The 162,656-nt window shown below is 59.2% G+C and carries 158 protein-coding genes, 1 tRNA gene and 1 rRNA gene; 64 read left to right on the top strand and 96 right to left on the bottom strand.

The window, feature by feature from the left end; all coding sequences use genetic code 11:
- Positions 1-144: 144 nt before the first annotated feature.
- The 28 genes from rplQ to rpsJ all read right to left on the bottom strand — a co-directional run bounded on the left by rplQ (position 145) and on the right by rpsJ (position 13,768).
- Positions 145-528, bottom strand: coding sequence for a 50S ribosomal protein L17 (gene rplQ, locus AB5Y82_RS05590; RefSeq protein WP_005307999.1), 384 nt, complete (start codon positions 526-528; stop codon positions 145-147).
- Positions 529-571: 43 nt separating this feature from the next.
- The gene (gene rpoA, locus AB5Y82_RS05595; protein WP_005307997.1) at positions 572-1,561 is read right to left on the bottom strand and encodes a DNA-directed RNA polymerase subunit alpha; all 990 of its coding nucleotides are present in this window, start codon (positions 1,559-1,561) and stop codon (positions 572-574) included.
- A 25-nt stretch (positions 1,562-1,586) separates the two neighbouring features.
- On the bottom strand, positions 1,587-2,207 hold the full coding sequence (gene rpsD, locus AB5Y82_RS05600; RefSeq protein WP_005340600.1) for a 30S ribosomal protein S4: 621 nt from the start codon (positions 2,205-2,207) through the stop codon (positions 1,587-1,589).
- A 39-nt stretch (positions 2,208-2,246) separates the two neighbouring features.
- Positions 2,247-2,636, bottom strand: coding sequence for a 30S ribosomal protein S11 (gene rpsK / locus AB5Y82_RS05605; RefSeq protein ID WP_005307993.1), 390 nt, complete (start codon positions 2,634-2,636; stop codon positions 2,247-2,249).
- A 14-nt stretch (positions 2,637-2,650) separates the two neighbouring features.
- The gene (gene rpsM, locus AB5Y82_RS05610; protein WP_005307991.1) at positions 2,651-3,007 is read right to left on the bottom strand and encodes a 30S ribosomal protein S13; all 357 of its coding nucleotides are present in this window, start codon (positions 3,005-3,007) and stop codon (positions 2,651-2,653) included.
- 139 nt (positions 3,008-3,146) lie between these two features.
- Positions 3,147-3,260, bottom strand: a complete 114-nt coding sequence (gene rpmJ, locus AB5Y82_RS05615) for a 50S ribosomal protein L36 (protein WP_005319705.1) — start codon at positions 3,258-3,260, stop codon at positions 3,147-3,149.
- A 27-nt stretch (positions 3,261-3,287) separates the two neighbouring features.
- On the bottom strand, positions 3,288-4,616 hold the full coding sequence (gene secY / locus AB5Y82_RS05620; RefSeq protein ID WP_005340602.1) for a preprotein translocase subunit SecY: 1,329 nt from the start codon (positions 4,614-4,616) through the stop codon (positions 3,288-3,290).
- 8 nt (positions 4,617-4,624) lie between these two features.
- The gene (rplO, locus tag AB5Y82_RS05625; RefSeq protein ID WP_005340604.1) at positions 4,625-5,062 is read right to left on the bottom strand and encodes a 50S ribosomal protein L15; all 438 of its coding nucleotides are present in this window, start codon (positions 5,060-5,062) and stop codon (positions 4,625-4,627) included.
- A gap of 2 nt (positions 5,063-5,064) precedes the next feature.
- Positions 5,065-5,244, bottom strand: a complete 180-nt coding sequence (gene rpmD / locus AB5Y82_RS05630) for a 50S ribosomal protein L30 (RefSeq protein WP_005307985.1) — start codon at positions 5,242-5,244, stop codon at positions 5,065-5,067.
- A 6-nt stretch (positions 5,245-5,250) separates the two neighbouring features.
- Positions 5,251-5,751 (bottom strand): 30S ribosomal protein S5, encoded by a 501-nt coding sequence (gene rpsE / locus AB5Y82_RS05635; RefSeq protein WP_005340605.1) that lies wholly within the window; start codon positions 5,749-5,751, stop codon positions 5,251-5,253.
- Positions 5,752-5,765: 14 nt separating this feature from the next.
- A complete protein-coding gene (gene rplR / locus AB5Y82_RS05640) occupies positions 5,766-6,119 on the bottom strand; it encodes a 50S ribosomal protein L18 (protein ID WP_005340606.1) in 354 nt (117 codons plus the stop codon).
- Positions 6,120-6,128: 9 nt separating this feature from the next.
- Positions 6,129-6,662, bottom strand: coding sequence for a 50S ribosomal protein L6 (rplF, locus tag AB5Y82_RS05645; RefSeq protein ID WP_005340607.1), 534 nt, complete (start codon positions 6,660-6,662; stop codon positions 6,129-6,131).
- A gap of 13 nt (positions 6,663-6,675) precedes the next feature.
- Positions 6,676-7,068 (bottom strand): 30S ribosomal protein S8, encoded by a 393-nt coding sequence (gene rpsH, locus AB5Y82_RS05650; protein WP_005307980.1) that lies wholly within the window; start codon positions 7,066-7,068, stop codon positions 6,676-6,678.
- A gap of 21 nt (positions 7,069-7,089) precedes the next feature.
- The gene (gene rpsN, locus AB5Y82_RS05655) at positions 7,090-7,395 is read right to left on the bottom strand and encodes a 30S ribosomal protein S14 (protein WP_005340609.1); all 306 of its coding nucleotides are present in this window, start codon (positions 7,393-7,395) and stop codon (positions 7,090-7,092) included.
- A 10-nt stretch (positions 7,396-7,405) separates the two neighbouring features.
- Positions 7,406-7,945 carry a 50S ribosomal protein L5 gene (gene rplE, locus AB5Y82_RS05660; RefSeq protein ID WP_005331162.1) on the bottom strand — a complete coding sequence of 180 codons (540 nt, stop codon included), beginning with the start codon at positions 7,943-7,945 and terminating at the stop codon, positions 7,406-7,408.
- 13 nt (positions 7,946-7,958) lie between these two features.
- Positions 7,959-8,276, bottom strand: a complete 318-nt coding sequence (rplX, locus tag AB5Y82_RS05665) for a 50S ribosomal protein L24 (protein WP_005307977.1) — start codon at positions 8,274-8,276, stop codon at positions 7,959-7,961.
- Positions 8,277-8,287: 11 nt separating this feature from the next.
- Positions 8,288-8,656, bottom strand: coding sequence for a 50S ribosomal protein L14 (rplN, locus tag AB5Y82_RS05670; RefSeq protein WP_005307975.1), 369 nt, complete (start codon positions 8,654-8,656; stop codon positions 8,288-8,290).
- Between the two features lie 147 nt (positions 8,657-8,803).
- Positions 8,804-9,052: a 30S ribosomal protein S17 gene (gene rpsQ / locus AB5Y82_RS05675; RefSeq protein WP_005307966.1), complete on the bottom strand. Its 249-nt coding sequence runs from the start codon at positions 9,050-9,052 to the stop codon at positions 8,804-8,806.
- Entirely contained in the window at positions 9,052-9,243 is a 192-nt protein-coding gene (rpmC, locus tag AB5Y82_RS05680; RefSeq protein ID WP_005307965.1) for a 50S ribosomal protein L29, read from the bottom strand. Before rpmC ends, rpsQ begins: the two co-directional genes overlap by 1 nt.
- Complete coding sequence (rplP, locus tag AB5Y82_RS05685; RefSeq protein WP_005340612.1) at positions 9,243-9,656, bottom strand: 50S ribosomal protein L16; 414 nt, start codon at positions 9,654-9,656, stop codon at positions 9,243-9,245. Before rplP ends, rpmC begins: the two co-directional genes overlap by 1 nt.
- Positions 9,657-9,669: 13 nt before the next feature.
- On the bottom strand, positions 9,670-10,383 hold the full coding sequence (gene rpsC / locus AB5Y82_RS05690) for a 30S ribosomal protein S3 (protein ID WP_005307962.1): 714 nt from the start codon (positions 10,381-10,383) through the stop codon (positions 9,670-9,672).
- Between the two features lie 3 nt (positions 10,384-10,386).
- Positions 10,387-10,731 (bottom strand): 50S ribosomal protein L22, encoded by a 345-nt coding sequence (rplV, locus tag AB5Y82_RS05695; protein WP_005319741.1) that lies wholly within the window; start codon positions 10,729-10,731, stop codon positions 10,387-10,389.
- A gap of 10 nt (positions 10,732-10,741) precedes the next feature.
- Positions 10,742-11,020 carry a 30S ribosomal protein S19 gene (gene rpsS / locus AB5Y82_RS05700; RefSeq protein WP_005307960.1) on the bottom strand — a complete coding sequence of 93 codons (279 nt, stop codon included), beginning with the start codon at positions 11,018-11,020 and terminating at the stop codon, positions 10,742-10,744.
- A gap of 22 nt (positions 11,021-11,042) precedes the next feature.
- Entirely contained in the window at positions 11,043-11,864 is an 822-nt protein-coding gene (rplB, locus tag AB5Y82_RS05705; protein WP_005340614.1) for a 50S ribosomal protein L2, read from the bottom strand.
- A 15-nt stretch (positions 11,865-11,879) separates the two neighbouring features.
- A complete protein-coding gene (gene rplW, locus AB5Y82_RS05710; protein ID WP_342690021.1) occupies positions 11,880-12,179 on the bottom strand; it encodes a 50S ribosomal protein L23 in 300 nt (99 codons plus the stop codon).
- Complete coding sequence (gene rplD, locus AB5Y82_RS05715; RefSeq protein WP_005340616.1) at positions 12,179-12,784, bottom strand: 50S ribosomal protein L4; 606 nt, start codon at positions 12,782-12,784, stop codon at positions 12,179-12,181. The genes rplW and rplD overlap by 1 nt, the downstream gene beginning before the upstream one ends.
- 17 nt (positions 12,785-12,801) lie before the next feature.
- Positions 12,802-13,434 (bottom strand): 50S ribosomal protein L3, encoded by a 633-nt coding sequence (rplC, locus tag AB5Y82_RS05720; protein WP_005340620.1) that lies wholly within the window; start codon positions 13,432-13,434, stop codon positions 12,802-12,804.
- Positions 13,435-13,456: 22 nt separating this feature from the next.
- Complete coding sequence (rpsJ, locus tag AB5Y82_RS05725) at positions 13,457-13,768, bottom strand: 30S ribosomal protein S10 (RefSeq protein ID WP_005307944.1); 312 nt, start codon at positions 13,766-13,768, stop codon at positions 13,457-13,459.
- Positions 13,769-14,124: 356 nt separating this feature from the next.
- Between rpsJ and AB5Y82_RS05730 the strand changes: the two genes are divergently transcribed.
- Positions 14,125-15,039 (top strand): DMT family transporter, encoded by a 915-nt coding sequence (locus AB5Y82_RS05730; RefSeq protein ID WP_005355344.1) that lies wholly within the window; start codon positions 14,125-14,127, stop codon positions 15,037-15,039.
- A 37-nt stretch (positions 15,040-15,076) separates the two neighbouring features.
- Here the strand turns inward: AB5Y82_RS05730 and envZ are convergent, their stop codons facing one another.
- Both envZ and ompR read right to left on the bottom strand, forming a co-directional pair.
- Positions 15,077-16,387: a two-component system sensor histidine kinase EnvZ gene (gene envZ / locus AB5Y82_RS05735; RefSeq protein WP_368173756.1), complete on the bottom strand. Its 1,311-nt coding sequence runs from the start codon at positions 16,385-16,387 to the stop codon at positions 15,077-15,079.
- A complete protein-coding gene (ompR, locus tag AB5Y82_RS05740; protein ID WP_005340625.1) occupies positions 16,384-17,106 on the bottom strand; it encodes a two-component system response regulator OmpR in 723 nt (240 codons plus the stop codon). The genes envZ and ompR overlap by 4 nt, the downstream gene beginning before the upstream one ends.
- Positions 17,107-17,355: 249 nt before the next feature.
- On the opposite strand from ompR, the gene greB reads away from it, so the two are divergent.
- Positions 17,356-17,829 (top strand): transcription elongation factor GreB, encoded by a 474-nt coding sequence (gene greB / locus AB5Y82_RS05745; RefSeq protein ID WP_111900475.1) that lies wholly within the window; start codon positions 17,356-17,358, stop codon positions 17,827-17,829.
- A gap of 191 nt (positions 17,830-18,020) precedes the next feature.
- Positions 18,021-20,330 carry a Tex family protein gene (locus tag AB5Y82_RS05750; protein ID WP_111900482.1) on the top strand — a complete coding sequence of 770 codons (2,310 nt, stop codon included), beginning with the start codon at positions 18,021-18,023 and terminating at the stop codon, positions 20,328-20,330.
- 70 nt (positions 20,331-20,400) lie between these two features.
- On the opposite strand, the gene AB5Y82_RS05755 is transcribed toward AB5Y82_RS05750, so the two are convergent.
- The 4 genes from AB5Y82_RS05755 to bioH all read right to left on the bottom strand — a co-directional run bounded on the left by AB5Y82_RS05755 (position 20,401) and on the right by bioH (position 22,603).
- Positions 20,401-20,679, bottom strand: a complete 279-nt coding sequence (locus tag AB5Y82_RS05755; RefSeq protein WP_005355353.1) for a hypothetical protein — start codon at positions 20,677-20,679, stop codon at positions 20,401-20,403.
- Positions 20,680-20,764: 85 nt separating this feature from the next.
- The gene (locus tag AB5Y82_RS05760; protein WP_111900474.1) at positions 20,765-21,532 is read right to left on the bottom strand and encodes a putative metalloprotease CJM1_0395 family protein; all 768 of its coding nucleotides are present in this window, start codon (positions 21,530-21,532) and stop codon (positions 20,765-20,767) included.
- Position 21,533: 1 nt separating this feature from the next.
- On the bottom strand, positions 21,534-21,767 hold the full coding sequence (locus AB5Y82_RS05765) for a flagellar basal body rod C-terminal domain-containing protein (protein WP_005340632.1): 234 nt from the start codon (positions 21,765-21,767) through the stop codon (positions 21,534-21,536).
- A gap of 71 nt (positions 21,768-21,838) precedes the next feature.
- Positions 21,839-22,603, bottom strand: coding sequence for a pimeloyl-ACP methyl ester esterase BioH (gene bioH / locus AB5Y82_RS05770; protein WP_111900473.1), 765 nt, complete (start codon positions 22,601-22,603; stop codon positions 21,839-21,841).
- Positions 22,604-22,641: 38 nt separating this feature from the next.
- Between bioH and AB5Y82_RS05775 the strand changes: the two genes are divergently transcribed.
- Complete coding sequence (locus AB5Y82_RS05775) at positions 22,642-23,370, top strand: ComF family protein (RefSeq protein WP_111900472.1); 729 nt, start codon at positions 22,642-22,644, stop codon at positions 23,368-23,370.
- Positions 23,371-23,450: 80 nt separating this feature from the next.
- Entirely contained in the window at positions 23,451-24,029 is a 579-nt protein-coding gene (nfuA, locus tag AB5Y82_RS05780) for a Fe-S biogenesis protein NfuA (RefSeq protein ID WP_005340636.1), read from the top strand.
- A 69-nt stretch (positions 24,030-24,098) separates the two neighbouring features.
- Here the strand turns inward: nfuA and gpsA are convergent, their stop codons facing one another.
- The 3 genes from gpsA to AB5Y82_RS05795 are packed head-to-tail and all read right to left on the bottom strand — an operon-like array spanning position 24,099 to position 26,058.
- On the bottom strand, positions 24,099-25,103 hold the full coding sequence (gpsA, locus tag AB5Y82_RS05785) for an NAD(P)H-dependent glycerol-3-phosphate dehydrogenase (RefSeq protein ID WP_058058785.1): 1,005 nt from the start codon (positions 25,101-25,103) through the stop codon (positions 24,099-24,101).
- A 2-nt stretch (positions 25,104-25,105) separates the two neighbouring features.
- Positions 25,106-25,576: a protein-export chaperone SecB gene (gene secB / locus AB5Y82_RS05790; RefSeq protein ID WP_005340639.1), complete on the bottom strand. Its 471-nt coding sequence runs from the start codon at positions 25,574-25,576 to the stop codon at positions 25,106-25,108.
- A 50-nt stretch (positions 25,577-25,626) separates the two neighbouring features.
- A complete protein-coding gene (locus AB5Y82_RS05795; RefSeq protein WP_005340640.1) occupies positions 25,627-26,058 on the bottom strand; it encodes a rhodanese-like domain-containing protein in 432 nt (143 codons plus the stop codon).
- 246 nt (positions 26,059-26,304) lie between these two features.
- On the opposite strand from AB5Y82_RS05795, the gene gpmM reads away from it, so the two are divergent.
- Positions 26,305-27,834, top strand: coding sequence for a 2,3-bisphosphoglycerate-independent phosphoglycerate mutase (gene gpmM, locus AB5Y82_RS05800; protein ID WP_005342668.1), 1,530 nt, complete (start codon positions 26,305-26,307; stop codon positions 27,832-27,834).
- A 9-nt stretch (positions 27,835-27,843) separates the two neighbouring features.
- The gene (envC, locus tag AB5Y82_RS05805) at positions 27,844-29,196 is read left to right on the top strand and encodes a murein hydrolase activator EnvC (protein WP_368173757.1); all 1,353 of its coding nucleotides are present in this window, start codon (positions 27,844-27,846) and stop codon (positions 29,194-29,196) included.
- Between the two features lie 132 nt (positions 29,197-29,328).
- Here envC and AB5Y82_RS05810 read toward each other — a convergent pair whose 3' ends face one another.
- Positions 29,329-29,979: a Qnr family pentapeptide repeat protein gene (locus tag AB5Y82_RS05810; protein WP_111900469.1), complete on the bottom strand. Its 651-nt coding sequence runs from the start codon at positions 29,977-29,979 to the stop codon at positions 29,329-29,331.
- 89 nt (positions 29,980-30,068) lie between these two features.
- Here AB5Y82_RS05810 and AB5Y82_RS05815 point away from each other — a divergent pair, with 89 nt between their 5' ends.
- Complete coding sequence (locus tag AB5Y82_RS05815) at positions 30,069-31,076, top strand: substrate-binding domain-containing protein (protein WP_043821541.1); 1,008 nt, start codon at positions 30,069-30,071, stop codon at positions 31,074-31,076.
- A 114-nt stretch (positions 31,077-31,190) separates the two neighbouring features.
- Complete coding sequence (locus tag AB5Y82_RS05820; RefSeq protein WP_139408827.1) at positions 31,191-31,580, top strand: nuclear transport factor 2 family protein; 390 nt, start codon at positions 31,191-31,193, stop codon at positions 31,578-31,580.
- Here AB5Y82_RS05820 and AB5Y82_RS05825 read toward each other — a convergent pair.
- From AB5Y82_RS05825 to AB5Y82_RS05840, 4 genes are all read right to left on the bottom strand, one after another.
- Positions 31,569-32,261, bottom strand: coding sequence for an AraC family transcriptional regulator (locus AB5Y82_RS05825; RefSeq protein WP_108613016.1), 693 nt, complete (start codon positions 32,259-32,261; stop codon positions 31,569-31,571). The genes AB5Y82_RS05820 and AB5Y82_RS05825 overlap by 12 nt on opposite strands.
- A 139-nt stretch (positions 32,262-32,400) precedes the next feature.
- Positions 32,401-33,042, bottom strand: coding sequence for a bifunctional 4-hydroxy-2-oxoglutarate aldolase/2-dehydro-3-deoxy-phosphogluconate aldolase (locus AB5Y82_RS05830; RefSeq protein ID WP_005342660.1), 642 nt, complete (start codon positions 33,040-33,042; stop codon positions 32,401-32,403).
- A gap of 9 nt (positions 33,043-33,051) precedes the next feature.
- Complete coding sequence (gene edd, locus AB5Y82_RS05835) at positions 33,052-34,848, bottom strand: phosphogluconate dehydratase (protein ID WP_021230776.1); 1,797 nt, start codon at positions 34,846-34,848, stop codon at positions 33,052-33,054.
- Entirely contained in the window at positions 34,845-35,354 is a 510-nt protein-coding gene (locus AB5Y82_RS05840; protein ID WP_005340649.1) for a gluconokinase, read from the bottom strand. The genes edd and AB5Y82_RS05840 overlap by 4 nt, the downstream gene beginning before the upstream one ends.
- Before the next feature lie 245 nt (positions 35,355-35,599).
- Between AB5Y82_RS05840 and gntU the strand changes: the two genes are divergently transcribed.
- The 4 genes from gntU to AB5Y82_RS05860 all read left to right on the top strand — a co-directional run bounded on the left by gntU (position 35,600) and on the right by AB5Y82_RS05860 (position 42,954).
- Entirely contained in the window at positions 35,600-36,940 is a 1,341-nt protein-coding gene (gene gntU / locus AB5Y82_RS05845; RefSeq protein WP_069527617.1) for a gluconate transporter, read from the top strand.
- 150 nt (positions 36,941-37,090) lie between these two features.
- A complete protein-coding gene (pssA, locus tag AB5Y82_RS05850) occupies positions 37,091-38,440 on the top strand; it encodes a CDP-diacylglycerol--serine O-phosphatidyltransferase (RefSeq protein ID WP_021230775.1) in 1,350 nt (449 codons plus the stop codon).
- Between the two features lie 190 nt (positions 38,441-38,630).
- Positions 38,631-40,700, top strand: a complete 2,070-nt coding sequence (gene recG / locus AB5Y82_RS05855; protein ID WP_201296133.1) for an ATP-dependent DNA helicase RecG — start codon at positions 38,631-38,633, stop codon at positions 40,698-40,700.
- Between the two features lie 142 nt (positions 40,701-40,842).
- Complete coding sequence (locus AB5Y82_RS05860) at positions 40,843-42,954, top strand: AsmA family protein (RefSeq protein ID WP_201902617.1); 2,112 nt, start codon at positions 40,843-40,845, stop codon at positions 42,952-42,954.
- A 54-nt stretch (positions 42,955-43,008) separates the two neighbouring features.
- On the opposite strand, the gene AB5Y82_RS05865 is transcribed toward AB5Y82_RS05860, so the two are convergent.
- The gene (locus tag AB5Y82_RS05865) at positions 43,009-43,917 is read right to left on the bottom strand and encodes a bifunctional GNAT family N-acetyltransferase/hotdog fold thioesterase (RefSeq protein WP_167573733.1); all 909 of its coding nucleotides are present in this window, start codon (positions 43,915-43,917) and stop codon (positions 43,009-43,011) included.
- A 51-nt stretch (positions 43,918-43,968) separates the two neighbouring features.
- On the opposite strand from AB5Y82_RS05865, the gene AB5Y82_RS05870 reads away from it, so the two are divergent.
- Positions 43,969-44,649 carry a spermidine synthase gene (locus AB5Y82_RS05870; RefSeq protein ID WP_201902640.1) on the top strand — a complete coding sequence of 227 codons (681 nt, stop codon included), beginning with the start codon at positions 43,969-43,971 and terminating at the stop codon, positions 44,647-44,649.
- Here the strand turns inward: AB5Y82_RS05870 and dtd are convergent.
- The 5 genes from dtd to AB5Y82_RS05895 all read right to left on the bottom strand — a co-directional run bounded on the left by dtd (position 44,638) and on the right by AB5Y82_RS05895 (position 50,522).
- On the bottom strand, positions 44,638-45,075 hold the full coding sequence (dtd, locus tag AB5Y82_RS05875) for a D-aminoacyl-tRNA deacylase (RefSeq protein ID WP_201902618.1): 438 nt from the start codon (positions 45,073-45,075) through the stop codon (positions 44,638-44,640). The two genes, AB5Y82_RS05870 and dtd, sit on opposite strands and share 12 nt — an antisense overlap.
- Before the next feature lie 86 nt (positions 45,076-45,161).
- Positions 45,162-46,034, bottom strand: coding sequence for a virulence factor BrkB family protein (locus tag AB5Y82_RS05880; RefSeq protein ID WP_041209731.1), 873 nt, complete (start codon positions 46,032-46,034; stop codon positions 45,162-45,164).
- 177 nt (positions 46,035-46,211) lie between these two features.
- Positions 46,212-47,453 carry a malic enzyme-like NAD(P)-binding protein gene (locus AB5Y82_RS05885; protein ID WP_201902619.1) on the bottom strand — a complete coding sequence of 414 codons (1,242 nt, stop codon included), beginning with the start codon at positions 47,451-47,453 and terminating at the stop codon, positions 46,212-46,214.
- A 240-nt stretch (positions 47,454-47,693) separates the two neighbouring features.
- Positions 47,694-48,920 (bottom strand): aromatic amino acid transporter, encoded by a 1,227-nt coding sequence (locus tag AB5Y82_RS05890; RefSeq protein WP_368173758.1) that lies wholly within the window; start codon positions 48,918-48,920, stop codon positions 47,694-47,696.
- A 168-nt stretch (positions 48,921-49,088) separates the two neighbouring features.
- On the bottom strand, positions 49,089-50,522 hold the full coding sequence (locus AB5Y82_RS05895) for a DUF2867 domain-containing protein (protein ID WP_368173759.1): 1,434 nt from the start codon (positions 50,520-50,522) through the stop codon (positions 49,089-49,091).
- A gap of 153 nt (positions 50,523-50,675) precedes the next feature.
- On the opposite strand from AB5Y82_RS05895, the gene AB5Y82_RS05900 reads away from it, so the two are divergent.
- Positions 50,676-51,782, top strand: a complete 1,107-nt coding sequence (locus tag AB5Y82_RS05900; RefSeq protein WP_201296134.1) for a hypothetical protein — start codon at positions 50,676-50,678, stop codon at positions 51,780-51,782.
- Positions 51,783-51,862: 80 nt separating this feature from the next.
- Here AB5Y82_RS05900 and priA read toward each other — a convergent pair whose 3' ends face one another.
- Positions 51,863-54,070, bottom strand: a complete 2,208-nt coding sequence (priA, locus tag AB5Y82_RS05905; RefSeq protein ID WP_368173760.1) for a primosomal protein N' — start codon at positions 54,068-54,070, stop codon at positions 51,863-51,865.
- A gap of 148 nt (positions 54,071-54,218) precedes the next feature.
- Between priA and rpmE the strand changes: the two genes are divergently transcribed.
- Positions 54,219-54,434, top strand: a complete 216-nt coding sequence (rpmE, locus tag AB5Y82_RS05910; protein WP_005340673.1) for a 50S ribosomal protein L31 — start codon at positions 54,219-54,221, stop codon at positions 54,432-54,434.
- Positions 54,435-54,534: 100 nt separating this feature from the next.
- Here rpmE and AB5Y82_RS05915 read toward each other — a convergent pair whose 3' ends face one another.
- Both AB5Y82_RS05915 and AB5Y82_RS05920 read right to left on the bottom strand, forming a co-directional pair.
- Positions 54,535-55,185: a chromophore lyase CpcT/CpeT gene (locus tag AB5Y82_RS05915; RefSeq protein ID WP_069527634.1), complete on the bottom strand. Its 651-nt coding sequence runs from the start codon at positions 55,183-55,185 to the stop codon at positions 54,535-54,537.
- Positions 55,186-55,307: 122 nt separating this feature from the next.
- A complete protein-coding gene (locus AB5Y82_RS05920) occupies positions 55,308-57,161 on the bottom strand; it encodes a methyl-accepting chemotaxis protein (RefSeq protein ID WP_201902621.1) in 1,854 nt (617 codons plus the stop codon).
- A 146-nt stretch (positions 57,162-57,307) separates the two neighbouring features.
- On the opposite strand from AB5Y82_RS05920, the gene rraA reads away from it, so the two are divergent.
- Positions 57,308-57,793 (top strand): ribonuclease E activity regulator RraA, encoded by a 486-nt coding sequence (rraA, locus tag AB5Y82_RS05925; protein ID WP_005340678.1) that lies wholly within the window; start codon positions 57,308-57,310, stop codon positions 57,791-57,793.
- 270 nt (positions 57,794-58,063) lie between these two features.
- On the opposite strand, the gene AB5Y82_RS05930 is transcribed toward rraA, so the two are convergent.
- The 3 genes from AB5Y82_RS05930 to AB5Y82_RS05940 form a co-directional block, all read right to left on the bottom strand.
- Positions 58,064-58,738 (bottom strand): 7-cyano-7-deazaguanine/7-aminomethyl-7-deazaguanine transporter, encoded by a 675-nt coding sequence (locus AB5Y82_RS05930; protein ID WP_005340680.1) that lies wholly within the window; start codon positions 58,736-58,738, stop codon positions 58,064-58,066.
- Between the two features lie 159 nt (positions 58,739-58,897).
- Positions 58,898-59,185: a DUF3630 family protein gene (locus AB5Y82_RS05935; RefSeq protein ID WP_159142710.1), complete on the bottom strand. Its 288-nt coding sequence runs from the start codon at positions 59,183-59,185 to the stop codon at positions 58,898-58,900.
- A gap of 10 nt (positions 59,186-59,195) precedes the next feature.
- Complete coding sequence (locus AB5Y82_RS05940; protein WP_159142711.1) at positions 59,196-60,623, bottom strand: YdiU family protein; 1,428 nt, start codon at positions 60,621-60,623, stop codon at positions 59,196-59,198.
- A gap of 105 nt (positions 60,624-60,728) precedes the next feature.
- Here AB5Y82_RS05940 and AB5Y82_RS05945 point away from each other — a divergent pair, with 105 nt between their 5' ends.
- Positions 60,729-61,031, top strand: a complete 303-nt coding sequence (locus AB5Y82_RS05945) for a cytochrome c (protein ID WP_005340687.1) — start codon at positions 60,729-60,731, stop codon at positions 61,029-61,031.
- A 67-nt stretch (positions 61,032-61,098) separates the two neighbouring features.
- Here the strand turns inward: AB5Y82_RS05945 and recQ are convergent, their stop codons facing one another.
- Complete coding sequence (recQ, locus tag AB5Y82_RS05950) at positions 61,099-62,934, bottom strand: ATP-dependent DNA helicase RecQ (RefSeq protein ID WP_042081697.1); 1,836 nt, start codon at positions 62,932-62,934, stop codon at positions 61,099-61,101.
- A 133-nt stretch (positions 62,935-63,067) separates the two neighbouring features.
- On the opposite strand from recQ, the gene AB5Y82_RS05955 reads away from it, so the two are divergent.
- Both AB5Y82_RS05955 and AB5Y82_RS05960 read left to right on the top strand, forming a co-directional pair.
- Positions 63,068-63,532 carry a thioesterase family protein gene (locus AB5Y82_RS05955; protein WP_162632525.1) on the top strand — a complete coding sequence of 155 codons (465 nt, stop codon included), beginning with the start codon at positions 63,068-63,070 and terminating at the stop codon, positions 63,530-63,532.
- A 124-nt stretch (positions 63,533-63,656) separates the two neighbouring features.
- Positions 63,657-64,184: a hypothetical protein gene (locus AB5Y82_RS05960; RefSeq protein ID WP_111900452.1), complete on the top strand. Its 528-nt coding sequence runs from the start codon at positions 63,657-63,659 to the stop codon at positions 64,182-64,184.
- Between the two features lie 260 nt (positions 64,185-64,444).
- On the opposite strand, the gene AB5Y82_RS05965 is transcribed toward AB5Y82_RS05960, so the two are convergent.
- The 9 genes from AB5Y82_RS05965 to AB5Y82_RS06005 all read right to left on the bottom strand — a co-directional run bounded on the left by AB5Y82_RS05965 (position 64,445) and on the right by AB5Y82_RS06005 (position 73,639).
- A tRNA-Pro gene (locus AB5Y82_RS05965) sits at positions 64,445-64,521 on the bottom strand.
- A gap of 155 nt (positions 64,522-64,676) precedes the next feature.
- Entirely contained in the window at positions 64,677-65,381 is a 705-nt protein-coding gene (locus AB5Y82_RS05970; RefSeq protein WP_111900451.1) for an MOSC domain-containing protein, read from the bottom strand.
- A 45-nt stretch (positions 65,382-65,426) separates the two neighbouring features.
- Positions 65,427-66,269 (bottom strand): ABC transporter permease subunit, encoded by an 843-nt coding sequence (locus AB5Y82_RS05975; protein ID WP_031227712.1) that lies wholly within the window; start codon positions 66,267-66,269, stop codon positions 65,427-65,429.
- A complete protein-coding gene (locus AB5Y82_RS05980) occupies positions 66,269-67,174 on the bottom strand; it encodes an ABC transporter permease subunit (protein WP_005340703.1) in 906 nt (301 codons plus the stop codon). Before AB5Y82_RS05980 ends, AB5Y82_RS05975 begins: the two co-directional genes overlap by 1 nt.
- The gene (gene potA / locus AB5Y82_RS05985; protein WP_005340704.1) at positions 67,171-68,325 is read right to left on the bottom strand and encodes a polyamine ABC transporter ATP-binding protein; all 1,155 of its coding nucleotides are present in this window, start codon (positions 68,323-68,325) and stop codon (positions 67,171-67,173) included. The genes AB5Y82_RS05980 and potA overlap by 4 nt, the downstream gene beginning before the upstream one ends.
- A 78-nt stretch (positions 68,326-68,403) precedes the next feature.
- The gene (locus AB5Y82_RS05990) at positions 68,404-69,489 is read right to left on the bottom strand and encodes a polyamine ABC transporter substrate-binding protein (RefSeq protein WP_108612035.1); all 1,086 of its coding nucleotides are present in this window, start codon (positions 69,487-69,489) and stop codon (positions 68,404-68,406) included.
- A gap of 119 nt (positions 69,490-69,608) precedes the next feature.
- The gene (locus AB5Y82_RS05995) at positions 69,609-70,706 is read right to left on the bottom strand and encodes an extracellular solute-binding protein (protein ID WP_111900478.1); all 1,098 of its coding nucleotides are present in this window, start codon (positions 70,704-70,706) and stop codon (positions 69,609-69,611) included.
- Positions 70,707-70,759: 53 nt separating this feature from the next.
- Positions 70,760-72,121, bottom strand: coding sequence for an aspartate aminotransferase family protein (locus AB5Y82_RS06000; protein WP_111900450.1), 1,362 nt, complete (start codon positions 72,119-72,121; stop codon positions 70,760-70,762).
- 186 nt (positions 72,122-72,307) lie between these two features.
- Positions 72,308-73,639, bottom strand: a complete 1,332-nt coding sequence (locus AB5Y82_RS06005; protein ID WP_111900449.1) for a glutamine synthetase family protein — start codon at positions 73,637-73,639, stop codon at positions 72,308-72,310.
- Positions 73,640-74,119: 480 nt separating this feature from the next.
- Between AB5Y82_RS06005 and AB5Y82_RS06010 the strand changes: the two genes are divergently transcribed.
- The 9 genes from AB5Y82_RS06010 to malZ all read left to right on the top strand — a co-directional run bounded on the left by AB5Y82_RS06010 (position 74,120) and on the right by malZ (position 82,395).
- Positions 74,120-74,506, top strand: coding sequence for a TraR/DksA C4-type zinc finger protein (locus tag AB5Y82_RS06010; protein ID WP_005356952.1), 387 nt, complete (start codon positions 74,120-74,122; stop codon positions 74,504-74,506).
- Positions 74,507-74,653: 147 nt separating this feature from the next.
- On the top strand, positions 74,654-75,511 hold the full coding sequence (locus tag AB5Y82_RS06015) for a hypothetical protein (RefSeq protein WP_111900448.1): 858 nt from the start codon (positions 74,654-74,656) through the stop codon (positions 75,509-75,511).
- Positions 75,512-75,573: 62 nt separating this feature from the next.
- Positions 75,574-76,020 (top strand): DUF962 domain-containing protein, encoded by a 447-nt coding sequence (locus AB5Y82_RS06020; RefSeq protein WP_111900447.1) that lies wholly within the window; start codon positions 75,574-75,576, stop codon positions 76,018-76,020.
- 26 nt (positions 76,021-76,046) lie between these two features.
- Positions 76,047-76,541 (top strand): CreA family protein, encoded by a 495-nt coding sequence (locus AB5Y82_RS06025; RefSeq protein ID WP_368173761.1) that lies wholly within the window; start codon positions 76,047-76,049, stop codon positions 76,539-76,541.
- A gap of 74 nt (positions 76,542-76,615) precedes the next feature.
- Positions 76,616-77,605, top strand: coding sequence for a 2-hydroxyacid dehydrogenase (locus tag AB5Y82_RS06030; RefSeq protein ID WP_005340720.1), 990 nt, complete (start codon positions 76,616-76,618; stop codon positions 77,603-77,605).
- Positions 77,606-77,697: 92 nt separating this feature from the next.
- Positions 77,698-79,059, top strand: coding sequence for a molecular chaperone (yegD, locus tag AB5Y82_RS06035; RefSeq protein ID WP_127007290.1), 1,362 nt, complete (start codon positions 77,698-77,700; stop codon positions 79,057-79,059).
- Positions 79,060-79,224: 165 nt separating this feature from the next.
- Complete coding sequence (locus AB5Y82_RS06040; RefSeq protein ID WP_159142717.1) at positions 79,225-79,641, top strand: META domain-containing protein; 417 nt, start codon at positions 79,225-79,227, stop codon at positions 79,639-79,641.
- Between the two features lie 88 nt (positions 79,642-79,729).
- A complete protein-coding gene (locus tag AB5Y82_RS06045) occupies positions 79,730-80,560 on the top strand; it encodes an HDOD domain-containing protein (RefSeq protein ID WP_075116200.1) in 831 nt (276 codons plus the stop codon).
- Between the two features lie 5 nt (positions 80,561-80,565).
- Complete coding sequence (malZ, locus tag AB5Y82_RS06050; protein ID WP_005355500.1) at positions 80,566-82,395, top strand: maltodextrin glucosidase; 1,830 nt, start codon at positions 80,566-80,568, stop codon at positions 82,393-82,395.
- 99 nt (positions 82,396-82,494) lie between these two features.
- On the opposite strand, the gene AB5Y82_RS06055 is transcribed toward malZ, so the two are convergent.
- Entirely contained in the window at positions 82,495-83,028 is a 534-nt protein-coding gene (locus AB5Y82_RS06055) for an ATP--cob(I)alamin adenosyltransferase (RefSeq protein ID WP_042081773.1), read from the bottom strand.
- A gap of 89 nt (positions 83,029-83,117) precedes the next feature.
- The gene (locus AB5Y82_RS06060; RefSeq protein WP_368173762.1) at positions 83,118-84,260 is read right to left on the bottom strand and encodes a DUF5610 domain-containing protein; all 1,143 of its coding nucleotides are present in this window, start codon (positions 84,258-84,260) and stop codon (positions 83,118-83,120) included.
- A 170-nt stretch (positions 84,261-84,430) separates the two neighbouring features.
- Here AB5Y82_RS06060 and trmA point away from each other — a divergent pair, with 170 nt between their 5' ends.
- Complete coding sequence (gene trmA, locus AB5Y82_RS06065) at positions 84,431-85,564, top strand: tRNA (uridine(54)-C5)-methyltransferase TrmA (protein ID WP_368173763.1); 1,134 nt, start codon at positions 84,431-84,433, stop codon at positions 85,562-85,564.
- 67 nt (positions 85,565-85,631) lie between these two features.
- Here trmA and AB5Y82_RS06070 read toward each other — a convergent pair whose 3' ends face one another.
- The 6 genes from AB5Y82_RS06070 to AB5Y82_RS06095 form a co-directional block, all read right to left on the bottom strand.
- Complete coding sequence (locus AB5Y82_RS06070; RefSeq protein WP_368173764.1) at positions 85,632-87,365, bottom strand: methyl-accepting chemotaxis protein; 1,734 nt, start codon at positions 87,363-87,365, stop codon at positions 85,632-85,634.
- Positions 87,366-87,416: 51 nt separating this feature from the next.
- Positions 87,417-88,427 (bottom strand): galactose/methyl galactoside ABC transporter permease MglC, encoded by a 1,011-nt coding sequence (gene mglC / locus AB5Y82_RS06075; RefSeq protein ID WP_005342585.1) that lies wholly within the window; start codon positions 88,425-88,427, stop codon positions 87,417-87,419.
- Between the two features lie 16 nt (positions 88,428-88,443).
- On the bottom strand, positions 88,444-89,964 hold the full coding sequence (mglA, locus tag AB5Y82_RS06080) for a galactose/methyl galactoside ABC transporter ATP-binding protein MglA (protein WP_159157851.1): 1,521 nt from the start codon (positions 89,962-89,964) through the stop codon (positions 88,444-88,446).
- A gap of 53 nt (positions 89,965-90,017) precedes the next feature.
- Positions 90,018-91,004, bottom strand: coding sequence for a galactose/glucose ABC transporter substrate-binding protein MglB (mglB, locus tag AB5Y82_RS06085; RefSeq protein WP_064339142.1), 987 nt, complete (start codon positions 91,002-91,004; stop codon positions 90,018-90,020).
- A gap of 276 nt (positions 91,005-91,280) precedes the next feature.
- On the bottom strand, positions 91,281-94,340 hold the full coding sequence (locus AB5Y82_RS06090) for a beta-galactosidase (protein WP_368173765.1): 3,060 nt from the start codon (positions 94,338-94,340) through the stop codon (positions 91,281-91,283).
- A 189-nt stretch (positions 94,341-94,529) separates the two neighbouring features.
- Complete coding sequence (locus AB5Y82_RS06095) at positions 94,530-95,537, bottom strand: substrate-binding domain-containing protein (RefSeq protein ID WP_159142721.1); 1,008 nt, start codon at positions 95,535-95,537, stop codon at positions 94,530-94,532.
- A 201-nt stretch (positions 95,538-95,738) separates the two neighbouring features.
- Here AB5Y82_RS06095 and galE point away from each other — a divergent pair, with 201 nt between their 5' ends.
- From galE to bacA, 5 genes are all read left to right on the top strand, one after another.
- Positions 95,739-96,752, top strand: coding sequence for a UDP-glucose 4-epimerase GalE (gene galE / locus AB5Y82_RS06100; RefSeq protein ID WP_111900440.1), 1,014 nt, complete (start codon positions 95,739-95,741; stop codon positions 96,750-96,752).
- 60 nt (positions 96,753-96,812) lie between these two features.
- Positions 96,813-97,871: a UDP-glucose--hexose-1-phosphate uridylyltransferase gene (locus tag AB5Y82_RS06105; protein WP_111900439.1), complete on the top strand. Its 1,059-nt coding sequence runs from the start codon at positions 96,813-96,815 to the stop codon at positions 97,869-97,871.
- A complete protein-coding gene (gene galK, locus AB5Y82_RS06110; RefSeq protein ID WP_111900438.1) occupies positions 97,868-99,016 on the top strand; it encodes a galactokinase in 1,149 nt (382 codons plus the stop codon). The genes AB5Y82_RS06105 and galK overlap by 4 nt, the downstream gene beginning before the upstream one ends.
- Positions 99,013-100,002 carry a galactose-1-epimerase gene (gene galM / locus AB5Y82_RS06115; RefSeq protein ID WP_111900437.1) on the top strand — a complete coding sequence of 330 codons (990 nt, stop codon included), beginning with the start codon at positions 99,013-99,015 and terminating at the stop codon, positions 100,000-100,002. Before galK ends, galM begins: the two co-directional genes overlap by 4 nt.
- A 115-nt stretch (positions 100,003-100,117) precedes the next feature.
- Positions 100,118-100,933 (top strand): undecaprenyl-diphosphate phosphatase, encoded by an 816-nt coding sequence (gene bacA / locus AB5Y82_RS06120; protein ID WP_021230740.1) that lies wholly within the window; start codon positions 100,118-100,120, stop codon positions 100,931-100,933.
- Between the two features lie 66 nt (positions 100,934-100,999).
- On the opposite strand, the gene AB5Y82_RS06125 is transcribed toward bacA, so the two are convergent.
- The 3 genes from AB5Y82_RS06125 to AB5Y82_RS06135 form a co-directional block, all read right to left on the bottom strand.
- Entirely contained in the window at positions 101,000-101,695 is a 696-nt protein-coding gene (locus AB5Y82_RS06125) for a ChrR family anti-sigma-E factor (protein ID WP_111900436.1), read from the bottom strand.
- Positions 101,688-102,257 (bottom strand): sigma-70 family RNA polymerase sigma factor, encoded by a 570-nt coding sequence (locus tag AB5Y82_RS06130; RefSeq protein ID WP_005355542.1) that lies wholly within the window; start codon positions 102,255-102,257, stop codon positions 101,688-101,690. The genes AB5Y82_RS06125 and AB5Y82_RS06130 overlap by 8 nt, the downstream gene beginning before the upstream one ends.
- Before the next feature lie 140 nt (positions 102,258-102,397).
- Positions 102,398-102,964 (bottom strand): LON peptidase substrate-binding domain-containing protein, encoded by a 567-nt coding sequence (locus AB5Y82_RS06135; protein ID WP_005355544.1) that lies wholly within the window; start codon positions 102,962-102,964, stop codon positions 102,398-102,400.
- Between the two features lie 310 nt (positions 102,965-103,274).
- Between AB5Y82_RS06135 and argS the strand changes: the two genes are divergently transcribed.
- From argS to mgtE, 14 genes are all read left to right on the top strand, one after another.
- Positions 103,275-105,020 (top strand): arginine--tRNA ligase, encoded by a 1,746-nt coding sequence (gene argS / locus AB5Y82_RS06140; protein ID WP_005355547.1) that lies wholly within the window; start codon positions 103,275-103,277, stop codon positions 105,018-105,020.
- A gap of 3 nt (positions 105,021-105,023) precedes the next feature.
- The gene (locus tag AB5Y82_RS06145; RefSeq protein WP_005340771.1) at positions 105,024-105,869 is read left to right on the top strand and encodes an SPOR domain-containing protein; all 846 of its coding nucleotides are present in this window, start codon (positions 105,024-105,026) and stop codon (positions 105,867-105,869) included.
- Between the two features lie 187 nt (positions 105,870-106,056).
- Positions 106,057-106,590: an ATP-dependent protease subunit HslV gene (gene hslV / locus AB5Y82_RS06150; RefSeq protein ID WP_005340772.1), complete on the top strand. Its 534-nt coding sequence runs from the start codon at positions 106,057-106,059 to the stop codon at positions 106,588-106,590.
- A gap of 79 nt (positions 106,591-106,669) precedes the next feature.
- A complete protein-coding gene (gene hslU, locus AB5Y82_RS06155) occupies positions 106,670-107,998 on the top strand; it encodes an HslU--HslV peptidase ATPase subunit (RefSeq protein ID WP_124928187.1) in 1,329 nt (442 codons plus the stop codon).
- Between the two features lie 259 nt (positions 107,999-108,257).
- A complete protein-coding gene (locus AB5Y82_RS06160) occupies positions 108,258-108,899 on the top strand; it encodes a TetR/AcrR family transcriptional regulator (RefSeq protein ID WP_159142728.1) in 642 nt (213 codons plus the stop codon).
- 85 nt (positions 108,900-108,984) lie between these two features.
- Positions 108,985-109,953 carry a secretion protein HlyD gene (gene hlyD, locus AB5Y82_RS06165; RefSeq protein ID WP_159142729.1) on the top strand — a complete coding sequence of 323 codons (969 nt, stop codon included), beginning with the start codon at positions 108,985-108,987 and terminating at the stop codon, positions 109,951-109,953.
- The gene (locus AB5Y82_RS06170) at positions 109,950-111,719 is read left to right on the top strand and encodes an ATP-binding cassette domain-containing protein (RefSeq protein WP_368173766.1); all 1,770 of its coding nucleotides are present in this window, start codon (positions 109,950-109,952) and stop codon (positions 111,717-111,719) included. The genes hlyD and AB5Y82_RS06170 overlap by 4 nt, the downstream gene beginning before the upstream one ends.
- Entirely contained in the window at positions 111,716-112,825 is a 1,110-nt protein-coding gene (locus AB5Y82_RS06175) for an ABC transporter permease (protein WP_236317401.1), read from the top strand. The genes AB5Y82_RS06170 and AB5Y82_RS06175 overlap by 4 nt, the downstream gene beginning before the upstream one ends.
- Before the next feature lie 3 nt (positions 112,826-112,828).
- Positions 112,829-113,917: an ABC transporter permease gene (locus AB5Y82_RS06180; protein ID WP_159142732.1), complete on the top strand. Its 1,089-nt coding sequence runs from the start codon at positions 112,829-112,831 to the stop codon at positions 113,915-113,917.
- A gap of 295 nt (positions 113,918-114,212) precedes the next feature.
- Complete coding sequence (gene nirB / locus AB5Y82_RS06185) at positions 114,213-116,759, top strand: nitrite reductase large subunit NirB (protein WP_368173767.1); 2,547 nt, start codon at positions 114,213-114,215, stop codon at positions 116,757-116,759.
- The gene (gene nirD, locus AB5Y82_RS06190) at positions 116,759-117,076 is read left to right on the top strand and encodes a nitrite reductase small subunit NirD (protein ID WP_159144512.1); all 318 of its coding nucleotides are present in this window, start codon (positions 116,759-116,761) and stop codon (positions 117,074-117,076) included. Before nirB ends, nirD begins: the two co-directional genes overlap by 1 nt.
- Before the next feature lie 57 nt (positions 117,077-117,133).
- A complete protein-coding gene (nirC, locus tag AB5Y82_RS06195; protein ID WP_159142734.1) occupies positions 117,134-117,946 on the top strand; it encodes a nitrite transporter NirC in 813 nt (270 codons plus the stop codon).
- A gap of 12 nt (positions 117,947-117,958) precedes the next feature.
- Positions 117,959-119,359 carry a siroheme synthase CysG gene (gene cysG, locus AB5Y82_RS06200; RefSeq protein WP_368173768.1) on the top strand — a complete coding sequence of 467 codons (1,401 nt, stop codon included), beginning with the start codon at positions 117,959-117,961 and terminating at the stop codon, positions 119,357-119,359.
- A gap of 147 nt (positions 119,360-119,506) precedes the next feature.
- The gene (gene mgtE / locus AB5Y82_RS06205; protein WP_111900427.1) at positions 119,507-120,931 is read left to right on the top strand and encodes a magnesium transporter; all 1,425 of its coding nucleotides are present in this window, start codon (positions 119,507-119,509) and stop codon (positions 120,929-120,931) included.
- An 81-nt stretch (positions 120,932-121,012) separates the two neighbouring features.
- Here the strand turns inward: mgtE and AB5Y82_RS06210 are convergent, their stop codons facing one another.
- On the bottom strand, positions 121,013-121,954 hold the full coding sequence (locus tag AB5Y82_RS06210) for a hypothetical protein (protein ID WP_368173769.1): 942 nt from the start codon (positions 121,952-121,954) through the stop codon (positions 121,013-121,015).
- 359 nt (positions 121,955-122,313) lie between these two features.
- On the opposite strand from AB5Y82_RS06210, the gene AB5Y82_RS06215 reads away from it, so the two are divergent.
- Positions 122,314-124,305, top strand: coding sequence for a bifunctional 2',3'-cyclic-nucleotide 2'-phosphodiesterase/3'-nucleotidase (locus tag AB5Y82_RS06215; RefSeq protein ID WP_368173770.1), 1,992 nt, complete (start codon positions 122,314-122,316; stop codon positions 124,303-124,305).
- A 266-nt stretch (positions 124,306-124,571) separates the two neighbouring features.
- On the opposite strand, the gene AB5Y82_RS06220 is transcribed toward AB5Y82_RS06215, so the two are convergent.
- The 4 genes from AB5Y82_RS06220 to AB5Y82_RS06235 all read right to left on the bottom strand — a co-directional run bounded on the left by AB5Y82_RS06220 (position 124,572) and on the right by AB5Y82_RS06235 (position 129,307).
- The gene (locus AB5Y82_RS06220) at positions 124,572-125,537 is read right to left on the bottom strand and encodes an ABC transporter permease (protein ID WP_021230728.1); all 966 of its coding nucleotides are present in this window, start codon (positions 125,535-125,537) and stop codon (positions 124,572-124,574) included.
- Between the two features lie 2 nt (positions 125,538-125,539).
- Positions 125,540-126,658 carry an ABC transporter permease gene (locus AB5Y82_RS06225; protein WP_042656568.1) on the bottom strand — a complete coding sequence of 373 codons (1,119 nt, stop codon included), beginning with the start codon at positions 126,656-126,658 and terminating at the stop codon, positions 125,540-125,542.
- On the bottom strand, positions 126,658-128,223 hold the full coding sequence (locus AB5Y82_RS06230; RefSeq protein WP_106844240.1) for an ABC transporter ATP-binding protein: 1,566 nt from the start codon (positions 128,221-128,223) through the stop codon (positions 126,658-126,660). The genes AB5Y82_RS06225 and AB5Y82_RS06230 overlap by 1 nt, the downstream gene beginning before the upstream one ends.
- Positions 128,224-128,308: 85 nt before the next feature.
- Complete coding sequence (locus AB5Y82_RS06235; RefSeq protein ID WP_005340803.1) at positions 128,309-129,307, bottom strand: BMP family protein; 999 nt, start codon at positions 129,305-129,307, stop codon at positions 128,309-128,311.
- Between the two features lie 643 nt (positions 129,308-129,950).
- Between AB5Y82_RS06235 and AB5Y82_RS06240 the strand changes: the two genes are divergently transcribed.
- From AB5Y82_RS06240 to AB5Y82_RS06260, 5 genes are all read left to right on the top strand, one after another.
- A complete protein-coding gene (locus AB5Y82_RS06240) occupies positions 129,951-131,945 on the top strand; it encodes a hypothetical protein (protein ID WP_106844241.1) in 1,995 nt (664 codons plus the stop codon).
- A 38-nt stretch (positions 131,946-131,983) separates the two neighbouring features.
- Positions 131,984-132,406 carry a hypothetical protein gene (locus tag AB5Y82_RS06245; protein WP_146142133.1) on the top strand — a complete coding sequence of 141 codons (423 nt, stop codon included), beginning with the start codon at positions 131,984-131,986 and terminating at the stop codon, positions 132,404-132,406.
- A 69-nt stretch (positions 132,407-132,475) separates the two neighbouring features.
- Entirely contained in the window at positions 132,476-134,647 is a 2,172-nt protein-coding gene (gene uvrD / locus AB5Y82_RS06250) for a DNA helicase II (protein ID WP_167573774.1), read from the top strand.
- Positions 134,648-134,897: 250 nt separating this feature from the next.
- Positions 134,898-136,115, top strand: coding sequence for an ATP/GTP-binding protein (locus AB5Y82_RS06255; protein WP_368173771.1), 1,218 nt, complete (start codon positions 134,898-134,900; stop codon positions 136,113-136,115).
- Between the two features lie 22 nt (positions 136,116-136,137).
- Positions 136,138-137,241, top strand: a complete 1,104-nt coding sequence (locus tag AB5Y82_RS06260) for an SIR2 family protein (RefSeq protein WP_368173772.1) — start codon at positions 136,138-136,140, stop codon at positions 137,239-137,241.
- A 124-nt stretch (positions 137,242-137,365) separates the two neighbouring features.
- Here AB5Y82_RS06260 and ydfZ read toward each other — a convergent pair whose 3' ends face one another.
- Complete coding sequence (ydfZ, locus tag AB5Y82_RS06265; protein WP_005342516.1) at positions 137,366-137,563, bottom strand: putative selenium delivery protein YdfZ; 198 nt, start codon at positions 137,561-137,563, stop codon at positions 137,366-137,368.
- A gap of 311 nt (positions 137,564-137,874) precedes the next feature.
- Between ydfZ and AB5Y82_RS06270 the strand changes: the two genes are divergently transcribed.
- Complete coding sequence (locus AB5Y82_RS06270) at positions 137,875-138,375, top strand: DUF1993 domain-containing protein (RefSeq protein WP_139442355.1); 501 nt, start codon at positions 137,875-137,877, stop codon at positions 138,373-138,375.
- 101 nt (positions 138,376-138,476) lie between these two features.
- Here AB5Y82_RS06270 and AB5Y82_RS06275 read toward each other — a convergent pair whose 3' ends face one another.
- The 7 genes from AB5Y82_RS06275 to AB5Y82_RS06305 all read right to left on the bottom strand — a co-directional run bounded on the left by AB5Y82_RS06275 (position 138,477) and on the right by AB5Y82_RS06305 (position 144,087).
- Entirely contained in the window at positions 138,477-138,989 is a 513-nt protein-coding gene (locus tag AB5Y82_RS06275; RefSeq protein ID WP_368173773.1) for a cupin domain-containing protein, read from the bottom strand.
- A gap of 125 nt (positions 138,990-139,114) precedes the next feature.
- Positions 139,115-139,477, bottom strand: coding sequence for a cystatin domain-containing protein (locus tag AB5Y82_RS06280; RefSeq protein WP_026034886.1), 363 nt, complete (start codon positions 139,475-139,477; stop codon positions 139,115-139,117).
- A gap of 100 nt (positions 139,478-139,577) precedes the next feature.
- Positions 139,578-140,234, bottom strand: a complete 657-nt coding sequence (locus tag AB5Y82_RS06285; protein ID WP_181269786.1) for a DUF3313 domain-containing protein — start codon at positions 140,232-140,234, stop codon at positions 139,578-139,580.
- A gap of 390 nt (positions 140,235-140,624) precedes the next feature.
- The gene (locus tag AB5Y82_RS06290; RefSeq protein ID WP_368173774.1) at positions 140,625-141,755 is read right to left on the bottom strand and encodes a PotD/PotF family extracellular solute-binding protein; all 1,131 of its coding nucleotides are present in this window, start codon (positions 141,753-141,755) and stop codon (positions 140,625-140,627) included.
- Between the two features lie 57 nt (positions 141,756-141,812).
- Positions 141,813-142,448: a LysE family translocator gene (locus AB5Y82_RS06295; protein ID WP_100652235.1), complete on the bottom strand. Its 636-nt coding sequence runs from the start codon at positions 142,446-142,448 to the stop codon at positions 141,813-141,815.
- Between the two features lie 40 nt (positions 142,449-142,488).
- Positions 142,489-143,310, bottom strand: a complete 822-nt coding sequence (locus AB5Y82_RS06300) for an AraC family transcriptional regulator (protein ID WP_245132720.1) — start codon at positions 143,308-143,310, stop codon at positions 142,489-142,491.
- A gap of 60 nt (positions 143,311-143,370) precedes the next feature.
- Complete coding sequence (locus AB5Y82_RS06305; protein ID WP_111901572.1) at positions 143,371-144,087, bottom strand: ABC transporter substrate-binding protein; 717 nt, start codon at positions 144,085-144,087, stop codon at positions 143,371-143,373.
- 299 nt (positions 144,088-144,386) lie between these two features.
- Between AB5Y82_RS06305 and AB5Y82_RS06310 the strand changes: the two genes are divergently transcribed.
- Positions 144,387-144,926 (top strand): hypothetical protein, encoded by a 540-nt coding sequence (locus AB5Y82_RS06310; RefSeq protein WP_368173775.1) that lies wholly within the window; start codon positions 144,387-144,389, stop codon positions 144,924-144,926.
- Between the two features lie 43 nt (positions 144,927-144,969).
- Here the strand turns inward: AB5Y82_RS06310 and AB5Y82_RS06315 are convergent, their stop codons facing one another.
- The 5 genes from AB5Y82_RS06315 to rfaD all read right to left on the bottom strand — a co-directional run bounded on the left by AB5Y82_RS06315 (position 144,970) and on the right by rfaD (position 151,445).
- The gene (locus AB5Y82_RS06315) at positions 144,970-146,169 is read right to left on the bottom strand and encodes a 3-deoxy-D-manno-octulosonic acid transferase (RefSeq protein WP_368173776.1); all 1,200 of its coding nucleotides are present in this window, start codon (positions 146,167-146,169) and stop codon (positions 144,970-144,972) included.
- A gap of 251 nt (positions 146,170-146,420) precedes the next feature.
- The gene (locus tag AB5Y82_RS06320; RefSeq protein ID WP_368173777.1) at positions 146,421-147,329 is read right to left on the bottom strand and encodes a glycosyltransferase family 2 protein; all 909 of its coding nucleotides are present in this window, start codon (positions 147,327-147,329) and stop codon (positions 146,421-146,423) included.
- 32 nt (positions 147,330-147,361) lie between these two features.
- Positions 147,362-148,606, bottom strand: coding sequence for an O-antigen ligase family protein (locus AB5Y82_RS06325; RefSeq protein WP_368173778.1), 1,245 nt, complete (start codon positions 148,604-148,606; stop codon positions 147,362-147,364).
- 3 nt (positions 148,607-148,609) lie between these two features.
- Positions 148,610-150,370 carry a polysaccharide deacetylase family protein gene (locus AB5Y82_RS06330; protein WP_201937696.1) on the bottom strand — a complete coding sequence of 587 codons (1,761 nt, stop codon included), beginning with the start codon at positions 150,368-150,370 and terminating at the stop codon, positions 148,610-148,612.
- A 118-nt stretch (positions 150,371-150,488) separates the two neighbouring features.
- Positions 150,489-151,445, bottom strand: a complete 957-nt coding sequence (gene rfaD / locus AB5Y82_RS06335) for an ADP-glyceromanno-heptose 6-epimerase (RefSeq protein WP_005340846.1) — start codon at positions 151,443-151,445, stop codon at positions 150,489-150,491.
- Between the two features lie 158 nt (positions 151,446-151,603).
- Between rfaD and AB5Y82_RS06340 the strand changes: the two genes are divergently transcribed.
- From AB5Y82_RS06340 to AB5Y82_RS06360, 5 genes are all read left to right on the top strand, one after another.
- A complete protein-coding gene (locus AB5Y82_RS06340) occupies positions 151,604-152,248 on the top strand; it encodes a TetR/AcrR family transcriptional regulator (RefSeq protein WP_042054294.1) in 645 nt (214 codons plus the stop codon).
- A 115-nt stretch (positions 152,249-152,363) separates the two neighbouring features.
- Complete coding sequence (locus tag AB5Y82_RS06345) at positions 152,364-153,554, top strand: glycine C-acetyltransferase (protein ID WP_368173779.1); 1,191 nt, start codon at positions 152,364-152,366, stop codon at positions 153,552-153,554.
- A 55-nt stretch (positions 153,555-153,609) separates the two neighbouring features.
- Complete coding sequence (gene tdh / locus AB5Y82_RS06350; protein WP_005340852.1) at positions 153,610-154,638, top strand: L-threonine 3-dehydrogenase; 1,029 nt, start codon at positions 153,610-153,612, stop codon at positions 154,636-154,638.
- Between the two features lie 197 nt (positions 154,639-154,835).
- Positions 154,836-155,291, top strand: coding sequence for a cytochrome c5 family protein (locus AB5Y82_RS06355; protein ID WP_368173780.1), 456 nt, complete (start codon positions 154,836-154,838; stop codon positions 155,289-155,291).
- Between the two features lie 84 nt (positions 155,292-155,375).
- A complete protein-coding gene (locus AB5Y82_RS06360; RefSeq protein ID WP_368173781.1) occupies positions 155,376-157,652 on the top strand; it encodes a putative bifunctional diguanylate cyclase/phosphodiesterase in 2,277 nt (758 codons plus the stop codon).
- A gap of 2 nt (positions 157,653-157,654) precedes the next feature.
- Here the strand turns inward: AB5Y82_RS06360 and rep are convergent, their stop codons facing one another.
- Complete coding sequence (gene rep / locus AB5Y82_RS06365) at positions 157,655-159,667, bottom strand: DNA helicase Rep (protein ID WP_005340859.1); 2,013 nt, start codon at positions 159,665-159,667, stop codon at positions 157,655-157,657.
- A gap of 181 nt (positions 159,668-159,848) precedes the next feature.
- Here rep and AB5Y82_RS06370 point away from each other — a divergent pair, with 181 nt between their 5' ends.
- Together AB5Y82_RS06370 and AB5Y82_RS06375 are read left to right on the top strand one after the other, a co-directional pair.
- On the top strand, positions 159,849-161,069 hold the full coding sequence (locus AB5Y82_RS06370; protein ID WP_368173782.1) for an aminotransferase class V-fold PLP-dependent enzyme: 1,221 nt from the start codon (positions 159,849-159,851) through the stop codon (positions 161,067-161,069).
- Between the two features lie 13 nt (positions 161,070-161,082).
- Complete coding sequence (locus AB5Y82_RS06375; protein WP_058056434.1) at positions 161,083-161,517, top strand: SufE family protein; 435 nt, start codon at positions 161,083-161,085, stop codon at positions 161,515-161,517.
- 21 nt (positions 161,518-161,538) lie between these two features.
- Here the strand turns inward: AB5Y82_RS06375 and tcdA are convergent, their stop codons facing one another.
- Both tcdA and rrf read right to left on the bottom strand, forming a co-directional pair.
- The gene (gene tcdA / locus AB5Y82_RS06380) at positions 161,539-162,375 is read right to left on the bottom strand and encodes a tRNA cyclic N6-threonylcarbamoyladenosine(37) synthase TcdA (protein ID WP_111901584.1); all 837 of its coding nucleotides are present in this window, start codon (positions 162,373-162,375) and stop codon (positions 161,539-161,541) included.
- 193 nt (positions 162,376-162,568) lie between these two features.
- Positions 162,569-162,656 (bottom strand): 5S ribosomal RNA (gene rrf, locus AB5Y82_RS06385); the annotation flags it as partial.

Below are 162,656 nucleotides of genomic sequence, written 5' to 3' on the forward strand. Positions count from 1 at the left end.
GCAGTTGAGGCAGTTGAGGCAGTTGAGGCAGTTGAGGCAGTTGAGGCAGTTGAGGCAGTTGAGGCAGTTGAGGCAGTTGAGGCAGTTGAGGCAGTATCAGAATGGATTAAAAGAAAAGCCGGGACAAGCCCGGCTTTTTCTTTATCACTCAGCAGCTGCTTCAGCAGCGGCCGGGCGGTCTACCAGCTCAATATAAGCCATAGGGGCGTTGTCGCCTGCACGGAAACCGCATTTCAGAATGCGAGTATAACCGCCGGCGCGCTCCAGGTAGCGCGGGCCCAGTTCATTGAACAGCTTAGCCACGATCGCGTTATCGCGAGTACGGGCAAATGCCAGGCGACGATTAGCAACGCTATCAGTCTTGGCAAGGGTGATCAGCGGTTCAACTACACGACGCAGCTCTTTTGCCTTAGGCAGAGTCGTCTTGATGATCTCATGACGAACCAGGGAGCTGGCCATGTTGCGGAACATTGCCTGACGATGGCTGCTGTTCCGGTTCAGTTGACGACCACTCAAACGATGGCGCATGACCTTATCCTTCTAACTAAATCTGTGAAACCCGTAATCTGGATTACTCGTCAGCGATGCTGGCGGGCGGCCAGTTCTCAAGGCGCATGCCAAGAGACAGACCACGGGAGGCCAACACGTCCTTGATCTCAGTCAGGGACTTCTTACCGAGGTTAGGAGTCTTAAGCAACTCAACTTCGGTACGCTGTACCAGATCACCAATATAGTGGATAGCTTCTGCCTTCAGACAGTTCGCAGAACGAACTGTCAGCTCCAAATCATCGACAGGACGTAGCAGAATCGGATCAAACTCGGGTTTCTCTTCTTTCTTCTCGGGCACGCTGACATCGCGCAGATCCACGAAGGCTTCCAGTTGCTCGGCCAAAATAGTGGCAGAACGACGGATGGCTTCTTCAGGATCCAGGGTACCATTGGTCTCCATGTCAATGACCAGCTTGTCCAAGTCGGTACGCTGTTCCACACGTGCTGCCTCAACATTGTAGGCAATACGAACGATGGGGCTGAACGCGGAGTCCAGCAGCAGGCGACCAATAGGACGCTCTTCGTCATCGTTGTGAACACGAGCAGAAGCAGGCACATAACCACGACCGCGCTGAACTTTCAGGCGCATGCTGATTTCAGCATTGGCACCAGTCAGGTGGCAGATTACGTGCTCCGGGTTTACGATCTCGACTTCATCACCGTGAGTGATATCACCAGCGGTAACGGGGCCTGTTCCAGACTTGGTCAGGGACAGAGTTACCTCGTCCTTGCCTTCCAGCTTCACAGCGATACCTTTCAGGTTGAGCAGGATTTCAAGAATGTCTTCCTGTACACCTTCTTTGCTGCTGTACTCATGCAGTACCCCGTCAATTTCGACTTCAGTAACTGCACAACCGGGCATAGATGACAGCAAAATACGACGCAGGGCGTTGCCCAGCGTGTGACCAAAGCCACGCTCGAGTGGCTCAAGAGTCACTTTCGCATGAGTCGGGCTAACTTGCTCGATGTCAACTAGCCGCGGTTTAAGAAAATCTGTTACAGAACCCAGCATTGTGTCCTCTCTTTAGAAGCTAGCTTTACTTGGAGTAAAGCTCGACGATCAGCTGTTCGTTAATGTCGGCAGACAGGTCGGAACGCTCTGGCAGACGCTTGAAAGCACCTTCCATTTTAGCGGCGTCAACCTCTACCCAAGTCGGCTTCTCACGCTGACCAGCAACTTCCAGGGAAGCTTTGATACGCGCTTGCTTCTTAGCCTTCTCACGAACGCAGATCACGTCCTCAGGGGAAACCTGGAAAGAAGGAATGTTCACAACGCGACCGTTTACCATGATGGCTTTGTGGCTCACCAGCTGACGAGATTCAGCACGGGTAGCGCCGAAGCCCATACGGTAAACAACGTTGTCCAAACGACCTTCCAGCAGCTGCAACAGGTTTTCACCGGTGTTACCCTTTTGACGGGCAGCGTCGCGGTAGTAGTTGCGGAACTGTTTTTCCAATACGCCGTAGATACGACGAACTTTTTGTTTCTCGCGCAGCTGAACACCGTAGTCGGACAGACGCGCTTTACGCGCACCGTGCTGACCAGGGGCGGTGTCAATCTTGCACTTAGAATCAATCGCACGAACACCTGACTTCAGGAAGAGGTCGGTGCCCTCACGACGGCTAAGCTTAAGCTTAGGACCGATATATCTTGCCATCTTCTTTCTCCAACAATCCTAGACCAAGTAGCTACAGCGTTATACGCGGCGCTTCTTGGGAGGACGACAACCGTTGTGCGGGATCGGAGTCACATCAGTAATGTTAGTGATGCGGAAACCAGCCGCGTTCAGGGCGCGGATGGAAGACTCACGACCGGGACCCGGACCTTTGACCATGACTTCCAGGTTCTTGACGCCATATTCTTTGGCCATCTCACCAGCGCGCTCTGCAGCTACCTGAGCAGCGAACGGGGTGGACTTACGAGAACCACGGAAACCGGAACCACCAGAAGTAGCCCAAGACAGAGCATTGCCCTGACGGTCAGTAATGGTCACGATTGTGTTGTTGAAAGATGCATGAACGTGCGCAATACCGTCGCTCACTTGCTTTTTAACGCGCTTGCGAGCACGAGTCGGAGTTTTAGCCATTTTCTACCTTCCCGTTACTTCTTGATAGCCTTGCGCGGACCCTTACGGGTACGAGCGTTGGTCTTGGTACGTTGACCACGAACAGGCAGGCTACGACGGTGACGCAAACCACGGTAGCAACCCAGATCCATCAATCGCTTGATGTTCATGGAAATCTGACGACGCAGGTCACCTTCAACGGTGAATTTACCTACTTGTTCACGCAGACTCTCGATCTGAGCTTCGTCCAGGTCTTTAATTTTCACATTCTCAGCGATACCGGCTGCGGCACAGATGGCCTTGGAGCGGGTACGACCGACGCCATAGATAGCAGTCAAAGCGATGACTGCATGCTTATGGTCAGGAATGTTAATGCCAGCGATACGGGCCACTATTCACTCCTACATATAGTAGATTACGACCACCACAAAGCCCGTGAGCGGATACGTGGCGGTCAACCAATACACAACAAAAGTTGGCTGGCTATATTAGCCAGCACAACTATTTGTTGCAAGTACTAACCGTAAAAAATTAGCCTTGGCGCTGTTTATGCTTTGGCTCGCTGCAAATCACACGCACCACACCGTGACGCTTGATGATTTTGCAGTTACGGCAGATTGCCTTAACGGAAGCACGAACTTTCATTGCTTAACTCCGTAACTACGCCGACCTTTAGCGGCCGTAGCCCTTCAGGTTGGCCTTCCTCAGGACGTCGCCATATTGATGAGACATCATATGGGTTTGTACCTGAGCCATGAAGTCCATGATAACTACCACGATAATCAGCAGCGAAGTGCCACCGAAGTAGAACTGTACGTTCCAGGCAGTCATCAAGAACTGGGGTACCAGACAGATAAAGGTTATATAGAGCGCACCTGCCAATGTCAGGCGAGTCATAACCTTATCGATGTAACGTGCTGTCTGCTCGCCCGGGCGAATCCCCGGGATAAAGGCTCCACTCTTCTTCAGATTATCTGCTGTCTCGCGGGGGTTGAACACCAGCGCGGTATAGAAGAAGCAGAAGAAGATAATGGCTGCTGCATACAGCATCTCGTAAAGCGGTTGACCCGGCTGCAGGACCATAGAGACCTGTTGCAGGATATCAGCTACTTTACCCTCACCCTGACCAAACCAGGAGGTAATGGTCCCCGGGAAGAGGATGATACTGGATGCGAAAATCGCAGGAATCACACCAGCCATATTCACTTTCAACGGCAGGTGTGTGCTTTGCGCGGCAAATACCTGGCGGCCTTGTTGACGCTTGGCATAGTTAACGACGATACGACGCTGACCACGCTCCACGAACACCACAAAGTAAGTCACTGCGAAAACAATCAAGCCCAGCAACAACAACAGCAGGATGTGCAATTCCCCTTGACGTGCCTGTTCGGCCGTAGCGCCAATGGCATGCGGCAGACCAGCAACGATACCAGTGAAAATAATCAACGAGATACCATTACCAATCCCACGCTCGGTAATCTGTTCACCCAACCACATCAAAAACATGGTACCGGTGACCAGACTCACAACCGCTGTGAAATAGAAGCCCAGACCCGGATTAGTCACGAGTCCATGCATCATATTCGGCAGACCGGTTGCAATACCAATGGCCTGGAAAGTTCCCAAAACCAGCGTGCCCCAACGGGTATATTGGCTAATCTTGCGACGGCCGGATTCACCTTCTTTCTTGAGTTCAGCAAGAGCGGGGTGAACCACTGTCAGCAGCTGGATAATGATCGATGCCGAAATGTACGGCATGATCCCCAACGCAAGAATAGAAGCACGCGAGAGTGCACCACCACTGAACATGTTGAACATCTCAATGATGGTGCCCTTCTGTTGCTGGAACAACTCGGCCAGTACGGCGGCGTCAATACCAGGAATCGGCACATAAGAGCCTGCACGGAAAACGATAATCGCCCCGAGAACGAAGAGCAGACGGCTCTTCAGTTCACTCAGACCACCCTGTGCTTTAACATCCAATCCTGGTTTCTTAGCCATTGTACTGATTATTCCTCGATTTTACCGCCAGCGGCCTCGATGGCTGCGCGTGCACCTTTGGTGACGGACAGACCACGAACGGTCACAGCACGGTCAATGTTGCCTGACAGAACAACTTTAGCGAACACGATGTTCTTAGTAACAACACCGGCTTGCTTCAGAGTGCTCAGGTCGACCACATCACCTTCTACCAGGGCGATTTCGTTCAGACGCACTTCGGCAGAAACCAAAGATTTGCGAGAGAAGAAACCGAACTTCGGCAGACGGATTTTCAAAGGCATCTGGCCGCCTTCGAAACCGTTGCGGACTTTACCGCCACCGGAACGAGAGGTTTGGCCTTTAACACCACGACCACCAGTCTTGCCCAGGCCGGAGCCGATACCACGACCACGACGTTGTTTTTCAGGCTTGGAACCAGCGGCCGGAGACAGAGTGTTCAGACGCATGCTTAGCCCTCCACCTTAACCATGTAATAAACCTGGTTGATCATGCCGCGTACGCAAGGAGTATCTTCCAGCTCAACGGTGTGACCAATGCGACGCAGACCCAGACCACGCAGAGTCGCCTTGTGCTTTGGCAGACGGCCGATAGAGCTGCGAGTTTGAGTTACTTTTACAGTGTTAGCCATGTCGCATTACCCCAGAATTTCTTCAACGCGCAGACCACGCTTGGCAGCGATCTGTTCCGGTGATTGACCGTGAACCAGAGCGTCTACAGTAGCGCGAACAACGTTGATTGGGTTGGTGGAACCGTAGGTCTTGGCCAGCACGTTGTGGATACCGGCAACTTCCAGAACAGCACGCATAGCGCCGCCTGCAATGATACCAGTACCTTGGGAGGCCGGCTTCATGAACACGGTGGAGCCAGAGTGAACACCACGCACCGGGTGGTGCAGAGTGCCGTTGTTCAGCTCAACCTTGTTCAGGTTACGCTTAGCCTGTTCCATTGCTTTTTGAATAGCAGCCGGAACTTCACGGGCTTTACCGTAACCGTAACCTACACGGCCGTTACCATCACCTACCACGGTCAACGCGGTGAAGGACATGATACGACCACCTTTAACAGTTTTCGAAACACGGTTTACTGCAATGAGCTTTTCTTGCAGTTCGCCGGCTTGAGATTCGACTTTAGCCATCTTCGACTCCTAGCTTAGAACTGAAGACCAGCGTCACGTGCGGCAGCTGCCAGGGCAGCGATGCGACCGTGATACTTGAAACCGGAACGATCGAAAGATACGTTCTGAACGCCTTTGGCAATAGCACGCTCAGCGATAGCCTTACCTACAGCGGTAGCAGCATCTGCGTTACCGGTGTATTTCAGAGCTTCACTGATGGCTTTCTCTACTGTGGAAGCAGAGGCCAGAACTTCGGAACCGTTGGCTGCAATAACCTGCGCATAGATATGACGCGGGGTACGGTGAACAACCAGACGGGTAGCTCCCAGTTCCTGCATCTTTTTCCGAGCACGAGTAGCACGACGGAGACGAGCTGCTTTCTTGTCCATAGTGTTACCTTACTTCTTCTTAGCTTCTTTAGTACGCACTTGCTCGTTGGCATAGCGTACACCCTTGCCCTTGTAGGGCTCCGGAGCGCGGTAAGCACGGATATCGGCGGCGACTTGGCCAACCAGCTGCTTGTCGACGCCACGCAGAACGATTTCTGTAGCAGTCGGGCACTCAGCGGTCACACCAGCCGGCAGCGCATGCTCTACCGGGTGAGAGAAGCCCAGAGCCAGCGCAACAGCATTGCCCTTGATGGAGGCTTTATAACCTACACCAACCAGCTGCAGCTTGCGCTCGAAGCCTTGGGTAACACCGATTACCATGTTGTTGACCAATGCACGGGCAGTACCGGCCTGAGCGTCAGCACCAGCGATGCTGCCGCGCGGGGCGAACTTCAGTACATTGTCTTCTTTGGTCACTTCTACACCGGCGTGAATAGAGCGAACCAGAGAACCTTTACCACCTTTGATGGTCAGTTCCTGGCCGTTCAGAGTCACCTCTACGCCAGCAGGAATAGTGACGGGTGCCTTAGCAACACGAGACATTTCCTACCTCCTATTAAGCGACGTAGCAGATGATCTCACCGCCCATGCTTGCTTTGCGAGCAGCACGGTCAGTCATCACACCTTTAGACGTGGACACGATAGCAACACCGAGACCGCCCATAACTTTCGGCAGATCAGTAGTGCGCTTGTAAATACGCAGGCCTGGACGGCTTACGCGTTGGATCAGTTCTACAACTGGCTTGCCCTGGAAATATTTCAGTTCAATTTCCAGTTCCGGCTTCACGTCACCAGCTACGGAGTAGCCAGCGATGTAACCTTCTTCTTTCAGCACTTTGGCGATAGCCACTTTCAGCTTGGAAGAAGGCATGGAAACCGCAACTTTGCTCGCCGCCTGACCGTTACGGATGCGGGTCAGCATATCCGCGATCGGATCTTGCATGCTCATAAGTCTAACTCCCGAGATTCGTTACCAAGAAGCCTTCTTCAGGCCCGGAATTTCGCCCTTCATGGCATGCTCACGCACCTTGATGCGAGACAGGCCAAACTTGCGCAGGAAACCGTGCGGACGACCAGTAATATTGCAACGGTTACGCTGGCGGGACGGACTGGAATCACGGGGCAGCTGTTGCAGTTGCAGTACAGCATCCCAACGCGCTTCTTCAGAAGCGTTCATGTCAACGATGATAGCTTTCAGCTCGGCACGCTTGGTCGCGTACTTGGCTACCAGCTTGGCACGCTTTGCTTCGCGCGCTTTCATGGATGTTTTAGCCATAACCCTAACCTTACTTGCGGAATGGGAAGTTAAAGGCAGCCAGCAGAGCACGGCCTTCTTCATCGGTATTCGCGGAAGTGGTGATGGTGATATCCAGACCACGGACGCGATCGACTTTGTCATAGTCGATTTCCGGGAAGATGATCTGCTCACGCACGCCCATGGAGTAGTTACCACGACCGTCGAACGCTTTAGCGTTCAGGCCACGGAAGTCACGGATACGCGGTACGGAGATGCAGATCAGCCGTTCCAGGAACTCCCACATACGCTCGCCACGCAGGGTTACTTTACAACCTATCGGGTAGCCTTCACGAATCTTGAAGCCCGCAACAGATTTGCGAGCTTTGGTGATCAGCGGCTTCTGACCGGAAATGGCAGCCATATCGGCAGCAGCATTTTCCAGCAACTTCTTGTCAGAGATCGCTTCACCAACACCCATGTTCAGGGTGATTTTCTCGATCCGAGGGACTTGCATGATAGTCTTGTAACCGAACTGCTTGGACAGTTCATTTACTACATCGGATTTGTAGTAATCATGCAGTTTCGCCATCGTTAAACTCCAATTACTTCACAAGTTCGCCGGTGGATTTGAAGAAACGGACTTTTTTGCCGTCTTCAATCCGGAAACCAACGCGGTCAGCTTTGCCAGTGGCAGAGTTGAACAGCGCTACGTTTGATACATCGATGGGGGCTTCTTTGGTGACGATACCGCCAGCCTGACCCAGTGCGGGTACCGGCTTCTGGTGTTTCTTCACCTGGTTGATGCCTTCCACGATTACCTTACCTTTTGCAATCAGGACTTGAGTGACTTTGCCACGCTTGCCCTTGTCTTTGCCGGTAAGAACAATCACTTCGTCTTCGCGACGGATTTTAGCTGCCATCGTTCGACTCCTTACAGTACTTCGGGTGCCAGGGACACAATCTTCATGAACTTCTCATTACGCAGTTCACGGGTCACCGGGCCAAAAATACGAGTACCGATTGGCTGTTGGTTGTTGTTAAGCAACACAGCCGCATTGTTGTCGAAACGGATGACAGAGCCGTCCGGACGACGAACGCCTTTACGGGTGCGTACGACCACCGCGTTATACACATCACCTTTCTTCACTTTACCGCGAGGAATGGCTTCCTTGATGGAAACCTTGATGATGTCGCCGATGCCGGCGTAACGGCGGTGCGAGCCACCCAGAACCTTAATACACATTACACTGCGAGCGCCGGAGTTGTCGGCAACACCCAGCATACTTTGCATCTGGATCATCTTAGTGCTCCGCTTTGTTTACTTCTTATCCCTAATGGGATCTGGCTGCCTTCAAAAGGCGCGAAACTATAACACAGGATTTTCAGAAAAGGTAGCCTAAAAAACAAACGGCCCCTGAAAGGGGCCGCTTGGACTACAAAGTACCGATTAGGCCTTTTCTACAACGGCAACCAGGGTCCAGGACTTGGTCTTGGACAGCGGGCGGCATTCGCGGATTTCCACGAGGTCGCCAGCTTTGCACTCGTTGTTTTCGTCATGCACGTGCAGCTTGGTAGTGCGCTTGATGATCTTACCGTAGATCGGGTGCTTTACCTTGCGCTCGATAGCAACAGTGATGGACTTGTCCATCTTGTCGCTGATTACACGACCTTGCAGAGTACGGATCTTGTCAGTCATTACGCACCTGCCTTCTCAGTCAGTACAGTCTTGATACGTGCGACGTCACGACGCACTTGTTTCAGAGTGTGAGTCTGAGCCAGCTGGCCGGTGGACGCTTGCATGCGCATGTTGAATTGCTCACGCAGCAGGCCCAGCAGCTCCTGGTTCAGTTCTTCGACGCTCTTTTGACGCAGATCTTGGGCTTTCATCACATCACCGTCTTAATTACGAAAGTGGTCTGAACAGACAGCTTAGCTGCGGCCAGGGCAAACGCTTCACGCGCCAGAGCCTCAGGTACACCGTCCATCTCGTACAGAACCTTGCCAGGCTGGATCGGGCAAACCCAGTATTCCACGTTACCCTTACCTTTACCCATACGAACTTCGAGGGGCTTTTCGGTGATGGGTTTGTCCGGGAACACACGGATCCAGATCTTACCTTGACGCTTAACGTGACGGGTCATGGCACGACGGGCTGCTTCGATTTGACGAGCAGTCAGTTGACCACGGGATGTCGCCTTCAGGCCAAAGGTACCGAAGGATACTTCGTTACCAGAGGTGGCCAGACCGCGGTTACGACCCTTGTGGGTCTTGCGGAATTTAGTACGCTTAGGTTGCAACATTTACCGAATCTCCTTACTTAGCAGCGCGGCGCTTGTTGTCACGCTTGGGCTTTGCAGGAGCTTGCTCTTGAGCAGCGGCAGCGTTAACAGCAGCCAGACCGCCCAGAACTTCGCCCTTGAAGATCCAAACTTTAACGCCGATCACACCGTAAGTGGTGTGGGCTTCAGAAGTTGCGTAGTCGATGTCGGCACGCAGGGTGTGCAACGGCACACGACCTTCACGGTACCATTCGGTACGCGCGATTTCAGCGCCGCCCAGACGACCGGAAACTTCCACTTTGATGCCCTTGGCACCCAGGCGCATTGCGTTCTGTACGGCGCGCTTCATAGCACGACGGAACATTACACGACGCTCCAGCTGGGAAGTGATGCTGTCGGCAACGAGTTTGCCATCCAGCTCCGGCTTGCGGACTTCGGAAATGTTGATCTGAGCAGGCACGCCAGCAATAGTGGCTACAGCTTTGCGCAGCTTCTCAACGTCTTCGCCTTTCTTACCGATTACAACACCCGGACGAGCGGTGTGAATGGTCACACGGATGCTCTTGGCCGGACGCTCAATGGTGATCTTGGACAAGGACGCGTTTTTCAGTTCCTTGGTCAGGAACTGGCGTACTTGAAAATCGCTGTACAGGTTGTCAGCGAAGTCTTTGGTGTTCGCGAACCAGGTAGAATTCCAAGGCTTGGTAATACCCAGGCGAATGCCATTAGGATGTACTTTCTGACCCATTGCTTATCTCCCAGCCTTAGCGTCGGATACCACTACAGTGATGTGAGCGGTACGCTTGAGGATACGATCCGCACGACCTTTGGCACGCGGACGGATGCGCTTCATGGAGGGACCTTCGTCGACCATGATAGTAGCAACACGCAGCGCGTCGATATCGGCGCCTTCGTTGTGCTCAGCGTTTGCAATGGCAGATTCCAGCACTTTCTTAACCAGCACTGCAGCCTTTTTCGGGCTGAAGGTCAGGATATTCAGAGCCTTGTCTACGGACAGACCACGTACTTGATCGGCTACCAGACGAGCTTTCTGGGCAGAAGTACGGGCATAACGGTGTTTAGCGATAGCTTCCATCATTTATCCCTTAGCGCTTCTTAGCCTTCTTATCAGCAGCATGGCCGCGATAAGTACGAGTCGGTGCGAATTCACCCAGTTTGTGACCGATCATTTCTTCGGTAACGAAAACCGGAACGTGCTGACGACCATTATGGACAGCGATGGTCAAACCGATCATGTTCGGGATGATCATTGAACGACGGGACCAGGTTTTAACCGGCTTTTTATCCCCGCTTTCCACCGCTTTCTCTACCTTCTTCAGCAAGTGCAGGTCAATAAATGGACCCTTCTTGAGAGAACGTGGCATGGTGATTCCTCTATGTTAACAATTACTTGTTACGACGACGTACGATGTACTTGTCGGTACGCTTGTTCTTACGGGTCTTGAAGCCTTTAGCCTTCTGGCCCCATGGGGACACAGGCTGCATGCCCTTGTTACGACCCTCACCACCACCGTGCGGGTGGTCAACCGGGTTCATCGCCATACCGCGAACGGTCGGACGAATACCACGCCAGCGGTTTGCACCGGCTTTACCCAGTTGACGCAACATGTGCTCGGAGTTACCGACTTCACCGATGGTAGCGCGGCACTCGGCCAGAACTTTACGTACTTCGCCGGAACGCAGACGCAGAGTTACATAGTTACCTTCACGAGCCAGGATCTGGATGAAAGTACCAGCGGAACGAGCCAGCTGGGCACCTTTACCAGGCTTCATCTCTACAGCGTGAACGGTAGAACCAACCGGGATGTTGCGCATCGGCAGGGCGTTACCTACCTTGATGGCTGCATCAGCACCAGAAGCGATCGCGTCACCAGCTTTCAGGCCTTTCGGAGCCAGGATGTAACGACGCTCACCGTCTGCATACAACACCAGTGCGATGTTAGCGGTACGGTTCGGATCGTATTCCAGGCGCTCTACTTTAGCCGGGATACCGTCTTTGTCGCGCTTGAAGTCGACGATACGGTAGTGCTGCTTGTGACCACCACCGATATGACGGGTAGTGATACGGCCGTTGTTGTTACGACCACCGGACTTGCTTTTGCTGTCCAGCAGAGCGGCGAAGGGCTTGCCCTTGTACAGCTCTTGATTGACGATCTTGACGACGTGGCGGCGGCCCGGAGAAGTAGGCTTGCACTTAACGATTGCCATTTTTGAGAACTCCTCTTACTCGGCTGCGCCCATGAAGTCGATGTCCTGACCAGCTTTCAGGGTCACATAAGCCTTTTTCCAATCGGAACGACGGCCTACGCGTGCACCTGCGCGCTTGGTCTTACCCTTCATGTTCAGGGTACGGACGGTCTCAACTTCGACCTCGAACAGTTTCGCAACTGCAGCTTTGACTTCCGCCTTGGTAGCATCAACAGCAACTTTGAACACGATAGTGTTCTGCTTTTCTGCAACCATGGTGCTCTTTTCAGAGATGTGCGGAGCCTTCAGAACTTTCAGCAGACGCTCTTCACGGATCATGCCAGCATCTCCTCGATTTGCTTAACTGCGTCAGCAGTCATCAGAACCTTGTCGAAAGCGATCAGGCTGACCGGGTCGATACCGGCAACGTCACGCACGTCAACTTTGTACAGGTTGCGAGCAGCCAGGAACAGGTTCTCATCGACTTCAGCAGTCACGATCAGAACGTCAGTCAGTTCCATTTCTTTCAGCTTGGCGATCAGTTCTTTGGTCTTCGGAGCTTCGATGCCGAACTTCTCAACAACGATCAGGCGCTCTTGACGTACCAGCTCGGACAGAATGCTACGGATAGCGCCGCGGTACATCTTCTTGTTTACTTTCTGGCTGTGATCTTGCGGCTTAGCAGCAAAAGTCACACCACCGGAACGCCAGATGGGCGAACGGATGGAGCCAGCACGGGCACGACCAGTACCCTTCTGACGCCACGGCTTTTTGCCGCCACCAGACACTTCAGAGCGAGTCAGCTGCGCACGAGTACCCTGACGGGCACCAGCGGCATATGCAACGACGACCTGGTGAACCAGAGCTTCGTTGAATTCGCGCCCGAAGGTAGTCTCGGAAACTTCAAGAGCGCTCTTGGCGTCTTTCATTACCAATTCCATTACTATCTCCTCAGACGTTACGCTTTGACGGCAGGTTTGACGATCACGTTGCCGTTGGTTGCACCCGGTACTGCACCTTTGATGAGCAGCAGGTTGCGTTCAGCGTCAACACGAACCAGTTCCAGGTTCTGAGTCGTTACACGCTCAGCACCCATGTGACCAGCCATCTTTTTGCCCTTGAATACACGACCCGGAGTCTGGTTCTGACCGATAGAACCCGGAACGCGGTGAGACAAGGAGTTACCGTGGGTCATATCCTGGGTGCGGAAGTTGTGGCGCTTAACAGTACCAGCAAAGCCCTTACCTTTGGATGTGCCGGTAACGTCTACCAGCTTAACGTCAGCGAGAAGATCTACTTTCAGCTCGCTACCAACAGTGAAAGTTTCACCGTTGTTCAGGCGGAATTCCCACAGACCGCGACCGGCTTCTACACCAGCTTTGGCGAAGTGGCCAGCTTCCGGCTTGGTCACACGGCTGGCTTTCTTGGCGCCAGTGGTAACCTGAATAGCGTTGTAGCCGTCGGTTTCTACAGATTTGACCTGAGTTACACGGTTAGCTTCAACTTCGATAACAGTCACCGGGATAGAAACGCCATCTTCAGTGAAGATGCGAGTCATACCCACTTTGCGACCTACAAGACCGATTGTCATTGTTATCAACCTCTTTCCGTAATTAACCCAGGCTGATCTGGACGTCTACACCAGCTGCCAGATCCAGACGCATCAGGGCGTCTACGGTCTTGTCAGTCGGCTCAACGATGTCTACCAGACGCTTGTGAGTGCGGATCTCGTACTGATCACGCGCATCTTTGTTGACGTGCGGGGAGATCAGGACGGTGAAGCGCTCTTTGCGAGTCGGCAGCGGAATAGGACCGCGAACCTGCGCGCCAGTGCGCTTAGCAGTTTCAACGATTTCCGCAGTGGATTGATCAATCAGGCGATGATCAAAAGCCTTCAGGCGGATACGGATTCTTTGGTTCTGCATTGACAGAGCTCCAATAGATAAAAGAACACAAATCAACACCGCCCGACCGAGATTGCTCCCGCCAGAGGTGTGATTTTTCACGTTTCCCCCCATATCGGGAGGACTGTATGGCTGGCTCCTGTAAACAGGAAACTCAGCAGCAGACATATCGTCTGGCTTACCTCATGGGTAAGCGGAGGGGATTATACGGATTTTTCAAATTTGCGCAAGGGAGAGCGAACAGATTATGCGCAGTTTTATGTGACAGATGGATCTCGCCTGCGGCAACGCACTCTGCAGCCAACACCCAAGTAACGACAATGTTACAAGCAGACTGGTAGACTGTGTGCTTGCCTCTGTCAGTGGAACGACATCCCATGCTCAAAGATCAAAAGAAAGCCTATCAGTATGGCCTTTGCGCCGTTGCCCTCTGGTCGACGGTCGCCACAGCCTTCAAGATCTCCCTCGCCTATTTCGAACCTGTGCAACTGTTGCTTGTGGCCGCCTTCACCTCGACTCTCACACTGACAGCCGTCGTCGCCAAACAGGGCAAACTACCGCTGCTGGGGAGCTACATCAAGGCCCGCCCTTTCTACTACCTGACTCTGGGCGTGCTGAACCCCTTTCTCTATTACCTGTTGCTGTTCAAGGCCTATGACCTGCTGCCCGCCCAGCAGGCACAGACCCTCAACTACACCTGGGCCATTACCCTCAGTCTGCTGGCCGTCCCTTTCCTCGGCCAGAAGCTGCGTCGGCGTGATGGCGTCGCCATCGTGCTGGGATATTTTGGCGCACTGGTGATCGCCACCAGAGGCGATGTATTCGGCCTCCAGTTCGACAGCCCCCTCGGCGTGACGCTGGCGCTGGTCTCGACCCTCATCTGGGCCAGCTACTGGATCCTCAACACCCGCAATCAGGGCGATCCCATTGTCAGCCTGTTGCTCGGCTTTATGATCAGCCTGCCTTTTATCGTCGTGGCAACCTGGTTGCTCTCCGATTTTGCCATGACCGCCTGGCAGGGATGGGCTGGTGCCATCTATGTGGGACTGTTCGAAATGGGCTTCGGTTTCGTGCTCTGGCTGATGGCGCTGCGCCATGCCACCAACACGGCCCCCATCAGCAATCTCATCTTCATCTCGCCGTTTGCCTCACTGGTACTGCTCAACCTGTTGATCGGCGAAGCCATCCATCCGGCCACCCCCATCGGGTTGGCGCTCATCGTTGCCGCCCTGCTGATCCAGCAGCTCAAGTACGGCAAACGCTATCGAGCATCAGTCGAAACCAAGAGCTGACCATGCAGAAGGGCGTATCCACGGATACGCCCTTCTCTCAATCCATCCACTCCTGTGGCTGATGTTTCGGCAGCCGCATCTCGACCAGCAGGCCGCCGAGATCCGAACTTCCCAACCGGATAGTGCCATGGTGCTGGGCGACTATCTTGGCCACGATGGCCAACCCCAAGCCACTGCCGCCGACGGTCCGCGCCACATTCCCCTGAGTAAACGGCTTGAGCACCCGGGAATAGTCCTGCTCCGGAATGCCGGGGCCATCATCGGAGAGACGCAGGCGAACCCAGTGCCCGTCGTCCTTGAGCTCGGCATGCAAGCGGCTCGCCCCATAACGCTGCGAGTTGCTTGAGAGGTTGTTCAACACCCGCCGGATACTGACCGGATTGCAGGCCACCCGCACCGCCTCTTGCGGCAGCGCCAGATCAACTTCCAGCCCCTGCTCCGAGTAGATCAGCAAGGTATCGTGCACCAGCTGGGTCAGATCGATCGGCTCCAGATCCTGGCCCTCATCCGGGCGGATGTAATCGATGAACTGATCGATGATGGCATTGGACTCATCGATGTCGGCGTTGATGCTCTCCTTGAGGCACTCGTCACCGGAGGACATCATCTCGGTCGCCAGCCGGATGCGGGTCAGCGGAGTGCGCAGATCGTGGGAAACCCCCGCCATCATCAGGTTACGCTCTTCGATCAGGCTCTTGATGGAGTGCGACATATGGTTGAAGGTGCGGGTCAGTCGCCTTACTTCCCGTGATCCCAGCTCCCCCAGCGCCTCGGGGAAATGGCCTCTGGCCACCGCAACTGCACCAGCCTCGAGATCCTCGAGCGGGCGCACCAGCTGCCGTGCAAAGCGCCAGGCCGCAAACAGGGTGATCACCAGCAGCACGCTCAGATAGATGATGAGGGGTTCGATATCGTCATCTTCAATCTCGGTCAGCGGGATCCGTACCCAGATTTTGCTGGCCTGCGGCGGCTGGATCCAGATGATGTAGTGATCCTGGATCTCGACCCGCACCTTGGCCGGGCCACCCAGCTCGCGACTGATGTTCTCCTCCAGATAGGGGTATGGCTTGGCCTCGTTGAAGCCATGTTGCACCGCCTCGCTCTGGGTATAGATATCGGTACCGGTCGTCACATAGACCAGCGCCTCGGCATCTTCGCTCAGCGCCAGTTGTTCCGTGTTGACCGGAAAGATCAGCTTGACCTGATTGGCCAGCAAGTGACTGATCTGCTTGACGGTTGGCGCCAGCAGATAGTTGTAGAAGGTGACGTAGGAGACCGCTTGATAGACCACCAGGACGGCAGCCAGAAACCAGAGCATGCGCGAGAACATGCTGCCGACCTTTTTCATGCACCGTCACCATCTGGCACGAACACATACCCCAGACCCCAGACAGTCTGCAGGTAGCGGGGCTGGGCCGGATCCTGCTCCAGCAGGCGGCGCAGGCGAGAGACCTGCACGTCGATGCTGCGCTCGGTGGCGGTGTATTCACGGCCACGGGCCAGATTCATCAGCTTGTCGCGGGAGAGCGGCTCGCGCGGATGGCTGACCAGCACTTTGAGCACCGCAAATTCACCGCTGGTGAGCGCCATCGGTTCGCCATCCCGACTCAGCTCGCGGGTCGCGAGATTGAGCTGGAAGGCACCGAAGTTGACCACCTTTTCTGCAGCAGAAGGAGCCCCCGGCAGCTCGACGGTATGGCGGCGCAGCACGGCACGGATCCGCGCCAGCAGTTCGCGGGGGTTGAACGGCTTGGGCAGATAGTCATCGGCCCCCATCTCGAGCCCGACGATGCGATCCACTTCATCCCCCTTGGCGGTGAGCATCAGAACAGGGATCTGGTTGCCCGCTTCCCGCAGACGGCGGCAGATGGAGAGCCCATCCTCCCCCGGCAGCATCAGGTCGAGCACCATCAGGCTGAAGTTTTCACGAGTCAGCAAGCGATCGGCCTGCTCGCCATTAGCTACGCCGCGCACTACGAATCCCTGCTCGGTGAGATAGCGTTCCAACAGGGAACGTAATTTCAGGTCATCGTCCACGACCAGGACCTTGTATTGCTGCTGACTCATTGCTTTGCCTCTTCATTCTTTAGCTGCCCCCAATACTAGGGGGGGATATAGCGGGAGCAAAGCACAAATATGTTACCGGTTATTACCCATCCCGAGAGCGTGACGGCCATCAAGTCACTGCGCTGGCCAGCGACTCCCTGAATGGCGCCAGCCGAGCCATCACGATTTCCCTCGACAGCAAGAGGACAAAAGCTAATATTCCCGAGCAGTTAGCGATGAATACCCCTCTTTGACCAGGTCCGCATCACCATGAAGACAAAGCTGATCACCCGCGAAGGCTACAACAAGCTGAAAGAAGATCTCGATTTCCTCTGGCGCCAGGAGCGCCCCGAGGTCACCAAGAAGGTGGCATGGGCCGCCAGTCTGGGGGATCGCAGCGAAAATGCCGACTACCAGTACAACAAGAAGCGGCTGCGGGAGATCGACCGGCGGGTGCGTTACCTGCGCAAGTGCCTCGAAGAGCTGGGGATCGTCGACTATGCCCCCGCGCAGGAGGGCAAGGTCTTCTTCGGCGCCTGGGTCGAGGTGGAAAACGAAGAGGGCGAGACCAAGCGCTTTCGCATCGTCGGCTATGACGAGATCTTCGAGCGCAAGGATTACATCTCCATCGACTCCCCCATGGCCCGCGCCCTGCTCAAGAAAGAGGTCGGTGATGAGGCCATCGTCCGTACGCCAGTTGGTGACGTCTGCTGGTATATCAACGAGATCAGCTACCCCAAATAGCCGGACTGCTTGCCACAGGCACATCCTGAGTCACAGGTGCAATGGCAAGATAAACGCCCTCCCCTGCGACTTTATCAGTCTGACGGGTGCAGACCCCGGCGCAGGGTGGCATCCCGCAACACGACCCCATATAGTGCTCACACTTGGCGCCTGATGGCGCGGACTCGACCACAGAGGCCCTCAACAACATCATGATGCAAACCATAGAGAGACAGATTGCCGGTGAGCTCAATGCTCGCCCCGAGCAGGTGCAGGCCGCAGTGCGCCTGCTGGATGAAGGCTCGACCGTACCCTTTATCGCCCGTTACCGTAAAGAGGTGACCGGCGGTCTGGACGACAGCCAGCTACGTACTCTGGAGAGCCGCCTCGGCTATCTGCGTGAACTGGAAGATCGCCGTCAGGTGATCATTCGCTCCATCGAAGAGCAGGGCAAACTGACCCCCGAGCTGATGCGCGAATTGAATGGCGCCGACAGCAAGACCCGGCTGGAAGATCTCTACCTCCCCTACAAGCCCAAACGCCGCACCAAGGGGCAGATGGCGATCGAAGCCGGGTTGGAGCCGCTGGCCAACCTACTGCTCAGCGACCCGATGCAGGATCCCGAGCAAGCGGCTGCCGCCTTCCTCAATCCCGAACAGGGCATTGCCGACAGCAAAGCGGCTCTCGATGGTGCCCGCTATATCCTGATGGAGCGCTTCGCCGAGCAGGCCGACCTGCTGGAGAAGCTGCGCGACTACCTGTGGCAGAATGCCACCCTGCGCGCCCGCGTGGTGGCAGGCAAGGAGCAGGAAGGGGCCAAGTTCAAGGACTATTTCGAACACGACGAACCCCTGCACAAGGCCCCCTCCCACCGGGTGCTGGCCATGCTGCGCGGCCGCAATGAAGGGATCCTCAATCTGGCTCTGGTAACCGGTAACGACGAGAGTGCCAGCCCCTGCGAAGGGATCATTGCCCACCACCTCAAGCTCAATCTGCAGAACCGCCCGGCCGACAAATGGCTGCAGGGGGTGGTGAGCTGGACCTGGAAGATCAAGTTGTCACTTCAGATGGAGACCGAACTGATCGGCCGCATCCGCGAATCGGCAGAGGAGGAGGCGATCAAGGTGTTCGCCATGAACCTCAAGGATCTGCTGATGGCGGCCCCGGCCGGCATGCGCTGCACCATGGGGCTGGATCCGGGCATCCGCACCGGCGTCAAGGTTGCCGTGGTGGATGCCACCGGCAAGCTGGTCGATCACGCCACCATCTATCCGTTCGAACCAAAACGCCAGATTGATCAAAGCCTCAAGACCCTGAGCGAGCTGTGCCAGAAACACAAGGTCGAGCTCATCAGCATCGGCAACGGCACCGCCTCGCGGGAGACCGACCGGCTGGTCAGTGACCTGTTCGAGCGCTACCCCGCCGCCAAGGCGCAGAAGATAGTAGTGAGCGAAGCAGGGGCCTCGGTCTACTCCGCCTCGGAGCTTGCCTCTCAGGAGTTCCCGGATCTCGACGTCTCGATCCGTGGCGCCGTCTCCATCGCCCGCCGCCTGCAAGACCCGCTGGCCGAACTGGTCAAAATCGACCCCAAGAGTATCGGGGTCGGCCAGTATCAGCACGACGTCGGCCAGAGCCAGCTGGCCCGCCGACTGGATGCAGTGGTCGAGGATTGCGTGAACGCGGTCGGGGTCGATGTGAACACCGCCTCGGTCGCCCTGCTCAACCGGGTTTCCGGCCTCTCCCAGACGTTGGCCCAGAACATCGTCGCCTACCGGGATGAGCACGGAGCCTTCAAGAGCCGTCAGCAGTTGCTGAAAGTGAGCCGCCTCGGCCCCAAAGCCTTCGAACAGTGCGCCGGCTTCCTGCGCATTCGCGGCGGCAGCAATCCCCTCGACAGCTCAGCGGTGCACCCGGAGTCCTATCCGGTGGTGGAGCGGATCATCGCCAAGCTGGAGCAGACAGTGGAGAGCCTGCTCGGCAACAGCAGCCTGCTGCGCAGCCTGAAACCGGCCGATTACACCGATGAGCAATTCGGCGTACCTACCGTCACCGACATCATCGGCGAGCTGGACAAGCCGGGCCGCGACCCGCGCCCCGAGTTCAAAACCGCGACCTTCAAGGAAGGTGTGGAGCAGATCAGCGACCTGGTGCCCGAGATGGTACTGGAAGGGGTGGTCACCAACGTCACCAACTTCGGCGCCTTCGTCGATATCGGTGTTCATCAGGACGGGCTGGTGCACATATCCTCCTTGACCGACCGTTTCGTCAAAGATCCCCGCGAGGTGGTCAAGGCGGGCGACATTGTGCGGGTCAAGGTGCTGGAAGTGGACGCCCCGCGCAAGCGGATCAGCCTGACCATGCGCCTCGACGAGAAAGCGGGGCAAGCTTCCCGCAAGCCGGCTGAAGCGCGCAACAGCAGTACTGGCAACGCCAAGCCAAGAAATGAGCCGCGCCAAAGCCCCCCTATGGGTGGTGCCATGGGTAACGCCTTCGCGGCAGCGCTCTCCAAAGCGAAAAAGTAACGACACCGTCCGGAACGTCTCTAAATGCAAAAAGCCCCGCAAGGGGCTTTTTTACACGCAAAGCTCAGGATCACTGCGTCAGGGCAGCAAGAATGCTCTCGGGCTCTCCATGCTGGGCCAGCACCTCCCGCAGCCGGTTGAATGCCTTGCAGGCCTCTTGCGGATACTTGCCGTAAGAGACGACGCCGGTGTGGCTCCAGCCTGCCGCCAGCATCACTTTCTTCTTGAAACTGGTTCCTTCAGTTCCCCCTCCTCCGAGCTGCATCAGAAACTGCTCCATCTGCAGGTGGGGGGGCGGTACACGGGAGAAGGTGGTGAAATCTTCCGCTTTGACTTCATCGAAATGCATGACAGCTCCTGTGGAATTGGAATGGGCCTGATCTTCAGGTTAGTTGCAAAACAGGCAAAGCAGCTGAAAGTTTGGCGAGGGTGATTCAGATATGCAGACTGAGGGACTGGGTCGAGGCCGGGCTGACAGCCTGTCGATAGTGGCCCGCGATGACGCTGTTGCGCTTGTCCATATAGGCACTCAGCACACCGCCCGATTTCGCGCTCTGCTCGGCCATCAGCTCTTTGCGTGCCTTGGCCTCACTCGCGGCGGCGCTGCGCGCGACGGCCAGATCCTGCGCGGAAGGCTCGGCAGGCGCCAGCGCTGCAGCGCGGATCTGCTGCATCTTGGCGATGGTAGCCGCAGGGTCACCGGGTACGACACTGGTATCGATCTGGACTTCGCCACCCGTTGCATAACGCTTGCCATCCGGCCCTTGCGTAAACTGATAGGTGGGCGAGCTGGCGTACTCTCCACCCGCAGACTGGTGCGCCTGCTCGTGAGTGCGCACCTCCTTGTCACGCTCGGCAAGATCCTGAACCTGCTGCTCTTGCCGCTGTTGCTGCTCCTGCTGTTTGGGATCTTGCTGCTTGCGCTGCCCATCCTCACCGGTGGCCTCGACAAAGCGATTATCTGGCAGTGTCGTCGGGGCTAATTGCCCGGTTTCACGGCTGTTCTGGGAGGTCTGATTGCTGGAGGCCTGAGCGGCTTTGGATTTCTCTTTCTGGGAGCCGACTTCGGATTCGGCAACGGAGGCTTGGCCCGCCCGGGCCTGCGGGATCAGTTCTGCCCGGCGATTATCCGTCCTCGCCGCTTCCACCTGGGGTTGCAGCTGTGTCGGGATAAGGGGAGGCAGACTGACATTGATGTTCATCTCACACCCGGATGTCGATCAGGGTTCCCATCATATCGCTGGCAGTCTGCACTACCTTGGCGGAAGCGCCAGCCTGTTGCTCGGCCACCTTGAGATTGACAAGCTCATCGGTCACTTGCACCTGATCCCCGCTGGGGGTGTTGAGGCGGGCGATCTGATTGGATGCCTTGTCGGCAATCTGCTCGGCTCGCTGAAATCCCTGTACCCCGCTGTTGAAAGCAGAATCAATACGCATGGTGTTACTCCTCTGGTCACAGCTTAATTATCCGCCAGACCAGAGGATTAATGAAGCTTGCAGGCTGTTTTTTAGCCAACAAAATCTCGAACGATTTCAATGAATTCGTCAGGGTGGGAGATAAAAGGAGCGTGTGAGGCCTTGTTGAGGGTCACACTGCGGCTGACAGGGTAGAGATCATCCAGCAGGGGAATGGCCGCCTTGGGTACCAATGAATCCAGTCGCCCATAGATCCGCAACCAGGGCAGATCCAGCTCCCGCAGCGGTTCTCGCAGGTCAATGTCGGCCAACAGCGTCAGCCCGGCCTCGAGTGCGGCAAACTCGGGCGCCGGGCGCTCAGCCAGCCAATGGCGCAACTGACGGATATCGTCCCGGGCATGTTCGCTGCCCATTGCCTGGATCGCCAGAAAGCGCTCTATGGTCTGGCGAAAATCCCCCGCCAGCATCTGGTTGAAACCGGTCAGTACCTTGGGGGCGATCCCCGGCCACTCATCGCGGGCCATGAAACAGGGAGAGCTGGCTACCGTGATCAGGGAGTGCAACCGCTCGGGATGAGTCAGCGCCAACTGGCTTGCCACCAGACCGCCGAGTGACCAGCCAAGCAGATGGCACTTCTGCGGCAAGATGGCGGCCACCTGCTCGGCAAGCCAGGGCAGGCTGTAATCCACCTCGTCTGCCAGCGGGCTGTTGCCAAAGCCGGGCAAATCCACCAGATGAACCCGATAGTGGGACGCCAACTGTTGGGCAACACCATGCCAGACCGCACCGTTCATCCCCCACCCGTGCAACAGCACCAGATCGGGCCCCTGGCCAAACTGCTCTACCGATATGCTCATCTAGACTCAAGATCCCTGTTCATGCTCTTGGGGTCAGCATGTTAAAGCGACTGCTCGCTAAAGCAAGCCCGCTGCTCGGCAGCCACGGCGACTGGCAAGGGAGTTGCCTGCTCTGCCATCAGCCTTGCGACAACGAGCCCCTGCTCTGCAGCTGGTGTCGGCAGGCGTTGCACCAATCAGAGCCAAGATGCCGCCTCTGCGCCGCACCGCTGGCTGACTATATAGAAGAGAGCATACCGGTCTGTGGTCGCTGCCAGCGCAGACCTCCCCCCTGGGAGCGGTTGCAGGTGATTGGCGACTACCAAACCCCCTACCCCATGCTGATCCCCCGACTCAAATATTCCGGCCAGATCCTGCTGGCGCCACTACTGGCACGCCTCTTGGCCGATCATCTGGATGACAACGAGCCGCCGGAGGCGATCATTCCGGTCCCCCTGCACTGGTGGCGGCAGTGGCGGCGTGGGTTCAACCAGGCGGAGGAGATCGCGCAAGCCCTTGGCGAGTTCACCGACATTCCCTGCGACAACACCCTGCTGCAGCGCATCAAGTCGACACCGCAGCAAACAACCCTGAGCGCCGGGCAGCGACGGCGCAATCTGCGCGGCGCATTTCATATCGCGCCGCACCACTATCGCCATGTCGCCCTGCTCGATGACGTGGTTACCACAGGCGCCACCGCTGGGCAGCTCAGCAGTTTGCTCCATGAGAGCGGCATCACAAAGGTAGAAGTGTGGGCAATCTGTCGTACCCTGCGGCACAGCAAGTAGCCATCGGCATGCTACCCAAGCATTAATAACCGCGTTATCATGAATACCCTAGTCGTACACTCAGGTTTATGAGGATAGTGATGATCAGCATTTCCGACGCCGCCCAGGCCCATTTCCGTAAACTGCTGGAAAAACAGCCTGATGGCACCAATATCCGGGTGTTTGTGGTCAATCCGGGAACCCAGAATGCCGAGTGTGGCGTATCGTATTGCCCACCCGATGCCGTGGACCCGGAAGATCAACACCTGCCCTTCAGCGGCTTCGACTGCATGGTCGATCCCCTGAGCGCCCCCTTCCTGGTGGATGCCACCATCGACTTCGTGACCGATCAGATGGGCTCCCAGCTCACCCTGAAAGCACCGAACGCCAAGATGCGTAAAGTGGCCGACGACGCGCCGCTAATCGAGCGCATCGAGTACGTGTTGATGTCCGAAGTGAACCCCATGCTGGCCGGTCACGGTGGCAAGGTCACCTTGGTCGAGCTGACTGAAGACAAACTGGCCATCCTGCAGTTTGGCGGTGGTTGCAACGGTTGCTCCATGGTCGATTACACCCTGAAAGAGGGGATCGAGAAGCAGCTGCTGGAGAAGTTCCCGGGTGAGCTCAACGGTGTGAAAGACGCCACCGAGCACCAGCGCGGCGACCACTCTTACTACTGATTTGCAGCCCTTGCAGCAAAGAAAAGGCCCCGCCATCTGGCGGGGCCTTTTGCATGGGCAATCGGCAGATTACTCGTCCTTCTTGTCTCGCGACAGCAGGGCGATGGCCGCCTCTTTCGGGTTCTTACCCTCGTAGAGCACCTTGAAGATCTGCTCGCAGATGGGCATCTCGACGCCGCAGCGGGCCGCCAGCAGATGCACCTCTTTGGTATTGCGATACCCCTCCACCACCTGACCGATCTCGGTCATGGCTGTGTTCACATCCTTGCCAGCCCCGAGGGCCAGCCCGAAGCGACGGTTGCGCGACTGGTTGTCGGTACAGGTGAGCACCAGATCCCCGAGCCCCGCCATCCCCATAAAGGTTTTGGCATCGGCACCCAGCGCCGCACCCAGACGCTGCATCTCCACCAGACCCCGGGTGATGAGCGCGGTTCTGGCATTGGCGCCAAACCCGAGCCCATCGGAGAGGCCGGCACCGATGGCGATGACGTTCTTCACCGCCCCACCCAGCTGTAGACCGACGAAATCCGGATTGGTATAGACCCGGAACGAGCGGCCACAGTGCAGCAGGTGGGAGAGATCGTCGGCGAACTCGTCGTGAGTCGAGGCGACCGAGATGGCGGTCGGCAGACCGGCAGCCAGCTCCTTGGCGAAGGTGGGGCCGGAGATCACCGCCAGCGGTATCTCGTCACCCAGCACTTCACGGGCCACATCCTGCAGCAGACGGCCACTGTCCGGCTCCAGACCCTTGGTGGCCCAGGCGATACGGGTATCGGGGCGCAGGAAGGGTTTGATCCGGGTCAGCACATCACCAAATACATGGCTCGGCACGACCAGCAGCAGCACGGGAGCCGCTTGTACCGCACGTTGCAGATCCGCAGTTAGCTGCAAATCAACAGGAAAAGGGACATCAGGCAAAAACGCCTTGTTGCAGCGGTCTTGTTCCAGCTCGGCGACATGGGCGGGGTCGTGACCCCACAGCAGGGTCGGATGACCATTGCGCGCCAGAGAAATGGCAAGGGCGGAGCCATAAGACCCCGCCCCCAAGACCGATATAGCGATCTGGTCAGCCATTATCAGGCTTCCGCAGTCGCCTGCTGGGCCTGTGCTTGCGCCATGTGCTGGGCAAACAGGGCATCGAAGTTGACCGGTGCCAGGTTCAGCTGCGGGAAGGAACCCTTGCTCACCATGTTGGCCACGGCTTCGCGGGCATACGGGAACAGGATGTTCGGGCAGAAGGCAGCCAGGCAGTGAGCCAGTTGCGGCTCCGGCAGGTTACCGATGGTGAAGATACCGGCTTGCTGTACTTCGCACAGGAAGGCGGTTTCGGTTTCCAGTTTGCAAGTTACGGTCAGGGTCAGGACAACCTCGTACACGTTCTCAGCCAGGATGTTGGTCTTGGTATCCATATCCAGCTTGACGTCCGGCTGCCACTCTTTCTGGAAGATGTGCGGGGTGTTCGGCGCTTCGAAAGAGACATCCTTGGTGTAAACACGCTGGATGTGGAATTCCGGTTGTACTTCCTGGTTGTTGATCTCGTCAGCCATTTCGTTTGATTCCTTGTTATATGGATAAGTGGGCTCAGGCCCTGCTTAAATCAGCGTTTCTTGGTTACCGGCAGATTTTCTGCACGCCATTGGGCCATGCCACCGCCGAGCACATAAACCTGCTTGAAGCCAGCTTTGCTCAGCTGACGGCCCGCGCCGCCCGCAGTCATTCCCGACTCGCACACCACTATGATGGGGGCATCTTTATGCTTTTCAACCGGGCCCAGATTATTGCTCTGGATCTGGGTCAGCGGCAGGTGCTGGGCACCGGCCAGATGGCCCTTGGCGTACTCTTCCTGACTGCGAATATCCACCACGGTGGCATTCTCGCGGTTGATCAGCAGGGTCGCGGTGTGGTTGTTGACGGTTTTTACCGGGGACAAACGGGCACGCACAGTGGTGTAAACCAGGGTGCCAGCCAGACCCAACCAGGCTGCGGTCAGCAGCGGGTTACGGGCCGCAAAATCCAAATACTCTTGCATCTTCTACTATCCAGGGACCAAGACAAGGGCCCGAGTATACATGGGGGTATAGATAAGATCAGCCATCTTGGCGGCAAAGCGCGAGCAGGCTCCCATCATCATTGGGCAGCGAGCATGGCAGGAAGGGCGTGGCTTGCGGGGCCGCGGGAGCGCCCCTTGGCTATCAGGTGACTATTTCGGCAGATGTAGTAATATTACGCTAGTTTCATTTCCCGCATTTTTTCCAATCCGAGAGGACATAGTCTTATGTCAACAGCTAAGAAACCTTTGGTTCTGGTCATCATGGACGGTTGGGGCTACAGCACCAAGCAAGAGCACAACGCCGTCGCTGCCGCCAAGACTCCCAACCTCGATCGTCTGGCCCGTGACTACACCAGCACCCTGATCTCCGGCTCCGGCCTGGACGTCGGTCTGCCGGATGGCCAGATGGGCAACTCTGAAGTGGGCCACGTCAACATCGGTGCCGGTCGCATCGTCTATCAGGAGCTGACCCGCATCTCCAAAGACATCCAGGACGGCGAATTCTTCCAGAACGTCGAGCTGGCCAAGGCTGTTGACGCTGCCGTGACCAACGGCAAAGCCGTGCACATCATGGGCCTGATGTCCCCGGGTGGCGTACACAGCCACGAAGAGCACATCATGGGCATGATCGAAATGGCAGCCAAGCGTGGCGCCGAGAAGATCTACCTGCACGCCTTCCTGGATGGCCGCGACGTTCCGCCGCGCTCCGCCCAGTCCTCCATCGAGCTGTTCGATGCCCTGTTCGCCAAGCTGGGCAAGGGTCGTTTCGCCTCCATGATCGGCCGTTACTTCGCCATGGACCGTGACAACCGCTGGGATCGCGTGCAGCAAGCCTATGACCTGATGACCCAGGGCAAGGGCGAGTTCACCGCCAATAGCGCCACCGAAGCGCTGGCTGCCGCTTATGCCCGCGACGAGAACGACGAGTTCGTCAAAGCCACCCGCATCGGCGAAGCTGCCCCGATGGAAGATGGCGATGCGCTGATTTTCATGAACTTCCGTGCCGACCGTGCCCGTGAAATCACCCGCGCCTTCGTTGACACCGACTTCACCGGCTTCGCCCGTGCAGTCGAGCCGAAGCTGAACTTCGTGATGCTGACCGAATACGCGGCCGACATCAAAACTGCCTGTGCCTACCCGCCGACCGCTCTGGTCAACACCCTGGGTGAGTGGCTGGCCAAGCAGGGCAAGACCCAGCTGCGCATCTCCGAAACCGAGAAGTATGCTCACGTCACCTTCTTCTTCAACGGTGGCGAGGAATCCTGCTTCACCGGCGAAGATCGCGAGATCGTGGCCAGCCCGAAAGTGGCGACCTATGACCTGCAGCCGGAGATGAGCTCCGAAGAGCTGACCGACAAGCTGGTTGCGGCCATCAAGAGCGGCAAGTACGACGTCATCATCTGTAACTACCCGAATGGCGACATGGTTGGTCACACCGGTGTGTTCGATGCCGCCGTCAAAGCGTGTGAAGCCGTTGACCACTGCATCGGTCGCGTCACCGACGCCCTGGCCGAAGTGGGTGGCGAGTGCCTGATCACTGCCGACCACGGCAACGCCGAGAAGATGCTGGACGAAGAGACTGGCCAGGCCCACACCGCCCACACCAATCTGCCGGTTCCGCTCATCTATTTCGGTCGCAAAGCGGAGGTGGTTGAAGGTGGCAAACTGTCCGATCTGGCCCCCACCATGCTGACCCTGATGGGTCTGCCGGTGCCGCCGGAAATGACTGGCAAGCCCCTGATGATTCTGAAATAATCCTTCCCCATGCGGGGATGCGAAGTTATTTCACAGAAAACCAGTCGCGTCGGCCTGTTGGCCGGCGCGCTGTTTTTTTGCCTGTCGTTTGGCGTCAGCAAACCGGCTTTGGCCGCCAATCAGCAGCTGGGCACCATGCAGTCCCAGATCAAAGAGCAACAGAAGACCATCAAGCTCAGCAAGCAGGAGCTTGCCAAGCTTAATACCCAGCTCAAGGCTGACGAGCAGGCCATCTCGGCCGCCGCCGCCAAACTCAACCAGACCAGGCAGCAGTTGAAGCAGAACCAGCAGAAGCTGGCGACCCTGCAAAAGGACAAGCTGGCGCTGGAAGTTCAAGCCAAACATCAGAAGCAGTTGCTGGCCAAGCAGGCGGAAAGCGCCTTTCAAGCGGGCAACCACGACTACCTCAAACTGCTGCTCAATCAGCAGGATCCGGCCAAGCTGAGCCGCTCACTCGACTACTACGACTACCTCAACAAGGCCCGCATCGAGGCTATCGACGCCCTGCGAGCCACCCGTGACAAGCTGGCGAAAAACCAGCAGGCCACCAAAGAGACCGAAAGCAAGCTGCAAGCCCTGCTTGCCGAACAGCAGGAGCATCACCAGGCCCTGCTGGCCAGCCAGCAGAGCCGGGCCAAGGTGCGCAACCAGTTGCAGCAGTCGGTACAGGATGACGAGCAGAAGCTCTCCAAGCTGGTCAAGGCGGAGAAGGCGCTGAAAGCCCGGCTGGAGGAGCTGCGCCGCCAGCGGGAAGAGCAGGAGCGCCGCGAACGGGCCGAACGGGAACGGCTGGCCAAGCTGAAAGCGGAACAGGAGCGTCAGCGCAAGCTGGCCGAGCAGCGCCGCGCCGAGCAACAACGACTTGCCGCCCAGCAGAACAAAACCGTCAAACCGGCAGAACCGGTCGAAGAGATGTCCAGTACCAAACCGGAGCGAGGCTCTGGGATTGGGACCGCAGGTTACTACAGCGGGCTCAAGACCAATGGCAGCCTGCGCTGGCCGGTACAGGGGCCGATCCTCATCGCCTACGGCTCGCCGCGCACCGCCCAGCTCAAGTGGAAAGGCACCCTGATCGGCGCCAGCGAAGGAACCCAGGTAAAGGCGGTCGCACCGGGACAAGTGGTTTACGCCGACTGGCTCGACGGCTTCGGTATGCTGCTGGTAATCGATCACGGTAAGGGCTACATGAGCCTCTACGGTCACAATCAGTCGCTGCTGCGTCAGGTTGGCCAGAATGTGGAACAGGGTGAACCAGTGGCACTGGTCGGTGACAGTGGTGGCCAGGACAGACCGGGCCTCTACTTCGAAATTCGCTATCAGGGCGAGGCGATCAACCCGACCAAATGGCTGGCCAAGGGTTGAGTCAACCCGGCCGACAAACGCATCACACGCTCACAACAACAGCCTGCCTCACGCAGGCTTTTGTCGTTTCAGGAGTACAGCAACCCGCTGTCACCCCCATTTGATGAAAAATTACCTAATTTTTCGCTCGGCTCAGGGGAAGACAACCAGACCGATCTGCTCAAGCAAGGTCTGCTGCTGATCCTCGTTAATTTGCACCCCTTGCAGATCGACCCGGCGCAGATCCAGCCCCGGCAGATCGCACTGGCGCAGATCGCAGCCCTGCAATTTGAAGCTGGTCCAGTCGATCTGGCCAAACTCGGAGCCGCTGAGATCGGAACCCGCCAGCGAGGCACCAAACAGGTTGGCTCCCTGCCAGCGGTTGCCGGTCAGCTCGCACTTCTCCAGCAGGCAACCCTCGAAGCTGGCATAGCTGAAGTTGTTGCCGGTCAGATGGGCCTCGCAGAAGTAGCTTTTGGCGGTGATCTGGTTGGCGAAGCTGGCATGGCCGAAGTTGATACCGACCGCCTGACAGTCGCGCATCTCCAACCCCAGACACTGGCTGCGGCTGCAATCGGCCATGGTGAGATCACAGCGCAGAAAGCTGGCCTCGCGCAGCTCGCAACCCTGCAACAGGCAGCCCCGTTCACTCTCCCGATCGTAGAAGCTGCAGTCGATGAAGCGGCTATCGCTCAGATCCAGCCAGGAGAAGTTGCAGCCGATAAAGCGGCACTCCGAGAACTGCTCCCCCTCCACATCCTGTTGCTCGAACCGGACATCCACGAACTGCTTGCCTCTGATCATCGGAAAACTCCTGCAAAAACGGCTTCATATGCTGACTTTATCCGCCAAAAACGGTAATGTTACATGTAACATCCACGCTGGACACCCCTATGAGCCCCACCCGCAAGCGCCGCCCCACCCTGCAAGATATCGCCGACCAGACCGGCGTGACCAAGATGACTGTCAGCCGCTATCTGCGCGACCCGCAGACCGTAGCGGAGGGGACCCGCGAGCGGATCGCAGCTGTAGTGGAAGAGCTGGGTTATATCCCCAACCGAGCGCCGGATATTCTCTCCAACGCGACCAGCAAGGCGATCGGCATCCTGATCCCCTCCCTCTCCAACCAGGTTTTCTCGGCGGTGATCCACGGCATCGAGTCGGTGACCCGACCGGCCGGTTACCAGACCCTGCTGGCCCACTACGGCTACAGCCCGGAGCGGGAGGAGGAGCAGGTCGCGTCCCTGCTCTCCTATCACGTGGATGGGCTGATCCTCTCCGACAGCCAGCACACCGAACGCACCCGCAAGATGATCGCCACCGCCGGCATTCCGGTGGTGGAGACCATGGATCTGCCGCAAACCCCCATCGATATGGTTGTCGGCATGGATCATAGAGCCGCGGCCCGGGCCATGGTAACAGAGATGCTGCGCCGGGGCCGACGCAAGGTAGTCTATCTGGGGGCGCGGCTCGACGTGCGTACCCAGCTGCGGATGGAGGGGTACTATCAGGCGATGACCGACTTCGGCCTCACCGGCCAGCATCTGCTGACCGAACAATCCTCCAGCTTCACTCTGGGGGGCGAGCTGCTGGATCAGGCGCTGGTGCGCTATCCCGACCTCGACGGCCTGTTCTGCACCAACGATGACCTGGCGGTGGGCGCCCTGCTGCAGTGTCAGGCCAAGTGGATCCCGGTGCCCCAGCAGATCGCCATCGCCGGTTGCAACGCTCTCGACATCGGCCACGCCATGACCCCCAAGCTGGCCAGTATCGCCACCCCGCGGGAAGCGATCGGTCGGGAGGCGGCCACCATGCTGCTGGCTCGTCTCAGCGGCCAATCCCAACCCGACACCCGCAAGGATATCGGCTTCTCCCTCTATGTCGGGGAGAGTCTGGGCTAACCCCCCAGCCATCATGGCGTGTTTACCCGCAATGATGGCGCATACTGCAACCTCTTATCACCATCCTCTGCTCTATGCTGGCCCGGCATTACAGCCACATTTCAGGAGCAGAAAATGAACAACACCGAACGATTGCGAGCCTGCCTGCAGCGCGTTGTCTGCGATCCTCGTTTTACCCTGGCCGAGCTCGACCAGTGGTTCACCCCGGACTACTGCCAGCAGGTGAATGGCGAGCAGCTCGACTACATTGCCTTTTGCCAGCACATTGCGGCGCTGAGAGCTCATTTGGCCGAAACCACTATCGAGTTCGTCGCCACAATCGCGCAAGGGGACAGGGTGCACTCGACCCATGTGGTGCGAGCTACCCGCCACGATGGCGCCCCGCTGGTCTGCAAGGTGAGCGGCCTCTTCACCTTTCGCGACGGCAAGGTCTGCCAGACCGACGAGGTGACCTGCCTGCTGAGCGGCAGCAAGCAGGATGCCGACATAGGTTCACGACGCTGAGCCACGCCGGGCGAAGCGCTGGAGCGCGCGGGAGAAGGCGGCGGGATCTTCGTAACCGAGCAGGTCGGCAATCTGCACCGATGTGACCCCCTGATACTGCAACTGGCGAGCCCGCCCCATCACCACCTGCTCGCGCCACTGGCGGAAGGTACAACCCAGCTGCTGGAGGAAAAGCCGGTTGATAGTGCGCAGCGAAGCGCCGCAATCCATGGCCAGCTCGGCAAGCATGGTGTTGATTGAGGGCGCCTGACAGAAACGCTCCAGCACCCGCAGCAGGCGCGGGTCGAGGTTGGCCGCCAGCGCAGGCTGGGCTGCTTGCGGAGTAGCTCGCACCAGCTCGTGGCCAATCACCGTCAGATAGGCCTCCTGCTCGGTCCCCTCCTCCAGATCGCTCAGGCGGGCAAAAAGCCCTGCCAGCAGCGGCGTTACCTGCCGCAGACCAAAAGGGGCTGATGTGGACGAATCGGTATAGATAAGCGACAGGCGAGAGTGGCGCAGCACGCGAAACTCGTGCTCCCAGCCCGTCGGAATAAAGCAGAGCTGGCCGGCAACCAGCAGCTCGCTGGCAGCACCGCCGGTGATAACGCCACCACCTTCGTGCATGTAGCAATACTGGGCCTGCGGATGACAATGCAGCGGAGTGAAGTGCCCTTGCGGGCAGGAGCGATGGAGAAAGGACATATCGGCCAGCCGGATAAGAAACCGACCACGACCATAAGGGAGCAGACAGCACCCTGTAAATGGCTTTTCCGCTGTCAGAATGGCCAAAAGAAGCAGGCCACCCGAGGGTGGCCTGTTTGGTTTTCTGCACAACTGATGCTTAGCGTTTTACCAGCTCAACCGCTTCGCGGGAGAGGCGAGTCACCTCTTCCCAGTTGCCGCTCTTGACCGCATCGGCCGGCAGCATCCAGGAGCCGCCGACGGTGGCGACGCACTTGAGCGCCAGATAGTCGGCCACGTTTTTCGGGCCGATACCGCCGGTCGGGCAGAACTTCACCTGGGGCAGCGGCGCGGCAATGGCGGAGAGTGCCTTGGTACCGCCGTTCGCTTCGGCCGGGAAGAACTTCAGATGGTCATAGCCTGCTTCCAGCGCCTGCATCACTTCAGACGGAGTAGCAACGCCCGGGATCAGCGGCGCGGTGCTCTTGGCCGCGTGGGCCAGCAGGGCCGGGGTCATCCCCGGGGAGATGACGAAGCGGGCACCGGCGGCAACGGCTGCGTCAAACTGCTCGCAGTTGAGCACGGTACCGGCACCGACCATGGCATCCGGCATCGCCTTGGCGATGAGGGCGATGGCATCGAGCGCCACCGGGGTGCGCAAGGTGATTTCGAAGACAGAGATGCCGCCGTCGAGCAGCGCCTTGGCCATCGGCAGGGCCTGATCCAGCTCGTTGATAACCATCACGGGTACCAGCGGGGAGGCGGCAAACACCTCGGCCGGGGTCACTTTCCAGTTCTGCATAGCTCTTCCTTAGTCAAAGATGGTAGCGCCACACTCGGCGCTCGATACCGCGCGACGCATCACGCTGAACAGTTCACGGCCCCACCCCTCTTGTTCCAGAGTGAGGTCAATCTCGGCCTGGGTACGGCCACTCAAATCGGTCAGACAGTCGAGGCTGCCGTTTACCGCGTCAACCCGCAGCAGGTCGCCGTCAGCAAGCAGGCCGATGGCCCCGCCGTGCAGCGCTTCCGGAGTGACATGGATGGCGGCCGGGATCTTGCCGGAGGCACCGGAGAGGCGGCCATCGGTGACCAGCGCCACCTTGTAACCAGCCTTCTGCAGGTTGCCGAGCACCGGCATCAGCTTGTGCAGCTCCGGCATGCCGTTGGCGGCCGGGCCATTGTGGCGCACCACGATCACGGCATCCTGATTGAGATCGCCCGCCTTGTAGGCCGCTTCCACCGCATGCTGGGAGGAGAAAACCCGCGCCGGGGCTTCAATCACCCGATACTCGGGAGCCACGGCGGAGACCTTGACCACGGCGCGGCCCAGATTGCCCGCCAGCAGTTTGGTGCCGCCGGTGGCCTGGAACACGCTGCCGGAAGGTGAAAGCACGCTCGCATCGCCGCTCTCACCCACCGGCTGCCATACCAGCTGGCCATCCACCAGTGCCGGGCGGCTGAGGTAATCCTGCATCTCGCCAAAGACCGGAGTGGCGTCCATGTGGATCAGCCCCTCTTGCGCCAGACGGCGCATCAGGCCGGGCACGCCGCCTGCCTGTTCGAAGGCGTTGACGTCGGCCGGGCCGTTCGGGTACATGCGAACCAGCAGCGGCACCACGTCGGAGAGATCGCTGATGTCATCCCAGGTCAGTACCAGACCGGCCGCGCGGGCCAGCGCCACCATGTGGATGCTGTGGTTGGTGCTGCCGCCAGAGGCGAGCAGGGCCACCAGACCGTTGACCAGCGAGCGCTCATCCAGCACCTCGCTCAGCGGGCGATAGGCCGGGGAACCCGGGATCATGGCGCTGATGCGGCGGGCCGCTTCGGCGGTCAGGGCGCGGCGCAGCTCGCTATGCGGGTGCACAAAGGCGGAGCCCGGCAGCATCAGGCCCATGGCCTCGAACACCAGCTGGTTGGTGTTGGCGGTGCCGTAGAAGGTGCAGGTGCCTGCCGCGTGGTAGGCGCCGCACTCCATCTCCAGCAGAGCATCGCGACCCACTTCACCGGCGGCGTACTTCTGACGCACCTTCACCTTCTCGTCGTTGCTGATGCCGCTCGCCATCGGGCCAGCAGGAACAAATGCAGTCGGCAGGTGAGCGTGGGAGAGGGCCCCCATGATCTGGCCCGGAGCTATCTTGTCGCAGATGCCGAGCAGCAGGGTGGCATCGAAGGTGTTGTGAGAGAGCGACAGCGCGGTCGCCTGGGCGATCAGGTCGCGGGAGAAGAGGGACATGTCCATTCCCGGCTGACCCTGAGTCACGCCATCGCACATGGCGGGCACGCCGCCGGCGACCTGGGCGCTGTGGCCCAGCTCGGCCAGCACCGCCTTGATCTGATCCGGATAGCCCTGATAGGGCTGATGGGCGCTCAGCATGTCGTTGTAGGCGGTGACGATGCCGACGTTGGCGCGGGTCATATCGAGAATGCGACCCTTCTCGTCACTGCTGCAGGCGGCCACGGCGTGGGCCAGGTTGCCGCAGGCCAGCGCGGCGCGGGTCTTGCCCTGCTCTGCTTGACGCTGGATGCGGGCCAAAAATGCCTGACGACGGGCGACACTGCGCTCGCGGATGCGGGCGGTGACGTCGGAAATTACCTGATGAATCATTGGGCTTGCTCCAATGCTGTGACGGCGCGGTCAACCACCTGTTCGAAGGTGCCGTCTATATCAATGTGGAATACACCGGCTTCGCCATCCGGGCGCTCCAGAGTATCGAACTGACTTTGTACCATGCTTTCGCGCATGAAGTGGCCCTTGCGGGCACGCATCCGCTCGAGGATCAGCGGCTGGCTGCCATCGAGGAAAATGAAGCTGACCGACTCGTTGCCTTCGCGGATCTGGTCGCGGTACTTCTTTTTGAGGGCGGAACAGACAATGATGCCGGTCTCGTTCTTCTGCTCGAGACTGTAGGCGGCGTCGCGGATCCGCTCCAGCCAGGGGGCTCGATCCTCATCGTTGAGGGGGTTGCCGCCAGCCATCTTCTGGATGTTGGCCTTGGGGTGCAGGTCATCACCATCGATGAACTTGGCGCCCAGCGCTTCGGCCACTTTCAGACCCACGCTGGATTTGCCGCTACCACACACACCCATCACGATAATGCACTTACCCGCCATAATTTGACCTCTGTCCCACTTTTCAAAAAACCAGCTGTTGATGGGTTCTAATCTAACACGTTACCGGTAACATGTTACCGGTAACGATTGAAAATGTGAAGTCTGCCACAGACTGAGCAAACCCATAGTCACCTGGGCATATGATGTTGAGCCCTTGCCATAAATCTAAATAAATCATAAAGATATGGTTTGCCGACGGATCGGCAAGGTGTCACGACTGAACTTGGAAAAAGGAACGCATAACAATGTCTGACCTCTCCCTGATCATGACAGCCGCCGGCTCGATTGTGCTGCTGCTCTTCCTGGTGATGAAGGCCCGGCTCCACGCAGTGGTAGCCCTGATCCTGGTCTCCATGGTGGCGGGTCTCGCCGCTGGCATGAACCCGGCCGATATTGCTGCCACCATCCAGAAAGGGATGGGTGGCACCCTCGGTTTCGTCGCCGTGGTGGTGGCGCTGGGCGCCATGTTCGGCAAGGTGATGGAAGTGACCGGTGCCCTCGACCGAGTAGCCCACACTCTACTCGGCAAGTTCGGCGTCAAGCGCGCCAACTGGGCCATGGCCCTGACCGGCTTTGTCTGCGCCCTGCCGCTCTTCTTTGACGTGGCCGTGGTGCTGCTGATCGGCGTCGCCTTCGCCATCGTCCGTCGTGGCGGTGGCAGCGTGGTTAAGATTGGTATCGCCCTGCTGGCCGGTATCGCGACTTGCCAGGCCTTCCTTATTCCGGCGCCGGGCCCGATCCTGGTGGCATCCCAGCTGGGTGCCGACTTCGGCTACATGATCCTGTTCGGCCTGATCGCCGCCGTACCGGCGCTGATCCTGGCGGGCCCGCTGTTCGGTGACTTCATCAGCAAGATCGTCGATGTACCGCTGCCTGCCGATGCCCAGAACAGTGTCCACGATGACAGCAAATCCCTGCCCTCCTTCGGGCTGGCCATGGGCCTCATCGGCCTGCCGCTGCTGCTGATCGGCCTCAAGACCATCGTCGGTCGCTTTGTCGAGGCGGGCTCCACCCTGCACAACTGGCTGGAGTTCATCGGTCACCCCTTCACCGCCATCATGGTCGCCTGTCTGGCCGCCTTCTATCTGCTGGGTATTCGCCGTGGCATGTCCCGCGACGAGGTGATGAGCGTCTGCAACAGCGCCATCCAGCCGGCTGGCGTCATTATTCTGGTTACCGGTGCCGGTGGCGTGTTCAAGCAGGTGCTGGTTGATTCCGGTGTGGGTGCTGCCCTTGGCAACATGCTGGCCGATTCCGGTCTGCCCATTGTCGCGCTGGCCTTCATTCTGGCCGCTGCGGTACGGGTGATTCAGGGCTCTGCCACCGTCGCCATGCTGACCGCCTGCGGTCTGGTGCTGCCGATGCTGGAGCCGCTCGGTCTGAACGGCGCCCAGCTGGCGGCCGTCACCATCGCCATCGGCGGCGGAGCCATCGTGCTCTCTCACGTCAATGACTCCGGTTTCTGGCTGGCTAACCGCTACCTCGGCCTCACCGAGAAGCAGACTCTGCAGACCTGGACCGTGATGGAGACCATCATCGGCACCACTGGCGGCGTGATGGCGATGATCATCTACAGCTTCCTCTGACAAGAGCTAAATGCTGACAAAAAGGCCTCACTCGTGAGGCCTTTTTCATCTTTCTGATGATTCTTTCTTTGGCTGAGAGGGCGAGATTGCTAGAATCGCCTATTCATCGCTCCGAGTGGAACGCTTAACCCCGTGATTTCAGGTTTATCTATGCATTCATCGGCCCATTATCGACAACTGCTGGCGCGCCTGCCCCAGATCGCCGTCGCAGCGGATCAGTTTGAAGTGCTCTATAGCGCCCAGGATTTCAAACGCCGCATTCTCGCGCTTATCGCCAGTGCCACCCGGCGCATCTATCTGGTCGCGCTCTATCTGCAGGATGACGAAGCAGGCCGGGAGATCCTCTCCGCCCTCTACGCCGCCAAGCAGCGCAATCCGGCCCTCGACATCAAGCTGTTCGTCGACTTCCACCGTGCCCAGCGCGGCCTGATCGGCAAGGGCAAGCAGGGCGGCAACCACCTGATGTATCAGGCCATGGCTGCCGAACACGAGCACCAGATCGAAATCTACGGCGTGCCGGTCAAAGGGCGCGAGCTGCTCGGCGTGCTCCACCTCAAGGGCTTCATCTTTGATGATGTGGTGCTCTACTCCGGTGCCAGCCTCAACGACATCTACCTGCACCAGCAGGATCGCTACCGCTTCGATCGCTATCACCAGATCACCAGCCCGGAGCTGGCCCGCAGCATGGTCAACTATGTGGATGACCTGTTCGTGAAGAGCGACGCGGTGCAGCGACTGGATCACAGCGATATCCCCAGCGCCAAGCAGCTGAAGGGGCCAATCCGCCGCTTCAAGCAGAGCCTGCGCCAGAGCCAGTACCGTTTCAGCACCATGCCGGTCAACACCCAGGAGGTGGCCGTCACCCCCATGGTGGGTCTGGGCAAGCGCAACAATCAGCTCAACCTGATGATCCGCAATCTGGTGCGCGCCACCGAGCGGGAGATCTTCATCTGCACCCCTTACTTCAACCCGCCCAAGGAGTTGAGCAAGGATATCGAGGATCTGCTGCAGCGCGGTTGCAAAGTCACCATCGTAGTGGGCGACAAGACCGCCAACGACTTCTTCATTCCGCCGGAAGAGAAGTTCTCCACCATCGGTGGCCTGCCCTATCTCTACGAGACCAACCTGCGCAAGTTTGCCGAGCGCAACCAGCGCCACATCGACGACGGTCGCCTCAACCTGATGCTCTGGTGTTGCGAGCGCAACTCCTACCATCTCAAGGGGATCTTCGTGGATGACGAGTGGGCCCTGCTCACCGGCAACAACCTCAACCCCCGCGCCTGGGCGCTGGATCTGGAGAACGGCCTGCTGGTGCACGATCGTCGCCACCTGCTGCGTCCCCAGTTCAACGCGGAGCGGGAGAACATCCTGACCAACACCAAGCGGATCAGTCACTTCGATCAGGTGGAGCAGATCCAGGACTACCCGGAACAGGTGCGCAAGCTGCTGGGACGGATCCACCGGGTCAAGGCCCATCTGCTGCTTAAACGCATCATCTGACCTTGGGCGCCATGCGCCTGCACCTTGCCTGTTGGCAGCCACACAAAGGCCTCCCGTTTTCGGCAGGCCTTTGTTATATCCGCCGTTTCCCCCGCCTTGGCGGCCCAGCCAGCAGCAACTCGGCTTGCATCGGCCCCTCAACAACCCCTATCATCTGGACATATTTACAGTGTTTTCGGGCATCTAATTGATGAAATTGGATAAAATTCCTCTCGATAGCCTCAAGGGTGTCGGCAGCAAGATGCTGGAGAAGCTCGAGCGGCTGGGGCTGGCCACGGTACAGGATCTGCTGTTCCACCTCCCCCTGCGCTACGAGGACCGCACCCAAGTGTGGCCCATCGGCGATCTGCCGCCCGGCCTGCACGGCGCCGTCGAGGGCGAAATCCAGGACACTCAGCTGGTGATGGGGCGCCGCCGCATGATGGTCTGTCGCATCAGCGATGGCACCGGCACCCTCACCCTGCGATTCTTCAACTTTACCGCCGCCCAGAAAAACAGTCTGGCGGCAGGCCGTCTGATCCGCTGCTTTGGCGAGGTGCGCCCCGGCAAATACGGGCTGGAGATGGCCCACCCCGAGTACAAGCTGCTCGGTGAGGAGCAGGCAGGCCAAACCGAAGAGGCGCTCACCCCCGTCTACCCGACGACCGAAGGGTTGCGCCAGCTCACCCTGCGCAACCTCACCGATCAGGCGCTGGCCCAGCTCGACCTCTACGGCGTCGAGGAGCTGCTGCCCGCCGGACTCTATCCCCATCAGATTGAACTGGCCGCAGCCCTGAAATTGCTGCACCGTCCGCCCCCCTCGGTGGCGCTGCCGCTGCTGGAAAGCGGCCAACATCCGGCCCAGCAGCGACTGGTACTGGAGGAGCTACTGGCTCACAACCTCTCGGTACTCAAGGTGCGCGCTCAGGCGCAAACCCAGCTGGCTCGCGCCCTCAAACCGGCGCCCGAGCTGGTTGAACAGCTGCTCGGCGCCCTGCCGTTCAAGCCCACCGGCGCCCAGAGCCGGGTAGTAGCGGAGATAAGTAAGGATCTGCAACAGAGCCACCCCATGATGCGGCTGGTGCAGGGTGACGTAGGCTCCGGCAAGACCCTTGTCGCAGCGCTGGCCGCCCTGCAGGCTATCGGCAATGGCTGTCAGGTAGGCTTGATGGCACCGACCGAACTGCTGGCGGAACAGCACGCCATCAACTTCGCCAAGTGGCTGGAGCCGCTCGGCATCGGAGTCGGCTGGCTGGCGGGCAAACAGAAAGGCAAGGCGCGGGAAGAGGCGCTGGCCGCCATCGCCGATGGCAGCGTCAAGATGGTGGTGGGTACCCACGCCATCTTCCAAGAGCAGGTGGTGTTCCAGCGCCTGGCACTGGTCATCATCGATGAACAACACAGATTCGGGGTGCATCAGCGCCTCGCCCTGCGCGAGAAAGGGGAGCGGGAAGGGGTACATCCCCATCAGCTCATCATGACCGCTACCCCCATCCCCCGCACCCTGGCGATGACCGCCTATGCCGACCTCGACACCTCGATCATCGACGAACTGCCGCCGGGCCGTACCCCCATCACCACGGTGGCGCTGCCCGACAGCCGTCGCGGCGATGTGATCGAGCGGGTCAAGCTCGCCTGTACCGAGGGCAAGCAGGCCTACTGGGTCTGCACCCTGATCGAGGAGTCGGAGGTGCTGGAGTGTCAGGCCGCCGAGGATACCGCTGCCGAGCTGCAAGACCTGCTGCCGGGGCTGCATATCGGGCTGGTGCACGGCCGAATGCGGCCGGTGGAGAAACAGCGGGTGATGGAGGAGTTCAAGGCAGGCATACTGCAACTGCTGGTCGCCACCACCGTCATCGAGGTGGGGGTGGATGTGCCCAACGCCAGCCTGATGATCATCGAGAACCCGGAGCGACTGGGACTGGCGCAGTTGCACCAGCTGCGCGGCCGGGTTGGCCGGGGTGCGGTGGCCTCGCACTGCGTGCTGCTCTATCATGCCCCCTTGTCCAAGACGGCCCAGAGCCGGCTCGGGGTGCTGCGGGAGACCAACGATGGCTTCCTCATAGCCCAGCGCGATCTGGAACTGCGCGGCCCGGGGGAACTGCTCGGCACCCGCCAGACCGGTCTGGCCGATCTCAAGATCGCTGATCTGGTGCGGGATCAGCCGCTTATTCCGCAGGTGCAAAAAATGGCGCGCTTCCTCATGGATAGGCACCCAAGCCATGTCGAACCCTTGATTCGCCGTTGGCTCGGCTTACGGGATCACTATTCCAATGCCTGACCGAGGTAGATGCAGAAGATGGGTACATGTCCTTATGGATAGGCATCCGAGTCATGTCGAACCCTTGATACGGCGCTAGCTCGGTCTGCGAGACCACTACTCAAACGCCTGACAACCACCCCAAAACAGGAGGAAAGCAACCATGAATTCCTGGCTACGCGGCCTGCTCTACACCTTCGCCTTCCTGCTGCTGTTTGTCTGGGTTGCCCTCGGCCTGTTCGACGCCGAGCGCGCCAAAGGCCCCATCGCCAGCTGGATCAGCCAGCAGACCGGCGTACCGGTCACCATAGGGCGACTGGTGTTCAACCCGCTCCACCCCTACACCCTGCTGGCAGAGCAGGTACGCTACGGCGATGCGGTCTCCCTCGACAAGATCTATCTGGAGATCGAGAGCATCGACTGGCTGAGCCGCGACGTGCGCATCGCCCATCTCGATCTCATTCGCCCCGCCATCAAGCTGCCGCTACCCAACCAGCTGCCGAACCTGCCGGTGCACTCCCTCACCATCAGCGACAGCACCATCGATCGCCTCAGTCTGGAGAGCCCCGAGCTGACCCTGCGCGGCCTCAATGCCACCCTGAGTGACTGGGAGCTGATCGACCCGAAACGGCAGCCACAGGCCAACCTGAGCCTCAATATCGGCCAGCTGGAGACCCCGCAGTTCACCTTCGCCCGCCTCAGCCTGCAAGGAAGGCTGGAAGGGGAAGTGCTGCGCACCGACAAGCTGGTGACCAACCTGTTCGACGGTCTGCTGGAGACCGGCATGGTGCTGGACTGGCCCGCCCGCACCCTGCAACTGCATGACCTCAAGGCGCGCGGCATGCGGGTGGAGCTGGGGGATCTGACACAACAAGGCTTCCCGCAGCGCTTCCCGTTGCAAAGCGTGTCGCTGGATCGCGGCCAGCTGGACGGCGTCAGCCTCAACGACATCAATCAGGAGCTCTCCTTCAACAACTTCAGCGGCCAGCTCACCGCCTTCAACTGGCAGGCGGGCAACCAGCCCACCGGCTATCTGAGCGGCACCCTGGGCGACATGGGCCGTGGCCTGTTCCAGCTGGAGGAGATCAAGGGCAAGCTCGCCTTCTCGCCCCAGCAGATCGACGGCGAACTGCAGGGCAAGGCCTATGAAGGGGAGTTCAATGTCGAGCTCTCCCTCGATAGCCAGCAGCAGAAGCTGACCCTGAAAGACGTGGCGCTGAGCGGCATGGATATCAGCCTGCCACAGGGTTGGTGGCAGGATTGGCAGAGCTGGCGCCCGCAGCAGGTCGATATCCGCAAGCTGGCGTTCGACAAGCTCAAGGTGCTCTCCTTCGACGATACCCTGCCCCTGTCGCTGACCGGCTGGCAGCTCTATCTGAGCGATCTCGCCCTGCGCGATAACCAACCCGGCCCGCTGCTCGGCCGCGCCCGTATCGAGAGCAAGTGGTTCGAGCTGGTGTGGGATGGCCTCAGCGCCCGCAACGGCGAGCTGGATGGGGAACTGACCCCCAGCTCCTGGCAACTGGGAAAACTCACCAGCTCGCTGCCGGATGAGGGCACCTTCAACCTGAGTGGCCAGTGGGGCCGCGAGCCGGGCCAGAGCAGTCGCCTCCAACTGCAGGCGACCAAGCTGGATCTGCAGCAGTGGGGCAAGATATTTCACTCCCCTGTCTCGTTCGCCGGCAAGGCGGACGTGAGTGCCGACCTGCAAGCCGAACACGGCAAAACGGCGGGCGAGTGGCGCCAGACCCTGCAAGGCAGCTTTGCCCTCGATGCCGACGAGCCGTTCTGGGACAAGGTGAAGATAGATCCGCTGCTGGATGAGTGGTTCAAGGGCGCGACCCCGCCCACCCTGACGCCGGATCAGCTGTGGCAGGCGATGCAGGAGGGTGACACCCCCTTCTACCGCATCAAGCTGCAAGGCAAGATCGACAAGGGGCAACTACAAGTCGAGCAGGCTGGCGCCTCCACCATCACCCATCTACTGGCGCTGCAAGGGGGGATCGATCTGGTCAACGAGCAGTGGCAGCTCGATCTGGGGATCCTCAACGGCAACCGCTGTGCCGAGCTGCTCGGCCAGTGGCGCGGGCCGCTGACGGAACCCACACTGGCATGGAGCTTCCCGCAGAAGCAGGACTCTTGCGGCTGGGAGGTAGGGGTGCGTTATCCGCCGCAAGGCAACAGCACCCCGCTCTGGCGACCGGCTCCCGCGCCGAAATCCCAAGCCCAAGTGCAGACCCAAGCCGGGCAGACAAGCGACAGCCAGCAAGGGTAAAAACAGACAAGGCCTCATGATGAGGCCTTGTTGTTTGATGGGGAAACGGCGCGGTTACTGGCCCGGACGGCGGGGCGGCTGCACCACGTAGTGACCGCAAAACTCCGCCGCCAGCTTGCCGCCGCTGAACAGCTGGATCTTGAGGCTGAAGGTGGCAGGCTCACCCCGTTTGAGCGGCTGCAGCACGGCGGGCATACCCTCGCGGGCCACTCGCGCCTCCGGCTCCTCATCAACAGGGCCATGATATTTGATGGTGCTCTCGGCCAGCACCGGCTCGCCCACCAGCCCCTCCTCTTTAAGCTGCAGCCAGATCAGCCCCCAGCCCGCCAGCACGCACTGGCTGTAGACACTGCCGGCGAACATGCTGCCATGCACGTTGAAATTGGCCGCCAGATTGGCCTTGAGATGGAAGGTCTGGCCGTCGTAGTGGCTGATGTGCATCCCCATCTTCTCGCTGATGGGCACCCCGCGTGACCAGCGGGTGGTGAGATCCTGACACCACTCCGGCCGATACTGGATGGTCTGCAACGGGCTCAGGGATTTGATCATCTGGCGATGGGGAATACGGCCGAAGGAGACGGGGCCGCCCCCCACTTCGAGAAAACCGCACTTGCGATAGAACTCCACCGCTTCCTGACGGGCGTTCATCACCAGCCGTTTCACCTTCTCGCTGCGGGCCAGCTCCTCGAGATCCTCCACCATTCGGGCGCCCAGCCCCTGGCCGCGATATTCGGGGCGCAGCGCCATAAAGCGGATCTGCGCCTCGTCACCGCCGATAAAGAGGCGCCCCACCGCGATGGGGGTGCCATCGGGTGCCAGCATCAGTCGGTGAATGGCGACCGTGTCGTATTCGTCCCGCTCGGAACCGACGGGCAGATTGAAGGGTTTACGCAGAAGTTCCCAGCGCAACTGGTAGTAGGCATCCAGCTCGGCGACTGTCTGAGGGGTGACTACCCGGTACATAGTTTCATCCTTGAGTTACACTGGTCGGAAACCATCTTGCCGTGCAAATTCATGGACTTCAATCTGCAAGCGTACCAAGCCGATCACTTGTTGCACCTCAGCGTCAAACCCCAGCGCCGCCTCACGGTACAAGAAAATGACCAGCACCGCTGGCTGGAGATAGACGGCGTGGTGCAATCCGCCATGTCGCTCGCCGACCCCGCGACCCTCTGTCTGCCCCATCAACGTGTCATCGCCTGCCTGCTGCCGGAGCAGGCCACCCGGATCCTAGAACTGGGTCTGGGTGGCGGCGATCTCACCCGCCATCTGAGTCAGCGCTGGCCCTCGGCTCGCCACGAGTGCGTCGACCTCGACGAAGAGGTGCTGACCGTTTATCAGCAGTTTTTCCAGCATCAGGAGAGCGATGAACGCGCCGCTCCGGCACTCCATCAGGCCGATGCCCTCGCCTTTCTCGAGCAGAGCGAGCAGCAGTACGACCTCATCCTGCTCGATCTCTTCAGTCAAGATGGCAACCCGCTGCTGCTGTTTCAGGAGCGGCTCTACCGGGCGCTGGCTCCCCGCCTCTGCGGCACTCTGGTCATCAACCTGTTGCCACGCACCGAACTGGAGCTAACCCACGCCCTGACGCTGATAGAACAGTGGATTGGCCCAGCCACCCCCTATCCGGTCGCAGGGCTCATCAACGTGATCGTCCACGTCATACCGCGGGATCAGGCATCCTCAGACCTGTAGCCAGAAGGTAACCGGGCCGTCGTTGACCAGCGCCACCTTCATGTCGGCGGCAAAACGCCCGGTTGCGGTCGGGATGCCGCTGGCAGCAGCCTTCGCCACGAAGTAGTCATAGAGGCGTTCGGCCTCGCTCGGGTGGGCACCGCAGGAGAAGCTGGGGCGCATCCCGATCTTGGTGTCGGCTGCCAGGGTAAACTGGGAGACCACCAGCAGGCTGCCACCGATCTGGCTGACATTCAGGTTCATCTTGCCGTTCTCGTCACTGAAGACCCGATAGCCGCTCACCTTGTGCAGCAGTTTGTCGGCCTTGACCTCATCATCCCCCTGCTCCACCCCGAGCAGCACCAGCAATCCCTGACCGATGGCGCCGGTCACCTCCCCCTCGACAGTCACGCTGGCCTCGCTGACCCGCTGAATCAATGCAATCACATCCCTCTCCTTTGAAAACAGAACGACCGCCCCCTCGCAGGGGCGGTCGTCGATGCTACCAATAAACCGGTGGGCAAGGCGATGGCTTAGCCAAGCTCCTCACTCGCCGGTTTCTCATATTCACCGAGGCAGGCCGTGGTTTCCGCACCAAGCAGTACCACCAGCCAACTGAGATAGACCCAGACAAACAGGATCGGGATGGTGGCCAGCGCACCGTAGATGGCCTGATAGGAGGGGAAGCTGGTGATGTAGATGGCAAAGCCGCGCTTGGCCAGCTCGAACAGGGTCGCCGCCACCAGCGCGCCGATAAAGGCGTGAGCCAGCCGCACCTTGCAGTTCGGTACCACGGTATAGACCAGCAGGAAGGTGAGCACCGAGAAGAGGAACGGCAAGCCGCGCAGCAGCAGATAGCCGATGCCGAACAGGCTCTCGGCGCCAAACAGCCGCAGCGAGAAGATGTAGGAGGAGATGGCGATACTGGCCCCGATAAGCACGGGCCCCAGGGTCAGGATCATCCAGTACATGGCAAAGGCCTGCGCCAGCGGGCGGCCTTGGGTCGAACGCCAGATGTAGTTGAGGTTCTTGTCGATGGCGGAGATCAGCATCAGCGCCACCACCACCAGTGCCCCGATCCCCACTGCCGTGGTGTTGGTGGCATTGGCGACGAAACCGTCGATGTACTCCTTGAGCACCTCTCCCGCCGTCGGTACAAAGTTGTGGTAGACGAACTGCTCCATCGCCTGCTTGAGACTCTGGAACACCGGGAAGGCGGACATCATGCCAAAGACCACGGCGATCATCGGCACCAGTGAAAGCAGGGTGACATAGGCCAGATAGCCGGCGGTCACCGTCAATCTGTCCTGCTGGAAACGGCCCCAGACAAACTGGGCAAAGTGGCGACCATCATGGCGCAAGAAGGAGAGGGCGTGGGCCAAACGGCCGCTGACAGGCTGCTGCATCTTGATTCTCGTTAGCGTCATAGTGGCAATATTGTGTCAGAGGAGAGCGCTGTTTGACCACCTTTGTACCCGATTTGCCTCCATATGCCCCAACCTGTTATCCGGCTGGCGTCTCTGGCTGTCGCCAGAAGCAGAGATAAAAACGGCCCCGCTATGGGGGCCGTTTGCAACGCCGGATTACAGCATGTAGTCCGCAGGCAGCTCGATGCGGGCGACGCCGGAGGCCACCGCCGCCAGCGCCACGGCGCGGGCTACGCGCGGCAGCAGACGGGCATCCATCGGCTTGGGAATGACGTAATCCTTGCCGAAGGCGAGCTCGCTGACCCCAGCGGCGGTCAGCACCTCGGCCGGCACCGGCTCCTTGGCCAGCGCACGGATCGCCTCGACCGCAGCAATCTTCATGGCATCGTTGATGCGGCTGGCACGGGCATCGAGGGCACCGCGGAAGATGAAGGGGAAGCAGAGCACGTTGTTGATCTGGTTCGGGTAGTCGGAGCGACCGGTGCCCATGATGAGGTCGCTGCGCACCCCGTGGGCCAGCGCCGGCTTGATCTCCGGATCCGGGTTGGAGCAGGCGAAGATCACCGGATTGGGCGCCATCAGGGCGACCGCTTCGGCGGGCAGCACATCGGGGCCGGAAACACCGACAAACACATCCGCCCCTTCGATGACATCCATCAGGGTGCGCAGCGGGGTCTCGTTGGCGAAGCGCTGCTTGTACTTGTTGAGATCGCTGCGGCCGGTGTGGATAACACCCTGACGATCCAGCATGAAGATGTTGTGCGCTCTGGCGCCACACTTGATCAGCAGGTCCATGCAGGCGGTAGCAGCAGCCCCCGCCCCCATGCAGACGATGCGGCTGTCACTGATGAGCTTGCCCTGCACTTCCAGCGCGTTGAGCAGGCCGGCGGCGGTGACGATGGCGGTACCGTGCTGGTCATCATGGAACACCGGAATATCGCAGCGCTCGATCAGCGCCTGCTCGATCTCGAAGCACTCCGGTGCCTTGATATCTTCCAGATTGATGCCACCGAAGGTATCGGCGATAGCCGCCACCGTGTCGATGAACTGCTGGCTGGTCTCGTGCTTCACCTCGATGTCGATAGCATCAATGCCGGCGAAGCGCTTGAACAGCAGGGCCTTGCCCTCCATCACCGGCTTGGAGGCCAGCGGCCCCAGATTGCCCAGCCCCAGAATGGCGGTGCCGTTGGAGATGACGGCCACCAGATTGCCCTTGCCGGTATAGCGGTAGGCATCGGCTGGGTTGGCAGCGATCTCGCGCACCGGCTCGGCAACCCCCGGGCTGTAGGCCAGCGCCAGGTCGCGGGCGGTTTCGGCGGGTTTGGTCAGGGCGATGGCAATTTTGCCCGGTACGGGCTGGGCGTGGTAATCGAGTGCTTCTTGACGCAGATCGGACATGGGGGACCCCGATGTGGTTGGTGCAAATGAGGTGCCGGCAGGGGGCACGCAGAAGGGCGGGGATCATAAAAGAAAGCGGTGGGCATGCCCAGCAGATCATGCTGCCATTAGCCAGATCAGACCAGTTTGTTTAGCATCATCCCCCCAGCCAAAGATACCACTTTAGTTATAGATCCTGCATTACAGGTGAAAAAATGGCGGCAAGTTGCCCTGCCGCCATCATTTGACCCTGCTTGCCGATTACTGACCCGAGTAGACCGGCAGCAAGTTCGCCATCGCGAGGAAGTGGAACAGTGCGGTCGCGAGTCCGAACAGGATCAGCAGCCAGGCCACCAGCTTGCCACCCGGGGTGACGAAATGCGGGGCAGCACTGCCACTGGCAGCCCGGGCGCGGAACTTCAGCACCAGCAGCGCCGGAATAAGACAGGTCCACACAGTGGCCACTGCGCCGGCATAACCTATGGCCAGCAGGAAGCCAAACGGGAAGAGCAGCGAGAGCAGCAGCGGTGGCAGGAAGGTAACAGCCCAGCTCTTGCAGCGACCGGCACGGCTGTTGTCGAACTTGAACAGATCCGCCAGATAGTCGAACACCCCAAGCCCCACCCCGATAAAGGAGGAGAGAATGGCCGCCATGGAGAAGCCGTTGATAGCGCTGGCCACCCGCTCCGACTCGATGACGCCGGAGAGCGCCTTCAGCAGCACGTTCACATCGCCCCCCTTGGCAATCACGGGGGCAAACTCCTGACGGGGCAGGTTGCCGAAGATCCCCAGCAGCCAGAGCACATAGAGCGCCAGCGCGATCAGGGTTCCCCCCAGAATGGCCCACTTTGCCTGCCGCTCGTTCTGGTAGTAGGCGCGCAGGGAGGCGACCGAGTGGTGATAGCCAAACGAGGTGAGCGCCACCGGCAGCATCGCCATGGCATAGGGGGCGTAGTGACTCTCGCCACCAGCCAGATCGAGCAGGGTCGGCAGCTTGATATGGCCGAGCAGACCGGTCACGCCGAGGGCGAAGCTGATGATCATGAAGGCGATCAGCACCACAGAGATACGGTCAACGGCGCGGGTCGAGTGCCAGACCACCAGCGAAAACAGCGCCACGAACAGCACGGAAGCGAGCTTGCTGTCGATCCCCAGAATCCCCTGCAGAATGGCTCCCGAGGAGGTGATGTAGGCGTAGAGCAGAATGCCGCCGACAAAGTAGACCGAGAGATTGTTGAAGAAGTTGAGCCGCTCCCCCAGCAGTTCGCGGGTCACGGTATTGAAGGAGACGCGCATGTCGTGGTGCTGGAAGGCTTCCAGCAGCATCCAGCCGGAGAGGGTCATCATCACCATGGTGACGGTCAGTGCCAGCACCGACCAGAGGGTCCAGGCCCCCGCCCCCGAACTCGGCAGACCGAGCATGCCAGCCCCCACGCAGACGCTGGCAATGATGCAGGCGCCCCCCAAAATTGACGGTTTTTTCTTCATAATCCCTTCTTTTTCTGACTGATTATCTATCCGCGGTAAACAAGACCGCGGCATGATGCCAGCCTTTGCCATGAGACGCCTACCACTATCTGCCATAACCGGGCATGGCCGCCGCATAAAAAGTGCCCCGAACGGGGCTCTCTATCAGCGGGAATGATGTGAAGAGGGTTAATCCATCACCGGGATACCTGCCCTCGCCTCGGCCTGACGGGCGATGGCCTCGGTCATCCCCTGAAAGATAAAGAGGTGGAACGGCAGCATGGCGAGCCAGTAGGCCAGCCCCCAGGCGCCCTGCGGGTGCCAGTGCGCGGTGACCCTGATGCGGGTCAACCCGGACTCCTCCGGCAGGATGTTGAACTCCAGCCGGCCGACGCCCGGGGCCTTCATGTTGAACAGCAGATCAAGCCTGCGCCCCTCATCCACCCCGAGGATCTGCCAGGAGTCGAGCATGTCACCCTTCACGAAGCGATCGGGATTGCTGCGACCACGGGTGCGAGCCGGACCGCCGATCAGGTGATCCATCCATTCGCGCACCACCCACAGCTGGTTCATGTAGAAGTAGCGCTTCTCGCCACCCAGCTGCTGCAACACCTGCCACACCACCTCGGGGGAGGCGAGACAGATGGCATCGCCGCTGGCGGTGCGATCGTAGAAACCATATTCGGGATGGCGCCAGCGCAGGCCGAGGGGGGTCTCCTGCCCCTGCTGTTCGGCCCCCAGCTTCTGCTCCAGCGCCAGACTCTCGGCCAGCGCCTCGTCAAAACTGAGCAGGGTCTGCGGCAGCAGGGCACGCAGCGGGCCGTCATCGGCCGGAATATCGTGCTTGAGACCGCCCACCAATGCCTTGGCCACCGGCTGCGGCACCGAGGTGACAAACTGCAGCCACCAGGCGGAGAGACGCGGGCTCAGAAACGGGATGGGAATGATGGGACAGCGCTTGCCGATATGGGCGGCGAACTTCTGCAACTGCTGTTGATAGCTGAGCAGTTTTGGGCCGACCGCATTGAAGATGCGGCCATCCACCTCGTCGGCTTCCACCAGCCCGCCCAGATAGTGCAGCAGGTTGGACAGCGCAATGGGCGGCGTGCGCGAGCGCACCCACTTCGGCGTCACCATCAGCGGCAGGTTGAACACCAGATCCCGCATCACCTCGAATGCCGCCGAGCCGGGGCCGACAATGATGCCGGCACGCAGCTCCACCGTCGGTACGCCGGATTCGCGAAACAGCTCGCCACAGTGGCGGCGGGAGTTGAGATGGCGACTGTTGCACTGCTCCGGCTGGATTGCCCCGAGATAGATGATACGGCGCACCCCGGCGGCGCGGGCCGCCGCCGCAAAGTTCTTCACCCCCTGCTGCTCCAGCCGGTGAAAATCGGCCCCCGCCCCCATGGCATGCACCAGATAGAAGACGGTATCTATGCCCGCCAACGCAGGCAGCAGGGTGATGGGCTTGAGGCTGTCGGCGAGGCGAAACTCGACACCCTCAGGCAAGCGGCAGGGACGGCGCGCCCCGGCAATCACCCTGTAACCCAGCGTTTGCAGGTGAGGCACCAGATAGGAGCCTATATAGCCAGCCGCCCCCATCACCAGACAGTTTCTCATCCTCTCTCCCCTTGTCGTCCCGGCCACCGGGCTGGCAACCTGAATGCCCATCATCCAGCCTCACCGTCACTTTGCAACATGGAACTAACAATTCTGCCTGTTAGTCCGATTTGGTGTTAATCCCGGTTCATTCCTTGGTCGATAACTGACCAGATGTATAGCGCCGAGGGCGAAGATATGCGCATCGATCACTACGACCTCCAGGGGGAGGTGCAATACCGGCAGCAACAGGCGCAAGCCCGCAAGGTGCGCAGACTGGGACCGGTCACGCCACAGGCCAATGGCGTCAACGGGACGGCCGCCACACCGTCATCCGGCGAGCAGCGAACTACCCTGATACAAGCCAGTGCCCTGACGCTGCAAGCCAGCAGCCGGAGCAATACCCAGACTCCCCCGCAGACGACAGCCGCACCAGCCAAAGCGGAGGGGAGTAAAAATCAGGAGGAGAACGGCGTTCCCAACGACGGGCTCGACAACCACCAGCGGCTTATCAAGCTGATGATCGAGGCGATGCTGGGCCACGAGATAGAGCTGCCGGATCCGATCAAACCGACCGACCAGAGCGCGGAGGGGGTGAACTCCCCGACGGGCGACAGCAGTCAACCCGCCGCCGAGCCGGATCAACTGGTGGAAGTAACCGACAGCCTGCTGCAAAAGGAGCAGCTCAACGTGGTCGCCTCGGCCAGCATAGAGACTCAGGATGGCCAGAGCCTGCAACTTGATCTGGGTTTTGTGCTGGACTGGCGCCAGCTCGATATCAGCAAGCGCCGCACTACCCTCAATGCCCTCAAGGATCCGCTGGTGCTCAGTCTGGATGGCAAGATCGCCGACCTGACCGACGCCCGGGTCAAGTTCGACATCGATCAGGATGGCAAAGAGGATAGCCTGCCGGGCTTGAGTGAAGGGAGCGGCTTTGTGGCGCTGGATCGCAATGGCAACGGCACCATAGACGATGGGGGCGAGCTGTTTGGCGCCCGCTCCGGCAATGGCTTCGGCGAGCTGACGACCCTGGATGAGGATGGCAACGGGGTGCTGGACGAGCGGGATAGCCAGTTCTCGGCGCTGCAGTTCTGGCAGCCGGAACACTCCCCCATCGCTCTGGTGGAGCTGGGGATCGGCGCCATCCTGCTCCATCCCCTCGACACCCCCTTCAACCATCTGGGGGAAAGCGGCAATCAGGGGGTGCTGCGCCAGTCCGGCCTCTATGTGACCGAACAGGGCAAGGGCGGCTGGGTGCAGCAGGTCGACCTGCGGGTCTGAAACCGGCACCCGCATGGCAAAACCCGGTCGCTGACGAAGCGCGCCAGCGACCGCTTCACCATCAGCGACAAGAGCCTGGCTCAGTTCAGCTCGGTGGGGTCGATATCCAGACTCCAGCGCACCTTTTTGGTCTCCGGCCAGCCCTCCAGCTCCTTCACCGCCCAATCCAGCAACTGGGCCAGCGGTGCCCGGTTCGGCCCCTGCACCAGCAACTGCATGCGGAACTTGCCCGCCTTGCGCTCCATAAAGCCGCTGATAGGCCCCAGCACCTGCAGATGGGGATAGCGGGCGCTGCGCAGGGTATCGGCGAGGCGGGTAAGGAACAACTGCACCTCGTCACGGCCCGTGGCCTCCGCCCGGAACAAGCTTTGATAGCTAAATGGCGGCAGCCCCAGCAGACGACGCTCTTTCAGCGCCGTATCGGCGAAGTGGCCGTAACCGTTCTGGGTCAGATCCTGCAGCAGGGCGTGCTCCGGATGATGGGTCTGCAGCACCACCAGCCCGGGTTTGCTGGCGCGACCGGCACGGCCCGCCACCTGGGTGTAGAGCTGGGCCAGTTTCTCGGCGGCGCGAAAATCGGCGCTGAACAGGGCACCATCCACATCCAGCAGACCCACTAGCGTCACATCCGGGAAGTGGTGGCCCTTGGCCAGCATCTGGGTGCCGATCAGGATCTTGTACTTACCCGCCTTGATGTCGCCGAGGTGGGTCTCCAGCTCCCCCTTGCGGCGGGTGTTGTCCCGATCGATGCGCACTACCGGATATTGCGGGAACACTGTGGTGAGCAGCTGTTCCAGCTGCTCGGTGCCGACTCCCGATCCGATCAGCTCGTTGCTGCCACACTCGGGGCAGTGATGGGGTAGAGGGCGCACGCTGTCGCAGTGGTGGCAATGCAGTCGCCGCCCGGCCTGATGCCAGGTGTACCAGGCATCGCACCGCTCACAGGCGGCGCTCCAGCCACACTGGTGGCAGATCAGAGCCGGGGCATAGCCACGGCGGTTGAGAAACAGCATCACCTGATTGCCCGCCGCCAGATGCTCCGCCATCAGCTGCTCCAGCTGGGGCGAGAGCCCAGCCTGCAGCCGCACGCTCTTGATATCCAGGATCACCTGACGGGCGGTCTGGGCGTTACCGGCACGGCGAGTCAGGGTGAGATGGTGATATTTGCCGGTGCGGGCGTTGTGCAATGTCTCCAGCGACGGAGTAGCCGAGCCAAGCAAAATGGGAATACCGGCACGATGGGCCCGCATCACCGCCAGATCCCGCGCGTGGTAGCGAAAACCGTCCTGCTGCTTGAAGGAGCCGTCGTGCTCCTCATCGATGATGATGATGCCGAGGTTGTGAAACGGGGTGAACACCGCAGAGCGAGTGCCGATCAGGATGGCGGCGCCGCCGTCTCGGCAGGCGAGCCAGGCGTCGAGCCGCTCCCTGTCGTTCATGGCGGAGTTCATCGCTACCACCGGCACGTTGAAGCGGCGCCGGAAGCGGTTGATGGTCTGCGGGGTAAGACCGATCTCCGGTACCATCACCAGCGCCTGCTTGCCCGCCTTGAGCAGCGGCTCGAGGATGCTCAGGTAAACCTCGGTCTTGCCGGAGCCAGTGATGCCGTCCAGCAGGAAGGCACCGAACTTGTCGCTCTGACTGGTAACGGCAGAGACGGCCAGCGCCTGCTCGCCGTTGAGGCGCAGCCCCTCCCCCGGTTCAAAACGGGCGGCCCAGTCGCCGTCGTGGCTCGGCTCCAGCGAACGCTTCTCCAGCAGCCCCTTCTTCTCCAGCGCGGTGAGTGCGGCGCTCTGGATCTCCTCCTGCTTGAGGGCTGATGGCGTTTGCGGCCCCTTGCGCAACAGGGCAAGCGCCTGCTGCTGCTTGGCCGCTCGCTTGAGTTCGTTGAGATCGATGGCCATGCCGGCATCGGTCGCAAACCAGAACTCCAGCTCGCGATAGGCGGCAGGCTCCCCCTTGCGCACCAGCACTGGCAGGGCGTGCGGCAGAACCTCTCCCAACGGGTGCTGGTAGTAGCTGGCGCTCCAGTTCATCAGCGCCAGAATATCGGGCCCCAGCACAGGCGTCCCATCGAGGACGCGCTTGATGGGTTTGAGCTTGTTGCGCGGCACCTGGCTCTCGGCCGGATGATCCACCACCAGCCCGACCAGGGTTTGCGGGCCGAAAGGGATCTCGACCCGACAACCGGGAGCAGGTAACGGCAGGGGGGAAAGATAGTCGAAATGACGGCGTAGCGGCACCGGTACAGCCACACGAACCAGATCCAGCGTTTGGGAAGAATTCACCAGAGGTTGCCTATTTTTTCTGCGAAGCCACTTGCCTGATCTCAGGCATTTCCTATATTATTCGCAGCCTTTGAAACTGTGTTCAACAATCGTGTGGTGTCCGACAAGAGATCGGATGGCGACACGGCCTATTACTTTGAGGTTGTCCATGAAAGCTGGTATCCATCCTGACTACGTAGCCATCACCGCCAAGTGCTCTTGCGGTAACGTCATCAACACTTTCTCTACCATCGGTAAAGATCTGAACCTGGACGTGTGCTCCGAGTGCCACCCGTTCTACACCGGCAAGCAGAAAGAAGTTTCTAGCGGCGGCCGCGTAGACAAGTTCAACAAGCGTTTCGGTGCGATGACCACCAAGAAGTAATTTTACTTCTGAAGAATTCTGAAAAAGGCGCCCATCGGGCGCCTTTTTTACGATCCCTGTTTTTCATCCTTCATGTTCCCGCAGCCAGACGCACTCTCCCCTACTGGCCAAACCCCTTGGAACGACGCAAATAGACATACCCCTCACCCGGGCTGCCCCAGCGCGGGCTCCCTGCGTTGTCATAGGCGCGATCCAGCAGTCTGACGCTGTCGGGGCCAATCCAGATATGCTGCACCAGCGTCGTGGCACCACCAAAATCGGTGGAGCAGTGCCCCACCCGGGTATGACCGGCATATTCGCCGGAGGGGGTGCGGGTCAGCCAGATCTCGCAACCGTGGCGCAAGGAGAGCTGCTGTGGGGTCAGGCTGTCGAGCAGGGCGGGATCATGCCAGGCACCGGCAAAATCGGTGGCACGGGGCATGGTCAGCTCTGCCATCAGGATCCGCCCGTCAGGGGCGGGTGAGAAGCGATAAATACGCTGGCGGAAGGGACGGATGGAGCGCATGCTCAGATACTGCTCGGCATAGACCCAGCGATAGCCCTGATAGCCGGGCCAGATCTCCATCAGGCGCAGCTCGGCACTGGTAAAGCGGCTGTCGTAACTGGCCTGCTCCCGGCTCGTAAAGGCCCCGTTGAACCAGCTGAGTAGCGGCTCCATACCGGGCTTGAGTGGGGTAGCCTGGGGCGCCGAACCTGCCAACACCAGACAGGAACAGAGCAGCCCGAATACGGCCACCAGCAACTTTGCCATCGAATCCTTCCGAATCATCATAGTGGCGGCGATTATATGAGCGAATTACCCCAATAACAGCCATTACGATCAAATCATTGCCACTCTGGTGCAAAAACCTCACAAGGATGCCAGTCCGCTCACTAAACCCGATATTTTGCCACCGCCTTGTTGAGCAGCTGGGCCTGCTCGTTGAGACCCTCGCTGGATCTCGCATTTTCCTCCGCCATGATGCTCGACTCCTGGGCGATGTCGCGGATGTTGTTGACGTTGCGGTTCACCTCGTTGGCCACCAGACTCTGCTGTTCGATGGCTGCCGCAATCTGGGTGCTCATATCCATGATGTGGGTAACATCCTGAGTGATCTGCCCCAGCAACTCCCCTGCGGTACTGGCCTGATCCGAGCTGCGGTTGCCCTGCTCGCGGCAGGTTGCCATCACCTCGACGATGCTGCCGGTCTGTTTCTGCAGCGAGCTGATGATGCCGGCAATCTCCTGGGTCGATTTCTGGGTACGGATGGCCAGATTACGCACCTCATCGGCCACCACCGCAAAGCCGCGCCCCTGATCTCCTGCCCGAGCGGCTTCGATGGCTGCGTTGAGGGCCAGCAGGTTGGTCTGCTCGGCAATGCCGCGGATCACATCGAGCACGGAGCCGATGGTCTCGCTCTCTTTTTGCAGCTGGCTCACCTCGCGGGATGAACTCTCCAGATTGCCCGCCAGCGAGCGGATCTGCTCGACAGTATTCTCGACCGCAGCCCGCCCCTCCATCGCCTTGTTGTTGGTTGCCTGCGCATTGTTGGCCGCCTGCTCGGTGTTGCGGGCGATCTCTTCGATGGTGGAGCCCATCTCGGTGGAAGCGGTCGCCACCATATCAGTCTCCTGCAGCTGGCGCGCCGCCCCTTCACTGGTGCGCTTGACGTTGGCCGAGAGGTGATCCGCCGCTTCAGTCAGGGTGTGCACGCTCTGCTTCACATCGCCGATCAGAGCGCGAAACCCGCCCAGCATCACGTCGAGATTGCCTGCCAGCTGGGCCATTTCATCAGCCCCGCGCAGATCTATCTTCAAGCGCAGGTCATTATCCTGACGAATGCGGTTGACGGTGTCATTCACCTGAGTAATGGGACGGTCGATGCTGCGCCCCAGCAACACGCTCATGATGCCGATCAGCACCACAATCACCCCGCCACAGACCAGCATCAGGCTGTTGAGGCGAGTGCTCTGCCGCTCCAGTTCAGCGACAATGTGCTTATCTACAGCGGCAAACCCCTGTTCGGTCTGATGCACCAGCTCCCGCATCTGGTTGCGCAGCCCTTCATCCTCTTTCAGCCCTAGAACCTGCATCCCCTGCACCAACGCCACAAAGTCCTGCCGGTACTGCTTGCTGGCCTGCTCCAGCTTGCCGCGATCCGCCTCCGGCAAAGTGGCAAGGCTATCCTGAAAACTCTTGTGCAAGGTTTCAAAACGCTCCAGATACTGGATGTCGGAGCGCAGCATGAAGTCCTTCTCCGCCCGCCTCAGTTGCAACATGGTGATGAGCAACCCCTGCTGATCCAGCTGCTTGAGCCCATTCTCCACCTCATGCACCGCCGCCCTCAGCTTGCCATAGAGCCCCTCCTCCGGCCCCAGACCAATCTTCTGCTGCTGGGCCACCAGATCGTTGAAGGCTTTGCCATAGCCGCTGATCTGCTGATCCAGTCTGGTCAGCTCCCCCTCGACGGCCGCCAGATTGTCATCGGTCACCAGCTCCCGGTTGTGCTGGTGAAAGTCAGACAGCCCCTGATTGAAGCGCTCGACGAAGGTCATATCCTTGCGGATCAGAAAATCCTTCTCGGCCCGGCGCAGGTTGAGCATGGCGATCTCCAGCTGGTCGATATTGCGCTGGGCTTCTGTCAGGTGACGGTGCACCTGGCTGGAGTAGATAAACAGGCCGCTCAGTACCAGCATGGCAACGGCAACCAGCACGGTATTCAGGATCAACTTATGACGGATAAGCACGATAGACCTCTCGCAAACTGGCAGTGAACTGCATTGAGCTTATGCAGAAAAGCGGCGACAGGTGATCTGTGCAAGGAATATTCATTGAAATGCCACACCCACTCCTTATACTGGTTGCACCTGTTTCCAGCCGTGGATTTGACACTATGGAATACAATACTTCTGAACTGTGCGACATCTATCAGGACATGGTGGATGTGCTTGAACCCATGCTCTGCTCCTTCGGCGGCCGCGCCTCTTTCGGCGGCGTCATCACCACCGTCAAATGCTTCGAATCGAATGGCCTGATCCGTGAACTCGTCAAAGAGAACGGACTGGGACGTGTCTTGCTGATCGATGGTGGTGGCTCCATGCGCCGAGCTCTGATCGACAGCGACATCGCCACCACGGCGGCAGAGAACGATTGGGAAGGGATTGTCTGCTACGGCTGCGTCCGCGAAGTCGATATTCTGGAAGATCTGGATATCGGCATTCAGGCACTGGCAGCCATTCCGGTCGGTGCCGACAGCAAGGATGTAGGGGAGACCGATCTGCCGGTCAACTTCGGTGGCGTGACCTTCCTGCCTGACGACCACCTCTACGCCGATACCACAGGGGTGATCCTCTCCCCCGAGGCACTCGATATCGAGTAAGCCACAAACAGCGTGACGACGGGAGCCTTGGCTCCCGTTTTTTATGCCTGCAACTTGCTGAAAAATGACAAAAAAAGAGGGCCAGATAAACTGGCCCTTAACTGGAAGCAATGTGAGCAATGTCGTGCCTTCACAAGAAGTCCATCACGTTGGAACGAATGAAGTCTTTCCCGGAAAACAAGTTAACAATAATCATTCTCATTTAACTAGGCAAGCGCTATTTGCAGAAAGTGCAAAAAAATTGACCACCGCGAAGGGTGGTCAATCTGGTCAGGCTTGCCGGGTGGCCGTTTGCAGGCTGGATAATCCGGCCTCGCCCACCAGCTTGCGGCTGAGGTAGCGCAGCAAGACACCGTAGAGCGGCACGAACAAACCAAGGCTTATCAGCAACTTGAATACGTAATCGACGGTTGCGATCTCGACCCAGTGCTCTGCCATGAAAGGATCTGTGGTGCGCCAGAAGGCCACACTGAAGAAAGCGATGGTATCGACCAGATTACCGAACAGGGTGGAGGCCGCAGGTGCAATCCACCACTGCTTGAGCAGACGCAGCCGGTTGAACACCACCACATCCATGAACTGCCCTACCAGATAGGCCATAAAGCTGGCCAACGCGATACGCGCCACGAACAGGTTGAATTCGGCCAGATGACCAACGCCCTGGAAGCTCCCTTCAAAGAAGAGCACGGAGAGCGCATAGGAGACCGCCAGCGCAGGCAGCATCACGGTCTGGATAATCTTGCGCGCCAGACCGGCACCGAAGATCCGCACCGTCAGGTCAGTGGCCAGGAAGATAAACGGGAAGCTGAACGCGCCCCAGGTGGTATGGAAGCCAAACACGGTGATCGGCAGCTGCACCAGATAGTTGCTGCTGGCAATGATCAGGATGTGGAACAACGACAGGCGAACGAGCGCCGTTTGGTACTGCGCAGGGGTCAAATTCATCTTGTGACCTTTTTGGTTAATGGGGTTAGGGAACCCATATCGCCACCATTGGCGATAATCGAGGGGCGAGATTATACGCCCCCAAACCGATAGTTCAATCTTTATGCGATTACGCTTGTCCAGGTTGGCCAGCGGCAGAGCAGGCCTTGCAGGCGATAGTCACATCTTGTGCTGTCTGGCGAGCCAGAGCAGCGCCTCCCGATCCGCCGGGCGCACCGCCTCCAGCCAGCAGCCGCTGTAGTGTTCGTACTCCAGCCGAAACTGGCTCCCTTCAAACTCCAGCAACCAGCTATGGCGGTCGGCCCCCGCATCCTGCTCGAGCGGCTGCAGCTCCCACTCTCGCAGCAAGGCCTGCGCCAACAGCGGGAATGTATCCCAATCGAGCGCCGGACAATCCAGCGCCACCACGCCAGCTTCGCTATCTACCTGTTTGATTTGCCAACTCATTCCCTGTCTCTCAGCTACTGCAGGAAAGCTCACCACCGCAATACCATGCCGGAGTCGGGGTGGCGAGATCCTCATATTCGGGTTGTTCATCATAGGGGCGCTGCAGGGCGGCGAACAGCCGCTCGAACGGCCGCATATCCCCTGTGTCGGCGGCGTCTATCACCTGCTGGGCCAGCGCATTGCGCAGCACATACTTGGGATTGATGGCATCCATCTGCGCCTTGCGCACAACATCCTCGCTGCCTTCGCGCATTAGCCGCGCCCGATAGCGCTCCAGCCACGCCTGCCAAACACCTGGTCCAGACAACAGGGCCAGCAGAGACGCAGGCCACGCCCCCTCTTGCGTCACCTCACCGAGACGGCGCAGGAACAGGTGGTAATCCACTTTGTTAGCCGCCAGCAACCGGAACAGCTCGCGGAACAGCGCCGGGTCATCCTCCTCCCACACCGCCAGTCCGAGCTTGGCCCGCATCAGCTCGGAGTAGTGCAGCATCAGCTGCTGCTCGTACTGGGCCAACGCTGCAGCCAGCGCATCACCGTCTACATGGCCAGCCAGCGCCTGCGCCAGTTTTTGCAGATTCCAGTAACCGACCGCGGGCTGCTGATCCAGCGCGTAGCGGCCCGCAGGGTCCGAGTGGTTGCAGACAAAATCGGGCACGTAGGCATCGATAAAGCCGTATGGCCCGTAATCCAGCGTCAAGCCGAGCAGCGACATATTGTCGGTATTCATTACCCCGTGACAGAAGCCCGCTGCCTGCCATTTGGCAATCAACCGCGCGGTGCGGCGCACTACCTCGGCAAACAGTTCGGCACCACTCTCCAGTTCGGGGAAGTGGTGGCGCAGCAGATAGTCGATGAGCGGCGGGATCTTCTCCCCCTGCCCGCTCCAGGCGAAATACTCGATATGACCGAAGCGCAGATGGCTGGAGGCGGTGCGCAGCACAGTCGCCCCGGTCTCCACCTGCTCGCGATAAACGGGCTCCTGACTCCCCACCAATACCAGCGCACGGGTGGTCGGGATGCCGAGAGCATGGAGCGCCTCGGAGGCGAGATACTCGCGAATGCTGGAGCGCAGCACGGCGCGGCCGTCACCAAAACGGGAGAACGGGGTTTTACCCGCCCCCTTCAGGTGCAGATCCCAGCGCAGCCCATCCGGCGCCAGCTGCTCACCCAGCAGCAGCGCGCGACCATCACCAAGCCGCGGGCTATAACCCCCGAACTGATGGCCCGCATAGACCTGAGCTACCGGCTGCATGCCTGGAAGCACTTTTCCCTCGCCACAACAGGCGATCCAGTCAGCCTCGCTGACGCCTCCCAGCCCCAACTCATCCAGCAAAGCCCGGTTGAGATGAAGCAACCGGGGTTGCTGCAGCGGCTGAGGGGCTACGGGTTCACAGGCCCAGGGCAACTCGGTCACAAAAGTGTTGATCAACTTCATGGTTGTACCATTCGTCCCTGCGTATGCTCGTGTCACTCTTTATACTGCCGTCAGCCATGCTTGCGCTAACTGACGACCATCATTTTTCAATTCAAGGAGAAGAAGATGCAAAAATGGGTATATGCCCTGCCCTTGCTGGCACTGGCGTGGGGTCATCAGGCCAAGGCTGCCGATATTGAAGCCGGCAAAGCCAAGGCGGCGGTCTGTGCCGCCTGTCACGGCGTGGAAGGCAAGGCGATGATCCCCAACTATCCCCATCTGGCGGGTCAGAATGCCGCCTATCTGGTGAAACAGTTGAAAGCGTTCAAGGATGGCACTCGCAAAGAGCCCTTGATGGACCCCTTCATGGCGCCGCTGACCGATGCGGATATCGACAATCTGGCAGCCTTCTACGCCAGCCTGAAATAACCTCGCGTCTGGCCCCAGGTTCTTCCGAGCCGCGCTTACCCTGGTCGATTAGGCAGCCTAATCGACCCTAACGACGGCAGTAGTCGATGATCAGGTCCATAAAGGCTTCGCCAAAGCGTTCCAGCTTGCGGTGACCCACACCGTTGATAGCCAGCATCTCGTCTTCGGTCATCGGCATCAGCTGAGCCATCTCCACCAGGGTCGCATCGTTGAATACCACGTAGGGCGGCACCTCTTCATCCTCGGCAATCTGCTTGCGCAGGCCGCGCAACTCCTTGAACAACCGCTTGTCATAGTTGGCATTGTCGAGCAGGCCATTGCGCTTCTCCTTGCGGCTGGAGATGGGCTGCAAGCGGGGCACCGCCAGCTCAAGCTTCACCTCGCCACGCAGCACGGGGCGGGCTGCTTCGGTCAGCTGCAGCACCAGATTACGGGTGATGTTCTGGGTCAGCAGCCCCTTGTGGATCAGCTGGCGGATCACGCTCATCCAGTATTCATGGCTCTGATCCTTGCCGATGCCGTAAGTCGAGAGCTTGTCGTGGCCGTGATCCTTGATGCGCTGATTGAGGGAACCACGCAGCACCTCCACCACATAGCCCACCCCGAAGTTCTGCCCCACCCGCCAAACGCAGGAGAGTGCTTTCTGGGCATCTTCGGTGCCGTCATAGCTCTTGGGCGGATCGAGACAGATATCGCAGTTGCCGCACGGCTTGTCGTTGTACTCGCCAAAGTAGTTGAGCAGCACCTGGCGGCGACAAGTCTGCGCCTCGGCGAAGGCGGCCATCACGTTGAGCTTGTACTGCTCCACCTGCAACTGCTGGGGATTCTCGATGTTGTCGAGCAGGCGGCGCACCCGACCGATGTCGGCAGGATCGTAGAGCAGCAACGCCTCGGCGGGAGTCCCATCACGCCCGGCGCGGCCGGTCTCCTGATAATAGGATTCGATGTTCTTCGGGATGTCGTAGTGCACCACGAAGCGCACATTGGGTTTGTCGATGCCCATACCGAACGCCACCGTCGCCACCACTATCTCGATGTCGTCCTTGAGGAAGGCATCCTGCGTCTGCTGGCGCTGCTCGAGCGGCAGCCCCGCATGATAGGGCGCGGCCTTGCAGCCGTGGCGAGATAACCGCTCGGCCACCTCCTCCACCCGGTTGCGACTGGAGCAGTAGACGATGCCGCAGTTGCCCTTCTGGCTCTGCACGTAGCGCAGCAGCTGCTCGGCCGCCTTGAACTTCTCCACCAGGCTGTAGCGGATGTTGGGACGATCGAAGCTGGCTGTGTGGATGAAGGGATCGTTCAGCTCTAGGCGGTGCAGCATGTCGCTGCGGGTCGCCTCGTCGGCGGTGGCCGTAAGCGCTACCACCGGCACCTGCGGGAACCACTGCTTGAGTCGCCCCAGCGCCGCATACTCAGGCCGGAAATCGTGGCCCCACTGGGAGACACAGTGCGCCTCGTCGATGGCGAACAGCCCGAGCGGCAGCTCGGCCAGCCGATCCATAAACTCGTGCTGCAACAGTCGTTCGGGGGAGACATAGACCAGCTTGATCTCGCCGCGGCGCATGGCGGCGAAGTTCTGGATCATCTCCTCCCGACTGAGGGCCGAGTTGATGTAGACCGCCGCTACACCGTTGGCGCGCAGGCTGTCGACCTGATCCTTCATCAGCGAAATAAGGGGAGAGACCACCACCCCGAGCCCGGGCCGCAGCAGTGCCGGGATCTGGTAGCAGAGCGACTTGCCGCCACCGGTGGGCTTGAGCACCAGCGCATCGCGCCCCGCGACGATCTGCTCGATGATCTCGAGCTGACCCGGCCGAAACTGCTGATAGCCGAAGACCGCCTGCAGCAGGGCAAGCGGACTCTCTGGCTGAGGATCTGGCAGGGTTTCGGCAATCGCGGTCATGGGCTCTCCTTTGGGGTCGCCATTCTAAAGCAGCCGCCGCCCACAATAAACCTGCCATTGCGACTGTTAAGGAACTGTTGCAGACTGGCTGGAGTTTTTACTCGGCTTTGATGACAAGGATTGGGATCAGAGAATGAAACAGATGCAGAAGAAGATGGCGCTCAGTGGCATTGCCAACCTGTTTGCCGAGAAGATGCCGTTCAACAAGCTGATCGGCATGCAGGTGACCCACTACGACTTCGACAAGGTGGAACTGCGCATCAAGATGGACGAGAAGCTGATCGGCAACCCCTTCCACAACATCCTGCATGGCGGCGTCACCGCCACGCTGCTGGATGTGGCGGGCGGCATGATCGTCGCCGCCTCCTGCATCGACGAGCTGGAGGAGTTCTCCCCCAGCTATCTCAAGGAGCGCTTCGCCCGCCTCGGCACCATAGATCTGCGGGTGGATTACCTGCGCCCGGGACGCGGCAACGAGTTTATCGCCACCGCCCACATCATCCGGGCTGGCAGCAAGGTGGCCGTCGCCCGGATGGAGCTGCACAACGAAGAGGGCACCCACATCGCCTTCGGCACAGGTACCTATCTGGTGAGTTGAACCAAGTTAGTGCATAAAAACCACGCGGCTAATCCACTTTTAATCATTAGATTCCTTACCCCCTCTGGCCGAACAAGGTCCATACTGATAATCGGGATTGTGTGCAGAGGGAGGATTGCAGGCGATGAGTGCGAAACTGGCCATCAAACCATCCAGAGCCTTGTTGACACAGCTCGAGTCCATGCTCGACGAGGTGCAGACACCCGAGTGTCGCCACTGGTTGGAACAGGAGCTTAAGGGGTATTCTCTCTCCTCACCCTTGCCTTGGTATCGCATCGTTCCCTGTCGGCAACGCGGTCACTTTCTGGATCTGAAAACGGGAAAATATTTGACCTGTCACATCAACAGTCAAACGCTATGCCAACGCGATCTGGCCCAAATTCAGTTCATTTATGCCCGTGAACCCGCCGCCCACTATTTGCTGCAACGCAATTCCGGTATTGAACCCTGGCCAGAGCAGCTGCTGGAAGATTATCAGGAGCAGTTGATCCCCGGCCATTTATGCCTGCAAGCCTGGCATGAGCCCGTGATTTCATTACGTGCACAACTGATGGAGGGAATAGAACATTTCATTAGTGAGTACCCCAAGCACGCGGCCTTGCTGCCTCAACACAGTTTCAAGGCTTTGCGGCATCAGCACTGGCATATCTGAGTAAGCGCCTGGCGCGCAAGGAGGGCACCATAGACAAGACCCATAGCGAGATTGCCACAATCTAGAGTGCCGGAGTCAGGATCAGACTCCACCGATGGGCCACCGAGCGGTGGCCCTTTTAATGTCTGTGGTCTTGCTTCGACCCTGCATACTGCAAGTCAGATCACTTGGCCAGGTAACAGGTCAGCAGCTAAAGAAAATCGGGAAAACAGGAAGGATAAATGCAAAAAGGCCGCTCTATTGAGCGGCCTTTTCAAATTTGGTCGGTGTGAGAGGATTCGAACCTCCGACCCCTTCGTCCCGAACGAAGTGCGCTACCAAGCTGCGCTACACACCGATGTCTGCGGGACGGGAATTTACCGAAAGCCCAGACCCGACACAAGCCTTTTTTGCATTTGGCAGGAAAAAAAGTGCCGTTCGCTCAACTATTCAGCACTCTTTTCATCCGTTTACCGGGCTGCAGCCAGCTGGTGACATTCCGGCAACCGGACGTCAGGCCAGGCGCAGGGAGGCTGGCCCCAGCAGACGGCGCTGCCAGTCAGCCACAGTGCCATGCTCCAGCCAGTCGGCTGCATGCTGGCGCCAGTTGGGGGAGAGAGCAGGATTCTCCAGCAATATCAGCAGATCCGCTTCATTGCGCACCTGATTGAACAGGATATCCGCCGTGCGCTTCACCGTCAGTTCGGGATAGGGTCTGTCTACCAGCTCCATGGCCGTGTCAGGCGCGATCATGCCCTCCTCCAGCACCCGCAGCAGCCAGCCACAACGGCCATTCAGTTGCATCACCTGCGACATCTGGCCATAGCCAAAGCGCTGGTTGAGCTTGAAACAGGGGGATCTTGGCTGACTTATCTGGATCAGCGCCTCGCCGAGTCGATAGACATCGCCAATGCAGGCTTGCGCCTCGATCAACCCGAGACCAGAGAGGTTCTCGCCAAAGGCGGCAGGTTGCCAAGGGATACGTGGCGCAGGCAAGCCCAGTGCGGTTTGCCAGGTCTGCCACCAGAGATAGTGATCGGCAGGATAGTAGTGGAGCGCCCGATCCGGGCCACCGTGGTGGCGCAGGTCACACTGCTCATCCCCTTCCAGACCCGCAAAGGTACAGCGAACTGGTGCAGAGATCGGTTGCTTGTGAATGGCGCTGGTGAGGCCGGGCACCAGCTCGGTGCCACGACCGCTAAAAAGGGAGATCCGCATACTCATCCTCCAGGTTGACGAGAGTAGGCGGATCTTATCATGGCGTCAGACGACGGCCTGCATCTGGGTGGTCATGGCGATCTCGGCGCGACGGCGCTTCTCTGCCCTGGCCATCAGATACCAGCTGCCGAAGGTAAAGAGCGATACCGACAGCAGGATCAGGCTGGCCACCGCGTTGATCTCGGGTTTCACCCCTAGCCGCACCGCCGAGAAGACCTCCATCGGCAAGGTGGTGGAGCCCGGGCCAGAGACGAAGCTCGCCAGCACCAGATCATCCAGCGACAGGGCGAACGACATCATGCCGCCTGCCGCCAGCGAGGGGGCGATCATCGGGATGGTGATCAGGAAGAACACCTTCCACGGCTTGGCGCCAAGATCCATCGCCGCCTCCTCGATGGAGAGATCCAGCTCCCGCAAGCGCGCCGACACCACGATCGCCACGTAGGCGGTACAGAAGGTGGTGTGGGCGATCCAGATGGTCAGCATGCCCCGCTCGGCGGGCCAGCCCACCAGCTGGGCCATCGCCACGAACAGCAGCAGCAGCGACAGACCGGTGATCACCTCGGGCATCACCAGCGGCGCCGTCACCATGCCGCCGAACAGGGTGCGACCACGGAAGTGGGGAATTCGGGTCAGCACGAAGGCTGCCACCGTCCCCAGCGCCACCGCGGCGATCGCGGTGTAGAAGGCGATCTCCAGCGAGCGGAACACGGATCCAATCAGCTGCTTGTTGTCGAGCAGGCCGAAGTACCACTTGAGCGACCAGCCACCCCACACCGTCACCAGCTTGGAGGCGTTGAAGGAGTAGATCACCATGATGATCATGGGCAGGTAGATAAACAGCAGCCCCAGCCAGAGCATCAGTTTGGCAAAACCGAAACGTCTCATCATGCCTTGCCCTCCAGCTCTTTGGCCTGGTTACGGTTGAAGAGGATGATCGGAATGATCAGCACCGCCAGCATCACTACCGCCAGCGCAGAGGCAACCGGCCAGTCGCGGTTGTTGAAGAACTCCTGCCACAGCACCTTGCCGATCATCAGGGTCTCCGGGCCGCCCAGCATTTCCGGAATAACGAACTCCCCCACCACCGGAATGAACACCAGCATGCAGCCGGCGATGATGCCGTTCTTGGAGAGCGGTACCGTGATCTGCCAGAACCGGGTCAGGTTGCGGGCCCCCAGGTCGGAAGCAGCCTCCAGCAGGCTCTGGTCATGTTTGACCAGATTGGCGTAGAGCGGCAGCACCATGAAGGGCAGGTAGGAGTAAACGATGCCGATATAGACCGCCAGGTTGGTGTTGAGGATCTGCAGCGGTTCGTCGATCACCCCGATCCCCAGCAAAACGCTGTTGAGCAGGCCGTTGTTGCTGAGGATCCCCATCCACGCATAGACCCGGATCAGGATGGCGGTCCAGGTCGGCATCATGATCAGCAGCAGCAGAACGGTCTGGGTCTCCTTGTTGGCCCGGGCGATGGAGTAGGCCATCGGATAGCCAATCAGCAGGCAGAGCAAAGTGCTGACGAAGGCCATCTTGAGTGAGCCCAGATAGGCAGCGATATAGAGCTCATCCTCCTGCAGCAGCAGGTAGTTGCCCATATTGAGCAGGATGGTGAGCTGATTGTCGGCCCAGCTCACCACGTCGGTGTAGGGCGGGATCGCCACATCCGCTTCCGCAAAACTGATCTTCACCACGATGACGAAGGGCAGCAGGAAGAAGAGGAACAGCCAGAAGAAGGGGATGCCGATCACCAGTCGGCGCCCCCCGACCCGCTTCAGTCGTTGCAAGAACTTCATGATTGCAGCACCACGCCGCTGTCATCTTCCCAGTAGAGGAACACCTGGTCATCCCAGGTTGGCCGCTTGCCGTGGCGTTCGGCATTGGCGATGAAAGCTTGAACGATTTTGCCCGAGGGCAGCTGGATGTGATAAACCGAGTGACCGCCCAGATAAGCGATGTCATAGACCTCACCCTTGGTCCAGTTGAAGTCCGGGTGCTCGATCTCCTCCGGCTTTTGCAGACTCATCAGCAGTTTCTCCGGCCGCAGGGCGTAGGTCACCTTCTTGTTTTCGGCGCGGGAGCTGATGCCGTGGCCCACATAGATGGGCTGCTCCAGATCGGCGCAGGCGATGGTGGCGTGGTCCTGCTCATCCTCCACCAGCAGGCCGTCGAACAGGTTGACGTTGCCGATAAACTCGCACACCAGCCGACTGGCCGGAGTCTCGTAGATATCCATCGGGCTGCCGATCTGCTCGATGCAGCCGAGGTGCATGATGGCGATCCGCTCCGCCATGGTCATGGCCTCTTCCTGATCATGGGTCACCATGACACAGGTCACCCCAACCCGCTCGATGATCTCCACCAGCTCCAGCTGCATCTTGGATCGCAGCTTCTTGTCGAGCGCCCCCATGGGTTCATCCAGCAGCAGCAACTTGGGACGCTTGGCCAGCGAACGAGCCAACGCCACCCGCTGGCGCTGGCCACCGGAGAGCTGATGCGGTTTGCGACGGGCATACTGGGTCATCTGTACCAGCTTGAGCATCTCCTCCACCCGGGCATCGATCTCGGCCTTGGGCAGGCCATCCTGCTTGAGGCCAAAGGCGATGTTCTGGGCCACCGTCATATGGGGGAACAGGGCGTAGGACTGGAACATCATGTTGATGGGGCGTTCATAGGGGGGCATGTCGGTGATGTCGACCCCGTCGAGGAACAGCCGCCCCTCGGTCGGGCGCTCGAAACCGGCCAGCATCCGCAGCAGGGTCGATTTGCCGGAACCGGACCCGCCGAGCAGGGCGAAAATCTCCCCCTTGTGAATATTGAGAGATACGTTATCGACCGCCAGCGTTTCGTCGAACTGCTTGCTTACCCGATCAATTTTCACCAGCACTTCTTTGCGCTGCTGACTGCCCTCGAGGGCTTTCTTGTAGGCACTGGAGGCTATCGCCATTACCAAACTCCCCAACGTGATACCGGCCTTGCGGCCGATTCATAAAAGCGATTTGGCGCCCCCGAACGGGCACCAAGGTTAGGTACCGGACTTGATCTTGGTCCAACTCCGGGTGATTAGACGCTGTACCGAGCGGGGATGTGCTTCCTGCACATAGAGTCGCTCCAGCACGGCCTGAGGGGGATAAACCTCCTCATTGTTGCGCACCGCCTCATCCATAAACTCGCCCGCCCTTGAGTTGGGATTCGCGTAGCCCACATAGTCGCTGACCTTGGCGATCACTTCGGGCTGCAGGACGTAGTTGATGAGAGCGTGCGCCTCTTTGACATTGGTGGCATCGGACGGGATCGCCATCATGTCGAACCAGAGATTGCCCCCCTCTTTCGGAATGCTGTAGGCAATTTTCACCCCCTTGCCAGCTTCATCGGCGCGGGCAGCGGCTTGCAGGATATCGCCGGAAAAACCGGCCGCCACGCAGATGTCGCCATTGGCGAGATCGCCGATGTATTTGGAGGAGTGGAAGTAGGCCACATAGGGCCGCACCTTGAGCAGCAGCGCCTCGGCCTGCTTGATATCCCCTGTCGCATGACTGTTGGGATCGAGCCCGAGGTAGTTGAGGGCAGCAGGGATCATCTCGTCGGCAGAGTCGAGGAAGGCGACGCCGCAGCGAGAGAGTTTCGCCATGTTTTCCGGTTCGAAGATGGTGGCCCAGGAGTCAATCTTGTCGACCCCCAGCACCGCCTTGATTTTGTCGACGTTGTAGCCGATGCCGTTGGTCCCCCACAGATAGGGCACCGCGTACTGATGACCCGGATCCACCTTGTCGAGCTGCTTGAGCAGCACGGGATCCAGGTTGGCCAGATTGGGCAGCAGGGATTTATCCAGTTTCTGGAAGGCTCCCGCCTTGATCTGCTTGGCCAGGAAATTATTGGAGGGCACCACCAAATCGTAACCGGTACGCCCCGTCAGCAACTTGCCTTCCAGGGTCTCGTTGGAGTCAAACACGTCATAGACGGTCTTGATCCCGGTCGCCTGCTGGAAATCGCTGAGGGTGGTCTCGCCGATATAGTCAGACCAGTTGTAGAAGTGCAGCACAGGAGCAGCCTGGGCCACATTCGCCAGTCCCATGGTCAGCGCTACGGTTAGCAATCTGGTTGTATTCACGGTGTCAGTTCTCCTGTTTCAGTGGTTGACCGTCTGCGGATCCATTCGCGCGGCCCATCCGGATGGATGGCATCACTACCCTCCCGGCCGAACTGCGGACCGGGAGGGGCATTCGTTACTTACTTGCCGGACTTGATCTTGGTCCAGCTGCGGGTCATCAGACGCTGCACCTTGGCCGGCAGATCCGGGAAGGTGTAGATCTTCTGCAGGGTTGCCGCATCAGGGTAGATACCCGGATCGGTGCGGATCTCCTCATCCACCAGCGGGGTCGCCGCCTTGTTGCCGTTCGGGAACTGCACCACGTTGGTGATGTTGGCGATCACCTCGGGCTTCATCAGGTAGTTGATGAAGGTGTGGGCCGCCTCGACGTTCTTGGCATCCGCCGGAATGGCGATCATGTCAAAGAAGCTGCCTGCCCCCTCTTTCGGAATGGTGTAGGTGAGCGCGACGCCATTCTTGGCCTCGGCTGCCCGCGCCTTGGACTGCTGCAAGTCACCGGAGTAACCGACCGCTACGCAAAGGTTGCCGTTGGCCAGATCCGAGATGTACTTGGAGGAGTGGAAATAGGCGGTATAGGGACGGATGGAGAGGAACAGCTCCTCAGCCTTCTTCAGCTCGGCCGGTTTCTGGCTATCCGGTTTGAAGCCCAGATATTGCAGGGCAGCCGGCAGCATTTCGGTCGGTGAATCGAGGAAGGAGACGCCACACTCTTTCAACTTGGCCATGTTCTCCGGCTTGAACACCAGATCCCAGGAGTTGACCGGGGCATCAGCCCCCAGCACGGCTTTCACCTTCTCGGCGTTGTAGGCATAGCCGATGGTGCCCCACAGATAGGGGATGGAGTACTGGTTGCCCGGATCGCTCGGCTCGAGCGCCTTGAGCAGGTCGACATCCATGTTTTGCCAGTTGGAGAGCTTGGACTTGTCCAGTTTCTGGAACACGCCCGCCTTGATCTGTTTGGCCAGGAAGGGATTGGATGGCACCACGATGTCGTAGCCCGAACTACCCGCCAGCAACTTGGCTTCCAGTACCTCGTTACTGTCGAACACGTCATAGACCACCTTGATCCCCGTCTCCTTCTGGAAGTTATCCAGGGTATCCGGCGCTATGTAGTCGCTCCAGTTGTAGACGTGCAGCACCTTCTCTTCAGCCATTGCTCCGGCACTTGCCATGACCAGAGCCACAGAGGCAGCGATCACTCCTGTTTTGAAAGACATCATCCTTGTCTCCTAAGCAAATTGTATGCGCATGCCAACCTGCCCGACCCGCCTCAACCCTTCAGCTTTGCGGCTGTCAGATCCAGACTGCGCCTGGCCAGATCGACCAATTCATCAACCTGTTCCTCGGTGATGACCAAGGGGGGCGATATGATCATGGTATCGCCTACCGCCCTCATCACCAAGCCATTGTTAAAGCAGAACTCCCGGCAAGTCATCCCCGCATTTGCCTGAGCCGGGAAACGCCGGTTGGTCTGCTTATCCTCAACGATTTCCAGCGCGGCGACCAATCCTTTGCCTCGGGTTTCTCCCACCAGTGGATGATCGGCCAGCTCCGCCCAGCGGCGCTGCAAATAGGGGCCGATAGTATCATGCACTCGCTTAACTATGCTCTCTTTCTGCATAAGCTGGATATTGGCCACCGCCACGGCGCAAGAGACCGGATGACCCGAGTAGGTGAAGCCGTGGTTGAACTCGCCCCCCTCCTCCACCAGCCCCTTGGCAACCCGATCACTCACCATCACTGCGCCGAGCGGCAGATAACCGGAGGTGATCCCCTTGGCCAGACACATCAGGTCCGGCTTGATGCCAAACCCTTCGCTGGCAAACCAGTGGCCGGTACGGCCAAAGCCGCAGATCACCTCGTCGGCGATCAGCAGGATGCCGTAGTGATCGCAGATACGCTGGATCTCCGGCCAGTAGCTGTCGGGCGGAATGATGACGCCGCCCGCCCCCTGGATCGGCTCGCCGATAAAGGCAGCCACCTTGTCCACCCCCAGCTCCAGAATCTTCTGCTCCAGCTGACGGGCCCGCTCCAGCCCGAAGTCGTGGGCACTCATCCCCTGTCCCTCACCGAAGTGGTAAGGCTGATCGATGTGCACTATGCCGGGAATGGGCAGACCACCCTGGGCATGCATCCCCTTCATGCCGCCCAGACTCGCCCCCGCCACGGTGGATCCGTGATAGGCGTTGTGGCGACTGATAATCACCTGTTTGTCAGGCTGCCCCTTGCTGGCCCAGTAGTGGCGCACCATCCGCAGCACAGTGTCGTTGCACTCGGAGCCGGAGCCGGTGAAGAAGACGTGGTTGAGATGGGCTGGCGTCACCTCGGCCAGCAGGGTCGCCAGCTCGATCACCGGCGGGTGAGCGGTCTGGAAGAAGAGGTTGTAGTAGGGCAACTGCTGCATCTGGTGGGTAGCGGCATCCACCAGCTCCTGGCGGCCATAGCCCATATTGACGCACCACAGGCCCGCCATGCCGTCGAGAATGCGTTTGCCCTCGGAGTCTTCCAGATAGACGCCGCTGGCGTTGGTAATGATGCGCGAGCCCTTCTTGTTCAGGGCCTGAAAGTCGGTAAAGGGGTGCAGGTGGTGGCTGGCATCCAGTTGTTGCCACTCACGGGTTGTCTGCTGCATTTGTTGCTCCTCGGTTCCTTCGATTTAGCAAGATTCAGTCGTCAAATAGTCAGGTGAGTAGTCAGGCGGGCTTGCATGCTCGCAGCCACAACCACTCACAGGTGGCTGCCGCCACCTGACTCGCGTTTAGGTCTCTTCGATACAGGGACCGGGGAGGCCGACTCCGGCCTCCCCGTTACAGGGGGATCAGACGTTCAGCAGCAGGAACTCCCGCTCCCAGCGACTGATCACCCCGAAGTAGGTCTCGTACTCTTTGCGTTTGACCGCAACAAAGGCGCGGGTGAAGCGCTCACCCAGCATCTCCTTGATGGGCTCGCACTGCTCGAGATGGCTGAGTGCCTCCTCCAGCGAGCGGGGCAGGCTGTAGGGCAGGTCATAAGCGCTCGACTTCATCTCCGGCAGCGGCTCCAGCTTCTCCATCATGCCGAGATAGCCACAGGCCAGAGTGGCGGCCAGCGCCAGATAGGGGTTGGCATCGGCACCGGCGAAGCGGTTCTCCACCCGCCGCGCGCTCGGGTCGGAGAAGGGCACCCGCAGGCCGCAGGTGCGGTTCTCTACGCCCCACTGGACGTTGCGCGGCGCGCTCTCGCCAAAGGTGAGGCGGCGGTAGGAGTTGACGTTGGGGGCCAGCAGGGCGGTCACCGCCGGGGTGTATTTCTGCAGACCGGCGATAAAGTGCATGAACTGTTCGCTGTTGCCGCCGCTCGCGGTACCGAACAGGTTGTGGCCGTTCACATCTTCCAGACTCTGGTGGATGTGCATGGCCGACCCCGGTTCGTCGCTCATCGGCTTGGCCATAAAGGTGGCATAGATGCCGTGGCGGTGTGCGGCCTCACGCATGGTGCGCTTGAACAGGAACACCTGATCCGCCAGATCGATCGCATCACCATGCAGGAAGTTGATCTCCATCTGGGCGGCGCCCGACTCGTGGATCAGGGTGTCCACTTCCAGTTCCTGCGCCTCGCAGTAGTCATACATGTCTTCAAAAATGGGGTCGAACTCGTTGACCGCATCGATACTGAACGACTGGCGGGCGGTCTCAGGGCGGCCGTTGCGACCGACCGGCGGCACCAGCGGATAGTCGGGGTCTTCGTTGCGGGTGACCAGATAGAATTCCAGCTCGGGCGCCACTACCGGCTTCCAGCCCTGCTTCTCGTAAAATGACAGAACCCGACGCAGCACGGAGCGCGGCGCGATGTCGATCAGCTTGCCGTTGACGTCGAAACAGTCGTGGATCACCTGGGCAGTCGGCTCCAGCGCCCAGGGGACAAAACGGATGGTGTTGGGGTCAGGATAGAGCTGCATGTCCCGCTCCAGCGGGTCGATCATGCTGTCGTCATCCGGATATTCGCCGGTCACCGTCTGGGTGAAAATCACCTCGGGCAGACGCATGCCCCCTTCACGCAAAAACTTGTTGGCTGGGATGATCTTGCCCCGGGCGTTGCCGGTGAAATCCGGGAACAGGCACTCCACTTCCGTGATGCGATTGCTCTCCATCCAGCCTTTTATACTGTCCATGTTAAACCCCGACTTTACGGTTGCCATTGGCAAGGGTGTCTAATATATGGAACACCCTTGTTATAAAATTGTAATCAACATCACCATAAAAGCCCGCCATCAAGGGCAATGTCAAGCGGGCGTGTTTAAAAAACTATAAATAACGGCGCATATAATGACCAAGGCGGCACCAAATACTAAACACTCAAATCCGTACGAAGCCCACCCTTCTCATCGTTGCAAAGGCGATGCCAACAGAGGGTGAAGCAGGCGCCAGATCCCGGCCAATCCCCCGCAGGAACGGACCATTTTTTTGCAAGGGCGCACAATCCTTATCCTATTTGCTTTGCTTGGCTGCATTTTTTTGGTACAAGGCCCGCCCTGATTTGCACTCTCTTGCATGAAACAGGTGCAAATCGGGATACAAGGGCTTGGTCTGTAGGCAGACAGCCCCCATAAACAGGGATAATTGGGTTAGTAAACTGACTGGTAGTTAATCGTATGTGTGATTTCATGACTGAAGACCAACTGGCCTTTTACAAGGGGCAGATCGAGCGACAGATCGTCGAGCTCGAAGAGCGCCTGAACTCCCAGGCCAGCCAGGCCATCGCCACCGACACCAACGAGATGGCTGATGAAATTGACCGTGCCAGTATCGAGGAAGCCCGCCGTCTGGAGCTGAACCGCATCGAGCACGACAAGCTGCACCTGCGCAAGCTGCGGGGCGCATTGAAGCGCATCAGCGAAGGGGATTTTGGTTACTGCGAATCTTGCGGTGACGAGATCTCCCTCAAGCGGCTGCATGCCCGTCCGGAATCCCGTTTCTGCGTCGAATGCCAGAGCACCAAGGAATTTAACGATACCCACGTGTTCCGTCGCGTCGCCTGATTCTTCGAAGAACCGTCACCATTCTGGTGCAACAGACGCCAGCAAGGCAGGGCCCTGCGCTCAAACCTTGCACAACGCCTCGCAGCAAGATGGTGACAAGTTCTGTTAGACTCCGGACACCTTCCGGAATCTACAGGAGAACAGAGAGTGAAATGGCTCATCAAGCTGTGTTTGTGCCTGCCACTGCTGGCACAAGCACAGGCTCTGACGGTCAAGGTCCCCAGCCGTCCCGTCAACAATCTTGACCAGGAGTACCAGTACAAGCTGCTGGAACTGGCCCTGACCCGCTCCGGGCAACCCTTTCGCATCCAGCCTGTCGAACTCGACCTCAACCAGTTCACCCTCCAGCAGCAGCTGAGCAAGGGCAAGACCATCAACGTCTTCTGGATGGGCACCTCCAGCGCACTCGAATCCTCCCTGATTGCCGTCCCCATTCCGCTGTTTCGCGGGCTGGAAGGATTGCGACTGTCCTTCATCCACGCAGATGCCCAAGAGAAGTTCAACCAGATCAATACCCTGGCCGACCTCAAACAGCTGAAGGCGGCGCAAGGGGTCGGTTGGGCCGATAACAAAATTCTGGAAAATGCGGGCATCCCGACCTTCTCCGGCCGATACAGCAGCCTGTTTCGCCTTATCAACGACGGCGACAAGATCGACTTCTTCCCGCGCGCCCTGGTGGAGATCTTCGCCGAGCGCAGCGAGCTGGTGGCGCAGTATCCCAACCTCGCTATCGAGCAGCATCTGCTGATCCGCTACCCCTTCGCCCAGTTCTTCTTCGTCAGCCCCGAATACCCCAAGCTGGCCAAGGCGATTCAGACCGGGCTGGAGCGGGCCTATGCCGATGGCAGCTTTATGAAGTTCTTCAATGACAACCCCAAGATCCGCGAAGCGCTCGCCAGCGCCAACCTCGATCAGCGGGTCACCATCGCCCTGCCCAATCCGGATATGACCCCATTGCTAAAATCCATTCCGGCCCAATATTGGGAGTATCCACCGCAGGGATAATCATCCCGATCGCCTGACCATGAGGGTCGGGCAGCGAGAACACTGTGCGCCAGGGAGGTGCCATGAAGGGAATCCAGGAGTGGTTTGCGGAGTATGGCCAGAGCCATCGCCATCCGGTCAACGTCGCCATCCACAAGCTGGCGGTGCCGGGCATCTATCTCTGCTCGCTGGCGCTGCTCTGGTGTCTGCCACACGGGCCCTTGCCAGAGCCACTCAACTGGGCGGCAGTGGCAGCCATTCCGGTGCTGCTGTTCTATCTGCAGCTGTCGTTTTCGCTGTTCGCGGGGATGGCCGGGCTGACCGCACTGGGACTGTGGATCTGCCACCAATGGCAGGGGCAGCTGTTGTGGTCCGCCGTGGCAGCGTTCGTGCTGCTCTGGATAGCCCAGTTTGTCGGCCACAAGATCGAGGGCAAACGCCCCTCCTTCCTCGCCGACCTGCAATTTCTGCTGATAGGCCCCGCCTGGGTGCTTGCCAGCCTCTATCGTCGCCTGGGCATTCCCTATTGAGGAGTGCCGGGCCAACAGGAGAGACCATGACACATAACCACACGCGACATAACGCCCTGCGCTGCGCCCTGCCCCTGCTGCTGGGGGCCCTGTTTGCCGGCCCGGCGCTGGCTGACAAGGCCGACCCGGTCGGTGAAGTGAGCACTGCCTTCAAGCTGTTTGGCCCCAACCACAAGATCCTGGTGGAGGCGTTCGACGACCCGCGCATCGACGGCGTCGCCTGCTATCTGGCGCGCCCCAAGACAGGTGGCGTCAAAGGCGGGCTGGGACTGGCGGAAGATCCCTCCCACGCCTCCCTGTCATGCCACCAGATCGGCCCCATCACCCAGCCCGAAAAGCTGAAAGCGGGGGAAGAGGTGTTCGATGTCAGCACCTCGCTGGTGTTCAAGGAGCAGAAAGTGGTGCGTTTTTACGACAAGAAACGCAATGCACTGGTTTACCTGACCTACAGCACCAAACTGGTGGATGGTTCGTACAAGAGTGCAGTCAGCGCCGTTCCCATCATGCCGTGGGGACAATAACCAGCCGGTTTGTCCGGTGATAGCTGACCCATTTTGTTGTAATTTGACGACACACACGCTGCGGAGCACATACCATGAAAGTCGCCGTATTCAGTACCAAGAGCTATGACAAAGAGCATTTCAACCAGGCCAACAGCCAGTACGGCTTCGACCTGGAGTTTTTCGATGTGCGGCTGGAGGCCAAAACGGCCCGACTGGCTCACGGCTTCCCGGTGGTGTGTCTGTTCGTCAATGACGATGCCGACCGCGAGGTATTGACCGAACTGGCTGCCAACGGCACCCAAGTGATTGCCCTGCGCTGCGCCGGTTACAACAACGTGGATCTGGCCGCCGCCAAAGAGCTGGGGCTGAAAGTGGTGCGGGTGCCTGCCTACTCCCCCGAGGCGACCGCAGAACACGCCGTCGGCATGATGATGTGCCTCAACCGCCGCATCCATAAGGCTTATCAGCGCACCCGCGACGCCAACTTCTCGCTGGAGGGGCTGGTCGGCTTCAACATGCATGGCAAGACCGTTGGCGTCATCGGCACCGGCAAGATCGGTCTGGCCGCTCTGCGCATCCTCAAGGGCTTCGGGGTTCGCCTGCTGGTCAACGATCCTTACCAGAATCCGGCAGCCATCGAGCTGGGAGCCGAGTACGTGGATCTCGATACCCTGTTCCGCCAATCCGACATCATCAGCCTGCACTGCCCGCTGTTCAAAGAGAACTACCACCTGTTGAACAAGGAGGCATTCGCCAAGATGAAGGACGGGGTGATGATCATCAACACCAGCCGTGGCGGCCTGCTCGACTCCAACGCCGCCATCGAGGCGCTCAAGACCTCCCGTATCGGCGCACTGGGGCTGGACGTCTACGAGGAGGAAGAGGATCTCTTCTTCTCCGACAAGTCCAACGAGGTGATCACCGATGACGTGTTCCGCCGCCTGTCTGCCTGCCACAACGTGCTGTTCACCGGCCATCAGGCATTCCTGACCCGCGAGGCGCTGCACGCCATCGCCGATACCACCCTCGGCAATATCCGCGCCATCGAGAGCCAGGGCCGCTGCGACAACGAAGTGGAATAAGGGCTCGCCCTCTCTTCGTCACGCGCCGGGTTGTGAGACCCGGCGCCTTCGGGTAGGCTAGCCCCCCTTTTTTATTCAGGAGTCTGGCGCCCATGTTTATCGGATTTGATTACGGCACCTCCAACTGTGCCGTGGCCGTGATGGAACAAGGTAGCCCCAGGCTGCTGAATCTTGGCGCATCCCGCTATCTCCCCTCCACCCTGCATGCACCCCACCGGGATGCTATCGCCGGTCTGTTGGCCGAAGGGCTGGCCCCCGCCCAGCAGGCGGAGTACCTCAAGCTGCGTGGCCCCGTGGTCACCCGCGCCCAGATGGTTCGCCGCCAGATGCGCGAAGAGGGACTGATCGACGAGCTGAGCTTTGGCGGTGCCGCGCTGGAGCGCTATCTGGAAGAGCCGGACGACGGCTACTACATCAAGTCACCGAAATCCTTCCTCGGGGCCTATGGCCTCAAGGCTCCCCAGATCGCCCTGTTTGAAGACATCGTCTGCGCCATGATGCTCCACGTTCGCCAGCAGGCGGAGCAGCAGCTCGGCGCCCCTATCCGCCAGGCGGTGATCGGCCGTCCGGTCAACTTCCAGGGGCTGGCGGGGGAAGAGAGCAACCAGCAAGCTATCGCCATTCTGACCGAGGCGGCCCGTCTGGCCGGTTTCGAGCAGGTGGAGTTCCTCTATGAACCGGTGGCCGCCGGGTTTGAATTCGAGGCGCGCCTCACAGAAGACGCCGTGGTACTGGTGGTGGATATCGGCGGCGGTACCACCGACTGCTCCATGCTGCGGATGGGCCCGAGCTACCGAGATCAGCTGGATCGCAGCGGCGATCTGCTCGGCCACAGCGGCCAGCGGATCGGCGGCAACGACTTCGATATCCGCCTGACGGTGGAGGGGATGATGCCGCTGCTCGGCATGCACGAGACCCTCAAGACCGGCAAGCCGCTGCCCCATCCGCTGTTCTGGGATGCGGCCGCCATCAACGACGTCAGCGCCCAGAGCCGCTTCTACAGCCTCGACACCGCCCGCCAGCTGCAGGATCTGCAGCTCGACAGCCAGCCCGGCAGCAAGCTGGGACGTCTGGCCAGCCTGCGGGCCCACAAGCTGAGCCACCAGCTGGTATGGCGTGCCGAGCAGGGCAAGATCGCCCTCTCGGAGCAAGAGCTCAATTGCCAGTCGCTGGCCGAGCTGGAAAAAGGGCTGGAAGCCGAACTGACCCGCGAACAGCTGGCCAACGCCTCAGCCCTGCTGCTGGAAAAAATTGGCGAGCTGATGGACGAAGCGATTGCCGCTGCCGGTGTGCAGCCGGATCGCATCTTCGTCACCGGTGGTAGCGCCCGCTCGCCGCTGATCGCCAGCTTTATCCGCCAGAAGCTCCCGTCCATCCCGCTTGAGGGGGGGGATGACTTTGGCTCGGTGGCCGCCGGTCTTGCCCGTTATGCCGAGCGGCTGTTCGCCAACTGAGCCCTGAGATAGCGTAAATCGATGGCAACATCACCCGTGTGTTGCCATTAAGCGACAGTCGTGCGGGACAAGGGGCGACAGAAGCGGTCGGTCGTCCCCTCTCCCGCCCTGCTCCCGACTGCCCAAAAAGGGTATTCTTGACGCTCCCCCAACCGGAGCCCCCTCATGCCCAGATTGCCCTTTTTGCTGATCCCCCTGTTACTGCTCGCTGGCTGCAGCTCGACCGCCTTTGTTCAGCAAGATCTGCAACACCACCACTGGGTACTGAGCAAACTGGATGACGAACCGATCAAGGCCCCCCGCGACAATCCTCCCGATTTCGAGATCGGCGAGCACTTCACCGTCAACGGCATCGCCGGTTGCAACCGCTACTTCGGTCAGGGCCATCTGGAAGATGACAAACTGTGGGTTACCAGTCTGGGCAGCACCGAAATGGCCTGCATGCCACCGCTCGACACCATCGAACAGGCCGTGCTGACCACCCTTACCGAGGGGGCGACCTTGAGCGGCACCAGTCAGAACCTGATCCTGCAGGGCAAACAGCACCGTTTGGAATACACCTTGCGCGACTGGGTGTTCTAGCGCTCACAAAGCCGCATCACAAACAGGAACATGTTGTCCGGCTGTGGCACAATATGAGGCAGAGTTCGCAACGGAGGCTGCCTCAGCCATGTCGATGGATCGCCTGTTTGACAAGATCAAACAACTCCCCACTATTCCCAAGCTGCTGCACGAGTTGATGCAGAGCTTTAACGACGAGAATGCCCGCATCGACGAGATTGCGGCCAAGATCGCCATGGATCAGGTGATCAGCGTCAAGGTGCTGCGGATGGCCAACTCGGCCGCCCTGCGCCGGGGCAATGAAGTGACCTCCATCGAACAGGCGGTGATCCGGCTCGGCTTCAACCGGCTGCGCTCCGTGGTGGTCGCCTCCGGCATCATCGGCACCTTCAAGGCCCCGCCCAGCTTCGACAAGAACAAGTTCTGGACCGAGACCTTCCAAGTCGCCACCATAGCCCGAACCTTGGCACAGGAGGCCAAGGTGATGGATCCCGAGACCGCCTTTACCTGCGCTCTGATCCACAACATCGGCGAGCTGCTTATTCAAAGCACCTTGCCGGAAGAGGCCGAGCTCATCAACATGGCGATCCAGAACGGCAGCAGCCGAGTCGAGGCCCAGCGGGAGATGCTGGGCTACGACTATGCCCAGCTCGGCGCCGAGCTGGCGCGGCGCTGGAACCTCTCCGAGGCCTTCGTCGATGCTATCTCCCAACAGCTTGACCCGCTCTCCCACGATCCGGTCAGCAAGGAGGCGGTGCTGATCCGCCTCGCCGTGTTTATCTCCTTCGCCTGGAACGCGGGCGTGCCTGCCCAGGCCATCATCGCACGCTTCCCCAAACCGCTCGCCGACCAGTTGGGACTGGATCCCAAGTCGCTGGCAGGCCAGCTCGAAACACTGCATGAACAGGGTAATGCCCTCGCCGATCTTCTGACTCAATAAGCATCATGACCCATCCGTTTCTGTTTCATCCCCAGGTGGCGCCCTGGTTCAAAGAGAGCGCCGACGCACTGCAATTGACCCTTTTTAGCGAGCTGGATGCGCCGATCCGCGAGGTATGGCTGCGCCACGAGCCGGATAACGAGGAGTACCTGATCCCGATGACGGCAGTCTCCACCCGCGATCGGCTGCAGGTATGGCAGGCGACCCTGCCGCTCATCAAGGGACAGGATATCCACCTCTACAGCTTCAAGTGCCTCACCGACGAGGAGCAGTGGTGGCTGCACGGGGCGGGCGTCAGCGCGTCCATGCCGCCACGGGAGCAACATTTTCGCTTCAACAGCCTGCACCAGCCACCGGCCTGGGTGCAGGATCAGGTGTTCTACCAGATCTTCCCCGACCGTTTCTGCAACGGCGATCCGTCGCTGAGCGTCAAGCATCACGAGTACGAGTACCGTGGCAAAGCGGTGATCAGCAAGGCGTGGGGCGAGCCGGTCAGTCGCCACGAAGAGGGCCACGGCGCCTGCGAATTTTACGGCGGCGATCTGGCAGGCATCGATGCCAAGCTCCACTACCTGCAATCTCTCGGGGTGACGGCGCTCTACCTCAACCCCATCTTCGATTCGCCGAGCAACCACAAGTACGACACCCAGGACTACTTCAAGGTGGACGCCCACCTCGGCAGCAACGAGCAGTTCGCCGAGCTGACCCGCAACCTGCACCAGCGCGGCATGAAGATCATCCTCGATGCGGTGGTCAACCACACCTCTACCGAGCACCCCTGGTTCTGCCCGCCACTGGGAGCCCAGAGCAACCCGGACTCCCCGTGGCGCAGCTTCTACACCTTTGACAAAGAAGGGGATTACGTCAGCTGGAAGGGCATTCGCAGCCTGCCCAAGCTCGACTTCTCCTGCGAGAAGGTGCAAGACGCCGTCTATCGGGCCGACGACGCCATCCTCCGTTACTGGATGCGCGCCCCCTACCAGATCGATGGCTGGCGCTTTGACGTCATCCACATGCTGGGCGAGCGCGGCACCGCCGAGGGCAATCGCAGTCACGTGCGCGCCATTCGCGGGGCAGTGAAGCAGGAGAACCCGGATGCCTATGTGCTCGGCGAACACTTCTTCGAGGCGAGCCAGTGGCTGCAAGGGGATCAGGAGGACGGCGCCATGAACTACTACGGCTTCGCCCATCCGATCCGCGCCTTCCTGGCTGGCAAGGACATCGCCTACCACCCCATCAAGATCAGCGCCGAAGAGCTGGATCGTTGGCTCAAGCTGGCGCGGGCCCACATCCCGTTCAAGAACCAGCTGGCACAGTTCAACCTGCTGGACAGCCACGATACCGCCCGCTTCCTCCATCTGCTGGGAGAGGACAAACAGCGGATGCAGCTGGCCGCCACCCTGCTGCTCACCTATATCGGTGTACCCTCCATCTACTACGGCGATGAAGTGGGGCTATCCGGCGGCAACGACCCGGACTGCCGCCGCTGCTTCCCGTGGGATACCACAGACTGGGATCACGTGCTGCACGACCACTATCGTCGGCTGATCCAGATCCGCCGCCAGCGCCCCTCCCTGCGCCGTGGCGATATCCAGACCCTCTACGCCGGGCCCCACAGCTATGTGTTCGCCCGTACCCTGCAAAGCGATCAGGTGGTAGTGGCTTGCAACCGCCACCCGAGCGAGCCGCGCACCATCAGCCTGCCCCTGTGGCAGACCGCCAGCCCTGCCAGCCGCTTCACCGACGCCTTCAACGGTGAGAAGTTTGAAGTGGTGCAGGGCGAGGTGCAGCTCACCATCCCCGCCAACTCGGCGAGAGTGCTGATCTCCAGCTGAGCGGGCAACTTACGCGCTGAAAAGCAAAACCGGAGCCCAAGGCTCCGGTTTTTTATTCCGTTCAATCCACCATGACGTCTGGCCCCTAACCAGCCGCCATCAGTAATTGATGCTGACGTAGGGCACTTCCGGCACCTGCCAGCGCTGCTTGAGGTAGACGGTGAGCACGAAGAAGAAGTTGGCCAGCAGGTTGGCGAAGCGATAGAGAATAGGATCGAAGGCCACCTCGCTCTCTTCCAGCCTGACCAGTAGCCGCACCACCTTCTTGCTGCCGCAGCGGCACAGATGGAGGGTGGGAATGGGCTGTGGCCCCTGTGGCAGCACAAAACCGGTGACGCTGCCGCGACTCGCCTCGTTGTAGTGGTCGTAACGGGCCTTGAGCCACTCAAGATCTGCGTCGAAGATCCCCAGCTTGCCGCGCACCGAGCCGTTGAGGTTGTAGATAAGCCGCTGCAACGCCGCGAGATCCGCCAGCATGGGCTCGGTATCGGCATCCGGCGCAAGGTGTGACAGCACGGCCCCGACCTGACAGCAGAGCTCGTCGGTGGCGATTTCAAAATCACACTTGAGCGAGGTTTCGAAGATAAAGGGGTAGCAGAGCTCGCGCTTGTCTCTTGGCTTCTTGGGGTTCATGGGGCAACCGGATTGGATAAAAGGCCAGTTTGCCAGCCCCGGGAAGGGCTGGCAAACGGCAGCTCATTACTTGCGTTACGCGCTGTGGCTCAGGCGTTCTTACTGGCGGGCTCGGTGGAGGGCTGGAACTGGTTGATCATCCGCAGCGCCTCCAGCATCCGCTGGTTGAAGCTGGTGAAGCGATCGACCTGCGCCGATTCCTCTTCTCCTCTCGCGGCCAGCACGGCCGGGGTCAGCGCCTGTTGCTGGGATGGTGGCAGCAGGCTATCCGCCTGTTTCTGCACCTGATCCAGCTTCGGCAGATAGTCGGCAAACGGCTTGATCAGATCCTGCAGGGAGTGCGCCCCCTGATAGGTCTGGCTCAGCTTGACGCTCTGTTTGAGCTTGAGGGAGTAGGAAGCCAGCTGGCTGTCATCCAGTTTCAATTCGCTTGCCTTGTCCAGCAGATCCTCGAAGTTGCCGGAGAAGAAGTTCCCCGCCAGCTCGTCGATCCCCTTGACCAGCTTGCCGATGGACTCCATCTCGTCGCTGCTGAGATCCCCCTCCAGCGAGAAGCTGAAGCTCTGGCTCGATTTGAGGCTGAACTGGCTGCCGCTCTCGCTGCTCTGGGACTTGGTCTGCCAGCTATCGTTGAAGCGCAGCACCACCTTGTCGCCATCCTTGGTCTGGATCTCCAGATACCCCTGCTGGCGGCTGGCCATCTCGGCTTGTCCCATGTCGGTCGGAGAAACCTTGCCGAAGAACTCCTTCTCGAACTCCTCGAGCCCTTTCTGGATCAGCTTGTAGCTCTGATCGATACCGGTTTTGATATCGTCGTTGTCAGTCGCCCACTTGCCGAGCTGCTTCTTCGCCTCGTCAAAACCCTTGTCGACCCCCTTGCGGGCCTGCTCCATCATCCCGGTCAGGTCGTCGTCGGATTTGCCATCGGCCCGCGCGGCACCGAGCCGTCCGGTCACGAACTGCAGCACGTTGTCCGCCACCGACTGGAAGTCGAACAAGGTCTCCGGGGTGATCTCCTCAGGTGCTTTCACCTTAGGAGCCTGATAGCCCTGGCCGTTGATCTCCAGCGAGAACTGCAATGCCTGCTGGATCAGCACCTGCGCCCACTTGGGCGGCTTGTGCAAGGAGACCTCCTCCTCGCTCTTGACCTGTTTCTGCTCCGCCTGTTGGGGCGATTTGGGAGAAACACCCACTCCCTTGGGTTGGGCTGCGCCCACGCCTTCGATCTGCATAATGTGTCCTCCCACCATGCCTGTAGATCAGCTATCGGCCTGACTGAACACTTCTTGACCACAAAATGCTGGACAATCTGCGGCTGGCTTTTAAAATCGGGCCCCTTTGGGTGGCCTGTTGCCTTCCCCCGATTTCGACCCGGCCCGGCCGGTGTGCATGTGAGGTATTTATGACCCAATCCCAACAGCCTTCCGCGAACGCTCCGGCGCCTAGAACCGCGGCCGACTATCAGGCCCAACTCGACGAAAAGCGCGCTCGCCTCACCGAGCTGTTTGCCGGCTTCACCCTCCCGGCGCTGGAAGTGCACAGCTCACCGGCGGAGTACTACCGGATGCGCGCCGAATTTCGCATCTGGCACGAAGGGGATGAACTCTTCCACTGCATGTATGCCCCGGCGACCAAAGAGATCATCAAGATAGACCACTTCCCCACCGCCAGCCGCCTCATCAACCAGTTGATGCCGCTGCTGCTGGAGGGGCTGCGCCCACACCCGGTGCTGCGCCGCAAACTGTTCCAGATTGACTACCTCTCCACCCAGTCCGGCCAGATCATTGTCAGCCTGCTCTATCACCGCAAGCTGGAGGCCGAATGGCAACAAGCCGCCGAAGCACTGCAGGCCGATCTGCGCGCCAAGGGGTTCGAGCTGCAATTGATTGGCCGCGCCCACAAGCAGAAGATCTGTCTGGGGGATGACTTCGTCATCGAACAGCTCAACGTGGCGGGTCGCCAGCTCACATACAAACAGGTGGAGAACAGCTTCACCCAGCCCAACGCCGCCATCAACGAACAGATGCTGGCCTGGGCGCTGGATGTGACCAAGGGGAGCGAAGGGGACCTGCTGGAGCTCTATTGCGGCAACGGCAACTTCTCCATCGCGCTGGCGCAGAACTTCCGCAAGGTGCTGGCCACCGAGATCGCCAAGCCGAGCGTCGACTCCGCCCAGTTCAACATCGCCGCCAACGGCGTCGACAACCTGATCATCCTGCGCATGTCGGCCGAGGAGTTCACCATGGCGATGCGTGGCGAGCGGGAGTTCAACCGCCTCAAGGGGGTCGACCTCAAGAGCTACCAGTGCAACACCATCTTCGTCGACCCCCCCCGCGCCGGTCTCGACGATGCCACCGTCAAGCTGGTGCAGGAGTACGACAACATCCTCTACATCTCCTGCAACCCAGATACCCTGCAGGCCAACATGGCCGTTCTGGGCGAAACCCACGAGATCGCCCGTTTCTCCCTGTTCGACCAGTTCCCCTGGACCCATCACATGGAAGCCGGGGTCTATCTGCGCCGCAAGGCCGGTTGATTCAGGCAGACAGGAAAACAACAACAGGGCCGGATGGCCCTGTTTTGTTATTGACTGAACATCGGCCTCACTCCAGCCGGAAGTGACCCACGATCTCCCGCAGCCGGTCGTAGGTCTGCTGCATCGCCGCAGAGCTGGCGACCGTCGCTTCGCCATTGCGGGTCAGCTGGCGGATCACTTCGGCGATGGCGCTCATGTTGCGGTTGATCTCTTCGGCCACCGCGCTCTGCTGCTCCGCCGCCGTGGCGATATGGCTGATGAGATCGTTGATCTCCACCACTTCCCCTGCCATCAGATCCAGCGACTCGTTGACCCTGGTGGTGTTCTCGGCCGCCCCCTGACAGCTCTGCTTGGTGTTGCCCATGGCATCCACCACGGTGCGGGTGCCCCGCTGCAGACTGGCCAGCATGGTCTGGATCTCGGCTGTGCTCTGCTGGGTGCGGGCCGCGAGGGAACGCACTTCGTCCGCCACCACCGCAAAGCCACGCCCCTGTTCACCAGCGCGGGCCGCCTCGATGGCGGCATTGAGGGCCAGCAGGTTGGTCTGTTCGGCAATGCTGCCGATCACCCCCAGCACGGAGCCAATCTGCTGCACATCCTGCTGCATCGCTTCGATGGAGCGAGCAGTGGCTTCCACTTCGTCCACCAGCGCCATCACGCTGGCCATCGCCTGATCCACCACCTGACGGGACTGGCTCGCCAGCTGCTGGCTCTGGCCGGTGAGCTGGGCGGTGCTGGCCGCACTCTCGGAAACGGAGACCGCGGTGCGGCTCATCTCGTTGATGGCAGTCACCACCTGCTCTGTCTCGCGCACATGATCCGCCAGCAGGGACTGGGCGGCGCCGGTCTGACTGGCCAGCCCCTCGATGCCGCTGTTGAGCTGGCCGCTCGCCTGCCGCACCTCCCCCATCATCTCCTGCAGCCGCTCGATAAAGCGGTTGATGCCGGCCGAGATCTGGCCCAGATCATCCTTGCTGGTCACCGCCAGCCGGCGGGTGAGATCGCCGCTGCCGCGAGAGAGCTCCAGCACCAGATCCCGCAGCGAGAGGATAGGGCGATAAGCCACGTTGAGCGCCAGCATCGCCAGCACCATCACCACGATCGCCACGCCGCACAGCGCCATGATGATCTGGCCGTTGAGGGCCCGGGTCATGGCTCGGATGTAGTCAAGATCGATGTAGCCGGTCAGCGTCCAGCTGCTGCCGCGAATATCCAGCTGGTTGGGGCGCGCTTCGCTCTCCCCCTGCGGCTTGCTGTCATAGAGGCTGTTGCCCTGACTGTCGGCCAGCGAGAAGTAGCGGCCATCGCCACTCATCTTCTCCAGCAGGCTCTTGAACTCACTCATGTCGAGGTAGTAGAGATAGGCGGAATCAGCACCGCGCGGCACCAGAATGGTGATGACCGGCTTGCCATCCACCTGTTGCAGCGGGCTGACGGTGATCTGGTTGTTGGCGGCGGGGATCAGCTTGCGCAGGGCATCGACCTTGGCGTTGTCGTTGATGACACCGCTCACGTCGAAGGCCATGTCGCCGATCACTTTGACGATATTGTGAAAGCCGGTCTCTTGCAGGGTCTTCTTGACGTTGGTCACCCCGAAGTTGAGGTTGGCGGCCAACAGGATTTTCTGATTGATGTCGCTGGCCAGCTTCTCTTTGACCAGAGTGATCTGCTCGGTGATGTTGTGGGTGGCCTGAGTGCGAATGTAGCCACTGATGAAGTGATTCACGCTGAGCCCGGCGGTGCCGATGGTGACCAGAATGGCCAATAGCAGCAAGAGGTAAATCTTGACCTTGAATGGCATGGGTTCCCTCCAGAAGAGAGGGCTGGCAACGCCAACCCTCCCTGCCAATCGTTATTTCTTCTTGGCGTACTTCATGGAGTCCAGGGCCACCGCCAGAATGATAATGCCGCCCTTGATGATGAACTGCCAGTAAGGGCTGACGCCGATATAGGTCAAGCCATAGTTGATCAGGGTGAAGATAAGTACGCCGGTAATCACACCCGCGACCGTTCCCACCCCGCCAGCAAACGACACGCCGCCCACCACGCACGCCGCGATGGCATCCAGCTCGTACATGAAGCCGAGGTTGTTGGTGGCGCTACCGATCCGGCCCGCTTCCAGCATGCCGCCGAAGGCGTAGAAGACCCCTGCCAGCGCGTAGATCATTACCAGATTGACCGCCACATTGACGCCGGAGACCTTGGCCGCTTCCGGGTTGCCGCCGATGGCAAAGATATTTTTGCCAAAGCGGGTCTTGTTCCACAGCACCCAGACAAAGACGCTGGCGATGGCCGCATAGAAGGTGAGATAGGAGAGCTTGAATCCTCCTATCCGGATAAACCCTTGAGCGAAGCTGGAAAAGCGGGGATCAAACCCGGCCACCGGCGAGGCCCCTACCGAGTCAAAGTAGAGGGAGTTGATACCGTAGACGATGATCATGGTGCCCAGGGTGGTAATGAACGGGGTGACGTTCAGGTAGGCCACAATGAGACCGTTGACCAGACCAATCAGGGCACCCACCACACACACCAGCAGGATCACCGCAGGAATGGGCACCTCCCCCAGCGTCGGGAACACCTTGTTGACGTTGGTCAGGGCCTGCAACATGGTTGCCGCAATGAGTGCCGCCAGACCGACCTGACGACCGGCCGAGAGATCCGTCCCCTGGGTGATGATGATACCCGCCACCCCCAGCGCTATGATGACCCGCACCGAGGACTGGGTAAGGATATTGCTGAAGTTGGTGAGGCTCAGGAAGGAGGGCTCCTGGATCACGATGACCATGAGCAGCACCAGCAGCACCAGATAGATGGCGTTTTCCTTGAGCGCCTGCATCAGATTGAAATTTTTAGCCGACTCCATAAATGTCTTCCTGTCTCTAGAGGTACAGAGATGCCAGGCGCAGTATCTCGCTCTGGTCAGTTTCTTTGGTATTGACGATCCCGGCGACCCGGCCATTGCTCATCACCATGATGCGGTCGGTGATCCCCAGCAATTCCGGCATCTCTGACGAGATGATGATGATCCCCTTCTCCTTCTTCGCCAGCTCCAGGATGAGCTGGTAGATCTCGAACTTGGCCCCGACGTCGATGCCGCGGGTGGGCTCGTCAAGCATCAGGATCTCCGGCTGGGTCAGCAGCCAGCGGCCGATAATCACCTTCTGCTGGTTGCCCCCGGAGAGGGAACCTATCTGGGTCTGCTGGGTCGGCGTCTTGACCCGCATGGAGTCGATCACCCACTGGGTATCGCTCTTCATCTTGTTGTCGCTGAGCAGCCCCATGGAGCCCTTGTAGCTGTCCATGTTGGCGATCAGGGAGTTGAAGGCGATATCGAGTCGGGAGTAGATACCGGTGGAGCGGCGCTCTTCCGTCACCAGCGCAAAGCCGTTGCGGATCGCTTCGTGGGCGTTGTGGTTGGCTACTTCTTTGCCGTGCAGCTTGATGCTGCCCTGACTGCGATCGCGAATACCGAACAGGGTCTCGACGATGTCGGTGCGCTTGGCTCCCACCAGTCCGGCGATGCCGAGGATCTCCCCCTTGTGCAGGTTGAAGGTCACATCCTGAATGGAGGGCTGGTTTTTCGCCGTCAGGTGTTCGATCTCGAGGATCACCTCTTTCGGCTGGTTGGTCTTTTCAGGGAAGCGCTGGGTCAGTTCACGGCCGACCATCATGCCGATGATCTGATCCATGGTCATGCCCTTGAGCGGCTGGGTTGCCACCCACTGGCCATCCCGCAATATGGTGATCTCGTCACAGAGCTGGAAGATCTCCTCCATCTTGTGAGAGATGTAGACGATGCCGCACCCCTTATCCTTCAACTTGTTGATGATCTTGAAGAGGTGATTCACCTCTTTCTCGGTCAGCGAGGAGGTGGGTTCGTCCATGATGACGATCTTGGCATCGTAGGAAAACGCCTTGGCGATCTCGATCATCTGCATCTGGGAGACCGACAGGGTCGCGACCTTCACCTTGGGGTCGATGTCGATATCCAGCTCATCGAAGATGCGCTTGGTGTCGTCATACATCTTGCCGTGGTCGATAAACCACCCCTTGGTGGGGTAGCGGCCGAGCCACATGTTGTCCATCACGGTACGCTGCAACACCAGGTTGAGCTCCTGATGCACCATGGAGACGCCATTTTCCAGCGCCTCTTTCGAGGAGGTGAAGTTGATCTCCTGCCCCTTGAAGAAGATCTTGCCCTGATCCTTCTCGTAAATGCCGAACAGGCACTTGAGCAGTGTGGATTTTCCCGCTCCGTTCTCGCCCATCAACGCATGCACAGAATGAGGACGGACCCGTAAATTGACATTATCGAGTGCCTTGACGCCGGGAAAGCTCTTACTGACGTCAATCATCTCCAACAGCCATTCTGATTGTTGCTGTGTTGTCATATCAGCCATCACATCTGGTTGAAAAAAGGGCAAGGGGATCTCCCTTGCCCTGGAGGAGGGAATTACTCGAATTGGGACAGGTTGTCTTTATCCACACCGACGTAGGCAACACGTACTACCTTGTCGACGATATTCCACTTGGTGCCTTCACCGGCCGGTTTGCCTTCAGCCAGGTTCTTGGTCAGCTCGAAGGTGGCTTTGGCCTGGTTGGCCGCATCGTTCAGCACGGTACCTGCCATGGCACCACTCTTGACCATGGCCAGCGCTTCCGGCAGCGCATCGACGCCGAATACCGGAATGGCAGTCTTGCCCTGGGCTTTCAGCGACTCGACCGCACCCATTGCCATGCCGTCGTTGTTGGCGATGACCACTTCGATCTTGTTGGCGTTGGGGCCGGAGATCCAGGCGTCCATCTTGTCTTTGGCCATCGCGGTATCCCACATACCGGTATCCATGTGCAGTTGCTCGGTCTTGACGCCGCCATCGTTCAGGGTCTTGACCACGTAGGAGGTGCGCGCTTCGGCATCCGGGTGGCCCGGCTCCCCTTTCAGCAGCACGAACTGGATCACGCCATCCTTGTTCAGATCCCACTCCGGATGGGCTTTCCAGTGTTTGGCAATCAGCTGACCCTGGATGATCCCTGACTCCTTGGAGTCGGTGCCCACGTAGTAGGCCTTGTCGTAGCTGGCCAGATCGGTAGTGCTCGGTTCCTTGTTGTAGAAAACAACCGGGATATCTTCGCCACGGGCTTTCTCAATCACCACCGGGGCCGCAGCCGGGTCAACCAGGTTGATGGCCAGCGCCTTCACCCCTTTGGCCAGCAGCACGTCGATCTGGTCGTTCTGCTTGGACTGGTCGTTCTGGGAGTCGTTCATCAGCAGCTCCACCCCCGGAGTGGCTGCCGCCTCCTTCTCGATGGCCTTGCGCACGACCGCCATGAAGTTGTCGTCATATTTGTAGACGGTTACCCCGATACGGGTGTCAGCCTGGGCATTGGCTCCAGCCATCATGCCCATCAGCAGGGCGGCAACTGTGGTCAGTTTTTTCATTATGTGTGCTCCGATGTGTCTATCTGTGTTGTAGGGTGGCGAGCAATTGAGCAAGCGCCAATCAATGTAATCAGTTTGTTGTCATTTCTTCTGTGATCATGACGACAAAATGAAAACGTTTACACTCTGTTACATTGAAACTTTATATTTATTTTTCAAATACATATAAATAAAAATTAGATTTGAGACTCAATCTTTCCCACAGCATTGAGGCTAGTCGTTACTGGTCTGTTGTCAAAATGGCGCACTGGCTAGACAGTCGCTTCAATAGCTGGATTAGCGGAGAGTGCAGCCCCAACGGTAACGACGCTCGAGCAGTTGATACTCGGGACGCACGCTCTGGCTCCAGGAGTCATCCCCACCCACCCCCATGTGGGCACCATCGAGGCAGACCCACAGCCCTGCTTCGGCCACCAGATCGCTCTGGTGACGAGCAGCGGCCAGCTGTTGCTGACTGAAGCGGCTGGCACTGAAATGGAAGCTGCCGTTCACCGTTGTGCTGCCCAGCTGCAGCTGACGGGTATCGCAGCGCAAACCGTTGTCGCTCGGGAAGATATAAGGGGTATGCATGGCCTCCAGCGGCAAACTCCAGCGCCCCAGATCGGCGCCCAGCAGGCGATCAGGATAGTTTTCGTGCGGCCCACGCCCCAGCCATTCGGCTCGCGCCGGTACCTCGGCCAGATGAAGCAACAGACCGATCCGCGGCAGCGACGGCAGCGCTTGCGCCAGCTCGGTCTCTATCTCCAGGCTCATGGCGCCATCGTCGGTAAAGCGGTGATGCCAGTGACTCACCAGCAGCAGCTCATCGTGGTGGAAGTAACCATGGCTGACCCGGATATCCCCTCCGACGACCGCGATCCCCAGACAGCGGTGCTGCCACTGACCGAGACCACACGCCTGCCAGCGGGCAATCCAGGAGTTGGGGTCGGCGTGATCCGCTTCGCTAGTGCCAATGTCGTTGTCGAGCGGTGCGCGATAGAAGTGATCCATGATCGGCGCCAGCAACTGCTCCTGCCCCGATTTTTGCCAACTGGTGATACGACCACTCAGCTTGTCGAGCCACCACTGGCTGTTTGCGGCAGTGACCAACCAGCCATCCGGCTGCTCGCTCAGGGTAGCGGCAGCGACCGGCGCTGGCAGGGCAAGGGGGGTCGGCAGGGTGAACTGCTGACGGGCGACCTTGTGATCCGCCTGCGACCATAGGGTTTCCTGTGGCTGCACGATGGCCAGATCGAGCCAGGCCAGTGAACCTGCCGCAAAGGTGGGCAACGCCTCGCTCAGGGTCAACTCGACCACCCCTTGCGGCGCCAGCTCAAGGGAAACCTCCCCCTGCTGCTGCACATGGCCGTTCTCGCACAGCAGCCAGCAAAGCCGCTCGTTATCGGTGGAGCGGAACAGGTATTCACTCTCGATCCGCACCCGCAGCGGGGTGCGCTCAAGCAGAGTGAAGCGGAACGGCTGCTGGGCACGCTTTGCTTCGCACAGGGCGGGATGGGGGGTGCGATCAGGGAACAGCAGACCGTTGCAGCAGAACTGGCGATCGTTTTGCACATCACCGAAGTCGCCGCCATAGCCCCAGTAGTGACGGCCATCGGCGGTGTATTTGTCGAGCCCCTGATCGACCCAATCCCAGACAAACCCGCCTTGCAGACGTGGATGATCGCGAAACGCCTGCCAATAGTGGGCGTAGCCCCCGAGACTGTTGCCCATGGCGTGGGCATATTCGCAGAGGATCAGCGGTCGGTGCTCGCCGGGCAGGCCGATCCACTTGGCCAGCGCCCACTTGGGCACCGCCGGGAAAGGCTGATCCTGATGGGTTCTGGCATACATGGGACAGATAATGTCGGTCGCCGGAGTATCGGCCCCGCCACCCTCGTACTGCACCGGACGGCTCGGGTCGCTGCGCTTGATCCAGCCATACATGGCATCGTGGGCCGGGCCGTAACCCGACTCGTTGCCGAGCGACCAGATGATGATGGAGGGGTGGTTGAAATCCCGTGCCACCATGCGGGTCGCCCGCTCCAGAAAGGCGTTGCTCCAGGCGGGATCCCGCGCCAGCCGCCCCATGGGGGTCATGCCGTGGGTCTCCAGATTCGCCTCGTCCACCACATAGAGACCGAGTTGATCGCAGAGGCGATAGAAGTCGGGGTGGTTGGGATAGTGGGAGCAGCGCACCGCATTGAAGTTGTGCCGCTTCATCAGCAGCAGATCCCGCTCCATGGTGGCGCGATCGATGGCATAACCCTTGGCGGGATGGTGTTCATGACGGTTGGCACCGCGAACAAGCAGCGGCAGCCCGTTGACCCGCAGCAGGCCGCCACGGATCTCCACCACCCGAAAGCCCACATCACACGCCTCGCTCTCGATGGCGTGGCCCTGCTCGTCCAGCAGGGTCAAAGTCAGGCGATAGAGATGAGGTGTCTCGGCGCTCCACTTGCGTGGTGCGGCCACATCGAGCCACAGTTCGGCGCGATCGTCGTAAGCCCCTTTTTCATCAATGGCTTGGGTGCCGATCGGCTGGCGCAGGGTCGCAACCCGCTCGCCACCGTCATAGAGATTGGCCTCAACCGACAGACCGGCCGCATTGGCCACCTGCAGGGCAATCTTGAGACGGCCATCCCGATAGCAGGCATCCAGCTCGGGGGTCACCCGCATATCCATCAGATGGCGGATCGGTTTGTGCAGCAGGCTGACGGAGCGGAAGATCCCCGAAAGCCACCACATATCCTGATCTTCCAGATAGGAGCCATCAGACCAGCGCAGCACAAGCACCGCCAGCCTGTTGCGACCGCTCTGCAGATATGGGGTCAGATCGAATTCGGCGGGCAGGCGGCTGTCCTGGGAGTAACCGACCCAGCGGCCGTTGCAGAAGAGGTGGAAGGCGCTGCTCACCCCGTCGAAGATGATCCGGCTCTGTCCACTTGCCAGCCAGTCGGCGGGCAGTTCGAACTCGCGGGAGTAGCAGCCGGTAGGATTCTCTGCTGGCACTCGGGGCGGATCGCAAGGAAAGGGGTACTTGATATTGGTGTAGATGGGGCCATCGGTGAGCGGCCGCGCTGCTGGATAGGCGGCATCCAGCTGCCAGTTGCCCGGCACAGTGATGGGAGTGGCATCCGCCAGATCCTGCACTAGCCAGCTCTCGGGCACCCGCTCGGGGGCGGCAAAGAAGGAGAAGCGCCACTCGCCATCGAGCAAGAGACGGGAGGAAGAGGCCAGATCACCCCTGGCATCCGTTTCGCTGCGCCAGCTGAACATGGGGGTATGGGCAGCCAGACGATTTACCGACGTAATGGCCTGAGTCTGCCAATCCTGACGCGCCACTATCTCCCTGAGCATTCACTCTCTCCCTGCTGATTGGAAAACGTATTCAGTCTAGAGAAGTATGACGCAGGGAACGGCGATCTCGCTCACACAGATGTAAACGATTACACTGATTTTGTTAAGTAAAGCGGAGTAAAAATGATTAAAAATAGGTAAAACAATAACTGTGCAAGAAACGGCCCCGAACAGGGCCACAAAAGGGGGCTATCCGGCCCGAACCGGTGCCACCGAGTGGCGATTGATCAGGGTGGGGGTATAGATCCGGCTCTGGGTCGCGTCACTCTCCCCCGCCGCCAGCTGAATGGCCAGCTTGGCCGCCTGGGCCGCCATCAGCTCGATGGGATAGCGCATGGTGGAGAGCTTGGGCCTCAGGTATCTGGCATAGATGATGTCATCGAAGCCCACTACCGAGACCTCCTCCGGCACTCGCAGGCCGTTGTCCGCCAGCACAGAGATGGCGCCAGCCGCCATGGCATCGTTATAGGCCACCACGGCGGTCACCTTGAGCCCCTTGGCCAGCAGGTTGAGCATGGCACGCTCCCCCCCCTCCTCGTTCGGCGTGCCGCTCTCGATAAGCTCGGGATCGGCTGCCAGACCGGCTTCCATCAGTCCATCCTGATAGCCCTGCAGACGCAAGGTGGCATCCTCAATGGCGTGATCCGAGCTGATAAAGGCGATATGGCGGTGACCCAGTTCGATCAGGTGGCGAGTTGCCGTGGCCGCACCAAGCCGGTTGTTGAGAGCGATGCAGCGTCCCTTGAGGGCCGGAATATCGCGGTTGATCAGCACCATACCGGGCACCCGCATGGCGTAATCGTAAAGTTCCTCGTCGCTCAGCGCCTTGCTGTGCACCACCAGCGCCTCGCAGCGCTTGCCGATCAGCAGCTCGATCGCTTCACGCTCCTGACGCGCCTTGTGAAAACCGTTACCCATCAGCAGGTGAAGGTTCTGCTCGACGGCCACGCCGGAGACCCCCTTCACCAGTGCACCGAAGAAGGGATCGGCTACATCACCGACCACCACCCCCATGGTGTCGCAAGTCTGGTTCACCAGTGCCCGCGCGTTGGCGTTGGGGGTATAGCCCAGTTCGGCCATGGCCTTCTGCACCACTTCGCGAGACGCGGCGCTGGCCTTGGGGGAGTTGTTCATCACCCGTGAAACCGTTGCCACCGACACATTGGCCAAACGGGCGACATCCTTGATGGTGCTCATACTGTTTTCACTTATTTCACTGTGCAATAGAGCGCCATTATACCCAGCAAACCCATTGAAAACAGAGGTGAAACGCATATCTGCCGTCAGGATGACCACAGAAACAGTGTAATCGTTTACACTGTTTTGCAAGCAAGCTCACAGTTTGGTCGCCACACCCTCGGCTAGACTCCTTCCAGACACTTTTCAGTGGAGAGCAAGATGAACGTTCTGGTCACCGGCGGTTGCGGATATATCGGCAGCCACACCTGTCTGGCCTTGCAAGCGGCAAGCATGAATCCCGTGGTGGTCGACAACCTCGGCAACAGCAAACGCAGCGTGCTGGCCCGAGTCGCAGCCATCAGTGGCCAACAACCCGTTTTCTATCAAGGAGATATTCGCGATGCCGCCCTGCTGGACCGGATCTTCGCCGAGCAGCAGATCGATGCTGTGATCCACTTTGCCGCCCTCAAAGCGGTCGGTGAATCGACCCGCATTCCACTGGATTACTACGAGAACAATCTCGGTGGCACCCTCACCATGCTGCAGGCGATGAAGCGGGCCAATGTGCACAATCTGGTGTTCAGCTCCTCTGCCACCGTCTATGGCGATCCCGCCAGCCTGCCGATCCGCGAGGATTTCTCTCGCAGCGCCACCAACCCTTACGGGCGATCCAAGCTGATCATCGAGGAGATCCTCGAAGATCTGCAGCTGGCCGAGCCCCACTGGAGCATGACCCTGCTGCGCTACTTCAATCCGGTCGGCGCCCACGAATCGGGCACCATGGGTGAAGACCCGCAAGGTATCCCCAACAACCTGATGCCCTATATCACCCAGGTGGCCATTGGCCGTCGCGACTGCCTCTCGGTCTTTGGAAACGATTACCCCACCCTGGATGGCACCGGCGTGCGCGACTACATCCACGTGATGGATCTCGCCGAAGGGCACGTCAAGGCGTTGCAACACTGCGCTGGCAAGGGTGGCGTGCACACCTACAACCTGGGCACCGGCCAGGGTCAGAGCGTGTTGCAGCTGGTCGCCGCTTTCTCTGCCGCCTGTGGCAAGCCGCTGCCATTTCGCATCGAACCGCGCCGCCCGGGCGACATCGCCGCCTGCTGGGCAGATCCGGCCAAGGCCGAGCGCGAGCTGGGCTGGCAGGCAACCCGGGACATAGACGCCATGTGCGCCGACAGCTGGCGCTGGCAATCCGCCAACCCGAACGGTTACGAGGAGTAGGCCTGCCTGCTCCCTGTTAATAGATGACCTTATTTTTCAATACCTTATTCAGGAGAGATGATGTTCAACCCCGTCGATCATCCCCATCGCCGCTTCAACCCGCTGACCGGCCAGTATGTGCTGGTCTCCCCCCACCGGGCCAAACGCCCCTGGCAGGGGCAGGTGGAGAAGGTGAGTCAGGCCCCCAAACAGGCACATGATCCCGACTGCTTCCTCTGCGCGGGCAATACCCGGGTCACCGGCGACATCAACCCCGACTATCAGGGCACCTTCGTTTTTACCAACGACTTCGCCGCCCTGATGCAGGATACCCCGGCCGCCGATAGCGCCAGCGATCCCCTGCTGAAACTGGAGGCCGCCCGCGGCACCAGCCGGGTCATCTGCTTCTCGCCGGATCACGGCAAGACCCTGCCCGAGCTGCAGCTACCCGCCATCGAGGGGGTGATCACCACCTGGATGGATCAGGTCGCCGAGTTGTCGGCCCAGTGGGAGTGGGTGCAGGTATTTGAAAACAAAGGGGCCGTCATGGGCTGCTCCAACCCGCACCCCCACGGCCAGATCTGGGGCAGCGACTTCCTGCCCAACGAGATCGCCCGCGAAGAGCAGCACCAGCGTGACTGGCTGGCCGAGCATGGCCGCCCCATGCTGCTGGAGTATGTGGAGCGGGAGCTGGCGGATCGCTCGCGCATCGTGGTGGAGACCGAGCACTGGCTTGCCGTGGTCCCCTTCTGGGCCGCCTGGCCGTTCGAAACCCTGCTGCTGCCCAAGGCGCACGTCCCCTCCATGCTCAATCTGACCAAGGCCCAGCAACAGGATCTGGCGGTAGCGCTCAAGGAGCTCACCAGCCGCTACGACAACCTGTTCGAGTGCAGCTTCCCCTACTCCATGGGCTGGCACTTTGCACCGCCCAAATCGGATTGCCCCGAGGCGTGGCAACTGCACGCCCACTTCTATCCGCCACTGCTGCGCTCCGCCACCGTGCGCAAATTCATGGTCGGCTTCGAGATGCTGGCCGAAACCCAGCGCGACCTTACCCCCGAGCAGGCTGCCGAGCGGCTGCGTGCCCTGAGCCCCGTTCACTACAACCAGACCAGCCACACCAATGAGGAGGCCCTATGACCCCCAGCCAACGCGTCAGCACCGTTTTTGCCGAGCAATTTGCCAAAGCGCCCGATCTGCTGGTGCGCGCCCCCGGCCGCGTCAACCTCATCGGTGAACATACCGACTACAACGACGGCTTCGTGCTGCCCTGCGCCATCGACTACGAGACCTGCGTCGCCATCGGCCTGCGCGATGACCGGCAAGTGCAGGTGATCGCCGCCGACTACGACAACCAGCGCGACCAGTTCGACCTCGACCAGCCCATCGAGCACCACGCCGACCAACGCTGGAGCGACTACATCCGCGGCGTGGTGAAGTATCTGCAGGAGCGCGGTTATGCCCTGCGCGGCCTCGATCTGGTGGTCTCCGGCAACGTGCCGCAGGGGGCGGGGCTCTCCTCCTCTGCCTCGCTGGAAGTAGCCATCGGTCAGGCATTCAAAGAAGCGCTGGGGCTCGATATCAGCCAGGCCGAGATCGCCCTCAACGGCCAGCAGGCGGAGAACAAGTTCGTCGGCTGCAACTGCGGCATCATGGATCAGATGATCTCCGCCAGCGGCAAAACGGATCATGCCCTGCTGCTCGACTGCCGCTCGCTGGAGACCCGCCTCATCCCCATGCCGGCGGATCTGGCGGTGCTGATCGTCAACTCCAATGTGCGCCGCGGTCTGGTGGACAGCGAATACAACACCCGTCGCCAGCAGTGCGAAGCGGCCGCCTGTCACTACGGGGTCAAGGCGCTGCGCGACCTCGATCTGGCCGGACTGGAAGCGGGCAAGGCCGGGCTGGATGATGCTTGCTATCGTCGTGCCCGCCACATCGTTGGGGAAAATGCCCGCACTCTGGCGGCCGCCGATGCGCTGGCGAGCCACGATCTGACCCGTCTCGGCGAGCTGATGGCCCAGTCGCACACCGCCATGCGCGATGACTTCGAGATCACAGTGCCCGCTATCGACGGTCTGGTGGAGATCATCAAGGCTAGGATCGGCACAGATGGTGGCGTGCGGATGACCGGTGGCGGCTTCGGCGGCTGCGTGGTCGCCCTGCTGCGCCCGGAGAAAGTGGCCGAGGTGATTGCCGCCGTCGAGGCGGAGTATCCGGCCATCTCGGGCCTCAAGGCCGACTGCTACGTCTGCTCTGCCAGCGCCGGTGCAGGCAAGCTATGAGCAGCGCCATGACCCCGTTCGAGCTGGAAAATGAAGAGGGGCTGCGCCTGCGCGGCCTCGACTTCGGCGCCACCCTCACCTCCCTCACCCTGCTGGTGGCGGGCAAACGGCGTGAAGTGCTGCTGGGCTGTGCCGACGACGCCTATCCCACCCAGCAGGTGTGGCTGGGTGCGGTGGCCGGGCGTTTCGCCAACCGCATCGGCGGTGCCGAGCTGGTGCGTGATGGACAGCGCTGGCCGCTGAATGCCAATCAGGCACCCAACTGTCTGCACGGCGGGCAGGCTGGCTTTCATCGCCAGCGCTGGCAAATCAGGGAGCTGGAGGCGGATCGGGTCAAGCTGGCGTTGCTCTCCCGGGCGGGGGAGCAGGGCTTTCCCGGCAATCTGCGGGTCACCCTGGAGTACCGGCTGGAGCAGAACGATCTGGTGGTGGATTTCATCGCCAGCACGGATGCCACAACTCCGGTCAGCCTCACCAGCCACGCTTACTTCAATCTCGATGGGCAAACCGATGGCGGCGATATCCGTGACCACCTCATCAGCATCAATGCCGACCACTTCCTGCCGACCGACCCGAACGGTTTGCCGATCACCATCACCCCGGTGGAGGGGCCATTCGATCTGCGCCGCGAGCGCCTGATTGGCCAGGATTGGCTGAACCATCCCCAGCAGCAACAGGCCAAGGGGTACGATCACGCCTTTGTGCTCAACGGCCCAACGCAAGAGTGGGCTGCTCGTGTGGTATCAGGGGACAGGCAGCTGGCGATGGAAGTCTATACCAACCAGCCCTCGCTACAGTTCTACACCGGAAACTGGCTGGCCAATACCCCGAACCGCAGCGGCCTGTCGCACCGGGATCACGACGGCTTCTGTCTTGAGGCGCAACAGCTACCGGACAGCCCCAATCGCCCCGAGCTGGGCAACCCCTGGCTGCTGCCTGGCGAGCGTTATCACCACCAGACCCGCTACCGCTTTATCCGCGACTAACTTAAAGAATTCATGATTTTTACATAGCCTCAGCAGTCACAATCGAGCAAGATATGCCGCCCCGAGACCCTTTCGGGGCGTTTTTACATCAACGAAGTTAAGGATTGTTTGTTCGATGACTGACACTTATAGCCTGCTGGTCGCCTTTATTCTGGGCGTCGTCGAGGGGCTGACCGAGTTCCTCCCCGTCTCCTCCACCGGCCACATGATTATCGTCGGCCATCTGCTGGGCTTTGAAGGGCCCAAGGCTGCCACTTTCGAAGTGGTGATCCAGCTGGGCTCCATCCTCGCCGTGGTCGCCGTCTTCTGGCGTCGCCTGTTTGGCCTGATTGGCATCCACTTTGGCCAGAAGCCGTCCCGGGATCACGCCACCCTGTCGCTGATCCATGTCATCCTCGGCATGATGCCCGCCATCGTGGTCGGTCTGGCCATCCACAGCTGGATCAAGGCCAACCTGTTTGGTCCGCAGACCGTCATGTACGCGCTGGTCGCGGGGGGCATCCTGCTGATCATCGCCGAGAAGTTCCGCCCGGCCGTCACAGCCGAAACCCTGGATGACATCAGCTACAAGCAGGCGTTCGGCATCGGTCTGTTCCAGTGTCTGGCCCTGTGGCCCGGCTTCTCCCGCTCCGGCGCCACCATCAGTGGTGGCATGCTGATGGGGATCAGCCGTCACGCCGCCGCCGAGTTCTCCTTCATCATGGCAGTGCCCATGATGGTGGCGGCCAGCGGGCTTGATCTCTACAAGAGCCGCGATTTTCTCTCGATGGCCGACTTCCCGATGTTTGCAGTGGGCTTTATCACCGCCTTCGTGGTAGCGATGTTTGCGATCAAGACCTTCCTGACATTGATCCGCCGCATCGACTTCATCCCGTTCGCCATCTACCGCTTTATCGTGGCATTCGCCGTCTATCTGGTGTTTGTCGCCTGACCGGCAACCAGCAATCAAATGAAAAAAGGGACCAATCTGGTCCCTTTTTCTATGGCGTCATAGTGCTCAGTAGAGGTGCTGGCTGATGCCATTCAGCAGCCGCGACAACCCCTTGGTGAACTGCACCGGCGCATCCTGCACCGTGTAGCAGAGGCAACCGTCCGGCGTATGCGGGCTGTGAGAGTGGCTGGCATCGCGCCAGATGAAATCTCCCGCCTTGTAAAGGGTATCGCCATCCTGAATATTACCAGCCAGCAGCAAGGTCAGCTCATAGCCCTGATGGGTGTGCTCGGGGATGCGACCGCCCGCTTCGATATGGAGCAAGCTGGCGCGCGCCCCCATCTCGTCCAGCGGCAAACTATGCTGACGAATGGCCCCGATATGGCGCCACTTGGGCGAACGGTAGCGGGCCAGAACCCGCGGCAAGCGGTAGGCGTGACCGGCCACCTCCAGCTCGCAGTGCTGCGTTCGGGGCTGGTCATGTGTTGGCTCGGAGAGGGGCTCTGCCAGCGGCTGGGCCAGAATATCCGCCAGCATGGCGTCGAATCCGGCGTCCAGTCCCACTTCATCGCGGGAGGCCAGCTCGGGCTCTGCTGGCGAGGCAAGATATTGCTGCGCCAGCTCCTCTTCGAATGTCTTCAGTCGGGCAGCACAATCGGGGCAGAGTTCACAGTGGGCGGAGAGCCCCACCGCCAGCGGCAGAGGGAGCTCGTCGGCGGCGAAGGCACGCAGCATAGGGTCGGTCGGATGGGCTTTAATCATGGCCTTGCTCCACTTGCTCTTTCAGTTTCTGTAACGCCAGCCGGAGGCGGGACTTGATGGTGCCGAGCGGCACGCCGAGTCGCTCCGCCAGCTCCTGCTGGGAGAACTCCTGCAGATAGATGCCGCGCACCACCTGCTGTTGCGGCTCCGGCAGGGTGCCCAAATAGTGGGCCATCTGACGGGTCAGCACCGCATCTTCCCCCCCGCTCAGGTGCTCCTCTTCGGCCTGAAACTCCAGCACGGGCCACAGCTCCTCGGCACAGAGATCTTCCTTGCTGGCGCGACGACGGCGCAGCATGTCGAAGCACTGATTGCGCATCACGGTGTAGATCCAGGTGGTCGGCGCCCCCTTCTCCGGGTGATAGAGACGCGCTTTCTGCCACACCAGCAGCATGGTCTCCTGCACCAGCTCCATGGCGTTGGCTTCGCTGCCGAGGTGGCGCAGGCCGTAGCTGCGAATACGCGGCGCAAAGTGTTGGAACAGGCGGGCAAAAGCAGCCTTGTCGGCCTGCTCTGCCACCCTGATCAGCAGAGATTTGAGGTCGCCATCCGGGTTATCCATCACGGGCGAGGTCCTGCGTATGGTCGAGTGTGGTTGGCCAGTATATGCCATTGCGCCATCCCTTTGGTGTGCTGTCGAACATGCTGTGGTGATGACTTGTACGGCACTGCGGCGCTGGCGGATCAGCAGGTCAGAAAAAATCAGTGGCTGGCCACCAGAACCCCCTTGAGCAGGGCGATGGCGGGCTGATTGTCGGCAGCGGCCAGCAGCAGCTGCTTCTGTTCGGGGGGGATCGGCAGCACCTCCAGCCAGCGCTGGGCCACCCAGTTGCCATCATCCCAGCGGGGGGCGGGATAGAGGGCGGCATAGTCGGGATAGTCGGCAAACACCTCCCGCAACGCATCAACCAGTGGTTGTTGATCGGGATGGAGCCGGCGGGGCGGCCAGGCCGTCAGCGGCGTCACCTCGCCGATACGCAGGCCATCCTGCTCCTGCCACAGATCCTCTATCTGCACCCGCTCCATCCCCTGCACCGTGATCCCCAGCATGCCGTCCGGCAGCCGGTCGAAATCGATGATGGTGACCCGGGTGGCGATGGGCAGCATGTTGCGCAAGGCGTCGGGCTGGCGAGGGTCCACCATGCAGAGGGCAAAGCCGGACTCCCCCGCCTCGGCGATCATCCGCTGGTATCTCGGTTCGAAGATCCGCAGCGGCATGACGCCGCCGGGCAGCAGGTGGGCAGATAGGGGAAACAGCGCCAGTCGCATCGCAAACTCCTCGGTTGGGAACCTCTGTTGATACGCCGGGCCAGAGGGAGGAGATCATTCCCGTCAGCGGAAAGGAAAAACCCTTAACAATCAGGGGAAAATAGCCTGGACAAGCCGCTTCGATATGCAGTAGAAATGGATAAGCACCGTAATTTCCGCCCAATATTCTGGAATATGGCGCCAAACGCAGTGAAATATCCGCCCGACAGCGAGCGGCGGGTCATCCCTATAGTTTTCTCGGGCCGATGCGGGTAAAATTCACGCCCTTATATATCAGTCATTTTTCGACGCGCAACCTTGGTGGTCAGTTATGAAAGAGCATATTCATCATCTACTTGAACAAACGGTAGCCAATCTCAAGTCAGCAGGCGTCCTGCCGGCGGACCTGGAAGCCCGCGTGCAAGTAGACCGATGCAAGGAAAAAGCTCACGGCGACCTGGCTACCAACCTGGCCATGCTGCTGGCCAAACCGGCCCGCAAGAATCCCCGTGAGCTGGCGGCTGCCATCATCGAGCACCTGCCTGCCTCCGACCTGATCGCCAAGGTCGAGATCGCCGGTCCCGGCTTCATCAACTTCTTCTTCGACCAGCGCTGGCTGGCCGGTCAGGTCGAGGCCATGGTGACCTCTGCCAACGCCAACGTACGGTTGCCCGCGCCACAAACCGTGGTGGTGGACTACTCCGCCCCCAACGTGGCCAAAGAGATGGCGGTGCACCACATCCGCTCCACCGTACTCGGTGACGTGGCTGCGCGCGCGCTGGAATTCCTCGGCCACAAAGTGATCCGTGCCAACCACATCGGTGACTGGGGTACCCAGTTCGGCATGCTGATCGCCTATCTGGAGAAGATGTCCAACGAGCACGCCAGCGACATGGCGCTCAAGGATCTGGAAGCCTTCTACACCCAGGCCAAGCGTTGCTACGACGAAGACGAAGCCTTCGCCGAGCGCGCCCGTAACTACGTGGTCAAGCTGCAGGGTGGCGACGAGTACTGCCGTACCATGTGGAAGAAGCTGGTCGACATGACCATGGAACAGAACCAGATCAACTACGACCGCCTGAATGTCTCCCTGACCAACAAGGACATCATGGGCGAGTCCATGTACAACGACATGCTGCCGGAGATCGTTGCCGACCTGAAAGCCAAGGGGCTGGCGGTCGAGAGCGAAGGCGCCACCGTTGTCTTCCTGGACGAGTTCAAGAACAAGGATGGTGAGGCCATGGGCGTCATCATCCAGAAGAGCGATGGCGGTTTCCTCTACACCACCACCGACATCGCCTGTGCCAAATACCGTTATGAAACCCTGGGCGCCGACCGTGTCATGTACTTCATTGACTCCCGTCAGCACCAGCACCTGATGCAGGCCTGGACCATCACCCGCAAGGCGGGCTATGTGCCGGAATCCGTACCGCTTGAGCACCACGCCTTCGGCATGATGCTGGGCAAGGATGGTCGTCCCTACAAGACCCGCTCCGGTGGTACCGTCAAGCTGGTTGACCTGCTGAACGAAGCGGAAGAGCGCGCCGCAGCCCTGCTGGAGAGCCGCAACAGCGACCTCTCTGCCGAAGAGAAGGCCAATGTGGTCAATGCCATCGCCATGGGCGCAGTCAAGTATGCGGATCTCTCCAAGAACCGTACTACCGACTACATCTTCGACTGGGATCTGATGCTCTCCTTTGAAGGCAACACTGCCCCTTACCTGCAGTACGCCTACACCCGTATCCAGTCCATCTTCCGCAAGGCCAACATCGATGCCGAGACGCTGACCGGCAACGTGACCCTGAACGAAGAGGCCGAAGAGGTGCTGGCCCAGAAGCTGATCCAGTTCTCCGACGCGGTCAACGGCGTGGCAGACAAGGGCATGCCGCACCTGCTCTGTACATACCTGTACGAGTTGTCCGGCAACTTCATGACCTTCTATGAAGCCTGCCCGATCAACAAGGATGGCGTGGACGAAGCAACCCGTCAGAGCCGTCTGCTGCTGTGCGCCGCCACCGCCAAGGTGCTGAAACTGGGCCTCGGCGTACTGGGCATCCATACCCTGGAGCGCATGTAATAGATGGCAACCCGGGATTATGTCGGCAGCCGCCCGCGACGTCGGGCGGGTGGCCGCAATACCAAGAAAGCGGCCCCTCGCCGCTTTCCTGTTATTCCAGTGCTGCTGGTCGTGGCACTGCTGGCAGGCTTTGGTGGCTTCCTTTACATGATCAATGGCAAGGGCAACGACGCCCCCACCATTGAGGAGCAGGTAAAGGCCAACAAGCCAAAAGCGCAGAATAACGGGCTGCCTCAGGAGAAGTGGAGCTACATCGAACGGCTTGAGAACAAGCAGGTCGATATCATAGAGCCGCCGACCCAGCCGGGTGTGCTGCCGCCACCACCGGCAGATACCATGACCCTGCAACCGGAAAAACTGCCACAGCCGGTGCCGACCGACATTCCCCAACCGGGAACGCCCATCGGCCAGCCCAAGCCCTATCAGCCCAATCCGGCGACCACCCCTTCCACCTCCGGAGCGCCGGTTGCCAGCGCGCAAGAGCAGGTGATCGACCGCAAGGCAGAACGGGAACGGATGGAGCGGGAGATCCGCGCCGAGCTGGAACGGGAGCGCGCCGAAGCGGCCAAGGCCAAAGCGGCCACCCCGCCAGCCCAGACCGCAGCCGCCGACAGCGGTCGCTACATGATGCAGTGCGCCGCCCTGCGCTCGCAGGATTCCGCAGAGTCGCTCAAGGCGCGTATCGCCTTCACCGCCGGCCTCTCTTCCAGCCTGCAGGTGATCAATGGCGCCAACGGCACCGTCTACAAGGTGATGGTAGGCCCCTTCAACGGCAAGGCGGCCGCCGACGCGGCCAACAGCAAGCTGCAGAGCTCCGGCATCAGCGGCTGCATTCCCAAGAAAGGGTAATCTGCTTACCGATGACGCAGGGCCGGGTGGCAACACCCGGCCCTGTTCTTTTGGTGTCACTCGCACCCACGCTGTTTGCTACCCCGTTTATCCCGACCAAAGGCAGGGTTGAAAAGCCCGTTTGCCATCCCCATCTTTCTTGCCATGCACAGTCAGGCCGTCATTCGGCTCAAGCGAGGTAAGTAAAGTGACTACCATAGTTTCAGTTCGCCGCAACGGTCAGGTCGTCATCGGTGGCGATGGCCAGGTCTCTCTTGGCAACACCGTCATGAAGGGCAACGCCCGCAAGGTTCATCGTCTCTACAACGGCAAGGTGCTGGCCGGTTTCGCTGGCGGTACCGCCGACGCCTTCACCCTGCTCGAACGTTTCGAAGCAAAACTGCAGGCCCATCAGGGTAATCTGGAGCGCGCCGCCGTGGCGCTGGCCAAAGATTGGCGCACCGATCGCGCCCTGCGCCGCCTCGAAGCGCTGCTGGCCGTGGCCGACGAACACAAATCCTTCATCATCACCGGCAACGGTGACGTGGTGCAGCCGGAGCACGATCTCATCGCCATCGGCAGCGGCGGCAACTTCGCCCAGTCCGCCGCCATCGCGCTGCTGGAAAACACCGAGCTGGATGCCAGGACCATTGTCGAGAAGTCCCTCAAGATTGCGGGCGACATCTGCGTCTTCACCAACGGCAACCACACCATCGAAGTGCTGGACTATTCGGCGAAATAAGGCCGCCAAATAAGGCCACCAGCCAAACCCAATTTCCCAAGGGGTGGGCACTGCCCGCCCCGGATACAGGAACACCATCATGTCCGAGATGACCCCGAGAGAAATCGTCCACGAGCTGGACAGACACATCATTGGTCAGGCCGATGCCAAGCGCGCCGTTGCCGTTGCCCTGCGCAACCGCTGGCGCCGGATGCAACTCAACGAAGAGATGCGCCATGAAGTGACCCCGAAGAACATCCTGATGATCGGCCCGACCGGTGTCGGCAAGACCGAAATCGCCCGTCGTCTGGCCAAGCTGGCCAACGCCCCCTTCATCAAGGTGGAAGCGACCAAGTTCACCGAAGTGGGCTATGTCGGCAAGGAAGTGGACAGCATCATCCGCGATCTGACCGATGCCGCCATCAAGCTGGTGCGCGAAACCGAGATGGAGAAGATGAAATACCGCGCCGAGGAAGCTGCCGAAGAGCGCATCCTCGACGCCCTGCTGCCCAACCCGCGCAACACCTGGGGTGAGGAAGAGAAAGCCGACAACTCCAACACCCGCCAGATCTTCCGCAAGAAACTGCGGGAAGGTCAGCTGGATGACAAGGAGATCGAGCTGGAACTCTCCGCCTCCCCGATGGGTGTCGAAATCATGACCCCGCCGGGCATGGAAGAGATGGCCAACCAGCTGCAGGGACTGTTCCAGAACCTGGGCCAGAACCAGAAGAAGAAGCGCAAGATCAAGGTCAAAGAGGCCATGAAAGCGCTGATCGAAGAGGAAGCGGCCCGTCTGGTCAATCCTGAAGAGCTGAAGCAGAAAGCGATCGCTGCGGTCGAGAACAACGGCATCGTCTTCCTCGACGAGATCGACAAGATCTGCAAGCGCGGCGAGAGCTCGGGCCCCGATGTCTCCCGTGAAGGGGTACAGCGCGACCTGCTGCCGCTGGTCGAGGGCTGCACCGTCAACACCAAGCACGGCATGGTCAAGACCGACCACATCCTGTTTGTCGCCTCCGGCGCCTTCCAGATCGCCAAGCCGTCCGACCTCATCCCCGAGCTGCAGGGCCGTCTGCCGATCCGCGTCGAGCTGACCGCGCTGACCACAGATGACTTCGAGCGCATCCTGACCGAACCGAACGCCTCGCTGACCGATCAGTACAAGGCGCTGATGGCCACCGAAGGGGTCAACATCGAGTTCACCAAGGATGGCATCCGCCGTCTGGCTGAAGCGGCGTGGCAGGTTAACGAGCGTACCGAGAACATCGGTGCCCGTCGTCTGCACACCGTGATGGAGCGCCTGATGGAAGATATCTCCTACGACGCCTCCGAGAAGTCCGGCGAGACCTTCGTCATCAACACCGACTACGTCAACGCCCACCTCGGCAAGCTGATTGAAGACGAGGATCTGAGCCGCTTTATTCTGTAAGCGCGCCCCTCCCGATAAAACGCCTCCCTTCGCGGAGGCGTTTTTATTTCTCCACCACCTCCGTCATCTGCCCGGATTCTGGCCCCCACCTGTGGCAACCCGTTCAATCCCAAGCCGTTTCCAAACCTCTCCTTGCCAACGCCCGCCGTTTTTTCATCCCCGCTTAAATCTGCTCAAAAAAAGATCTTTCCTATTCTCGGTAGCTGATTTATACATACGTATAAATCAGATCAAAATCTGTGCAACAGGAACCAGAACGATGAATCCCACCCGGCAAAAACTGCTCGATACCGGCCTCGCCATCGCCACTGAAAAGGGGCTGCGCGGCCTCACGGTGCGCGAGCTGGCGGCGGCGGCCGAGGTGAACCTTGGCTCTTTCGTCTACCACTTCGGTAACCGCGACGCCTTTATCGACGAGCTGGTGGAGCTCTGGTACGCCCCCCTCTATGACGAGCTCAAATCGGTGGCAGCCAAAGGTTCCTACCCCTCTGCCATCGCCATGTTCGAGGCGACCATGGAGGCGCTGATCGGGCTGGTGGCGCGCCAGCGCGGCTTTATCAACCACCTGTTTGGCGATGCGCTGGCAGGCGAAGGGGCGGCCCAGCGTTTTCTGCTCAGCCTGCCGCGCCGCCACCCCCTGCTGTTGATCGAACAGGTACGGATGGCACAGGCGGAAGGGTCACTGGTCGCCGGTCACCCGCTCCAGCTGATGATCTTCATCATGGGGTCGGTCGGCCTGCCGCTGGTGATCGCTGGCAGCGGTCGTCAGCTCGGCTGGCTGCCCGAACAGGCCACCCCCTTTCTCAGCCAGATAGACAACCCCGAGGCCGCCAGACAACGGCTGGTATGGGCACTGCGCGGCCTGCGCCCCACCGACATGAAGGAAGGAGAAGCGGCATGAAACAACGCATCGCGATGGTAGTTCTGCTGCTGGCGGTTCCCAGTGGTTACCTCTGGTTGCAGCGCCATCCTCAAGGAGAAGCGGTATGAAGCAACGCATTGCAATCGCAGCCCTGCTGCTAACCGTTATCGGCGGCTACCTCTGGTGGCAGGGGCGACCCGCCGACGGCTCCATCCTCTACGGCAACGTCGATATTCGCGATGTCAATCTGGCCTTTCGGGTCGGCGGCCGCGTCGATCAGGTGCTGGTCGATGAGGGGGATAGGGTAAAAACCGGCCAACTGCTGGCCTGCCTCGATCCGGTTCCCCTCACCCACAGCCGCGACAGTGCCCGCGCCAATCTGGCTGCGCTCACTGCCGCCAACACCTTGATCCACAAAGGCTATCGCAGCGAAGAGACCGACCGCGCCCGGGCCGCACTGGCCGCCGCCGAAGCCGCTGCGCTGGAGGCCGACCAGCAGTGGCGCCGCCAGAGCGCATTGGCCGCCACTGGCGCCATCTCCCGCGGTCAGCTCGATACCGCCCGCTCCCAGCGGGATCAGACCCGGGCGCAGGTACGCTCAGCCCGCGAACAGCTCGCCCAGCTCGAAACCGGCTACCGCCCGGAGGAAATCGCCCAGTCCGATGCCCAGCTGGAAGGGGCCAAAGCGGCGCTCGCCAGTGCCGAACTGGCGCTGGCAGATGCCAACCTGACCGCCCCCAGCGACGGCATCATCATCAGCCGCACCGTCGAGAACGGCAGCATGGTGCAGAGCGGAGCGACCGCCTTCAACCTCTCCCTGACCGCGCCAGTCTGGGTGCGCGCCTATGTGGAGGAGCCCTGGCTCGGCCACTTCCCGAGCGGCGCCAAGGTAACCCTCACCACCGACTCGCGGCCGGATCAGCCCTATCACGGGGTGGTGGGCTTTGTCTCGCCGACCGCCGAGTTCACCCCGAAATCGGTGGAGACGCCAGACCTGCGCACTCACCTCGTCTACCGGCTGCGCATCGTAGTGCAGGATCCCGACCCGGCCCTGCGCCAAGGGATGCCGGTCACCGTCAGGCTGGCGCCATGATCTGCGCCATCTCCCTTGAGGGGCTCACCAAACGCTTTGGCGAGCGGGTCGCCCTCAACGCCATCTCGGCCACCATTCCGACTGGCGGCATCACCGGACTGGTGGGCCCCGACGGTGCAGGCAAGAGCACTTTGCTGCGCCTGCTGGCCGGTCTGTTGATCCCCGAAGCGGGCACCATCCGGGTGCTGGGGCTGGATCCGGTGAGCGAGGGGGATCTGCTGCGCCAGCGCCTCGGCTACATGCCCCAGCAGTTCGGCCTCTACGAGGATCTCAGCGTGCAGGAGAACCTCACCCTCTACGCTGACTTGCGCGGCGTACTGGAGCCCGAACGCACGCCCACCTTCGCGCGGCTGCTCGCCTTCACCGATCTCGCCCGCTTCACAGCACGACCGGCAGGCAAGCTCTCTGGCGGGATGAAGCAGAAGCTCGGGCTGGCCTGCGCCCTGCTCGGCACCCCGGATGTGCTGCTGCTCGACGAACCGGGGGTCGGGGTCGATCCCATCTCCCGCCGCGCCCTCTGGCAGATGGTGCGCGAGCTGGCCAAGGGGGGGATGACGGTGCTCTGGAGCACCGCCTATCTCGACGAGGCGGAGCTGTGCGACCACGTGCTGCTGATGGCGGATGGCGAGGTGCGCACCAGCGGCACGCCGGCCGATCTGATGGGGGCCATGGCCAGCCGCTGCTGGCTGCTGGAGGCGGGGCAACTGGATGGCCGCGAGCGGCGCGCACTGCTGCGCCGGGCACTGGCTCACCCGGCGGTGATGGATGGCGCGGTGGCGGGGGAGCGAGTTCGCCTGCTGCTGCACCCTGGCATGACGCCCCCGCCGCTCCCGGAGCTGCAACTGGCCAACGGCGCCTTTCAACCGGCCCAGCCCCGGCTGGAGGATGCCTTTATCGACCTGCTCGGCGGCGGCCCCGGCGGGGAGTCGAGTCTGGCGGCCGGGATGCGGGAAGCCGAACTGCCGCAGGGGGTCTCCCCCGAGGCGGTGATCGAGGCGCGCCACCTCACCAAACGCTTCGGCGATTTTGCCGCCACCGATGATGTCAGCTTTGCGGTGCGCCGCGGCGAGATCTTCGGCCTGCTCGGCCCCAACGGGGCGGGCAAGTCCACCACCTTCAAGATGGAGTGCGGCCTGCTGCGCCCGAGCGAGGGACAGGCGCTGGTGACCGGCATCGATCTGGCCCATAGCCCCTCAGCGGCGCGCCAGCGCCTCGGCTACATGGCGCAGAAGTTCTCCCTCTACAAGCAGCTCACCGTGGCCCAGAACCTCTCCTTCTTCGCCGGTATCTACGGCCTGTTCGGCCGCCACCAGCAGACGCGGATCGACGCCATGGTGACTGCCTTTGCCCTCACCCCCTGGCTCGATCAGAAAGCGGAATCCCTACCGCTCGGCCTGCGCCAGCGTCTTTCACTCGCCTGCGCCCTGCTGCACGAACCGCCGCTGCTGTTTCTCGACGAGCCCACCTCCGGGGTCGACCCGGTAACCCGTCGCGAGTTCTGGTCGCACATCAACGCGCTGGCCGACCACGGCGTCACCGTGTTGGTCACCACCCACTTTATGGATGAGGCGGAGTATTGCGACCGCATTGCTCTCATCTATCGCGGCAAGCTGCTGGCCCTCGGCACCCCGGACGATCTCAAGGGGCTGGCGGCCAAAGAGGCGGCGACCTCTTTGCCAACAGGCTCCTTGCCGACCTGTTCTTTGCCAACAATGGAAGAGGCCTTTATCACGCTAGTCGAGCGGGCCAGCGAGGAGGACGCATGAGCATCAACCGTCGGCGACTGCTGGCCCTCTGCCGCAAGGAGACGCTGCAAATCGTCCGTGACCCGAGCAGCATCCTCATCGCCTTCATCATGCCGGTGGTGCTGCTGGTGGTGATGGGTTACGCCATCAATCTGGATGTGGACCATCTGCGCCTCGGCATCTGGCGCACCGACAGCGGCGCCCCGGCGGTGCGGCTGGAGCAGGCCCTGCGCGGCTCTACCGCACTGGAGATCCACAGCGGGCCGAGCAAGGAGTCCCTGCTCGCCAGTCTGGCCCGTGGCGAGATCCGCGGCCTGCTGGTGATCGATGACGGCTTCTCCCGCACTATGGCCGGTCAGGGCAATGGCACGCCGCAGGCACTGCTGCTGACCGACGGCTCCGAGCCCAACACCGCCAACTTCGTCACCAACTATGTGCAGGGGATCTGGCAGGGATGGCTCGCTGGCGAGGGGGTCGCCATGCAGGTGTCGATAGAGAGCCGCGCCTGGTTCAATCCGGCGCTGGTGAGCCGCAACTTTCTGGTGCCGGGCTCCATTGCGGTGGTGATGACCATCATAGGCGCCCTGCTCACCTCGCTGGTGGTGGCGCGGGAGTGGGAGCGCGGCACCATGGAGGCGCTGCTCGCCACCCCGGTCACCAAGGGGGAGCTGCTGCTCTCCAAGCTGCTGCCCTACTATGGCCTTGGCATCATCGCCATGCTGCTCTGCCTGCTCTTCTCGGTGGCGGTGATGGGCGTGCCATGGCGCGGCTCCCTGCTGCTGCTCTTTCTGGTCACCAGCGTCTTTCTCGGCAGCGCCCTCGGACTCGGCCTGTTCCTCTCCACCGTGATGCGCAGCCAGTTCAACGCCGCACAGGCGGCGCTGATCGCTGCGTTTCTGCCCGCGGTGATGCTGTCGGGTTTCGTGTTCGAGATCGCCAGCATGCCGCCGCTGCTGCGGGCCATCACCCACCTCATTCCGGCCCGCTATTTCGCCAGCTCCCTGCAGACCCTCTATCAGGCGGGCAGCGTCTTCTCGATCCTGCTGGTCAACGGTTTCTGTCTGCTGCTGCTGGCCGGTTTCTGGCTGGCCCTGACCGCCCGCAAGACGCGGCGCACTCTGGAGTAACCCATGCTGATCCGACTCTGGTGGCTGATCCGAAAAGAGCTGCAGGCCCTGATGGGCAATACCCAGGGGCGCTTTCTGCTCATCATGCCAGTGCTGCTGCAAACCGCCCTCTTCCCGTTCGCCGCCACTCTGGAGGTGACCGGCAACACGCTGGCCATCTACAACCAGGATGGCGGAGCCCAGAGCCGCGAGCTGCTGGAGCGCCTCACCCATATGCCCGCCTTCACCACCATCATTCCGGTGGCGGGCGAGGCGGGCATGACCGACGCCATCACCGGGCAACAGGCACTGCTCGGGCTGATTATTCCGGGCGATTTCTCGCGCCGGCTGGCGCGGGGCGAACCGGCCAAGGTGCAGCTGATTATCGACGGCCGCCGCTCCAACGGCGGTCAGGTAGCGGCGGGCTACATCAGTCAGGTGATCGCCCGCTGGCAAAGTGAGGGCAAGGGCCAACCCGAGCTGGCAGTACGCAACCTCTACAACCCCAACGTCGAGTTCCACTGGCATATCCTGCCGGCGCTGGTGGCCATCATCACCACCACCGGTTGTCTGATCGTTACCGCCCTCTCGGTCGCGCGGGAACGGGAAGAAGGCACCTTCGATCAGCTGCTGGTCTCCCCCCTCACCGCAGGCTGGATCATGGCGGGCAAGGCGGTGCCCGGCATCATGGTGGCGGTGGGGCAAGGGTGCATAGTCGCGCTGGCCGCCCGCTTCGTCTTTCACCTCCCCTTTGCCGGCAGCCTCAGCCTGCTGATGGCGGGCATGGTCTGCTACGGGCTGGCACTGGCTGGGATCGGGCTCTTCATCTCGTCGTTCTGCTCGACCCAGCAGCAGGCCTTTCTCGGGGTCTTCTCCTTCACCGTCCCGGCGGTGATCCTCTCGGGTTATATCTCGCCGGTGGAGAACATGCCGCAGGTGTTCCAGTGGCTGGCGGCCATCGACCCCCTTACCCACTTCATCGTGCTGCTCAAGGGGGTCTTCCTCAAGGGGTTTGACTGGTCGGCCGCCTGGCCCCTGCTCTGGCCACTGCTCGCCATCGCCGGCGTCACCCTGTCGCTGGCGCTCGCCATGTTCCGCCGCCATATCGCCTGACGCGCCGCCTTGCTCCGCTGATGCCGGTCTCGCCCAGTGCGAGATCGGCTTTTTCCGCCAGAAGTTTTCACTCCCCGGCTTTTGCTAAAGCGCTCTTGCTCTCCACCATCCCTCACTCCAAGCCAGCGCAGAAATCATCAACTGGTATACCTATTTTTGTATATCTTTGAATTTTATCGAATTACCCCTGACGAGATATATAAATAGACACTTGATTTGCATCAATTGCCCGCCACGACTGACTGGGTAGCCTAGCCCCAGAATGATGTTTTATTACTCCAAACTAGAGGCAATCATGAGCAAAGTCAGACTGGTCGTTGTGGGCAACGGCATGGTGGGGCACCGCTTCATCGAAGAGTTGATCGAGCGGGCCGAGCCGGGCCGCTACGAGATCACCGTCTTCGGTGCAGAACCCCGTCCCGCCTACGATCGCGTCCATCTCTCCTCCTACTTCTCCCATCACACCAGCGAAGATCTCTCCCTCGTCAAACCCGGCTTCTACGACAAGCACGGCATCCGCCTGCTGCTCGGCGAAGCGGTGAAAAAAATCGACAGGGCCAACCGCGAAGTGCACTCCAACAAGGGCACTGTGGTCGGGTACGACAAGCTGGTGCTGGCCACCGGCTCCTACCCCTGGGTGCCCCCCATTGCGGGCAGTCAGCACCACGAGTGCTTCGTCTATCGCACCATCGAGGATCTGAAAGCCATCCGCAGCGCCGCCAGGAGCGGCAAGAGCGGGGTGGTTATCGGGGGCGGCCTGCTTGGCCTCGAAGCCGCCGGCGCCCTCAAGGCGCTGGGTCTCGAAACCCACGTGGTGGAATTTGCCCCTGTGCTGATGGCCGAGCAGCTCGACGGTCAGGGCGGCCAGTTGCTGCGCCGCAAGATTGAATCCATGGGCGTGCAGGTACACACCAGCAAGAGCACCAGCGAGATCCTGATGCATGGCGGCGAGCAGGCGAAACACCGCCTCGCCTTCGCCGATGGCAGCCAGCTGGAAGTAGACGTGGTGGTCTTCTCCACCGGCATTCGCCCGCAAGATACCCTGGGCCGTTACGGTGATCTCGCTATCGCCGAGCGCGGCGGCATCGTCATCGACGATCACTGCCTCACCTCCGATCCCGACATCTATGCCATCGGCGAGTGCGCCGCCTGGCAGGGCCGCTTCTTCGGGCTGGTGGCGCCGGGCTACAAGATGGCCCAGATCACCGTCGACCACCTGCTCGGCGGCGACAGCCGTTTCGAGGGGGCAGACATGAGCGCCAAGCTCAAGCTGCTCGGCGTCTCCGTCGGCTCCATCGGTGATGCCCACGGCCGCACCCCGGGCAGCCACAGCTATGTGTTCCAGGACGACCAGGCCGGCGTCTACAAGAAAATCGTGGTGAACGAAGACAACAGCCGATTGCTCGGCGCCGTGCTGGTGGGTGACGTGGAAGATTACAGCAACCTGCTGCAGATGATGCTCAACGCCCTGCCGCTGCCAGCCCACCCGGACACCCTGATCCTGCCCGCCTACGCCGGCGCCAAGCCGACCCTGGGGGTGGATGCCCTGCCGGAGAGCGCCCAGATCTGCTCCTGCTTCGACGTCTCCAAGGGCGACATCGCCAAGGCGGTGGCCGAGGGTCACACCACCCTTGCCGCCATCAAGCAGCAGACCAAGGCCGGTACCGGCTGCGGCGGCTGCGTGCCGCTCATCAGTCAGGTGCTCAACGCCGAGCTGGTTAAGCAGGGCATCGAGGTCAACAACCACCTCTGCGCCCACTTCCCCCACTCCCGTCAGGAGCTGTTCCATCTGGTCAAGGTGGAGGGGATCAAGAGCTTCGACGAACTGCTGGCCAAGCACGGTCAGGGCTATGGCTGCGAGGTGTGCAAACCGACCGTCGGCTCCATCCTCGCCTCCTGCTGGAACGAGCATGTGCTGAGCCCGTGCAACATCCCGCTGCAGGACACCAACGATATCTTCCTCGGCAACATGCAAAAGGACGGCAGCTACTCCGTCATCCCGCGCATGGCCGGTGGCGAAGTGACTCCGGAAGGGCTGCTGGCGGTGGCCGAAGTGGCCCGCGACTACAAGCTCTACACCAAGATCACCGGCGCCCAGCGCATCGGTCTGTTCGGGGCTCAGAAGGATGACCTGCCCGCCATCTGGCGCAAGCTGCTGGCAGCCGGATTCGAGACAGGTCAGGCCTACGCCAAGGCGCTGCGTATGGCCAAGACCTGTGTCGGCAGCACCTGGTGCCGCTTCGGCGTGCAGGACAGCGTCGGCCTCGGGGTCTTCCTCGAGAACCGCTACAAGGGGATTCGCACCCCGCACAAGATGAAGTTTGGCGTCTCCGGCTGTACCCGCGAATGTGCGGAAGCGCAGGGCAAGGACGTCGGCATCATCGCCACCGATGCGGGTTGGAACCTCTATGTGGGCGGCAACGGCGGCATGAAGCCACGCCACGCCGACCTGCTGGCTTCTGACCTCGACCGCGAGACCCTCATCAAGCTGATCGACCGCTTTATGATGTTTTACGTCACCAGCGCCGACAAACTGCAGCGCACCTCGGTCTGGCTCGGCAACCTGGAAGGGGGCGTCGACTATCTGCGCGAGGTGATCGTCGACGACAAGCTGGGGCTGGCCGACACGCTAGAGCGCGATATCCAGACCCTGATCGACAGCTACGAGTGCGAATGGTCGCGCACCCTTAATGAAGAGGAGGCGCTCAAGCGCTTCAGCCACTTCATCAACAGCGACAAGCGCGACCCGGACGTCCAGTTTGTCGCCGAGCGTGACCAGCACAGACCCGCCACTCCGGCCGAGCGCATCCCCGTCTACCAGATCGAGGTGGAAACCAAATGATGAAACTTGCCTGCCAACTCAACGACATCCTGCCGGGAACCGGTGTCTGCGCACTCATTGAAGGTCGCCAGATCGCCCTGTTCCGCCCGAGCGCGGCGGCCGAGGTGTTCGCCATCGACAACCGGGATCCCTTCTTCGCCGCCAACGTGCTGTCGCGGGGCCTGATTTGCGAACACGACGGCGAACTCTGGGTCGCCAGCCCGCTCAAGAAGCAGCGCTTTCGCCTGAGCGATGGCCACTGCGTCGACAATCCTGCGATGTCAGTTCAAAGCTATCCCGTTGAAGTGCGCGACCAGCGGGTCTGGGTCGCCGTCTAAAGCCGATTTCACTCTCTTTCGGGCTGCCTGAGAGCAGCCCTTTCAAGGACTCACAAGATGTACACGGAAACCATCAACAAGTGCGCCGCCAACGCGGCCCGCATCAACCGCTTCGAGCGCTGCGACAAGCTCGGCTTCTGGCTCAGCTCCGCCATGGCGGGGGCCTATGTGGGCCTCGGCATCATCCTCATCTTCACCCTCGGCAATCTGGTGGATCCCGCCATCCGGCCGCTGGTGATGGGAGCCACCTTCGGCATCGCCCTGACCCTGGTCATCATCGCCGGCTCCGAGCTCTACACCGGCCACACCATGTTCCTCACCTTCGGGGTGAAGAGCGGCAAGATCACCATGGCCGACCAGCTGCGCATCCTGCCCCAGACCTGGGCGGGCAACCTGATTGGCTCCATCGTGGTGGCGCTCATCTACTCCTACGGCGGCAGCCTGTTGCCGGACGCGGGCAGCCTGGCCCACAAGGTGGCGCTGGCCAAGACCCAGGCACCGGCCCTGACCCTGTTTATGAAGGGGATCCTCTGCAACTGGCTGGTCTGCCTCGCCATCTGGATGGCGCTGCGTACCGAAGGAGCCGCCCGCTTCATCGCCATCTGGTGGTGTCTGCTGGCCTTTATCGCCTCCGGCTACGAGCACTCCATCGCCAACATGACCCTGTTTGCCCTCTCCTGGTTTGGTGCCCACTCGGATGCCTACACCCTGGGCGGCATCGGCCACAACCTGCTGTGGGTGACCCTGGGCAACACCGTCTCCGGCGTTCTCTTTATGGGCCTCGGTTACTGGTATGCCACCCCCAAGGCTGAGCGCCCGGTCGCGGTGAACGAGACCACCAGCACCGCCAACCAGACCCAAACCGCCTGATCCGGAGGCCCCATGGACTACTTGCCCATCTTTTGCCGACTCGACAACAAACCCGTGCTGCTGGTCGGCGGCGGCGAGGTAGCGGAGCGCAAGGCGCGCCTGCTGCTGGATGCCGGTGCCCACCTCACAGTCGTAGCGCCCGAGCTCGACCCCGAGCTGGCGGAACTGGCGGCCAACGGCAGCATCGAGTGGCTGGCCGGTGAATTTGCGTCGCAGCAACTGGCGGGCAAGTGGCTGGTGGTGGCCGCTACCGATCGGCGCGAGGTGAATGCGCTGGTCTACCAGAGCGCCAACCGGGCGCGGATCTTTGCCAACGTGGTGGACGACCCGAAACGCTCCAGCTTCATCATGCCATCGATCATCGATCGCTCGCCGCTGATGGTAGCCATCTCCTCCGGCGGCAAGGCGCCGGTGCTGGCCCGCCTGCTGCGAGAAAAACTCGAAGCCCTGCTGCCCCAGCATCTGGGCGCCGTCGCGGCCTTCGCCGGCAGCCTGCGGGAGCGGGTCAAGGCGCGCTTCGCCAGCATGGGGGAGCGGCGCCGCTTCTGGGAGCGGCTACTCGGGGCGGACCGGCTCGGGCAGGCGCTGGCACGGGGGGATCACGCCTCTGCCCACCAGCTGGCCGACAACCTGTTTGCTGACGAGATCCACACCGCTGGCGAAGTGGTGCTGGTGGGAGCTGGCCCCGGCGATCCGGGCCTGCTCACCCTGCACGCTCTGCGCCAGATGCAGCAAGCGGACGTGGTGGTCTATGACCGGCTGGTCTCGGACGAGGTGATGGCGCTGGTGCGCCGGGATGCCAAACGCATCTTCGTCGGCAAGCAGGCGGGCAACCACTGCGTACCGCAAGAGGGGATCAACCAGCTGTTGCTGGAGGAGGCGAAGAAGGGGCAGCGAGTGGTGCGGCTGAAGGGAGGCGACCCCTTTATCTTCGGCCGTGGCGGCGAAGAGCTGGAGACGCTGGTCGGTAGCGGCATCGGCTTTCAGGTGGTGCCGGGGATCACCGCCGCCAGTGGCTGCGCCGCCTACGCCGGTATTCCGCTGACCCATCGCGACCACGCCCAGAGCGTGCGCTTCGTCACCGCTCACGGCAAGGGGGGCGCCCGGGATCTCGACTGGCCGCTGCTGGCCAAGGACAAGCAGACGCTGGTGTTCTATATGGGGCTCTCCTCCTGCGTCACCATCCGCGAGCAACTGCTGGCCCACGGCAAGGCGGGCGACACGCCGGTGGCGCTGATCGAGCGTGGCACCCAGCCCTGCCAGCGGGTCATTCGCGGCACCCTCGATGAGCTGCCCGCGCTGGCGGTGGGGGTCGAGAGTCCGGCGCTGATCATGGTGGGCTCGGTGGTGACCCTGGCCGACCAGCTCGCCTGGTTTGGCTCGGCACCACAGGCTCAGCGCGCCCTCGCCTGAGGCGCTTCTCGGCAAACGATCATGAGGCCACCAGCAGGTGGCCTCACTTTTACCTCCCTCTTCTCTAATCACGGTCATAACCTGCTGTTTTAAGTCTGGTATCCTATGGGCATTGAGCCCTTGGCTACCCTCTCAGGAATTCATCCCATGTCTCTTCCCATCAAGAACAGCGCCAGGCAGCGCGCGGATGACAGATCCCGCATTCTCACCCTGCTGCTACGCGATGACGCCCTCACCGACAGCCTGCTCGACCCGCAAGCGGTGCAGGATGCAGAGCAGCGCGATCAGACCAGCGAACTCACGGCGCTGGTCAACGGGTTGCCCGCCGCCGACGTCGCCGATGCGCTGGAGTCGCTGCCGCCTGATGAACGTCATGCCCTGTGGGCACTGGTGGAGGAGGAGAAGCGCGGCCAGATCCTGGTCGAAGCGTCGGAGACGGTGTGGGACAGCCTCATCAGCGGGATGAGCGACAAGGAGCTGCTGCACGCCCTGCGTACCCTGGATATCGACGATCAGATCTATCTGGGCCAGTACCTGCCGCGCAACCTGATGGGGCGGCTGCTCACCTACATGGCCCCCGCCGACCGGGATCGGGTGCGCGAGGTGATCCGCTACGGCAAGCACACCGTCGGCGCCATGATGGACTTCGAGATCATCACCATCCGCCCCGAGGTGAGTCTGGCCACGGTGCAGCGTTATCTGCGCCTGCGCGGCAAGATCCCCGCCAACACCGACAAGCTGTTCGTCATCGATCGGCGCAACCACCTGCTGGGGGAGCTGGCCCTCACCACAGTGCTGCTGCACAAACCCGCTACCCTGGTGAGCGACGTGATGGAACGGGATCCGGTCACCTTCGATCCGGAGGATAACGACGAAGCGGCCGCCCGCACCTTCGAACGGGATGACCTGCTCTCCGCCGCCGTGGTGGATGGCAAGGGCAAGCTGATGGGCCGCCTCACCGTCGAAGAGGTGGTGGATCTGGTCTATGAGGAGAGTGACACCGACCTGCGCCGGATGGGGGGTATCAGCGAGGATGAAGACGTATTCGCGCCCGTCTCCAAGGCGGTCAAGACCCGCTGGGCCTGGCTTGCCATCAACCTCTGCACCGCCTTTGTCGCCTCGCGGGTGATCGGCCTGTTCGAGCACACCATCTCCCAACTGGTGGCGCTGGCGGCCTTGATGCCCATCGTAGCCGGGATCGGCGGCAACACCGGCAACCAGACCATCACCATGATAGTGCGGGCGCTGGCGCTGCAGCACATTCAGGCGGGCAACCTCTCCTTCCTGCTGCTACGGGAACTTGGCGTCGCCTTTATCAACGGGCTGGTGTGGGGCGGCACCATGGGCATTGCCACCTATCTGCTCTATCAGGATGCGGCGCTCGGCGCCGTGATGACCCTGGCCATGATGCTCAACCTGCTGGTGGCGGCGCTGATGGGGGTCATTATCCCCATGACCATGACCCGCCTCGGCCGCGACCCGGCAGTCGGTGCCAGCGTGATGATCACCGCCATCACCGATACCGGCGGCTTCTTTATCTTCCTCGGGCTGGCGACCCTGTTCCTGCTGTAAACCGTGCGTTGAAAACAACAAGGGAGCCACTGGCTCCCTTGTTGTTTCAGGCGCGTTTGCCCGCCCCTGCCGTTGGGCTGCTTATCGCTTGTCAGCGGTGATCAGCAAGCCATTGGTGTCGGGGAAGCCGATGACCAGCGCCTCTTTTTTGGCATCCGTGGTAAAGGTGGTGACATAGGCGACGCTGTTATCCATCGCCCGGGCCAGAGCGGCAGTCCAGAGGTTTTCGATCGGCGTGGCGGCAGCGGATTGCTTGAAGTTGCACTTGCCAAACCCGCTCATGGTCAGCTTGCTCAACCCGGCCGTCGCACTCCCCTCGCCCACCAGCGTACAACCTGCCGCCGGAAACTCGATCGCTACCGTCAGCTTGCCGCCGTTGCTGGTGGTATCCACCTTGCCCACCATGTCGCTGCTGAAGCCATCGCTGTCCGTGGCACTCCAGCTGGCCGTGGTCACCGCTTTGGTGGTCAGGGCCGTCACCGCCACATGACCGCTGAAACCGGAATAGATGGGGGAGTTGTCGGAGAACTTGGTGCCGGTCCGAGTGAAATCAAAAACCCAGCGCTTGATCTCCTTGCCCTGCAGATCGATGACCGGCTGATCCTGGAAGGTGATGAGGTTGTGGTCGTTGGTCACCGAGCTGAGCGCCGTGCTGGTGCCGAGCCGTTCGCTGTTGCGGATCAACTGCACCGGGTAGATCCCGTCTTTGTCGGCTTTCTGGTCAGCCTGACCCAGCCACTGGCTGTTGGTCTCGACCTTGCCCACCTGATGATCCACCCAGACACCCCAGTGCTGCACGGTTTCACCCTTCGGGTAGACCAGCGCCAGACCATCCAGATCCTTGATCATGCGCGGCGTCGCCTTGTCGCCGTCGCGGCTCATCAGATTCGCTTGGTAAAGACCCGCCTCCGGCAGAGCCAGCGGCACCCGCTTGGCGATGCTGTTGGCAGCTTTTTCGCTGTCACAGGCAGACAGGGCCGCAGCGCAGGCGATGGCCAGCAGCGCTTTGTTGTGCATTTTCATGAGTTTTTATTCCTTGCTGTCGCTTTGTAATTTTTTAGATGCAATCAATCGCCGCTGAATTTAAGGGAAAGGTCATCTATCAGTCGAATGGAGATCTGTAACCAACCATTACAGCCTCGCAGGAGCGGCAGACCGCGCAGCTTGCTCCGACCGCACGGCGGTGACTACAGGGTGACTCACGGCGGAAAAGCAGCGAGGGTGGTGGCCCTGAAGGAAGAGAAAAAAGAGATTAAAATCAGAGCCATAACTCTATTAACAGGAGGGTAATTAGCCCGAATTGCCAGCCTGCTCACAATCGGATTCTTTTGCTGTCGATAGAATGCACCACGCTGGCATACCCATAACAAGAGAATCCAACAATGAAAACCACCCTCAAACTGAGCGCGGTGGCAGTTATCTTTTTGCTGTCCGGCTGTGATGACAACAACTCTCAGGCCCCCGGTGATCTCACCCTTCGGCTGATCGAAACCTCTGATATCCACTCCAACCTGCTGAGCTACGACTACTACCAGAACAAGCCGGATGCCTCGCTGGGCTTCGCCCGCACCGCTGTGCTGATCCGCAAGGCCCGCGAAGAGAACGCCAACAACTTGCTGATCGACAACGGTGACCTGATCCAGGGTACCCCGCTAGCCGACTATATCCACGACCAGCAGGTCAAACAGCAGTGGCTGAGCAAGCAGACTCACCCCGCCATCAAGGCGCTGAACACCATGAATTATGATGTCGGCAACCTGGGCAACCACGAGTTCAACTTCGGTCTCGACTTCCTCTCGGAGACCCTGAAAGGGGCCAACTACCCCTACATCAACGCCAACGTCTTCCAGGCCGATGCCTTCAGCCGTGATGGCAAGGGCGCCATCGACTGGAGCAAGCAGAAGTTCAAACCCTATGTGGTGCTGGATCGTCAGGTGAAGGATGCCAACGGCAATACCCAGACCATCAAGGTCGGGGTGCTGGGGCTGACTCCGCCCCAGATCACCCAGTGGGACAAGCGCAATCTGGAAGGCAAGGTGGTGGTGGCCGATATGGTCGAGACCGCCGAGCACTATGTACCCGAAATCCGCGCCAAGGGCGCTGACATTGTCGTGGTCGTGGCCCACACCGGCATCATAGGTGACCCGCGCGAACCCATGATGGAGAACGCCGCCCTGCCGCTGGCCAAGGTGAAAGGGGTCGATGCCCTGCTGCTGGGCCATGCCCATCGCACCTTCCCGGGTGACTACCCCAACATGACCGACGTGGACAACGAGAAAGGCACCCTGGCGGGCGTACCGACCGTGATGCCGGGCGTCTGGGGCAACCACCTCGGCATCATCGACCTGCACATGACCTGGAAAGAGGGTCGCTGGGAAGTGGCCTCCAGCAAGTCCCAGCTGCGCAAGATCGACAGTAGCGCCAGCAGCACCGAAGATCAGGCGGTGGTCGATCAGGTCATTGCCGAGCACGAGCAGGCCAACCAGTGGCTGGACGAGCCCCTCAGCAAGATCACCAAGCCAATCCACAGCTTCTTCGCGCTGGTGCAGGATGACCCCTCCATCCAGATCGTCAGCGACGCCCAGCTGTGGCATGCCAAGAAGCTGCAACAGGATGGTCAGCTCAAGGAGAAATGGCCCATCCTCTCCGCCGCCGCGCCATTCCGCGGCGGTCGCAACGGTCCGACCGACTTCACCTATGTACCGGCTGGCGATATCTCCCTGCGCAACGTGGCCGACCTCTATGTCTACCCCAACACCCTGCAGGTGGTCGCCATCAATGGCGCGACCGTACAGGAGTGGCTGGAGAAGAGCGCCGTCCAGTTCAACAAGATCGATGCCGCCAGCACCGCTACCCAGTGGCTGGTGAACGAGAAGTACCGCACCTACAACTTCGACGTGATCGACGGAGTGAACTATCAGGTCGATGTGACCAAACCCGCCCGTTACGATGTGGATGGCAACAAGGTGAGCGACAGCTATCGCATCACCAACCTCACCTATCAGGGCAAGGCAATCGACCCGGCCCAGATGTTCTACGTGGTGACCAACAACTACCGCGCCAGCGGTGGTGGCAACTTCCCGGGCATCAACGCCAAGGTGATCGTCCATGAAGATCAGTTCGAAACCCGCGAAGTGCTCTCCGAATACCTCAAGGATCTGGCAGAGAAGAATCCGGCCGGTTTCGAGCCCCCGGCAGACCACAACTGGCAGCTGGCCCCCCTGCCCGCCAATCTGGATCTGCGCATCTACAGCTCACCACGCAGCGAGGCGCAAGCCCTGACCGGTGGCAAGCTGAACTATGTAGAGACCCTGCCGCCCACCGATGCCAAACACCCCGGCTTTGGCGTCTACAAGCTGGTGCTGGCACCCTGAGCCTCAGGGTTAATCCGGCAATAACCAGTGCAACCCCCTCCTGATACGAGGGGGTTTTTAATGGTACTGGCAGCGGGATATGCACCTGTAAGCTAGCCGCTACCCGCAGCAGATCGCGCAGCCCCTTTATCCCTTCACGCCATCATCCCCCTCTATCACACCATCCAGATCCCGGCTGTTCTGCCCCATCCCGCCCATAAAAGAACAGGCCCACCGAAGTGGGCCTGCTGTTATCTGTGTGATCGGGAATATCGCAATAAAAGGCGCTACTCCCGTTCCTTCACATAGGGGGTGCCGAGCGCCTTCGGCGCCACCGCACGGCCGATAAAACCGGCCAGCAGGAACACGGTCAGAATGTAGGGCAGTGCCTCGATGGCCTGCACCGGAATGGCGAAGCCACCGATGCTCACCCCTTGCAGCCGGATAGCGACCGCATCAAGGAAGCCGAACAGCAGACAGGCGGCCATGGCATTCCAAGGACGCCACTTGCCGAACACCAGCGCCGCCAGCGCCATAAAGCCCTTGCCCGCACTCATGTTGGGGATGAACTGGGCCGTCTGGGCCACCGCCAGATAGGTGCCACCGATACCTGCCAGCAGACCGCCGATGAGGAGCGCGGTGTAGCGCATCCGCACCACAGAGATACCGGCGGTATCGACCGCTGCCGGTGCCTCGCCCACCGCCCGCAGACGCAGACCGAAGCGGGTACGGAACATCACCCACCAGGCCAGCGGCACACAGGCGAACGCCACGTACTCCAGCAGGGAGTGGCCGCTCAGCAGCTCGCTGTAGAGCTGGCCGATCACCGGCACATCCCACAGCTCCTTGGCATAGGGCAGATCGATGGGGGCGAAACGGGCATCACCGGAGAGTGCCGGGGTCTGGCCACCCTGATCGAACCAGTAACGGCCCAGGGTGACGGTCAGACCGGCCGCCAGAATGTTGATGGCCATGCCGCTCACCACCTGATCACCACGATGGGTGATGGTGGCAAAACCGTGCATCAGGGCAAACAGGATGGAGACTCCCACCCCGGCACCCAGACCTATCCAGGCGGAACCGGAGACAGCCGCCGCCGCACCACTGGCGAACGCTGCCGCCAGCAGTTTGCCTTCCAGCGCGATATTGACCACCCCGGAGCGCTCGCAAAACATGCCCGCCATGGCGGCCAGAATGAGCGGCGGCGCGGTACGAATGGTCGCATCCAGCATCAGGATCAGAATTTCAAACATGATCAGACTCCTTTAGCTTGTGCGGCTGAGCGGTTGGCAAACGCCAGATAGAGCTGCTCGATGCGCGGACGCATCATGTGCTCAAGGGCGCCACAGAACAGGATCACCAGACCCTGCAACACCACCACGATGTTGCGGTCGACACCGAACTCGAAGCTGAGCTCGGCGCCCCCCTGATAGAGGAAACCAAACAGCAGGCTGGCGATGATGACGCCGACCGGATGGTTGCGCCCCATCAGCGCCACCGCGATACCGGTGAAGCCGAACCCTTCCACGAAGTTGAGCTTGATCTGGTGCAGCTCACCCTGCAGCACGTTGAGGGCAAAGAAGCCCGACAGCATGCCGGAGATGACCATGGCCAGGATCACCACCTTGGGATAGGAGATACCGGCGTAGGCGGAGGCGCTCTGGCTGGCGCCGACCGAGCGGATCTCGTAACCCCAGCGGGTGTGCCAGATAAAGACCCACACCAGCGCCGCACAGATCAGCGCCCAGAAGAAGCTGATATTGAGGGGGCTGTTGGGGATATCCATCCCGAACAGGCTCGCCATCCCGCTCATCTTGGGCAGCCAGCTTGCCTCGGCAAACACCTTGCTCTCGGTCGCCATCGAACCGGGCGGCTTGAACACCTCCACCAGCAGATAGGCCATCAGCGAGGCGGCGATGAAGTTGAACATGATGGTGGTGATCACGATATGGCTGCCGCGCTTGGCTTGCAGCCAGGCCGGAATAAAAGCCCAGGCCGCACCGAACAGACCACCGGCAATGATGGAGAGCGGCAACAGCAGGGCAAACGGCAGCACATCGCCGAGCGTCAGACAGACCAGACCGACACCGAGCCCGCCGATATAGGCCTGACCTTCACCACCGATGTTGAATAGACCGGCGTGGAAAGCGACCGCCACCGACAGACCGGTAAAGATAAAGCCGGTTGCGTAGTAGAGGGTGAAGCCGACCCCTTCACCTGTGCCGAACGCGCCGTACCACATGATCTTGGCGGCATCGACCGGGTTGATGTCGAGGTAGTAGAACAGAATGGCCGATACCAGGAAGGCCAGCAGGATGTTGACCGCAGACAAGACGCCTACGGAGACCCAGGCAGGAATACGTACTTGGCTCATCAGTGGGCCTCCTTGGCTACTTCGTCCGGCACTATGTTCGCCATCATCAGGCCGATAGTGCGCTCATCCGCCTTGGCACCATCCAGCTCGCCGACGATGCGGCCATCGGCAATGACCAGAATGCGATCTGCGAGGCTCATGATCTCGTCCAGCTCCACCGAGACCAGCAGCACCGCCTTGCCCTTGTCGCGCATGGCGATGATCTGCTGGTGGATATACTCGATGGCGCCGATGTCGACCCCGCGGGTCGGCTGACCGATCAACAGCACATCCGGGTCCTGCTCCACTTCACGGGCGATCACCAGCTTCTGCTGGTTGCCACCGGAGAAGTTGGCGGTCTTGTGATCGGGATGGGGCGGGCGCACGTCCCACTTCTCCATCTTGGCCTGACAATCCTGCTGGATCGCCTCCTTGTTCTGCAGCCAACCCTTGTTGTATTGCGGGCGACGGTGATAGCCGAGAATGAAGGCCTCTTTCGCCTCGAAGCGGTTGATCAGCCCCATCTTGTGGCGATCTTCCGGCACATGGCCGAGGCCGTAGTTGCGCACCAGCTCGGGATCGGCCGGGTGCTCAGCGCTCACTTTGTGCACGCCGCTGCGGCTGCTGATGGTGAAGCCGCCCTTGCTCGGCTTGAGAATGCCGCCAAGCAGGCTGAGCAGTTCGGACTGACCGTTGCCGGAGACCCCTGCGATGCCGACCACTTCACCGGCCCGCACCTCGAAGCTGACCGATTTGACCCGCTCCACCTTGCTGGCGTCGAAATAGCTGAGCCCTTCGATCTTCAGCTTGGCTTCACCGGGTTGGGTTGGCCCCTTGTCGACCTTGAGGCGTACCTTGCGGCCCACCATCAGCTCGGCCAGTTGCTCCTTGTCGGTATCCCTGGTGGCGACGTGGGCCACCATCTCGCCACGGCGCATGATGGAGACCTGATCGGTAATGGCCAGGATCTCCCGCAGCTTGTGGGTGATGAGGATGATGGTCGCCCCCTGATCCCGCAGCTTTTTCAGCACCTCGAACAGGTGATCCGCCTCTTGCGGGGTCAGTACCCCGGTCGGCTCGTCGAGGATCAGGATGCGGGCGCCGCGATAGAGCGCCTTGAGTATTTCGACCCGCTGTTGCAAGCCAACTGGCAGATCTTCGACCTTCTCGTGCAGAGGCACGTCGAGGCCATAATCCCGCGCCAACTCGCCGAGCAGCTTCTCTGCCGACGCCACGCTCTGCTGAAGGTGCCAGCCATTTTCAGCACCGAGGATGACGTTTTCCAATACGGTAAAGTTATTGACCAGCATGAAGTGCTGGTGAACCATGCCCACCCCTGCGGCAATCGCATCTTGTGAGCCATGGGGTTTGAAAGGATTCCCGTCGATCAGCATCTCGCCTTTGTCGGCATGGTAGAAACCATAAATGATGCTCATCAGGGTGGACTTACCGGCGCCATTTTCGCCGACAATGCCGTGGATACTGCCTTTGCGAACCTTAAGGTCGATCAGCTTGTTGGCGTACACTTCGCCGAACCGCTTATCGATACCTCTTAATTCGATGGCATAGCGATCTGTCTGGTCCATGATGCAGCCCTGCGTTTCATGAAATAAGACTAAAAACCGGCCCGTGCGGGCCGGTGGTGCGTTGAGAGTCGTAGCAGCTATCTAATTAGTATTTGCAGGTGTTATCGCTCATGTAGTCATGAACCTTGACCTTGCCAGCGATGATTTCAGCCTTGATGGCATCTACCTTGGCTTTCATTTCCGGGGTGATCAGCTTCTCGTTGTCCTTGTCGAGTGCCCAATCCACACCACCTTCGGCCAGACCCAGGTTCTTGATACCCGGCTTCCACTCGCCTTTGGCAGCGTCATCCCAGGTCTGGTAAGCGGCCAGACCCACAGACTTGACCATGGAGGTCAGCATGGTGCCCGGTTGCAGGTGGTTCTGGTTGGAGTCCACCCCGATGGCGAACTTGCCGCTGTCCTTGGCTGCCTGATAGACACCGATACCGGTACCGCCAGCTGCGGCGTAAACCACGTCAGCGCCTTTGGCGAACTGGGACTTGGCCAGCTCGGCACCTTTGGCCGGGTCAGCAAACGCGGCCGGGGTAGAGCCCGCCATGTTCTGGAACACTTCGATCTTCGGATTGACGAACTTGGCACCCTGCTCGTAACCGCACTGGAATTTGCGGATCAGCGGGATATCCATGCCGCCCACGAAGCCGACCTTACCGCTCTTGGAAGCGATGGCAGCCAGCGCGCCCACCAGGAAGGAACCTTCATGCTCCTTGAAGATGACGGACTGGACGTTCGGCTTGTCGACCACCATGTCGATGATGGTGAACTGGGTTTTCGGGAATTCGGTCGCAACCTTCTCTACCGCAGAACCCATGTTGAAACCGACCGCCACGATCGGGCCGTTGCCACGGCTGGCCAGACGACGCAGACCCTGCTCGCGCTGGGCTTCGTTCTGGGGTTCAAACTCTTTGACCTTGACGCCCTTGTCCTTGTTGTAGAGCTCGACGCCGTTACGGAACACGGCTTCGTTGAATGATTTGTCATACTTGCCCGCGGTGTCATAAATGACGGCTGGCTCGGAAGCAGCCTGAGCAGAGAGAGCAGCGAGAGTGAGGGAGGCCACAGTGGCCAGCTTGAGCACTTTAGTCACGATCGTATCCTTGATTGTTATTAAGTGAGGGAACTTGCTTGCCTGTCAGAGCAGGCTATCTAGCACGCAGGCTTACTCTAAGTCAGCCCCGATGCGGGTCAAGCAAATGATAAGGGAAAAACGTTTGCGTTAACGGTTTGAATTCTAAGCAAATAACCTTATAAGCAGTTGTTTTTTAGCTACTTTTCAGTTTTTTATGCTAACAACCAAAAGACCCAAACGACATTTCTCTTATTGTTCAGCAAGTTACTGTAAACCGTTTTCCCCTGTTATTCATCCAGCCCCCCGGCAAGCCCGTGATCCGGCTCGCAAAATCCCCACAAACCGCGTGAGCAAGGATTGGCTACAGCTGGAAACGACCAAAGCTCACAGACCCTATCTCTAATACTCTCCAGTCAACATTCCCTAACCAACAATCAGCCCCCGCTTCCACTTTGTTGAGCAAGCTCACAATTCATATGAACTCGAGATCCAGATCAAGTTGAAAACCATATGAGCCCCTGTATGATGCCCGCCGCATAGATCTCAAATGAAACTAACAAAAACATCAATTGGGCTTCTTTTGCATCAATTCATGCCACCCATTCTGACTTCCTCAGCCAGGTGCCGGTGACATATGCATCGTTGTTTCAGGAAAATAAAAATGAAAAAAAATATTCTGGCTTTATCGGTTGTGACGGCGTTATCCAGCTTGGCGCTGGCAGGTTGTGGCGGTGGTGGCGACAGTGCCAGCACAGATAATGGCAATAACAGTGGCAATGGTGGAAACGCCACCAAACCAGCGTTGACTGCCACCTTTATTGATAGTGCGGTAGCCGGTTTGAACTACACCTGCGGCAATTACTCGGACGTCACGAACTCGCAAGGTCAGTTCCTCTTTAATGACGGTGACACCTGCACCTTCAAACTGGGCTCAATCCCGCTTGGGGAAACTCAGGTTAAAAAGGGCCAGACCCTGGTAACCCCATACACCATCGCCGAGAAAGGTGACAAAGATCGCGCCATTCGTATCGCTGCACTGCTGCAAACTATGGATGCTGACGGTGATGCAAGTAACGGGATTACTCTGAAAACAGAGGATGTGGTCAAGCTAGGCAACACTCTTCGTTTTGGCAACGATGATGAGTTTAACACCAGCCTGAATGAAGCCCTGAAACAGGCACAGCTCGACAAAAAAGTTGTTGATACAACAGCTGCCGCAGCACATATGAATGCCTCGCTGGCAGTGATTAATGGTCAATCAGTTGCTGTAGATAAAGTTCTGCGAAGCCTGCTCGAAGAAAGCCAAGATTGGCAAAAAACCAACTTTGAAAACAAACTGCGTGAATACAAGGATATCTTGAACGCAGAAACCGGCGATCAGGGCAAAGCCGATCGCGAGGTGGTCAAATCTGTCATTACCTTGATGGAAATCACCAATGACCCCATCGTCAGCAACCGCTTTGATATCCAGCCCCCTTCGGCTCTTGGCCAGGGATACCAGACCTCACTGGCTAAAATTCTGGATATCATCGTCAATCCATCCGATATGATCACTTTTGCTATCAAGGAGCAGCCCACCCAGACCGATGATATCTCTCGTCTAATGGGTAAGTATGCTCTAGAGCTGGAAAGTATCAGTAATATCTTGGCAAATATTGTCAAGCCTGATTATCTCGCAAAATATGGTGATGATGACAAGCTGACCCTGAATTTTGCCCAAGTGCAAGAGTTACGCGCAACGGCCCTGGCTATGTCATCGGCAATGAATGTGATCTCTGCATATCAATATGGCTCTGCCAGCCAGTTTAAAGTTGCTCAAGAAAATGTCACCTTTGACAAATTCAGTACCAAATACAACTGGATACCTGGTAATCCAGGTCAGTCTGAGCGTACAGTTACTTTTGGCACCGAGACTGTTGACGCAGAATATCTGAATATCAATATTCGCCCCGCCGAACTGCTAAAAGACAACAACTTCTTCAAGTTCAATTCGAACTATGGAACCCTACTGGCAAAAGCCAAAACGCAGCTGCAACAAGCCATCCAGCTGACGCTCGCCACATCGTTGCCAGAGTCAGACTCTGATTTGAACCGGGAGATGCTGAAAGACCTGCAAAAACACCTTACTGGCGACAAGAGCACAGTTGAACTCAACGACTATGTGTTGATCGATGATGAAGGTGAGTGGCTGGGCCAACATGTCGAGACCAAGTACACCGTCAACCTGAACAGCTACTTCTCGTCCGGTATCGACCGCGATGCAATAGACATTGGTGTGACGGAATATTGCAAATACAGAGGGGAGACGATTGGCGAATATGACGTTAATCTATCCAAAGCCCTAGACACCGCCATGTGTCACCTGACTGAATCTGAGGTTAAATACATTTATCAACAATTTGATACCCATCACTCATATTATCCATTTTATTTCCTTCGGGTAAGCCAGGAAATAAACCCTGAGACTGGCTATCCAGACTACACACCTCATTATGCCCAAGGCTTCCCAATGCGCTGGTTTGCAGATATCCGAGCAAAACAGGGTGGGAATTTTGGCAAGGTATTCGTCTCTTGTAAAGCTCGTCTACCTGCAGCCGGCCAAGAGTGGCAAGAGAAACCTTGTGATTGGCTGCTCTCCAACAGCCTTTCTGAATAATGATTAAAGGCATTATATTTATATGCCTGTTCACCCCGATGGCTAACGCCATCGGGGTTATTTCGCAATATTCAGATTTGCGGCAGTCTTATTTTGATGCTGATGGAAAATTCAAATACCGCATTACTGTCAAGAAATACAAAGAAGACTTTTCTGCGATCAAATCCGCCAATTGGCTAAGTCTGATGTCAATTAGCCGTTTGCAGAGTCAGAGCGTTTCTCTTGGCCAAGGAACATTTGAAACCTTATCAACCAATATTAGATTCACACATGGCACCTATAGTCGCGGTAACATTGTGTTATTCAATGCCTATGGTTGTAACCAGTCGAACTGTTTCTCCAGCCATGAAGTCCGCATTCGCCCAAGCGACCTTCAATTGCAAGCCGGACGAACCATGCTGTTTGATACCAATGGCCACGCGTTTGCACACAAACGCAGCTATCAACTCTCTCTTCGCTAACGCAACAGGTTAGCCATTCCATTCACATGGCCGTATAATCCCCGCCTGTATAAATAAACAGGAGTGGCGATGGACGTTTCAACCCTGCTCGACGGGCTCAACGACAAGCAAAGAGATGCCGTTGCGGCGCCCCGCAGCAACCTGCTGGTGCTGGCCGGTGCCGGTTCGGGCAAGACCCGGGTGCTGGTGCACCGTATCGCCTGGCTGATGCAGGTGGAACGCTGTTCACCCTTCTCCATCATCGCGGTCACCTTTACCAACAAGGCGGCGGCCGAGATGCGCGGCCGGGTCGAAAAAGTGATCGGCGACGGCGTGCGCGGCATGTGGATCGGCACCTTCCACGGTATCGCCCACCGCCTGCTTCGGGCCCACCATCTGGATGCAGGCTTGCCGCAGGATTTCCAGATCCTCGACTCCGACGACCAGTACCGCCTCATCCGCCGGGTGCTCAAGGCGCTCAACCTCGACGAGAAGCACTGGGCCCCCCGCGCCGTGATGGGCTACATCAACGGCAAGAAGGACGAGGGGCTGCGCCCCGGCGACATCGACCTCTATGGCGACCCTGTCACCCGCACCTATCAGCAGATCTACAAGACCTATCAGGAGACCTGCGATCGCTCCGGTCTGGTGGACTTCGCAGAACTCTTGCTGCGCGCCCACGAGCTGTGGCTCAACAAGCCGCACATCCTCGAGCACTACCGCGACCGCTTCCAGAACATCCTGGTGGACGAGTTTCAGGATACCAACGGCATCCAGTACGCCTGGCTGCGGATGCTGGCGGGCAACAGCGGCAAGGTGATGATCGTCGGCGACGATGACCAGTCCATCTACGGCTGGCGCGGCGCCAAGATCGAGAACATCCAGCGCTTCCTGACCGACTATCAGGGCGCCGAGACCATCCGCCTCGAGCAGAACTACCGCTCCACCGCCAATATCCTCAAAGCGGCCAACAGCGTCATCGCCAACAACGCCGAGCGCCTTGGCAAGGAGCTGTGGACCGAAGGGGCCGAGGGCGAGCCGATTTCGCTGTATGCCGCCTTCAACGAGGTGGACGAAGCCCGCTTCGTGGTCGGCCGTCTCAAGGATTGGAAGGAAAAGGGCGGCCTCTTGGCCGACTGCGCCATCCTCTATCGCTCCAACGCCCAATCGCGGGTGCTGGAAGAGGCGCTGATGCAGGACGCCATGCCCTATCGCATCTACGGCGGCCTGCGCTTCTTCGAGCGGCAAGAGATCAAGGACGCCATGGCCTACCTGCGTCTTATCAACAACCGTGGCGACGACGCCAGCTTCGAGCGGGTGGTCAACACCCCGACTCGCGGCATCGGCGATCGCACCCTCGAGATCCTGCGCGGCAACGCCCGCGATCAGGGGCTCAACCTGTGGCAATCGGCCAAAGCACTGCTCAATGACAAGGTGCTGACCGGTCGCGCCGGTAACGCGGTGCGCGGCTTTGTCGATCTGATCGACGCGCTGGAGGAGCAGGTCTCCCTGCTGCCGCTGCACCAGCAGGCGGATATCGCCATCCAGAACTCCGGCCTCAAGGCGATGTATCTGGCGGAAAAAGGCGAGAAATCCCAGGCGCGGGTAGAGAACCTGGACGAACTGGTCACCGCCTGCCGCCAGTACCAGCGCCCGGACGAGCTGGAGGATATGAGCGATCTCTCCGCCTTCCTCGCCCATGCGGCGCTGGAATCCGGCGAGAATCAGGCGGACGAATATGCCGATGCGGTGCAGCTGATGACCTTGCACAGCGCCAAGGGGCTGGAGTTCCCGCTGGTGCTGCTGGTCGGTGTCGAAGAGGGCATGTTCCCCAGCCAGCAATCCACCGAGGAGTCGGGCCGGCTGGAGGAGGAGCGCCGCCTCTGTTACGTTGGCATGACCCGCGCCATGGAGAAGCTCTACATCTGTTATGCCGAGAGCCGCCGCATCTATGGCCGCGAGATGTTCCACAAGCCGAGCCGCTTTATCCGCGAGATGCCCGCCGAGTGTCTGGAAGAGATCCGGCTGCGCACTCAGGTCAGCCGCCCCACCCAGTACGGCCGCTTTAGCCAGAACGAGGTGCAGCAGAGCTTCGACGCCAGCGGCATCAAGCTCGGCCAGCGGGTGCTCCATCCGAAATTCGGGGAAGGGGTGGTACTCAACTTCGAAGGGGTCGGCCAGCAGAGCCGGGTGCAGATCCAGTTCGATGAGGTCGGCGCCAAGTGGCTGGTGACGGCCTATGCCAGATTGGAAGCGCTCTGATTTTTCCCGCCTTTTGATACAACCAACCCGGCTTAGGCCGGGTTGATTTTATCTATCGCTTTAGTAATGCAGTCGTCCGAATGGGCTTCAAGGTTCACAACAGCTCTAGTTACCATGCAATCAAACACAAAAGAAAACGTTTTCCTGAAAAAAAACAGCAAAAAACCTTCTTTGTTGTGCCTAATTGTGCTTGTATCAACATACTGACTTCGCAGCAACACGTATAAGAATATTGGAGAGGGAGATTGGCATGTTATTGACATTTGCAATAACAAACTACAAAGGCTTTCGAGATAAACAAGAATTTAATCTTGTCGCTACTTCAGGGAGTGAATCTTTAGAACATGTATATGAAACTGACAGCGCATTAAAAATTAATAAATGTGCATGCCTTGTAGGCCCTAATGGTTCAGGCAAAACTCACCTACTCGAAGCCTTACATACATTCACAACAGCAATTAAAAGCCCAGAAAAAGTCGGCGATGCACATGCACCATTTATGTTGGATTCATCTAGTTTTGAAAAGCCGACAGAATATGAAGTGTTACTCTTTGATACCACAAACAATCGGTTTATTAACTACGGCTTCTCCATATTCAGGGGTAATGTAATAAAAGAATTCTTATTTTCCAGAAATAATAAGAAATCATCTAAAAGCCAAACAGTTTTTGTTAGAGAAGACGGCTCTATTAAATTTACTGCAAGATATAAATCTCTTGAGACTTTACTGTCTGGCACTCTGAGTCAATCAGGATTAATTGCCAACTACGCCCAATCACTAAAAAATGATGTGCTGAGCCATCTCTATAATTGGGCAAAAAATTTGTGCATGTTCAGACCAAGTTTATATCATAAAAACTCATTGAAAGGTATTGAGGAAATCTTAGATAGTAGCACTGGTGATACAAGTGCCAGCTATACAAAATTTTGGAATAGGCAGCTAACTAAAGCATCATCAATGCTCGCCTCACTATCCATTCCCGTTAACAAGCTATCTGTTAAAAGAGATCATGAAGGTAAAGCGAAATTATTCATTAGCCATAAGAGAAATGACGGAAAACCATATGATCTATCAATTGACGATGCATCCGATTTTTTCTCTAAAGGAAGTTTTGCCATAATAATCATGGTGATCTTCTTTTTGATTACAGATTTACCGGATGAAGATATTACTTTTATTGTCGATGAGTATGATGGCTCTCTTCATCATAAGCTTTCATTAGAGATGATGTCTTTATTATTTAAGGCTAGCAGTAAAATACGTCAGACAATTATTGCCACTCACGATATATTGCTGTTAGATAGTGGTTTTAGACGCGATTCAATATTCTTCGTGGAGAAGAGTGATGACTTTTCAAGTCACATAAGTAGACTATCAGACTTTCCTATCAGGAAAGACGCCAAAATATCTAACAAATATTTAAGCTCTGAATTTGGAGCACTTCCAAAATTACTCAGTGGATCTTGAAGGTAAGGAGTTGTCGCATAAAATGCCTAATTTGATCGATTTGGTTGGTTCTTTTGACAACTCGGAAAGCCCACGCCAATCTCTATATTCGATAGAAAAATTAAGGGATAAAATAAAATCTACTAACAAGGTAGTTTTTTTTACTGGCGCTGGATTTTCTAAGGCGTGGAGTGAATCCTACCCAGCGGGGTTTGAGCTATTTAGCATTGCTGATGTCAGTGATCGTAATTATAACTTTTTTTATTTTGCTAAAGAAATGGGAATATTATTTCCCGAGCGAGAAGACTTTGACGATGACTATGCTTTTTCTAAAGCATGCTATGAATTTTTTAAAAGCATAAAGTTTCACTTGGATATTTATAATAGATACCCTAGTCTAATGGCATCTTTTTTAGATAGAACAACAATCTTTGCTCTCGAAAGAGAGATAATTGATTTTATTAAAGCACGATTTTCTAGTTTTGTCGGTGAGTCAGAATTAACACCAGATCGTCCAGCAGATAGCGAGCTCAGTGCGCAAGCTAAAAATCTTATTGAGTTCTTTAACTCATTTATTAGTGAAGATAAAGAAGTTAGTTTTGTAACAACAAACTATGATTTTGTCATTGAGAAAATCCTCGATTCAAAAAACAGAGATGACATATGTCTCAATCGAGGATTAATAAATCTTATCGATTTCTCTGCAAAGAGATGGACAAAAAACAGAGTCAGTTTATTCAAAATAAATGGCGGCTTTGAGATTGATGGATGCAATGACTCAATTAACATCAACTATTCATTTGCTAATTCTAAATCTAATATCATTCTTCCATCACAAGAACAAAACTATGATAGCAAATATTTCAAAAGTGTATTTTTGAAATCAGCTAGTAAGCTACGAGATGCGAATTTACTTGTGTTCATTGGCTACTCACTTCCTACTGAAGATCACACGATAAGGTTTCTTTTAAAGAATTTCATTGATTCTAGGCATACTGACAAAGAAATTATTGTGGTTGGACGCTCAGCCTCTTCAGCAAAGAGAATCAGAGACAATGTTGCTCTTTTATATCCTCAATTAGAGAGTGAAGAAGCTATATTCGTTCTTGATGGCTCATTTAATGAACTTGTGAAAGAAAAAATATGACAATAATCAACTATTCGGTAGTCATTACATTTCGGTAAATAGATAGAGAGAATCAAAAACCCGGCCGCCAGATGGGGCGCGGTGGCCGGGTGAATTGTAAAGAGTAGGGTGACAGAGAAAGGGATCAGCCTAGTCTAATCAACTCGATGGGGGCGTAGCGCTCACCGGAGTTTGCCAGCAGCACGCACTTCTCATGCTCCGCCTGATAGGGGGTCATATTGTCGGTGTGGGCCTCTTTCAGAAAATCGACTGCGCCGGTGGCGGCAATCATGACGCGCTGACCCAGGTTCAGCACATTGCGGTTACGGTCATAGATCTTCATCTCATTCTCCTTTTCTTGTGTCCTGGCGGATGCGCAGGCGCGTGTCCAGGACAACGGCATTCAGCCTACGCCCCTGAAAAAAGGTGATTTATGTCACAGATCAAAAAAGGGGCGATAAGGGACTCGCAGGTTCAAAAAGCGAGCAGGGCTGCTTGGCCAGCGGCTGTCGCGCGAAGTAGCGCAGCCCTGCCCTTTTCATCGTAGCGGGCTCGAACCCGGCAGCGGTTGGGGTATATTGGTGGCCGATTAGCCAGTCTCATTCACCGTGGCCGCGCAAGCGGGCCGCTGTTTCAACAAGATGGAGAGTGCTCATGAATCGCGATATCACCGCCCAGTTCATCAAGATGCTGACCAACCTCGACCACTGTCTGGCCAAGGCCGAGGCCCACGCCGCGGCGAAGCAGTTCAACGTGGAGAACTTCTTCGGCGAGCGGCTGATCGTCGATATGCTGCCGCTGTCCAAGCAGGTGCTGATCTGCTGCGATTCGGCCCGCGCCGTGGTCGCCACCGCCAGCCACAGCGAGCTGCCGACTATGGGCGATGAGCCCAAAACCATCGCTGATCTGCGCGCCCATATCGGCAAGACCATCAGCTATCTGCAAGGCAAGCTGGAGGCGGACTACAGCCAGTACGCCAGCGGCCGTTACGTGCCCCACTGGGCGGGCGGCAAGGGGATGGATGGCCATACCTGCGTCCATGAGTACGGCATTCCCAACTTCTACTTCCACCTCACCATGGCCTACGCCCTGCTGCGCCGCGCCGGGGTCGATCTTGGCAAGCGCGACTATCTGGGCGGGCTCAACCTGCAATAAACGCTGCACGCCACAGGCGGCAAACAGATAGCAAAAGCCTGCCACGCGGCAGGCTTTTTTATATCGGGTGGTGCAGGGCTGGTGCGCAGAAGAGCTGCGCCCTAGAAGGGGCCGTTGCTCTCGCGCAGCTTGTCGGGCAGGCCGTCGTGATCCCCCAGCTCGCGCTCGGGCACATCATCCCAGTGCAGTTTGCCGAGGGTGATATTGCGCTCGGGGTGCGCGGCGTAGTGGATGCGGTTGTCCTCCCGATCCGTGTCGCCAATGCAGAGCAGGCGGACGATCTCCTCGGTGTTGTTGATAAAGGCGTGGGCCAGCCCGTCACCGGCCTTGAAGCCGACCGAGTCGCCCGGTTGCAGCCGATAGAGCACGCCATCGAGCCAGACATCCGGCGTCCCTTCCAGCACGTGGACAAACTCGTCTTCAGTCTTCTCGGCATGGGGCCAGCTGGTGCGATGGCCGGGCTCGACGATCTCGTGGTGAATGCCGATGCGGCTAAAACCGAAGTGCTTGCCGAGGGCGCAGCCGCGAGAAAGGGGCTCCTGACTGCCGGAGTAGTAGCGCGCTGTCTGCTCTTGCAGCTCGCTCCAGTGTTTGATGCAGGGGTGGCGATTCATAGTGGTTCCTTTTCCATGAGGATGCAGTCACGGGAAGGGTCATCCTGACTGTCAGAATGCGGGGAGAAAAGCAGAAATTTTCTGGTCAGATGAGCCCCTCTGACGAGGGGCTCAACAAGCAGAAATTACTTGGCCTTGACGCAAGGCAAGGGAGGAAGCTCGCCCTGTGCAGCCGTGCGGGTCATCTGGTAGTTGCCGGCAAGATCCCGATAGACACGGGTGTTCCACACCTCTCCGTTGTCGAGCTGGAACTCGATGTCGTAGTTGACCCCGGAGACCACCTGGCTGCGCACCTCGCGGATGCTCTGCAGTTTAGCGGCCGTGTTCATGCGAGCCAGCACGCTGGCCAGCGCAGCCTCTCCTTCAGCATTGGGCAACGGCTGACTCTGCCAGCCACCCGCCATCGGTGCACACTCAGGCGTGGGTGACGAGGTGCTGCAGGCACTCAACAGGCCAGCAACAAGGATGGGTAACAACACGCGTTTCATATCATTTTCTCCTGCCTGCAAAATGACCACCTTATCAACATCTTGCCATTATTGCAGCCCAAAAGGCTCCCGCTGCGCCCCGCTTGGACGCACCAATCGATCAGCGCCCCAGATTATCCGCCAGCTGTTTGGCGCGGCTGGCCGCCCACTGGTCGATCATCTTCTCCATCTCCTCGGCGGTGATGGGCGAATCCTTGTGGGTGGTATCCGGAGTCTCGCGGGCATCCATCACCCGCACCAGCAGCTTGCCACTCCGGGAGTCGAGCAGCTGGGCCATGCTGCCCACCTTGAGCAGGTAAGGCTCCTTGCCGATCACTTCGCGGGTGACGTTGATGGCGATCTTGGCGGGCAGCAGGTCACGCAGCTTGGGGTCGGGGCGGGTCAGGTCGAAGTTGGTGACGGCGGCCTGGATCCGCATCACTTTCGGGCCTGGGGCGGTGGCGATCTTGACGCCCTGCTTGATCAGCTCGCTCTGGAACTTGTCGTGGTAATAGCGGCCAATCTGGTTCTGTTCATTGGCGGTCAGCAGATACCACTGACCATTCTCCTGCCGGATAAACTGCAGCGGATCGAGCAGCACTTCATTGTATTGGCGCAGGTCAACGCCCGGCTCCTTGTAGACGCGCTGATTGGGGTTGCTCTCGCTCTGCTGGAAGGCTGTCAGCGGGATCGCCTGCAAGCTGTGGGATACCTGATTCTTGACGGCGCAGCCACCCAGAAGGGCCGCAGCCACGGCAACCATCACGACCTTTTTCATATTTGCTCCTGCATTTTACTGTTTGTTTTTGCTGTGGATTTCGCACCACATGGCTGGAGAACCCGTGCCGGATGCCGCCAATCTCACAGAGAAATAACCTATTCATCACCTTCCCACAAGGGACAGATCAGGATTGTTCAGCTCACATCCAAGTTGTCACAATTGCGGCACTTTTGTACAGGGTCAGCCAGGGTACGAACGGCAATCTGGCGAGGGTTCGGTTGTTTAATCCGGCTAAATGGGGCTGCGGTAAGCGCTCAGTTTTTTCAAACGATGCGAGCCCGCGAGCGGCGTGAGTTGAACGGGGGAATGCCCTGGAACGCGCGATGACCGATCATCAGCCATCTTGCGCAAACTTGCCTGCCACCGGAGAAGCGGCAGGCTCATTCATCAGTTATCGAGATCCCAGGGGCACTGCTTGACCAGCCCCTCTTTGCCGCTGGCGACGATCGCCTGCTGCACCATCCGTTTGTAGCGATTCTTGATATGGGCGGGCAACGCGGGCACCAGCAGCCGCTCGTCAAACTCCGGCAGCGGGCGATCCGGCAGCACCGCCTGCTCCTGCGGGCTGAGAGGCGGCCGGGAGGCAATATTGCTGGCCGAAATGGTGGGTGTGCCCACCAGCATCTGGCGTTGCAGCGGTGCGCTCAGCAGAAAATCCACCAGCAAGTAAGCGGCCTTGAGCCGTGCGGGATCATCCCCGACATGGCGGGCGATGGAGATCGCATCGAGGGCATAGATGGCCCCCTCCTGCACCATGGCGATCCGCCACTGCTGATCGTTCTGCTTGTTGCACTCCACCAACTCCAGCCCCCAGGTGGTGGCAAAGGTCTGCTGGCGCAGATCCTCACAGCGGTTGGCCTGATTGAACCAGAAGCCGCGACTGGCTCGCAGCCGCTGCGAGAGCTGCTGCTCCACCTCTTGCTGCAAGGTCTTGTCGGCCAGCATCTCGCCGCTGGCAAACAGGGCGGGCGACTTGCCAAGGGAGAGCAGCACCGAGAAGAGCAGCGGCTCGAACTGGTCGCAGAACTCGGCAAACTGGCCCGACGGCGAGCTGTTGGCAAGCACCTGCCAACTGGTGGGCGCTTGCGGCACCTGCTTGCTGTCATAAGCGAGGCTGAACATGGCGTAGGAGAAGGGCACCGAATAGTTGCGCTCCCCCTGCTTGTCATACTCGGTGTTCTTGAGGGCGGGCTTCACCTCGGGGTAGTGCTGCAGGCGGCTGAAATCGATGGGGAGCAGCAGCTTGAACAGCGGCTGGTGATGGGCCTTGTAGAAGTAGCTGGTCGGCAGCACCACATCGGCGCTGCGGGTGCGCAGGGCACGGTAGACGCTGTCGAAATCGGTCAGCAGCGGCTCGATCCGGCTGACCGTCGCTTCCACCCCATGGGCTTTGGCGTAGTCGGCAAACTGTTGTTCATAACCCGCTGGCAGATAGCCCCACTCCAGCAATTTGAGCTGAACCGGGGCCGCCAGCGCCGGGGTCATCCCCAACAACCAGCAAAGAGGCAGTAGACGCATGGCCGGGTACTCCTGACAGGTAAACCTTGTTGCAGTATAGGCCCATGCGCCCACCCGTCAGGCCACCAGCTCGGCCCCCATGCTTGCCAGAATGGAGAGGCTGACCACCGCAAACAGCACGCCGGTCACCAGATTGAGCGGCCGCTGTACCCGCAGCAGCAGGCGCTGGGCACGATCGGTGGAGAGGCTCCACGCCAGCAGCCCGAACCAGCAGAGGGAGATGATGAAGAGCTCGCCCACCAGCAGGCTGCGGGTCATTCCATCCACCTCTGGCGTCACCATGGCGGCCAGCAGACCGATAAAGAACACCAGTGCCTTGGGGTTGAGCAAATTGGTGGCAAGGCCAGTGCGCACGCCCCTGCCCCAGCCGCGCAGCTCGTTGGCGGCGCTGGCCATCAGGGTGCTGCTCTGCTGGCGAGCCGCCATCAGGGCGCCCCACCCCAACCAGCCCAGATAGAGGGCACCGCAGCACTTGATCACCATAAACAGCAGCGGGTGACTGGCGATCAGCATGCTGATCCCGGTCAGGCTCAGAGTGGCGTGCACCATGATCGCCAGCGAGATGCCCAGCGCCGCGCCAAGGGCGGTCGGCCGGTGCAGGCTGGTGCGCAGGATCAGAGCGAAATCGGGGCCGGGGCTGGCCAGTGCAATCAGGTGCATCAGGCCGAGGGTAACAAACAGACTGGTCAGCATAACAACTCTCGCTTTAACGACGGAGAGCCAGCATGGCGGATCAGCGGGGGGCGCGGCTTGTAAAAGATTGCATCTGGGCACGAAATTCGGCGGGTGTCAGACCGAATGCCTGGCGAAAGCCGTGGTGGAAGTGACTCTGATCGAAGAAACCGACCGCCAGCGCCACCTCGCTCACCGCCATGCCGCTCGCCAGCAGCCGCTTGCCCTGCTCCAGCCGCAGCCGTTTCAGCCAGGCATAGGGGGTCATGCCGCTGCGCTTTTTGAACTGGCGCAGGAAGGCGAAGCGGTCGAGCCCAAGCAGCCCCGCCAGCTCTTCCAGCGAGTGGGGCTCGTCGAGGGCGGCCATCAGGTAGTCGCGCAGGAATCGCAACTGGGGATCCGCCAGCTGGTGTACCTCGGGGGCCAGATGCAGCAGCTCCCCCAGCAGGGCAAGCAGCTGGCTCTCGATCAGCAGGCTATCGGCCTTGGGGTTGTCGAGATAGCCGTGCAGTTGGGCAAAGCCCTGATAGAGGTCGGGGCGGCTCTGCAATCCCTTGTCGAAGAAGGGTTCCGGCTGCTCCGGCAGCCAGAGCGCCAGCTGCTGCGGATCGATGGCAAAGACCCGCACCTCATACCCTTCCGGCAACAGGCTGAGGCCGTCGTGCACCTCATCCGGGTTGACGGTAGAGAGCACTCCGCGCACCAGATGGTGGCTGTTCCCCTTGTGGATAAACTTCTGGCCACCCCGCTGCACCAGCCCGATATGGTAGTCGAGATGGACATGGCGGCCGTAGCTGAACGCCCTGTGGTGGGAGTGTGACAGCTCGACCCCCGGCAGGTGCGGGGATTGCCAGTAGCGGATGAGGGAATCGGTGGTATTCATGGGTTATAGATACACCAGAAGCGGGCCTTGGACTTGTAGATTCTTGCACGCAACCCCCTCTCAACGCCCCCACAGCCGCGGGGTTGGCTCCACCAGTGAGGCGAGCGGCACCCGCTCCACCATCTGACGCATACGCTGCACCAGTTCGGGATTGCCATCCCCCAGCGACTTATTCAGCACGATATGCACCTGCAACGGGGTGACCGGCAGGTAGATGAGGCGGGTCGCCGCAGGGAGCTTGGCACGAAAATGGTTGGCGGAAATATCGTTGGAGAAGAGCGCGGCATCGATGCGCCCACGCAGCAACTTCTGCATGTTGCCATGCTCCCAGCTGAGCTGGGAGAGGGTGTCGATATGGATCTGCGGATGCTGCAACAGCGGCGGCACGATCGCCTGACTCGACCAGCCGATGGTGGTGCCGTAGAGATCTTCTTGCCGTTCGACCGAGTGAAGCCGCGATGGCACCAGTACCACCAGCACCGGCCGCAGCAGCAACAGGTGGGGGTCGATATAGCGAAAGTGACGGGCACGCTCGGGACTGTAACTCAGCAGCGGGGTCAGATCGCACTCGCCGCTCTCGAGGTTGCTAAGCAGCCGCGCCACATTGAGCCCCTGCCACTCGATGGTGCGCCCGATCGCGGGTTCGATATGACGGCGAAAGTAGTCGATCACCGGCCCGGAGACCTTGCCCTGCTGATCAATGGTGACCAGCGGCGCCAGCTGGAAGACACATCCCCGCAGGGGCGCGGTGATCGCCACGGCCTGGCTGATGGTCATAAATGGGAGAAGAAGTGCCGATAGCAGTAATACCAAACGCGTGCCCGAACGAGAGATGCCCATAGGTGCCGACCCGATGCCCTGATAGCCATCAGCATGGCACAAGGCAAATGAGCGGGCTATCCGCTCCCGCCGCGCTTCGACCTCTTGCGCCCCCTACTCCCATGACCAATGGGCCCCCGCTTTATTGCGGTGAAAATCAATACTTCCGCTGCTTTGATGGATTTTGGTCTCTTGAGATATAGTGCGGCCCCATTCATTAAACCGGCGGATGAGCGCCCCGCCGGACAGGTAGATTCATGAGACTGTTTTTGTTGTTGTTGTCGCTGTTTGCTACGACTGTAAGTTCTGATGAAAAGCCGCGCCTGCCCTATTACGACTGGGGTCGCTGCCCGTTTGAAGGTTGCACCTATAAGACATGGACCACCAAGCAAGAGGTGATCGTCAGAACCGAGCCATCCCTGACGGCCAAAGCGCTGTTCCGGCTACCCCGCGGCCAGCAGGTGGAAGGGCTGACCGGGGTCGTCATTACCGAACAACCGGGGATCGTCGAAATACTCAGATCGGTCAAGCTGGGCTACAACGAGGAGGGAAAAGGGCCGCTGTTGAATATGAAGGCAGGGGAAACGCTTTATATCCTCGGCGGACTGGGTGAAGGCAATAGCCTGTTCTGGTACAAGGGCAAAACCTTCATTCTCGATTATGACTATGCGCGCAAAGAGATCAGATACGGCCGGTCACCGCAGAACCAGTGGTGGGTAAAAATCCGGGACAAGCAGGGGCGTGAGGGTTGGGTTGCCGAAGCCAAAAACTTCGCCCATATGGACCGTTTCGAATAGTGACAGCCAGCTCCCCGAGATAGGGGAGCTGGCCGTGGATGACTCACTGCTTGGGTTGCAGCTTCATCTCTTGCAGATACTCCAGCACCTGGGTTTTGTAGTCCGCCTGATAGGAGAACTTGGTGCTGTCGCACGCCGCGATCAGGTTCACCGCGGTGCAGAACAGGGTTGCCGCCAGCAGCCCCTTGCCAACCCACTGCGGATAACGACGGCTCCAGCGCACCAACAAAAGCAGGATCGGGAACAGGGCGTAGGGGAAGATCAGCATCAGGTGCCAGTAGTTGAAGATGATGGGCGAGAGCGCCGCACTCACCAGCACCGCCAGCACCGCCGCCAGCGCATAGAGACCGAGCCAGCTTTCACCATCCACTGGCGCGCGGTCGCTGCGCAGCAGGCGCGGCTTGAGTTCGCGCCACAGCTGCCAGTTGGCCTTTGCCGCCAGCAGCACAGTCGCCGAGCCTACCCCGTAAATCACCACCCGCCACAGCCAGACTGCCGCCATCTGCAAGTATTCATGGCCTGCCAGCCAGATGAACTGGGTATCGTTGACCAGCTTGCTGGCAAACAACCAGGAGCCGTAACGCAGCCAGTAGAGCACTGATTTCAACACCGGATAGACATGCACCAGCCCCCAGCCGATATAGCGCTGACGCGCCTCGGGATCGACGTTTTGGGTGATGTGGCTGTTGCTCATCACTTCCATGACGTAAGGGATCAAGGAGGCACCGATCAGCAGGGTAGCCACCACCACCCCGCTCCAGCTCACCTTGAGAATGCGGCGCCAGAACAGATAGGTAGACATTACCGCCAGCAGCGGCCAGGAGTAGTGCAGCTGCATCGCCATACCGATGGCCAGCAGGTGAACGATCATGTGCCAAAAGGAGGCCCGCTCGCGCATATGCCAGGCAGACCAGCAGTGCATGGCCGAGAAGATGAACAGATAGGAGGGGTTGTAGAGCAGACTCTCGTACTGGAACCAGGGGTTGAGCCAGCAGAGCACCAGAAACAGCAGGCGCACCCTGTCATCAAACACCTGACGGATCACCGCATCAAACAGCAGGAATCCGACCAACCGCATCGCCAGCAGCAACACCATGGGAGCATAGGGAGAATCCCACAGCAGCAGCGGCCCGCCAATCAGCCAGGCCGACAAGCTCCCCGGCACATTGCCCACAGCACTCGCCGCATTGCCATAGCTGAGCCAGACCCCCTCATAAGCTCCAAGGTAGCCCTTGTAAAGCATCTGGGTCTGATCGCCGGTGAGGAGTTGGTGGCTAAAGAACAATGTACTACAAAATAGACCTAACAATAAAAAGCTACACCATAAAAATCCGTGTTCTGATTTTAAATCATTATTAAAATTTATTTTTAACACGGACATCTCCAACACACCAATTAAATTAACTTGACACTTACATACTACTCACCAAGTTCTCCATGTCTGTATTCCACTATCGCAATGTTTCCATACCATTTATGAACCTATTTATCATCTTAACCTATATTCCTCTGTTGATGCCTCATAGAATTCCCAAGCTTTGCCGAGAAAATAATAAAAACAAGGACTCTCCAGCGCCCTCTAAGTCTGACACAACGTATGAACTCTTTTAAAATAAACTTGAACTTAATGACTGAGGCGCTAACCCAAGAATAATTTTTGCTTAAAAAATAAAATAATGATATGTAAAATTCTTTTTCTATATCAATATTTCTTATCGTACTTCCACCACCAAGATGCACTATTTTAGAAGATGGTACATAACTCACCTTCATATTCTCACGCTGCAACCTCAAACAAATATCCTCTTCTTCACAATATAAGAAATAGTTGCTATCGAAGCCGCCTACTTTAAAGTAATCACTTTTTCTAAAACACATTGCAGCCCCAGAACCCATCTCGACATAAATAGGCTCACAGTACTCTTTCTTACGATCAGGAAATCTACGCCCTTTAATAGCACAATATACTTTATCACCAAAAATAGAATTTATTATTCCTGGTAGATAAGCAAATGATGCCGTTCGTCTACCATCAACTTCATAAATAGAAGGAATCGAAAGAGACACTTGATTATTTTTTTCCATGTAGGAAACCAACTCTTTCAGAGCGTTTTTTTCTACTGTTGTATCATTATTTAAAAATAAAATACAGTCACCAACAGCATTATTTGCGCCAATAACATTCCCCATAGCGAAGCCATGATTTATTTTATTCTTTATGAGCCGAATATGATTGCAATTTATTTTATTTAAGCCTGCTGCTAACAGTTCAACGTCTTCAGGTTGTGAATTATTATCAACAACAATAATTTCATAATCTTGATAGTCACTTTGTAACAGACTCTCAATACACTTAATAGTGTATATTGATGAGTTGTAGTTCAATAAAATTATAGAAATCATATCTCCCCCAAGGTAAAAGACTTTACAGCCTGTTAGACTTCTTCTTTATATGGTTCATTTAGTGAAGTAATTAATAGTGAAAAACACACAAAGAAAAATACAATCCCGGAATTATGGTTAATAAATGCTTGGGAAAGACTGTAATCTATGAGTGTTAGCGATGCCACAGCCATTAAAATATACTTCATTGATGAGTTTTTTTTATACTTATAAAAAATTGATATTGGATAAAAATATACTAAACAAAGTGCAAACAATCCAATTATGCCACGTTTCGCCATTTCATCCAAAAACTGATTGTGAGCATGATAGTTGAAGTTATATATAAACTCAGAAATTTTACCCTGCTCTAACTGTTGCTTCTGTATATGCCGAACACCATTATTACCCCAACCGAATATTGGCTTTTCTTGAAAAGAATCCCAAGCACTTGACCACAATTGAAATCTAATACCTAAAGATGTATCAAGATTTTCACCATCAATAAACTGAACTATATCGTTCCTTGCTGTTTCAATTCTATCCAAAACCCCAGTCTGAGGAATTGATACAATACCAACTCCGCCAATTAAAATACATGTAAAAACCGCCAATAAATAACGACGACCTGAATTTTGATAATGCATAACTATTGTGGTAATAATGACCGGAAGCAGCACCCATCCGCCTCTGGTACCAGATAGAAAACTCCCCAACATCCCCATCAGACATGCCACAAGCATAATTTTTGCAAAAACATAATCTTTGTTCTCTCTATGCCAAAAGTATGCACACAGACAGAATAGACCAAGTGTCATACTTATATTTCCTGATTGGATAGGCATTCCATCACCAAAGGCACGATCCATGCCAATATATATTTTGTCATATATTGCAACAAAGCCTGATATAATAGCACCTACAGCGAATCCAGAAATAATAGAGACAAGGTGTACTCGATACTTAGATAATAATGGTAAAATGATGGCAGCCATTAAGGCTCTACTTGGTCTGTCCAATTCTTTGAGTGTACCGTTATCCAAGAAAATCGATATAGCTTGCACCATAAAATAGAAAATAAAAATCCAAAATAGAATTTTAACTTCTCGTGACATGGCAAACCAATAATCAGCACGCCAAAAAACAAACAAGCTAATTATAGATAATAAAATCGGACCATATGAATAACCACTAGGAATAGCCAAGCAAAGAGCACCAAACAAGAATGCACATACTTGTACTAAGTTATGAGTCAGATGGCTACGAAAAGGCATGAGCAGTGGTGAACAGATGGCCATTAATTACCTCCTAAATACATAATTCCCGCGAATTTTTCGCCACAGCCCAAACACATCGGTGCGGGGGAAAATGGCAATCCGGCGGATCTGGAAAGGGTCTTGGTGCATTGCTTTGGGGCCACTATTGGTAGCAACGGCAAAACGATACCCGGCAGCGATAGCCCGCTCCTTGGCACTCTCGTTCATATCTCCGTAAGGGTAGGCAAACGAGAGCAGCGGATGGCCAAGCAGGGCCTCCAATTGGCGTTTATTCTCCTGAATTTCATGGGTTTGTTGTTCGGGTGTGAGCTTGCTCAAGCGGGGGTGAGTCAGGGTATGACCCCCAATCTCCACATGACCGCTAGCGGCCAGCGCCTTGACCTGCTCACCACTCATCAATGAGACCTTGGTATCCGGATTGGTCGGATGCTCCACATCCCAACGGTTATAACCTTCGCCGGTGACTACGTACACCACAGCTTTGTAACCATATTTTTCCAGCAGTGGCAGCATGCGGGTCAGGTTGTCCTGATAGCCGTCATCGGCGGTGATCATCAGGTACTTCTTGCCGTATTGCAGACGGTGGATAAAGCCTTTGTCCGCCAAATCGCGGAAAGTCAGGGTTTCATAGCCTAGCCACTTCATCAGGCGCAGATGCTTCTCGAACATGGTGATCGGCATCCAGGTGCCGTGCACCCCTTTCTCGCTATCCTGCTCGATAAAGCGGTGGTACATGATGACGGGCATCTCCCGGCGCAGTGTTTCGACTACGGCATCCTGATAGATGGTTTCGAGGCCGGATACTACCCCCTGCAAGCCATACTCATCCTGAATGCGTTGCCGAATGGCTTCCGGCACCACCTTGCTTGCGAGGGCGGATTCGATTTCGCCCTTAAGCGCGGCAAAATCGATGGCCAGATCCTTGGGGCCGATATCGCCAAAATTGCTGGCCAGCGCCTCGTCCAGATTCTGTTCGGTCACCAGACCAATGGCTCTGGCTTCACCAATGGCAAAAGCGGGTCGACCACAGAGCAGTGCTTCCATCGCCACCCGACCGGCGCCGATCACCAGATCGCAACTCGCCAGCAGAGCGGGCACATCATCGACATAACCAACAAACTCGGCACGGCCTTCGAAACGGGCAAAGCGCTCCGGTACCTTGGTACCGCTGACAATCCGCACCTTGCAGGCATCCAGATCGAGTACCTCGTCGAGCAGACGGTAACAGAGCTCCCCTTTGGGGCCGCTCAAACGGCCAATGATGGCAATCACCGGCTTGGGATTGTCCGGCGCTGGCACAGGCTGGAATTTGTCGGTTTCGATACCGTTGCGCAGCACCTGCACTATCGCGGGATCGACCCCCAGATTGTCGACAATCTGATGGGCAATATCCTCACAAACGGCAACTGCCCGATAGCCGAGAGCATGGAATGCCTTGCGCGAAGCGTGCACCGGCTGGCGACCATGAACCGTGGTGATCATCGGGGTGCCAGTCAGCTTGCAGGCCACATAACTGCTCCAGCCGGAGGCGCGGGAGTGAGCATGCACCAACTGAATATGGTGCTTTTTGATGAGATAGATGAGGTAAAAGACGTGCCAGAAGCGGCGCAGAATGCTGCGCTTGTTGAATCTCAGCTTGAAGACGGGGCCAAGAGTCGGTTTGGTCAGGGTATCTGACACATAAAAGACGTTGTGACCACGCCGGGTCAGTTCGTTACCGACCGTGGTGGCATAGACCTCAGCTCCCGTTACCTCGAGCTGGGAGAGTGCCATCAATATATTCATCGCGCGGTTACCCGGTAGAGAAGAGAGGAACGGCAAGCAGCCACAGAGACCAGAAACCGGAAGCAGGCGAGTGCCCACTTCCGGTTTTGCGCTCAAACTGCCGCGTTGTGCTCACCCGTTAGCGGTTGAGCCAGGCCATGTAATCCGCTACCCCTTCGGCAACGGTTTTGAACTCGGCGTCATAACCCACGCTGCGCAGCTTGGTCATGTCAGCCTGGGTGAAGCTCTGGTAGCGGCCCTTGAGGTGATCCGGGAAGGGAATGTACTCAATGGCTCCCTTCTGATGATGCTTGATCACCGCTTCGGCCACGTTCTGGAACGGCTCGGCACGGCCGGTACCGCAGTTGAAGATGCCGGAGTGCTGCGGGTTCTGCCAGAACCACAGGTTTACCTTGCAGACGTCGTCAATATAGATGAAGTCACGCATCTGGCCACCGTTCGGGAAGCCATCGCAACCTTCGAACAGCTTGGGATTCTCGCCCTTCTTCACCTGGGTATTGAGGTGGAAGGCAACGGAGGCCATGGAGCCTTTATGCTGCTCGCGCGGGCCGTAGACGTTGAAGTACTTGAGGCCGACAACCTGAGAGTTGATCTCCGGCATCCAGCGGCGCACGTACTGGTCAAACAGCTGCTTGGAGTAGCCGTAGACGTTGAGCGGCTGTTCGAACTTAGGATCTTCGATGAAGTTGTCGTTACGGCCACCGTAGGTCGCGGCAGAAGAGGCGTAAATGAACGGGATTTCACGCTCGATGCAGTAGTGGAACAGATCCTTGGAGTACTCGTAGTTGACCTCCATGATGAACTTGCCGTTCCATTCGGTGGTAGCAGAGCAGGCGCCTTCGTGGAAGATCACCTCGATACCGTTGTCCCACTCTTCAAACTCGTCGCCGGAGACGATGCGCGCCTGAAACTCGTCCTTGTCCATGTAGTCAGCGATGGTCAGATCGACCAGGTTGACGAACTTGGTGCCGTCGGTCAGGTCATCAATGACCACGATATCGGTCCGTCCTTGAGCGTTCAGCTGCTTGACCAGATTGCTGCCGATAAAGCCAGCACCGCCAGTTACTACGATCATGGAGTTTGCCTCTCGTACGTTGATGGCTACATGTGACTGCTTGTTAAAGCTGTGTATAGTGAGCCAATTTGAAATTGCCGAAAAGTTTATCACGGGCCGTCCGGGGATTCGACCTTGTTCAAAACTGCCCCGATCGGAACCCGCTGGAGGAATGAGTGATGAAAACCAGAGACAGGATCATTCACAGCGCGACCGAGCTGTTCAACGATCAGGGTGAACGCAACATCACCACCAACCACATTGCGGCGCACATGGGTATCAGCCCGGGCAACCTCTACTACCACTTCCGCAATAAAGAAGACATCATCCACTCCATCTTCGACCAGTATGCCCGTCACCTGAGCGAGAGCTTCGTGCCGACCCGCAACCGTGAAATCACCCTGCAGGATCTGATGGGCTATCTCGATGCCATCTTCTATCTGATGTGGCAGTTCCGCTTCTTCTACGCCAACCTGCCGGACATCCTGAGCCGTGACGAGCCGCTGCAACAGAAGTACCTCAAGGCCCAGGAGCAGATGCGCTCCTCCGTGGTCGCGCTGCTCCGGAGCCTGCGCGAAGGGGGCATTATCGATGTCAGCGATGAAGACCTGCCGGATCTGGGCCAGACCATCAAGATGGTGGTGACCTGCTGGATCCCGTTCCAGATTGCCCAGGCCCCCAACACCCGCATCACCAAACCGCTGCTCTATCAGGGCGTGTTGAAGGTGCTGTTCCTGCTGCGCCCCTATGTGCAACCCCAGGTAGCCGGACAGATCCAGCAGCTGGAACTTCACTACCGTCAGCTGGCCCAACCAGCTGGGTGAGATCTGTTTCACATTTGTTGAATATCAGCACAATCATTTGAATTTACCGCAACAGATTGCAGTAAAATGTCGCCCTCTGTTGATACGCAGCTGAAATAGCCACTAAGGATCGAGGATGTCTAACGGATTCTATCGTCACCTGACCGAGCAACTGAACCAGGTGCAAGCTGAAGGGTTGTACAAGCAGGAGCGCATCATCACCTCCGCCCAGCAGACCAGCATCGCCGTCGGCGGTGAGCAGGTACTGAACTTCTGTGCCAACAACTATCTGGGATTGGCCAACCACCCGGATCTGATCGCCGCCGCCCATCAGGGACTCGACAGCCACGGCTTCGGCATGGCCTCTGTACGCTTCATCTGCGGCACCCAGGATCAGCACAAAGCGCTGGAGCAGAAGATGTCTGCCTTCCTCGGCACTGAAGACACCATCCTCTACTCCTCCTGTTTCGATGCCAATGGTGGTCTTTTTGAAACCCTGTTCGGCGCCGAAGATGCCATCATCTCCGATGCCCTCAACCATGCATCCATCATCGACGGTGTGCGGCTGTGCAAGGCCAAGCGTTATCGCTACGCCAACAACGACATGGCCGAGCTGGAAGCCCAGCTCAAGCAGGCTGATGCCGACGGCGCCCGCTTCAAGCTGATCGCCACTGACGGTGTCTTCTCCATGGATGGGGTCATCGCCGACCTCAAATCCATCTGCGATCTGGCCGACAAATACGATGCGCTGGTGATGGTGGATGACTCCCACGCCGTCGGCTTTATCGGCGAGAATGGTCGTGGCACCCACGAATATTGCGGCGTGATGGATCGGGTCGACATCATCACCGGCACCCTGGGCAAGGCGCTCGGCGGCGCATCCGGCGGCTATACCTCCGGCAAGAAAGAGGTGATCGACTGGCTGCGTCAGCGCTCCCGCCCGTACCTCTTCTCCAACTCGCTGGCCCCCTCCATCGTTGCCGCCACTATCAAGGTGATCGACATGCTGGCGGAAGGTCACGACCTGCGCGCACGTCTGAAAGAGAACAGCCGTTACTTCCGCGAGCGGATGAGCGCCGCCGGCTTCACTCTGGCAGGCGCCGACCACGCCATCATTCCGGTGATGCTGGGGGATGCCAAACTCGCCTCCGAAATGGCGAGCCGCATGCTGGCAGCCGGCATCTATGTGGTGGGCTTCTCCTTCCCGGTCGTGCCCAAGGGTCAGGCCCGCATTCGCACCCAGATGTCTGCCGCCCATACCCGCGAGCAGCTGGACAAGGCGATCGACGCCTTTATCCGCATCGGCCGTGAACTCGGCGTTATCTGATTTGAATCAAGGGGCTGCAGCCCCTTTTTTCTGCATTCATATTGAAGGAACAGCCATGAAAGCACTCTCCAAACTGCACAAAGAGGTCGGCATCTGGATGACGGATGTGCCGGCCCCCGAGCTCGGCCACAACGACCTGCTGATCAAGATCCGCAAAACCGCCATCTGCGGCACCGATATCCATATCTACAACTGGGACGAGTGGTCCCAGAAGACCATTCCGGTACCCATGGTGGTCGGCCACGAATATGTCGGCGAAGTGGTCGCCATCGGTCAGGAGGTGCGCGGCTTCGCCATCGGCGATCGGGTCTCCGGTGAAGGGCATATCACCTGCGGTCACTGCCGTAACTGCCGCGCTGGCCGCACTCACCTCTGCCGCAACACCATTGGTGTTGGCGTCAACCGCCCGGGCGCATTTGCCGAGTATCTGGTGATCCCCGCATTCAACGCCTTCAAGCTGCCGGACAACATCCCGGACGAGCTGGCCGCCATCTTCGACCCGTTCGGCAATGCGGTGCACACCGCCCTCTCCTTCGATCTGGTGGGTGAAGATGTGCTCATCACCGGGGCAGGCCCCATCGGCATCATGGCCGCCGCCGTCTGCCGCCATGTGGGTGCGCGCCACGTGGTAATCACCGACGTCAACGAATACCGGCTGGAGCTGGCCCGCAAGATGGGCGCCACCCGCGCGGTCAACGTGGCCAAGGAGAAGCTGGCCGACGTGATGAGCGAGCTGGGCATGACCGAAGGCTTCGACGTGGGGCTGGAGATGTCCGGCGTCCCGAGCGCCTTCCAGGAGATGCTCGACAAGATGAACCACGGCGGCAAGATCGCCATGCTCGGCATCCCCCCCTCCACCATGGCCATCGACTGGAACAAGGTGATCTTCAAGGGGCTGTTTATCAAAGGGATCTATGGCCGCGAGATGTTCGAGACCTGGTACAAAATGGCCAGCCTGATCCAGTCCGGGCTGGATCTCTCCCCCATCATCACCCACAGATTCCACATCGACGAATTCCAGCAGGGGTTCGATGCGATGCGTTCCGGCCACTCCGGCAAGGTGATCCTGAGCTGGGATAAATAACCCTTTTCACCCCTTGGTTACTCGAAACCCGGCGAATGCCGGGTTTCTTTTTATCTCCACCACCCAAATTGCCGTGATATCGGCCAAAACTTTGTACGCAGAGTGTTTAACACTTCACACACAAGCGTTTAAATGGCTGTAACTATTCGGTTATAATCCCGTCGTTTACATGGATAATAAAAGACTGCTGGGAGTATATGAGCGTGTTGAAAAAACTGAGCTATTTGCTGGCTGTCGGGATGACGGCCGCCAGCTTGTCTGGGGCAGTGCTTGCTGCCGATGAGATGTCACCGGAAGCCATTGCCGAGCGGATCAAACCAATCGGTCAGGTCTATACCGCCAAGGATCTGGAAGGTATTGCCGGCGCGAGTGCTGCACCGATGGCGGCCGCCTCTTCCGGTCCCCGCGATGGCGAAACGGTATACAAGGGCGCCTGCTTTGCCTGTCACGACACCGGCGCCGCTGGTGCCCCCAAACGGGGTGACAAGGCAGCCTGGGATCCTCGCATCGCCCAGGGCATTGATACTCTCAAGAAACATGCCATTGAAGGCTTTACCGGCAAGTCCGGCATGATGCCTCCGCGCGGCACCTGTGCGAACTGTAGTGATGAAGAGATTGAAAACGCCATCCACTACATGATCGACAAGCTGTAAGTATTTGAAAGGGCCGCAATTGCGGCCCTTTCAATCTATCGGCTTCCGACTACTCTTGTAAGGTAGACATATCGGGAGTTGCACATGTCGTCCCAATTCATCGAACCCCACTACTCAACTCCTCTGTTGGCGTTGGTCTCTGCCATTATGGACTTCCCGGCGCCACAAACCGCCACGTCTGACGATTACGATGCCCTGATCCAGCAGATTGACCAACTCTGCCCGCTGCAACATTTCGGCATGCTGGGCCTCTCCGATACCGGTCTGAACTGGCTTTACGCCTACAAGGTCAGCGATATCTTCAAGCAACAGCTGGGCCGGGAGCAGTCCCGCATCACAGATCAGCTCACCCAGCTGGATGAGGCCGAAGGGTGGTGTGTCTTCCCCATCGAGCATGGCCAGATACAGTGGTTGCTGGCGCGTGGCACCCCCGCCGACCTGCCAACCCTGCGTCTGCTGCTGGAGTGTCTGGCCAAACGGCTGACCGAAACCCAGGCGGGATCCCATCTCACCGAGCTCCCTTCACCGCTGATCCGCAAAGACCCGAACTGGAAAAAGAAAATCGAGAGCATCAGCCGCATCATGCGGCTCGCCAATACCCTGCCGGCTCAGGCGCTCTTCTCCCAACTGGAGGCGGTACTGCGCCAGATGCTTACCATTGAGGACATGCTGCTGGTCAGGTTAACCAGTCAGAAGCTGGAAAAGATCTACCCTGCCCATCCCCATCAGGGAGACGAGTTCATCAGCGGCTTGTGCCACAGCACCAGCAATATCGAGGTGAGCAGGGAGTCACGCTACTGGCACAGCATGCCGCTGCGGCTGCAACAACAGTACTTCGCCCACTTCATCATCAGCACGGCTCAACCGCTGGAGACCGACGACAAGCTGTTTCTCGACTTCCTGCGTGGTCAGCTCACCCTGCTGCTGGAGCTGAGACGGATCCGCCAGCAGCTCAACGACATCAATACCGAAGACTCCATCAACCAGCGGCTGCAACAGCTGCGTCAGACCAACCTCAGGCTGCAAAAGCAGCTCAAGCAGCATCAGGAGCTGGAACGGCGGCTGCAATTCGATGCGCTTCACGACCCGCTGACCCAACTGCCCAACCGCGCGCTGTTGATGAACCACCTCAACCACGCCATGACCCACTACAACCGCTACAAATCGCCGGGATTCGCGGTGATTTTTATCGATGTGGATCATTTCAAGCAGATCAATGACACCCTGGGCCACAGCGCTGGCGATCAGCTCCTCAAGGAGGTGAGCCGCCGCCTGCAAACCTGTATCCGACAAAACGATCTGGTGGCCAGACTGGGGGGCGACGAGTTTGTCATCTATCTGGACAGCAGCAAGAGCGACGATGACATCAGCCCGGTACTGAACCGCATCATCAGCCGCCTCTCCTACCCGTTCCGGCTACTCGGCAACGAGTTGAGCATTACCGTCAGCCTTGGGGTATCGAGCGTCTCCGAGCAAACCTCAGATATCAGCCAGCTGCTCCATCAGGCCGACTTGGCCATGTATCAGGCCAAACGCAATGGTCGCAGTCGCATCGTCAGCTACTCGGATGATTGCATCAACCAGAACTGGAATTCACCGGAAGAGATGCTGGCCAGAGCCCTGCGGGAGGGGCGTATCGTCCCCTACTTCCAGCCTGTGATCCGGCTGCAGGATAGCCGCCTGACCGGACTGGAGGTGATGGCGCGCTGGCTGACCGAGGAGGGGATTCTGAAGGATGCGTTCGACTTTATTCCGCTGGCAGAGCAGTGCGGCCTGATTCTGGAGCTGGATTACCAGATCCTGCGCCACACCTGTCAGCAACTGAAGAACTGGCTGCCAATCTCCGGGCAGGGCAAGTTCAAGGTCGCCATCAATCTGTCGGGCAAGCATCTGGTCAACCACGACCATATCATGCGGCTAATGGGAATTATCGAAGAGGAGGGGGTCGCCCCCGGCTATCTGATTTTTGAATTCAACGAGCGGGAGCTGTCGCGGCAAGATTCCGATGCGCTGGCATCCCTGCACGAGCTGCGCGCCAAGGGTATCCAGATCAGCCTCGATGATTTCGGCACCGGCTTCTCCTCCCTCAACGCCTTGTTCCACTTCCCGGTGGATTACATCAAGGTGGATGACAGCTTTACCCAGCGGATGCTGCAATCACCCAAAGATTTGGCGCTGATCCGCGCCATGCGGGATATCTGTCAGGATCTCGATTACACCCTGGTGGTCGAGGGGATCGAGAACCAACAGCAGTTGCAGAAGCTGATTGATATCGGCTGCCGGATGGGGCAAGGGCGCTATATCTCTCCGCCCATGCCGGGAGCAGACATAGTACCACTACTGACCCCGGCCAATCCTTAGGGTTAATCCTTCTTGAACAACGCCCGCAGGTTGGCAACACCGACCTGCCCCTTCTGCTGGCGCTCCTCGGCAGTCACCTTCTTCTGGTTTTCCCATTCAAGATCATCCTGCGGCAGCTCCAGCAGGAAGCGGCTTGGCTCCGGACGTACCGACTCGCCAAACTGGCGCCGCTCCTTGCAGAGGGTGAAGGTCAGTTCGGTCTGAGCCCGGGTGATCCCCACGTAGGCGAGACGCCGCTCCTCCTCCACATTGTCCTCGTCAATGCTGGTCTGGTGGGGCAGCAAGCCCTCCTCCATCCCCACCATGTAGACATAGGGGAACTCCAACCCCTTGGAGGCATGCAGCGTCATCAACTGCACCTGATCGGCGTCATCCTCCCCCTCGTTGCGTTCCATCATGTCGCGCAGGGTGAGGCGAGTGACCACCTGAGCCAGCGTCATCGACTCCTCCAGCTCATCCCCTTCCAGCATCTCGGTGATCCAGCGATAGAGGGTGGAGACGTTCTGCATCCGCATCTCGGCCGCTTTCGGGCTGGGCGAGGTCTCGTAGAGCCACTCTTCGTAGTGGATCTCCTTGATCATGTCCCGCACCGCCTCCACCGGATTACCGCGCAGCGCCTGATCGCCAAGGCGTACCAGCCAGTTGGTAAATGCCTGCAGGGCCACGAGGCCACGGCCGGAGAGGTGCTGCTCCAGCCCCAGCTCGAAGCTGGCGGCAAACAGACTCTTGCCGCGCTGGTTGGCGTATTGGCCAAGCTTTTCGAGGGTGGTGGGGCCGATCTCGCGACGCGGCAGGTTGACCACCCGCAGAAAAGCGGTGTCCTCATCCGGATTCACCAGCAGCTTGAGGTAGGCCATGATGTCCTTGATCTCGGTGCGGGAGAAAAACGAGGTGCCACCGGAGATACGGTAAGGAATCCGGTTGGTCATCAGCGCCTTCTCGAAGATGCGCGACTGATGGTTGCCCCGATAGAGGATGGCGTAATCCTTGAACCGGGTGCGGTTCATAAACTTGTGGCCCATCATCTCGGCAGCGATCCGCTCCGCTTCGTGCTCCTCGTTCTTGGCGAACAGCACCTTGAGCTTCACCCCCTCATCCAATTCGGAGAAGAGCGCCTTGTCATAGACGTGCGGGTTGTTGGCGATCAGGATGTTGGCGCACTTGAGGATACGCCGCTTGGAGCGGTAGTTCTGCTCCAGCTTGATCAGCTTGAGGCTGGGGAAATCTTCGCTCAGCAGCACCAGATTCTGCGGCTTGGCACCGCGCCAGGAGTAGATGGACTGGTCGTCGTCCCCCACCACGGTAAAACGGGCCCGCTCGCCGACGATCTGCTTCACCAGCTCGTATTGGCTGGTGTTGGTGTCTTGGTACTCATCGACCAGCAGATAGCGGATCTTGTTCTGCCAGCGCTCGCGCACCTCCTGATTGCTCTTGAGCAGCAGGGTCGGCATCACGATGAGGTCGTCAAAATCCAGCGCATTATAGGCCACCATCTGGCGGTGATAACGCTCGTAGAGCTGGGCCATCAACACCTCTTCCGGCCCGCGAGCAATGCGCATGGCGCGGGCGGGCAGGATAAGATCGTTCTTCCAGTTGGAGATTTGGCTGATAAGGGCCGAGAGCTTGTCCTTGTCGTTGTCGAGCTCGTCTTCAGTCAACTCTTTCAGCAGCGCCAGCTGGTCGGTGTCATCGAACAGGGAGAAGTTCGCCTTGAGATTCAGGCTCTTGTGCTCACGACGAATGATATCGAGACCCAGGGTATGGAAGGTGGAGACCATCAGACCCCGCGCCTCCTTGCGCCCCAGAGTCTGGCCGACCCGCTCCTTCATCTCCCGCGCCGCCTTGTTGGTAAAGGTGACCGCGGCGATGTTGCGCGCACTGTAGCCGCACTGCTGCACCAGATAGGCAATCTTGTTGGTGATGACGCGGGTCTTGCCCGATCCGGCACCCGCCAGCACCAGACAAGGGCCGGAGACATACTTGACCGCTTCGTTCTGATTGGGGTTGAGCTTCATGGGCCGGATCTCTTGGCTTATGATGAGGGGCGGCATTGTACCAGAAATCACCCGATGAGCCGTACCTGATGCAAGGCAGGCAACCGCCATTCCGGCTTATCGCGCCTTGTGTTCGGGCGCTATTTTCAGGATCATGGCCGACCTTTCGAGATGATGACTTTTTCCAGATGATGAGGGGAGCATGAATCAGCAACAGCACAACCAACTGCGCAGCCAGTTTCCGGCCTTGGCGCAGGAGGTAAACGGCCACCCTCTGGTCTATCTGGACAACGCTGCCACCACCCAGAAACCACAAGCGGTACTGGATGCCATCGCTCACTACTACCGGGTCGACAACGCCAACGTGCACCGTGCCGCCCACGCCCTGAGTGGCCGCGCGACCCGCGCCTTCGAAACAGCCCGCGAGACGGTCGCCCGCTTCATCAATGCACCCCGCAGCCATGAGGTGATCTGGACCCGCGGCACCACGGAAGCGATCAATCTGGTAGCCCAGAGCTGGGGGATGAGCGAGCTCAAGGCGGGGGATGAAATCATCCTCAGTACGCTGGAGCACCACGCCAATATCGTCCCGTGGCAACTGGTCGCCCAGCGTACCGGCGCGGTGATCCGGGTTATCCCACTCGATAAGCGGGGCGATCTCGATCTGGCCGCCTATCACGCCATGCTGGGACCACGCACCCGGCTCGTGAGCGTGGCCCACGTATCCAATGCCCTCGGTACTGTCAATCCGGTCAAAGAGATGGTGGCAGCGGCCAAGGCGGTTGGCGCCGTGACGCTGATCGACGGTGCTCAGGCGGTGGCTCATCTCGACGTCGATGTGCAAGCCATCGGTTGCGACGTCTACGCCTTCTCCGGCCACAAGCTCTATGGTCCGACCGGCATCGGCGTGTTGTGGGGTCGTTCCGAGCTATTGGAACGGATGCCGCCCTGGCAAGCTGGTGGCGAGATGATCGATCGGGTCAGTTTCAGCGGCACTACCTTCAATACCCTGCCTTTCAAATTCGAGGCGGGCACCCCCCATATCGCTGGCGCTATCGGCCTCGCCGCCGCCATCGACTTTGTGATGGGGCAAGATAGGGAATGGCTCGCCCAACATGAGCAGGCACTGACCGACTATCTGGTAGCTGGCCTGCAACAAGTGCCGGGGTTGCGTCTGGTCGGCGAACCCGGCCAACGCGCCGGTGCGGTCTCTTTCTTGCTCGACGACATCCACCCGCAAGATGCTGCTACCCTGCTCGACATGCAGGGTATCGCCCTGCGAGTCGGCCATCACTGCGCCATGCCGCTGATGGAATCCCTCGGGATCGGCGGCACCATGCGCGCCTCGCTGGCTTGCTACAACAATCGGGATGATGTCGACGCCCTGCTGGCCGCCCTGCACAAACTCTGTGACTTCTTCTAAGGCAGACAACCGAATGAGTGACCTCGCAAGCTATACCCAGATTGGCCTTGAGCCCAACGCCGACACCATCCGCCAGCAGTTTGCCGCCGCCCACGGCTGGGAGAACCAGTATCGGCTCATCATCCAGCTCGGCAAGCAGCTGCCAGCGCTACCCGCCGAATGGCAGCAGGAGGAGTTCCGCCTCAAGGGGTGTGAAAGCCAGGCTTGGCTGAAGGGAGAACAAAGCGAGGATGGCTGCTGGCACTTTGCCTGTGATTCCGATGCTCGCATCGTGCGTGGCCTTATCGTCATCGTGCTGGCGGCACTCAACCACCAATCGTCTGCGGCGATCCAGGCCTTTGATATGGAAGGGTATTTCACCGAACTGGGACTTGAGAAACACTTGAGCCCGTCACGAGGTAACGGGCTCAGAGCGATCGTGCTGGCGATCCGGGAGCAGGCAGTCTAACCCGCCTTGTTCAGTGGTCGATTAGGCTTCGCCAATCGACCCGGCGTTTTCATTCCCTGCCTCTTTCTCGGCGCGGGCGCCCCGCTCGGCAATCTTCTTCAATACCCGGGACGCGGCAACCAGCCCAAAGGTTGCCGTCACCGGCGTCACGGCGCCAAAACCGGAGGCGCAATCCATCTTCATGGTGCCATCGCTGGCTGCCTTGGCCTGGCAAGTGCCACCATTGCCATCCGGATAGCTCAGCTGCTCGGTTGAGAAGACACACTCCACCCCGAATTTGCGCGCCGGATTCTTGCTGAAGTTGTGCAATCGGCGCAGATCGGAACGCACCTTGGCCGCCAACGGGTCTTGAATAGTCTTGGCCAGATCGGCCACAGTGATCTGGGTCGGATCCATCTGCCCGCCAGCACCACCCGCCACAATCACCGGGATCTTGTTACGCTTGCAGAAGGCAATCAGCGCCACCTTGGCCTTGACCGAATCGATGGCGTCCACCACATAGTCAAACTCTCGCTTGATATGCTCGGCCAGGTTGTCGGCGGTGACGAAATCGTCCACCTCGATCACTTCGCAATCCGGATTGATGCCGCGAATGCGCTCCGCCATCACCTCGGTTTTGAGGCGACCAACAGTCCCCTGCATGGCGTGGATCTGGCGATTGGTGTTGGTGATGCAGATATCGTCCATGTCTATCAGGGTGATCTGGTTGATACCGGCACGGGCCAGCGCCTCGGCCGCCCAGGAGCCTACGCCGCCGATCCCCACCACACAGACCTTGGCCTGGCTAAAGGAACGCAAGGCGTTCTGACCATAAAGACGGGCAATGCCCCCGAATCGCTGTAGATATTCCGCTTTCATACCACCACCTTGCTTGAGGGCGGCCATTATAACGGCAACCAGAGCCAGCGGCGATGGCATAACCGGAGAAAATCGGGGAGGGAAAACAGAGAAACGGCGGAGAAGAGAGAATGAACGGTCAATTATCAGGCTATTTGCTGAATTGCAGACAATAAAAAACCCCGCTCGATGAGCGGGGTTTCTTGTATTGGGTGCCTGGCAGTGTCCTACTCTCGCATGGCGAATGCCACACTACCATCGGCGCTACCGCGTTTCACTTCTGAGTTCGGCATGGGATCAGG

Origin of the sequence: Aeromonas sp. s13 (genome assembly GCF_040907905.1) — a bacterium.
Lineage (GTDB): Bacteria > Pseudomonadota > Gammaproteobacteria > Enterobacterales > Aeromonadaceae > Aeromonas > Aeromonas veronii.

Excerpts from the sequence above, each read along its gene's own strand:
- rplQ (WP_005307999.1), bottom strand. The coding sequence starts at position 528 with ATGCGCCATCGTTTGAGTGGTCGTCAACTGAACCGGAACAGCAGCCAT.
- rpoA (WP_005307997.1), bottom strand. The coding sequence starts at position 1,561 with ATGCTGGGTTCTGTAACAGATTTTCTTAAACCGCGGCTAGTTGACATC.
- rpsD (WP_005340600.1), bottom strand. The coding sequence starts at position 2,207 with ATGGCAAGATATATCGGTCCTAAGCTTAAGCTTAGCCGTCGTGAGGGC.
- rpsK (WP_005307993.1), bottom strand. The coding sequence starts at position 2,636 with ATGGCTAAAACTCCGACTCGTGCTCGCAAGCGCGTTAAAAAGCAAGTG.
- rpmJ (WP_005319705.1), bottom strand. The coding sequence starts at position 3,260 with ATGAAAGTTCGTGCTTCCGTTAAGGCAATCTGCCGTAACTGCAAAATC.
- secY (WP_005340602.1), bottom strand. The coding sequence starts at position 4,616 with ATGGCTAAGAAACCAGGATTGGATGTTAAAGCACAGGGTGGTCTGAGT.
- rplO (WP_005340604.1), bottom strand. The coding sequence starts at position 5,062 with ATGCGTCTGAACACTCTGTCTCCGGCCGCTGGTTCCAAGCCTGAAAAA.
- rpmD (WP_005307985.1), bottom strand. The coding sequence starts at position 5,244 with ATGGCTAACACTGTAAAAGTAACTCAAACTCGCAGCTCTATCGGCCGT.
- rpsE (WP_005340605.1), bottom strand. The coding sequence starts at position 5,751 with ATGGCTAAAGTCGAATCTCAAGCCGGCGAACTGCAAGAAAAGCTCATT.
- rplR (WP_005340606.1), bottom strand. The coding sequence starts at position 6,119 with ATGGACAAGAAAGCAGCTCGTCTCCGTCGTGCTACTCGTGCTCGGAAA.
- rplF (WP_005340607.1), bottom strand. The coding sequence starts at position 6,662 with ATGTCTCGTGTTGCTAAGGCACCCGTCACTATTCCTGCTGGCGTAGAG.
- rpsH (WP_005307980.1), bottom strand. The coding sequence starts at position 7,068 with ATGAGCATGCAAGATCCGATCGCGGATATGCTGACCCGCATCCGTAAC.
- rpsN (WP_005340609.1), bottom strand. The coding sequence starts at position 7,395 with ATGGCTAAAACATCCATGAAAGCGCGCGAAGCAAAGCGTGCCAAGCTG.
- rplE (WP_005331162.1), bottom strand. The coding sequence starts at position 7,945 with ATGGCGAAACTGCATGATTACTACAAATCCGATGTAGTAAATGAACTG.
- rplX (WP_005307977.1), bottom strand. The coding sequence starts at position 8,276 with ATGGCAGCTAAAATCCGTCGCGAAGACGAAGTGATTGTTCTTACCGGC.
- rplN (WP_005307975.1), bottom strand. The coding sequence starts at position 8,656 with ATGATCCAGATGCAAAGTATGCTGGGTGTTGCCGACAACTCCGGCGCT.
- rpsQ (WP_005307966.1), bottom strand. The coding sequence starts at position 9,052 with ATGACTGACAAGATCCGTACTCTGCAAGGTCGTGTAATCAGCGACAAG.
- rpmC (WP_005307965.1), bottom strand. The coding sequence starts at position 9,243 with ATGAAAGCCCAAGATCTGCGTCAAAAGAGCGTCGAAGAACTGAACCAG.
- rplP (WP_005340612.1), bottom strand. The coding sequence starts at position 9,656 with ATGTTGCAACCTAAGCGTACTAAATTCCGCAAGACCCACAAGGGTCGT.
- rpsC (WP_005307962.1), bottom strand. The coding sequence starts at position 10,383 with ATGGGTCAGAAAGTACATCCTAATGGCATTCGCCTGGGTATTACCAAG.
- rplV (WP_005319741.1), bottom strand. The coding sequence starts at position 10,731 with ATGGAAGCTATCGCTAAACACCGTTATGCCCGTACTTCTGCCCAGAAA.
- rpsS (WP_005307960.1), bottom strand. The coding sequence starts at position 11,020 with ATGCCACGTTCTCTCAAGAAGGGTCCATTTATTGACCTGCACTTGCTG.
- rplB (WP_005340614.1), bottom strand. The coding sequence starts at position 11,864 with ATGGCAATCGTTAAGTGCAAGCCTACTTCTCCGGGCCGCCGCCACGTC.
- rplD (WP_005340616.1), bottom strand. The coding sequence starts at position 12,784 with ATGGAATTGGTAATGAAAGACGCCAAGAGCGCTCTTGAAGTTTCCGAG.
- rplC (WP_005340620.1), bottom strand. The coding sequence starts at position 13,434 with ATGACAATCGGTCTTGTAGGTCGCAAAGTGGGTATGACTCGCATCTTC.
- rpsJ (WP_005307944.1), bottom strand. The coding sequence starts at position 13,768 with ATGCAGAACCAAAGAATCCGTATCCGCCTGAAGGCTTTTGATCATCGC.
- AB5Y82_RS05730 (WP_005355344.1), top strand. The coding sequence starts at position 14,125 with ATGCTCAAAGATCAAAAGAAAGCCTATCAGTATGGCCTTTGCGCCGTT.
- envZ (WP_368173756.1), bottom strand. The coding sequence starts at position 16,387 with ATGAAAAAGGTCGGCAGCATGTTCTCGCGCATGCTCTGGTTTCTGGCT.
- ompR (WP_005340625.1), bottom strand. The coding sequence starts at position 17,106 with ATGAGTCAGCAGCAATACAAGGTCCTGGTCGTGGACGATGACCTGAAA.
- greB (WP_111900475.1), top strand. The coding sequence starts at position 17,356 with ATGAAGACAAAGCTGATCACCCGCGAAGGCTACAACAAGCTGAAAGAA.
- AB5Y82_RS05750 (WP_111900482.1), top strand. The coding sequence starts at position 18,021 with ATGATGCAAACCATAGAGAGACAGATTGCCGGTGAGCTCAATGCTCGC.
- AB5Y82_RS05755 (WP_005355353.1), bottom strand. The coding sequence starts at position 20,679 with ATGCATTTCGATGAAGTCAAAGCGGAAGATTTCACCACCTTCTCCCGT.
- AB5Y82_RS05760 (WP_111900474.1), bottom strand. The coding sequence starts at position 21,532 with ATGAACATCAATGTCAGTCTGCCTCCCCTTATCCCGACACAGCTGCAA.
- AB5Y82_RS05765 (WP_005340632.1), bottom strand. The coding sequence starts at position 21,767 with ATGCGTATTGATTCTGCTTTCAACAGCGGGGTACAGGGATTTCAGCGA.
- bioH (WP_111900473.1), bottom strand. The coding sequence starts at position 22,603 with ATGAGCATATCGGTAGAGCAGTTTGGCCAGGGGCCCGATCTGGTGCTG.
- AB5Y82_RS05775 (WP_111900472.1), top strand. The coding sequence starts at position 22,642 with ATGTTAAAGCGACTGCTCGCTAAAGCAAGCCCGCTGCTCGGCAGCCAC.
- nfuA (WP_005340636.1), top strand. The coding sequence starts at position 23,451 with ATGATCAGCATTTCCGACGCCGCCCAGGCCCATTTCCGTAAACTGCTG.
- gpsA (WP_058058785.1), bottom strand. The coding sequence starts at position 25,103 with ATGGCTGACCAGATCGCTATATCGGTCTTGGGGGCGGGGTCTTATGGC.
- secB (WP_005340639.1), bottom strand. The coding sequence starts at position 25,576 with ATGGCTGACGAGATCAACAACCAGGAAGTACAACCGGAATTCCACATC.
- AB5Y82_RS05795 (WP_005340640.1), bottom strand. The coding sequence starts at position 26,058 with ATGCAAGAGTATTTGGATTTTGCGGCCCGTAACCCGCTGCTGACCGCA.
- gpmM (WP_005342668.1), top strand. The coding sequence starts at position 26,305 with ATGTCAACAGCTAAGAAACCTTTGGTTCTGGTCATCATGGACGGTTGG.
- envC (WP_368173757.1), top strand. The coding sequence starts at position 27,844 with ATGCGGGGATGCGAAGTTATTTCACAGAAAACCAGTCGCGTCGGCCTG.
- AB5Y82_RS05810 (WP_111900469.1), bottom strand. The coding sequence starts at position 29,979 with ATGATCAGAGGCAAGCAGTTCGTGGATGTCCGGTTCGAGCAACAGGAT.
- AB5Y82_RS05815 (WP_043821541.1), top strand. The coding sequence starts at position 30,069 with ATGAGCCCCACCCGCAAGCGCCGCCCCACCCTGCAAGATATCGCCGAC.
- AB5Y82_RS05820 (WP_139408827.1), top strand. The coding sequence starts at position 31,191 with ATGAACAACACCGAACGATTGCGAGCCTGCCTGCAGCGCGTTGTCTGC.
- AB5Y82_RS05825 (WP_108613016.1), bottom strand. The coding sequence starts at position 32,261 with ATGTCCTTTCTCCATCGCTCCTGCCCGCAAGGGCACTTCACTCCGCTG.
- AB5Y82_RS05830 (WP_005342660.1), bottom strand. The coding sequence starts at position 33,042 with ATGCAGAACTGGAAAGTGACCCCGGCCGAGGTGTTTGCCGCCTCCCCG.
- edd (WP_021230776.1), bottom strand. The coding sequence starts at position 34,848 with ATGATTCATCAGGTAATTTCCGACGTCACCGCCCGCATCCGCGAGCGC.
- AB5Y82_RS05840 (WP_005340649.1), bottom strand. The coding sequence starts at position 35,354 with ATGGCGGGTAAGTGCATTATCGTGATGGGTGTGTGTGGTAGCGGCAAA.
- gntU (WP_069527617.1), top strand. The coding sequence starts at position 35,600 with ATGTCTGACCTCTCCCTGATCATGACAGCCGCCGGCTCGATTGTGCTG.
- pssA (WP_021230775.1), top strand. The coding sequence starts at position 37,091 with ATGCATTCATCGGCCCATTATCGACAACTGCTGGCGCGCCTGCCCCAG.
- recG (WP_201296133.1), top strand. The coding sequence starts at position 38,631 with ATGAAATTGGATAAAATTCCTCTCGATAGCCTCAAGGGTGTCGGCAGC.
- AB5Y82_RS05860 (WP_201902617.1), top strand. The coding sequence starts at position 40,843 with ATGAATTCCTGGCTACGCGGCCTGCTCTACACCTTCGCCTTCCTGCTG.
- AB5Y82_RS05865 (WP_167573733.1), bottom strand. The coding sequence starts at position 43,917 with ATGTACCGGGTAGTCACCCCTCAGACAGTCGCCGAGCTGGATGCCTAC.
- AB5Y82_RS05870 (WP_201902640.1), top strand. The coding sequence starts at position 43,969 with ATGGACTTCAATCTGCAAGCGTACCAAGCCGATCACTTGTTGCACCTC.
- AB5Y82_RS05880 (WP_041209731.1), bottom strand. The coding sequence starts at position 46,034 with ATGCAGCAGCCTGTCAGCGGCCGTTTGGCCCACGCCCTCTCCTTCTTG.
- AB5Y82_RS05885 (WP_201902619.1), bottom strand. The coding sequence starts at position 47,453 with ATGTCCGATCTGCGTCAAGAAGCACTCGATTACCACGCCCAGCCCGTA.
- AB5Y82_RS05890 (WP_368173758.1), bottom strand. The coding sequence starts at position 48,920 with ATGAAGAAAAAACCGTCAATTTTGGGGGGCGCCTGCATCATTGCCAGC.
- AB5Y82_RS05895 (WP_368173759.1), bottom strand. The coding sequence starts at position 50,522 with ATGAGAAACTGTCTGGTGATGGGGGCGGCTGGCTATATAGGCTCCTAT.
- AB5Y82_RS05900 (WP_201296134.1), top strand. The coding sequence starts at position 50,676 with ATGTATAGCGCCGAGGGCGAAGATATGCGCATCGATCACTACGACCTC.
- rpmE (WP_005340673.1), top strand. The coding sequence starts at position 54,219 with ATGAAAGCTGGTATCCATCCTGACTACGTAGCCATCACCGCCAAGTGC.
- AB5Y82_RS05915 (WP_069527634.1), bottom strand. The coding sequence starts at position 55,185 with ATGGCAAAGTTGCTGGTGGCCGTATTCGGGCTGCTCTGTTCCTGTCTG.
- rraA (WP_005340678.1), top strand. The coding sequence starts at position 57,308 with ATGGAATACAATACTTCTGAACTGTGCGACATCTATCAGGACATGGTG.
- AB5Y82_RS05930 (WP_005340680.1), bottom strand. The coding sequence starts at position 58,738 with ATGAATTTGACCCCTGCGCAGTACCAAACGGCGCTCGTTCGCCTGTCG.
- AB5Y82_RS05935 (WP_159142710.1), bottom strand. The coding sequence starts at position 59,185 with ATGAGTTGGCAAATCAAACAGGTAGATAGCGAAGCTGGCGTGGTGGCG.
- AB5Y82_RS05940 (WP_159142711.1), bottom strand. The coding sequence starts at position 60,623 with ATGAAGTTGATCAACACTTTTGTGACCGAGTTGCCCTGGGCCTGTGAA.
- AB5Y82_RS05945 (WP_005340687.1), top strand. The coding sequence starts at position 60,729 with ATGCAAAAATGGGTATATGCCCTGCCCTTGCTGGCACTGGCGTGGGGT.
- recQ (WP_042081697.1), bottom strand. The coding sequence starts at position 62,934 with ATGACCGCGATTGCCGAAACCCTGCCAGATCCTCAGCCAGAGAGTCCG.
- AB5Y82_RS05955 (WP_162632525.1), top strand. The coding sequence starts at position 63,068 with ATGAAACAGATGCAGAAGAAGATGGCGCTCAGTGGCATTGCCAACCTG.
- AB5Y82_RS05960 (WP_111900452.1), top strand. The coding sequence starts at position 63,657 with ATGAGTGCGAAACTGGCCATCAAACCATCCAGAGCCTTGTTGACACAG.
- AB5Y82_RS05970 (WP_111900451.1), bottom strand. The coding sequence starts at position 65,381 with ATGCGGATCTCCCTTTTTAGCGGTCGTGGCACCGAGCTGGTGCCCGGC.
- AB5Y82_RS05975 (WP_031227712.1), bottom strand. The coding sequence starts at position 66,269 with ATGAGACGTTTCGGTTTTGCCAAACTGATGCTCTGGCTGGGGCTGCTG.
- AB5Y82_RS05980 (WP_005340703.1), bottom strand. The coding sequence starts at position 67,174 with ATGAAGTTCTTGCAACGACTGAAGCGGGTCGGGGGGCGCCGACTGGTG.
- potA (WP_005340704.1), bottom strand. The coding sequence starts at position 68,325 with ATGGCGATAGCCTCCAGTGCCTACAAGAAAGCCCTCGAGGGCAGTCAG.
- AB5Y82_RS05995 (WP_111900478.1), bottom strand. The coding sequence starts at position 70,706 with ATGTCTTTCAAAACAGGAGTGATCGCTGCCTCTGTGGCTCTGGTCATG.
- AB5Y82_RS06000 (WP_111900450.1), bottom strand. The coding sequence starts at position 72,121 with ATGCAGCAGACAACCCGTGAGTGGCAACAACTGGATGCCAGCCACCAC.
- AB5Y82_RS06005 (WP_111900449.1), bottom strand. The coding sequence starts at position 73,639 with ATGGACAGTATAAAAGGCTGGATGGAGAGCAATCGCATCACGGAAGTG.
- AB5Y82_RS06010 (WP_005356952.1), top strand. The coding sequence starts at position 74,120 with ATGTGTGATTTCATGACTGAAGACCAACTGGCCTTTTACAAGGGGCAG.
- AB5Y82_RS06020 (WP_111900447.1), top strand. The coding sequence starts at position 75,574 with ATGAAGGGAATCCAGGAGTGGTTTGCGGAGTATGGCCAGAGCCATCGC.
- AB5Y82_RS06025 (WP_368173761.1), top strand. The coding sequence starts at position 76,047 with ATGACACATAACCACACGCGACATAACGCCCTGCGCTGCGCCCTGCCC.
- AB5Y82_RS06030 (WP_005340720.1), top strand. The coding sequence starts at position 76,616 with ATGAAAGTCGCCGTATTCAGTACCAAGAGCTATGACAAAGAGCATTTC.
- yegD (WP_127007290.1), top strand. The coding sequence starts at position 77,698 with ATGTTTATCGGATTTGATTACGGCACCTCCAACTGTGCCGTGGCCGTG.
- AB5Y82_RS06040 (WP_159142717.1), top strand. The coding sequence starts at position 79,225 with ATGCCCAGATTGCCCTTTTTGCTGATCCCCCTGTTACTGCTCGCTGGC.
- AB5Y82_RS06045 (WP_075116200.1), top strand. The coding sequence starts at position 79,730 with ATGTCGATGGATCGCCTGTTTGACAAGATCAAACAACTCCCCACTATT.
- malZ (WP_005355500.1), top strand. The coding sequence starts at position 80,566 with ATGACCCATCCGTTTCTGTTTCATCCCCAGGTGGCGCCCTGGTTCAAA.
- AB5Y82_RS06055 (WP_042081773.1), bottom strand. The coding sequence starts at position 83,028 with ATGAACCCCAAGAAGCCAAGAGACAAGCGCGAGCTCTGCTACCCCTTT.
- AB5Y82_RS06060 (WP_368173762.1), bottom strand. The coding sequence starts at position 84,260 with ATGCAGATCGAAGGCGTGGGCGCAGCCCAACCCAAGGGAGTGGGTGTT.
- trmA (WP_368173763.1), top strand. The coding sequence starts at position 84,431 with ATGACCCAATCCCAACAGCCTTCCGCGAACGCTCCGGCGCCTAGAACC.
- AB5Y82_RS06070 (WP_368173764.1), bottom strand. The coding sequence starts at position 87,365 with ATGCCATTCAAGGTCAAGATTTACCTCTTGCTGCTATTGGCCATTCTG.
- mglC (WP_005342585.1), bottom strand. The coding sequence starts at position 88,427 with ATGGAGTCGGCTAAAAATTTCAATCTGATGCAGGCGCTCAAGGAAAAC.
- mglA (WP_159157851.1), bottom strand. The coding sequence starts at position 89,964 with ATGGCTGATATGACAACACAGCAACAATCAGAATGGCTGTTGGAGATG.
- mglB (WP_064339142.1), bottom strand. The coding sequence starts at position 91,004 with ATGAAAAAACTGACCACAGTTGCCGCCCTGCTGATGGGCATGATGGCT.
- AB5Y82_RS06090 (WP_368173765.1), bottom strand. The coding sequence starts at position 94,340 with ATGCTCAGGGAGATAGTGGCGCGTCAGGATTGGCAGACTCAGGCCATT.
- AB5Y82_RS06095 (WP_159142721.1), bottom strand. The coding sequence starts at position 95,537 with ATGAGCACCATCAAGGATGTCGCCCGTTTGGCCAATGTGTCGGTGGCA.
- galE (WP_111900440.1), top strand. The coding sequence starts at position 95,739 with ATGAACGTTCTGGTCACCGGCGGTTGCGGATATATCGGCAGCCACACC.
- AB5Y82_RS06105 (WP_111900439.1), top strand. The coding sequence starts at position 96,813 with ATGTTCAACCCCGTCGATCATCCCCATCGCCGCTTCAACCCGCTGACC.
- galK (WP_111900438.1), top strand. The coding sequence starts at position 97,868 with ATGACCCCCAGCCAACGCGTCAGCACCGTTTTTGCCGAGCAATTTGCC.
- galM (WP_111900437.1), top strand. The coding sequence starts at position 99,013 with ATGAGCAGCGCCATGACCCCGTTCGAGCTGGAAAATGAAGAGGGGCTG.
- bacA (WP_021230740.1), top strand. The coding sequence starts at position 100,118 with ATGACTGACACTTATAGCCTGCTGGTCGCCTTTATTCTGGGCGTCGTC.
- AB5Y82_RS06125 (WP_111900436.1), bottom strand. The coding sequence starts at position 101,695 with ATGATTAAAGCCCATCCGACCGACCCTATGCTGCGTGCCTTCGCCGCC.
- AB5Y82_RS06130 (WP_005355542.1), bottom strand. The coding sequence starts at position 102,257 with ATGGATAACCCGGATGGCGACCTCAAATCTCTGCTGATCAGGGTGGCA.
- AB5Y82_RS06135 (WP_005355544.1), bottom strand. The coding sequence starts at position 102,964 with ATGCGACTGGCGCTGTTTCCCCTATCTGCCCACCTGCTGCCCGGCGGC.
- argS (WP_005355547.1), top strand. The coding sequence starts at position 103,275 with ATGAAAGAGCATATTCATCATCTACTTGAACAAACGGTAGCCAATCTC.
- AB5Y82_RS06145 (WP_005340771.1), top strand. The coding sequence starts at position 105,024 with ATGGCAACCCGGGATTATGTCGGCAGCCGCCCGCGACGTCGGGCGGGT.
- hslU (WP_124928187.1), top strand. The coding sequence starts at position 106,670 with ATGTCCGAGATGACCCCGAGAGAAATCGTCCACGAGCTGGACAGACAC.
- AB5Y82_RS06160 (WP_159142728.1), top strand. The coding sequence starts at position 108,258 with ATGAATCCCACCCGGCAAAAACTGCTCGATACCGGCCTCGCCATCGCC.
- hlyD (WP_159142729.1), top strand. The coding sequence starts at position 108,985 with ATGAAGCAACGCATTGCAATCGCAGCCCTGCTGCTAACCGTTATCGGC.
- AB5Y82_RS06170 (WP_368173766.1), top strand. The coding sequence starts at position 109,950 with ATGATCTGCGCCATCTCCCTTGAGGGGCTCACCAAACGCTTTGGCGAG.
- AB5Y82_RS06175 (WP_236317401.1), top strand. The coding sequence starts at position 111,716 with ATGAGCATCAACCGTCGGCGACTGCTGGCCCTCTGCCGCAAGGAGACG.
- AB5Y82_RS06180 (WP_159142732.1), top strand. The coding sequence starts at position 112,829 with ATGCTGATCCGACTCTGGTGGCTGATCCGAAAAGAGCTGCAGGCCCTG.
- nirB (WP_368173767.1), top strand. The coding sequence starts at position 114,213 with ATGAGCAAAGTCAGACTGGTCGTTGTGGGCAACGGCATGGTGGGGCAC.
- nirD (WP_159144512.1), top strand. The coding sequence starts at position 116,759 with ATGAAACTTGCCTGCCAACTCAACGACATCCTGCCGGGAACCGGTGTC.
- nirC (WP_159142734.1), top strand. The coding sequence starts at position 117,134 with ATGTACACGGAAACCATCAACAAGTGCGCCGCCAACGCGGCCCGCATC.
- cysG (WP_368173768.1), top strand. The coding sequence starts at position 117,959 with ATGGACTACTTGCCCATCTTTTGCCGACTCGACAACAAACCCGTGCTG.
- mgtE (WP_111900427.1), top strand. The coding sequence starts at position 119,507 with ATGTCTCTTCCCATCAAGAACAGCGCCAGGCAGCGCGCGGATGACAGA.
- AB5Y82_RS06210 (WP_368173769.1), bottom strand. The coding sequence starts at position 121,954 with ATGAAAATGCACAACAAAGCGCTGCTGGCCATCGCCTGCGCTGCGGCC.
- AB5Y82_RS06215 (WP_368173770.1), top strand. The coding sequence starts at position 122,314 with ATGAAAACCACCCTCAAACTGAGCGCGGTGGCAGTTATCTTTTTGCTG.
- AB5Y82_RS06220 (WP_021230728.1), bottom strand. The coding sequence starts at position 125,537 with ATGTTTGAAATTCTGATCCTGATGCTGGATGCGACCATTCGTACCGCG.
- AB5Y82_RS06225 (WP_042656568.1), bottom strand. The coding sequence starts at position 126,658 with ATGAGCCAAGTACGTATTCCTGCCTGGGTCTCCGTAGGCGTCTTGTCT.
- AB5Y82_RS06230 (WP_106844240.1), bottom strand. The coding sequence starts at position 128,223 with ATGGACCAGACAGATCGCTATGCCATCGAATTAAGAGGTATCGATAAG.
- AB5Y82_RS06240 (WP_106844241.1), top strand. The coding sequence starts at position 129,951 with ATGAAAAAAAATATTCTGGCTTTATCGGTTGTGACGGCGTTATCCAGC.
- AB5Y82_RS06245 (WP_146142133.1), top strand. The coding sequence starts at position 131,984 with ATGGCTAACGCCATCGGGGTTATTTCGCAATATTCAGATTTGCGGCAG.
- uvrD (WP_167573774.1), top strand. The coding sequence starts at position 132,476 with ATGGACGTTTCAACCCTGCTCGACGGGCTCAACGACAAGCAAAGAGAT.
- AB5Y82_RS06255 (WP_368173771.1), top strand. The coding sequence starts at position 134,898 with ATGTTATTGACATTTGCAATAACAAACTACAAAGGCTTTCGAGATAAA.
- AB5Y82_RS06260 (WP_368173772.1), top strand. The coding sequence starts at position 136,138 with ATGCCTAATTTGATCGATTTGGTTGGTTCTTTTGACAACTCGGAAAGC.
- ydfZ (WP_005342516.1), bottom strand. The coding sequence starts at position 137,563 with ATGAAGATCTATGACCGTAACCGCAATGTGCTGAACCTGGGTCAGCGC.
- AB5Y82_RS06270 (WP_139442355.1), top strand. The coding sequence starts at position 137,875 with ATGAATCGCGATATCACCGCCCAGTTCATCAAGATGCTGACCAACCTC.
- AB5Y82_RS06275 (WP_368173773.1), bottom strand. The coding sequence starts at position 138,989 with ATGAATCGCCACCCCTGCATCAAACACTGGAGCGAGCTGCAAGAGCAG.
- AB5Y82_RS06280 (WP_026034886.1), bottom strand. The coding sequence starts at position 139,477 with ATGAAACGCGTGTTGTTACCCATCCTTGTTGCTGGCCTGTTGAGTGCC.
- AB5Y82_RS06285 (WP_181269786.1), bottom strand. The coding sequence starts at position 140,234 with ATGAAAAAGGTCGTGATGGTTGCCGTGGCTGCGGCCCTTCTGGGTGGC.
- AB5Y82_RS06290 (WP_368173774.1), bottom strand. The coding sequence starts at position 141,755 with ATGCGTCTACTGCCTCTTTGCTGGTTGTTGGGGATGACCCCGGCGCTG.
- AB5Y82_RS06295 (WP_100652235.1), bottom strand. The coding sequence starts at position 142,448 with ATGCTGACCAGTCTGTTTGTTACCCTCGGCCTGATGCACCTGATTGCA.
- AB5Y82_RS06300 (WP_245132720.1), bottom strand. The coding sequence starts at position 143,310 with ATGAATACCACCGATTCCCTCATCCGCTACTGGCAATCCCCGCACCTG.
- AB5Y82_RS06305 (WP_111901572.1), bottom strand. The coding sequence starts at position 144,087 with ATGACCATCAGCCAGGCCGTGGCGATCACCGCGCCCCTGCGGGGATGT.
- AB5Y82_RS06310 (WP_368173775.1), top strand. The coding sequence starts at position 144,387 with ATGAGACTGTTTTTGTTGTTGTTGTCGCTGTTTGCTACGACTGTAAGT.
- AB5Y82_RS06315 (WP_368173776.1), bottom strand. The coding sequence starts at position 146,169 with ATGCTTTACAAGGGCTACCTTGGAGCTTATGAGGGGGTCTGGCTCAGC.
- AB5Y82_RS06320 (WP_368173777.1), bottom strand. The coding sequence starts at position 147,329 with ATGATTTCTATAATTTTATTGAACTACAACTCATCAATATACACTATT.
- AB5Y82_RS06325 (WP_368173778.1), bottom strand. The coding sequence starts at position 148,606 with ATGGCCATCTGTTCACCACTGCTCATGCCTTTTCGTAGCCATCTGACT.
- AB5Y82_RS06330 (WP_201937696.1), bottom strand. The coding sequence starts at position 150,370 with ATGAATATATTGATGGCACTCTCCCAGCTCGAGGTAACGGGAGCTGAG.
- rfaD (WP_005340846.1), bottom strand. The coding sequence starts at position 151,445 with ATGATCGTAGTAACTGGCGGTGCTGGCTTTATCGGCAGCAATCTGGTC.
- AB5Y82_RS06340 (WP_042054294.1), top strand. The coding sequence starts at position 151,604 with ATGAAAACCAGAGACAGGATCATTCACAGCGCGACCGAGCTGTTCAAC.
- AB5Y82_RS06345 (WP_368173779.1), top strand. The coding sequence starts at position 152,364 with ATGTCTAACGGATTCTATCGTCACCTGACCGAGCAACTGAACCAGGTG.
- tdh (WP_005340852.1), top strand. The coding sequence starts at position 153,610 with ATGAAAGCACTCTCCAAACTGCACAAAGAGGTCGGCATCTGGATGACG.
- AB5Y82_RS06355 (WP_368173780.1), top strand. The coding sequence starts at position 154,836 with ATGAGCGTGTTGAAAAAACTGAGCTATTTGCTGGCTGTCGGGATGACG.
- AB5Y82_RS06360 (WP_368173781.1), top strand. The coding sequence starts at position 155,376 with ATGTCGTCCCAATTCATCGAACCCCACTACTCAACTCCTCTGTTGGCG.
- rep (WP_005340859.1), bottom strand. The coding sequence starts at position 159,667 with ATGAAGCTCAACCCCAATCAGAACGAAGCGGTCAAGTATGTCTCCGGC.
- AB5Y82_RS06370 (WP_368173782.1), top strand. The coding sequence starts at position 159,849 with ATGAATCAGCAACAGCACAACCAACTGCGCAGCCAGTTTCCGGCCTTG.
- AB5Y82_RS06375 (WP_058056434.1), top strand. The coding sequence starts at position 161,083 with ATGAGTGACCTCGCAAGCTATACCCAGATTGGCCTTGAGCCCAACGCC.
- tcdA (WP_111901584.1), bottom strand. The coding sequence starts at position 162,375 with ATGAAAGCGGAATATCTACAGCGATTCGGGGGCATTGCCCGTCTTTAT.